This window comes from Paenibacillus sp. FSL K6-4396, from assembly GCF_038002525.1.
Classification (GTDB): Bacteria; Bacillota; Bacilli; order Paenibacillales; family Paenibacillaceae; genus Paenibacillus; species Paenibacillus amylolyticus_B.
The window spans coordinates 1557132-1787817 of record NZ_JBBOCR010000001.1; the positions used below are offsets into that span (position 1 = coordinate 1557132).

Consider the following 230686-nt stretch of genomic DNA (forward strand, 5'->3'; position numbering starts at 1 on the left):
CATCTGCACACGGCAGATGTTGATTCTGTTCCTCTGCCTTCCGAAGTAACATTCGGAAAAAGATGAGCGCTCCAAGCCCCATCAGGATATACAGACCAGCCATCGCATAGGAGGGCAGAAAGGCTCCAATGGTTAACCCGAGACTGCCGAGAAGGGCAGCAGCGTTGTAACTCAACCCGTCAGCAGCCATATAGGCAGCACGGTCCGAATCTGGAATCATACCCGCGAGCATGACCTGACGAACAGGGGCGTACATCAATTCTCCAACGGTTAGCAGTATAGCGGATGAGATGAGTAACCAGGCCCAGTTGCTGAAAGCAAGTACGGTGAAACCTGCGGTATAGAGGAGCATACCAACAGTCATGATAGATCGGGACTGGAAGCGACCTATCCATCTGGAGAACGGAATGGCAACCAAGGCGACCATTACGGTGTTGATGACCATGATCAGGCTGAACATATGCAGACCTGAGATATCAGAGCCGAACAGTTGGGCGGTGAATTCATTTTTTAGACGAACAGCGATGTATTTATCCAACTGAAATTCCAGGGAGACTGCAAGTACAGTAGCCGTGAAAAATATCATGAAACGTTTGTCCTGAAAGACCGCCCAGTACGTTTTCAGTATGTTCCTCTGGATGGGAGCATCGACATAACCAAGTACGTGTTTATCCATTGTTTCACGAATCATAAAGATCAAAATAAACAGGGTAGCTAGGCTTTCGAGGCATACCAGACTGAACAATAGGAAACGAAATGATTCGAAAAATAGCCCGCCCATCAGTGCACCAAAAGTTACAGCAACGTTTGTTGTCCAATATTGCAATCCATATACATAATGACGTTCATGTTCACTGCTCACGTCGACAATCATGGCATTAGCAATCGGCACGGTGATCCCTGAACTGAGACTGCTGAGCAGAAACATGAGACAAGTGACAATGATCGAATCCATCCACGGCGAATTGGCGATGGCCAAGCCGAGTAGAGCCACGACCTGGAGACTTTGTGCGATCACCATCAATTTCTTCCGTCCAATCCGGTCAGACCAATATCCTGCCCACAATCCCACAATCATGGACGCCACAATATTGACCGTCAGCAACAACCCCGCCAAACCTGCGCCAATCTGAATACTCAGATAGATCGCCATGAATGGAATGATGGACTTCTGGGTCAGATCGGTGAAAAAATCAGTAATGATACGTATCCTGATGTTAGGGTGCAGATCGGCGTATTTCATAAGTCGTTTTTCTTCCTTCCCACTGGTCATGTTGATATTACTGAGTATAATGGAGGAAAACCTGAAGAAAAACTGTAGAAGCATCCGGATGGATTTCGTATTTTAGCAGAAGGTAGGGCATATATGGACGTATCAGAACATTACATTCAACTGCGATTAAACTTTCCACATGTACATGATGAACAAGAATTGCATACAACGGTAGGTGAACTCGCCGATCTATTATGTTGTACCATGCGCAATATGAACCTCATTATGAACAAATTCAAGGAGAACGGATGGGTCAGGTGGAACCCGCAGCGCGGCAGAGGCAAAAAATCGATGCTGGTATTTTGTGTCCCGTTGCTTGAAGTGGCGCGTGAACGATTTGACCATTTCCTGGATGGGAACAGGATGGAGGACGCCTATGAACTGGCCGCAACCTTACCAATTACGATGAGAGAACATCTGATACAGCAAATGCAGCATCAATTTGGTCTGAGTTCGAATAAAGGGGACAGAGGACGAGTGGATACATTGCGGATTTCACGGAATATCCCTTTTAAGACATTGGATCCCACGCAGACGGCCATGTGGGGAGAAGTTTTTATTGTTGCGGAGGTTTTTGATTGTTTGGTTCGCTATAATGCTGAACACCAGGTCTGTGAACCGAGTCTTGCAGTGGCATGGGAAAGTCATTCGGAGGGGAGGGAATGGACTTTTTATCTGCACAAAGGTATACCCTTTCATCATGGCAGGATATTGGATGCAGAGGACGTGAAGTTTACCTTTGATCGCATTATCTCTGACAATAGTAACCCGTGCAGGCCTCTGTTTGGATCTATTGAGCGCATAGAGACGTTGGACGAATTGACTGTACGTTTTGTGTTAAACAAGCCTAACTTCATGTTCCCGGATCTGATGAGCAGTATGTCTGCATCGATCTTGCCGAGAGATGTGGAGATGAATCCGCTCCATCCGATTGGAACAGGACCTTATCGGTTGACACGTCATGATTCCAAGCTGCTTGTGTTGGAAGTATTCCCTTCCTACTTCCGAGGCCGAGCCTATATTGACCGCGTTGAAGTATGGCAACTTCCCCACTCTGGGAGGGTGGAGTCCGTCATCAAGCATAATATATTTCCGGATGCGGAGCCTCGTGCCGTGCAGCATGAGATGCAGGGTGGCATGTATATGACGTTTAATATGCAAAAGGAAGGGCCACAGCATGATGTGAATTTTCGCCGGGCTGTTCAACAACTATTGAATGCGCAGGAGTTGTCGCAAGCGCTCGGAAGCACGAACACGCAGGCTGCTTATAGTTTGATTCGAGGACGAGTACAGCAACCTTTAAAGGTGGGTTCAGATCAAGGGGAGCCATGGAAACAGCAATCGGAACAACTGGATGGTTCGGTCACACCTGTATCTGAACTTTCCGTGGAGACCTCACTGGCGCGGGCCTCAGCATTCTTGCGTCATAGCTCTTATCAAGGGCAGAGTTTAAGTCTGTGGGTGGAAGAAGGCGAGAAGATGGAGGCAGATATGGTCTGGTTTGCAGAGAGAAGTAAACAGATTGGCCTACATATCAACATTATGCAGGGAGATCCGATCCATGCAGTCTATCAAGATGGGTTCGGGGATTGTGATCTGATCTATACAGGAGAAATCTTCAATGATCATGTCGTGCTGAGTCTCGTGACGATGTACACCTTCCAGAACACGTTATTCCTGATTGCGATGAATGATTACTGGAGACATGAACTGGAACAGGAATGTGGACGAGTGGTGATGATCCAGGAACCAGCGGAGCGGTTGAATAGATTGATTCGGTTAGAAGATCGACTGATTCAGGAGGCATTGCTTCTGCCCACATACAGCTTCAAGGAAGAACACGCCCATCATGATTCGTTGCGAGATTATCATCTTGCGGGGTATGGTCTGCCTGATCTGCGTAGATTGTGGGTTAAGAGAAGACCTGGTGCCGAAGAAGAGGATGTGAGTTATCCGGTGTATATTCCGTTGTGGTAGGTATGGATACCACAACGGAATGAATCAGGTGTTCACCAGTTCTGATCGTTTACGAAACCCTGATGAATTCAATAGGTTTTGTACTTGGCTCAAGCAACAAAGGAATGGAGATGGATTGAGCAACTTCTGAAGATTCATTGAGGGTAAACGTATACGTGATCTTCAGACCGAATAACACAAATTCGACGGAGAACGTATCTTTCCCGGTGTATTCCATGGGCATTTCAATGGCATTAAAGGTTGCTTGCAACCCGTCCGTTGTCTCCTGAATAGACATCTCGCCATAACCAGGATGTGTGTAAATACCCGCATAAGCGGTGTAAGGACGATCACAAGGTGTAATGTGAGGTTCTTCAACTTTTTCCTCAACGGCAGAGTCTGGCTGAATAGGTACTTCCAGAGGATTCTCCGGATTAGCCTCCGTTTCTGCTGGTTCTTTCCCCATTAATTTGCTCAATTTGGAACTCCAATTGACGGGCTCAAGTCCAAGCAGTCGGTCCATGATATGAAAAGCAACCGTATACGGAATTATACTTCCGTTGGTATTGCTCAGAACCACGATTCCAATCTGCTCTTCTGGCAAAAAAGCAACTTGTGATGCAAAGCCATCAATAGCCCCACCATGATGAATCATGGCATGTCCACGATAAGGCTCAATCATCCAACCCAGACCATATGTACTCACAGGCAGTTCTTGGCTTATGAACGGCGAATCACTGGGCATCTGAGGACTATGCATAATCTTCATCTGTTCCTTAGATATCAAGGACGTTCCTTCCCATTGACCTTGATGCAACTGGAATTGAAGCCATGCAATCATATCGGCTAGATTGCTGTTAATGGAACCAGCAGGTCCTACGGCATCAATGGCTCGAAAAGGTATTCTCGTATTCTGACCATCCTTCTCCATATAAGGGTACGCATAGTCAGGCTGAAGTTGCATTTTTTCAACAGAGAACAGACTTGAGTTCATACCCAGCGGATTAAATAGGGTCATCTGAACCATCTGCTCCCACGAAGTTTCATTGAGCTGTCCAACCAGATAACCTGCCGTCATGTACATCAGGTTCTGATACTGCCATTTGTTTCGGAAATCTTGATTTGGCTCCAGATACTGTAATGCACGCACAAGTTCTTCTCTTGTACGTGGGGAGTTGTACCATACCAACTCATGTCGTGGAAGACCCGAACGATGACACAGCATGTCGCGAATAGTTATACGTTCTGTTGCGATCGGATCGAACATCTGAAAATCTTTCATATACGACTTCACAGGGGTATCCCAGTCGAGTATTCCCTGATCCACAAGCAGAGCAGCGGTTGCTGCGGTAAAGGCTTTGGTACTTGAACCGATGGCAAACAACGTATTAGGGGTAACTTCAAGTTTGGACTCCAGGTCACGATAACCGTAGCCTTTTTGCCAGACGACTTCATCCTTATGGACCACAGCCACCGCTGTGCCGACACCATTCCAAAATTGAAGCTGCTCGTCGATGAATTCATCCAGTCTTTCCAGAGATGTGCTAAGCTTTGTTGTCGTCATGCTTTTCCCTCCCAATATTCAATAAAACGAATAATCTCCTACAATTCACTATGCCTTTTCTGGATAAAGTTAACATCCTCCCCGAGACTGATTTTGCGTAGCAATGCCGTATTAACGGACTTCACCGATTGCTTGTCAAACTAGTCCGCATATATCGAACAAGTCCCTCATAACATGTACTAATCAAGTAGGGGTTCTGCTGCAAGCACAATCCTGAAGTGAAAACATGTGCTAAAGGGGATGATGTCATGCGCCGAATATCATGGATGCTTGCCATGGTATTGGTCTTATCGGCCTTACTTGCCGCCTGCGGGAAGAAGGATGCGGCAGCTGTGGTCAAAGATCTGAACGAAGTCGTAGGAGAGATGGAAAGTTACCAGGGGGCAGGCGTGATGACGCTGCATACCGGAGATACGCCGCAGCAGTACAAGGTCGAGGTATGGCATCAGAAGCCTTCCTATTATCGTATTGCGTTAACAAATGCCAAAAAGGATGTAACACAGATTGTCCTGCGTAACGATGAAGGCGTGTTTGTTTTGACACCGAGCCAGAACAAAAGCTTCCGTTTTCAGAGCAATTGGCCGGATAATCAAGGTCAGGTGTATCTCTATGAAACTTTGATTCGGAGCATTACGGGAGATACAACCCGTCAGTTTGCGGATGAGAAGGAGAGCTATGTATTTGATGTAGCTGCCAATTATAATACACATGCACTCGTCAGACAGAAGATCTGGCTGAACAAATCGGATTACGCACCTAAACAGGTTGAGGTATCCGACTCCAATGCCAATGTTGTGGTCGATGTGAAATTTGACTCCTTCAAATTCGGAACTGAATTTGAGAAAGATGCCTTTGACATGCAACGTAACATGACAGCAGCTTCAGAAGAAGGCGGCAAAACAGGAACGGACTCTGGTGTGACTCCTGTGGAGCAAGCGGGCAATGAGGGCGGTAAAGAACCTGCCAATCCTCAGACTGCGCCTGAACCTGATGGAGCTGTCACTGATGGACAGACAGGTGTAGGTAGTGACGCAGAGCAGCAAGGGGCAGAAGGAGCTGCGACAGGTCAGGAAGGCGAAGAGCCAACAATTGCAGAACCGGAAGGTCCAGACAGCTTTGGCGTAATTCAGCCGACTTATGCGCCGGAAGGCGTGCAGCTTAAGGATGATCAGATTCTGGAAGAGGCAGGAGACTACTCGGTTATGCTTCGTTATGAAGGAACCTATAATTACACGATCTTCGAAGCCAGACCGCAGGATCGAGCTGTATCGCTTGCTCCATCCAGTGTAGTGGATCTTGGATTCACACTGGGGATGATCAGCGGAGATGCGTTGCAGACACTGACATGGATGACTGATGGCATAGAATATCGGATCACCAGTGCCGACCTGCCTCAGAACGAAATGGTACGCATTGCAACATCGATGCAGGAAGAGTCAGGCAAATGATTTTTGAACAAATGAACGAATAGTAGCATAAACATAAGGAATGCTAAGAAGCATCGGAGACCCGTTCTCCGGTGCTTTGCTTTGATGTAAGACAGGTATTCATCTGGCGCCGTTTTTCTTACTCGATACACCCAATAATGCAAAATGCGCTTCTACGCAGAGGGAACCGGGTAAATAATCGATATAAGCAGATTTTGCTGGGGTGGGAAAGTGGAATTTTGCCCTGCCAATCTCGCTTATTGGTCTTCTTCTGTGTTCGCATTTGTTCCTCAAACGGCGCACCTTACATCTGTTTTTGAATGCGAAACTTCGGTTCATTTGACAGTCACATGCTGGAGCATTACGATGGAGTCTGACGTGAGCCGGATTAAGATGATTAGAGAAGGTGACTTAACGTGCAAGGACAATATCGGCCGACCCAAGCGGAGATCAATTTGGATCATTTGTGTACTAACGTAGAAGCTTTCCGCGAGGCATTGCCTCAGGGCATGAAATTCCTCGCCTGTGTGAAGGCCAATGCCTATGGACACGGAGCGGTGGAGACGGCTAGGGAACTGGAACGAGTGGGTGTGGATTACTTAAGTGTGGCTTTTCTTGACGAAGCTCTGGAACTGCGACAACATGGGATTACGATTCCAATCCTGGTACTGGGTTATACGCCGCCTGAAGGGATCGCTGTTGCATGGCAACATGATGTGACCGTCACACTGTTCAGCAGGGAAGTGCTTGAAGCCATTCGACATCTGGATGCGAGTACATTCGCTAACAAACTGAAGGTTCATATTAAAATCGACAGCGGCATGGGCCGATTAGGTCTGTTGCCTGGCGATGAGGCATTGGCTTTCATTGAGGAAGTAGCTTCGCTCAATCAGGTGATGCTGGAAGGCATGTTTACCCATTTTGCCAGAGCAGATGAAGAAGACAAAACCTATACACTGGAGCAGTATAGACGGTTCCAAAGCGTGGTTCATGCGCTCAGGGATCAGGGATGTTCCATCCCGATTATACATACGGCGAACAGCGCCGCTGCCATTGATACACCGGAATTGTCCTATGACATGGTTCGTGTGGGAATAAGCCTGTACGGACTGTATCCTTCGGCTGAAGTGAATCATCAGGTGGTGAAGCTGTCCCCGGTATTGACGCTGAAGACAAAAGCGGTTCTGGTCAAAACACTGCCACCCCATTGGGGGATCAGTTACGGAACCCGTTATTTTACGCAAGGTTACGAACGAATAGCGACCCTGCCGATCGGATATGCAGACGGATTCTCCAGAATGCTGACAGGTAAAGCACAAGTGCTTGTACGCGGCCGCCGCGTCCCTGTCGTCGGTACAATCTGCATGGATCAGTGTATGGTGTCGTTACAATCTTTCGCGGAAGAGGCGGAAGAAATTCAAGTCGGCGAAGAGGTTGTCCTCATCGGTCATCAGTCTGGTGGCGTTATAACCGCAGACGAGGTGGCATCCCAGCTCGGTACGATTGCTTATGAAGTGATCTGCATGATGGCGCACCGCATTCCACGGGTATATACCCGCGGGGGAGCAGTAGTCGCCAGAATCAATCCACTTTTGACATCCTGACAGCTAACTGGACGTCATTACCAATAAACTTTTTTTCAGAACAGAAGGAAAACTGTCGGAGCATCTCGAATGTTGTATGACAGTAAGGATTTAATTCCTGAATTGAGATGTTTGGTCTGTACGAATATTGTTCCCCGTGTTTATAATGGAGTACAGCATACTTGATATACTCGGGGCATATATATTCCTTTGTATAAAAGTTCTGGAAAAACGTAATACTGGTTCACAATGGCGAAAGGTTTGTGGGGGTGGAAGAAAGGTGGCCAACTTGCAGAACACCAAGCGGATCATGATCAGTTTACCTGATTATCTTTTGCAGGAAGTGGATGGCATCGTAGCGCTGGAGAATTCCAACCGCAGCGAATTGATTAGGCAGGCTATGAAGCTGTATTTAACGGAGCGTAAGAAACGTTACATCCGTGAAACGATGCAGCGAGGGTACATGGAGATGGCAAAAATTAATCTGACCATGGCATCCGAAGCCTTTCATGCGGAGGAAGATGCGGACAGCACTCTGGACCGCTTAGTTAGCGGGGTGTAGACATTGATCGTAAAACGTGGTGACGTTTTTTTTGCGGATCTTTCTCCCGTTGTCGGTTCCGAGCAAGGTGGAGTCAGGCCGGTTCTGGTGATCCAGAATGATATCGGCAACCGGTTCAGTCCAACTTGTATTGTGGCGGCTATCACCGCCCAAATCCAGAAGGCAAAGCTGCCAACGCATGTGGAAATTGATGCGGCGGCACACGGCTTTGACCGGGACTCGGTTATTTTGCTCGAACAAATACGGACGATTGATAAACAGAGGCTGACTGACAAGATTACCCATCTGGACGAGGAGACCATGAAATTGGTCAACGAAGCCTTACAGATCAGTCTTGGTTTAATCGATTTTTAAGGCAGTAACCAGCGTCTTGTACGCTGCACTGCCGTCCGTTGGCAATGGATGTTCCTGTAAGGGAACACACTGAATTCAGACTGTAACCAAAAGAGCGTATGACATCCTTCGGGCTGTTATGCGCTCTTTTGATTAAAGCTTGATGAAAGCGTAGAACATTGGCGATCTTTTCGCTATAATGAAACCTGAGAAACCGTTTACCCGAAAGACCTATATATAGAGGTGGAGGAGACATATGAGCATTTACATCAATCAGGAGAAACTTCAATTTCATTTACAGACCCGTGAGGCCAGTTACGTATTTCAGGTACTGCCTTCAGGATATTTGGTGCATTTGTATTATGGCAAAAAATTACGCGACACCGATCTGAGCTGGTTGCATGTACGGACAGAACGAGCGTCCTTTAGCCCTAACCCGGTGCCAGAGGATCGTACGATCTCCTTCGATACGTTGCCAGTGGAATTGCCAGTGTATGGCACGAGTGATTTCCGTAACCCTGCAATCCAATTGGAACTTGAGAATGGCTCAACGGTTTCGGAGTTTACGTATACAGGTCATCGATTGGTCAAAGGAAAGACAGCGCTTACCGGACTGCCAGCAACATACGTTGAATCCGATGACGAGGCAGAGACGCTGGTTATTGAACTGGAAGACCGCGTTGCAGGCATCAAGATCGAACTTTCTTATACAGCCTTTACGGCATTTAATGCGATTACACGCTCGATGCGTATCGTGAATGAGAGCGCTACCGCTGTGAATGTGGTGCGTGCGCTCAGTTCTTCTGTTGATTTCCCGCATGCGGATTATGAATTGTTGCAATTGTCAGGAGCTTGGACACGGGAACGTGATATCGTGCGCAGACCGCTTGCGTCAGGCCTGCAAGGCATCGAGAGTCGTCGCGGTTCAAGCAGTCACCAGCAAAATCCATTTATTGCGCTGATGACACCAGGTACGGACGAAGATCAGGGTGAAGTCTACGGATTCAGTCTCGTCTACAGCGGCAGCTTCACCGCACAGGCTGAAGTGGATCAGTTCCACACCACCCGTGTATCGCTTGGGATCAACCCGTTCGAGTTCAGCTGGAAGCTGGAGCCACAGGAAGCTTTCCAAACACCGGAGACCGTTATGGTGTATTCGGCTGCAGGGTTGGACGGCATGTCACAGTCCTACCACGAATTGTATCGGGAGCGTCTCGCACGTGGCAAATTCCGTAATGCGGAGCGTCCGGTATTGGTCAATAACTGGGAAGCGACTTACTTTGGTTTTGATGCGGACAAGATTGAACAGATTGCTCGCGCTGGACAGAAGCTGGGTATTGAACTGTTTGTCTTGGATGATGGCTGGTTTGGACACCGGGACAGTGACAACTCCTCGCTGGGTGACTGGATTGTAGATAAAAACAAATTGCCCCAGGGACTGGATGATCTGGCTAACCGGGTAACAGGTCTGGACATGCAGTTCGGACTGTGGTTTGAGCCTGAGATGATCTCACCGGACAGTGAGCTGTACCGTGCGCACCCGGACTGGTGTCTGCATGTGCCTGATCGTCGCCGGACAGAGGGACGTCAACAACTGGTACTCGACTTCTCTCGTCAGGATGTACGTGATGAGATTGTACGCATGTTAACAGACGTACTTGGTTCTGCACCAATCACTTATGTGAAATGGGACATGAACCGGAATATGACGGAAGTGGGTTCAGCGTTGCTTCCGGCAGACAGACAGCGTGAGACCGCGCATCGTTACATGTTGGGGTTGTATGACGTCATGGAACGAATCACTTCGGCGTTCCCGAACATTCTGTTCGAGAGTTGTTCCGGTGGTGGTGGCCGCTTCGATCCAGGTATGCTGTATTACATGCCACAGACGTGGACAAGTGATAACACCGATGCGATCTCCCGCCTGCGGATTCAATACGGTACGAGTCTTGTGTACCCGGTAAGTTCGATGGGGTCGCATATCTCAGCGGTACCGAATCATCAGGTCAACCGGATCACTTCTCTAGAGATTCGGGGGCATGTGGCGATGTCGGGCAACTTCGGGTATGAGCTGGACCTGACAAAATTCACGGAGGAAGAGAATGACATCGTGAAAGCCCAGGTTGAGCTGTACAAGGAGATCCGTGGAACGGTTCAATATGGAACATTCCGTCGCTTGCTCAGCCCGTTTGAAGGCAATGAGACAGCTTGGATGTTTATTGCACCAGACGGAAGCGAAGCTGTTGTATTCTACTTCCGTGTGCTCTCAGAGCCTAATGCGCCACTTCAGCGCCTGAAGCTGAAAGGATTGGACCCGAATGCGGATTACCGTCTGAAAGGCGGATCAGAGACCTTTACCGGCGATGCTCTCATGTATGGCGGTATTTCGGTAGGCAGCACATCAGGAGACTATCTGAGCGAGATGTTCCGGTTCGAGCGCGTCTAGATAAGTGAACTACATTTTATTTACACGGATACTACGATGACTGAACAACCTTCCAATCGCTGCTGTTATCCCCAGATTTTTTGATTCCCTTTTCTCAAAGGGAAAATCCGGGATAGCGTATGCTTCCGATGTAGCTTTCTTTCAGAAAGCTTTTAGGCGAGTGTATGCTTTCGAAGTAGCTTTCTTACAGAAAGCTTTTAGCTTCGCTTTTTCAGGTTTTTTCTGTCCTCTCCGTTATCGTGTAAATGAGCAGTTTCACTTATTAGATTGCTATTTTATTTAGAGTTTAAAAAAAGGAAAGACCGAGGAGCGTCGTGATGACGATTTTCGGTCTTTTTTTGACGTAATGGGGAAGGCTGGAGGATGACATCATTCTGTCAGAACTTGTATGCTTGCGGATTGATGGAAATCTGGACGTGATTCTGTGATAATATAGGGTAGAGTGGAAGAAACAAATGGTTCAACTATACTGTAATTACAGCAGCAAAGCTGCCCTGAAATGATTGTAACGAACGATTCAGGAAGGAAAGAGGGATTTATTTTGTCTGAACAGGAAACGGTTCTGGAACCCAATGAAGAAACAATAAAGGCAGAACGCCATGAACGAATCATCAAACAGGTAGCCAAGGAACTGTCACTGTCCTTGAAGCAGGTCCGTACAACGTCGGAGCTTCTGGACGAAGGCAATACGATTCCATTTATCGCCCGCTACCGTAAAGAAATGACTGGAGAGCTGGATGAGAACCAGCTGCGATCGATTGAAGAACGCATTGTTTATCTGCGCAATCTTGAGGATCGCAAATTGGAAGTCATCCGTATTATAGAGGAACAGGGCAAGCTGACCGGAGAACTGAAGCAATCCATAACCCAAGCGGTGAAGCTGCAGGAAGTGGAAGACTTGTATCGTCCGTTCCGTCAGAAGCGGAAAACGCGTGCGAGCGTGGCCAAGGAAAAAGGTCTTGAGCCCCTTGCTGTATGGATCTGGGGGCAACCGAAACAAGGCGATGCACTCCAGGAAGCGGCGAAATATATCAATGCTGAACTGGGTGTAGAAGATGCGGAGTCGGCGCTTCAGGGAGCCAAAGACATTCTCGCTGAGAATATCGCAGACGATGCTGCCATTCGTGCATGGATTCGTCGGTATACCTTGGATCACGGGATGTTGACTTCAGAAGCGAAGGATGCTCAAGAGGAGTCCGTGTACGAAAATTATTATGATTACCGCGAACTAGCCAAAAAGATGCCTCCACACCGGATTCTCGCGATTAATCGCGGGGAACGTGAGAGTATTCTCAAAGTTGGCCTGGACGTGCAGGCAGAACCGGCCCATCGTCATATGGAAGGACAGATCATTCGTGGTGCTTCTGCCGTACAGGATATCCTGCGTGATGTGATTGAAGATGCATACAAGCGGCTTATTGCGCCTTCCATCGAGCGCGAAGTTCGTGGAGAACTCACGGAAAAAGGTGAAAATCAGGCCATATCGGTATTCTCGGCCAATCTGCGTAATCTGTTGCTTCAACCGCCGATTCATGGCAAACGTGTGCTGGGTGTCGATCCGGCCTATCGTACCGGTTGTAAACTGGCTGTAGTAGATGATACGGGCAAATTGCTGGAAGTGGCTGTGACCTATCCAACGCCACCACACAACAAGAAACGTGAAGCTGCGGAAGTATTCCATCGGATGATCAAGCAATATGATATCGGACTGATCGTCATTGGTAATGGTACCGGATCACGTGAGACGGAGCAGTTTGTTGCCGAGATCATTCAGGAGAACGGTGATGAAAGTCTTGTGTATCTGATTGTTAACGAAGCAGGGGCGAGTGTGTATTCTGCATCCAAGCTGGCCCAGGAAGAGTTCCCGGATCTGGATGTTGCGGAGCGCAGTGCAGCTTCCATTGCTCGCCGGGTACAAGACCCGCTGGCGGAGTTGGTTAAGATTGATCCAAAAGCCATTGGTGTGGGTCAATATCAGCATGACGTTTCCCAGAAGGTTCTGGAAGAAAGCCTGAAGGCTGTTGTCGAATCCGCAGTTAACCATGTGGGTGTGGACGTAAATACGGCATCACCTTCGTTGCTGTCATATGTTGCCGGAGTTAACGCTACGATTGCCAAAAACATCGTGAAATACCGTGAAGAAAATGGTCGGTTTACGAACCGCCGTCAGCTTCAGAAGGTGCCACGTCTGGGTGCCAAAACCTATGAACAGTGCGTAGGCTTCATGCGTATTGGTGAGGGCGAGAACCCGCTGGACCGTACACCGATTCACCCTGAGTCTTACAAGGTAGTGGATCAGCTGTTCAAGGAGCTTCAGGTTGCACTGGACAAGCTGGGCAGCAAGGAACTGTCGGTATTACTGTCAGAGCAACAGCCAGAACAATTGGCTGTGAAACTGGACGTAGGTGTGCCTACATTGCGTGACATTCTGGACAGCTTGCAGCGTCCGGGGCGTGACCCGCGTGAAGAAATGCCGTTGCCAATCTTCCGTACAGATGTATTAAAAATTGAGGATCTGGTGGAAGGCATGGAGCTGCAAGGTACGGTTCGGAACGTTATTGATTTCGGTGCTTTTGTTGATATTGGGATCAAGAGTGATGGGCTTGTCCATATTTCACAGCTCAGCAACGGGTATGTTAAACATCCGATGGATGTTGTATCTGTCGGGGATAATGTAACGGTCTGGGTTATGAATGTGGATACCAAAAAAGGCCGTGTCGGCCTGACGATGAAGAAGCCTGCTTCTGCGCAACAGTCTTCTTAAATAGTAGGATTGGAGAACAGCCTTCCCTAACCAGGAAGGCTGTTTGTTGTCGACAGTAATAGTCCCGTTATCCGTTCTAATTCCTCTAGTAAGTACGGTGGGCAATATGTGCATTTTCTTAAAGTACGTGTTCAAAAAGCCTTCCTTCGTAATCCAATGCAGACTTTTATGAACAACCTCTTAAAGTTCGTTCTCCGCGCTGCGTGGTGTGCCATTTGCTGGTTTGTTACGATAAAAGAACCAGCATTCGTTCAGCAACTTGATTTGCCGGCTATCCTTTTTGTGAAATGCACGCATCAGTTGATTGCAAAGCCATTGAGGCAAGGGTATCTCCTCCTCTTGCATAATTCATCTGTACGTTAGCATATGTGGCAATAGCCTGGACTGTGCGGGATAAGTGGAGGCCTCCGGCAAATCAATGTCTCGTTGACTCAAAAAAAGCACAAATCCCAATTCAGGGAGATGTGCTTTTCGTTCTCATCATTATAAAATGATAACTGCGGTGAATTAGAGAGCTTCCATCTCTTCTTCATACCATTGTTCCAATTGGGCCTGAAGAGCCCGGATTTCGGTAAGCAGAGAAATCAAGGGATAATGGCTTTCACGTAGTGCTGCAAAAGATTCTTCAAGCGCATTGATATAATCAAGGCCGCCGATGATAGTAAGATTTTCGTTTAGGAGATCGAGGCTGTCACATTCGGCGATCGCCCAAGGCAGGACAGGGACATCTGCTGCCGTGAGTTTATCAATTTCCTTGTGCAGGCGCAGATTGAGCGCACTGAGTTGATAGGCGTAATCTGCCGGCATTTCCACAAACTGCAAGTGTTGTTCCTGCTGCAGGATGACATAGCGCATTGTAGGCATAACGAGTAATAATCTCCCCTCATACATTCTACTTGACAGTGTAGCCTACGAAACGGTTAAAATTCAAGTATTATGCCGGAAAAACAAATGCTCCGAGGGGGTGCAAGGAGAAGATACCGATGGAAAATGAGGAATTGCAACAATGGATTGAACAGGTATCACTGGATCATTTCGGAGTACCGTTCACCCATGAAGCGTTGTTTAACAGTCGCCTGACCACGACGGGTGGGCGTTATATGCTCAAAAGTCACCGGATTGAAATCAATCCGCATCAACTCGAAGCCTATGGGCGAGATGAGGTTGAGAAAATCATCAAGCATGAGCTGTGTCACTATCATCTGCATATTCGTGGGCGCGGTTATCAGCATCGTGATCCGGAATTCAAGGCTTTATTACAGAAGGTAGGTGGTTCGCGTTACTGCCAATCACTTCCTGACGGCAAAGGCAGAAAGCCGCTGCCCTATCGTTATAAGCTGGTGTGTAAGAGCTGTGGTACGGAATATTTGCGCAAGCGGAAAATAGATCCGAAGCGTTACCGTTGTGGTCGTTGCGCGGGAAAACTGGGGCTTCAGAATATCTGATGTGAGTATCGTTCAATGTATTAAAGAAAGTGATGGAAGGCATGTTGACTTGGATTATTAATCATGATAGATTAATCTTATTCAAGTTAATTTTCCCTGATAGCTCAGTTGGTAGAGCACTCGACTGTTAATCGAGTTGTCACAGGTTCGAGCCCTGTTCGGGGAGCCATTTCTTGGAGAGATACCCAAGTGGCTATAAGGGGACCCTCTGCTAAGGGGTTAGACTGCGTAAGCGGTGCGAGGGTTCGAATCCCTCTCTCTCCGTTCTGAATTAAACTTCTCTGCAAAGGGATGAGAACCCTAAAGGTTCGTCGGAGCAAAAGCTTCGTTAGCAATACTCCGCAGTCTCGAACGAAGTGAGAGTAACCCTCTCTCTCCGTTCCGATTGACAAAAAATCCTCTTCACATTAGATCGGTTAACGGTCAGTGTGAAGGGGATTTTTTGCGTTTACTGATCTTTGGTTATCCCTCGTGTACACTTCTGCTTAAAGTGAAATGTTCAACACCTCGTATAAACCTTTCTTGCCTGCTTCCGTTACTTCGACAGAGCGACTTCCTGTTTTTTGACGAATCCAGTCCAGTTCCGATAATCGATGTCTGAGTTGTTCCCCAAGCATGCCTGAGAGATGATGACGGCGTTCGCTCCAATCCAGACATTTGCGAGCGATGGCACGGCGTGATCCTGGCTTCATCTGAAGTTTAATTCCAAACGTAGTGAACCACTGTATTCCTTTCTCTGTAACTTGATAATCCTTGCTGTGTGCCTCTTCGGGCTCTGAAAGATACCCCTTCTGTATTAAGGCTTCACAGAGCGAGATTCCCAATTTCCCGGCCAGATGACCATAACAGGTCCGTGCATGACTCAGTTGTTGAAGCTGATTGGATTGTTTGAGAGAACGGATCAGTACAGGCGGGGCAATACTGGCCATCGTTTCAATCAGATTAGCAATTTCCTTGTTTGCAAGACGGTAGTATCGGTGACGGCCTTGCTGTTCAACTTCCAATAATCCTCCTTCTACGAGTTTGGCGAGATGACTGCTTGCCGTCTGGGGCGTGACGCCTGCCATATGAGCAAGCTCTCCTGCGGGCAAAGCCCGACCATCCAGTAAGGATGACAGAAAAATGGAGCGACTTGGATCAGCGATTAACGACGCAATAACAGTAATATTCGGATATACATTCATACTTCGATCATATCTGAACTATTACTGTATTACAATTCTGTTGTATCGTCCCATACGGGTCAGATGGAGCTTATAAACGAATGGATTGGAACAGGAGAGGTACAAGATGAACAAGATAATGAAAACGGACGCTGCTACTGAGCAGTTGAACAAAATTTCCGCAGTGGTACGACATGAAACGATTAATCCCAGTATTTTATATTATGGTACGCCTGTATTGCTTCTAAGTACATTAAATGAGGATGGGTCAACCAACTTGTCTCCACTGTCCTCATCTTGGGCGCTGGGGGACTGTCTCGTTCTCGGCCTAGGTACACAGGGCAAAGCCTATGAGAATCTGAGTCGACATCCGGAGTGTGTGATTAATTTACCAGATGCGACCATGTGGAGAAAGGTTGAGGCATTGGGTCGTTATACGGGAGTTAACCCGGTTCCTGAGGAGAAAAGGCAGATGGGCTATGAATACTGTCATGATAAATTCACTGTAGCTGGACTGACATCCGAATGCTCGGTTCAGGTGGTTCCAGATAAAATAGTTGAATGTCCACTCCAGATTGAAGCGGCTGTACAACACATACGTATTCCCGAACATACACCGTTCATGGCGATTGTTGAAGTGAAAGCGTTGAAGGTGCATGCGCACACAAGGCTAATCTCTGGACCGAACAAGATTAATCCGGAGGAATGGCATCCGCTGATATATAATTTCAGACATTATTTCGGATTGGGCAAGAGACAAGGGGGAAATTTCCGGGCAGAGAATTAACGTGAGTTGAGGCTTTTTATTAGTCAGGGAAAGATTGGGTAATAGTAAAGATAGACACATGTAAGCATATACATATTGAAAGGGGTGATGTGCATGGAATTGGAATATTTAATGCGTGTACTCATAGCTGGAATATGTGGTGTGTTAATCGGATATGAGCGCAAGAATCGAATGAAAGAGGCGGGAATTCGTACTCATTTTGTGGTTGCTGTCGGTGCAGCCCTGATGATGATTGTTTCGAAGTATGGATTCCAGGATCAGGCTGGCTGGGCCAATCTGTCTCTTGACCCTTCAAGGATTGCTGCACAAGTTGTTAGTGGTGTGGGGTTCATTGGAGCAGGGATGATCTTCACACAACGGCATACGGTCAGGGGATTGACCACAGCGGCTGGCATATGGGCTACGGCAGGCATGGGACTTGCTGTGGGTTCAGGTCTGTATTGGACGGGTGCAGGCGTGACACTGCTTATTGTCGTGGCACAGATGTTACTGCATAGACCCACACGCTGGCTGGTATCCGCCCGAACAGAGACTTTAACCATCCATCTGCAAAATGAAGGAGAGGCCTTGAAGACTGTTTTGGCACTGCTGGGACAGGAGAAGATCTCGGTCATCGGATTTAAGACTGAACAGCAAACAAGCACGGACTCCGTGGAAGAGACTGTGCTTGAGTTCACATTGCAACTACCGGGTTCATACCGGGGCGAGCAACTGATTATTTTGTTACAGGACGTGCCTCACGTTCGATCTGCGGAGTTAAAATGAAGCGAACCTGCATGGCTCAACAGGCGACCATGCAGGTTCAGTGCTTAATTCAGTATGGGTTCAATTACTGACCTTCTCCGACAATCGTTTCTGGACGAGATACCGGTTTACCTTCAAGCAGGCACTCGATGGCATGGGCAACACCGTGCTCCACATTGGTCAGCGTTATGGCTTTGGCTAATGCCTGGATTTCGGGTTCGCCATTACCCATGGCGATGCCGAGTCCTGCCATTTTTAACATGGAGACATCGTTGAAGTTATCACCGATCGCTACTGTATCTTCCATGGAGATGTTCAGGTGAGCCGCCAGTTTGGTGAGGGCATTACCTTTGGATACGTCCGGGTGCTGCATTTCGAAGTTGTGCTCAAAGGATACAACCATAGCGACATCGGAACGGGAAGCGAAGTATTCTCGTCCTGTCTTTACTTTGTCCGGATTCATGGAGAAGGCCATAATATTATAGATGTAGGCTTCTGCCGGAATTTCGAGGTGACTGTTTACGCGGTGGTAGTCTTTTTTGTCATAGTGTTTCTTGATGGAGCGAATCATGCGTGCAATGTCCTCACCAGGGTTTGAACCAAGAACACGTTCCATCTCGGCGAGCAAGGTCTCATGACTGCTACGCGGGGCATAGATGCCTTGTTGCGTTGAAGCCTCATAATAGACATCATGATCTTCCAGCCACTGCATGACGGAAGCTGCTGTGTCACGCTCGAGCGGAAGATGGAATAAACGTTCACCGTCTGCATCATGAATTGTCGCTCCGTTGGAGCCGATAATCGGGGTTTTGATTCCGCCTTCGCGGCTGATGGTCACAACATCGGAATAGACGCGTCCTGTTGCAATGGTAACTTTCATACCGGATTGTTGGGCCTTTTGGATAGCTGCGGCATTCTCCGGGCTAATCTGGCTATCTATGTTCAACAAAGTTCCATCTAAATCTGTGGCAAATAATTTCATATATTTACAACTCCTTATCATCTGTAGGTTCAGGAATGAGAATCTCAACCTGTTGTTCGGCTAGAAAAACAAGCCATTCTTTGGTTGGCCATTGGTCCGTAATCAATACATCCACCAATGACCAGTCGGCAAAACGATAACCATAACGTCTATCAAATTTGGATTGATCTGCAAGAACAATGACTTTCTTGGCAGCTTTCATCATTTGGTGTTTAATTTTACCTTCCTCTTCGGAAGCACTGAAGCCGTCCATGGTGATACCGCCAATTCCGATAAAGGCTTTATCTACATAATAGTGGGAGAGTGTCTCGATCACAGAGGTACCATAGACATAACGTTGTTCCTTATCCACTTTGCCACCGAGCAAACGAATCTGGACAGCCGTGTGATTGGAGAGAAGATCAGCGGAATGAATCGAATTGGTAATGACAGTACAGGATTTGCCATCTAATTTCTCGGCACAGGCCTGCACGGTCGTGGAAGAATCCAGAATAATGATCTCGCCTTGTCTTACAATAGCGGCCGCGAGTTTGCCAATGGCTCTTTTTTCCTCAGATACATCGAGTAAACGGTCTTTGTAGGATCTGAACTTTTGCGGAGGAGGGGGGAGAATTGCACCGCCACGTGTTCGGATAATGGCATCCTGTTCCTCGAGCTTGATCAGATCCCTGCGAGCAGTATCTCGTGATACATCAAACAAAGTGACAATATCATCAGCTGAGATGCGATTGTGTTTGTGAAGATGTTCAACAATGAGCTGCATTCGTTCTTCTTGAAACAAACATGTCACCTCCAAGGGTATGGATGACCGTACTTATACTGATACTTTAATTATAAGTTTTCTTAATGTGATTTGCAATGTTATAAGTGAACGTAAGTTTTTGTAAGTGTTTTGATGGATGGTTTACATTGTTCCTGTACGGGGATGACACTGGCATGAATGGGGAGGTGGCTAATAAAGGGGCTCTAAAGAGCAGTATACAATGGACAAAAAGGCTTGAAAAATAAATTTTAAAAAAAGTATTGCAAGTTCAAATTGTCCTGTGGTATACTCATTCTTGTCGCCAAGAAAGACAACTTGATATTAAGGCCCGTTGGTCAAGGGGTTAAGACACCTCCCTTTCACGGAGGTAACAGGGGTTCGAATCCCCTACGGGTCATATCTTCACCACCTCATGAGATCTACATTTTCGATGAGTAATCCTCAAAGTCATTGCTCTTATAGACAAGAATGAAGCATGGCACATCCGGTGAAGTTTACAGCAAGAGCCATTAGCTCAGTTGGTAGAGCACCTGACTTTTAATCAGGGTGTCGAAGGTTCGAGCCCTTCATGGCTCACCATTTTTACAATTGAATATGCGGTCGTGGTGGAATGGCAGACACGCTATCTTGAGGGGGTAGTGGGTGTATACCCGTGGAGGTTCGAGTCCTCTCGACCGCATCACAGCAACAATATAAGATAGACTTCTATGATCATTCATGGGAGTCTATCTTTGTGTTATACGATATACCTCATCCTGTTCCGGGCATATAAAGGCTGAGCATTCAGGAATAATGTGGTATAATTCAAGCAGATGAGTTGATTATTACGGTTGGAAGGCGGTTCTTGTATGCAGTCGATCTATGAGCGAATTGAACACCTGATTGCCGAACGAGGAATGACCAAGAAGGCTTTCTGCCAACAGCTGAAGATTAGCACAGGCAATCTGGGTGATTGGAAACGTGGCAAGTCTATTCCGAGTACGAATAAACTAATTGAGATTGCTTCGTTTTTTGATGTGAGCCTCGACTGGCTCATGATTGGACGTCCATCGAAGGAAGCGATGGTTCGGGAAAAACGGGAGGATTATTTTTTTGACGTTTTGCGGCAATTGAATTGCCAAGAAAGTGAATTATCGACTGTGGAACAGTCTTTTATCAGCGAATATATTGAGTTCACCCGTTACCGCAAATCGAAGGAAAGTAAGGATGCAGGCGACTATCGCTACAAACCTGAGAACAAATCAGAGAACGATTCTGAGGAAAACGAAGCGTAAGTGATATGAGCAGCATCCATAGACTGAATGTACAAAAACCTCTGGACTAATCCGAACACACTCGGAGACAGTTCAGAGGTTTTTTTGTATTAACGATGCATGCTTCATGCCCTTATTTGCGAAAGACAAGAGTTTCTTTACCCAGCAGATGGGGGCGGAGTGTGTTCCAGATATGAAGACACTGCTCCTGAAGCTCCCAAGCTGCCATGCCAAGGAGTCGAACGCCGATGCCTCCGGTTGCCAGCAAACTTGCACCTGCGAGCATTCGTCCATCGGGTGGCAGCACGGATCGGACTTGCTCCAACTCCGCAGTACCGAGCCCTGGGGCGATCATCCATAACGCAGCAGTATGTGTGTAGTGAAGGAGAGACGCTGATTGTTTGGGGTCATCGGTATCCGGTTCGAGTCCGAATCGATCCCAGACAGCCAGTTGCTTACCTTGCCATATCTCCGTCAAGCTGCGGTAGCGTTCGAACTGGAACGCTTCTCCCCGATGAATTCGTCCGGCAGACCAGATATCTGCATAGGCAAGAATGGCCTGTTCTTCCAGCTCGAAGGTTACAGTGAGTGAAGAAGAACTGCCCTTGAAGGGAATGACGCATTCAGGGAAGTATTCCAGCGTAGCTCCTTTTCCCAACCGAAAGTGATGATTAACGGATGAGGGAATGGAAGGTGTAGGATGAAGTCTGGTCGCTGATGTGCTGCTCAGCATGACATGCGTGCCTTCACCTAATTCCCACTCAGAATGATAATGATCCCCGTTAAGGACTCCGGGAGAGACGTCTGACGTGTACACACATAATTCGCTTCCGCCTCCGGCAGGTCGAAAGGATCGGCTAAACCGGAGAGGGGCGCTGTAATAACGATCGGTCATAACCGTCCGCTCGCCTTGAAAGGCAAAGGTGGCCCGAAGCTCGCTGCGGCGCGTGACGGGCTCACCTGTACTTTCGTTCCGATTCATCTCTGTCCCGGTGGGAACAGAAGATGAATTAATGTGAGTGAGTGCCATGTTCATGGCTGTGTGAATGCAGATGTGCAGCGGAAGCATCGTCATCCATATACTGATGTTCAAGCCAGTGGACAATCTCGGATACACCTTCACCGCTCATTAGATTAGACATGACATAAGGACGGCCTTCGCGTACCCGCTCGGTATCATTTTTCATAACTTCCAGGCTTGCTCCAACGTAAGGAGCGAGGTCGGTTTTGTTGATTAACAGCAGATCTGAACGTGTGATGCCGGGACCGCCTTTGCGAGGAAGTTTCTCCCCTTGGGCAACGTCGATAATGTAGATGAACACATCGGCCAGTTCCGGACTGAATGCAGCAGAGAGATTGTCGCCGCCGCTCTCGATGAAGATCAGTTGCAGATCCGGGAAACGTTCAATTAACTCATCAACCGCTTCAAAATTCATGGAGGCGTCCTCACGAATAGCGGTATGCGGGCATCCGCCTGTCTCTACGCCGATAATACGCTCTGGTGCCAATGCATTCTGACGCAGCAAAATCTCGGCATCTTCCTTGGTATAAATGTCATTGGTGATGACAGCAAGGCTATAACGTGTACGCAGTGCCTTGGACAGCTTCTCCACCAGGGCTGTTTTACCTGAGCCTACCGGTCCACCAATTCCAATTCGCATCGGACGACTCCGATCAAATGCCTTACGTTCCCACTCCGGATGATGCGTATGATTAGCTCCTCCACACATAACAATTCCTCCTTGGTTAGATAAAAGTTGTAGTTAAGACATAAACAGCCGCGCGGGTAAGGTCTCATGCCGCATGGCGTAGATTTCCTGGGCGATTCCGAAGCTGTGCATATCTTCCGGGTCATTTTCCCGAATGAGCGCCCATTCCGCTTCGATATCATCAAGCAGTTTCTGAATCAACATCTGCGCTTCGGTTTGTCCGATGGGCAGCAGGCGAAGTGCGCTGTTCACATAAGCGTTCACTGAGGTATACAGATGCCCGGTAACGGCTTCATCCAATTCAATCTCCAATTGATAGTTGATATAACCGTGAATGGTCGTGATGCCGCAATACGCACCGTATTCCCGGATGGCCTCATCAATCAGGGAAAAGTCCATCCATGGATAGAGTGAACGGGCCAGCTTGAGCAGTCGTTTTCCCATTTTGTGGCCGCCTTCCCTGAGTTCCCGAGGGGAGCGCTGGGCGTGGACACGTTTGTCATACAGGGCAAGTAGAACTGCATCTTGCTGTTTTATCGCCTGATAGACGCCTTTGATGGCAAGACCATCTAGTCGTACAAGACTGGAATGAAGCTGGTTGCGAATAAACTGTTCAAGCTGCGCGGTATTCCGCACGGTGCCATCATGCGTGTAAGCTTCCAGACCGAAGGAATGGGAGAAACCACCGATGGGCAGGGCCGAATCCAGCAGCTGAACATAACGGAGTAGCTTCGTGCCACTGTTCATCATGAGTGCCCCCTTATCAGCTAATCCGTATTCCTATCAAAACATAAAGTACCGCTGTGCCATAGGCAACTCGTCTGCGGGTTCACAGGTGAGAAGTTCGCCGTCGGCGCGTACCTCATAGGTTTCGGGATCGACTTCAATGACAGGGGTGACGTCGTTATGAATCATGTCTTTTTTGCTGACTGAGCGACAGCCTTTAACGGGTTCAACCCGCTTTTTCAGGCCCAATGACTCTTTGATCCCCGCATCTGCTGCGGCTTGGGAGACAAAGGTGATGGATCCGCTGGCAATGGCGCTCCCATAAGCTCCGAACATGGGTCTGCCAAATACCGGCTGAGGTGTCGGGATGGATGCATTGGGATCACCCATCTGGGCGAATGTAATCATGCCACCTTTGATGACAATCTCGGGTTTAACTCCGAAGTAGGCTGGTTTCCATACAATTAGATCGGCCAGCTTTCCAACTTCCACCGAACCGACGAGATGACCGATTCCGTGTGCAATAGCTGGATTGATGGTGTACTTGGCGACATATCGCTTGATCCGATCGTTATCGGAGGGTGAATCCGGGTTGAGTTCAAGTTTGCCGCGCTGTTTTTTCATTTTGTCGGCTGTCTGCCAGGTACGGATAATGACTTCGCCCACTCGGCCCATGGCCTGTGAATCGGAGCTGATGATGCTGAACACGCCAAGATCATGCAAAATGTCTTCGGCTGCGATGGTTTCGGGACGAATCCGCGAATCGGCAAAAGCTACATCTTCCGGGATGGAAGGGTCCAGGTGATGACACACCATCAACATATCGAGATGCTCTTCTACAGTGTTGCGTGTGTACGGTCGTGTTGGGTTGGTTGATGAGGGGATAACGTAGGACTCCCCAGCGGCCCGGATAATATCCGGTGCGTGTCCGCCACCAGCGCCTTCCGTATGGTACGTGTGGATCGTCCGGCCGTTAATCGCAGCCAGGGTGTTTTCGAGAAATCCGGTTTCGTTCAGTGTATCGGTGTGGATAGCGACTTGAACATCATGTTCCCCGGCGGCAGTCAGGCAGGCATCGATAGCGCTTGGCGTAGTGCCCCAATCTTCATGCAACTTCAGGCCGATTACCCCAGCTTCAATCTGTTCAATTAAAGGTGCGGTACTGGAACTGTTGCCTTTGCCAAGGTAACCGATGTTCATGGGAAAAGCCTCTGCCGATTCTAACATCCGGTGGATGTGCCAGGCTCCTGGTGTGCAGGTGGTGGCTTTGGTTCCTGTTGCGGGTCCTGTTCCGCCGCCGATCATGGTCGTGACCCCGGAGGATAATGCAGTCTGAATCTGCTGTGGGCAGATGAAATGAATATGGGTATCAATGCCGCCAGCGGTTACAATCATGCCTTCACCGGCGATGATTTCGGTGGAAGCACCGATGACCAGTGCGGGATGAACACCATCCATTGTATCCGGGTTACCGGATTTGCCAATGGCGCAGATGTGACCATCTCGAATGCCGATATCCGCTTTTACAATGCCCCAATGATCGATAATGATAGCGTTAGTGATGACAGTATCAGGGGTGCCGTCGCTACGCAGAGCTGTAGTAGACTGGCCCATCCCGTCGCGGATAACCTTGCCGCCCCCAAACTTGCTCTCATCTCCATATACGGCATAATCATGTTCAATCTCTGCCCATAGTTCGGTATCCGCAAGTCTTACGGCATCACCGGTTGTTGGTCCAAACATGGACGCGTATTGTTCACGGCTCATTCGTTTCATGAAGGTTCACCTCCATCTTGTATGGGAGGGGAGAACGTCTTCAGGAATGCCTCCAGTTTCACTGGATCGGGGGCTTGATCCGCAGAGCCTTCGGTTAATCCGTTGAACCCGTGAATCTGGCGTTTGCCGCCAAAGGTCGTGAGTTCAACAGGTTTCTCTTCACCGGGTTCGAAGCGAACTGCGGTGCCTGCCGGAATGTGTAGGCGATGTCCAAAAGCTGACGTGCGATCAAAGTCCAGTGCTGCATTAACTTCATAGAAGTGAACGTGAGAGCCGACTTGGACGGGGCGGTCGCCGCGGTTAAGGACAAGGAGGCGTATGGTTAAACGATCCGGATGACAGATGATGTCGTCATCTGGCTTCAAACGGTATTCACCAGGAATCATGGTTTCTCCTGCCTTTCTCAGCGTATAGGTTCATGTACGGTAACCAGTTTTGTACCGTCAGGAAATGTGGCTTCTACCTGTACTTCAGGAATCATATCGGGAACACCATCCATACAGTCTTCGCGTGTCAGGATGGTGCCTCCGTATCTCATTAATTCGGCAACACTCATTCCATCCCGTGCTCGTTCCATCAGTTCGGAGGTCAACAAGGCGATGGCTTCGGGAACATTCAACTTGAGTCCGCGTGCTCTTCGTTCACGGGCGAGGTTAGCGGCCACGGTAATCAGGAGTTTTTCCTTTTCCTGCTCAGTCCAGTGCAAGGTAATCCGACCTTTCGCTTATAATGTCTGATATGTTCATGGATCATATTGTATGTTAAATATACTCACACAGGGTGAATCCTTTGTCAATAAGCTTCAAGACATATTAGCAGTATGCATGAAACGAGTAGGCATGAAATAAAATTATGTAAGCTATATTGACATGAAGAGAGGAACCCTCCATAATTTGGATCAACGAACATTTCGGACTCAAATGACCTTAATGTTCGTCAATAGACTAAAAAAAGGGAGTGTAGGCTATTGAAGAAGAGGTCGGTCAAGTTATGGAGTATTTTGCTGGGTGCGGTCATTGTGATGACAGGATGTGTGGAGGGCACTGCGCCGCCTGAAGCTTCGGGTTCAGGTGGTACAGGAGAGCCGGCTGCATCTGGTGATACGATTAAAGTTGGCATTCTTCACTCTCTCAGCGGAACAATGGCGATCAGTGAGGTATCTGTTAAAGATGCGGAGATGCTTGCCATCGAAGAGATCAACGCCGCGGGCGGAGTTTTGGGTAAACAGATCGAGCCTGTAGTTGAGGATGGCGCTTCGGATTGGCCTACTTTTGCGGAGAAGGCTGGAAAGTTACTGCAACAGGATAAGGTCGCTGCTGTATTTGGTGGATGGACCTCTGCCAGTCGGAAGGCTATGCTCCCGGTGTTTGAACAGAATAAAGGTCTATTGTTTTACCCGGTGCAATATGAGGGATTGGAATCGTCGCCAAATATTTTTTATACAGGAGCAACAACCAATCAACAGATCGTTCCATCCGTAACCTGGTTACTGGAAAACAGGGGCAAGACGTTTTATCTGCTCGGTTCCGATTATGTATTCCCAAAAACGGCCAATCAGGTCATTAAGGCACAACTCGCAGCAGAAGGCGGCGAAGTTGTGGGTGAAGAATACACACCGCTGGGACATACCGATTACAGTACCATCATTAGCAAAATCAAGGCTGCGAAGCCGGATATTGTATACAATACGCTGAACGGAGACAGTAATGTAGCTTTCTTCAAACAATTGAAGGATGCGGGAATCTCTTCGGATCAGATGACAACCCTCTCGGTAAGTGTGGCGGAGGAAGAAATCCGTGGTATTGGCGCGGATGTACTGAAGGGACATCTGGCTTCGTGGAATTATTATCAGACAACCGATACACCTGAAAATGCTACATTTGTTGCCAAGTATAAAGAAAAATACGGTGCTGATCGAGTGACAGCTGATCCGATTGAAGCGGGATATGTGGCGGTTTATCTCTGGAAGGCGGCAGTGGAAAAAGCAGGATCAACCGACGTAGAGAAGGTGAAGGCAGCTGCCAAGGGTCTGGAATTTGATGCCCCGGAAGGTAAGGTAACCGTGGATGGAGAGAATCAGCATATCTACAAAACCGTACGGATCGGTGAGGTGCAGGAAGATGGGCAGTTCAAGGAATTGTGGAATTCTGGTGAGCCTGTCAAGCCGGACCCTTATCTGAAAACATATGAATGGGGAGTTTCCCTCAGCGCTAAATAACATAGAAACCTCGCAATAAACACAGGTAACTCGCTTCAAAGCAGCCGATTCATAGACGAGGGTGTGACAACACACCCTTTTACCGTATTGCGGTAAAGCGTTACTGTAATATAAAATGTGAGGCTGGTGCGAATTGAAGTCATGTGAAATATCGAGATTCACGGTATGGAGGAGGGGATAGCGATGGATATGTTTATCCTGCAGATATTCAACGGTCTGAGTATCAGTTCAATTCTGTTGTTAATTGCACTCGGTCTGGCGGTAACGTTTGGGCTGATGAATGTCATCAATATGGCTCACGGTGAACTGATCATGATCGGTGCATATGCAACGTATGTAACACAAAATTTGTTCATGTCCTATGCTCCAGCAGCGTGGTTTGGTGCCTATTTTGTTGTGGCTCTGCCGATTGCGTTCATTGTAGCGGCTCTGATTGGCTGGTTGCTTGAAGTAGTGTTGATCCGGCATCTGTATGGCAGGCCGCTGGACAGTCTGCTTGCGACATGGGGTGTAGGCATGATGCTGCAACAACTGGCCCGTACGATATTCGGAGCACCCAATGTGGGAGTATCCAGTCCGGCTTGGCTCAACGGGGGATTGGCGATCTCGGATGGCATTGTATTTCCATACAAGCGAATTTTCATTATCGCATTAGTTGCGGTTGTGCTGCTGTGTATGTATCTCTATATCTATCGAACATCATCCGGAAGACGAATGAGGGCTGTAATGCAGAATCGGAGCATGGCAGGGTGCCTTGGAATTTCGACTCGGCGGGTGGATGGTATGACCTTTGCCATTGGTTCGGGCATCGCCGGAATTGCTGGTTGTGCATTAACGCTCATTGGTCCAATTGGTCCTTCACTTGGCACGTATTATATTGTGGATGCATTCATGGTAGTTGTTCTGGGTGGCGTTGGGAAATTGGTTGGAACTGTGTGTGGTGCACTGGGAATTGGGATGTTTAACACGCTGTTCGAAACCTATACCTCTGCCTCCATTGGCAAGGTGCTGGTATTTGTATGTATCGTTGCTTTTTTGCAATGGAAACCACGCGGCTTGGTCGCGATGCGCACACGGAGTCTCGATTAATGTGAAAAAGGGGGTTAGTTCATGTCCGCTTTACTCAAGACTGGCAGTCTGAAAATGAGGATTATCTGGGCGGTTGTACTGATCATGATGTGTCTTGCTCCACTAATCTCCACGGAGTTTCGTCTGAGTCTGTTAGCCAAGTTTTTGGCGCTGGCAATCCTGGCCATTGGTCTCGATCTGATCTGGGGATATGGGGGTGTGTTGAGTCTTGGGCATGGAGTGTTCTTCGGTCTGGGTGGGTACGCGATGGCGATGTATCTGAAGCTTCAGGCCAGTGGAGCAACGCTCCCTGACTTCATGGGATGGAGTGGCCTCAGTGGTCTGCCGTGGTTCTGGGAACCGTTTCGCTCTTTCCCGGTGGCGCTGTTATTGGGGATAGTCCTTCCGGCATTACTTGCCTTTGCGCTGGGATGGTTTACGTTCCGTAACCGGATCACCGGTGTTTATTTTACCATCCTGACTCAAGCCTTGGTTCTTATTACGGTAACGCTCTTTGTTGGCAAACAGGAATGGACGGGTGGAACAAATGGCATTACCGGATATAATTCGATCTTTGGTTTTACACTTCATTCGGCTGGAACAACCATTGTTCTCTACTATATAACGCTTGCCGTTCTGGTGATCGCATATGTGCTCTGTCGTCGAATGGTGAACAGTCGTTTCGGCCAAGTGCTCGAAGCTGCGCGGGATGGAGAGAATCGGGTGCGATTCCTCGGATATGATCCGGCAGGATATAAAACGCTGGCTTTTGCTTTTTCCGGTGCGCTTGCAGGCATCGCGGGCATGTTGTTTGTTCTTCAGGTGGGTATTATCTCGCCTTCGATGATGGGGATTGTGCCCTCCATTGAGATGGTCCTGTGGGTTGCGCTGGGTGGTCGCGGTACGCTTATTGGAGCGGTCATCGGAGCGGTGGTGCTGAATGCAGCCAAAACAGGCATAAGTGAGGCTTATCCCGAAGGGTGGCTGTTTGTCATTGGTGGGCTCTTTGTAACGGTAGTTTTGTTCATGCCAAACGGAATTGTAGGTGTGTATCGTCATGTCGTTCGCTTGCTGAAGCGGAGAGGAGAGAGTGCGCATGTCCAAGTCACTCGGGAAAAACCTGAAGTCTACTGAGGAATCAGTGGTGTTGGTAGCCGAGGATATTACGGTCGCCTTTGGTGGGTTCGTTGCGGTCAAAGAAATGAATCTGAAGCTGCATGAACATGACCTGCATTTTCTGATCGGACCCAATGGTGCTGGGAAAACAACGATGCTGGATGTGATATGCGGCAAAACAAAACCCATGTCCGGCTCGGTGAAGATGGCGGATGGCACGGAATTAACACGACTGAAGGAGCACCAGATTGTTCGCAAAGGTGTGGGACGCAAATTCCAGGCGCCATCGATCTTTGCAGGTCTGACGGTGCAGGAGAATCTGACGCTGGCGGCGGAGACTCGCCGTTCCCCTTTGCAAGCCATCGGTATTCGTCGATATGGGAAAATGAGTGCTGCCATGGAGCATGTTACCCTCCAGATTGGTCTGCAAGATCGCGTTGATGCTCGTGCAGGAGCATTATCGCATGGGGAGAAGCAGTGGCTGGAGATCGGCATGCTGCTTCTCCAGGAGCCACGTGTGTTGTTGCTGGACGAACCAGCCGCAGGCATGACGGATGAAGAAACACACAAGACCGGGCGACTTCTGCAAGAGATTGCGCGTGAACGCTCGGTTGTGGTGGTGGAGCATGATATGGAGTTTGTGCGAGAGTTCGCAGCCAAGGTAACGGTGATGCATGAAGGGAAACTGCTGAAGGAAGGTACGATGGTGGAGGTACAGGCAGATCCGAAAGTGGCCGAAGTGTATCTGGGCAAAAGGAGGGATGACCATGCTGTCGCTGCAACGAATTGAATCCGGCTACGGGGAAAGCAATGTGCTTCGTGGTGTGAACCTGGATGTACAGCCTGGACAGGTGGTGTGTCTGATGGGCCGTAACGGTGTAGGGAAAACAACGTTGATGAAAACATTAATGGGGTTGCTCAAAACACGCAAGGGCAGTATTCAGTGGCAAAATCAGGAGTTATCCACTTTGGACACAGCCAAGCGGGCAAGGGCAGGGATCGGTTATGTACCGCAGGGGCGGGAAATTTTCCCGCAGCTTACGGTGAAAGATAACTTATTGCTCGGTCTGGAGACAAGTGCGCCGGGAGTAAAAACGTTCCCGGAGGATGTACTGGCGATGTTTCCAGTGCTTGCGACGATGTATGGACGGCAGGGCGGGGATCTGAGTGGTGGACAGCAGCAACAGTTGGCATTCGCCCGGGCATTGGCTTCGCGTCCGGGGTTGTTGCTACTTGATGAGCCGACAGAAGGCATCCAGCCTTCTATCGTGGAGGACATTCGGCAGGTTATTTTGCAGCTCAAGGCAAAGGGGAACCTCTCGGTTTTGCTGGTAGAGCAGAGTATCGATTTTGTACGAAGTGCCGCAGATTACATCTATATCATGGACAAAGGAACCATAACCCTGCACGGGACACCGCAAGAACTGGATATGTCGCAGTTTGAACATCATCTCTCCGTATAGTTGTAGTTAGTCGGCGAGTGGAGAAAGGTTTCAGGAACGCTTGTCCAGGATATTCGAGTATTTGGGATATAACCGCCGGATGCATTCCGGACAGATGTCATGGGTGAATTCGGCGTGGGTATGCTTCTCCAGATAACTCTCAACGGAGTTCCAATGTTCCTCTTCGTCCTTGATTTGTTTGCAGACGGCGCAAATAGGCAGCAGTCCGCGCAATGTGCGCACTTCAGACAATGCCTTCTTCAATTGGTGTTCTGTCTTTCTCTGTTCGGTAATATCCATGTGTGCAATCAAAGCGAGATCGGTATCCAGAATTGAATTTGCATAAGATAGAGGGGTGAGTTCTACACGAAACCACCTCTTTTCATTGTATACAGTATATACGCAGATGTCATATGTATGATTTCGATTAAAGGGTATTCCGCGTTCTTTCAAATTCTGTGCGACAAGTGCCATGTTAGCGTTCTTGCCCCGTTTTGCCCAGGCTTCCGTCAGATGCAGGTAATGTCTATAACTACTGTGTATATCCGGGTTTGGTGAGCATTGACCAAGTCCCTGTTGCCAGGCACGGTTACAACTTTGGATAATCCAATTGTCATCAACGATGATGAGCTGGTGACGTATGGACTGGAACGACAGCCTCTCCAGATCGGATGTAACATGTCTCATGGATGAGACCCTCCTTTGGCAGAAATCTTATCTCAGTTCATCTGGAATATCCAAAATATCAGCGACCAGGTGCCTGAATCGGGTTGCTTTGCGTGTGCCGTGAATAAGATTGGATAAACGATAGGGTGGGATGCCATGCTGTTCACAAAAGGTCTTCTGGTCCACTTGAAGTTCGGTTAGCCGTCGTTTGATGGCCCATCCGAACGGAGTAACTGGTTTTTTCTTGTTCAAAAGGGTTCACCCCTGGTTAGAATGTAGTATTCAGCCGCCCTTTCATCATGTAGAATATATAGAAATGCGAGCTGTATGTTTCATTATATACGCAAATTCGTCATCTAACAATTAAAAAAGACGGAAAAAAGTGTATTTTGTGATGATAAATGGCGTAAATACGTAAATAAAACAAATAAAATGACAAAAAACACGTCGGCAAGGAGGTTGCCGCGTGTTTTTTAGTTTGTCTGAATGAAGGGGAGCAGGTATGAGGAGGAAGAGGATTAGGCCCTGTAGGCATGAAGTCCAGCTCCAAGCATATGGAAACTGGGGAAAAACGATTTCATGGACATCGAGGTTGGCTGTGCCAGTCCATCCGCAGCCGAGGCGCTGACGGTCTTCCATTCATTCTCCAGATCTGTGGCCAGGCGGACCATCAGATCCTTGGTTGTATCGTTGTTCAGGGGAATGACTTTGGAGGCTTCGGTTATGCAGGCATTCATGGCTGAATGCAGGTAACCAAGGACCGCCTCCTCGACCGGGATGTCGAGGTGGTGGTTAATCCAGGCGTGAACAGTGGAGAGGCAGCCAACCGAATCGTATTTGGCAAAGATCTGTTCGAGCTGGCTGAATTCAATCCAGGGGTGCAGAGCACGTGCAAGTCTGATCAATCGTTTACCCATGGCGGCAGCTTGTTCTCTGAGATCTCCAGGGGTTCGCTGAACATGGACGAGCTTGTCGATTAGAGCTATCCGCCATGTATCTTTGTGATCTGCTGCGGTATAGATGCCTTTGATGGCCATACCTTCAAGACGAACGATGCTGGGATGCAACTGACAACGCATGAATGATTCGAGATCTTCAGCATTACGAATGGTACCCTCCCTGATATGGATATCCATGCCGAAGGAATGGGTGAACCCTCCAACCTGAATAGAGGAATCAAGCAGGTTGACATAATCGAGCAGCTTATTCCCACGGTTCACAATCATTCGCCTCCTGTGTTCGTTAAATGTCACTTATAGTGACATCTATAATCCTTTTTGTTTGCTTTATGTTTATAAATCCGAATTATATGATAGTTATCTTCCCATAAATGTCCGCTTTTTGTCAATGGTATCCGTGAAATTTAATGGATTAAATCTGTTATTTAATATTTGTGTTATTTTATATAACTTTAATGTGTCATTTGTGTGGTGGAGTGCAGGGAGAACTATATAGAAGGAAGGACTATATATAAATGAATCAACAAGATCGGCTCTTACCGAAAAAGAGGAGATCAAATCTAATAATATGCAGTTCATGGGTAAAGATGACGAGATTATGCGATTTTTGATGAAAATGCCTAGCTGAAAAAGTAGTATTAAAAAATACTTTACTTTTAGTTCTGAACCCGGTATAATCAATTCTGTTGCCGATTATTTACGACATGCGGTCGTGGTGGAATGGCAGACACGCTATCTTGAGGGGGTAGTGGGCGTATGCCCGTGGAGGTTCGAGTCCTCTCGACCGCATCATATGAACGATGAAGAAGAAGCTTTCCGTTATTGGAGAGCTTCTTTTTTTGTCTTTTTCGAACAGTATGACATCTGGGTTGAGAAAAAAAGCCATCCATTACCGGGGCAATGGTGCTCTACCTTACGGCTACGGGTGGCCTGTGTATTATTTTTGAAGTAAGTTCTTGATATCTTCTTCAATCTTGTCCGGTGTTGTTTTGGGAGCATAACGTTTCAGTACCTGTCCGTTCTGATCCACAAGGAATTTGGTGAAGTTCCATTTGATTGCTTTGGAACCGAGCAGGCCAGGAGCTTCTGTGCTAAGGTGTTGGAAAAGAGGGTGAGCGCTTGAGCCGTTCACATCAATTTTCTCAAACATTGGGAAGCTTACGCCATAATTCATCTGACAGAACTCGGCAATATCGTCGGAAGATCCTTTTTCCTGTGCAAACTGGTTGCTTGGGAAACCAAGAACTTCAAATGGAGCATCTTGAAACTTGTCTTGCAGTTCTTGCAGACCTTTGAATTGAGGAGTAAGGCCGCATGAGCTTGCCGTATTCACAATCAGGAGCACTTTGTCACGGTAGTCGGACATTTCAACTTCTTGACCGCGAAGGGTATTCACTTTGTAATCGTAGACTGTCATCTAAATCGCCTCCATTTATTTACTCTTATATCTTCTATTATATTGGCTACAATTAAATATTGCAAAACTAATGTGGTGTTAATAGCATCAAAACAGGCAAGTTGTGCAGAATACGTGAATGAATTGCGAAGTGATTTTCGTCAGAGTGAGAATTAGATAGCCTTGAAGAGGTGGATAGAGTATAACCTTATTGTAAGCGTTATTATAAACGAGTATTGGCAAAAATCTGCCGATTTGGTGATCTGTAAGGACTTTACACCGTCATGGCGGGGGTGTATGATTCATAACGTAATTTCAATTTAAACTAAATTGTACTTGAAAAACGAAACAAACGATAATATCGCTCGATCTTACCTTAAGATATACGAACGATGTTTTAATCGCTGAGTTTCCATTCATTGATGAATGGGAAACGGGGGAACCAACGGAATGCGCTGTCCAGGACAGTGGGCATTCATGGGGTGAATTTTCCGGTGACAGCCGGAAATAGGGCGACTCTCGCGCCCGAATCCGTCAGCTAACCTCGTAAGCGTTAAAGGGAGAGGCAACAAGCCGTACGCTGGTTCATGGTGTTTTCGCCATGGGTTATTTAAGAAGCGTTCGGGAGGCCTTGGTCCCCCACGCTTCTTTTTTGTTGTCTTTTCACGCCAAGGGAGGAACGAATGATGGATACTGAGATGATTTTAGTGACTGCTCCAAATGAAGCAGGACGCAAATTTATTAAATTGCTGATGTACAAAAAAATGCCGTTTGCCGTTCTAACCAACAGTGCAGGGGAAGAGCGCAGACTCCGTAGAATCGGAGTAGAACATGTCATTCGCATGAATACAGCTGCAGCTCAAAAATGGTTTTTGCCGCAGGGCAGCGTAGGTAACGTGTTTATTTTCGAGAACAGCCTGAATCTGACCTGTCGTTATTTACAGATCTGCCGTTCATGGACTTCGAAATCCCTGTGCGTGATTACGGAGCAGAGTCATCCTAAGGGCATCTATCGGGGCATGGGCGCAGACCGGATTGTATATTCGCTCAATGGGGAAGTTGGCTTTCTCCTCAATGGTTAATGCCATAGCTTGTGATTGCTCAGGTGTAAGGTGCCTGTTATAATTGAATGTATCGATAAACGGAAGTTTGAGGAGACTCATGCGTGATGGTGAGTCTTCTTTTTTATGCTTACAAGGAGGAATTGGTGTGCCGGATGTAGGTGGATTGAAATGGTTGTTTTTTGATGTTGGAGATACGCTGGTGGATGAATGGGAGCCGGTTGATGATATTATCGGACAGTTCGTCCGTGAAGCTTGTGCTTTGGGGTATCCGGTGACAATTGAGGCGGTACGCGAACTGTTTGCGAACTGTTACCGAAAATATGAGCAATGGCCTATGAGAGTGGCGATTCGCACATTCGTTGAAGACGAGGGACACCAAAAACAGATTCAGGACAAGCTGAAATTTCAAAAAGATCTTGAACATCCTTTTCCTTCAGCGGATTCCGTTCTTCAGCAGTTGTCACGGTATTATCGCATTGGCATTATTGCCAATCAGAGTCCTGGAACGGAAGAGAGACTGGAGAGCTACGGCTTGCGGAAGTATGTTGATGTTCTGGCGTGTTCGGCTGAAGAAGGAGTGTCCAAGCCAGACCCTGAGTTATACGCTGTGGCCTTGAAGCAGGCTGGTTGTGAACCGGAGGAAGCCGTCATGATCGGTGATCGGATTGATAACGACATTATACCTGCTCGGAAGCTGGGCATGCGTACGATTCGAATTATGCAGGGTTACGGAAGATTCCAGCCAGAACTATCGGATGACAAACGTGCGGATTGGACTGTGGATTCATTGGATCAACTCCTGCCGTTACTGATGCCAAATCAGAATTAGATTCAGATGGTTATTTATTGGAGTATGAGTTTTATTATAAAAGGAAACATGTTGCTGTATTGCAACAATAAAGGCTGATCAACTTGGGTATAGAATACCGGAGTTGATCAGCCTTTTTAGGATTTAGTCGATAAGAACGAGATTAGAATAACCGAATCGTCTGAATGATCAGATATACATTCAGCACAACGATAATCGCGGCAATGACCCATGAGATGATTTTGAGCCACAATTTGTTGGCGAATGCACCCATACTTTTTTTATCACTTGTGAACAACACCAGGGGAATCACAGCAAAGGGCAGTTGAAGCGACAGCACGACCTGGCTCAAAATGAGCAGTTCTTCTGTGCCATGTTCTCCTGCAATGGCTGTCACAATTACCGCCGGGATGATGGCGATCAGACGTGTGACCAGTCTGCGCAGCCAAGCCGGAATTCGAATGTTCAGGAAACCTTCCATAACGATCTGCCCAGCGAGTGTACCTGTAAGGGTAGAGTTCTGACCTGATGCTAGCAGCGCCACACCGAACAGAATACTTGCAACCGTAGTACCCAATAGAGGTGTCAGCAGATGATAGGCATCTGCGATCTCGGCAACCTGCGTCATACCAGCACTGTGGAATACAGCAGCAGATACAATCAGGATGGCCGCATTGATGAACAGGGCCAGTGTCAACGCGATTGTAGAATCCATGGTCGAGTACCGAATAGCTTCTTTTTTGCCCTGTGCGGTCTGTTCGATCTGACGGGTCTGCACAATGGAAGAATGCAGATACAGATTATGCGGCATCACAGTTGCTCCAATAATACCAATAGCGATATAGAGCATGGCCGGGTTTTGCAAAATCTCAACATTTGGTACAAAACCATGGAGAACACCGCCCATATCGGGTTTCGCCAGGAAGAGGTCAATCCCGAAGCAGAGGGCAATGGTCGCCATTAGCACAATGACGAGTGTTTCCAAAGCGCGGAAACCTTTGTTTTGCAGTACAAGAATCAGGAGTACATCAACTGCGGTGATAATAACGCCATATAACATGGGGATGTTAAATAACAGCTTTAATGCGATAGCAGAACCTATGACCTCAGCCAGATCGGTAGCTGCAATGGCGAGTTCACACAGAATCCATAACATCACGACAACAGGCATGCTGAATCGTTCACGACAGGCTTGAGCCAGATCCCGTCCAGTGACGATACCGAGTTTGCCAGCCAGCGACTGAAGGACAACGGCCATCAGGTTCGATAACAGGATAACGGATAACAAGGTGTACCCGAACTGCGAGCCGCCTGCGATATCTGTTGCCCAGTTCCCGGGGTCCATGTAACCTACGGCAACGAGGTATCCTGGGCCTACAAAGGCGAGAAATTTCTTCCACCATGACGCATTCTGCGGAACTTTCATGGAACTATGTGCTTCTCCAAGGGAAGGGGCCATGCCCGCAGTAGACAATGATTCTCTTGAAGGAGCGTTGAACGGATTTTTTTTACTCATACGATAATCACCTGACTTTGAATTATTGATTTGGAAATATTGTTGCGGAAAAATCGCTTATGATATATCTAAATTTTTATGTTTATTGTTACATTGTACTCCTTCAAATATTTTTGTCTAGTGCAACTTTTATGTATTAACACAAAATTTTCGGTTCTAATTTGAAGACCCCCTTCGTATATTACCCAACCTTAGGAAAATACAGCCATGGCGTTGAAATGCATGAAAATAATAAAGTTGTAAAAGCTGATAAAGATACAAAATTGCGTTTCAAAATGAGCCAGAAGTTTAAATTGAAAGGAAGGCAGTAAAAACTATATGGATAAGGGAGAGATTCTTAATGGAAGCTTTATATACAGCAGTAGCGACAGTTAAAGGTGGACGTACAGGTTCTGTGACTTCTTCGGATGGCGTGCTTAAGCATGATCTGAAAATGCCAAAAGAGCTTGGTGGCTCCGGTGGTGAAGGTACTAACCCTGAGCAGCTTTTTGCCGCAGGATATGGAGCATGTTATGAAAGTGCCCTTGCCAATGTAGCACGCAAAGCAGGTGTGAAATTGGAGGATGTGGTCGTTACAAGTAACGTATCTATTGGTAAAGACCCTGCGGATGACGGTTTCCAGCTATCTGTTCGTCTGGACGTTAGCATGCCTGGTGTAGATCACAGTCAAGCAGAGGAACTGGCCCGCAAGGCGCATGATTTCTGTCCATATTCCAAAGCAACACGTGGCAACATTGATGTTGTTTTAAACGTAGTCTAAGATTTGACTCCCGGCAAGTAAAGGGAACATATAGAGCAGGGTATCCCAGATACCTGATGTTCGACTACAAAGCCCTGCTGGCAATCGGCAGGGTTTTGTGTTGATTATAATATATGGACATGATGCAGGAGATTAGATGCCAGATCGCGTACTATTTTACATAATTGCACTCCCACTTCATGCTACATATTCCATAAAGGGGGAACGAAGATGAGTATTGAAGAGATGATCGAGCGGCGATTTGTGTGTACAAAATGCAGGGGCACGGATTGTAACATTAAGGAAGTTTCCATGTCAGGAGCAGGCCTGAGCAAGATGTTCGATATCCAGCATAACCACTACCTGTTCGTGGCTTGTGCTTCCTGCGGGTATGTTGAAGTATTTGATCCGGATGTCTTGAAAGGGAAAAAACAGGGGCAGGTTGGGACTATTCTGGATATTCTGTTTGGCGGGTAGACATGCGCGAGTTGACATTGAACTGAAATTTCTTTAATATAACTTAGTACTGAGTAGTGTCATTGCATGAACCAAATTTGAATTAAACAGGTGATATCCATGTCTTATAGACCGCGTATTGCAGATTTAGAATTAGCTTATGGTAACAAGGAAGACGGATTGTATGAATTCAAAATGAATTTGGTAGACGGTACAAAATGCCGTGTATTCTACACCCGTTCCCCGGAATGGAAGATGACCAATATCAGCCGTCTGCAGAAAACCCCTTGTCCAGTATGTCGCAAAGATTTCATTTGCAAATGTATGGACCAGTGGGCAAGTGACCTGCATCAACAGATGATCGATGACCAATGGATGGAAAAGGCAGTTACGGAGTAATTGTCGGACAGATACGAGCGTGGGCACAATGCCTGCGCTCTTTTTCTTTTACTTCCTATTAATGCTTGTTCAAAAAGAGCGGTTTTCAGTCTTTTTGAACTACCTCTAGAAGAAATAAATTTAGAATAAGTGAACAAGAAGGCCCAGATTGGGTAAGTTACTCTAACCGCAACAATAGGAGGCAGCCAATATGACAGCAAATCAAACAGATGTGCATCAGGGACATCCGATCGTACTGGTGGATGGTGTCTGTCACTTCTGCCAAGGCTTAACCAAATGGATTATCAAGCGTGACCCGGAAGGGAAATATCATTTTGCATCGCTTCAATCGGATATAGCCAAGGAACTGCTGGCGAAGGGCAATTTGTCGACAGACAGTATGGATACCTTTGTGCTGATTGAAAATGGAAAATACTATACACGTTCAACCGCCGCACTGCGATTGGCTAAGGGTCTGAAGTTTCCTTATCCGTTGTTATATGTGTTCATCATCATACCGAAATTTATTCGTAATGCAGTCTATAACTGGGTTGCTCGCAACCGTTATCGCTGGTTTGGCAAGGATGAAGCGTGCATGTTGCCTACACCGGAGATCAAAGATCGATTTTTGTGAGTGTGATTAATAACGGGAATAATTGGGTAATGACTACAGATCATATCTATTTTGGGAGGACAACAACTTGAAGAAGTGGACTACATTATTTATCGGGGCATTATTAGCAGTGAGCTTGGCAGCATGCGGTAACGATACAGATAATACGGCAACGCCGCCAGCGACTAACAACGAAACATCCAACGAGGGCAATACACCTGCAGAGCAGGCAACAAAGATCCCTACCTTGGATGAATTGATTACCAAAACGAATGAAGCAACCAAAGAAATGAAAAGCTTCACAACTGAAGCAAACATTGATCAGAATCTGAAACTGGATGCTGGTGAACAGTCCCAGGATCAACAGGTTAAAACATCGCTCAAGATGGATATCATCAAAGATCCAATGATGATCTATCAAGAGATGAAAATGGAAATGTCGGGACAGGAAGCTCAGAACGTGAAGCAGTATATCACTTCGGATAAAATCTACTCTCAAGTTGGGGATCAATGGGTTGCGATTCCTGAAGCTCAAACCAAGGAACTGATTGAGCAGATGAAAGCAAGCATGAATCCCGAAGGTGAATTGGAGCAATTCAAAAAGATTGAAGAAGATACTGAAGTGACCGAAGAAGGCGACAATTATGTGATTAACGCTGACGTATCCGGTGATAATGTGAAGGAACTGGCCAAAGCCGTGATGGAGCAGAACGGATCGGATGCCCAGATGCAAGCCATGCTTGATCAGATGAATATTACCAGCATGAAGATGAAGTATATGATCAACAAAGAAACCTACCTGCCTGCAAGTACGGACGTAACCATGGTCATGGAGATGGAACAGAATGGACAGAAAATGACGATGGACATGAAGATGAACAGTACATTTTCTAACCAGGATAAAGTGGAAGAGATCAAGATTCCACAAGAAGCATTGGATAGCGCTAAATAATTTGGTTATGCCAAGTGATATGTTGAAGATGAATTCAATTCTCTAAGCGAGCATCAATGCATATCGTTTGCAGCACCTCTGAACTGGATCTGTGTGAGCCGTGAGGCTTGGCGGATCAGAGTCAGGGGTGTTTTCTTTTTAGCGGAGATTATGGTCAGGGTTCAAGGTGTTATAGTATAGTCATGTATAATTAGAGAGGGGATATACAAGATGATTGAATACGCACACATCCACCATGTTAGTTTGGCTGTACGTGATCTGGAAATCGCGAAGAAATTCTATTCGGGGTTACTGGGAATGCAGGAGATTGAACGTCCGCCTTTCCGCTCCACAGGTACATGGTATGCCATCGGTAGCCAGCAGCTTCATCTGTTACAGCACCCGGAGGGTCACACGTTACGTGAGGCTGGGATTGACACAACAGACGGCCACTTTGCAATCTGGGTCACCAGTTATTCAGGGACTATAGCTTGGTTGGAGCAGCAGGGAATTGAGTATGAAGCGAGACCTGACAGTGTAGCGGGATTCGCACAGATTTTTGTACTTGATCCGGACCGTAACATTATTGAGTTCGATTCACCTTACAACTCGTAAGGGAAAAAGGGTTAGAATAAATCCCTTGCTCCCCCAGAAATTGTATGTTATATTATCCATACATTCATAGCACGTGACGGAAGCACCGTCCATATACTGCATAGTCATGCGGTTATTGGACGGTGTTTTTTTGTGCTTTTTGACAGGGAGGGAAGGGGAATTTGATTGTACTGAAGGTTGTTCTGGTTTCAAAGGATAGAGATTACATTAGCGCCTGGCTTGATTATGTACAGGGAAATTCGTCTGGTCTCCATGTGCGTTTCACGGCATTCTCCCAAGGAGATTCATTCAAGGATCACATGAATGAGCAAGAAGGTCGAGAATTACCGGATCTGGTTATTGCGGAACCGGAGTTTCTGAATGACTGGCTGAATAACGGGGGAGAAGTATCGGGTGTACCTTGGCTAATGCTTAGTGAAGGGTTGGAAGAGGTAGATGAGGCCAAACGGCTGATGAAATATCAATCCTTGCCTGCTTTGCTGGATGCTGTGATGCATGCTTGCCGGCAGCCACGCCGTAAGAAGGTTCACCATCCGGGGCAAGAGACTCTCTCCATCGGTGTAGTATCCGCTTCGGGTGGAAGTGGCAAAACGGCAGTGGCCCTGCATATGGCGAAGCAATTGGGACTTGCAGGATATGCTGTTCTCTATCTGAATTTGGAGACACTGGACAGTACGCACCCGTTTCTGGAAAAGGGACTAACAAGAAGTGGGCAACGTCACCCGGATGCGGAGACGGGATTGTCACGCCTGTTATACGATCTGAAGGTAGGAAGAAAGGAATCCGGCAAGCAGTTACAGGTGCAATCGAAGGGCGTAGATGGATATGTGGTCCGGCATGAAGCGCTGAAATCCGATGTGTTCTGGCCATTATCGAATCGGAAAGAACTGTTACAAATGACTCGTGAGGATACGTCGAATCTGCTTCGTTATTTAACGGATTGTGGACAGTATGACGTGTTGATTCTGGATGGGGATTCCGGTTGGGATGGGCGCAGTGAAGGGGTGCTGGATGCAGCAGATGCATTTGTCTGGTTGGTTGAGGATGATATATCTGCCATGCATCGATGGGGGCAATGGTTGCAGCATGCTGAACGAACGAAGCCAGATTTGTACGAAAGTATGCTGGAGCGTGCACGCTTTGTGGTTAACAAATATCGGGACAATGTCGTCAATGCACTCCCACGCCCTGATCTGCATCTGGATGCAGTGTTGCCCTACATCCCTTCTTGGAAACAACTCAGTCAGGAGGAAGTCATGCTCAGTTCTCCGATCTTCCAACGTGAAGTGAAGAGATTATGTGCCATGCTGGTACAAGATGGCGAAGAAGAATTGAAGCAGACGGGACGAATTCAGAAGCAGGATCGGTGGGCACTATGATGGATTCATCCAATAGATTACTGGATCGTGAAGAACAGTTTCAGATGATGCGCAGGGAAGTCAGGGCTGGCCTCGATTTAACCTCTTCCGCAGGAGATGATGAACTGTGGCAGGGGATAGAACGCAAAGTTCTGTCTGACCCGAAGCTGGATGATCTGACCTCAGGAGAGCGTCACACGCTGGTACAGCGATTGTTTGACTCCTTTCGTGGGTTGGATATTTTGCAGCCACTTGTGGATCATCCCGATATTACGGAGATTATGATCAATAGTCACAAGGAGATTTTTGTGGAGCAGGAAGGTGAAGTCAGCCAGATCACCCTTGAATTTGAGTCCAGGGAACGGCTCGAGGATATTATCCAGATGATTGTGTCCGGGGTAAACCGGATTGTGAATGAGTCTTCTCCAATCGTAGATGCCCGTTTAAAGGATGGTTCGCGGGTCAATATCGTGTTGCCCCCTATTGCCTTGAAAGGTCCCACGATGACGATTCGTAAATTCCCCAGTGAACCGATGAAGATGTCCGATCTGATTGAAAAGGGAGCCCTGCATGAAGAAGCGGCAGAATTATTGCAGCAGTTGGTACGGAGCAAATACAACATCTTCATTGGAGGCGGGACCGGATCGGGAAAAACGACCTTTCTGAACGCATTATCCCAGTTTATCCCTTCCGATGAGCGGATTATTACCATTGAGGATTCGGCTGAGCTACAGATAGTTACGGTACCAAATCTGGTATCACTGGAAACGCGAAATGCCAACACCGAAGGCAAGGGACAGATATCTATTCGGGATCTGATCAAATCTTCCTTACGGATGCGTCCGAACCGGATTGTGATTGGTGAGGTAAGGGGCGCAGAAGCGCTGGATATGTTGCAGGCCATGAACACTGGCCATGATGGATCTTTGTCTACAGGGCATGCGAATACCATCTCGGACATGATTAGCAGACTCGAAACGATGGTGCTCAGTGGTGCAGATCTTCCCATTGCGGTTGTAAGGCAGCAGATTAGTTCAGCAATCGATATTTTCGTACATCTATCTCGGCTGCGAGACCGCTCACGGCGGGTGACAGAGATTAGTGAAGTGATTGGCATGCAGAACGGTGAGGTTTTGCTGAATCCACTGTTTCGTTTCCAGGAACAAGAAGAGCGTGAAGGCAAAATTATTGGTGGGTTAGTACAGGTTGGGAAGTTGAATCAGGTGGATAAAATTCAGATGGCTGGGCTCGGGGAATGGCTGAATGGATACATAGAACAATATAGTGTTGGAATATATTCATCAGATAACAACGTGAATTAAAGTCATTGGAAGGTGATTATTGTTGGGTGAAGCCAGACAGATGTTGACGGATTACACCGTATATACGCTTTCCCGGAGACAACGAATGGTCTGTATGCTGATTAGTGGTCTGCTGTTTTTTGGCATCGGAATTCTGTTCTATCATCACTGGTTGGCTGGAGCGATCCTCGCTGCGGGTTGCATATGGGTGCCAAAACATTGGACTAAAGTGCTGTTGGAACGAAAAAGAATGACACTCAGTTTACATTTTAAGCAAGCATTATATGCATTATCTTCGGCGCTAGCCGCAGGAAAATCGGTGGAAAATGGATTCAAGGAATCCGTGGAAGATCTGCGGATGTTGAACCCGGAAGCGGATACCGATCTGATTCGTGAGTTCACGATATTGCGGACACGGATGGAGTATGGACAACCAATCGAAGAGGCGCTACAGGATTTTTCGGATCGGGCGCAGATTGAAGATATTACGAATTTTGCAGATGTGTTCATTACGTGCAAACGAACTGGCGGGGATCTGGTTGAGGTTGTGCGTCGTACCTCTGCGGTGATTGGTGAGAAGCTGGATATTCAGCAGGATATTATGGTCGCGGTATCGCAGAAAAAGTTTGAATCAAAGGTGATGTTTGCCGCTCCATTTATTTTTCTGATATTCCTCAATCTGACCGCCAAGGATTTTATGGAGCCGTTATATAGCGGGATGGGGTACCTCATCTCTAGTGGTGCATTGGCAGTACTCGCCTGCTGTTATCTGTGGATTAATCGCATTATGGATATCAAAGTATAAGGAGCTGAAACGATGCTGCTTCCCGTTATAATCGCAGGGATGCTCGGAGCGGGATGGCTGGTGCTGGATCGAACCCGGGGACAGACCTACCGGCATTTGCGCAAGCTGGATATGGAAGGATTACGACTGAAAAAATTGCATGGCCCCTTCCTGTTTATATTGGACAAGTTTGAGATTGGACGCAGATTGCCAGTACTCATGTTTCGGATGCAACATGCCATTCAGAAAATGTATGGCATACAGCACAGTGGAGAGAAAACGATGCTCTATTGCGCTGAAATGTTGACCTATACATGGCTCATGTTGCTGGTTGGCTGCCTGTTATCACTCGTTGGAGATATGGGCATCGGAGGTATGATGGGTGGGCTCGCGCTCGGTGCAGTGTTGCCTTTTGCGCTCTACAAAGATCTCAATACAAAGGTGCAGCGAAGAGACCAGGATATTCTTATGGAACTGCCTGAGCTGCTGAACCGAATTGTACTGCTGGTTGGCGCAGGGGAGACCGTGCAACGCGCTATCGTTCACTGTGTGACAAGCCAGGGGGAACGGAATCATCCGTTGTACAACGAACTTAGAAAGACGGTGGGAGATTGGAATAATGGTTACTCGTTTCAACAATCATTTGAACAGTTCAGCCGCCGCTGCGGTGTACAGGAAGTAACGATTTTTACGACAACGGTGCTGCTGAATTTCCGGCGTGGGGGAGGTGACTTTGTATTGGCGCTGCGGGATCTGTCACATGTGTTGTGGGAGAAACGCAAGGCTGTCAGTCGGGCGAAGGGAGAACAGGCTTCTTCCAAATTGGTGTTTCCGATGGTACTGATCTTTTTTACGATTGTGGTCATGATCGGGGCACCTGCTTTTATGATGATGAATATGTAGGAGGAATTGGGATGATGGAAGTATTGAAGAACAAGGTAAACGCATTTTGGAAGGAAGAGGACGGGCTCGGCACATTGGAGCTGATTCTGATTATCGGAGTTATTATCATTATTGCTTTGATTTTCAAGGACCAAATTAAAAAATTGGTAGAAAGACTGTTAACTAATGTGAGTAATAAAAGTAATGAATTCTTCGAATAACAAGTTCAAAAAGGAAGAAGGGAGCTTCACGGTTGAAGCCTCCCTGATCTTCCCTGTTGTGCTGTTTATTCTTGTGTTGTTACTCTTCTTTACCATGTACATGTATCAAAAGACATTCCTGAATCAACATGCTTATGAAGCTTCCGAACGTGCAGCCTATAGCTGGGACAACAGCCACAAGCAGGCGATGACAGGTGAATATGTTGCTGGAGAACATGACAATCTGTACTGGCGACTGACGGACGATCGTATGCTTGGAGCGCTGTTTGGCTGGGCGGGAGCGGATAATCAGGTTAGCGTTTCTATACCTGCTGGTGAAGGCGGCAATCTCTCGGAACAGAAATTAGCACAAGCGGTGCAACATATGCCCTCAGCTATGAAAGGAACGATTGAGTATCAGAATTCTCTGATTCAGCGGAAAGTAACAACCAAGCTGGAACAAGTAATTTCTTTGCCTCTTCCTTCTTTTTTGTTCGATTCAGGTAACCGTGTACTGACCCAGGGATCGTCTGCAGTTGTTGAACCGGTTGAATTCATTCGAACTGTAGATTTAATCCGGTATTACGCAGCCAAGTTTAAAGGAAAAGGCGGTGCGGGGACCACTACAGCGGCAGAAGCCGGACAGGTTGTGCAGCATTTTGGCAAAAGCAAAAAGTGAGAAAAGGAGGAGGGCGGAACTGTTTAGAAAAAAAGACGGTGAATTGGGAGCCGTAACCCTTTTTTTAATATTAATATTGGCCGGAGTTTATATGTTTGTCGCTATATTTATTGATTACGCTCGTATAGCGGCATTCAAGGTGCAGACCGAACGCATGACACATGCTGCGATGAGATCCGTCATGTCAGCCTATGACACATCACTCCGAGAGTATGGTTTATTCGGGTATGGTGACAGCAGTGGGGATGCGATTATGGCTAAAGTGTTGAATGATAGTGTGAAGCCTTCATCTGTAAAAGATGGATTCCCCATTCTGGATATCCAGTGGGATACAACTTCGCTGAGCATGGAGCGTGAACTGGGCAGATACGATATATTTAATCGCCAGATTCAGGAGGATATGAAGTATCGGGCTCCGGTTGATTTTACCCTTGAAGTGATCAATCGGTTCAAACCGATATCAGACGAGATGAAGGAAGCCGCGCACACGGTAGACTTGCTGAAAAAATTACAGAAGTTATATGACAAACGTGAAGAACTACTGGACGAAGCCATTGCCAATCAGACGGAATCCGCGGAGAAGCTGAAGAATCTTCCAAAGTTAATCATGGACCCGCCTTCACAAGCTATTTATGAAGAAATGTTGGAAGAAACACCAGAGACAGCTACCGAGGCAGCAGCACGTTATGCAGATTATCTTAACAAGAAACAGGCAGATGAGGGACTGCCGTTCAGAGAGCAACAATACATATTGGAACTGGCTCGTTATCGGACGGGTGTTGGTAATGTGGTGACAGGCATCAGCATGATTATACAACCGGCGTTACAGGCCCATCAAACGAAGCTGGAGGAAGCACAGTCCAAAATCGAAGAAGCACGTAAGATCAATGAGGAAATGAAACGTGTGATCGCGGAGGGGGAGAACCGTTCGCAGAATGCCAGTTACGACAACGTAGGCAACTCGGATCTGCCTGGAACGAGTCCTGCATCTACTGGATTAGGCAGTGAAGCTAAAAGCACACGTTCCCTCGCCTCGGAGCTTGTGAGGGCGGATAGCCTATTTGATCAGTTGAAAGCACGTGTGGTTTCACAGAATTCGGACTTCTCTAACGTCAGAAGAGACAACATGGAGTTGAATAATCAGCTTCGCAGCGTTACGGGAATGAGTGGAGTTCCAATTAAACCGGCGGTCAGACAGGCAAGTCAGGTTACAGAACGATATATGGACACCTATGTGCGTAGCGGTCCTGCTAATCTCATCCTGCAAAGTAAACAGCAGCTGGAGGGTGGTCGTGGGTCGGATGCTGAGCGCAAAGCGAATGATAAGGAATCCAAAGGGAAATTGAAGGAAGTTAAACGAATCTTGTCGCAGATTCAGAATGGAAGTGCTGGTTCCATGGACGCTTTCAAACAGCTTGAGGAGTATTACAACGCTAACATTGCGTTTAACGAGGCTAGTCGTGAGGAAGCCAAAAAGGCAGAGATTGCTGGTGATCCCTATGACTCTGGTGGCGATGCCATGAAGGGAATGGACAGTTTGTTTGGCGGGATGTCCGGTCTGCTGGACAGTCTTGGCGACGAATTATTTCAGAATGAATATGCTTTAGCCTATTTCAATTCCATGGATTTTGGTCAGTTATTTACCTGGACTGAAGGAGGTGGAGATGCGGGTGATGTTTTCAAATTGGAGAATCAGGAACTGGAGTATATCGTATACGGGTTTCATAATCCATCGGGTAACATCGCTGCGGCATATACGGAAATCTTCGGGATGCGCCTCGCTATTCGGACGGCCGAAGGGTTAATTGAGCACAGCAAGCTTGGGAACCCACTGCTGGTATTATCGGCGGCAATCTTATACGGGATTACAAACGCCATCGCGGATATGGTGAAACTAGCAAAAGAGGGCAGTGTGGAATTGTCCAAGTATATCAAAGTCAAACTGACGTACAGGGACCATCTCCGATTGTTTCTATTGATGCACAGTAACAATGAACGCAAAATGTCCAGAATGCTGGCGCTAATTCGATTGAATACGGGTGTGAATCCGGATGAGAAACAGACATACGCTTCGGGTAACATGCGTAGTAGCATCAAGCTGTGGTTTTTACCAGGGGTGGTTAGAAGCATAGGTGCAGTTATGGGTAGTGCGGATCAGGTTGAAGATGGGCGATTTTTCATTGAGCGGAAGGCGGATTATTCCTATTGAATGATCAGGATCGTTTCGGTGGAGGGATTATGGACAAGCAGCAACATTATGAAAAAGAAAGCGCACAAATGCAGACCCGTTTAATAAGAATAATCAGATTGCAGCGTTTGAAGTCTCTCAAAAAGCAGATATGTTCTCCGAAAAAGGAACAGGGCAGTATGGTTCTGGAAGCTTCACTGGTGTTACCTGTCTTTCTGTTCTTTATCATGTTTCTCATCTTCATAGTGCAGATGACTCTAATCTCCACAGCGTTACAAAGCACAGCGGGTGAAGCGGTGAAGCAGTTATCAACGAAAATATATCCCGTTTCCCTTGCATTCACACCTTCTGATTCTGCCGGAGGAGAAGGTTCTGGAGGGGGTTGGAAGATACCAGAGTTATCTCTGACGGAATGGGCAGAAGGTTATGCTTCTTCTCTACCCGAGCCATTAAGTGATTGGGTACGTTCAGCGGCGGCCAGTGGTGAACAGCCACTACAGGAGATCGAGACATCCGTCTTGGAAACCGTACTTGATCCCACGGTAAAACCGCTGCTTCAACCATTTATCGAGCCAACGCTGCTGAATATGGAACGTGTTCATGTGAATGGTATTTCGATACCTGATCTCAAAAACAAAACAAATCCATATTTCCGACTTGAACTGAGTTATGAATTGCCTGTAAAAGTCCCCTTTCTCAGTAAACCGCTTCGGATTCAGGCTGCTGCGGCAGAACGGGTATGGATTGGAGATACCGGAGAAGGATCGGATGGCAGCGCAGGAGACGGGGATACTGCGGGTTCAGCAACGGTACTGTCGAAGCCTGACCCGGCTTACATAGGCAACAATGCAACGATCAAGGTGAAGGTAGAACCAGGAGCGACAGCCAACTTAACGATATTTTACAAGTCAGGTGAAAGTTCTGCGAAGCACATCGGCTGGGCGAGCGCAGATGAGAATGGAATTATTGAATGGAACTGGTTTGTTGGTACTCGGACAACAGAAGGAACATGGAGTTTTGTCGTTGAGACAGGAGACGGTGCCAAGACGGAGACTACGTTTAATGTGGCCTCCAAGAAATAAGGAAGGGGATGATGGAGGTGGAGTGGTTCTACATTGCCTGTGGCCTATACATTATTGCAGCTTTTACTACTGACATTCGATCCATGAAAATTCCAAATCGATTGACTTTACCCGTGACTGTTGCAGGCGTATTGGCCCATATCATATGGGGAGGGTGGGATGGTTTCTTGTTCTCAGCCGCTGGATTTGCAGCAGGTTTTGGCATTTTGTTTCTGATGTATGCGATTGGGGCGGTAGGAGCAGGAGATGTGAAATTGTTTGGTGGGATTGGGGCATGGACGGGGTTTGCTTTTGGCATTCATGTGATTATTTACTCTGTTTTGTACGCGGGCGCAATTGGTCTAGTAATACTTCTATTCCGTAAAGATTCAGCAAAACGAATTCGAGGCATGGCAGGTAGTCTTGCAGGTTTTTTCATGCTCGGTTCGCTCAAGCTGGTAAATAAAGAGAAGACATTGAAGTTTCCATTTATGCTTGCCGTATTGCCCGGGTTTATCACTGTACTTATCTCAGGAGTTTTCCATTAAATGAAGGAGTAAAGAAATTTGGGAGTAACAACGGAAAGAGAGGATTGGCATGTATGGATTAACGAGAGATTTTATTCGTAACGGCGGAGCGTTTATGGTTTTGGAGAAAGATGACGGGTTACGAATGGAGGAATTGAGCCGGGTACAGATGGGGATGTTATCCTCCAATCAAATTCCGCGACTTCTTCCTGTTCATATTCGGGAAGTCGATCGAAATGTAACTTTGCAGTACGACATATCAGGGTACAAGATGTTATCCCAGATGTTAAAGTCAAGCAAAATCAAGTTGCGTGTTCTGTATGGTTTGTTGTTCCAACTAGCTGATGCTTTCACGGAATGCCGGCAATATATGCTGGAGCCTCGTAAATTATTGATCCAGGAAGAGTACTTGTTCATCAAAGGTTCATTCGAACAGGGCGAACTTGGGATGGTATATGTACCAATCATGGATACAGTTGAAGTTGATCCAACGCCTCAGCAATTCCGTGAGCTGGTGATCAGGCTGATGGCACATGTACAGGAACTGCAGGGAGAAGGCATTCAGCGTGTTCTGCAGTTATGTGACAACGAGCGCTGGGATATCAGACAGTTGCGCGAGCTTCTGCTGGAATTATACGCTGACGAGCAAGAGAATGGAGGAGGCGCAGCATTTCTCTCATCCAGAACTTCGGAAACACCCAATGATTCAAGGGGTGATCTTCTTTCGTCGATTTCTGAGCGAGATAGCAGGCTAGTCACTGGTTCTTCTCGGCCATATCAAACGAGTATTTCCGTTCACAACGCTGCTGTGGAGCCTGGGCCAAATTTTCGTCAGCCGCAGAAAACAAGTGAATCTGCAGTAGAAGACATTCCGGTGAGATCTCGAACCTTTTCAGGCAGGCGCTCACCTGAGCAATCTTCATTAGAAAGCTCAAACAACATGGATAAGAGACGAAGTAACCCATATGATTCGCTAGAGCGTGTTGATATGGAGGTGGAGGAAAAGCCTGGTTCTTCAAAAGTAACCTATATCATATTGGGCTGCATGGTTGCCATGGCATTGGTATGGAGATTTATTTACATGGAGCAACCGGGACAGACGCAGATGATCCTGTGCATGGTACTCAGCCTTGGCTTGTTTGGTGTAGCAGGATGGACGTGGAAGCGTAAGGGAAGCACTCATAATGACTCAGAGAATAAGCGGTCTTTTTCATTCAGTTTAGGTAAGAACAAAGGCAAGCAAATGAAAGAGGACGAGGAACCATTTCAGGAAAGTTGGCGCTGGAATACAGCTGATAGGAAAGAGGAACGCATAAACAAAACGGTTGCATCCGCCTCAGAAGGTGGTAGCGAGCATTCCCGTTTTCAAAATTTGCATATGACACCTGAACACTCCCAACCACCGTTCGTTCAGCGCCATGTGGAAGCGGTAGCTTCAACTTCAGAGCTAATTCGACAGGATGCAATTGCGGAGGCAACCGTGAATTTGCAGAATCTGAGTGGAGGTAATGTTACAGGGGCAGGCCCGGTGATGGCGTCTTATTATCTTGAACGAAGATCGGGAAGCAGTGACCAACATGAACGGATGGATGTGCAAGGAGCATCTTTTGTCATCGGAAGATCAGTGGATATGGTTCAGTGGGTGGACACAGCGACCGGCGTGTCCCGTGCTCATGTGGAATTGAGCCGGAACAAATCGGGCTATGTGATTAAGGATCTGGGTTCCGTCAATGGCACCATTCTTCAGGGCAATATTCTTGCTCCGTATAAGGAGTATCCCTTGGCGGATGGAGACACATTTACACTTGCGGAATCTGTTTACACTTATCGGTCGGTTGGATAAGGCATAGTTCAATCAGTCAGACAAGCCGCGGTGCTTCAGATCTTCCAGTGCCTGGGTTAAGGTAGGGAAAGTGAATTGGAATCCGTGATCGAGTGCTTTTTGCGGAATGACTCTCTGCCCCTGAAGCAGAACAACGGATAGTTCACCAACTAAGGTTTTAATTAAGAAGCTGGGTACGGGGAACCAGTGAGGACGATGATACACTTTACCGACCGTACGACCGAATTCATCATTGGTAACAGGGTTCGGCGAGGAAGCATTGACCGGACCTGACACTTGTTTATTTTGAATGCTAAAATCAATGAGTCTTACGATATCCATAATGTGAATCCAGCTAGTCCATTGCTTGCCACTGCCGATCTTGCCACCAACACCCAGCATATAAGGAAGTTTCATCAATGGAAAAGCACCTCTTTTATGTCCAAGAACCAGACTTACCCGGATTTTAACGAGTCTTACATTTTTGATTGCATCTGCAGCGACTTCCCATTGTTCCGAGACCCGGGACGGGAAATTCATGGATTTTTGCGGACTGCTTTCGTCAAAGGTTTCGTTAGGAGAGGTTCCATAGATGGCCATGGCAGAAGCCTGGACGACCACTTCCGGCTTTTGTTCCAGGGATTCTACCAATCGGGCTACCCGCGCTACGGTCGTGACCCTGGATTCAACAATTTCCAGCTTCGCCTTGGTTGTCCAACGTTGATTCAGCGTTTCTCCGGCAAGGTTAACGAGAGCGTCCATACCTTCCAGCAAGTGAGGTTGTTCTTCGACTTGTTCCCACGATATATATGTAAGATTTTTACTTGGATTATGCAAGTCAGGCAGTTTACGTGTAATAACTTTCACATGGTGCCCGGCTTGCAGCCAGTAATCTACAAGTGCTCCTCCTACAAATCCGGTACCTCCACAAATGGCAATTTTCATATCAAACATCCTCTCTGTATTTTCACTGCGCTGATATATACCGTTGGATCGACAAACAGCCCCGTACGGTAAGCACTGCCTGTTGGGAACAACCTACCTGACGGAGCATATCTGTATTTATTTAACCAAATCTATATGCCACTTAACTCATCTTTTATTTTATTTAATCAAATGTTGATAAGGGGAATAATCGATTTTGTTTTTCTCCAAAAATTTGACCAAAAACTTATTATCCCGCTTCGGTGTGGCAATAATGTATCCTTTGATGCAATGATCTCTCGATACTTCTGTGGCATTGTCTTCAACTGCAATCTTACCGATCTCTGCAGCAATGGAATGTTTGGCGATGTCTCGAAATGGCCCGGGAACAGGCTCCACTAGTTGATCCAAAAAAGCTTTGGCTTCATCTGTCCATAAGTGACGGCTGGTTTCAACCCAATAGTTTTGCCAATCCAGTTTGGACTTGCCGTCTGCTTTTGGTAGCACTTTCAAAAACTTGCGCATCATGAAGAATCCACCGATACACATGCTGCCAAGCAATAAAAAAGTCCAGAATGCGATTGTATTCATAAACCAATTGCTAGGGGAATTGCTGGTCAGTATCATCGCGTAGGAGTCGAAAATCATTGCGGAGTCACCTCGGTTCATTGATTTTCACGGAAAGACGGATTCCGCCTACCATGTTCCACATATTAGCTGTAAAAAATAGCCTCTATCCCGAATTATAACGCATTTCTAGATTTATTTCGATAATCGCGTTAGAATAAGGGATAATTCAGATTAAGGGGGATCAATAATGCTGAAAATCGGCTCCCACGTGTCCTTTTCGGACAAGGGATTATTGAGTGCAACGAAGGAAGCGTCCTCGTACGGTTCCAGTTCGTTTATGATATATACGGGTGCACCACAGAATACACGTCGCAAGCCAATTGAATCCATGTATATTGAAGAAGGCAGACTTGCCATGCAAGAGGGTGGAATGGAAGATATCGTTGTCCATGCACCGTACATTATTAATCTTGGCTCATACAAAGACAACACGTATAGACTCGCTGTAGATTTCCTTCAGGAAGAGATTCGTCGGACACATGCTATTGGTGTGAAAAACATCGTATTACATCCCGGCGCATTTACAGACAAAGATGCCCACTATGGGATCGGACGGATCGCAGAAGGGTTGAATGAAGTGCTGGAAGGTGTGAAAGAGACAGATGTGAACATCGCTCTGGAAACCATGGCTGGCAAAGGTACGGAGATGGGTCGCAGTTTCGAAGAGATCGCCCAGATTATCGAGAAAGTAACGTATAACGAGCGCCTGACTGTGTGTATGGATACATGCCACATTCATGATGCCGGATATGATATCGTTAATGATTTTGACGGTGTACTGGAACAATTCGATCGCACGGTAGGACTTGACCGCATTGCCGTAATGCATATTAATGATAGTAAGAATGCTGTGGGTGCGCACAAGGACCGCCATACACCGATTGGCTCTGGCTGGATCGGGTTTGAAGCGATTAACCGCATTGTCAACCATGAGAAGCTTCAAGGACGTCCATTTATTCTGGAGACACCTTGGATTGGTAAAGAGGCCAAGACACAGCGTCCAATGTATGAGGTGGAGATTGCGCTGCTTCGTGGGGATGTTGCCGGTCGATTCGGCCAAGAATTCCTGACAGAAGTAGAACAATTGCAACATTTTTTCAAAGGTAAAGAGATTGAGTCCCGTTCGTATATTCTGGATGTGTGGACGTTGCTCAAAAATGATGCCAAAGCCAAAAAGGCAGACCCGCGCGAACCGCTGGAACGCCTCTATGACATGGTGACTGAAGCTGCGTTGTTCCCACATTTGAATGAAGAACAACTGAATCATCGCTTGATTGCATGGCTTGCGGGTTAACCCCGCAGGTCATGGCTTAATTGAAGGAGGAAGAATAACCCGATGGAGATCCACGCTAAACAAGTACGCCCTGATTCTAAAAACCGCGCCGACCGTGCGCGCATGCTCATTTCCTGTCCGGATGGTCCAGGAATTGTAGCTGCGGTATCTCATTTCCTGCACCAGCATGGTGCGAACATTGTTCAGTCGGACCAGTACACCATGGACCCTGCTGGCGGCATGTTCTTTATGCGAATTGAGTTTGATCTTCCGCAATTGTTGGTCAATTTGCCGAAACTGGAAGCTGATTTTGCAGAAGTGGCAAGCCGTTTCCAAATGGAATGGACGTTATCTGCGGTTAGCCGCAAGAAGAAACTGGCTATCTTTGTATCCAAAGAAGATCATTGTCTGGTTGAATTGTTGTGGCAATGGCAGGCAGGCGACCTGGATGCAGATATTGCTCTTGTGGTCAGCAACCATCTGGACATGAAGGACTATGTAGAATCATTTGGCATTCCATATCATCATATTCCGGTAACAGCAGATACGAAGAAAGAAGCGGAACAGCGCCAACTGGACGTCATCGGCAACGATGTGGATGTGATCATTCTGGCTCGTTACATGCAGATCATCTCTCCAATGTTCATTGAGCACTATCGCAATCGAATCATTAATATCCATCATTCATTCCTGCCAGCCTTTGTGGGTGGTAAACCGTATGCACAAGCGTATAACCGTGGTGTCAAAATCATTGGTGCGACAGCGCACTATGTTACGGAAGAACTGGATGGCGGACCAATTATCGAACAGGACGTGCAGCGTGTAAGCCACGGGGACGATGTAACCGAGCTGAAGCGTATCGGACGTACCATTGAGCGTGTTGTGCTTGCACGTGCCGTGAAATGGCATGTCGAAGACCGGGTTCTCGTTCATGAAAATAAGACGGTCGTATTTTAAGTTTACACTTTAATACTGTGCAAGGTTGATTCGGAACCACATAACAGATTGAGAAAAAAGCGACCCCATTCGTTTACGAACGGTGAGTCGCTTTTTTCGCGCTTATATACTTTCCGCACAAGCCGAGCACAATACCGAATAGCAGATGACCGATTACCCAGTAGAGAATGGCTGTTATATCGTAAAGGTTTGGTACACGTGAAGATAGTTGAGAGAGCGGGATATAGAGCAGGGACGATCCAGCACCAAGCAAGATTCCTTTGAACATCGGGTGACCAGAATGCCTTACCCACCATAGATAGAAGATGCCAATGAACACGGACACGAAGAGATGCAGAGAAAATTCAATGATTTCGGGTAAGGTTGGCGGAAGTCCAGGTACAAAATCAATATTCAGAAGTAAGGTATATACCTTTTCACCAGTGTAAAGCTGAATTATTTTGAGGAATAATCCAAGGACAACTCCGGAAACCATACCTGTTAAAATGCCAGAGATCCAGGGTAATGAACGATTTGAGTACCCAGTAGGGTGAGCAGCAGGTACAGACATGATAACAACCTCCTATGATTGATGCTTACTTTGAAAAGTAAACCACAGTCCCGCTTTCGAATCCATATTCAGGATATGTTATGTAAATTTAACTTGAATATCTAAAAAGTGTATGGTTTTCGTGTTAAAGGTTATACTTCATCCGATGGATTTGCGAGGCTTAATAGGTCTGTTTATGGAATTTAATGCCTTGTCCTGGTACGGTTTTTGCTTGATTGGCAAGGGATTATTCATCACAAACAACCAATTTTTCACGAACTTCTGAAAGAAGGTTATGGAAAAGCTTCACGCCAAGTGATACAATACAAAAGTGAATAAGTCAAAATGAAACACTCAAGCGGATTCACTTATTGTGAAATTCGGTTTGCTTGTATGATGAGAGGGATTCGCTTGCGCACCCGACTTATCTAAAGACATGAGGAGGACAAACCATGACTGACAAGAACGAAGCGATTCAAAAGGACGAGAACACTACAATCGACAACCTGTCGATTACGACCGTACGTACTTTGGCGATTGATGCAATTGAGAAGGCAAATTCCGGACATCCGGGTATGCCTATGGGCTCCGCTCCAATGGGGTACCAACTTTTTGCAAAAACGATGACTCATAACCCGGACCACCCAACTTGGGTTAACCGGGACCGTTTTGTCCTGTCTGCAGGACACGGCTCCATGTTGCTGTACAGCTTGCTGCACCTGAGCGGATATGATCTTCCAATGGAAGAACTGAAACAGTTCCGTCAATGGGGAAGCAAAACTCCGGGTCACCCGGAATTCGGACATACTGCAGGTGTTGATGCAACTACCGGCCCACTGGGTCAAGGTATTGCAATGGCTGTAGGTATGGCGATGGCTGAAGCTCAACTGGGCGCAACTTACAATAAAGACAAGTTCAACGTAGTTGACCACTACACTTACGCAATCTGTGGTGATGGTGACTTGATGGAAGGCGTATCTCATGAATCAGCTTCCCTGGCTGGACGTTTGCACCTGGGCAAACTGATCATGTTGTTCGACTCCAATGACATCACGCTCGATGGTAAATTGGATCTGTCTTCTTCCGAAAGCATCGCGAAGCGTTTTGAAGCTTATGGCTGGCAAGTGCTGCGCGTTGAAGATGGTAACGATCTGCCTGCAATTGAAAAAGCAATTCAGGAAGGTCAAGCAGATACGCTGCGTCCTACACTGATCGAAGTTAAAACGGTTATCGGTTATGGTAGCCCGAACAAACAAGGTAAAGGCGGCCACGGCGGTACTCACGGATCTCCATTGGGTGCAGACGAAGCCAAATTGACTAAAGAGTATTACAAATGGGTTTATGAAGAAAACTTCCACGTACCAGCTGAAGTTCGCGATCACTTTGCACAAGTGAAAGATCGTGGTATCTCTGCTAACAAAGCTTGGGACGAGAAATTTGCCGAGTACAAAAAAGCATTCCCTGAGCTGGCAGCTCAATTCGAAACAGCGATTAACGGCGACCTTCCAGAAGGATGGGACCGTGATCTTCCTAAATATGCAGCAACAGACAAAGCCCTTTCCACTCGTGTAGCATCCGGTAACGCTCTGAACGGTCTGGCGCACAACGTGCCACAACTGACAGGTGGATCTGCTGACTTGGAAAGCTCCACAATGACTCACTTGAACAACCTGGAGAACTTCACACCTGAAGATTACTCCGGCCGTAACATCTACTTTGGTATCCGTGAATTCGGTATGGCTGGAGCAATGAACGGTATGGCTCTGCACAGCGGTGTGAAAGTATTCGGAGGTACGTTCTTCGTATTTACCGATTACCTGCGTCCTGCTGTTCGTCTGGCTGCCCTGATGGGATTGCCTGTAACGTATGTTCTGACTCACGACAGTATCGCTGTTGGTGAAGACGGTCCTACGCACGAACCGATCGAGCAATTGGCATCCCTGCGTATCATTCCTAACCTGACGGTTATTCGTCCGGCTGATGGTAATGAAACTTCGGCTGCTTGGGCTTACGCGCTTGAGAACAAGAGCAACCCGGTTGCACTCGTACTCACTCGTCAAAACCTGCCCATCCTGGAAGGTACGGTTGAAGGTTCACGTGAGAACGTGAAACGTGGTGCTTATGTTGTCTCTGATGCAAAAGATGGCAAAGCGGTAGCACAAATCATCGCAACAGGTTCTGAAGTGCAATTGGCTGTTAAAGCTCAAGCAGCACTTGCAGAACAAGGCATCCAAGTTCGCGTAATCAGCATGCCAAGTTGGGATCTGTTCGAGAAACAAGACAAAGCTTATAAAGAGTCCGTTCTTCTTCCGGATGTTAAAGCTCGTCTTGCCATTGAAATGGCTTATCCAATGGGCTGGGAGAAGTATGTTGGCGATCAAGGTGACATTCTCGGAATCAGCACATTTGGTGCTTCCGCGCCTGGCGACCGTGTTATCCAAGAATATGGCTTTACAGTGGATAACGTGGTTAGCCGCGTAAAAGCATTGCTGTAATAGAGGTTGTTCAAAAAGTCTGCTTTTGATTACGAAGGATGCCTCACGGCATCATAAGCGCTGCTATGGTCGGGATAGCATCATGCTGTCCTGATCCATGGCAGCAAGTTATTTCCGCAGAACATGGGCGATAAATGTTATCGCCCTGATCTGTTTTGCCTTTTGTTTTCATTAACTTCAGGGGAGCGGGTACGCATGTCACAATTCGATCAAGTCAGTGTAGTGAAAGAGGCCAACATTTATTATGATGGTCAGGTAACCAGCAGAACAGTTATTTTGGGGGATGGCAGCAAAGTGACTCTGGGCATCATGCTTCCAGGCAGTTATGAATTCGGTACGGATTCCCGTGAAATTATGGAGATTCTGTCCGGAGATCTGAAAGTATTGCTTCCCGGAGAAGAAGAGTGGCAAGAGATTCAAGGCCAAGCTACGTTCCACGTGCCTGCCGAATCCAAATTTAAACTGGAGATACGCAGCGTTACTGACTACGTCTGCTCGTACCCGGCGGAATAACATAAGAAGGGTAAGCAGAACCGCAACCCGCGGATTCGGTTTACCCTTTTTGCTTCTTGAATTCTAACGACAAAGTTCGAGCTGCAAGCTTGTCAGCCCCGTGGATTTGAAGTATCCTTAAGGCAAGTTGTTTAGAATGGAATACGGACATAATATAAGAGGTTGTTCAAAAAGTCCGCTTTTGATTACAAAGTTTGAACACGCACTATAATCGAAATCAGGAGGTTTTTGAGATCATGGCAAAAAAAGTGACATTTGACTATAGCACGGCATTGCAATTTGTAAATCAGCACGAAGTGGATTATTTCGCAGAACCGATTCGTCTGGCTCACGAGCAGCTTCACAACGGAACAGGAACAGGCTCCGATTATCTGGGCTGGATTGACCTGCCAACGGCTTATGACAAAGAAGAGTTTGCTCGCATTCAAAAAGCGGCTGCCAAGATCCAAAGCGACTCCGAAGTACTGATTGTTATCGGTATCGGTGGATCATATCTGGGTGCACGTGCAGCGATTGAAATGTTGACACACTCGTTCTATAACAATCTGCCAAAAGACAAACGCAAAACACCTGAAATCTATTTTGCAGGAAACAATATCAGTTCCACATATGTAACTCATTTGCTGGATCTGGTTGAAGGCAAAGATTTCTCCGTTAACGTTATCTCCAAATCCGGTACAACAACAGAGCCGGCGATTGCTTTCCGTATCTTCCGTGCAGCATTGGAAGAGAAATATGGTAAGGAAGAAGCTCGCAAACGCATCTATGCTACAACAGACAAAGCGCGTGGTGCACTGAAAGAACTGGCAAATGCAGAAGGATACGAATCTTTCATTATTCCTGATGATGTAGGTGGACGTTACTCCGTTCTGACAGCTGTAGGTTTGCTGCCAATCGCAGCAGCTGGTATCAACATCGAAGAAATGATGCAAGGTGCGGCTGATGCATCCAAGGAATACAGCAACCCGAACGTAGCTGAGAATGAAGCATATCAATATGCTGCAGTTCGTAACGCATTGTATCGTAAAGGCAAAGGAACTGAGATTCTTGTAAACTATGAGCCATCTCTGCACTTCGTGTCCGAGTGGTGGAAACAACTGTTTGGAGAGAGTGAAGGTAAAGACTACAAAGGGATCTATCCTGCATCCGTTGATTTCTCTACTGACTTGCACTCCATGGGTCAATTCATTCAGGAAGGTAGCCGGAATATCTTCGAAACGGTTATCCAGGTTACTGAAGTTGCTGAGCATATCTCAATCAAATCCGATCCGGACGATCTGGATGGTTTGAACTTCCTTGAAGGAAAAACGATGGACTTTGTTAACAAAAAAGCGTTCCAAGGAACACTGCTTGCACATACGGATGGTCAAGTACCAAACCTGATTGTGAACATTCCAGATATGACTCCATATTCTTTCGGATATCTGGTATACTTCTTTGAAAAAGCATGCGGTATCAGTGGCTACCTGCTGGGCGTCAATCCATTTGACCAACCAGGCGTGGAAGCTTACAAGAAAAATATGTTCGCACTGCTGGGCAAACCAGGCTTTGAAGAAGAGAAAGCAGCGCTCGAAGCGAGACTTTCCGAATAATTCATCGGTCTGCTCATATAGTTAAATAAGGTAATGTAAATCTAACCGGGAATCACTGTTCGTGTAAGATGCAGGGTTCCCGGATATAGATAACCAGGGCAGTTCGTCCGCGTTCGCGCGGTGAACTGCTTTCTTGTAAAATGGACTCAGGAAAAGATCAGAAAGTTGGATTTAGGATGATTGAACGTTATCGCACGGTTCGAGGACCGGGCAATCTGGAAATTGTAATCAAGAAGTCGCGATTTATCGGTCATATTATGCCGGTCACGACAGAGGAAGAGGCTGTTGCTTTCATCGATGAGATCAAGAAAAAACATTGGAATGCAACTCATAACTGCTCTGCATACATGATTGGGGAGCGGGACGAGATCCAGAAGCAATCCGATGATGGTGAACCCAGCGGAACAGCAGGGAAACCCATTCTTGAAGTGATCAAAAATCAGAAATTAAAAAATGTGGCAATTGTGGTTACGCGATACTTCGGGGGAATTATGCTTGGAGCTGGCGGGTTAATTCGTGCTTATACGGATGGAGCTGTAGCAGCCATTGAAGCCGGAGAAGCCATTACCAACGTGCTGCATCGTGAAGTGTTTGTTGAACTGGATTATACGTGGCTGGGTAAAGTGGAAAATGAGTTAAGAAGCCGGGAAGTCCGTACAGGTGAAACTGGATTCACCGATAAGGTTACGTTGACTTGTCTTCCGCCGGATAGTGAAACCGAGGCTTTTATAGCCTGGATCACGGATTTGACGCAAGGGCAATCCCGGATCACGGAGGGACAGCGGCTTTATTTTATTGAAGGGGAATAAAATATATGGCTAGAAGAGCAGTCGAACAGGAGTTGTCGAGGGAGCGGATACTGGAGGCGGCGAGGCACCTTTTTATTACCAAAGGATACCGCGCCATTTCGATGCGAAGCATCGGCCAGCATCTGGGCTATAGTCATGGGTCGCTGTATTATCACTTTAAGGAAAAGGCAGAGCTGTTCTATGCCATCGTGGTTGAAGATTTTAATCATCTGGGGCATTTACTGCTGCAAGCCATGGTCAGGCCGGTTCGTGATGATGTGAGCAAGGTAGAGCACATTATGATGGAGTTTATTCGCTTTGGTCTGGAGAATCCATACCAGTACGAAATTATGTTTATGATCAGGGATGAAGAACTGTTGTCTTATTGTCGTACCGAACAGGGACGTTGCTTCGAATTGTTTGCATCGATTATAAGGCAGTATATGAATGAAGCGAACTGTACGGAAGAGGATATTCAAAGGGTACCGCGTACGCTATTTTTGGCTATGCACGGATTCATTTCTTATTACATTCAGGACCGTTTAACTTTTGTGGAGATTGAATCGTCTGCGCTGTCTCATGTCAAAGTGCTGTGCCGCAATCTGGGTCAGCAGCCTGGCGACCAATAATGGCGCTGTTGTTGCACCCCTACACTTCAGGGCGGTGATTTGTCATAACTTTAATTCTTTATAACGTTGTCTCGCGAAAGTTAGTATACGTAGCAGACCAAGTCAGGCGGCTCCGACCCGGAATGAGGGTGGACCGCCTGTTTGTGTTTGCAAAAATGAAAGAGTATTTGGCAGGCCTATTGGACCCAACTAACCTTCCATGATTTTGAGAAAATACTCCCGCTCACGTGGTCCATCGAATTCGCAAAAGTAAATGCCTTGCCAGCGGCCAAGCATCAGTCTGCCTTCGTGAATAATCACCGTCTGTGATGGCCCTGTTGTGATCGATTTGAGGTGAGAGGCTGTATTGCCTTCGGCATGTCGATATTCGGGATGCTCCCAGGGATACACCTCATCCAGGCGCAACAAGACATCGTGTTTCACATCCGGATCTGCATTTTCGTTGATGGCTATACCCGCCGTTGTATGTGGACAGTAGATGAGCACCGTCCCATTTTGCACTCCGCTACTCTGGACAACCTGCTTTACGTCCCATGTGATATCCTTCATTTCATCTCGTGTGGAAGTGGACATATTCTTCTTGTATAACATGTTAGATCACTCCTTATATTTCTTTACTTACCCTCGATTGTACCTTAACCACTACATACCAAACAAACCACATATGAAGACGGATATGTGAATCGCACAATAACGGAGAGGTCAGAAATAACCTGAAGAAGCGGAAGCGTTCGCCTTTATCACCGGATTTCCCCTTAAAAAAGGGGATCAAAGAAATCTGGGGATAACAGTGATCGGAAGGTTGTTCTGGCCGCGCAGTGTACAGTGCGATTTTTATTAATTAATCTCATATGTGGCCCAATTATATTCAATAAAAGCATTGACGATTAGCACTGCAAACTGGTAAAGTATCAGAAAAGCAAAACCAAGTAGACTAATGGGAATAATATTAAAGTAATATCATCCAACTTAGGAAAAATGTCGTATTGAAGCCAGGAAGACTGCCGACCGGAGCTAAAGCCGGAGGCTGGGAGGGAACGCAGCAATGAATACCGTTCTTCGTCATAAGGGATGGACTTGGGGATTCCGCAGTACCGTATTGTTATATTTTATCGTACTTATTGTACTTCCAATCATCGGTGTGTACGTCAATTCCTTCTCTGAAGGATGGAGCAACTTTGTTCAGAGCATTATGGACCCTATTGCGTGGAAAGCCGTACTGCTGACCATTCGGCTGGCCGTGATTGCTACGCTAATTAATGTGGTTCTGGGCACGATGATTGCTTGGGTGTTGACAAGGTATCGCTTTGTCGGCCGATCGTTTCTTAACAGTCTGGTTGATCTCCCGTTTGCACTGCCAACAGCGGTGGGCGGTTTGATGATTATGCTGCTTTTGGGTCCGGTCAGTGCCATCGGGAAACTGGCAGAATCCATGGGATTTGAGATTGTATTTCACCAGCCCGCCATTGTTATCGCGATGACCTTTGTCACGTTTCCGTTTGTTATTCGTGCGGTGCAGCCTTTGCTGGAAGAAATCGATCCTTCCGAGGAAGAGGCCTCATACACGATGGGGGCATCCAAGGCGCGCACGTTCATGCAGGTTATTCTGCCGTCCATGGCACCTGGCATGATCAGTGGAGGGATGTTGGCTTTCTCCAGAGGACTGGCTGAATTCGGGGCTGTCGTGCTGGTGGCTGGTAACATTCCGGGAAGAACACTGACTGCTTCCGTATTTATATACGGGGAGATTGAAAGTGATAATCCAACGGGAGCCGCTGCGGTATCCGTGTTGCTCCTGACGCTCTCCTTCCTGATCCTCTGGCTGATCAATCTGGTGCAGATGCGGGGGAGAAGACGATGAGACGACTCTTAATTGGACTGACGTTTGCGGTATTTATTGTACTGTTGATCATCCCGCTTGGACGCATTTTTATTGGTGCATTTGAAGACGGGGCAGGTGGATTCCTGAAAGGGCTGATGCGCCCTGAGGCGTTACACGCCTTGATGATGACCGGACTGGTGGTCCTGGTGGTCACCCTGTTAAATACATTGTTTGGCATCATGATGGCTCTGTATCTGGTTCGTGCCGGATGGTTGAGTGAACGGATAAAAGGGCTGCTGAACAGCATTGTAGACTTGCCTTATGCCGTATCTCCTGTCATTGGCGGTTTGATGATTGTATTGATGTTGGGACCTAACAGCATTATGGGTGCTTTTTTTGAAGGAATTGGATTCAATGTGGTCTATGCCTTCCCAGGGATGGTGATCGCAACGTTATTTGTTACATTTCCACTAATGGTAAGAGAGGTTATGCCTGTCCTGCAGGAACTCGGTTCTCAACAAGAGGAGGCCGCATCTACACTTGGCGCCTACGGCTGGAGAACGTTCTGGAGTGTGACATGGCCTTCGATCCGCTGGGCGGTAGTGTATGGTCTGGTCTTGACGGTTGCCCGCTCACTTGGGGAATTCGGTGCAGTGCTGGTTGTATCCGGTAATATTATGAACAAAACGCAGACCGCAACAACCCTGGTGTATCAGGATGTTGAGAATTTTAATGTGGCTGCCGCAAATGGTGTGGCATTGGTGCTGGTCACCTTCTCCGTCGGGCTGCTGCTCATGATGGAATGGGCCAAGAAGCGAAAGGAAGTGCATTGATATGCATGTAGAAGTCCGTGATTTGAACAAACATTTCGGTGATTTTCATGCGGTAAAAGATGTCTCATTCGATATTGCCAAAGGCCATCTGATCGGTCTGCTTGGACCCAGCGGAGGCGGGAAAACGTCCATTCTGCGGATGCTTGCGGGTCTGGAAAATCCGGGTTCCGGAGAGATTCGCTTTCACGGAAAAGTCGTGAACCATCTGCCTCCACAGGAGCGTGGCATCGGATTTGTATTCCAGAACTATGCTCTGTTCAAACATATGACGGTATTTGAGAATATTGCTTTTGGACTCAAGGTCAAGAAGACGCCAAAAGCCCAGATCCGTGATCGGGTGATGGAATTGGTTGAACTGACCGGGTTAAAAGGTTTCGAACAGCGCTATCCACATCAGTTGTCTGGTGGGCAGCGTCAGCGTGTGGCATTTGCCAGAGCACTCGCCCCGGAGCCGCAACTGTTATTGCTGGATGAACCGTTCGCGGCTATTGATGCCAAGATCCGTCAGGAACTGCGTTCATGGTTGCGGGAGCTCATCGAGCGAGTGGGAATCACTTCGATCTTTGTGACGCATGACCAGGATGAAGCGATTGAAGTGGCGGACGAGATTATGATTATCAGTCAGGGTCGTCTGGAACAGAAGGGCACACCTTGGGATATCTACAAAAACCCGCAGACACCGTTTGTCGCTACATTTATCGGGGAGTCTACGGTTGTGGAGGATGCTTCCCAGTTGAAAGGATTCGAACATGCCGTCGAGGGTGAACATACCAAAGCGCTGATTCGACCGGAGTATATTGAGATCGGCTTGAAAAACGAGTTCACCATGTTGTCTGCAACGGAAAAAGGTACAGTCAAACATCTTCATTTCCGCGGCAGTCAATGGATGGTAGAGGTGGACGTACAGGGTCATAAGTTAATCACATATCGTTCCCTGGAGAAAACGACATTGGAGATCGGTCAACAAATTCGCGTCCTTGTACACCGTGCATACCTGTTCAATGACTCCAACAGTTGGGTGGTTGAAAACCGACTGAAGGAAGATCCGATGCCGGTGATGATTTAGATCAAGTGGAAGAAAGGGGCTGCCCATGCAGACGAGGAAGAAGAAAGCCATACTCTTAAATGTTGCCCTCATGCTTCTGCTCGTCTGCATGACCGCTGGGTGCAGCAAGCAGGAGGGGGCAAGCGAACAGAACGAGCCCTCTGGTAACGATTCATCCAATACGCTGGTGATTGGTGCTTATAGTGTAGCGAAAGACGCTGTAGGCGAGTTGCTACCCAAGTTCCAGGAGGAGTGGAAGGCAAAAACCGGACAGACGATTAACTTCCAGGAGTCCTATGAAGCATCGGGTACACAGGCAAGAGCCATCGTTGGTGGATTCGAGGCTGATGTGGCCTTGCTCGCGATGGAGAGTGATATCGACAAGCTGGTCAAAGCCGATCTGGTTAGCTCCGATTGGAAACAGACCCCTAATGAGGGCATGATCACCCGTTCGATTGTTGTTCTGGGCACAAGAGCAGGCAACCCGCTCGATATTCGTGATTTTCAGGATTTAACCAAAAAGGGAGTGAAGGTGCTCTACCCTAATCCAAAGACATCCGGGGGCGCACAATGGGATATTAATGCCATTTACGGTGCTGGATTGAAACTGTCGGAGGAGCAAGAGGGGAAGAAAGATCCTGCCGCAGCCAAGGCTTTTCTCGAACAGGTACATCGTAACGTTGAGTCATTGGACAAGAGTGGGCGTTCTTCGATGGCGGCATTTGAATATGGTGTGGGTGATGTCATCGTCACGTATGAAAATGAATTGCTTGCCCGGATCGCGAAAGGTGTAGATTATGACATTGTCATTCCGAAAAATACGATCCTGATTGAAAACCCGGCAGTTGTGGTGAATAAGTATGCCGATAAACATGGGAATCGTGAACTGGCAGAAGCTTTTGTCGCCTATCTGCGTACACCAGAAGCACAGCAGATTTTCGCGAAGCATGGCTTTCGTTCAGTAGACCCGGATGTATTTGCACAGACGGAGTCCACATTCCCAACGCCAGAAGGGCTATTTGATATTAACTATCTGGGTGGATGGGACGAGGTACGCAGCACGTTGTACTCCAAACGCGGCGTGTGGTATCAGGTGCTCGCGGGATTATGAGTATGGCTGATGTAATCGAATAGGTAACCGCGCATGTGGAACTAAACCTTCATTTCAATGGAAATAGAGATGGAGGTTTTTTACTGCCAAAAGGTTATAATAGAGGTATACTGAATCATGATTGTTACATAGTACTAGCAGGAAGGTGTGAGTTGGATGAGTGCAGAGATCAAATTATCCCAAAGTACAGCAATTCGACTGGAGCAGGCCCGCGGTAAGGGGATGCCTGAGGAAGAAATATTAAAAGCCATTCAAGCCAAAGACGTTTCCGCTTTTGACGCCGTGTCTGAAGAGGAATACCGATATAACGAATTTTTCTCGTATGCGGATGAGCATGGTGAAAATCTGGAAGCAGCAGTGAAAGACGGTTACCGGATTACCTTTAACACACGTGGTGGACTCGGAATCTGGTTGGAAAAGGCCTTTAAGGTACAGCCAGAGAGAGACTTCACAGTGGGTGAAGGAATCGTCACCGGATTACAGTTGAAACCGGAGCAGGCAGAGGTGCTGGCGAAACGGCTTGCGTCGAACTGGGTGATTACGGATTCGAAGGATGTACCTGCGGGTCAGGAACTGACGTTGAAGCTGCGGGCACTGGTTTAAATTGAGCGTACGCTCCCGAATGGAGCGAAGCATGGAATTAAAGTCTGACGGCGAACGGTCAGACCACAGACTGTCCCGAATTGCAGTGGAGAACTGCAGCGGGATGGTCTTTTTTTGCAAAAACAGGGGTGGACGATTACAATCTACATATCATTAATTCAGGGGGAATGCGGATTGAATCAGCTAACATTTCTGGGCACTGGCGATGCGATGGGCGTTCCACGTGTGTATTGTGATTGCGAAATATGTACAGAGGCAAGGCTTACGGGAGAAAATAAACGGAAACGTTCTTCTGTTCTGATTGACGGTGGTGGGGATGGTGCGAATGAACAGTTCATGATTGACTGCGGACCAGACTGGAGATCACAGATGGAGGATCAGGGATTACGTATGGTGCATACGCTGCTCGTCACTCATGCTCATTTTGATCATATTGGAGGATTGCCGGAATGGGCGGATGCATGCCGCTGGTTGGGTGTAAAGGGACGTTTGTATGCACCGCGTGAAGTGATATCCACTATTCAGGGACAGTTTCCCTGGTTAGGGCGTCATATGGACTTTCTGGAAACTGATGATGATATTGAACTCGGGGGATGGAAGGTGCATTCCTGGAAAGTATGTCATGGGCATAACGGGTATTCGTACGCGTATCGGCTGGATCGGGTTGGGTATAGCTGGGCGTATTGTTCAGACGCCATTGACCTGAAGCCATCCGAAAAAGAGCCGTTGCTGGGACTGGATCTGCTGGTGCTTGGAACAAGCTTTGTGCATGAACTTGCGGAATTCTCAACACGTTCCGTGTACGATATGCGTGAGGCGCAGGAGCTGCTGCTGGAACTGAAGCCAGGTCATACTTATTTTACACATATGTCTCATGACGTCGATGTACGGCAGAATTATAATCTGGATCAACGTATTACGATTGCCCTTACCGGGATGAAGGTGCCGCTTGGAACATTAAAGCTGGAAACGAATGCGTAACCCAACGTAACTAGCGTAATAAAAATAAATTCAGAAGAGCGTATCCTTTACAAGGGGTTCTTCGTTTACATAGTGTAAGTCAAAATCAATCAGGAACCAGCAAAGGGGGGCCCCCAAGATGGCCTTTGTGAAGTCCGTGGATTGCAGAATCAACAGACCACATGATGATGGGAAACAAGATAAATTCGATATTGAATTCAATGGCAACGACAGAAAAAATCAATTGAACCAAAGCATCCATACCGTACTACCCGATCTGATGGGTTCGTTGTATGCGTATTGTTTATCTCTGACGAAATCAGTTCCAGACACGGAGGATCTGGTTCAGGAGACCTGTCTCAAAGTATTGTCGTCGAGTGTAGTTGGAACTTCCGGGATGAATAAAGATATAAACTGGGAAGCTTATCTGATTCGTATTGCACGCAACAGCTGGATTGATATCTTACGTCAGCGGGAGAGATTGTCATATAAACTGGATAGCTTAAAGCCGCTCCTACACGAAATGGAGGAGGAAAGGCGATTCGAGGAATTGGAGTCTGCCGTACAACTTCTTGTAAATACGCTACCACCGTGGCAGCGAGTGATATATGTATTACGTGAATTAATGGGTTATAAGGCGGCAGAGACTGCGGAAATGCTGGATACGACAGAAGGTGCTGTGAAAGCAGCGTTAAGTCGTGCACGCTCTGCCATAGCTGAAGTGAGGCACAGGTTGGAACAATCGGACACAGAATTGCAGTACGAGGAGGGCGCAGTGGAGGACAATCGGGAGGAACTGCGTAGCTACCTGCTGGCATTTCGTAATGGGGATACAGCCCAAATCATTGATCTGTGCCTGAATCGGACCGATGATCCGATGGCTGTGGCGGGGACGATTTTGCAGCAGACTTTGCCGTCTCCATCCATGCAGCCAATGATGTACGGGTACTCTACTTCTGGCATGAACTCGATGTCATATGGAGGCGGGTACACGATCAACATGGTTGCCTAAACCGAGGAGGCGACACATATGAATGTAGTGCCCTATGTAGTGGAACAAACTGCTCGCGGAGAGCGGAGTTATGATATTTATTCCCGTTTGCTCAAAGACAGGATCATTATGGTGTCCGGAGAGATTGAGGATCAGATGGCAAATGCCATCGTGGCCCAGTTATTGTTTCTGACTGCAGAGGACCCGGAGAAGGACATCCAGATGTACATCAACAGCCCTGGTGGGTCGGTGACCGCAGGATTTTCGATCTATGACACGATGCAATTCGTGAAGCCGGATATCTCCACGATCTGTACAGGGATGGCGGCAAGCTTTGGCACGATATTGCTGGTAGGTGGAACAAGAGGCAAACGTATGGCATTGCCAAACAGTGAGATCATGATCCATCAGCCACATGGCGGTACGCGAGGGCAGGCGTCGGATATGCTGATTCATGCTAACCGCATCATTCAGCATCGTCAGCGCCTTAACAAGCTGTTAGCCGATCATACAGGACAGTCGATTGAGCGGATTGAGAAGGACTCAGATCGAGATTATTTCCTGACCGCTGCTGAAGCAGTCGAATATGGATTGGTGGATAAGGTCATATCCAGCTCATAACAGTAGCCCGGAAGGTCATGTGACCTTTCGGGCTTGATTAATCAAGAGGACGAACAGGAAACTGACGTCCTCTTTTTGTCGTACAGATTAGCCAGTCCGTGTCTATGGATCGGATCAGAATAAGAACAATCTGAAATAAAGATTGACCATCAGTAGGTATAGTGTATATATTATATATATACACTATACCTACTGAAAACTACGTAACATCATTGAGGTGAGGAAAGATTAACATTTTAATATCGAACGCTTCGAGCGATCCGATCTACATGCAGATTTTAAATCAGATCAGACAGAGCATCTTGAGCGGAGAATTGGTTGCTGGAGATAGTCTTCCCTCCATTCGGCAACTCGCCAAGGATCTGCAAGTCAGTGTTATTACAACTAAACGTGTCTATGAAGAGCTGGAGAAGGAGAAGCTGATCGATTCAGTTGTAGGCAAAGGGAGCTTTGTATCCGGAGCCAATCAGGACTTTATTCGAGAGCGGCGGATGAAACAATTGGAAGAGAAGATGCTCGAAGTGATTCGTGAGAGCAGAGAACTGGGCATGAGTTCACAGGATGTAATCCATCATCTTACATTGTTGGTTGAGGAGGAATAAGCATAATGAACGCTATCGAATTACGTAATGTAACCAAAACGTATCCCTTATTTAAAGTGGATAATGTATCTCTTGATGTGAAAAAAGGATATATTACGGGACTTATTGGTCCGAATGGGGCGGGAAAGAGTACTTTGATCAAAATGATCACGGGTCTGATCCAGCCCGATAAGGGAAGCCTCAAGACATTGGGCAGTGAGATGCCCAATCAGGAAGTTGATATCAAGCAACGCCTTGGCATTGTGTCCGATGAATGTTTTTACTATGAGCATCTAACGATCCGGGAAATGACACAAATGATCGCTCCTTTTTACACCAAATGGGATAATAAAGCGTTCAATGACTACTTGGATCAGTTCGAACTGTCTCCCAAAAAGAAAATTCAGGATCTGTCCAAAGGCATGAAGATCAAGTATTCTCTCGCCGTAGCTTTGTCGCATGAAGCAGATTTGCTGATTATGGATGAACCAACATCCGGGCTTGATCCTGTATTTAGGCGGGAACTGCTCGATCTGCTTGCAGATATGATACAGGACGAAACAAGGTCCATTATTTTCTCAACGCATATTACGACCGATCTGGAACGTATTGCAGACTACATTACGTTTATTCATCAAGGAAAACTGGTGTTCAATGAAGCCAAAGATGATGTGCTGGAAAGGTATACGATTGTAAAAGGGGATATGGATCTGCTTGATTCCGACATTCGGAAACATTTCATCGGAATACGCGAGACAGCCGTTGGTTTTGAAGCATTGTCGGATCATAAGGCAGAGGCAGAACGGTTATTTGGCAGGCTTGCTCTTTTGCAAAGACCTACGTTGGAAGACCTCATTTATTTTACGGCGAAGGGAGGACGCAAATATGCTTAACTTGCTTCGTAAAGATTTCATTGTACTAAAAAGTTCACTGTGGACGATTGGATTATACCTGGTGGTATTTAGTTTCGCCTTTATACCCCAGAGTGAAATGTCAATGTATTTTGTAGGCATCTACACAGCCTTTGGTTCGGTCATGCTGGCAACCATGATTGATATCAAGAACCATAATCACAATTTCCTGGTCACACTCCCCGTTAGCCGCAAACAGATTGTAAAAGCCAAGTACCTTTCTGCTATAATCTATACGTTATTCGGGGTACTCGCGTCGTTTGGAATTCACCAGCTTGTGAACCTGAATTATCCTGAACTGAACAAGCCGAATTATTCACTTAGGGATATTGTCATTGCCGTAGGTATGGTGCTTGTATTAGTTTGCATATACATGCCTCTTTTCTACGGACTTAGCAAAAAAGGTGCTGGTATCATCAATGCGATATTCATGGTCTGCATGATTATACTGGCGCAACCCGTTGCGTACCTCATGAGTATGGCCAACGAGAACGGTATGATTACCACAACGACAATGGCATTGGTTTCAGTAGGCATTATAGGTTTGTTTGTAGTGTCTTATCTTATTACGATCCGCTTGTTTGCAAGAAAAGACCTTTAAGCACAGATCGGGTTGCAGGTAAAGAGTATGGAACCCCAAAAGTAAAGTCGCCACAAGGCGACTTTTTTTGATGTAGCAGAGTGAGAGGGCAATTGCATTTGATATTCTTCGGAGTGATGACAGTTCCAGGAAATCCAAACCTTACATTTCTTTTGCAAGCGTAATAAGCCTGCTCATGCCTTCCCGAATCTGCTGCTCATGTGCATAAGAGAAGGACAGGCGCAGCTTGCGACTGGCTGAATGATCCGAAGAATCAAATACGGTTCCGGGTACAAAGGCAACGGATTGTTCCATGCATCGGTGAAGTAGTCTCCCTGTATCCACACCCTCAGGAAGCTCTACCCAAAAGTTGAGTCCGCCCTCCGGCCGGGTCCACGTCCAGTCCGTTTCCAGCAGAGATTGTTCCATCACTTCCATCCGTAGCTGGATGGCGGTCCGCAGCTTGGACAGATGCTGATGCATACGTTCTGACTGAAAATAACGGAGAAAAAGCTTCTGGTTCAGAAGGGGTGTTCCATTATCTGTAAGTGATTTTACAGCCTGTAGTCCCGGCATGAAACGCTGACGGCATATGATGGCTGCAATCCGTAGCCCGGGTGCAACATACTTGCTGTAACTGCGAATGTACAGCGTGTGTCCGGTGGTGTCATAGGTGAAAATCGGTGCAGGAGGTTTATCCTTAAAATAGATATCATAGGTGCTGTCGTCTTCCAGCAGAAAACAACCATACTGTTCTGCAAGTTCGGGTAACTGCTTGCGCTGTTCTACTGGAACATTCATGCCGGTTGGATTCTGAAAGGTCGGTGTCATATAAAAGAGACGTGGCTTCTCACTTTTCATCAGATGTTCGATCTGCTCCAGATCATACCCGTCCGAGTGAATATCCGTAAAGATCAGACGAGCACCTTGTTTGCGGAAAATCTCCATTGCTGGTCCATACGTAGGCCGTTCCATCAACACCCGATCTCCGGGTTTGACCAGCGTCCGCGAGATGACATCGATCGCTTGCTGGGCACCCGATGTAATGAGCACTTCGTCTGCAGAGAGATAGAAACGTTCTTTTTTTGTTAGATGGCTTGCCAGCGCACTTCGCAATTCCAGATCTCCCTGAATTGTGGAATACGTTCCGAGCAAACGGGGATATTGATCTAGCAAATCACGCATTAGTTCACCCCAATAACGGTTGGGCAACAGAGAGGGATCGATTAACGATTTGGAAAACTGGTATTCTGCTTCAAGGGACTGTACTCGTGCAAGTGAATCCCAATGCAGCCAAGCAGACACGGCGGGATCATCCGCCTGATCCGTTACTGAGAAGGGAGTTGATGGACTGACATAATAACCGGACTTGTCCTTCACATAAACACTCCCACGTTCCTTTAACTCCTGATAGGCTTTGAAGACGGTCAGCCGATGGACGCCGAGTAGCTCGGACAGGCTTCGTACAGATGGCAGTTTTTCATGTTCGGCCCACTCTCCCGCTTCTATACGCACAACGAGATAATGGATTACTTGCTCATATAATTTCAGGCTGTTATCTGTCATCATCATGGTTCTGCCCACCCGGTTCACACTCCTTTTGAACTCTATTGTAACAGCTAATGGGAGAAAACTGTTCTGTTTTTTTAATTCTGTTCTGTAGACCATGAGATATGATGGAGAACAGATAAAGGAGTGGTTATCGTGGTGGGGATTGCATTTACGGTTATGTGTCTTATTTTCGGTACAACATTTCTGGCTATTAAAATTGGAGTAGAGGCAGGCATGCCGCCTTTTCTGTCAGCCGGATTGCGATTTGTAATCGCGGGAGCGCTGATGTTTGCATGGATGAGGATGAAGGGCAAAGTGAGCTGGTCCCTGCTGTTCCGCAAGGAGATGCTGCTGACGGGAGCGGGTCTGACCTGCGGCACCTTTGCCACATTATATTGGGCTGAACAGCATGTGAGCTCGGGTGTGGGTGCCATTCTGTCAGCGACAGGGCCGCTGATGATTATGTTGATGCAGACGGCGCTGTTACGGCAAAAAACATCTGCCCGTATGATTACAGGCTGCCTGATCGGGTTCACCGGTGTGGTTCTGGTTGTGCTGCCAGGTGTATCGCTTGGTGCAGGTTCTCTGTTCATGTGGGGTTGTATCGCGGTACTGGTGGGGGAGGTCTGTTATTCGGCAGGTGCATTGTACTCCAAAAAGGTTATTAATCAGTTCAAAGAAGCGAACCCCGTTGCGATTAACGCAGTACAGATGATGTATGGGGGACTGTTGTTAAGCTTGCTCTCAGCGGTGACCGAATCCTGGAACATGTCTGCTTTGGATTGGCTTCCTGCCGTCTCGTCGGTGATCTATCTGACTGTCATCGGCTCCATGGTGGGGCATAGTCTGTTCTATTGGATTATGTCGCGTACGAACCCGTTGTTTCCAGCAACATGGTTATACATTTCACCACCCATTGCCGTAGGTCTTGGTGCTATTGTCTACGGTGAGCATGTCAGCTGGGTTACATGGATCGGTGTAGTGCTTGTCGTTTCAGGTCTGCTGGCGATGAATGAGAAGGTGAGCGCCTGGTTGAAGAAAAGAAGTCATGCGAGGATGACAGTGCAGGCTTCCGAATCTGTTTTAAAATAGGTAAAGTTTGAAGGTATGCAGCTCAATCTCAAAATCAGCCATTGATTTTAGGTTGAGCTGTTTGTTATTCCAACATGATATTCTCGTTAACCAGTAGGTAATAATATTCATCCATCTGTTCTGCCGTAACATTCTCTTCGAAATGTTGTATCCACCAGGTCACAAGTAAACGAATCACCCCCGAGTGAAACTCGGCTACCAGTTCTATGGGAAGTAAAAATTGTTTACCTCTTCTCTTCAATTCCAGAAAATCTCTTCTGAATATCTCTCCGATATAATGTATGAAAAATTAAACGCCTCATCCTTCTGTTGGTTCTGCACAATTGTCTCTAGTACATTTCCAAACAAAATTTTAGATACGCTTTGTAAAGGCTGCTGTAATCGATCTTCTACATTCATGTGTAAATAATCCCGAAGGACACAAGTTAGGGTGGAGGACAGTAGAGCAAATTTATCCTTAAAATGTTTGTAAAACGTTGTTCGGTGAACCATAGCTTTGTCACATATCTCATTAATTGTGATCTTGCTGAATAGTTGGCCTTTCTCACATAACAGATCGAGTAGTGCCATCGTTAACAATTTATGAGTTCGGGTAACTCTACTCTCAAATCCACCTTTTTATCAATCATTTTCATCTACATCAGTTCCTTATTGTAGTTTAGCTATATAGTATCAACACATTGATTCTTACATGATACGAGATTTCAAGTGTATATTGGTATTATAAGTAATTTTTTTGATAGGGCTACAAGTGTAGATAAAATATGATGGATTAGAGAGGGTGAAGTGGCGATGTCCGACATGAAAAAAGCTGTGGTAATTGGGGCAGGTATTGCAGGATTAATCACTGCAAGGATGTTATCTGATTATTATGATAAGGTATGTATCATTGAGCGAGATGAATTGCCTTCTGAGCCGGCGAATCGACAGGGTGTTCCTCAGTCCTTTCATCCACATCGTGTATTACCGCGGGGCGGACTCATTCTGGAAAATTACTTTCCCGGATACAATGACGAATTGGTCGCGCTTGGTGCCATTCCTTCGCATGAAGAGAAGTTTATGATTGCCAATCGCTATGGTAGATTAGTTAATAAGGCGAATGCTGCTTCCTCATTCAAAATTGCATCGAGCAGCAGAGCTCTGCTGGAATGGGTACTGCGTCAGCGAGTCCAGCACATAGAACATATAAACTTCTTAACGAATACGGAAGTTACCGGGTTAATGACATCAGAAGATGAGCGTTCGATTACAGGCGTGTATACCAAAATAAGAGGTAGGGATAACCGGGAAGAAATGCTTGCAGCAGATATGGTTATTGATGCCTCGGGACGTTCTTCCAAATTGATCAAATGGCTTGAACAGATAGCGTTTTCCGTGCCTGAGCCGGAAGTGCTGAAGGTGTCGCTTGGTTACAGCACGCGCTATTATAAGATACCATCCTCTATTCAAAACGACTGGGGTACGGTGATAACAGAGTCCGATCCTGTGCAAGGAATTCGTGCAGGCATGTTGTGGCGCATTGAAAATGATATCGCTGGACTATTATTGTTCAACGCAGGAGGAGATGAATATCCTTCAACTCATCCGGATGAGTTCCAAGAGCAAATCAAACATCTGTTTGCTTCGGATGAAATCGTAGCGTTGGAAGAACAGCTGGAGCCTTTTCAAGGGCCGCGTGGATACCGTATTTCCGAGTCTGTCCGTCAACATTTTGAACTGATGGAGAATTGGCCCTCCGGATTACTCGTCCTTGGCGATGCATTTTGCAGCTTCGATCCGATCCATGGCCAAGGCATGACGGTCGCTGCAATTGAAGCGGAGACCCTAGCGAAATGTTTGGATGAGCAGCGAATGCATCCTGAGCCGCAGTTTGAGCGCCAAGTGTTGCTTCGTATGCAGCAGGCCATTGAACCGGCCTGGTGGCTTAGTTCTGTGGCCGATCTGCGTTGGAAAGGGGTCGAACATGTTGGACCTTCCCGAATGAAAGGGGTTGCGTTTGCTCAGAAGTATATAAACTTGTTTACTAAGCAGGCTATGAAAAAGGCGAGTCAGGAAAATAATAAACATCTCTTTTTTACCCAGTTCCTGATGAATGCTCTAATCCTTCCTCCGAGTGAATATTTTAAAGGTGAAATCCTGAACATGATCCTGAACGACAATGGTTCCGAAGAAGAAATGGAGTTAAGAGCGGAGCTTGGTGTCCAAGATCCGGAGCTGTTCCAGCAAAAAATAGATGAGATCATTCCGTCATTTCAACTGGAATTTGATGGGCAAATCAAGAAACTGCTGGAGTCTTTCCAGCATGCCATGAGCAAGTAAGACAATACTCCGTGGTGCGTGAAAGTGGGCAAAACATGAAACGAATAACTTTAAATTTCATAGCTAGCATTGTAATCTCATTCATTGTATTTTTTATTGTTTTGTTTTTTGCCGATGTCCAAGATACAAATCGTGTCATCTTATCTATGGCGATTACGATTTCACTACACTTATCCTTGATTACCGCATTGTTGCTCTCAAAACATAAAAAATAACAGAGAAATATAGCTAATATAATCGTTTAAATAGGATAATGAACATATTTTTAAAATCAAAAAAACAGCCCTGCACAGTGAAATTCACTGACTGGGCTGTTCGTTGACCTTATTTACTCTGCGTTCAGCACAAACTTCTCAATAACTTCTTTTACACCGTCTTCGTTATTACTTGCCGTAATGTAGTCCGCCAGCTCTTTCAGGGCAGGGATGGCATTTCCCATTGCTACACCAAGACCAGCAACTTCAAGCATCTCATGGTCATTCCAGGAGTCGCCGATGGCAATACACTCGCTGAGCTGGTGACCGAAGTGGTCAGCCAGGAACGTAAGGGCGTGACCTTTGGTTCCTTCATTGTGCATAATTTCCAGGAAGTAAGGTTTGGATTTGGTGATATGCACTTGTGGTCCGAGCAATTCACGCAGTTCAACAGCAACCTTATCCAAGTAGTCAGGCTCATCGATAATAAGCAGCTTCGGTGTCTTCTGTTCGATGACTTTGATGAAATCAGATTCGATATAATATTGGGTGCCGTTTAGTTTGGCATAATCACGCAGCTTGTCGTTTTCCTCACGGGCATACAGCTTGTCGTCAATGTATGTTTGAAGGTGGAGATTGTTCTCCAGGCAGTAATCATACAATTTGCGGGAAGCTTCCTGTGGAACGTAACGCTCATAGAGGACTTTTTCGTCCAGCAGGTTTTTCACCAATGCGCCTTGATACGTAATGATCGGCACGTTAAGTCCGGTTTGACGAGCAAGCGCTTGTGCGGAAGCATAAGCACGTCCAGTCGCCAGCGTTACAGTTACACCATGGGCAACCGCTTGTTCCAGTGCAGTCTGTGTAGCAGGGGTTACTTCCTTGTTGTCGTTAATCAGTGTGTCATCAATGTCGATTGCAATCAATTTGTAGGTCATCTGTGTTTCTCTCCTTTTTTATCTGTATCTATACTAACGAACGAAAAAATAAGATTTACACGAGGCCACTCCGAATACAGATTCATCTTTCGATCGCTGTTATCCCCGGATTTTTGATTCCATTCCCCAAGGGGAAATCCGTTGATAAGCGTATGCTTCCGATGTAGCTTTTTTCAAAAAGCTTTAGGCGAACGCTTCGCTTCTCCCGATGAATTCTGTCTTCTCCGTTAACGTGTAATCTTAGACTTCGTTCTAAAACTATACTTCCATCTAGATCCTACTCTTCCAGGAAAATAAGGCCGATAAAGTCTTCCAGCTCAAGGTTGCCGAAGTAATGTTTTACATCCAGTCCCTCAAGTGCAGTACGCACATCGGATTCCTCATAACGCTTGCCGCGCAGCATATTTTCGATATCCGCCACATCGCCTACACCGAAGAAATCGCCAAAGATTTTGATATCTTCGATATGTCCATCCTTGATGTTCATGCGCAGATCGATGATACCGACAGGGAATTTGCGAGTGTGCTTCACATTGCTTTCCGGAGACAAGCCATAGTTCCAATCCCAGTTGTTATAACGCTCAGCAGAGATTTCCTTGATTTTGTCCCAGTCCTTATCAGTGAGCGTGTACTGTGGAACGTCCTTCGGCTCCATCCGGAAAATGTGACGTAACAGCTCGTCGCGGAACTGCTCAATCGTCAGGTTGGTGTCAATCAGATCCCGTATGTTGGCGACCCGGCTGCGCACGGATTTGGTGCTCTTGGATTTGAATTTCTCGGGATTGACGTTCAGGGAAGCCTGAACATGCTCCAGATTCAGATCAAACATCAATGTGCCATGACTGAACATGCGCCCACGTGTGGAAAACTGGGCGTTGCCCGAGATTTTCTTTTCGCCGACTTGCAGATCATTACGCCCGGTCAACTCTGCATTTACACCAAGCTCGTGCAAAGCTTCAACCACAGGCTGGGTAAACTTGCGGAAATTGTGGAAGGATTGACCGTCATCCGCTGTAATAAAACTGAAATTCAGGTTGCCCAGATCGTGATATACCGCTCCGCCTCCCGAAAGACGACGAACCACCTGCACACCGTTATCCTGAACGTACTCGATATTAATTTCTTCAATCGTATTTTGATGCTTTCCGATGATGATCGACGGACGGTTGATGTAGAACAGCAGATAGCTGTCATCCTCCATCGGCAGATGCTTCAGAATGTACTCCTCAATGGCAAGGTTTACAGAAGGATCTGTAATGCCCTGGTTGTCTACAAACAGCATGGTCATTCCTCCATTAATGTATGTGAGGGATTGCTAGTCCCTTATGTAGTGAACCTTGTATATCAAAAGGAACCGAAATTCCTCTTCTATTGTAAACGAATTATGGTTGGGACACAAAGAAAACAGGATTGACCCACACCTCCCGTGCCATCCATAATAAAAAGGACATACAGAAAGGATGACGGAAGAATGACCGGTTATATCGAAGTATTCGGACATGGCGGGGACGTGGAGACGGCTGCGTCACGATTTGGAAGGAAAGCCGCTGATTTTCTGGATTTCAGTGCCAACATTAATCCGCTCGGTCCGCCCAGAGGGGTGCTGGAGGCTATACAGCAAGGATGGCAGTCGGTGATTCGATATCCCGATCCGGGGCATCGGGGATTCAAAGCACTGCTGAGCAAGCGTCTTGGTGTGATGCAGGAGCAGATTTCCGTGGGCAATGGTGCAGCCGAAAGTATGGCGCTTATTCTACTGGGGCTTGCCCCGCGCAAGGTGGGTACGGTGGAACCGGGATTCTCGGAGTACCGCGCATTGGCCCGACAATTCGGTGCCGAGGTTGTGCATACAGAGGGCAAAGAAGAGCTGGCGTGGCGAGCAGAACCCAAGGACATCGAGCAACTCATGGAAAAGGTAGACTTGCTCTTCCTCGGCCAGCCGAACAATCCAAACGGTGTACAATATCCGCTTGAGGTATTGCAAAGGCTTGCCCGCAAAGCGGAAGAAACGGGAACCGTACTTGTCATTGACGAGGCCTTTATGGATTTTATTCCGGTAAACCGGCGTCATTCCCTGGCAGCACATCTGAGCGACTATCCCAATGTAATCATCATTCGTTCGATGACGAAGTTTTATGCCATTCCGGGCTTGCGTCTCGGCTATGCTTTGGGTCGTGCGGAATACATCCAGGCGATGACGAAGAAACAGGTGACGTGGAGTGTTAACGGTCTGGCGCTCATGGCAGGTGAGGCCTGTCTGCGAAGTGGAGAACGGTACGAACGGGAGACCATATCACAGATCTCGCGGGAACGGGAACATCTCATCGCAGGACTGCAGGCGCGTGGATGTGTGGTGACACCGGGAGAGGCGAACTTTATTTTGGCACGTGTGCCAGCCCCTTGGACAGCAGCATCCATGCAGCAGGCGCTGGGCCAAAGGGGCATTCTGATTCGCAGCTGTGCCATGTATCCGGGGCTTGACGAAGGGCATGTTCGTTTCGCGGTCAAGGATGCAGATGCCAATGCTACATTACTCGAAGTGCTGGGCAGCGTGCTGGAAAGCAAGGGATATCCGAATGCTGATCAGACCTCCATTCATGAATCAAGTCAGCAGGAGCAGACAAAAGTTTCGGAACAGGAACAGGGAGGGAAGCGGCAGTGACACTCCCGTTTTATAATTATTTTGCTAATGGAAAAACAGACGAAAATGAATATGTGTCCTCTTCCTGGCCGGGACTGAACATATCTGCACATGAACGACATATCAAAGCACAGAGCCCAAGGGCTGCCCAAGCGTTGTCGAGTGCGGTATATGGCGGTGGGATGTTAGAACTGGATCGCATATTTAATATCTATGTGGATAGGCATTACCGCTGTGAAGATCCGCCTCGTGATATCGAACAGGCACTGAACGAATGGCAAGAGCCACGGGATCAATGTGCCGGATTACTGACAGCCGTAAGGCTGGAGCATACCTCCGTTCAGGAATATACAAGTGATGAATTTGGTCTTCTGTGCTGTACCACTGCGGGTGTATCAAATGCAGCACGCGCGGGGTCGGAGAGAACGGTATTTGATGCGGCGGGAAATAAGACGATGGCTTCCGGCAGGGACCACTCTTCTCCTTCAGCACGGAATCTAACCATGCAGCCCTATGTCCCGGGTACAATTAACATCATGCTCTGGTTGAATGGACGCATGACCACCGGGGCGATGGTGAATGCGGTACAGACGGCGGTGGAAGCCAAAGCGGCAGCGCTGGCAGATGCAGGTGTTCTGGATTCGGAGAACGGGTTGCCCGCCACGGGCACCACAACCGATGCCATTGTGTTTGCGGTACGTCAGGCAGTGGATGAACCACAACCAAAGATCACGTATGCCGGGACGGCGACTACGGCAGGGGCGGCGATTGGCAGATTGGTATACGACACGGTGACGGAGAGCCTTCAGGTCGGACTGTTATGGAAAGAGAGGATCAGGCAAAAATGACTTTTGAGGTAGAGCATCTATGGACTTGGCCACTCTGGACAGGCATGGCGGGAGCCTGGATTATTATACTGTCTTACCTGTTGGACCGATGTATCGGAGATCCGCGCTGGATTCCCCATCCGGTGATTGGCATGGGAAAAGGAATCTCGGCGTTGGAGCGTGTCATTCGCTCGCTTGTGAACACAGATTCGGGGCTGAAGAGAGCAGGGGTGTTGTTCCCAATTGTGATTGCGGGAGGTTCCTTTGCCATCACTTGGGGACTCGTATATGTGCTTGGGTTGATTCATCCTGTCATTGCGGCGGCAGCTGAAGTGGTGCTCATCGCCACGACCATTGCTTCAAAAGGGCTGAAGGATGCAGGTATGGAAGTGTATCGTCATCTAAAGCAGCAGGATTGGCCGGCTGCCAGACGTTCACTGGGCATGATTGTTGGACGTGATACAGCGCATCTGGATGAACCGGAGGTTGTGCGGGGAACGGTTGAGACGGTTGCCGAAAATATCGTGGATGCCATTGTATCCCCGTTATTCTATGCGCTCATTGGAGGTGCTCCGTTAGCCATGGCTTATCGCGCCGTCAACACATTGGATTCCATGGTCGGATATAAAAATGACAAGTATCTGCATCTTGGCTGGGCCTCGGCCCGTCTGGATGATGTGGCGAACTGGATACCTGCGCGACTGACCGCGATGCTGTTAATTGTGGGTGCCTGGGTCATGAAGCTGGACGCCAAAGGAGCAGCACGCATGGTCGCACGGGATGCAAGACTACATCCAAGTCCGAATAGCGGTTTTCCCGAATCAGCGGTAGCTGGAGCACTGGGCATCCGGCTTGGCGGACATAACGTGTATCACGGAGTTGCTTCATTTCGTGCCTACATGGGCGAGGCAATACGGCCGATGGAAGCAGAGGATATTGTGCAAACGTCACGTCTGATGTTCTGGTCGGCAGGGGCTTTTGTGGTACTATGCGTGTTCATAACGCTGGGAGTGTGGCTGGCAGGAGGGACGCTGTTATGGCCGTAAATGAAGAGAATGCAGGCAATGAAGTACATAGGGATCAACCCGGGCCGCTGAAACGAAACATCCTGTGGGTCCGTCATGGGACAACGCTGTGGAATCTGGAAAAAAGATACCTGGGGCATACCGACATCGGTCTGCTGCCAAATGCCAAAGAAGAACTGGCTCCGCTTCATGAACAATTGAGCGGTGTTTCGTGGCACGAGGTATATTGCAGTGATCTGCTTCGCTGTCGGCAGACGCTGGAACAGATTCTTCCTGATGCCATCGGACAGGTGAAGTTCGACTCACGTCTGCGCGAGAATGATTTTGGAGAGTGGGAAGGGCTGACGTATGATCAGCTCAAGGATAACCCTGTGTACCGAAGCTGGATTGATGCGCCACAGGAGGTCACTCCGCCCGGAGGGGAATCGTGGCAGGAGTTTACCGGACGGGTGGATTCCTTTCTCCAAGAGATGTTGTTGGAGGGTCGTCCTTCGATGCACGTTGATGAGGGACGCGAGTCAACCATAGTTATGGTTACGCATGGTGGTGTCATCCGGTATGCGTTGTCCCGTCTGATTGCGGGGCTTGGATTCTGGGATACACATGTTGTCCCAGGACAGGCGATTCAGGTTCAGCTTGATCAACAGGGGAATGAGTGGTTTGGCAGCATAGTGACTTTTCCGCCGATCGGGTTGTAAGGATGTACAATATACCCTATAATCACAACAGAAGTGTGACTTCAGCATGGATACAGATACGCTGCAGGCAGTGAAGCCTGAACGAGTATGCAACATGCAGAAATTACACGGCAATGATTTACCATATCAGCGACCAAGGGTCCCGCGTGTGAAGGCTGTGTTCATGGCAGATTATTAGTACGAGTCGTGAAACACACAAGGGTGAAATGGGGAAGCCGGTGCAAATCCGGCACGGTCCCGCCACTGTAAAACAGGATGATTCCTGTAAGTCAGGTTACCTGCCTTGGACGTACAAACCGGTGTTCCTTCGAGGAAAGGACAGCGTTTCGGGCTATTCTATGCGCATGGACAACCCTTGGTTGAACATGTACAGATTGCCATATGCGAGACGTCATCCCTGATCCTGTATGTAAGGATTAGGGATTTTTTATTGTTCATGTAAGATAAATGAGTCCAATTTTACACGAGGTCACTACGATTGCAGTACCATCTTCCGATCGCTGTTATCCCCAGATTTTTTTGATTCCCTTTTCGAAAGGGAAAATCCGGTGATAAGCGTATGCTTCCGATGTAGCTTTCTTGTAGAAAGCTTGAAGCGAACACTTCGTTTCTTCAGATCGGTTCTGCACTCTCCGTTAACGTGTAAATATTGAGTTCAAATCTTGTACAGGAACACCAAGACATGGGGAGTAAGAGTTCGAGCACGATGCAAGAAAATAGCGCAAATAGAGAAGGGGAGAATAACAGAATGAATTTTAAAAATTGGAAAAGCGTAGCGTCCCTGCTAAGTGCAGCGGCACTTGCACTGGCTTTGGCCGGATGTGGCAATGCAACAACAAACGAGGGCACAGGTACTTCACAGCAACCGGCACAGGAGCAGTCCCAAAGCCAGGCGCAGACGGACCTCAAAACACAATATCCACTTACCGTTACGGATGCAACGGGTGAATCATTCACCTTTGAAAAGGCACCGGCCAAAATCGTATCCGTGTCTCCGGCTGAGACGGAATCCCTGTTTGCACTTGGACTGGACGAGCAGATTGTAGGGGTATCCGACTATGATGATTATCCGGAAGCAGCAACAACCAAAGCGAAAATGGGCGGTATCACCAAGCCCAATGAAGAGTCCATCATTGCAGCTGAAGCCGACATCGTCTTCACAGGTATCTCGATGAGCGAGGATGCGGTGAAAAAGCTGCGCGAACTGGGCATTACCATTTTCAAAACGGATCCCAAATCCATTGACGATGTGATGAACAATATCGAAACCTTCGGTAAAATTACCGATCATCAGGAAAAAGCACAAGAAATCATCACCCAGATGAAACAGGACGTTACGGATGTAACCGAAGCAGTGAAGGCAGTTAAACCGGAAGAGAAGAAAAAAGTATACGTTGAATTCTCCCCAGGCTGGACTGTGGGTAAAGGCGAATTTATGGATGAACTCATCACTGTAGCTGGTGGTAGCAATATTGCTTCGGACAAAGAGGGTTGGTATGAAATTAATGAAGAGAATGTGATTGCCTCCAACCCGGATGTGATCCTGTATGCCAACGATGTAATTGACGAAAACTCCAAAACACTGGATCAGATCATCAAGGCGCGCAGCGGCTGGGATCAAATTACGGCTGTGAAAAATGACGCGGTTATTGGCCTGGATGCCAACCTGCTGAGCCGTCCGGGTCCACGTGTAACTCAAGGGTTGAAAGAAGTAGCCAAAGCGATCTACCCTGACTTGTTCCAATGAGTAAAAAGCTGATCCTGTTCGGAACGACGGGCATGGTGCTGCTGGTGCTCACCGTGCTCATCTGCACGGGCATTGGTTCAGTAGCGTTGCCTATCCGGGATATTGCAGGCATCCTGATTCACAAAATTCCCTGGGTGGGCGATTGGATTACACCGGATTGGAATAGGGCAGCCGAACAGATTATCTGGAAAGTCAGATTCCCACGTGTACTGCTTGCCGTGCTCGTTGGCGCATCGTTGGCGATTGCCGGTACGGGATTCCAGGGGGTTCTTCGGAACCCACTGGCAGACCCGTTCACCCTGGGCGTGTCATCCGGTGCTTCGGTGGGGGCAGCCTTTCTGATTTTCTTCGGATTGCAGTATGCACTGATCGGAATCTGGACGTTGCCACTGGTGGCGTTTTTGACGGGTGTAATCACGTTATGGTTTGTTATGGCACTGGCTCGTGAAGGACGTAAAATACCTACACATAGCCTCATTCTGGCTGGTGTGGTCATGCAAAGTTTCCTGGGCGCAGTTGTTTCCTTCCTGTCGACCATGTCGAAACAAACGATTAATGAAATTATATACTGGACGATGGGAAGTCTGGCTCTGCGTGGGTGGTCGTATACGGCCATCCTTTTCCCGTATTTTCTGTTAGGGCTGGTCTTTCTCTGGAGCCGCGCACGCTCGTTGAATGTGCTTGCACTGGGAGAACGTCAAGCGGCACATATCGGGATCGGGGTGGACAGACTCAAGCTGTCGGTACTGGCAGTTGGCACACTGCTGACTGCTGGGGCTGTCTCTGTATCGGGTGTCATCGGATTCGTTGGATTGGTGATCCCCCATATGTTGCGACTGCTGGTGGGACCGGATTACCGACTGCTGGTACCTTTGTCTGCCATTGGTGGAGCGATCTTCATGGTGTGGGCCGATACCATCGCAAGATCGTTGCTGGCGCCAACTGAAATTCCGCTTGGTGTCGTCACCGCCTTTGTTGGTGCGCCGTTCTTTGCTTACCTGCTGCACCGGAACAAAAAGTTGCAGAAGGGGATGATGCCATGAGTGAAGAGAAGGAGAGACGTACGAATCAACTTCGGGACACGGTTTCGGCTTCTAGTACAAGTACCAATTCCAGTTCCAACTCGACTTCACTTATCTCCATTAAGGGAGCAGGGAAGTCATATGGCAATCATCAGGCACTGCGCAATGTAGACTGGCATGTTGGCGAAGGTGACTGGTGGGGAGTTGTCGGGCCAAACGGCAGCGGCAAGTCCACCCTGATCCAGCTTATTGCCGGAACGGAACAGTTAAGCGAAGGTCAGATCCGTATCGATGGTCGAGACATTGGCTCTTACAGCCGTAAGGACCTGTCGCGCATGATCGCTGTATTGCAACAGGATGGCTTGCCACCCATCTCCTATCCTGTACGAGACGTGGTGGAGATGGGGCGATATCCATACCAGAACTGGCTGGGGCGGGAAGTGGGCGATGGGGCACTTGTGGTGGACAGAGTGCTTGAAGACCTGGGATTGACTGAGCTGGCGGACAGACCGCTGGATGCACTCAGCGGCGGGCAACGTCAGCGGGTCGCACTAGCCAAAGTTATGGCTCAGGAGCCGAGGTTACTACTGCTGGACGAGCCAACCACGTTTCTGGATATTAAATATCAATTGCAATTCATGGAATTGTTATCGGCATGGCGACAGAGAAATAACATTACGATTGTGGCTGTGCTGCATGATCTGAATCTGGCCGCGTTATTTTGCGATCACATTCTGGCGCTGCGTGAGGGCATTGCGGTTGGAAAGGGCACGCCTCATACGTTAATCAACGATGAGAATATTCAGGACATATTTCGCGTCAAACCCGCAATTGTTTCCCATCCCGACCATGCCATACCTCAACTGCTACTGCGGCGGGACATCGATTAAATGAAGCGGGGCAACACATATTTTGATGAAGGAAGTGCTGGTTGTATGAATAATGAACAGGTGTTGGCTCAATTAACGCAAAGGATTACCGCTCCCGACCAGGAAGTGGCGGCAGCGACCTCTGCACACGTGGATTCGTTGACGAAGCCGCCAGGGAGTCTGGGCAAATTGGAAGAGTTGGTAATCCGCCTGGCAGGTATGACGGGCAATGCACGTCCGCGTTTTGATCACAGGGCGGTCATTGTCATGGCCGCAGATCACGGCGTAGTGGAAGAAGGTATCAGTGCTTTTCCTGCTGAAGTAACCCCGCAGATGGTCATGAATTTCCTGGCTGGGGGCGCAGCCGTGAATGTGCTTGCACGTCACGCAGGTGCTGATGTGATCTGTGTGGATATCGGGGTGAATGCCGACCTTGAACATCCAGGCCTGCTCTCCCGTAACATTCGCAAAGGCACGGCCAACATGGCCCGAGGGGCAGCGATGACCCGGGATGAGGCAGTTCGGGCTATCCTTGCAGGAGCCGAAGTTGTATCGGCAGAGGTGGCGAAGGGAACACAGCTGTTTGTCACCGGAGAGATGGGAATTGGCAACACCACTGCAAGTGCTGCGGTAATGAGCGCACTAACCGGAGTTGCCCCTGCCGACGCCGTGGGGCGAGGAACCGGCATTGATGATGCAGGCTTACAGCGGAAGGCTGCTGTAGTCAGCCGGGCGCTTAGCGTAAACACTCCGAACCCGGAAGATGCACTGGATGTTCTGTGCAAGGTGGGTGGATTGGAGATTGCCGGACTCACGGGGGTTATCCTCGCAGCAGCTGCTCATCGTTGCCCGGTTGTTGTAGACGGGTTCATCTCTACCGCAGCAGCGCTGGTTGCGAGACAACTTGCACCGCTGAGCACAGCTTATATGATCGCTTCCCATACTTCACATGAAAATGGACATGGAGCGCTGCTGCGTGAACTGGACCTGAAATCGATGCTGGATCTGGACATGCGTCTGGGTGAAGGCACAGGTGGTGTGCTCAGTCTTCATCTGATTGACGCAGCATGTCTCATTCTGAATGAGATGGCAACCTTTGCAAGCGCGGGTGTCACGGATGGGTCAAGCACTGCTTCGGACACCACTGCGTCGGGTGATTCATCCCTGCAAGGAGAGAGTTCCCGATGAGCGTATTGGTGACGGGGGGGGCACGCAGTGGCAAAAGCTCCTTTGCCGAACGTCTATGCATGCAGCGTTCCTCGGAGGCCTGGTATGTGGCGACAGCCCAGGCGTACGATGATGAAATGCGTGAGCGTATCACCATGCATCAGCATCAACGCGAGGCATCAGGGTATCTGTGGCACACGATGGAAGAGCCGATACATTTGCCTGCTTTGATAAGCCGCATGGGTGAAGGGCATACAGGGACTTCTGCACCAACCATTCTGGTGGATTGCCTGACGCTGTGGCTGACAAATGTTTTGTTAGCACATGAGCATGACGAGAAGCAGGTGTTACAGGGACATTTGGACGCGCTGGTTGAAGCGATTCGAACCTATCCCGGTTTGCTTGTTCTGGTTACGAATGAAGTGGGGGACGGGATCGTACCGGAGTATGCCCTTGGCAGAAAATATCGGGATCTGGCCGGTGTACTGAATCAGCGCATTGCGGCGATATGTGGTGAAGTGTTTCTGGTGACCGTAGGCATTGCGACTGAACTGAAAAGCAAGGAGTATCGCTTATGAAGGATGGCACGCCTGCTCCTCAGCGCAAACATGCGGCGGCAGCCGCTTTTCAATTTTTGTCCCGTTTCCCTGTCAAAATGCACATCGATTTTGTCCCGCCGCTGCTGCGGGAAAGTGTGGTCTTTTATCCGCTGGTCGGTGCTGCAATAGGTCTGTGTGTCTGGCTCGCCGGAGCCTTAAGCGGTGCAGTGCTTCCCGCCTTTCCCGCTGCGGTCCTGACCTTGACGTTATGGGTATGGCTCACTGGTGGCCTTCATCTTGACGGATGGATGGATACGGCAGATGGTTTGCTCAGTTATCGTACCCGTGAACGGATGCTGGAGATTATGAAGGACAGCCGTGTAGGGGCCATGGGGGTAATTGCCTGTGTGCTGCTGCTTATGATGAAAGCTGCGCTGATCGCCGATTTTATTGCCCGGGGCCACTGGGTATACGGTGCGTTGCTGATTCTGCCCATGATCTGGAGCCGCTGGTTCATGGTATATGCGATGTCGGCCTGGCCGAATGCCCGCGGAGATGATGGACTTGCCGTATTGTTCAAAGGTCTGGGTGATCGGAAGGAGGTCCAGCGTGCACGCAGCTCAGCCGTTGGCCTGACCTTGATCGCAGGTGCAATTACGTTTGCCGCGGTGTGGCTTTTCAAGCCGGATATGGGGATTGCGGATGCGATGGTGAGTGGTCTGGGAACACTGCCATGGTGGCTATACCCGGTGACGGCAGTTATTATACTGCCTGTGGCGTGTTATTACATCGGCCGATTCGTGGCTGCCCGGATCAGTGAACGGCTCGGCGGTTTAACCGGGGATACGTATGGTGCCATGAATGAGCTGCTGGAGGCGGTTTTGTTGACCGTGCTGAGCGTGCTTCAGGGATTGTTCTGGCTGTAACTTTTGAAGCATGAAGCAGTATGGAAAGTGTTACGCATGAGGTAGGGAGCAAGGTGATCTGGAGATAACACGGAGACAGGGGGAGAGAGCGTGGAAGATAGGCGATCACAACCAGCGGCGGTACTGATGCTGCAAGGAACGGCTTCCGATGTGGGCAAAAGTGTCATCACAACGGCATTGTGCCGGATTTTTAAGCAGGATGGCTTCAAGCCTGCTCCGTTCAAGTCACAGAATATGGCACTGAACTCCTATGTGACGGAAGATGGCAAGGAGATAGGTAGGGCTCAGGGAGCACAAGCTGAAGCCTGCGGTATTGAGGCGACAACCGACATGAACCCGATCCTGATCAAGCCGGTGCGGGACATGCATTCGCAGATCGTGGTACACGGTGTACCTTTTGCTCAGATGAGTGCTTCGGACTACCGTCAGCATTTCCTGCCTGAAGCAAAGCAGACAGTTATGGATGCGTTGAACCGGCTACGGGATACCTATGATATTGTACTGATGGAAGGAGCGGGCAGTCCTGCCGAAATCAATCTGAAGGATCGGGATATCGTCAATATGAATCTGGCAGGTTGGGCTGATGCACCGGTAATTCTGATCTCCGATATTGATCGGGGCGGGGTATTTGCTTCCATTGTAGGTACGCTCGAGCTGCTGGAACCCCATGAGGTTGCTCGTGTCAAAGGGTTCATTATCAACAAGTTTCGCGGTGATCTGTCCCTGTTACAGCCAGGACTCGACTGGCTCGAAGAACGGACAGGCATTCCAGTATTGGGTGTATTGCCTTACATAAGAGATATTCAGATTGAAGCAGAGGATTCAGTGGTGCTGGACTCCATCCGTCATGGGAAATTCGGCAAAAAAGAGCTGGATCTGGCGGTGATCCGATATCCGCGAATTTCCAACTTTACAGACTTTGATGCACTTTCCCGTGAACCGGATGTGAATGTGCGTTACGTGACCTCGCCAGAGGAATTGGGTAGTCCGGATGCCATTCTTCTACCGGGTACGAAGGATACCATAGGTGACCTGGCGTTTCTGCGTGAGTCTGGGCTGGAGCAGGCGATTGCGAGCCAGACCGAGCGTGATCATGTTCAGCTCGTAGGAATATGTGGCGGGTACCAGATGCTGGGACGACATCTGAAGGACCCGTTTGCTGTGGAGGCGAATCAGATCCAGGAAGCAAAAGGACTTGGCTGGCTCCCGCTATCGACAACGTTTCTTCAGGAAAAGCAGACCGTCAGAGCTTCCGGACGGGTGCAGCTTGATCACCCGATTCGTCTGTATGGTGAGCAAGATGAAGCAGATGCTTCATTACCTGTTAATGGATATGAGATTCATATGGGCGTTACAGAGTGCCACGAGCCTGAACGTGTAACCGCGTTGTTTGAAATCTCACATCCAGGTGGTCAACCTTTCCAAGAGGGCTGGGGCTCAGCGGATGGCAGCGTGTGGGGAACCTACTTGCATGGTTTGTTTGAAAGTGATCTGTTCCGCCGTTCGTGGCTTAATGGTTTGCGTGCAGGAAAGGGACTGGCTCCACTTCAGGAGACATATAGTGTACATGAACGTAAGGAGATGGAGTTTGATCGGGTAGCTGAATCATTGCGTTCGGCATTGGATATGAAGCGTGTGTACGAGATTATGGGTGTTCAGGCACCCGAGTGAAACAACAATACCCCCATGTCCGACAACCCGTTCTCTAGAAACGGAATGTTAGCGGCATGGGGGTATTGTATATCCTATGATTCAATGAGGTTTAAAACAGGTGATGATAGGTTAATGGTTAACCTGTTAGTTTATTTTGAAGTTTTTCATAGCGGATTGCAGCTCTACAGCTTGTTCATGCAGATGGCGAACCGTATTCGAATGTGAATCCATCTCGCTAAGCTGAAGATCTGCTGTTGAAGCAATCTGTAACATGCTCTCACGGGATTTGGTCGTAATCTGTGCCGTTTCTTCAACGGATGCACTCACTTCTTCAGCACCAGCAGATACTTGTTGAGTGGAAGCAGAGACGGTCTGAATGGTCAGATTCACGTTCTGAATCAATTCATTCAGTTGCTGGAAGGCTGAGCCTGCTTGTTGAACGACAGTTGTGCCTGAACCAATCTCCTGGGTTACACGGTTCATGGCATCAACCGAGCGTTCAGCATCTTCACGAATGGTACCCAGATAATCCGAAATTTCTTCGGTGGCTGTCTTGGATTGCTCGGCAAGTTTGCGAACTTCTCCAGCAACAACAGCGAATCCGCGGCCATGCTCTCCGGCACGTGCTGCTTCAATGGAGGCGTTGAGTGACAGCATGTTAATCTGTTTGGTGATTTCAAAAATGGAAGCAACAATGGTGCCGATGGCAACCGAACGTTCATTCATAGTTTCAACATAACGCAACGATTCGCTTGCTGTCTGGCCTACACGCTCCATCTGCTCAATGGCATTCTGAGCCAGTCGGTTACCGTTAACTGCCTCGTTGGCTGCTTCACCAATCTGGTCAGACACTTCAGCGGAAGAAGAAGCAATATGCATGATACCCTGCGTAATTTCTTCCATAGCTCTGGCGTTCTCGGATGCGCTTGACGCAATGCTGATACTTCCTTTTTCTGCATCTTCTGCGGAGCGGCTGGAGTTTCGTACCATACCGGACATCGATTCAACCCGCTGAAGCAGGTCATTGGAGCCTGACACAACTTCATTGGACGTGGACAAGGCACGGCTGATCATTTCTTTCAGGTTATGCGTCATCGTCTGGAAGCTTGCGGCAAGCTGGGCAATTTCATCTTTGCCTTTGATCTGGAGTTCAGCGGTCAGATCACCTTGGGATATTTGTTTGCTATGTTGGACAAGCTTGATGATTGGTTTGGTAACTCTTTTGATCATACTAGTGGAGATAAGCCAGCCGAGCACAAACACTAATGCTGTAATCCCAAGACACAACCAGAAAATCTGGGTAATCTTGTCTTGAATGAACTGGGCATCCATGCTCACAGCCATAATCATGTTACTTCCTGCAATTGGAATGAATGCTGCCTTATGTACACCGAAGGAATCGGAATAGACTTCGCTGATTACCATTTCTTTGCTCTCGATGGCTGTATTCATTGCTGGCTCTACAGTGATATCATCCTGGGCTTTCATACCTGAGGAAGAGTTGGCCACAACGACTTTGGCTGAGCCATCCTGGATAGCGACAACGTAAGCTGCATCCAGATTATGTTCTTTTGCTTTATCTGCCAGATACGATTCCACGGTCATGGCAGCACCTTCAGAACCGGCTCCGCCACTCTGTACCTGTAGGATTTTGGATGCTGAAGTATTCTTGTATATATCCTGAATGGACGTGTTTAGGACTTTGTCAAACTGCGGTAGCACGTAGCTTTGAATAATATTCATCGACACGGCATAGAAACTAATACTGAACAACAGGGAAGCAACCAGCAGAACGAGGAACAAGGTGCCTCTGATTTTACCGGCGACGGTGCGATTACGAAACATATGATCATCCTTTCACGTCAAGTTCATTAACATTATCGCTTTTCCGTACTCATAAGACCTATCTACCAATGAAGAAAGACCTAAATTATACGTTGAGAAAACTTGGGAATAAGCGGATATACCTATATTACAAAATTAACCGGAGGTTGAATAGAACAATTTTCACGAATTGGTGTATTTTTTTCAGAAATACATGAATCTATTACATGCATATTACATAATATCAATTAATACCTACCAGAATAGTTTGTTATATGTTATATTGTAAAATGTCTTTGTCGGAAGTACAAAAAGATAAAAGAGAAAACCGGATATTTTTCGGTTACACACATGCCTGAGGAGGATTTAAAGAAATGGATACTTTTCTAGTCATATTGAATGTAGTGGTTATGCTTGCCTTACTTGGCATCCTCTACTGGATGCAGAAAAAGCATATCTCCTTTACGAAACGCGTATTTGCGGGTCTGGGACTGGGGGTTGTTTACGGGGTTATTCTCCAATTGGTGTACACATCAGGTTCTGATGTAGTTACGAAATCAGTCGATTGGTTCAATCTGGTCGGTTCAGGATATGTTCGTTTGTTGCAAATGGTCGTGATTCCATTGATCATGGTATCGATCATTTCAGCCATTATGAATCTGAAGGGCAAGCAAAATCTCGGCAAGATGAGTGTTTCCATTATTGCCATTCTGTTGATCACCACAGCGATTGCCGCAGGGGTTAGCATTGTAACGAGCCTTGGCTTTAACCTGACTTCCATTGAGATTCAAGGAGGAGAGCGGGAGAATGCGCAGGTTCAGAAGGTGGAGGAACGGCTTGTTGATGTGAAGGATCAGACCATCCCGCAGCAAGTGCTGGAATTCATTCCTTCGAATCCATTTGCAGATATGACAGGAGAACGTCGTACATCCACACTGGCCGTGGTTATTTTCTCCGCGTTCATCGGTGTAGCCGTACTTGGACTGGATCGCAAAAAACCTCAGCAGGCGGAGACGTTCCGCGGTATGGTTAATGCGGTATATGCGGTGGTTATGCGAATTGTTACGCTGGTGCTCAGGCTTACACCATACGGGATTCTTGCCCTTATCACCAAAGTAACGGCGACAACGAATCCGGATGAAATTCTCAAGTTGATCAAATTCGTCATTGCGTCCTACGTGGCCCTCATCGTGATGTTTATCATTCACTTGATCATTATCTCACTGTCCGGGTTCAACCCGATTACGTATGTGAAAAAGGTTCTGCCAACACTGGTATTTGCCTTTACATCCCGTTCAAGTGCAGCGTCGATCCCGCTGAATGTGGAGACTCAGACGAAGAAACTGGGTGTATCCGACGGTATTGCCAACTTGTCTGCAAGCTTTGGTGCTACTATTGGGCAAAACGGCTGCGCGGGGGTCTATCCGGCCATGCTGGCGGTGATGATTGCTCCGACGGTCGGCATCGACCCGCTGAGCTGGGACTTCATTGTGACTCTGATCCTCGTAGTCATGATCAGTTCGTTTGGTGTGGCTGGCGTTGGCGGCGGGGCAACCTTCGCTTCCCTGATCGTATTGTCCACCATGAATCTGCCTGTGGCTCTGGTTGGACTACTCATTTCCGTGGAGCCGCTGATCGACATGGGTCGTACAGCGCTTAACGTGAACGGGTCCATGACTTCAGGACTCGTAACCAGCAAGATTTTGAAAGAAAATGATCATGACACATTCAATGATCAGAGTCGTGAGCTGGATTCAGCTGTTCAGGCGTAATTCAAAATGGATTAGATAGAGGCTTATATTAAGATAGCTAGAGCCGTCTATAAGCCAAATGGGAAAAGCCGTCCTTCGGAGGAATCTGGAGGGCGGTTTTTTTTGTGGCAATCCAATTATACTGTCACTCAGGCAGACCTGGAGTTATTTAGTTCTGTTCATGGGACGAGAAATGTGATAGAGTATTCATGTTTTGGCCCTGAGCCAAACCGCGGTTCGTAACCATCCCGCGTAATCAAAACTAGGAAGGCAGTGTATGTATTTATGTTTAACTTAGGGTGGGGAGCAGTTTTTGTTCTCGTAACTTATGGATTTTTCCTGTTGTGTTACCGCTTGTTCGGTAAAAAAGGTCTCTATGCCTGGATTGGTGTGGCTACGGTTATAGCCAACATTCAGGTGACCAAAACGATAGATATTATGGGAATCGTACTGACGCTTGGCAACACGATGTATGTCAGCATGTACCTGACCAGTGACCTTCTTAATGAGAAATATGGACCAGGTGAGGCACGCAAAGCGGTATGGTTTGGATTCTTCACACTCATCATGACTACGGTTCTGATGCAGATGGTGTTGTACTTTGACCCGGCACCAACGGACTTTGCACAGGAATCCATGGCGAAGCTGTTCGGTCTGCTGCCACGTCTGGCCCTCGGAAGTTTGACAGCGTACTTCATCAGTCAGTTCCTGGATGTGCGATTGTATTCCTGGTTACGCAAGGTGGCTCCAGGGCGCAATCAGTTGTGGATACGTACCAACGGTAGCTCGATCATCAGTTCATTTGTGGATACCCTGGTGTTCTGCACAATCGCGTTTGCGTTCATCTATCCTTGGGATGTATGGCTGGAAATCTTCCTGACGACGTATATTATCAAATTTGTATTAACTGCGGTTGGAACACCGTTCCTGTATGCTGCACGCAGCTTTAAGTTCAAGGATGAAGCTTAGATAATATTCAAGAGGATCACTTAAAATCACCCTTTGCGCAGTCGCTTGTAATTCGGACTCTGCAAGGGGATTTTTTATAGAAAACACATTTACCCGAAACAAGAAAAACTCTTTTTACATTATTATGAAAAAGTTATAATATAAACGACCTGTCGTTATGAGCATGTATCATTAGCACGAAGATTTCAACCAAAGGGGAATCGCATATGTACTCTACACTGCGTTATACACTGGAAAGCAATGGCACAACCTACGAGAATGATAGCATTAATGCCTCACTATTGGTGGATTTGATTACCAATCTGGAATTGCAGGAATACGTAGTACTTACACCTTCAGAGCTGGTGGAGGGAAGTATGTATATGCAGGCTGCTGCGCTTGAGGAACCAGGGCAGATGGTGGCGGAGATTCGTTTACAGGAAGGTGAGGACGGTTTCCAGCATTACAGCTACAGCACAGCAGATCCGACTGTGATTATTCAATGGTTTCTGGATTATTGGGGGAAGCAACAGCTGCCACAGCTGGAATCCTGGCAGGATATCACGCATGAGTTTGGCTAATGGTACATGAGTGAGCAGGAATAAGACACGTAGGATATGCTTCGTATGAATTAAAATCCCGCAACCCATGATATCATGGGTTTGCGGGATTTTTGAGTTCACAATTGGATTAGTCGCTAAGGATTTGCAGTTCTTTTGGATAAGACGTCAGAACTTCGACACCCGTTTCGGTCACAATTACATCATCCTCAATACGAACGCCGCCTGCTGCGGTATAAATGCCCGGTTCAATCGTGAATACGGTACCTTCATTCAGGATGTCCATATTCTCTCCATGGAGAGAAGGATACTCATGTACGTCAATACCCAGTCCATGACCTACTCTATGCATAAAACGTTCGCCGTATCCGGCTTCTTCCGTGACTTGGCGTGCTGCACGATCCACTTCGGCGCAGGTGATGCCTGGTTTTACGATTTGGATAGCCGCTTCGTTGGCTGCGAGTACCGTGTTATAGATGGTTTTGAGTTCAGGTGAGATGTCACCAAAGGCGAATGTACGCGTGATATCCGAGGCATATCCGCCAGCATACACACCCATATCAAACATCAACAGGTCACCATGTTGCAGTTTCCGTTCACCCGGTGTACCGTGTGGCAGACCTGTTTTGGGTCCGGTGAGTACCATGGTATCAAAGGAAGGGCCATCGGCACCCAGTTTTTTCATCTGATATTCCATCTCGGCAACAAGTTCAATCTCGGTTACGCCTGTGCGAACATGAGAGAGGCCTTGACGCAATGTTTCTTCGATCAGGTGAATGGCGTGGCGAATGCGGGCTACCTCATCCGGAGTTTTTTTCACACGTAATGTGCGAAGCAACGGGCCTACATCTTCAAAGCTGGCAGCACCAAGAGCGGCAGTAAGCTGCTCATAACGTGCGACTGTCACGTATTCTTTCTCGAGACCAACCCGGCCCAAGCGCCCCTGATAACGATCAAACAAAGCATACGGATTATCCGTATCCGTGTGAGTCACAATGTTGGAGACCGAGGAAGCGGCTGCGGCTGCTTCAGCGTCCAGTGCGGGTACAATCAGCAGGGGCTCTTCGCCGAGTGCGAGAACCAGACCAAGGAAGCGTTCATGCGGATTGCTTGCAAATCCAGTTAAATAGTAGATATGTTTCGGATCTGTGATCAGCATGGCGTCCAATCCTTGCCCGGACAGATCGGCTTCAAGACGAGATAAAGGGTTTTGATTCATAAGTGTAGTTGTCCACCTTTCCATTCATACTATCCTTCTATTATAAAAGATTATGATGGAATTCCAAACTGCGATGATTTCATGTCCTCGGAATCCCTTGCCTTCTTCGTTTAAGCGGCTGGTGTGAAGGGTAATACAGGGCGAAACCGTAATACACATGAATAATAGTGCGACAACTATAGAGAACAATATGTTAACAATACATTGAAGCTTGGCTTATTTATTTTATACAAAAGATCGATATGCGAAGGGAGATGTAATCATGAATAATCGAGGAATCGTTCCACTGTATGCTTCATTATTAAGTGTGGCACTGTTGACCGCGTCATGCTCTTCAGGCGAACCCTCAACGGGAGGAGTAGAGCAGACGTCTCAGGGACAGGGAACAGGTCAGGGACAGACAGCGAATGGAAGCAATACCGGTGCAAGTGGAAATGAGAGTGGAGCGCAGGGAGAGACGGTTATTCCGTATCAGGCTTCCGTTCTGGTTGAAGGATTGAATGCACCATGGGAGATTGTAAGTGTGCCTGATGGTCGGATGTTCGTAACGGAACGCCCTGGTGCGATTCGAGTCATTGAGGATGGAAAACTAGCCCCTGAACCACTGATTGAATTCTCAGCCCCATTTAATGAAGAAGGTGAAGGAGGTTTGTTAGGTCTTGCAGCAGATCCGGACTTTGAGGAGAACGGTTACTTGTATGCATACCACTCTTATCTGCAAGGCGATGACATTGCCAATCGAGTGTTACGTCTCAAGGTGAATGATGCGAAAGCGGTCATAGATCAAGAGTTGCTTGGTAACATTCCAGGCGGAACAAATCATAATGGTGGGCGGATCAAAATTGGCCCGGACAAGTTGCTCTATATCACGACAGGTGAACGTTATGAGCCGGAATTGTCACAGAACAATGATAGCCTTGGAGGTAAAATATTGCGGATAGGTCTCGACGGGTCGATCCCGGCAGACAACCCATGGCCGAATTCACCTGTATACAGTATGGGACACCGTAACGCACAGGGACTGGCCTGGAACCCAGACAACGGTTACCTCTATTCCACGGAGCATGGTCAGCGTAATCATGATGAGATTAACCGGATTGTAGCTGGTGAGAATTATGGCTGGCCCGAGGTGGAGGGAGACGATGATGACAATGGCGCATATCAGGCTCCGCTTGCACATAGTGGGAATGATACATGGGCGCCGTCTGGTGTAGCTTTTGTTGAGGAAGGACCTTGGGCTGGATCACTGATTGCTGCAAATCTGCGTGGAGAGCAGTTGCTGAAGGTTACTCTTTCGGAAGATGGCACACAGGTGGAGAAGGTGGAACCCATCTTCGAAGATGAATGGGGCCGGATTCGTAATGTGAGTGCTGGCGAGGACGGAAAGTTGTACGTGCTTACGAACAATCGGGATGGACGAGGATCGCCACGAGATGGAGATGACAAGCTGATTGTACTAACTCCGGAGAGCTGATTTATTCTAACGAACCTGACATACCTTAAATAGAGGTTTAATGGCGTTTGTAGAATGTAACGAACCTCAGCCACGTTATATCGCCAAAATTCACTCGAAACCTGCGGGAAAATCAACGAAATGAGTAAATAAGAGGTCTGGTGGAACTCTGTCAAAAATCAAACACTTACGTTACGGATTTTCCGGTGAATTGTTTTGCCAAACGGGCAGGGGAAGATATTGTGCGCATGCCGTGGTGTAATATAGCGGTGTGATATAAGATACTGTGTGCATATCGTGCGCAATAGGAGCTGCCATACGGTCAACACCAGTGCAGTGGTAAATACACATGGTTAATTAATCAAAGGAGCTGTCCCCGTCAAATTCATGACTTATGGGACAGCTCCTTGCTTGTAATGTATGTGTCATCCTAATCTTGAATGAGTACAACGCACAATGCCGCACGAAGAGAAACAGCGTTAATAGGATGCTTGTGTCGTTCCAAAACACTCACAAGTCCGCTTTCTATTCTTACTCTGCGCTCTCCGCAAGTGTGGCAATGCGCTGAGCCGGATCATTCGTGTACTCTCCACCGTGATAACAGAGAACCTTATTGAGCTTAAGGTCGGTCAGTTTCTTCAGGCTTCGCAGCGCTTCAGGCATGTCCGGTGTTGCGGGTGGTGCAGGGCCAACCAGCTCATCATCAACTACACGAAGTTCATCGGCAGCGAGCAGGAACTGCTGCTCTCCGAAATACAAGCAGATATGACCTGGGGTATGTCCTGGTGTATGAATGACTTGTGTGCCTCCTTGCAGAGGTAAAAAGTCTCCGTCTGCCAAAGTTCTGCTGATGTTCACTTCCGGCAGCTGCATAAGCAGTTGGTCTGCCAGTGCCAAAACGGGCGCGGGCAGCAGAGCACGACGTTCAGGTGTGAATTTGATCAAAGGTTTCTCACCGGTTAGATATGGAACCTCATCGGCATGTGCCCAGATTTCCAGATCAGGGATGGCATCCAAAAGAGCATCCAAGTTACCGATATGATCGATGTCCTGATGAGTAATAATCACCCGTTTAACGTCCGAGAGTTGTACCCCCTCTTGTTCCAACGCGGATTGAAGTTCGGTAAATTGTCCAATCATGCCTGTATCCACCAAGGTAACGCCATCTTCATCACGAAGCATGACGGGGAATATGGGGCTGTTCCCGGAAGGTGTCGGAATCTGGAGATTTAGCACAGTAATTGAAGTTGTTGGATGGCTCATGGTGATCCGGACCGTAGTCCGGTACACCTCCTTTTCTTTTTTAGCGATGATGTTGTTATTCAGGGCGATTATATTTTAAGTGTTTTCTATATTTTTTGACCGTATGGAGTAATGCTTCAAACGTTTCTTCTTCATTACTGCCATCCTTAACGATGGAGACAAACGAGAAGTTCTCATGAACAAGTTTGTTCCTTGTCTGAAATACCAGACCAAGAGCTTCAGCGAAGTGTTCTTTTTCGGATTCCAGAGCAATGAACTCTTTACTCAGTTCGGCTTGAATGATCTCCATGTTGGAGCGTGCACGGTAGGCAGGAGTTTTCATCAGCTGGGTCGAATTAAACTTTTTCTGATATACGTCTCTGTACAGTTGATGTAACATTTGTTCAATAATGGCGCATAGTTCGATGACGAGTGAAGCATATCTTCGGTTTTTGCGTTTTCGGGTGAGTTCACGTGTTTCTTCTTTGTCCAAAATACCGTATTTTTCATACAGCGTAGAATCAACGTTCTGCAAGATTTCCTGATATTCCTGTTCGAGTAGTGCGATTTCAAGTTTGGCTTGTTTTTTAACTTTTTTAAAATCTTCTTTGGTCAGCATACTTGTCCTCCCATGGAAACCGAGATGTGATCCTATCATTATCTCATATTGTCCGTCGTCGCGCCTCTAATTTCAGAACCTCAGGTTCAGAAGGGAAGTACCTCATGTCCAATCAGACAGCAATTGTAACAGGAGCTAACTCAGGTATGGGGTTGGCAACCACCATTGAACTTGCAAGACAAGGATATCGCGTAATCATGGCATGCCGCAGTGAGAAGCGCGGACAGGAGGCTCTTCAGGAAGCTGTGCGTCAGTCCGGCTCTTCTGCGATTGAATTGATGCTGTGTGACCTAGGTTCACTCGAAAGTATACGCCAGTTTGCCCGCACATTCCGCGAGCGTCATGATCGCCTTGACGTTCTGGTTAATAATGCGGGGGTGGTGATGGTCAAGCGGAAGGAAACCTCAGATGGGTTCGAACAAAGTATCGGTATTAACCATCTGGGACATTTCCTGCTGACTTTACTTTTGATCGAACCTCTGAAAGCTGCGAAGCAGGGACGGGTTGTGAACGTTTCGTCAGGTGCTTACAAGGCCGGCAAAATCCACTTCGAAGATCCACATCTGCACACAGGTTATAATCCGATCAAAAGCTATGCTCAATCCAAATTGGCTAACGTGCTGTTCACTCGTGCACTGGCTCGCAAACTGTCAGGTACGTCTGTCACAGTGAACTGTCTGCACCCTGGTGCGGTGGGAACGAGTATTGGCGTAGATCGCAATACCGGATTTGGCACACGCATTATGGCGTTTGCAGGTAAACTTCCATTCTTTCTGTCCCCTGAAGAAGGGGCACGAACGGCTGTTTATCTGGCTACAAGCCCTGAAGTCGTCGGGATCACCGGGCGTTACTTCTATCAACAGAAAGAGCAGCAGCTGAAGAAACATGCCGTTGATGATGCTTCAGCTGAGCGTTTCTGGACATGGAGCGAAGAACAGGTGGGGCTAAAGCCTGACGAGAAGTTGTGATGCGGATGTGTTTCAGACTTTTGCCTTCACCGCTTGTTGGATCATTTCAATAACAGCTTCAATACGTTGAATGCCTTGATCTCCCTGACCGTATGCACGGACTGAGGCGGATGAGGCATTTTTCTCATTCTCACCAAGCACGAGCGAATAAGGCACTTTTTCCATCTGGGCTTCACGGATTTTGTACCCGAGCTTCTCGCTACGCAGATCTGTTTCTACCCGAATGCCCGCCGCACGGAGTTGGCTCTGTACTTGGAGCGCATAGTCTGCGTAATGATCCGATACAGGCAGCAGCTTCACTTGCACGGGGGCAAGCCAGAGTGGGAACGCTCCTGCATAGTGCTCAGTCAGGATGCCGATGAAACGATCGATGGAGCCGTAGATGGCACGGTGGATCACGACCGGACGGTGTTTCAGGCTATCCTCGCCAATATAAGTGAGGTCGAACTTCTCCGGCATCTGAAAATCAAGCTGGATTGTTCCGCACTGCCAGCTGCGTTTGAGCGCATCGAGGATATGAAAGTCAATTTTCGGTCCATAAAAGGCACCGTCCCCTTCGTTAATGCGATATTCCACGCCACGACGATCCAGTACATTTTGCAATGCGCGTTCCGCCTGATCCCACAGCTCTTCCGATCCCATGGAATCTTCCGGGCGAGTGGACAATTCAATCTTATATTCGAATCCAAAGATATCGTACATACGTCCAATCAGTGAGATCGCTTGATTGATCTCGTCCTCGATCTGCTCTGGCATGACGTAGAGATGGGCATCATCCTGACAGAATGTCCGCACACGCATCATGCCGTTCAGGGCACCTGAGAATTCATGACGGTGAACCTGACCAAATTCCATCATGCGAATCGGTAATTCGCGATAGGAATGGAGTGTATTTTTGAAGATCAGCATGTGGCCAGGACAGTTCATCGGTTTCAGTGCAAAAGTGGCATCGTCCACTTCGGAGAAATACATGTTGTCCTTGTAATGCTCCCAGTGGCCGGATTGCTCCCACAGTCGGTTGTTCATCATGAGAGGCGTCCGAACTTCCTGATAACCTTCTTGTAATTGCAACTCACGGGAGAATTGCTCCAGTTCAGTGCGAACAGTCATGCCTTTAGGCAGATAGAAGGGCATGCCAGGAGCTTCTTCGGAGAACATGAACAGTTCAAGCTCTTTGCCAAGTTTACGGTGATCCCGTTTCTTCGCTTCTTCGAGCATGTGCAGGTGTTCATCCAGTTGGGCTTTGTTCGGGAAAGCAGTGCCGTAGATACGTTGCAGCATCTTATTATCCGAGTTGCCACGCCAGTATGCACCGGCCACATTCAGCAGCTTGAACGCTTTGATCCGGCCAGTGGATGGAAGATGGGGACCGCGACACAGATCGAAGAACTCTCCTTGATCATAGATCGAAAGTTCGGCGTCCTCTGGCAAATCCTGAATGAGTTCAAGCTTGTAGGGGTCCTGGATTTCTCCGAAGATACGGAGGGCTTCCTGCCGGTTAACGACCCGGCGACTAATCTTATGATTCTCCTGAATGATTTTGTTCATTTCCCGCTCGATGGCAGCCAAATCACTGATGGACAAGGCATGCTCCAGATCAACATCGTAATAGAATCCATCTTCAATGACTGGGCCGATACCCAGTTTCACTTGTTCAGCACCGTAGATGCGTTTGAGTGCCTGTGCGAGCACATGTGCTGCGCTGTGACGATAACGATACAGACCTTCCGGGCTGTCCAAAGTAACGATAACAAGTTGGCAATCTTGCTTGAGCACCCCATCGAGATCAACATTCTGACCATCTACAATACCGCCAATGGCCTGTTTTCCCAGGCTTGTGCTGATAGATGAGGCAACCGCGCCTACAGTGATGCCTGCTTCGTAAGAACGTACCGCGCCACCTTGCAGACGGACCTCAATGGAATGACTGGATGGTTGAAGATCATTTGCTTGGTAGTTTATTTCGTTACCTGATTTGTTGTTTACTGAGTTACTGTTTTCTTGTTTGCTCATGTGAACCACTCTCCATTTCATCAAATGAAAGCGCAAAAAACACCCGTCCCGGAAAAGGGACGAGTGCGCTTGGCTCGTGGTTCCACCCTAATTTGGTTATGGTGCACTCTGCTCTCGGCCAGCCGCCGTGAACAGGAAACATCATAACCCTCATTGGAATCCGTTATCGGGGATCAGGCGGTGAACTCTACTGGCAACAAGCCGAACATAGAAGGAGGTCCGAAATGCTGAGGTTCGAGGTCACGGCTGCAGAGGGGTAATTCCGGTCCGTTCGCTGAAGAAGGTTTCACCAATCCCCTCTCTCTCTGGGCAGCACGCAAACGAAATCTTGTCTCTGGTCATCGCCAAATATGTTAGATCAACTCATCAGATGATCCTGAAATGTGTTGTATTCAATATCAATATATTGGAACAGGTGTTATTGAGTGTCGATTATATAGACTGAAAATGGAAAGGTCAAGCGGAACATTTTAATTCGTTTCGGACGGCCCATCCCATATTAAGCGAATGATCGTTCCTTCACCAGGGGTGGACTGTACCTCAATATGCCCTTTCATCGCTTCAATCAACCCTTTGGTTACGGCCATACCCAGCCCTGATCCAACGTCCGATGTACCTGTATCTGTACCGCGATAGTATCGTTCAAATAACTTCCATACCGTCTCGGGGTCCATGCCTCGTCCATTATCGGCAAACTGAATGCTGAATGCATCTGCATGTTCACCAGAATGCACACTGACAACGAGGATGGACTCGGGTGGATTATGAAGAAGGGCATTGGCGGTCAGATTATCCACAATTCGTTCAAACGACGGAATATGGACAAGTCCATACACAGGCACTTCGGAAGGTTGGAATAGGATGCGACCTTCTCCATATGCCGGATTCCGTTCTGCGCGCTGGATCAGATCACGGAGCAACGTATTTACGTCAGTCTCTTCCACCACAGGTTGATATCCTCCACTGCGTAATCGATAGGTCATGGCAAGGTCGTTGACAAGCCTGTCCATGTACATGGATTTATCGAGCATGATGCCTGCGAATTCCCTGACTTCCTCCGCGGTCCAGCTATACTTATCCGCCTCAAGCATATGAGCATATCCCTGAATGGAGGAGAGGGGTGTCTTCAGGTCATGTGTTATGCCAGCAATCCACTCCTCCCGCAGAGAATCGGTCTGTTTCCGAAGTTCTTCATCTTGCTTCAATGTGTGAGACAGGGCCTGCATGGAGCGAAGCACTTCAGCATACACGTTGTATTTTCGCTTCCACTTTCCGTTACGACGCTGACTGCGAGGCACTCCAAAGGCTCCGGTAGGTTCCTCGTAATGTCCTCGTTCCAGACGTTGTAACCATTGGAGCATATGCAGCATGGGTGAACCGAAGCGGTTGGCATACCAGAAGGCAAGCAAAATGAGCAGAATGATTATGGATACGATCAATATGACCAATGCCGGTTCCAAGATAAAATTGTAGGGGTTTTGATTTCCGGTCGCCAATGGATTACTAGGTATGCTAATCAGCCAGGTAGTTTCATTCTGTTCGTCGTACCACGTTGCAACAGACATACCTGATCGACTCGGATAGCGAACTTGCAGAACGAGTTCCTGAATGGTGTATTCGCTAGGTACGCCCATGGCCGGTTTGTTATAGGAGGAGAGTTCGCTTCCTGACGCGTCCAATACTTGAAGATAAGCATTGGCGGCACGAAGGGCCTCCTGTTGGTTGGGCTGAAGATCAAGTTTTCCGTTGGTGAAAGCAAGGTCTGAACGAATGTTATTCATTAAGGACTTAGCCGGGTTAATCTCGCCATATAACAAGGTGAATTCCTTCCCATTTTTCTCCCGGATCAGCATCACAATCTGATAAGGGAACGGCTTCTGGCTTTCCCAGTATGCAATCAATTCCCCTGGTTTATAGTGAGTGGGGACATCAGCGGGTGTGTGATATTCATCAATGGCGTAACCTTGTTCATCCAGAACCTGGAGCCAGCCGTTATTTTTATCCACTTGTTTCAGCAATTCGGGGTCATATCGGATCGTATTATCTGGCAGAATCTCTGCTGTATTAATCAATTGATCCAGACCGTTAAGTGCAAAATCATCCACCAAGTTCACTTCATTTACCCTTTGAACGACCCAGTAAGTGGCTACAGACCCAAGCAGGATGATAAGAACGACTGCACCGGCAAGCATCCCGATAAACCGGGTCATTAACCTGCGACGAATACTCATGGGCGTGACACATGTTCCGGCTGAATCAGTTTGTAACCCAGACCCCGGACGTTGACGAGAAACACCGGATTGGAAGGATCGGCTTCAATGCGCTCCCGAATGCGGTGAATATGAACCATCACGGTATTGTCATCACTAATGGCTTCAGAGCCCCAGACCCGTTCATATAGATCTGATTTGGTGAAGATTCGATTGGGATGTTTGCAGAAAAAGAGCAGTAGTTGAAACACAAGTGCCGGACAGGATACGGACTCTCCTTCAACCCGAAGCTCACCAGCCCACTCCAGTACCTGAAATCGTCCAAAGTCGTACACGCCTTCCGATGTGCTGGGAGATGACGTATTTACGTTAGATGGGACGTGATCCGAGATCGCTGCGGTTTTAGATGGTAAATAACGCTTCAGTAATGATTTAATTCGAGCAACGACTTCCAGCGGATTAAAGGGTTTGGCAACATAATCGTCACCACCAACGGCGAATCCGGTTAATTTGTCATAATCGGTTGTTTTGGCCGTCAGAAACAGGATGGGCGCATCGGTGACCTGTCGTAGAAAAGGACAGATTTCCAGTCCGCTTTTGCCAGGAAGCATGATGTCGAGCACGATGCAATGATACGTCTTGTTGTTGCATGCCTCAATGGCAGCTTCACCTGTTGTAACGGTATCAATATCGAGAAACTGCTCTTTGAGCAGAACGGTTTTGAGCATATGCAGAATCGCCTGTTCATCATCCACAAGCAGTAATGAGACGTTATCCATAGTTTAAAAATGACCTCCTGATTCTTCTGTTGTGTGTATTGCTAATCATACCATCCAAGAAGGCTGTATAGCGTATGAGCTATCTTAACGGAATCTTAATTATACAACCTCAAAAGGCGTTACAAGTTTAACTACATGTAAGATGGGGTTAGACGAAGGATAAGACTCATTCTGTACACTTAACTGGAAAGTATAATGAATTAGCAGAAGGGATGTTGAAAATGAAGAGGGAAGGTCATCTGAAATCAGAGCAACATACACATTCGAAATTACAGAATAGAAAAGGCTGGAAGGTGCTTGCAATTACCCTTGGAGCTTGCGTGATATTGTCTGCTTGTGGCAACAGCAATTCCATTACTTCCGACCAGGCAGAGCAGCAGTCGGCCGAACAGGCGTCCAATAATGAAGCAAGCGAGAAATCCAATCAGGAACAGAATTCCACTTCAGAAGGTACTGCAATGGTTACACCCGACAATTTTGTTGATACCCTGATGAAGGGTTCCATTGAAGATATTTACCGTCAGTTGAGTCCTCAAATGAAGGAAGCGATCACACTTGAAAAGCTTAAAACGTCTGCTGACGAGTTCCTGGAGGGAGTAACTTCCCTGGATCAAGTATTCGCAGCTGAGATGAACAATCTGACCGAGTTCGCCTGGAAGGATCAAACAGGGACAAAAGGGATTCGAGCCTATTTTACCGAGGCCAATCAGATTGATGGTCTGTTGATCCAGCCGCTGGAAACGCATGAGGATACAGATCAAAAGTTCACCAAAACCGAATTCCATTTCCCTTTAAAGGGTGAATGGTATGTGTTCTGGGGAGGCAACGATGTGATGTCGAACTATCATTATGAGCATGAAACACAGCGCTACGCGTTGGATATCATTCGGTCAAAAGAAGGTTTCAGTTATAACGGGGATGCCAAGGTAAACGCAAGCTACCATGCTTTTGGTGAACCACTCTATGCTGCTGCGGATGGAACCGTCGTTGAAATCAAGAACGATATTCCGGACAATGTACCCGGTGAGATGAATCCGGAAGAGCCGACGGGTAACTATGTAATAATTGACCATAGCAAAGGTGAATACAGCATCACAGCACATATCAAGAAAGGCAGTGTTTCGGTCAAAAAAGGAGATAAACTCAAGCAGGGGGACCTCATCGGTGAGCTGGGCAATTCGGGTAACTCCAGTGAGGCTCATCTGCATTTCCAAGTATCGGATGGCCCGGATCTGTTCACATCTCGCTCGATGAACATTCGCTGGGCAGACCAGAGTCAGCAGTTCACTCGTGGCAACACAATTCAGGGACTTCCAGAGTAATTCTATATATAAGTTAAAGCATTGAATTTACACTTAACTACTACGCGGACAGAACCATCTTCCGATCGCTGTTATCCCCAGATTTTATTGATTCCCTCTGTCAGCATGTTAGGGATGACGAAAACTTCTCTTCTCCGTTATAATATCCTCTATGATAATAGAACGATCTGAAATGATGGAGGAATAGCGATGAAACTGGAAGATGTGCAGATTGAATATGCGCGCCTGGAGGACTTGCCAAGGATTGTGGAAATTTATAATTCTACCATTGAGGGCCGTATGGCAACAGCGGATTTGGAACCGGTGACAGTGGAGAAACGTGTTCCGTGGTTCGAAGAGCATTCACCGGATCATCGTCCGCTTTGGGTGATGAAGCAGGCAGGGAATGTGGTAGCTTGGGCAAGTCTCAGCTCGTTCTATGGACGACCTGCGTATAATGGAACGGTGGAAGTTAGTGTATACGTGGATCAGCAATGTCGCGGAATTGGGGCCGGTGGACGTCTGCTCGAAACCGTATTTGCGGCGTGTCCTGCACTGGGCATTACGACCATTCTTGGATTTGTCTTTGGGCATAATGAACCGAGTCTGGGATTATTGCGCAAGCATGGTTTTGAACAGTGGGGATATTATCCCGAAGTGGCCGTGTTGGATGGTATGAATAGAGATCTGGCGATTTTGGGAAAAAAAATATAAGTGTCGTTCTTATTCGTAGAAAAGAACATTGAAAACCTCCAACCTAATTAATAGGATTGGAGGTTTTTTGTCGTTCAACTATATTCTTCGCTATGTGAAAGTGTAGGTTGTGCTTACACGCCAAGCTGCTGTTTGATCTCTTGAATCTGTCCCAGATGACGCTCCTCATGATAACTTGTAAAGTCAATCCATTGGGTTAGATCCATCTCACCAAATACGGGATGAGGAAAGGACTTGCTGCGCAGCAGGTCAGGATCATGATCCAATGCAAAGTTATTTAACGCTTTATGAGATTCGTCCAGATCATTGCGTACGTCTGCAAGTGCTTCAGGCGCTGCTGGAGGCTGAAGATGGGGTGGTGCCTCGACGGAGCGGCTGCGGTCCAACGATAATTCATATGTTTTTTTGTCCACAGACACCGTCTGTTCCTTCTCGAGGGCCAGACGGGCTTGTTTTCCAATGACATTTTCCATCAGATTCAGATGTCGTAGTACTTGCATAATACTCCACTGTTCGGGTGAAGGTTTTCGGTTCAATTGTTCTTCTTCGAGTCCCGAGACAGCTTCCCAGATTTGGTTGCGTATATCGTCATTACGAGTAAACATTGTGCAATCCTCTCCTTATATACGGGTTCTATGATGCGGGTAGTCTGTGTATGTTCATTACCCCAAATGTGGATGCTTATTCTATAAGCATAGGGGATGGAAAAAGTGAATGCGAATCCAGGCGAGATTAGCCTTGTTAGATGTATTATGTACCCAATAAAAAAAGCCGTTCTCTCTGAACGGTTCATTTCAATCCATACCAAGTCCAAAAAAAGATTGACGGGCAGACCTCGGGAAACTATAATCGGTACAAGTAACTTGATATGTAAGGAGTCCTGACATGATATGTTAGTAATCGACGAGGTTTATCACCACACAGCATTGCAAATATCATCGTCCGATTTATTGTACCTTATCGAACGGATGAAGGTCAAAAAAGAAAATGAGATTCAAACGCTCAAGCAGAAGATCGAACAGTTCGAACAGAAGCGTCGAGCGGAAGAGGTTGCTTATCAATCGTTGTCGCCCGTACGCAAATGGTTTGCGGGACGCCCCGCATCCCATCATCAAGCGGTGGAATATATGGTTCAGGTGAAGGAACGTTTTCGCAAGATGGAACAGATCCGCAGACGCATACGTGAATTGGATCAGATCGCAGAACGAATTAAACATCCGGACAGCATTGAGCGGGACGAGATTGAGCTTGCGCCCGATACAATCCGTGAGCTCAGACAGCTTAGTGAAACGGAGGATGTACAAACATGACTTTGGAGACGTTAAGCACCGGGATTGATACGGTCTGGGTCGTACTGAGTGCAGCGATGATTTTATTGATGGAGGGTGGATTCGCCCTGCTCGAGGCTGGCTTTGTGCGTTATAAAAATAGTGTGAACATTATTATGAAGGTTTTTGCTGACATTACGATTGGGACGTTACTGTTCTATGCGATCGGTTTTGGACTGATGTATGGTTCGGACGTAGGTGGTTTTGCGGGAGTAACGGGATTTTTCCTGAATGGGGATTTGTCTCATCTGGACGTGCCGGTATCTCTGGAGACATTCTGGTTGTTCCAGGCGGCCTTTACCATTGCTGTTATTTCCATCGTTTCAGGAGCGGTAGCCGAGCGGATCAACTTCCGTGCCTACCTGTTGTATATCATATTGATGACGGCGATCATCTATCCAATTGGTGGACACTGGGCATGGGGCGGCGGCTGGCTTAGTCAGCTGGGGATGCAGGACTTTGCCGGTTCGGCTGTCATCCATGCGCTCGGCGGATTCTCGGCACTGGCGGCTGCGATTATCATTGGTCCGCGTAAAGGGAAGTACACACCACTTGGCGTAAGTGCCATTGCACTTCCGAGCAATCTGCCACTGGCATCTGTGGGTGCATTTCTGTTATGGTTCGGCTGGTTTGGCTTCAATGCGGGTAGTACACTCAGCGCCACGGATGTAAGAATTGGTCACATTGCGATTGTTACGATGTTATCCGCGGCCTCAGGTGGTGCAGCTACGTTGCTGTACACGTTATTCCGCTTCAATCGTTCTGATGCACCCTCGGTCATTAACGGTTCGCTTGCAGGACTGGTCGGAATTACAGCAGGCTGTGCTTTTGTTGGCGATGTAGCAGCGATATTCATTGGGGCAGTCTCCGGCTTATTGATGATGGCAGCCACCAACTGGCTGGACCATCGGCAGATTGATGATCCAGTTGGTGCTTTCCCGGTGCATGCCGTATCAGGAATGTGGGGCACGATTGCCGTAGGTCTGTTTGCCACGGATGGTGGATTATTCATGGGCGGCGGCTGGAGGTTGCTGGGGGTTCAGGCACTTGGCCTTACAGCACTGGTCATCTGGGGATTCGCCATGACCTGGATCGGGTTAAAGTTGATTAGCAAAATTGTGCCTGTACGTTCGACAGAAGAAGAGGAAGATCTGGGTCTGGATATCAGCTATCATGGTGTGATGGCAGCCCATCAGGCCCATGAATTCCTGGACGGTGAGGAGCATATGCGTGCTTACCAGGAAAAGTCTTCTGATCCAAATCGTTAAATGGAATATAGGATAAGGAAGTAGACTGACAAGCAAAGTCAGTCTCTTTTTTTGCTAGAAGCAGGGAAAGACGACTGGGCGGAAGAATATACAGGTGTGAACCTGAATATGTCTCAGCATAGGTGTATTGTCAAAAGGGGAGGATCTATATGATTAAGCCAGAACAATGTGAACGTCTGACCAGAAAAGCCCGTAAAACACTTGAGGAATATGGTTTGGGAGTTGCTGCCGATCTGCTGTTGTCCTCAAGCCGCTGGGGAATTCGCCTCGATGTATCCACACTGGACGAATATCGCAGGACAGGAAACTCACGTGTAGGTGGACATCCGGATTTGCCGAGTGGCATGGAGTGGCCCGTAACACAAGAAGGAGTTCCGATGACTTTCCTGGCCCAGTTGAACCTGGTGGATCTGTCGCCGTATACGCCGAATGATGGGCGCGGGACTTTGCCTGAACGCGGAATGTTATACTTTTTCGTTGGCACGGATGAATCTGCTAGTCCCATTGAACATCGTGTGATTTTTGAGCCGAGTTCTCATAACCTGATAAGGCGAGAGTCAGAAGGTGATACTGCGCTGGATGGAGCACCGTTTGTTGCACATTCGGTGACCGTGCTGCCTAATCTTGAGTTTCCTACATATGCATATATTGACGCCAACGCGCTGAATGAGCTATCGCCGCAGAGGCTCGAGAACGATGAGGCCGAAGCGGAAGTGAGTTTGTATGACCGTTACCTTGAATTCGAGTCGAGTTGGAATCATCCAAGTACGCTGAATTGGGGGGGGATGTTTGGATATCCTGACGGGCAGCATCCGGATGCCGAGCATCGTGCCTTGTTACAGATCGCACTGGGAGAAGAGTACGATTATAATGAGCAGGCGTGTGAGAAGAAGCTGACCAAGTATTACGGCGGAGATGAGGATCGGACATGGCAGGAACTATCCGATACGCTGCTGCTGCTGAAGATAGATACACATGATGCTATTGGTTTCCAATGGTGGGATTGCGGGGAACTGCAATTTTTCATTCGCAAGTCTGACTTGGAGGCTGAACGATTCGAGCAAACGTATTGTTCGTTATACTCAAGTTGAGCAAAGATTTGAAAACAAATAGGCAACAAAATGTCCTGAATCCCGTCTATATGAAGGAGGAAGGACTTTTTTTGTTCGTAGATTGTTATATAAATTGAACTAAAGAATATTTACACTGTACACTCCGATGACAGAACAACCTTTTGATCGCTGTTATCCCCAGATTTTTTTGATTCCTTTTATAAAGGGAATCCAGCGATAGCGTATGCTTCCGATGTAGCTTTCTTGTAGAAAGCTTGTAGGCGAACGCTCCGCTTCTTCAGGTCCTTTCTGTCCTCTCCGTTTTGTGTAAATGTTTTGTTCAATTTATATAGATTTGGGGTATATATTAAGGAGGGATATGTTGGTTGGTAACCGATCATATGTTCTGTATAATGGGATAAAAAGGAAGTGTGTCTGTTGATTCAATCTGCGTTCAAACATATTGACGTGGCTGTAACATCGTTAATTGATATATGTGATCAGCTGTCGGAAGAAGACTTGGCTTTGACTCCAATTGAAGGTAAACGGCCTGTTGGAGAGTTACTAGCTCATCTGTCTGTGATCTGCCGAGCGGATGTTTATATTTCCGAAGGTGCCTCGGAGGAAGAGATGGCTCAATTCTATGTAGAGAATCAGGTGCATTCGCTCGGTGAGATCAAGCAGGCTTTGATTGATAACCAGATGTATCTATACCAACGTTACAGGCAGTTTAACACGGAAGAGTTATTACATGTGACGGATTCGTACTGGGGAGCCTCCTATAGTCGGCTGGAGTGGTTACTTGAGATTATGGGGCATGTATATCATCACAGAGGACAATTGTATACGATGCTGACCCTGACGGGTAAAGAACCTGAATCAGTTCTTTTTAAATAGAAAGGTATTATTCTCTACGAGACATAAGGTAATGATAGAAACGGATAGAATACATATAAGCATGTTACGGGGAACATTATGGGTTAACATGGGGATAGACCAACGAAATTACACGTAAATGTAGTTAGTCAGGAAACAGGAAGTCGTGCATAGTTAGGTAAGCACAAGGTAGTAGGGAAAACGGGAATAACACGTTCCGTTCGTCCTCTAAAATACACAGAATCCAGATTTTAATGTATAATATGTTGTCTTATCTAGTGTAAAAGGAGGATGAAATGGAAGGTAAATACAGTAACTCGGATGCAGATACGGATATAAACGCACTGCAACCCAAAACTGGTGTCAGACCGGAACGGCCTGGTATCTCCGGATTAGGTGGATGGCTTATTTTAATCCAGATCAGTCTTTGGCTTGCCCTGGTGTTTCTCATCTCGGATGTATCGCAGGTGAATGTCATCATGGACCCTGCCAGATGGGAAGTCGGCCGTGGTGTCGATCCTCAGATCTACACGGAGATGGTTCGTCCACTTCTGTGGTTTGGCTTCATAAGCAGTATCATTCTATTGATGATCGTTATTGTGAGTCTCATTCTTTTATATAAACGGAAGAGACAGTTTCCACGTGTGATGATGGTGATGTACGGGATGAATGTGATCATAAGCATCGTGACCTGGATTCTGATTGCGCGAAATGAAATCCCAAGAGAACAGCATGTGCTTGATGCAACTTCGGCTTTTCATCTGATCGTACGATCCATTCTGGTGTGTAGTATCTTCATTCCGTATTTCCTGAGGTCGGTACGTGTGAAGAATACGTTCGTGAAGTAAAAAGGATGGATTGGAAAAGTGATACGTAAGGCCCGTAGGTATACAAGAGATCATCCTGTATGCTAACGGGCCTTACGTGTGTTGAATCTATGAAAAGAATAATCATTTCGATGATGATTTTGTCCGCAGTGAGGCGGGAATTCGGCGTATCATCTGGTTTAATACCTCGGACAGCACAAGGCCTACGGCAATAGCGCCGGATAACATGAGTGCCTTGGCGGCCATCTCCATAGCGGCACTGTAGTCATTTTGCACAAAACTTCGCATCGCATTATACGCCAGTCCACCAGGAACCAGAGGAATGATGCCTGCAACGCTGAAGATGATGACGGGTGCGCGAAACATGCGAGAGAATACCTGGCTGATGACACCTACGGCTATGGTCGCTGCAAGTGTAGCAGGCACCGCATCCGCTGCATATTCAAGCACGATGTAGATGATCCAGCCGATCATGCCGACAAATCCACCGTGGAGCAGCATGCGCCGTGGTGCGTTGAAGATGATCCCAAACGCGGCTGAAGCGACAAAACTGGTTAAGGCTTGTTCAATAAAATGGAGCATATCCTGCATTCCTCCGTCTTACATAAAAAGTGAAAATACAACTGCAATGCCGGTACCTATGGCAAAAGCAGTCAGAAATGCCTCGGCTCCCTTGGATAATCCGGAGACGAGATGTCCGGCCATTAGATCGCGTACAGCATTGGTAATCAGTAGCCCCGGAACCAGCGGCATAACCGAACCAATAATGATTTTGTCCCGTTCATGACCTACTCCCATATAGATCAGGAGAAAAGCGAGTAAGCCAATGACAAAGGATGCCGTAAGCTCGGCAAAGAATTTGACCCGTACCAACCGGTGAAAGGCAATAACGGCTGCATAACCTATGCCCCCGCAGATTAGCGCCGGAAGAAAGTCGCTCCAGCCTCCGCCAAACATAATGGTAAAACAACCACTGGATAACGCTGCGGCCGTAAGCTGCACAGCCGTTGAATAGGAGGAGGGCTTGCCTTCGATCTGCACCAACAGTTCATGGGCTTCCTGAGCGGATAGCTCACCTTGTCCGATGCGGCGGGAGACCGCATTCACCTCGGATACCTTGTCCAGATCCGTCGTACGCTCGGAGATACGAATCAGCTTGGCGGGTTCGGTTGCATCGACAGAAAAGAAGATGCCTGTAGGCACAACGTAACTGTGTGAATGGGGTAAACCGAGCGCAGCGGCCATACGTTTCATCGTATCTTCCACACGGTAGGTTTCACCACCGCTTTGCAGCATGATTTTGCCTGCGAGCAGACAGATGGCAATCACGCGGGATTGTTCAGTAGGGTTGCTGTCAATCATACCCGTCTCGACTTGTGATACGGGTGATGAATCATGACGTATGTATTCCAACCGGATCAAGCTCCGTTTCATAAGTGATATGGGGTGGTGCGACACCATTGTATCATATTTCACACGCTCGCAAGGAATCATACCGCACCATCGCCAAGACCATAAAAAAGCTTCGTTCCCAAGATTTGAAGATCTCAGGAGCGAAGCTTCGTGGAACAGGTTCGGATATAAAAGGATCAACAGGAACAATACCCCTACATCAACAGGGTGATAACCAACAATTCATACAGCACAAGCGGCAAAATCGTGGGTCCAAACAAGGCACGCGGTTCAGGGTATCCATGCATCGGGGTAACCTGGAGATACAAAATCCCCCGGTCTGCACTGATGATGACACCTTCCCACACTTGCCCATCGATATTCTGGACTTGTACCTTCTTGCCTACATGCTGCCGGGCTGTATGATGAAGCATATTCCGCACACTTTGTACGGATTGAAGCATCGGTTGATTGGCTTGATACACGACACGTGTGGATGGCGTGGATGTGGATTCAGACATGATGCACAACCCTTCCTCAAAATAAGTTCTTACTTCAAGGTATGCATCTGCCTATAAAAGGTGATTACACAAACGCCGTCTCAAGGCTCCCACATCCATTTTCATAAGCGACTTTGCCCAATGCTCCATTCACAAAGATAAGCTGGGGCGGAACATGGCCGAGATCCACATCGTACAGTACAGGGACATCCAGATCCCCAAGTGCAGAGGATAGAGCATCAGAGAAATTGAAATCGGCTGTATCGGAATAACCCGCAGGTCGGCCAAACATGAAGCCTTGCACACCTGCAAACCAGCCAGCCTGTTTCATCTGCCACAGATGACGGTAGATATCCCCCGCATTCATCTCACAACTTTCCAGATACCAGATGGTACCTTCGACTGCACAGTATTGCTCCAGATAGGATGCAACAGGTGCATACGGCGTGCCAATCAGACTGGAGATCGTATCCATGCAGCCGCCGATCAGCCGACCGGAGAACACCACATCTGTGTCTGCATCTTCCGAGTGGTCGAGCTGTTTCCAGCGCGAAGGTGTATCCAGGTTAAATCCAGGAGATTCCGGTTTCCATGCCGATTGATAATGTGTGGAAGACGATTGTGTGATCTGTCCGCCGTATTCGGTCTGTAGAACATCAATCCAGCGCGCAGTCACCGGATCGAGGGCGTTTGATCTTAGATCAACATAATTGGTGCCATGTGCTGATGCTGTTCCGGTGATCAGGGTGTATGCGAACAGGAACGTGCTGATATCCGAATATCCCATGACCCATTTGGGCGGCAATGTTCTCAAAGCTTCCCAATCCAGCAGTGGCAGGATATCCATGAGAAACTCCCCGCCCCATGGAGGGATAATGGCTTGAATAGTTGGATTGCGGAAAAATTCATTCATCTCTTCGGCGCGTTCTTCTTTGGAGGCACTAACACATTTGGTATTGTGGCGGAGCGACGGGCTTTCCATCACGCCAAAACCAAGGCGCACCATGTTGCGTTTGCTCTCCTCAAGGTAATGGTGCAGGGATTCGCCTACACCGCTGGAGGGTGCTGCCACACCGATCATGTCCCCTTGCGCGAGTGGTTGCGGATAACGGATGGAACGATTATTCATTGCGGAAACACCCTTTCCTGTAAACATATCAATTTAATGTAGTTGTTTAATATTTTCATTATAGTGCATGAATACGTCGTGTGGCTTGCAATTATGGCTGTTACATTTTCTTTAGGGAGTCACAGGAATTTCAATAGAGAACGGTGCACGAATTTGATCAGGGTAAGAGAATATTTCCATTGTCAGATCTCCTTTGGCTGCGGCTCCATTTTTAATGACAACTCTTGCTTCAAAGACGGAAGGGCTCCAGCTTACTTCATTAATGTCGAAGGGGTTTCCTTTACTGTCCTCAATATTGGTAAATGATAGCCCTGATGTAGCATTTTGAGCATCTGCAATTGAAAACTCGAGGATCAGATTTTTGCCCTGGACCGTGCTTTGCAGCAATTTCAAACTCGATGGGCCGCCTTGTATTTCACCTGAAGAGGGATCGATACTGATAACCAGTTCCTCCTTATCCACTGCTGAAAGGCCAGATCCTTGCAAAGTCAGTTTTTTCGGAGTGGAAAAGTACATGCTTTCGAAAAAGACGGAATTTCCAGAGCCTCCGATGGAAGATGAATCGGTTCTCCATGCTCGGCCTTGCTCATCTACCAAGTGCAGATCACGAATGCCAAAGATTTTTTTGGTGTTGTTCCGATCATATTCGATATCAAGTACAAGACGAGTGGGATACAGAACGGCCTGTTTCACATGAATATACTGCCCGTCCACGGTCATAGTTTGGTTTACTGGAATGATTTTTTTCATGCCTTTTGTTAAGCTGTGGTCTACGGGGAAGGTGATTTTCCACTTATTATTCGTTTTCTTACCTCGTTCCTTAAATATAATGGTCAGCTCTTGTGGCGGTAAAGATTCTGTGAATGAGACATCGATTTTATCCTCATAAATGCCATTTTCTGAAGCAGGTCTAGGTGAAAAATAACTAAATGCAACAGGAAGATCTTTACCGTTCTCATCCAGCAAATCGATATCATAGTTGAATTTCTCGGGATCTTTCATGCCTTTCATCGTGTAAAAAATAACCATGCGTGACTCGTCTGTGATAATTCCATCAACGGTCAAGGAAGTACCCTCATGCTCGTCGGTGACGCCGACCTTCTGCAAGAGGGACTGATCAATCGCCATCATTAATCCTTTGTCCTGGCGAATCATGCTAACAATGCCTTCCATGCCAGGCAATTGCTCCACGAAGGACGCAAAAGCGGGAGAGACACGGATACATCCCGTAAACAGCAGGATGAGGGCAGCTGCCGAGATGGAACTCATATACCAGCGCAGCCGGGACTTTCGCTTACGGGCAGCTTGGCGAATTCCCGCTTGCACAGCCTGAGAGGCAGCATCCGGTATAGGCATGGTTTCGTATTCCATCTTGCGAGCATTCAGACGTTCTTCCAATGCGTCAAATGATTGTTGTTCATCCGTCATGAGGATGCATCTCCTTTCGTTTCAAGTTGATTCCGGAGTTGTCCGAGTGCCCGATGTAATCGGGATTTTACGGTTCCGATCGGGATGTCGAGAATATCGGCAACTTCAGTTAAAGAGAAACCTTCGAAATAACTCAGAATAATAATCTGTTTGCAATCTCGGTCAAGGGTGGAGACGGCGGCGTCAAGATCGGGGTCCGCAGGACGATCCCAACTGCTGGATTCATGAATCTTGGTGACGGGACTGAACCGATTTTTGCGTTTGCGTTCGTCTGCACAGTAGTTGAGCAGAATGCGGATGAGCCAAGTGCCAAAGTAAGATGGCTCTTTTAATTTTTTGAGTTTACGGAATGCCCGGAAGGTTGATTCCTGAATGGCCTCCAGTGCATCACCTTCGTTCTGCAGGTAGGCATAGGCGATACGGTACAGTCGGCTCTGATGCAATTCCATTAAGGCCGCAAAAGCCTCGGCATCCCCTTTTTGTGCGGCGATAGTGAGCTGATTAGGGGTCACATGGCTCCTCCTTTCATGGATATGTTGAGTATTAGACCGTGTAAGGCGTCAAACGGTTCTTGTTTTCTGAAAAAAATATGATGTATTCCGATTTCTATAGAAGTTGGACTACATATGTATCCGAGAACGTAGAGGACAACACAAATAACCGGCAGACCTTCTCTTTGTACTCCAAAAAGAGTCCTGACGGTTATTCGCGGTATTGCTCACGTTATCTAATCATTGTTGCTACTGCGCTGCAACGGCTGCTTGCAAGCACGATGCTGTAGACGTGTTACCACGTTCAAGTGAAATATCCAGTGCAGTCTGGCCCACTGAGTTCAGCGCGTTTGGATCAGCTCCATGCTGAAGTAACATCTCGATAAGTTCGATCTGATCCGTATGGAATGCTGCCGAGTGCAACGCATATTGTCCATCGCTGTCCAGAATACTCGTGGATGCCCCATGTTCGAGTAAAAGTTGGATAACTTCTGGCGAACGTTCTCCCGCAAGCGCGGCATGTAGTGCAGTATTGGACGGAATAAAGGAAATCTTGGAATGAGAAAGGGCGTTAGCATCCGCTCCATGCTCCAGAAGAAGACGAACTGCTCCTGCTTGTCCATAATGAGATGCATATCCCAGCGGAGTTAACCCATCCTGATTTTCAGTATTGGTGAGTTCCGGATGAGAAGCGAGCAATAATAGCAGGTTGGCCACATCCCCAGCCTGTGCAGCCTGAAATAGTTGATTCATCTGTTCAGCATGATTCATAAAGGAATACCTCCATCTGATGAGATAATGTAATTATAGATGTTACCCTTCAGAGGTTCTTCTTCATAATCACCTTTTTGCCCGCAGCTGGGAAGGAGAGCTATGGAAGCGTCTAGTGAATAATGAACTGAACGAACCGAGGCTTTCGAAGCCCACATCATAACAGATATTGGTGACAGACCTGTCCGATTCTAGCAAAAGCCGCTTCGCAGCCAATAGTCTGCATTCAGTCAGATAACGATGGGGTGAAGTGCCAAACAACTTTTTATAATTGCGTAGAAAATGATTCACGGATAGTTGTGCAGCCGATGCTGTCTGTTCTAGCGTTAACGGCTGATCATAGTAGGCGGAGATATACTCATGCCCGATATACACTCTTCGATACAACTCTTCTCGGGTTGAACGTCTGATCATATCCAGTTCGTTGATCTCTTGCTGAACGTTACGGTGTAGATCCAGCATGTGAACAGCAAGCTGATGAAGCTGCTCCGCTATTGCCCAGGAATCCAGCATGTCTTGACTGTAGAAATTATGCAACTGATTCAGGGCTGCGCCAAGCCGATTATTCATCGCGTATGTACGTTCTACCCACTCCATCTTGCTTGAGGGTGAATAACGATACGGCTCATCAAGTAGCCGAAGATCACTGGTAATCAGATTCCGACCGATCTCTTCCACATAACCGGGAGGGAAGAAGATACAGAAGGATTCAACTGGCGTAGATGAATCAATGTGAAGACCATATTCCTGGCCCTCATTCAGAAGCAGATAGTTCTCATTAGTGACTGCGAAGTGACCGCGTCCCGCTTCATAGAGCGTTTTTCCGTTACGGAATGTTTTCAGTGATAGCGAGCCGCTGCCTTTCCAATCGAATTGGGAACTCGATTCATGCAGAATGAAGGGTACAGGTCGAGGAAGAGGAATCTCCAACACTTGCAAGCACCTCCAAGATTAATTCTGGTTGTATAACTTCTTCACAGCTTCCAGCCCAGGCACGGCAAAGCAGGCGAGTGGAGAAGGCAGATCATTCAATGGGAACCAGCCGATCTCACCAATGGCTCCGCCTTCTTCCAGATTACGAGCATGGCCGCCAATCACCTTGGTGGAATAGAGCACGGATATCCAATGTTCCTTCTGTTGTGGCTGGATCGTCTCCGCTGTGCAGAGCAGACTGTCAATGGCAATATCCAGATCCACTTCTTCCTTGATTTCACGGATAACGGCGGTTTCCAGTGTTTCGTAGGGATCGACTATCCCTCCGGGAATACTCCAGGTATGCTGCTCGGGCTGACGATTCCGCCAGGCGAGAAGCACTTCGCCCCGTTCATTGAGGATGACCGCACCTACGCCGATGCGAGGTGAAATTTCAGATTCACCTTTTGGATCTGAACTTAATTCCGACAGGGACAGCGCAGCTTGTTCGTTCCCATTACGCTGTGAGAAACCACCCGCTACCCTTTCCCCAGATTCAGGAGTACGAGTAGATTGGAATGACAATGGAAGCCCAGACTGTGCCGACCATTCCTCGGCAAGGATACTCATCGAGATCAGGTCGTAATGCATGCCATCCCGCAAAACTGCTGAACGCTGGCGCCCCTCTTCCCGGAATCCAGCTTTTAGGTACGCACGTCTAGCCGCTTCATTGTATTCGATGACTTCCAGCGCAATCCGGTTCAGATTCAATTCGTGGAAGCCATACCGAAGAATCAGGGCGAGGGCATCGCTGCCATATCCTTTACCCCGATCATTTTCTTCACCGATGCCAATCGCCAGACGGGCGGAGCGATTGTTCCATTCAATCCGGTAGAGGGCTGTGAATCCAATAAATCGGTTACCCTCCAGTGTACGTAATGCAAATTCAAAGCCGTTGTCTCGACGGACAGAGGAGGAACCTGTCTCATCCGGCGTTAATGGAACAGCAATATCGGTATCCAGGTTGCGCAAATATTCGTAATCGTCCGTGAAGCGGGAGAGACGCATGCAATCTTCCGGGCATGGGGCCGCGAGTCTGACTTTGGAACCTTGAAAAGCATTTAAATGACGTGGAGCCATGTTGCACCTCTTTTGTTCGATATGAAATCAATCGTTTCCCCCCATTATACTACGAACAGGAGAGGATACCGAAAAATGGGACCAAACGAGCTACATTCACGTGAAAAACAACAAAAAAAAGCAGCCGTTTCGGGCTGCTTGTACATTCATTATTTCAGATCATTCAATAAATTCTTCATTTTTTTGTAGTGTCCACTGACCCGATCGACCATGTAGTTATACATGAGCTGATTCTCCGAAAGATTCGCCATTTCCTTGTCAATGTCAACGTTATTGTTGTTATTGTTCATGGCTGTTTCGTTGTTCTCGACAATTCGGTACTGTACGATGGAAGAATTGGGATCACTGATAGGAAAGTGTTTGTCATGAGTCCGCTTCATGGCGAGCTGATCTGTTTTGCCATTTTCAACGATACGTCTAAGCTCTTCCTGAAACTCTACCGTTTTCTTTTTGTAGTTGGGCGTGTCTGCATTGGCAATGTTATTGGTGATGGCATTGTGTTGTGCAGTCAGTGCTTGTAACAGTGATTCGTTACGTCTTGTCGTATTCGTTTCGATCACGGGCTCAGTCTCCTTCACTGTAGATTGATACAGTTACTTCTATAATAAGAAATAAAGTTGCACACTGTCAACATAACAAAGAAAAAGACAAGCACATGCCGGAGGTTCCCTGATAAGAAGAACCCTGCCTTCATGAAATCTTGTCTTAGACCTTGCCCTTATGGGATCAGCGTTGAACAACCTCTTTAAGAGGGACGATTAATATTTTTGCCGTAATAGATCTCGTCCATCTCCAGCTTCAGCCACTCCGTAATCTCCTGTTGTTCCTTCTTGCTGAGCTTATCTTTGGTGTACCCAAACAGATAATTGTCGAGATCAAATTCCCTCAGTTTACACTTGGTGTGAAAAATATTCTCCTGATAGACGTTCACGTCAATCATATCGAAGCTGCTCTTGATCTCGTCCGGAATATAATTCTGTATCGAGCCGATCTCATGGTCAATGAACAGCTTGCGTCCGCTCGTATCCCGCGTAAAACCACGCACCCGGTAATCCATCGTCATAATGTCCGTATCAAAGGAGTGGATCAGATAATTCAGCGCCTTAAGCGGTGAGATCTCACCGCAGGTGGAGACATCAATGTCCGCACGGAAAGTACTAATACCTTCACTAGGATGGAACTCAGGATAGGTGTGCACAGTGATATGGCTTTTATCCAGCTGCATAACGACGTTATCTGGCAGAGGGCCGGGAGATTCATCGAGTGATTCTTCAGGGATCTCTACGATTGGACCTTCGGAGACCAGCATCGTCACACTCGCACCTTGAGGCACGTAATCCTGCTGCGCAACATTCAGCACGTGGGCTCCGATGATATCGGAGACGTTGTTCAGAATTTTACTCAACCGGGCGGCGTTATACTGTTCATCAATATATTCAATGTAAGCTTCGCGTTCGTCTTTGGTTTTGGTATAACAAATATCGTACATATTAAAGCTCAATGACTTGGTCAGGTTGTTAAATCCATGCAGTTGAATGCGCTGCTCTGGCGTAATTGTCATGGTTGCAGTTCCCCTTATCCCATACGACATATCATCGCAGTTATAATACTACTTATACCCAACCTGCCTCGAAAAAAAACATATGTACGTCATTCGAAATACGATTCTCCTCTGATCACGGCTATGCATGAAAGGACTTCAGATAATCTACATTTTTTCAGAATGAAGAATCGTCAAAGTCTATAACATCGTTCATGCGCTCATCCTCAGCTACAGATTGAATATCCTCTGAAGTGACACTGATGATTGTATAGTCCTCGTTCTGCTGTTTCTTCACGGCTTTTTCCTTCACAAAACGGGGACTGCCTTCTCCAGCATCTTCGTCATAGACGAGCAGAAGACCGTCGCTTTTACGCAGCAACAGGTCATCCCGTGCAGTGAACTGCCACGGCCCGATATAAGGTTGATTGCTAATCGCACCGTAATAGTCCACACCCGAGAGGATGGAACGGTAATACTCCTGTTTGTCTTCTTTCCATTGTTCCTCCGGGTTCTGAAAGGCAGTGATGATCGACAGCTTTAGATGTGGATACGTCTTCTTCAGATCAATGACCACTTCGCAGGCCCACAGATCCACACCGTATTGTCCCGGCGTCAGCACCCATTCCAGACCATCTTCGACAAGAGGTGTGAGGCGGGAGGAGATGGCTTTTTTGATAAAAGGAATACCTTCATGCTTCTGTCCAAAAATCTGCAATTCATGTGCCCGGTAACCGGTGATCAACAGGTTTTTCAGTGTCCGTTCCTCCTTTCAGGCATGATCAATGGATCAGTGAATTTTCTATATATGCACACATTAGAGGTGCAGTTACTTCGCAGGTGGAGTTTCTGCACGGAACGGATACAGGAATGGCTTTGGAATATCCGTTTCGAATGACATTAACTTATCCGTTGTGGGATGGATAAACGAGAGTATACGTGCATGAAGTCCGAGACGGCCAAGGTCTCTTGTACGTGCACCGTATTTTCTGTCACCGGCAATCGGATGTCCGAGATCTTCCATATGCACACGAATCTGATTTTTACGCCCTGTCTCCAGACGCACTTCCAGCAGAGAGAACTCACGGTTCGACTTCAGACGTTTGTAATGTGTGATGGCATGTTGTCCATCATTCGGACGAGAGCTGGAGTACATTTTCAGCGTTTTGGTTTCCTTCAGCCAGGAAGAGATTGTGCCTTCTTCTTTGGCTACTGAACCTTCAACAAGCGCAACGTAGACGCGGTCCTGCACATTTTCCTTCCAGTTGTTTTGCAGCTTCTGCTGTACCTCTTCACTTTTGGCAAACATCATCACACCCGATGTATCCCGATCCAGACGATGGACAACAAAGATCCGGTTGAGCGGATTGGTGCGGCGTACATGCTCTGTCAGTTGGCGATAAGCCGTCAGGTCATCCGTCTTGTCAGCGGCAATGGACAATAGTCCGGCTTCCTTGCGGATCACAATGATATCATCGTCTTCATGCAAAATGTTAATACCCGTCAAGGATGGAGCAGCGACTGCACCTTCTTTTCGGATGTAGACAATCTGACCTGGCGTCAGCGCTTCATTAAACTTGGTTACGACCTTCTGATCCACGGATACCTGTCCACGACCCAGAATGGACTTCACTGCGTTCCGTCCTGATTTCAAATGCTGCAACAGGAAGTTCAACAGTTCATCCGGTTCGGTCACTTTATACTGGCGTGGTGGTTCCTGCTTGCGATAATAGGAATTGCCTGGTCGTTTGGATGCGCTGGCATTTTTGGGTTTGTTGCCTCCAGCTTTCTTGGGTGCACCCGATGATTTCGTGGCTAATGGCTTCTTATTCTCCTCCGTATTGCGTGATGCGGAAGCACCTGATGATTTTGCAGATGAGAAGTTAGACTTGCCGGACCGTACTGAAGATGAACCTGCATAAGATTTCCCCTTGGCCGAGGCCGATGTCTTGCTTGTTGGACGTTTGCGTTTATTCATGAATAGTAATCTCCTTCTGAACAGCCTGTACCGCTTGTGTGCATACGATCCGTTCATTTTCGTTATGCAGTTCAATATACCATTAACAGTCGACAAATAAAAATAGGTTCATGCAATCTGCATACATCCAATCATAAGAGTAGTGAGATTCATAGGATAGGGTATCCCATAGCATTGGAGGTGTTACTCATGGGCGTGTTTCTCGATATGAGAACTTCGATGAACTCGGCAACCGTAGGACAGCCCGGTTTGTCACTGTCAGAATCCCCGACCGCTTTTGGCACCATTGGTCTACAGACGCAGGGCGTGGTGAATCCCATTATTACGTTGAACGGGACAGTAGGTGTTACGGGAGAACTGGGAGATACCTTTGTTGTGGAGCTTGTGCGGGGTTTTTTATATGATCCTTTCTATATCATCTACCGTGCTGAAGGTACGATTGGACAGAACGGAGGTGCCGAATTTCATTCGTTCACAGCTCAGGATCTAGCTGCACCACCAGCATTGGAAAGTGTGTATACTTCGTTCATCTCGGGGGTGTCCACAGCAGTAAGAACCGGGCCGGAGATGTTATACGGTATTGCAGCCACCGGTTAGTAGTGAAAGGCGAAATATTACAAGCAAAGTGCTTCGTCATCACTTCCGTTGACGGCAGAGTTCGCTTCATACCCCAGAAACGCAAGACAATGCAGCGATAGGTCTCGACTAGCGCCAGCAAGAAACCCCCGGCTTAAGAAGTCGGGGGTTTTTGCCGTACAAGCATCTGCATGTTTCAATACAACTCACGAATCTAAAGTTTGGAACTGTCCATGATCAGTTGGCACGGCCTTTCAGAATGATGTTGTTGGCTTTGCCAAAATCGATGGCAACTTTACCTGCGAGTGCAGCTGTTCGCTCCGCAAGGATAACCGCATTGACGCCACAGGAGAAGAGCGCGACATCAAATATAGTTTGATTATTCTGAATCCAATGCAGCGTTTCATCCATTTGATCATAGCTGTCAAAGGGCAGGGCAGTCACAATGTTCAGATTATACGGCTCACGTTCGAGCATGACACGCAGTGCCTCAATCTCACGAGTAACAAGTAATACACGCTTGCCTGCAAGCATCTGCCAGAAACGCGGGTTCTGCGCCAGTTCCCGATTAACACAGGCGTGACAAGTCATCGGAGGAGAGATGCCAAAGTGTGCAAACACCATATCGGTCAGAGGTCTTTTGAGATAATCCGGCGCGTTAATGGTACTGTCACCGCGAGGAAGAACGCCGACGATATCCGCCCGTTGCAAGGAAGCAGCGACTTCATCCCGGAGCTGCGGGTTGGGAAGACGCAATCCCTTTTGTCCTAAATTGGCTTTCTTGGCCCAACGCTCCTGAAGGACCTGTTCCGTGGTCCACACGGTTTCTTGAGACATGACGATATTCTCGCCATCACCGACTCGCACAAGCGAGAGCGGACGCTGTTCACGAAGCGCCGCTTCAAGCTGCTCAAGCACACCTTCCAGTTCAAGATAGATCGAATCCATTCAGCGATTGCCCCCTTTGAAAATAGAACTGCTCTATTCTATGTTGCGACTGGAGCAACGATATGTACGTTCGACCCGCAGGGCTCCATCTTCAGGCGTATATGAATCTATTTATATGGAAAGTTAGTACATCTGTCGGTACCGCTTCTACTAACGTTTCATACGTTATAGAGTGCGGGATTCCAAAGGAGATGTTGCTTGGAAGTGATCAGATAGATAGAAGATGGTTTTCGTAGGAAGACGGCATCGAAACTATGAAAACAGTCTGCATCCGATAAACGGAACTTGCAGTGTCCATGAGGAGGAATGTTATGTCCAGGAAAGTTGTAATTGAGATTAACTTCAACAATTATGGGATGGACCCGCAGCGATTAACGCGGGAGTGGCTGGAGCGTCGGATGGGCATCTTCCGCACGTTCACATTGCATTGCCTGAAGGCACAGACGAATCAGGATTTTCTGACCGTGGTGAAGCTGTCCAAGGAATCGGGGGACTTGATGAAAGAGATTCTGGCAGGTCAAGAGCCGCTCCCTTCCAATATCCGTTTTGGAACAAATATTGAAAGTGTGCGTGCCATTTTGGCTTTTGCTGAAGGCGCAGAGGATATCTATATTGCCCGTCTGGATTCGGATGATCTGTACCATAGAACCTTTGTCCAACAACTCTACGATATTCAGTCACAGCCGCAGACGGTAGCACTGATTAATCAGAACGGTTATCTCTGGGATAGCGTGAACAACGAGATGGCACCAGCGTTTCATCGTTCTCCGCAATTCTATGTCTACCTGTATAAAACAGCGGAGTACGCATCCGGATACCGGGTCAAGCTTCCGGGCAGAGGTACACATGGCAATGTCATTGACTTGCCGCATGAACTGCTTGCTCCGCGCAATTATGTCAACATCGTACATTCGAACAATACTTCAGTGAAAAAAGTACCGCCCAAGGACCGATTAAGCCGGGATGAGATGGCACAGGTATTACGCGAATTCATGATCTGATCAGGGAGGGATTCATCCATGATTCAAGGACAAACGATTCTGATCACCGGAGGAACAGGCTCCTGGGGTCAAAAGCTGACCGAGGTGCTGCTGGAGCAGGACCCGACTGAGATTCGCCTTCTGTCACGCAATGAATACGCCCAGATTGCGATGCAGCGTGAGTTCAACCATGACCCGCGTCTGCGATTCATCATTGGAGATATCCGGGATTATCGGGCAGTGGAAGATGTATGCAGGGGCGTGGATGTGCTTTTCCATTTGGCTGCGCTGAAGCATGTTCCGGTCTGCGAGGACCAGCCGGATGAGGCGTTCAAGACCAATGTGATCGGGACGCAGAACATTATTCGGGCTGCGATCCGTATGCGGATTCCCAAAGTTATTGATGTGTCCACGGATAAGGCGGTAGATCCGATTAACGTATATGGCATGACAAAGGCTTTGGGTGAAAAAATGATGATCCGTGCCAATTGGCTGAGTGAAGGGACCCGGTTTGTCTGCATCCGCGGCGGTAATGTGCTTGGAACCAGCGGAAGTGTTGTGCCCTTGTTCCGTCGTCAGATCGATGAAGGCAAGAGCCTGACCATTACAGACAAAGGCATGACCCGCTTTTTCCTGACACGAACCGAAGCTATACATTTACTGCTTAAGGCCGCTGAGGCAGCCGTGGGCGGAGAGACGTTTGTGATGAAAATGAAAGCTTGCAAGATGACGGATCTGGCATCCGTCATGTTGGAACAGGCAGGTCGTCCATCCTTCGATTATAAGGTGACGGGAATTCGTCCGGGGGAGAAATTGCATGAAGTGCTGATCTCGCCCTTTGAAGCACCGCGCACTCGTCAATACGATGCACAGTATTATGTGATCCTGCCGGAACACCAGGACAAGGGACTGACGGAACAGTACAGCAGCCTGCCTCGTGTGAACTTCACAGAGTATCGTTCGGACAGTGCCATGATGAACAAACCAGCGATTGCCCGGTTTTTGCGTGCAGGCGGTTATATCGATTAGGGTGTGTCTCAAAACCGCTTCAACGGAGTTTTCAGACACGCCCAGCGTAGGGAGGCGGAGCATTTGGAGTTGGAAGGAATGGAAGAGAATCATCAGCATGAGCAGCATGAAGGAAATGAAGAGTTACTGCGACGTACCCTAATACAACCTATTCATGACCGCTCCTTGAAAGCTGTCGTCATCGGTCTAGGTTATGTAGGTTTACCCATGGCCATGGAGATGGCCCAGGCAGGTTATCAGGTCCACGGGATCGATATCGATACCTCCAAGGTAAACAAACTGCGTGCAGGGCACTCGTATGTCATTGGCATTGAGGATGATGTCCTGCAGTCTCTCATGAAGGCAGGTTTGTTCACGGCCAGTACTGATTATGCAGTGGTGGCAGAAGCGAATGTCATTGTAATCTGTGTGCCCACTCCGCTGACTGCCGAGCACCAACCGGACATCTCGTATATTGCGGCGGCGGTGGATGGCATGACTCCATACCTGCAGGAGGGAAGTCTTGTTATATTGGAAAGCACGACTTATCCGGGCACGACGGAAGAACGCGTGAAACAACCGATAGAAGCGGCAAGCGGCTGGCGGGCGGGAGAACAGTTCTACGTTTGCTATTCTCCCGAGCGGGTAGATCCGGGCAGTGTGCATTATGGGGTGAAAAATACGCCAAAGATCATTGGCGGATCTACTCCTGCCTGTCTGGATTATGGTAAACAGTTCTACGGCTCGTTCCTCAACGAAGTTGTTCCGGTCAGTTCAACGACGGTAGCGGAGACGGCGAAGCTGTTCGAAAATACGTTTCGCAGTGTCAACATTGCACTTGTAAATGAGCTGACTCCGGCCTGTGAACAGATGGGGGTAAACATCTGGGAGGTATTGGGTGCGGCGGCGACCAAGCCGTTTGGTTACATGCCATTCTATCCCGGTCCCGGCATCGGCGGACACTGTATCCCGATCGATCCGATCTATCTGTCCTGGGCTGCAAACCGTCAGGGATCGGAGCTGCAATTCATCCAGTTGGCGGATACAACCAATCGGCAAATGCCAGAGAGAGTGGTGAAGCGTGCCTCGGAGCTGCTGGAGCAGAATGGTGTAACTGTGCGAGGAGCACGTGTTGTACTGGCGGGTATGGCTTACAAAAAAGACATTGATGACCTGCGTGAATCGCCAGCATTGGATGTCTTCCGGCTGCTGAGCGCAGCGGGTGCAGATGTGGTTTTCACCGATCCAATGGTGCCTGTCTTCCGCAAGGATGATGGGACAGTGCTGCACGCTAGTCCGGCGGTGCCGGAATTGTGGGCATGGGCTGACTTGGTGATCATCACAACGGATCATTCGGGATTCAATTATCAGGAGATGGCAGATCATGCGAAGCTGATTTTCGATACACGTAACGCAACGGCCGACTGCCACGGGGGAAATATTGTGGTGCTGGGCCAGCCTATACGGCCTAAGGTGAAGGGAGTTCGCGAGCAACAGGAGAGTGTAGCACGGTTAGGACAAAAAGAAACGGCAGTCGAGGATACTGCAGCTCACCATGAAGTTGCCATCGGCCTCGACAAGGATCAGGGAGATGCCCATGGCAAATCATGATCGAGTGAGTGAACGCTATTACGGCGAGATTAATTCGGAAGATTCTCATGAAGCGACGAGAACGCGTATCCACTGGATGTGCCGTGAGGCCACAGGCAAACGCATTCTGGATGTCGGGTGCAGTCAGGGGATTACCTCAATTCTGCTGGCACGTGAAGGATTTCGTGTCACTGGCATTGATCTGGAGGAAGAGAGCATTAGGTATGCACAAGAAGAGCTTGCCAAAGAGTCTAGGCCAGTTCGGAACAATGCAGATTTTAGAATGCTGGATATTACGCAATGGAAAGTCAGAACGACTTTTGACACGGTACTGCTTGGAGAAGTGCTGGAACATTTTGCTCATCCAGAGACTTTACTGATCCAGATTCATCGGCTGTTGCAAGAAGAGGGGACGCTGGTTGTAACCGTACCATATGGATATCATCCGTTCTATGATCACAAGCAGACCTTCTATGCAGGAAATCTGGCGATGTGTCTAATGCCCTATTTCGAAGTCTTGAAACTGGAAGTTCATCATAAATATCTATGTTGCGTGGCCCGCAGACGGCGGAGAACACAGCTGCACATGTCGCCAACGTTAGATCAACTGATGAAGTGGATGGAGCTGGATCATGCACATTTTGCCGAGGTGGAACAACAGCATCTACGCGCAATGAAACAGCGCAAGAAGGCTCTGGACAGTGCAGTGGAGCAGGTGAAACGGCTTCGTCGTCAGGAGAGTGGGGAAGGGCAGCAGTGAAGGTAGGGACTGAGATAGAGACAGCGGCAAGGGTAAGAGGAGAGTTATAGCCACAAGAGCATCTTTTATTCCTCCCTGTTGTTTGACGACAGAGCTAGAGCTATTCTATATTCTAACGAATCTCACACGCCTTATTTTGACGAAATAGACGAGATGAGAAATGTAACGAATCTCAGCGGTGCTATTTCATCCGAAAGCTGCGATAAACGACGAGTGGGTGCCTAAAATGCGGAAATAGTGTGCGTCAGATTCGTTACATTATCCAAGTAGCTGAAATACACCATATAGCGTCACCTCAGTTCGTTAGCCAAGGCGAAGATGAAATAAATTCCGTGACCAATACCAAATACCAATACCAAATAAATTGGAATAAACATTCACACGAAACGGTGAAGGCAGAAAGAATTTCAAGAAGCGGAGCTAAAAGGGACAGGAAGGGGCTCAAAACGTGATCACCATCAGTCTGTGCATGATTGTGAAGAACGAGGAACGCACGCTGGCGCGTTGTCTGGATTCGGTTGCTGGCATCGCCGACGAGATCGTCATTGTGGATACCGGTTCATCGGATCGCACGATGGACATCGCTGCGCAGTATACCAACCAGGTCTACACGTATGAATGGAAGGAAGACTTCGCCACAGCGCGGAATGAGTCATTCGCCAAGGCCACGCAGGAGTACATCCTGTGGCTTGATGCGGATGATGTGCTGCTGCCCGCGGAACGGGCGAAGCTGGAGGTGTTGAAGCAGCAGCTTCCGTCCGGGGGGAAGACGGAAGCTGTGATCTTGAACTACACGCTGGCCGAGGGAGCGGAGGGGAGTCCACTTGTGACGGACCGACGCCTTCGCCTGGTCAAGCGGGATGCCGGGTGCCGCTGGCATGGCCGGCTGCACGAGCAGCTCAGCTTCCCGCAGGGCGAGGTCATTACGGCAGACATTGCCGTCACGCATCGCCGCGAAGCGGGACATCATTCGGCGCGAAACGTGCGCATTTTGCGCAAATGGATCGCCGAAGAGGGCGTAGCCCAAGGTCGCCTGCTGTTCTATTATGCAGGCGAATGTTATGACCGCCAGCGTTATGCGGCGGCGGCACGCGGGTACGCGAAGCTGCTGGAACAGCCAAGCGGTTACCGCGAGGACTGCCTAATTGCCTGCGCGCGGCTGGCGGAATGTTATGAACGACTGGGTGAGCCGGGCCGTAAGCTCGGCGCACTGCTGCAGTCTTTCCAGTATGATCTGCCGCATGCCGACTTCTGCTGCGCCATTGCGGCTTGTTTCCATGAACGGCATGAACCCGTCTCGGCGATCTACTGGTATATGCAGGCAGTCGATGTGAGCAGCCGCGACCCAGGTCTGCGCCCGGTGCCTATGGCTTGCCGCACCTGGCTGCCACATGCTCGTTTATCCCTTTGTTATGCCCATCTAGGCAACTGGGAGCAGGCATTGATGCATAACACCAGAGCCCGTGAGTACTTGCCAAACGATCCCGGATTGCTTGCCAATCGGCAGAAGCTCGAAGTTGTGGTACGCAAAGAGATGAAGGAGCGGGAAGAACGTGGTGAAGTGTCACCGCGTAAGTAGGGAGACGAACTGAGACAGATAATGAACAAGAGCAGCCCCGCTTAACCGAAAGAGTCGGTGAGTGGGGCTTGTTACGTTTCTCGTGCCGCGTGTATTTCTTGCCATGGTGTAATGAAGTAGCATTTGGTGAAATTTTCACAAGGCTTACACAGCGTAGAACTTTTGATGTACGTTGCAGTGAGTATTACGCGTCACAAGATGAGACCTTGAGTGCTCGGGGCCGTCATTTTAGCTGCTAAGTTGCTTTACTTTTCAGGTGCCCAGCATCGCACATACTGGTCTTTCATCCGTAAGCTTTTGCACGCCCAGCCCCATCCATCATATATTTCGTCATCGATATTGAGGGTAATGGTCTCATCCGTGTATTCATTCCAGTTTTCAATCCGGAGTGTGTTTTCATTTTCCCATTCAAGATGGTTATTTCCGTGGTGCTCGGCACGATAGATCGTTTGTACTGTGGCATCCTCAGGTACATTTGTCTTCTTCACATCGACCCAGATTGTAACGCCGCCTGCCGCACCACCATAGGGCACACCATAAATCTCGGCAGTATACTCACCATTCCTTGAAGGAATGGAATAACTCAATTCCCCCAGTTCGGAACGGTCAAATGTGGAGAAGTATGGGCGGAGCCAGAAATACAGGAATAAGGCAACGAACAGCACAAGAATCAATAATGTAAATATGGTGAAAAACGGGTGTGTACGTATCCAAGGTTTGCGAGAATCTGTATGGGATGAACTTGAATTAGCTTGAGTATTTTGATCCATAAGCATTGGACCTCCATTTGCAGCTTACAGTGAAATTTGCTTTGCAGGGATATAAATGTCCATTTCTCCGTAGTGGTCCTGAGCCAGACTGCCATCAATTCGTTCAAAGTAGTATGAGTCACTCTTCTCGTACCCTGAATGGCACTGCCAATATTCATCAATAAATGTCCAGACACTGTCCAGATGATCAATGTTGATCAGACTTGGATGGAAATCACAGACGAATTTGAATACGGCATACTGGTTGGCCGGGACCTCAATTCCGTCCAGTTCTTCAGGAATATGATCCAGACTGGTTACTTCTACAGACGGCTGATATGTACTGTAATCCTCGTTAATTTCATTGGTAAATCCGATATATACGTTGGGTTGCAGCACGTTAGGAATCGAATGAAAGTGTTTTTCAAAAAAGTCGTTGCCTGCTGAATTGGCTTCATAATGCTCTTCGTTATCTGCATACCGAATATGGGAACGCTGTCCGATGAGTTTCATGACCGGTTTTCGTACATACGTTGGTTTGAAAATATATCCATACGGAAGTATTGTGATCATGGATGAAGTCATACGAGCTGTGAATTCAAGGTCTCCAGCTCCCTGTTTGCGATATTGCAAGGGTGTGATCCCAAAGGTTTGTTTGAAAGCACGTATGTAGGATTGTTCATGTTCAAAAGCGTAATGTCCACTGATATCGATAATTTTCCAATTCAAATTCACCAATTGCTCCAGGCTGCGCGCCAATTTGCGTGAACGAATGTATTCTCCAGGCAATTGCCCACTCACATGTTTGAACATGCGATGCAGGTGGAACTTGGATATATGAGTCACGGATGCCAGATGATCCAGTGTTAATTTGTCTTGAATATGGTCTTCTATGTAGTCGAATAGCTTATCAAGTGTGTCTAGCAAATCATGTTGCATATCAATCTCCCTACTTCAAATAGTACTTACAGCAATAAATGTTCATTTTTTCCTTATCACCGATGATATCATAACCAAGTACATAATTTAATGACAAGATTGGAGAAACCATCCATGTTAGCTGACAAAAGAACGTATACAACGTTAGGCATGATAACTCGATTATGGACATTAACGGGCAAGTACCGTGTGTTCATCATTCTGTTACTATTCGCCGCATGTATGGTCTCCCTGATTGAGGTCGGTTATTTGGAATCGATCCGAAGACTAGTCAAAGGTGCTACCGAAGCACAGTTTTCGTTACTCTACTCAGGTTTGATCATAGGCGTTAGCATTGTAGTATTGCGATTGATTGTAACCGCATTCATGACGAGGGTCGAGACGTTATTCCAGCAAAAGACATTATTGTCTATGCAGTCTCTACTGTTCTCATCTCTAGGCAACACAGAGACACGCGATCTGGCACATTATCATACGGGTGACCTGACGTCTAGGGTCTGGACTTCAGCCAAGGAAGCACAGAAGGGGATCAACCAACATGGCATTGAACTCGTAAAAAATATCATTCAGCTGATTCTTGCCTTTGCTTACTTCAGTTGGGTGAACTTGCCGCTGTCGTTGGCTATCATTGCATTCACATTGATCTATCCTCTTGTAACGGTAGGACTTGGTAAACGTCTACAAAGACGACATGATCAGTTGAATGCCAGCGCAGCGTCAAGAGATGAGATACTGACTGAAATCATCCAAGCCCCAGTTGAGATCCGAAGTTACGGACTCGCGGGTTATGTACACCATCATTTTAAAGAGCGAATGGATCAGGTGTTCAAACATACGATGTCCGTATCTGTGTTACAACGACTTTCGGAAGCAGCCGGACGGGTCTCGACGTATGGTGGCATGATTCTGATTCTCTATCTAGGCGGCATGCAGGTCCTGAATGGACATATGGATGTAGGAGGACTGGCAGCTTTTCTGGTAGCAAGCAGTCAATTAACTCGTCCGATTGAATCGTTATCTGGGCTGTGGAATGATTTTATTGGTTCGGCTTCTCATGCGTCCAGAATCTTTGAGGTGTTGGATTTGGAGAAAAAGAACACGGTTGCTAATCCCAGTACAAATACATATGTACGGTCCGATACGCATTTAGGGCAGCTTGAAAACCAATCTAAACCGGCTGGCATCAACGTACAGCATGTGTCTTATAAGTATGCAGAGCAAGAAGAAGTGTTAACGGATATTACTTTTGAAGCCAAGAAAGGAAAGCTTACTGTAATCACAGGACCAAGCGGATGTGGGAAAACCACGTTATTGAAATTAATAGCCGGATTAGATACACCTGTTACTGGTTCGATTCAGGTCATGAATCAGAAGAATTCACTGAAGGATATGCACGAAGTTCAGACAGCACATGTCAATCAGGTGTATGTTCCACAACAAGCCTTTATTTTCACAGGCACAGTGGAAGAGAATATTGTTTTTGGACAAGAGGGGATATCTGCCGATCAGGTAGAGGTTGCGGCCCACATGACGCATGCACATGACGCGATTATGCGTCAATCACTTGGCTATGGGACAGAGCTTCAGCCGCAAGGCGGGACGATGTCAGGTGGTGAGCTTCAGCGTATCAGTCTAGCCAGAGCGCTGCTGAGGAATCCGGATATTCTATTGTTGGATGAACCGACGTCATCTCAAGACCCGTGGCATGAGCAACGATTGAATGATCTCCTTGCGAGAATTACTGCTGACAAAGGCACAACGGTTATTGCAGTTACTCATCGATTATCGCTGATAGAACGGGCGGACCAGGTCATCTATATTCAGAAGGGACGCGTCGAAGATACAGGGACTCATCGTGAATTGCTGGATCGTCCCAATGGATATCGGAGCTATATTGCGGAGCAGTATACGGAAGTGGAGGGGCAGCATGAGTAACAAAATTGAAGATGCAGCATATGCCGATGGTGTTGGAACGAAGAGCAGTCAAGAGAAAAGTGGAGCAAATGAGATAAATAAAAATAATGAAAATAGTGAAAATAGTGAAATAGAAGTTGATCATCAGATGAACGAAAGTCATGTTCCAGATGACCTAAAGCAAGCTGTATCACTGGCAACGGTATGGCCCGTTATTTTTCGATGGATGAAGCCTTATGGATTAGCTGTAGCGATCTTGCTCATTTTTATTGCAGCAGATGCAATCTTCGATTGGGGACTTGCCTTTGTACAGGGATTCTTCGTGGATGCCATTCATGATGGGGGACAGGAGCAGCTTAATGCTACGGCGTTGATCTTTATTGCCATTCTGGCAGGGTTTATCGTGTTGCTCGCGATGCATCGGTATGTGCTGGTATGGCTCAAGGAATCGATGCAACGGGATATGTCCATGGATCTGTTGAAACTGTTAAACCGGATGCCCTATTCCTGGGTGCGCAGACAGAAGTCCGGGGATGTGATGCTTCGCATCAAGGAAGACACCAAGCATGGTGCGGAAGTTGTGGAGGCTATTGCAGAGGGTGTTACGGTTGTATTCATCATTGCTCTATCGCTGGGATACTTGTACAGAGCAGATGCATGGGTTGCGGTTATTGCCTTGGTAAGTGCAGGGGCAATCTGGTTTACGGCGAGGTTGTATGATCAGCGGATTGTACATCTGTCCGATGAGGTCGAATCCAGGGAAGGCGAGTCCCAAGAACAGATCCAGCAGTATGTTGAAGGGATACCGGTGATTCAGATGTATGATGCTTCACCGTGGTTTCTCAATCGTTTTCGAACACAACAGCAATCACTGAATCGTGTTCAGGCCAAGTTGCAGATGACCCTGAGTATGTCGGATAACGTGGCGATGGCGGTGTTTGGTCTGGCTCAATTGGCAGCGTTGTTCCTTATTGCTCTGTCAGCGGCTAGGGGAACTCTGTCTCCGGGCATGGTTGTCGCAAGTAGTCTGTTGTTTGAATTGGTGGTGTGGCCGGTACTCGGCTTGTCCAGCCAGTGGAGTCAGATGCAAGCCAGCGTGGGTGCATTTGGACGTATCTCTGCATGGTTTAAGTTAGGGGATCACAAGAAGACAGACTCATCCAATACTAAGGACGTGAAGCTTGCACAGGGAATGTATGACCAAGATCAGGGGAGTACACCAAAAGGGGCACATGAAAAGAACGAAGTGGCTATGCTACGTCTACAACAGGTTACGGTAACCGACGAAGACAGTGGTCTAAAAATTCTGGATCAGATTACGCTTAATCTGGTTCCTGGTGAATTGGTTGCGGTAGTTGGCCCCAGCGGGGCAGGCAAATCTACATTATGCCAAGTGTGTGCAGGGCTGATCGAGCCAACAAACGGAAGCGCATTGCTGGGTGATCAACATGTTGCAGAGTATATAGAGATGGATAATGAGATGGATAAGCAGTCCAGACTGACTTATATGCCGCAGACCCCAACTTTTTTTACAGGAACGATCGAAGAAAATATTCGTCTGAGTTCAGACGTTACATTGGACAGAGTGAAGCTTGCGGCAGTGCAGGCAGGTTTGCATGAATACATTGAGGCACAGGAAGGACAATACGCAGCCATGTTGCAAGAGAAAGGCTCCAATATATCTGGAGGACAACAGCAGCGACTGTCGCTAGCCAGGCTCTTTATGAGGTCATCCGATCTGTACATTCTGGACGAACCAACGTCATCACTGGATATTCAGACAGAACAGAAGGTGATGAATCACTTGCTGAACTTTATGAAAGGCAGTATCGGGTTGCTTGTCACACATCGCATGGAGGTCGCTCGTCAGTGTTCTCGTATCCTTGTAATGGAGAAAGGCCGAATTGCCGAAGATGGGACGCATGAACAGTTGATGCAGAGGAAAGGATTGTATTATCGGATGAATGCAGAAGCAGCAGTTGTAGATGAGTGAGCTCGTACGAAATAATTAATGGACACGATTTGCTGAATTATATTTATTCTTATTTTGAATTATATTTATTCTTATTTAATGTACGAACCGTATGAGAGATCACATTTAAAAACGAGATTGGAGTTAGTTAGTTAATTCATACAGATATCGAAGTGTGCTCTGCAAAAATTCGCACCCGACATGGTATAATAGAAAGAAACGGAGTTGATGATCAGATGCCTGATTTACTCGATCCTCGGAACGATTTTGTTTTCAAGCGTATTTTTGGCAGTGAGGAAAATAAAGATGTCCTGCTGGTGTTCTTGAACCGAACGTTTGCAGAATCGGGGGAACAGCCGCTGACGGAGATTGTACTCCTTAATCCGTATACTGATAAAGATGCTCCGCTTGATAAACAGTCCATATTTGATATTTGGGCGAAAACAGCTGAAGGTAAATTGATTAATATAGAGATGCAGTTATTTAATAAATACGATATTGAAAAGCGGACCCTATACTATTGGAGCAAGCGTTATTCCAGTCAGTTGCAGGAAGGTCAAACGTACAAGGAACTGAAAAAGTGTGTGACCATTAATATTTTAAATTACTCGTTTATCGCGAACGAGCGTTATCATAATGTGTTTCATCTGAGGGAAGACCACACCGGACTTGAGCTGAGTGATGATCTTGAAGTGCATTTCATGGAGCTGTCCAAGCTGGACGATCGATCCGTTCCGATGGAAGGTGGGTTGATCAACTGGCTTTTGTTTCTGAAAGGTGCGGATAAATCCAATTGGGAGGTGTTGCAAATGAATGAACCTACTTTGAAGAAAGCAATGGATACGCTGGAGTTCTTGAGTCAGGATCGGGAGGCGCGTCGTTTGTATGAAGAACGGCAGAAGTATTTGCATGATGAAGCTTCCATGATTGAGTGGGCTACGGAAAAGGGGATAGCTCAAGGATTAGAAAAGGGATTAGAAAAGGGATTAGTAGAAGGGGAAAAAAGGAAGGCGATTGAAATTGCAAAAAACATGCTCTCATTTGGGATTGAAGTTTCAGTTATTGCCAAAACAAGTGGTCTAATTGAGTCTGAAGTTGAGGCGCTAAAAGATTAGCAAACGCACTTTAAACAAACAATCGTCTTGTCCCCAAAAAGGCATGCGATTGTTTTTTGATTTTACTAGAATGTTCAATCACATCTTAATTTCCTTGTAATCTTTCCTATGACTCAGGTTATACCACTATTACACATTTGCAAAAGATTGTTTTACAGTAAAACGCGGTTGCTCATTCGGGGCTGGGCCGTTAAACTAAAGGGAGCGGCGTTTGCTTGACGGACAAGTCATGAGAACGCCATTTTGTTGTCAAGGATACGGCATATGAGCCGCTTTCGGATGTCAGAATCGGATCGGACCAAGCTGGTGGAAGAACACCGGTGATAAGTAAGGAGTCTTTACATGAGTGTGCAAACACCAACTATTGAAGAAGCGCAGGGTCTCCTGCAAAAATATTATGGCTACCCCGACTTTCGTGAGGGACAGAAAAAGATTGTAGCCAGCCTGCTCGAACGTGAAGATACGCTCGGAATTATGCCAACCGGGGGCGGTAAGTCGATCTGTTATCAGATCCCCGCCCTGTTATATTCGGGTCTGACGCTTGTTGTCTCCCCGTTGATCTCATTGATGAAGGACCAGGTCGATGCGTTGACGACCGCCGGAATTGCTGCCGCGTATATTAACAGTACACTTAGCGGCAAAGAAGTGAATGATCGCATCCGCGCGGCGCAGCGCGGTGAGCTGAAGTTGCTCTATGTCGCACCTGAGCGACTGGAGCTGGATTGGTTCCGCGAGGAGATGGGCTATTTGCCGATCTCGTGCGTTGCTGTGGATGAGGCTCACTGTGTGTCACAGTGGGGACATGATTTTCGGACAAGCTACCTGGCGGTAGCGCCGTTTGTGGACAGTTTGCCGGAGCGGCCGGTGGTTGCGGCCTTTACGGCTACAGCCACGCCCGAGGTCATGGGCGATATTCTGCGGCTGCTGCGTTTGCAGGACCCGCAGACGTATGTGACCGGACTTGGGCGTGATAATCTGGCGTTTAGCGTGCTGCGCGGCGAGAGCAAAAAGGATTTTGTTCTGAATTATGCGCGCGAGCATGCCAGCGAGCCTGGGATTGTATATGCCGCGACCCGTAAGGACGTGGACGATCTGCATCAGCGTTTGTTGCAGGCGGGATTGCCCGCAGGACGCTACCATGCCGGGATGACGGACGATGAACGGTCCCAGAGCCAGGAAGCTTTTTTGTACGATGATATCCGAGTGATGGTGGCGACCAATGCGTTCGGAATGGGGATTGATAAATCGAACGTGCGATACGTTATTCATAACAGCATGCCGAAGAACATGGAGGCATACGTGCAGGAAGCTGGACGTGCGGGTCGGGACGGTGAGCCAAGCCAGTGTATTCTGTTATTCGGGGCACAGGACATTATCACCCAGAAGTTCCTGATTGAGCAGAATCCGATGGACGGCGACCGCAAACAGAACGATTACCGGAAGCTGCAACAGATGGTGGATTACTGTTACACGACGCGCTGTCTGCGAAGTGCACAGCTGGACTATTTCGGTGAGGTGCATGACGATACACCTTGCGGTATTTGCAGTTCCTGTACGGACGACCGCGAGCTGGTAGACATGACGATTGATGCACAGAAAATATTCAGTTGCATTCACCGCATGCGTGAACGGTATGGTGTATCGCTGGTCGCTTCGGTGCTCAAAGGCTCCCGTGCCAAAAAGGTACTTGATTACGGCTTCAACTCTCTGCCAACGTACGGCGTGATGGGCAATCGGACAGAACGTGAAATATCGGAGATCATCAACGTGATGGTATCGGAAGGATATCTGATGCTGTCCGAGGGGCAGTATCCGGTTGTACGTTTGCAGCCACTAGCGGTGGAAGTGCTCAAAGGTCAGCGTGAAGTAATGCAGCGTGTGGTCCGCAAGACAGCGGCAACGGCTTCGGGTACAAACTATGGCGGACGTCGTGGTCGCGATGCGATGCCATCTGCGGTTAATGAGACGGTATTTGAGCAGTTGCGTCTGATCCGGAGAGATCTGGCGGCGAAAGAGCATGTACCATCGTACATTATCTTCAATGATGCGACCCTGCGTGAGATGAGTGTGGTATGTCCACAGACAGAACGTGACATGCTGGATATCAAAGGGGTCGGTGAGGTCAAGTATCGCAAGTACGGACTGCCGTTCCTGGAGTTTTTCCAGAAGCAATCGGGCGAAGAAGTCGATACAGATGATGATGCGTTTTACGAGTATGAGTAAGTGTGAAATGAGTATGAATTGTTAATTTTTACTTTCGAATCTTTGAAGTTGGTTGTTTTGTCTCTGTAGAGTGGACAAAGGGTGGCGAATTGTCTTTCAAAGGCTGGACATTGGCGTTAGGAATGGCTGACCTTATCGTATACAACATGTAGTTTTATTATTTGTTTTCATACTGTATGTTGTGGTTTTGGTTTGGAGAGGTGTATATGTCTTTTTGAAAAGAGTGTCCACTCTTTGAAAGACAAAAGTAGGATATGTCCATGAGACGTGGAATGGCTAGTTCAAAAGAGGTTTAGATGAACAGCATCCGGGGTAGGATGGCTGTGGAGCTTTACTTTTCCCAAAAAATATATGGTCTGGGTGTCCAGGCAAAGGTTGTGAACCATGAAGGTTATTCTTTCTACATTAAATGCAAAGTACATCCATACCTCCTTGGCCTTGCGGTGTCTGAAGGCGTACAGTGAGAAGGATTTTGATATTGACCTGGCGGAGTATACGATCAAAGATCCAGTCATGAATATTGTGTCTGATCTGTACCAGCGCGGGGCGGACGTGATTGGTTTCTCATGTTACATCTGGAACATCGAAGAGACGATTAAGGTCATTGATAATCTAAAGAAGGTTATGCCTGACGTGAAAATTTTGCTGGGCGGGCCGGAAGTGTCCTACGACACGGAATATTGGATGAACCGGATTCCCAATGTCGATTTCATCGTGATGGGTGAAGGGGAAGAGACGCTGCACCAACTGTTGATGGAGCTGGAAGGAAGCAAAAAGTTCCACTTTGTCTATGGACTGGCGTATCGCAAAGGGGAAGAGGTCATTCTCATGCCAGGACGGCCAAAGGCGGATTTGAACGATCTGCCGTCACCGCACCGATTTGAAGAGGATATTCCCGACCTCGGGAAGCGTGTGGTTTATTTTGAGACCAGCCGGGGCTGTCCATTCAGTTGTCAGTTCTGTCTGTCCAGTATTGAGGTAGGCGTGCGGTATTACGATATTGAGCGGACGAAGTCTGACATTTTGTACCTGATCGAGAAGGGTGCGAAGCTGATCAAGTTTGTGGACCGGACGTTTAACATCAAGCGAGATTATGCGCTCGAAATGTTCAAATTCCTGATTGAGAATCATCAGGGGACGGTGTTCCAGTTTGAAATTACGGCGGACATTATGCGTCCCGAGGTACTGGATTATCTGGCAGAGAATGCGCCGCCAGGCACATTCCGGTTCGAGATCGGGGTTCAATCCACGAATGATCCGACAAATGAACTGGTGAAACGTCGCCAGAACTTTACGAAGCTAAGCCGCACGGTAAACAAAGTTAAAGCCAGCGGCAAAATCGACCAGCATCTGGATCTCATCGCCGGACTGCCGGAGGAAGATTACAATACGTTCCGCAAAACGTTTAACGATGTGTTTGCCTTGGGGCCGGAAGAGCTTCAGCTCGGATTCCTTAAAATGTTGCGTGGTACGGGTCTGCGTCTGGATGCGGAAAAATACAACTATACGTATATGGATCACGCGCCGTATGAGATTTTGGGTAGTGACGTGCTGCCGTTCAGCGACATTGTGCGCTTGAAGCGGCTGGAAGATGTGCTGGAGAAATACTGGAACGCACACCGGATGGATCATACGCTGAAATATCTGATGGAGCAGGAGTTCAACTCGCCGTTTGATTTCTTCCAGGCGTTCGGGGATTACTGGGAGGGTCAGGGTTGGCAGAAGATCGGTCACCAACTGGAGGATTTGTTTACTCGTCTGCACAGCTTCCTGGAGTCGCGGAATACGCCGCATATGGAGATTGTGCTTGGCCTGATGAAGCTGGACTATTTCCTCGGCCACAAGTACAAACCACGCAAAATCTGGTGGGCAGATCCGCTCCAGAAAGATCAGTGGGCGGGTTATATGAAAACGTTGGCTGAACGTCCGGAAGACGTTCGTCTGCCACGTGTTGCCGGTGCCGCTGGCACGGCATGGCTGGAAAGCAGCGGCACGGGTCCGAGTGCCGCTGTGGGAAGTTCGGCTGCTGCCGGGGGTGAAGCGTCGCTCACTTCGGGCGACGCAACAGGGTCCGCCGCGGATGGAGCGGCGGACGGGGAAGACGGCAACGCTTCGCGTGCGTTGCCGATGACCTCGGCCATGACCGCACAGACGGTCATGGGTGCCCGTGCTTTCGCCGACCTTGGTCTCGGCGAAAAGGAACTGCAGAAGCACACCGTATTGGATGTGCTTCCGTTCCGGCTTGAGCGTGTGCTAGCTGGCGCCAGCCCGCTTGCCGCGAAAGGCCGGACGCTGCTGGTCGTAGTGTACCAGCAGCATGAAGGGCAGCAGGCGCAGTATTACACGCTGCCGCTGGGAGAAGAAGCCGCTGCCATGTAGGTGCGGCGGCCTTCCACAAGCTGCATGGCCAACTGGCATGATGCAGAAGGGAGAGGTGCCACGGCTTTGGGGTCGTGGCACTTTATTGGCAGGCATCACGGGTGATGCCTGCATTGATGAGCACCGCGTCAATGAACGTGGTGCATCCTCATAAGGTGCTTGCACCCATCGGGCGCAGCACCTCACCCTTACGCGGCTTGCCGTTGCATAAGCCGCGCTCCCGCTTTACCTTTTCAACATCATATTTCCGAAACCATCGGAAGGTCATCTGATTCCCAAACGGGATGAAGAATGATCTTCTTTTTTTGTTTGCCAGTTACATAGAATCACATGTCGAATTCAGTCAAAGGAGTGTTTCGTATGAATGATAAGACCAGAACCGAAGAGACAATCACTGTACCTAAAGGTTCAGCTGACTCACTACATGTCCATATTCCCTATAACGCTGTACATATTCAACACATTCGTCAGATATCGGGTAGACGAATTTAGAGATCCATTCAGCGAAGCTAAACCTAGAATTCCACGATAACCTTCTGTATTGACGCCTGTACAATCATCAAGCCTCTAGGAGGCACTCGACCTTCTTCAAGGAACACCACAATCCCACCCAGTAACTTTGCGAATTACTTCTTGTGTAATATACTTAGTATATTAATATTATGATGTCAGGGTGGTTTTGTGGAATTGCATTTATACGAGCAGATATATAGCTATATTGTACAAGAGATTAAAGAAGGTCGTTTAAAAGAAGGTGACCGGGTCTCTTCTGAAAAAGAGTTGGCTGAACAATTTGGCGTCAGTCGTATTACATCTAAAAAGGCTCTGGAGAAATTAGCAGATTCTGGGGTTATTAAACGAATACAAGGAAAAGGTTCATATGTAGCCGATGGTATCATTGGAGGACAAGAACCGAAGCATTATTCAGAAGTAAGAACAACTTTGGTTCCTGAGGACGATAAGCGGGTGATCGGGTTTATTATACCGAATTTTTCTGACGAGTTTGGCCTGGAACTTCTTAGATCGATGGAAAAGCGGAGTGCTGAGCATAATTATCAACTCATTATCAAGCGAACTTGCGGGGATCGGGATGAGGAAAAACGTGCGATCGACTTATTTATTGGTTTAGGCATCAAAGGATTAATCGTGACCCCCATTCATGGTCAACACTATAATTCTGAACTGCTTCGACTTGTATTAGATCGGTTTCCAATTGTTTTGGCCGATAGATATCTAAAAGGAATTCCGGTTTGTTCGGTATATACAGACAATAAGAAAGCAGCCATGGATCTTACGCGTCATCTGATTAGCAAAGGTCATAAAAAAATCGCCTTTTTATCTCCGCCGGAAGAGAACACTTCAACATTGGAGGAAAGGCTGCTCGGATATACGTTTGCCTTCACCCAGGAAGGAATGAATTTGAACAAAAACTATGTATTGACGAACTTGAAGGGCGCCCTTCCCAAGAACATAAATGGAACAGCGATTGAAAGTGATAAAGAAACAGTAAAGCATTTTTTGAAACAACACCCTGATGTAAAGGCGTTTGTCGCATCGGAATTTCTAATAGCTACCATGCTGGCTCAAGTCATCCACTCGATGGGGAAATCTCTGGAGGAATACGAGATCGTTTGTTTCGACTCCCTGAACGATCACCTGGGTCAACCCATCTTCACTCATATTAAGCAGGACGAGAAGCAGATGGGTGAATTGGCAGTGGATATGTTAATCTCTCAACTGCATGGAACAGCAGTTCCCGAGCTTAACATTATTAAACATCGTATGGTCGTGAAAAATAACGGGTAGGGTCTATACAAGTGCTGCTCAATAGAAGCAAGGATATTGTTCAAAGTGTGTCGAGAAGTCCTGAGGGGCTTTTCGGCACTTTTTTTGATATCAGACATATAAACTTCGAAGCAGGGACCTTCCTGACCTGATATCGCAAGAAGACCCTCGTTTAGACGCGGTCTGTCTTCTATGAAGTGTGTGGATAGGCGTTTTTCTTATGGTTAAGCATGTTTCATATCAGGGAATTGGTTAGGGGACCGGAGGTTAACCAACCTTGAAACGTCGGTTTCTATATCTAAATTATAGCCATAGATCATGAATAGTGATGTCGTAATATTGCAATTGACATGTTTTATAATGTCATATTAATATACTTAGTATAACTGGTGGGTTCTTATAACAAATTCACGGTGTTCATCATTTTCTGATTTTAATAGTTCATATCACCAAAGTTGTTAGCGCTTACATAAGTTGTGGATAATCAGAAAATGAAGTGGACCCTATAGGAATCCAAGTTAAACGAATTCATTTAACTTAAGGGGGACTTTGAATGAGGAGATCCAAAAGATTCGCATTTCCAATTCTTGTTTGCTTTCTGGTTATGGTACTACTTGTAACGGCTTGTTCAACGAATGGAGGCTCTAGCGATCAGGCCGGAGAGGGGATTACAACGGTTACGATGTGGCATGGTCTTACCTCAATTGATTTAGATAATATGAATAAAGTCGTGAAGGCATTTGAAGAGAAAAACCCTACGATCAAAATGAACTTGGTTTATACAGAATCCAACGAGGGATCCGATCAGAAGCTGTTGACTGCAGTCGCAGGCGGCAATCCTCCTGACGTTGCACTTTTCGATCGGTTTAAGGTCGGTACTTGGGCTGCGCAAGGTTCTCTGACTGACTTATCCTCGATGGCAGCAGAATCCGGAATACGTAAGGAAATGTATTATCCATTTGCATGGGAGGAGTCCAGTTATCAAGGAAAGTTTTATGCAATGCCGATGGATACAGACTCTCGCCTGCTATTTTACAATAAGGATCATTTCAAAGAAGTGGGGTTGGATCCCAACAAACCACCACAAACGATCGCCGAGCTTGAAGCGGCCGCCGATAAGTTAACCATCAAGGAAGGTAAACGTTTCAAACGGATTGGGTTCATCCCATGGTATTCGCAAGGCTGGCTGTATACTTGGGGATGGGCATTTGGAGGAGAATTCCAGGATGCTGCCACCGGCAAAATTACGGCAAATGATCCTAAAGTCGTGGAAGCGCTACAATGGATGACCGACTTCGGCAAAAAATACAATGTCGAGGATATTGCGGGATTCACAAGCGCAGCAGGCACGGAGGAAATGGATCCGTTCATTTCTGGTCAAGTCAGCATGAAGATAAGTGGAAACTTTACGGTGAAGGGTATCGAAAAATTTAAGCCGGATTTAAATTACGGTGTTGCACCCATACCGACCCCAACAGGTACTAATTTTACGACATGGTCGGGAGGCGGGTCCGCTATTATCCCTAAAGGCGCCAAGAACGTCGCTGCTGCTTGGAAATTCCTCGAATTCTTAGGGAAAGAAGAAGGGCAAACGTTATTAAACGCTGACTCTCAAATTTCCGTTATTGATTCGGTTAACGACAAATACGGTTACAAAGACGATCCGATTATGAAGGAATTTATTAATATTTTGCCCAATTCACACAACCGCCCAGTTATTCCTGAAGGACAACTGCTGTGGAATGAGTTAGCTTCCGCTACGGAAAAGGCAACCCGCGGTAACGGTACTCCGAAAGAGAACCTGGATAGAGTAACAGAGACTGTTAATAAGGCTTTAGAAAAATACGACAAATAGAGTGCTCGGTAGGCAGGGAGCGAACTCTCTCTCCTTGCCTATTCATGAATGACACTTGGAAGGAGAATGTACATGGTGAAACTGGCCGATCCAGTTCAAGTAAAAGCAATTCCATCGGCAAGTAAACGAGCACTCCACAGAACTAACGCGATTGGGTGGCTGTTTGCTTCACCTTGGGCTATAGGGCTGCTATGCTTTTATGCAATTCCGATGCTAATGTCCATCTACTTCAGCTTCACTACTTACAGCATTCTGCAGCCTGGTGAATTTATCGGAATGAATAATTATAAAGAGCTTTTTCATGATCCTCTATTTTGGAAATCCATATACAACACGATTTATTTTACGGTATTTTTTGTTCCATTAAGTATATTTTTCGGTGTGGCACTCGCTATGATGTTGAATATGAAGGTCAAGGGTATGGCTGTATTCAGAACAATCTTTTTCTTACCTACTCTAGTGCCACAAGTGGCTCTGGCTGTTCTGTGGATGTGGCTGTTACATCCAAACTTCGGATTGGTGAACGGGATGTTAGCGAATATCGGTATCGATGGGCCCGCTTGGCTTGGTGGTGAGTCATGGTCCAAGCCCTCTCTCATTCTGATGTCGCTTTGGGGTATTGGGCAAGCTGTCGTTATCTACCTTGCTGGATTAGGAGACATCCCTGAGGAGTACTATGAAGCGGCGCAAATCGATGGAGCTAACTGGTTTCAGAAAACGAGAAAGGTAACCCTGCCTTTGCTCACTCCCGTTATTTTCTACAACCTTGTCATGGGAATGATTGGTGCATTCCAACAGTTTACTCTTCCCTATACATTGACCAAAGGGCAAGGAACTCCTGCAAATTCCATGACTTTCTACGTCATGTATTTATATGAGAACGGCTTTAGGTATTTCAAAATGGGTTATGCTTCCGCAATGGCCTGGATCTTATTTATTATCGTTATGGCATTAACCGGAATTATTTTTATTACGTCTAAACGCTGGGTTCATTATCAGGGGAAATAAGGAGGAGGAAGTAAGGGATGAATCCTACCGCTATCAAAAGAATCAATCGTGCCTTAGCCTATGTATGTCTAATTGTTGCTTCTGCATTTTTCATGATTCCGTTCATTTGGCTGCTTTCGACTTCTCTTAAACCACTCACACAAATCTTTACATTCCCACCAGAGTGGATTCCGCGTCCAATTCTGTGGAGTAATTATTCCCGTGCTGTTGAATATATCCCTTTCTGGACATATCTGAAAAACACGGCGATTATAACTATCGTTAGTACGCTTGGTGTGATCATATCCTGTCCCTTGGTTGCATATAGTTTTGCCAAGTTAGAGTACCGTGGGAGAGGTTTACTTTTCTTTGTTACCCTTGCTGTTATGATGATTCCCGGACAGGTGACCATGATTCCTCTATTCCTTTTGTTTACTAAATTAGGTTGGGTAGGAACACCTCTTCCACTGATTGTACCCCAATTTTTTGGAGTGCCCATTTACATTTTTCTGTTGCGGCAATTTTTTATGGGACTGCCTGATGCCCTGCGCGAAGCGGCCCGCTTGGACGGCGCTAGTGAGTTCCGCATATATTTACAGATCATGTTTCCACTAGCCAAATCCGCCGTATTAGCCGTGGCATTGTTTCAATTTATGGGGAGCTGGACTGATTTCATGGGCCCCTTGCTCTATTTAACCAATGAACCATCTTACACGGTTTCGCTCGGATTGCAGCAATTTCAGAGTCAAAAGGGATCCGAATGGGGTCTATTAATGGCGGTATCCACCTTGATGACATTACCTATTATTGTTTTGTTCTTTTTTCTTCAAAAGACGTTTATTAGCGGCATTACATTTAGCGGTATAAAAGGTTGAACATCATTTGTATCAGCTCCAGCGATACTGAATTTGATTAAACGCAAGGGTGGAAAAAAGTTAATATGCAAATAGGCAGAGATGTGTAAAGCAGAAGCTGCCTTTTTGCGTATCAATGCATTTTGCATAATAATGAGGCTCGCGGGCAGATGGAACGATAGTTTGTGGATTTGATACAAATGTAAACTTAATTACGAAAAATAGGATTTTAATAATGTGACTCCAACTCAAGGAAAATTCCAATCTGACACTTGTGCATTACTAAGTATTATTTAATGAAGCCTGTGATTCCGTTGTATAACATAATATTCAATCAGCGACCTTGGGGGATGCACCTATGGGATGTAGCAGCGTAACACAAGCTGCATGGCCGATTGGCTTATGCAGCAGGAGGAAGCGCCACGACGATGAAGTCGCGGCGCTTTTTTGCGTGCATCACGGCGTAGCTATCGTGATGCACCAAGTGTTGCCATCATGAAAGTGTGCTCGTGATGGCAGCATGAGCACCGCAATAATGCACGCGGTGCAACCCCATGAAGTACTGCCCCATTGGGAGCAGCAACTCATCCTGACGCGGCTTGCCATTGCATAAGCCGCGCTCCGTTTCACCTTTTACAACACTAAAAGCATCATTTAAATCGAAGAAAACAACATGATATAATCAAAGCAAAACGGATCAAGGCAGGAGAGTTAGAGAGCATGGATGATTTTACGAAGAAACGCATTCAAAAGATTATGGACCATTACACCGAGAAGGCTGTACCCGAGCATGTGTAAAGTCAGATAAAGATTAGTTATAAAATCAGAGGACAACATGTGACGTTGATTGAAGAAAGACAAACCTTTCAAAGTGATCAATGGGCACAGATGCCGGTAGCACAGTTCAGTTTGGATGAGAAGGCATGGAAAGTGTATTGGCAGGACAGTAAAGGCAAGTGGCATTACATCGATGATATCGATCCGAACGGAGATTTTGAAAAACAGCTCAAGATCGTGGACGAGGGTCATAACGGAATGTTCTGGGGTTAATTTTTCGTATATCAAATCGGGAACTATTGAAGAGACGGAGGCCACAGAATGGATCTGAAGACGTACCTGGCAGAGAATTTTCCAAACCTGACCTTAGAACCGCCCCTTTTTTATAATTGGGATGTTGCAATACGATTCGAGCTTGGCAATCCTCTGATGTTTGGAATGAATACGGAGCATTACATGGAACAAGTTTATCATCGATCAATTGAATTATTTAAGGCTCTTCATGATCAAGAAGATGAAGTCCTATTAATAACTCAAGCTTATTTTGCAGATAAGCCTAAACACAAAGTGAAGAAATTGAACCTGTACAGGAAATATATCAAGAAGAAAGGGCCGATTAGAGCCTTGAGCCTTGAGATAATTCCAGGTTTGGATTGTGAATCGGATGACATCTCAGACCCAAGAAACAACATGTATAGGTACTGGACTAAATGTAGAGTTGAGGACTTGAAATATAATCAGTTAATCAAAGCTATATGTAATCATGATGTTGGAATTAAGCCAAAGATTTATCATAGGGTGTATTTCATTAATATAAGTAAGAAAACGATATTTCATATCTATGATGATAGAGGTTGCGATGTTATTTCAGCATCAAGGGAAGCGCTAGTGGATATCTATTCAGAATATAACGATTGGATTTTAGATTATGATCGAGACAGAATTAACAATGTATTTCTAGGATAATGCGGGAAAACCTGAAATTCAATCGATTATAATCCCTAATGGAATGGATGATCGATGATCCAAGACAGTATTCGGATGTTGATCGTGCAGGGGGGAATGTAGCTATATGGTACCTAAAAGTAGGCTATCTATTAAAGAAACCGGAGATGCCCGAAGCAAATATTGCAATTCAGACCCAAATGGTCAATGGTGGTGCGATCAGTTTACACGGAAAATCAAATCAAGATTGGATATGAAGTGAAAGGATTCAGTTTGGAGGAATATAATATTGCTTGTGAGCTTTATCATGACGGACATTTGATTTCAACTTCTGGCTCAACAGGTGGAGGTTTAATAGAACTGAATGAAAAGCATCATTACTTCATTGGTCATGAGGATGTAACTGAAATGAATCTTCCTGAATCTATACATCTAAATGTGGAGATTAAAGTGATACCCAATGATTTTAGACAAAAATCGATAACTTCATCATTTGCCGTAAGTCTTGATAAAGAAGTGCAATAGATTGAAGGGAGCAGCTATGTCCGCAAAGGGATGATCGTTGCATCATGAAAACCTTAATCCGGATTATACTTCTCCATGACAGAGTTACGAAATGTTTCGTATTCGGATAACTCTTCTACAGTGGAGGATTGAGGTACACTATATTGAGTTATCCCTTCAAGGCTGAATTTGCCCAAGTTATCATTGATTAATCCATAATCACCAAAGGTGTTTTTCATCAAGAAAAGCACACTTTTATCACCCTTCTGCAGCTCTACATAGTCATCAACTGTATATTTAACGTCTCCTTCGAGGCTAACGGGTTCAATGATTGTTAATTCGTTCTGATCTGAAGGGAAATCGTCGGGTTTCTTCAATATCTTTTCAATCTTGATGTTTGTGTTGGTGTGAAAGGATTGCATGGTCCCATCATCAAATGCAGTAATAATATGCTCTCGATCTCTGAAATCTCCTGTTGCATAACCAATGACGATCAGTTCAGCGGACGCATCCAGCTCATCTATTTCACGAAATGTTAAAGAGTTAGCTGAAAGGTTGACGACTTTATGAATAGGCACGTCCGATTTCGATTGACCATTTACGTAAGCGATTGCACCAGCAGAGATAGCCAATACGAATAAAGAGACTAGAACAACCTTCTTTTTGAAAAAAGACATGATCTCATCCTCTCTGTTAGATTTAACTTCTTTTAAAAGCACCTTGCTTCATTTCTACTATACACATATCTGAAAATTATTGTAAATTGAATGTCTAGCAGAATATCAATTCTGAATTCAGAATCTAAAATAAGCGTGACCATAAATTTTGATAGAAGAAATTCAAGGAGGGTCCTATGAAGACCATCGTTTATATGGTAAGGCATGCGGAGTCACCGTATACGGAAGGAACGGAAAGAACGAGGGGGCTTACTTTGGAGGGCAAGATGAATGCAGAACGAATAACGGAAATATTAACGAATGAAGGAATACATTCCATCATCTCAAGTCCTTATGCCAGGGCTATTCTGACCTTAGAGGGTGTGGCAGCAGCGTTAGAATTAGATATTCAGATCATGGAGGATCTCCGAGAAAGACATTTTTCAGATGATATGATTGCGGATGAAGAGTTCGAGCCTGCTTCGAAGAAGATGTTTGATGACCCGGATTATGCATTGCCAGGAGGCGAGTCGAACACGGTTTGCCAGAATAGAGCAGTGGGCGTGTTGAAACAGATTTTAGAAGAATACAAGGGTAAAAAAGTGGCGATCGGCACACACGGACATGTAATGACGTTGATGATGAATTACTTTGATTCGAGTTACGGATTGGATTTTATGAATCAAACCAAGAAACCGGACATTTATCGATTACAATTTGAAGAGATAGAATTAGAGAACGTGACAAGGCTATGGGGCGAATAGGGTGAAAGTGAATAGGCGAGAACGCTTGTTCATAATTTTGGTTACAGGTAAAATACAGACATCATTATATATGGAAGGGATTGATTCTATTGACGTTACAAAACTTGTTTCATGAAAAACCAACGAAACTATGGAACGAGAGAATGGTTAAACACGGAGATGAGCTTTTTCACAGAAGAGAGATTACTCATGTCTGATCAAGCCCTGGATACATATTTGCACCAATTAACAGCATTACAAGAAACGAAAGATTCTGAGCGCATGATGAAGGCTGTAGAAGAAGCTGTGGTTAGGTTTAAATGAAATGAATGAGGCCAATGGTTACTTTATTGAAACGATGGAACGTGAAGAATTGGCTGATTTTATAGACAAGGCAGCTAGGCTGGCTGGATTAGACATTGAGGAGGATGAAGATATTACGGAAGAATGGAGAGAGTGGTAAACGGTGTAACAGAAGAGGAGATGGTACCGATTGAATCAACAGGAATATGGCCGCTATTTATTAGCGATGGGTGGAGAAGAATTCAAGCCAGCGGATGATGCTGAAGTTGAAGCAGACCATCTTTACGGATTTTTTCAGTGGTTTATGCCATCGGGAGCAGGCGTTGAACGTGTGTTTGAGCCTATTCCAGACGGTCAGCGTTTTTTGGATAGAATACGTCCGATCTATGAGATGTTGAATCCTGAGGACTTCGCCGGCGAATATGTGCCAGGATATTTCAACGGTGGAAATGAGCCTGCTTCTGAGGCAATGTTGCGTGGTCTGGGGGAGAAGCTGGTTCAAAATTTGAAGAGTCTGTTCTCCATGGTACCGGAAGATGACGAAGCGGCTGACGTAGCAAATGAAGCATTACAAGATTTGGCAAGTCTTACGGAGGTCGTTGTATTACCTACAAGCGAAATTAACAAGCTGGAGCAAAGATTGATTCAAGGCACGGATGAAGAAGATGGAGAGGTCGTTTACGAAGCACTCGGAGAACTCCTCAGTTCGCGCAGTGATTATGATGAAACCATCGAGCTATTAAGCGAAGCGTACTATTCCATCGCTTGCGATTATTGGATATCCTACTACTTGCAGTGGCCCCGCTATCAAGGTCTACAGGAGGCGGAAGACTGCCTGCATCCTTACTTTGAGCTATACCGTTATGGCTATAATCTTCATTGGACTCAAAATAAGCTATTCATCGGCAGACGCTAAAGAATGTTGGGGTTTGAAACTAGTAGTCAAACAGTCATTAGTCAACAAGAGGACAAGGATAAGAAGAATGAAAGAGGAGTAGAAGAAGCAGAACTCCTGGGTAGACATTAGTTAAACGGAGAAATTCTAAGCGCTTAAGGTCATTTGGAATATTCTACCCAACAAGGAGTTACTGGTATGAAGATAGAACCGAATAAAGAGTTTGCTTGTAAGATGGGTATTATGCTCGATAGTAAATTAATCTGGTACAAACACTTTCATCCTTTTTGTGATGACATTATCCTTGAGTACACGAACCCGCCGTTCTGGATCATAGAACTAGCCACGGTGCGTTATCAAGGCAGCGCTATTGAAATCGTTAACAAATATATTCACTCAGAACCTTGTATTACTTACTACAATAGTAAACTTTTCGATCAATACATTGCTTGTTTGTACATAAAGTACGACAGAAGAGAAATATCCTGGGCCAGCTTTCTGCTGGAGTCTGGCCAGTATGCTGACAGTTGTGAAGCTGTGAAAGAGCCTTGTGAATATTTCTTTGAATTATTGACTGAATATGAAGCCGAAGAATTTAACATTGAGGTTGAACATAAACAAAGAGAAGAAATATGGGGTAAGTTTCGGGGCGAAATTCATGAAATGCAGGAGCTCTATGATGTGTTTAGGGAGTATTTTAAACAATATACTATGAAGGAAAGAGAAGCATCAAAATAAAATTTGCATTATGATTTTGTTGAAAAAGTGATTCATCGGACACGTAAATCACTGACAAGGAAGAAATAGAGACCTATTTATTCGATTTTGCTTCTAGGATGTATAACAGCTTATAAGGGAAGGCCTCATGTAATTTTATAGATAAGGGTGATCAATATGGAGCGAGGACTCATTATATTTTTGAACGGTACGTCAAGTTCGGGGAAGACAAGCATTGCGATGGAAATGAAAAATCAGGGAGACATTCCGTTTCATCATCTATCTGTAGATCAATTTTTGCATAATTATGATCAATTTATCGACAATACATACCCAGATATGAATCCAACAAGAGAAGTGGAACACCATGTGATGACCGATATCCTGTTCGACCCCATCAATTCGTTGTACTGTGCAACCATTAAACTGTTTTCGGAGATGGGTCTAAATGTCATCGTGGATACGGTCATCAGCAATGACAAGTGGTTTAACGATTTTTATAATTTACTATCGGATTATCCGATACTGTTTGTAGGCGTGCAGTGCTCGAAAGAAGAACTCACCAGAAGAGAGCAGAGCAGGGGAGATCGCGAGATTGGACTTGCCCATTCCCAGTTCGACTACATCTACTCTTATGATGAATATGATCTGGAAGTGAATACGGAAGAGCTTAGCTCAGCTGCATGTGCGGAAAAGATATTAAGTTATATCAAGTCCGATCAGGAATACTCGGCATTGAAGAAGTTAAGCAGAAGAGAGGTAAAAACATCGTAAAAGTAATGAATTCAAGGCCAAGGCTGGTAGGCTGGCGTTTTGATGATGAGGTTAGGTCGGATCATCCGGAAGACTGGAATTGGATAGAGATCACAATGGTTTTCACAGATGGTTCTAGACGATGGAGCATCTTATATACACCAGAACGTTTGCTAAATAATTTGTCTCGACTGGACATTGACCCACCAGGTCTTCATATGCAGCAACTGATTGTTGTTAGAAGCTATGAAGTGGATGACATTGAGAGAGTGTTGAACGTTTTTGATGAAGAAGATAAATTGATCGAGGCATCAAAGGAATATCCAGAGTAGCTTTGAAATGATGAGTTCTATATAAGATGTGTTAATGCATGTTGGAAGGTTGTCTGATTCTCTATGGAATAGAGAAGGCCCTTCCTCTTTTTGATTTTATAATTTTTGTGGACAAGGAGGGCAACGCAATGAATCCAGAAGACCATATCCAACATATGTTGCAGGTGATCATCGAAAAAACACAATCCATCATTAAGGATAGCAATAAACAATCCCTCGGCTCACTGGAATATTTCCTGGGACATATTTTGGAGTATCGGGATGGACAGCAATACTTGTCTAATGAGTGGCATATCCGCACACCGCGCTGGCTGGGGGAGTATGGAAATACACCGGAGGAAGAAGAGCTTCTTTCGGATATCTACCGATTGCAAGCGTACATTGCAGAAAAGTTAAAGGGCGGATAAGTGATTCGTGATGTCGCATTAGTCCGGCTGAAATGTCGCAAAAGTACATGGTAACACGATACGGAGATCGTATATACTCTCTTTATGTTTCGATAATGAAAATCATTATCACTAGTATACATAAGGGGGATTTACAAATGAAACAAGGAACAAAGGGGCAAGCAGCCGGAACCAAAGGCTATGCTGCTCACAAATCACGATTACTCATGGGCTTGATGTTGGCCCTTATTCTTGTATTGACAGCTTGCGGTGCTGCAACAGGTACAGATAGCGGTAAGCAATCTGCGGCAACACCAGCAGAGACACCTGCGAATGCGGAAACACAGACGGATGGAGCTTTTCCCGTAACGATCAAGGGTATGAAGGGTGACATCACTCTAAACGAAAAACCACAGAGAATTGCAATTCTCGATGTTAAATTTTTGGATCAAATGTTAGCGATCGGTGAGAAGCCAGCAGGTAGTGTTATTGCAGGAGGGAATACCGATTTTCCAGAATATTTAGGAGACCAACCGAATGGCGTAGAAGTTCTGGGTACACGAGACGAGCCGAACCTGGAAGCGATTGTTGCACTCGACCCGGATCTGATCATCATGACTGACTTCCAGGAGAAACAGTATGAAAGTGTAAGCAAAATTGCACCTACCCTCGTACTTGACTTCTACGAAGACTGGCGTGATACGCTAGCTACAGTAGCTCAGATTACAGACAAGCAGGACGAGGCAGAGAAAGTACGTACAGCGTATGAAGACAAAATTGCCGGGCTGAAGACACAATTGTCAGAGAAGCTGGGCGATGAAACGGTGGCGATCATTCGTCCACGAAAAGAAGGAATTCGTGTTCACGGTATTGAGCACCGCATTGGTGGTATTATGTACAATGACTTGGGGCTGAAGATGCCTGCTGTGGTACAGGAGATTAATGAAGATGGTTCCGTTGAAATCTCGATGGAAAAGGTGCCTGAGATCGGGGCAGATCGTTACTTTGTCCTGTCGGATGAGCTGTTTGCGGCAGAAGCAGAAGCTATGGTGAGTAATCCCGTGTGGAAGTCCCTGGATGCTGTTAAAAATAACCGCACGTATGATGTGAACTCAACACTTTGGATCGCTTATTATGGACCGCTTGCGATTAATCTGATTGTAGATCAGGCAGCGGAAGCCCTGCTCGGATCGAATTAATATGAACCCATATCTCTCGACAGACTTATGGAAAGAGACGGTAGAGGATCATTCGATTTTGCTTGGTGAGCCGCCTGATCATAGTGTCCGTACCATTGCTTTGAGTGAGTTGCATGACGAAGAGGCGTGTCGAGAGTATATCCGCTGGTTTCAGAATTATATCGATGCGCCTGACATGAAAGTGGCAGCCTCCATGTTGGCCAAGCGGCTTGGATATCTATGGACGACTCCGCTCGTGACTGCGATGACGTTTCATCATCAGCATGTAACCTTTCAGCTGGAGAACAGTTATCTCTATCATCCGGCGCTCTCAGATCAGGAGGGCGGTACACGGTTTCCTTTTCTAGCGGTGAATGGGCTTCAGGCTGAAGAACTGACTGGAGACAGGAACGTATGGCGGGAAAAAGTGGTCCAGGAGATGTTTGCGGTACAGCTGACACCTTTGTTAAAGACACTTGCTGCGATTGCACCTCTTTCGATGAGCATTCTCTGGGAGAATATTATGGTACGGATTGGCCGACTATTCGCTCCTGATGAAGGCGAGACGGAGCAGGAACGTAAGATCATTCGAGAGGACTTCTCCTATCTGACGCAGGTGGCATCCGGACAAGTGTTTGGTGAGAGGAAGAATCCGTTGACCCGCTTCACCGAGTGTAAGGACAATGTGCATGTTGCCAAAAGTGAGCGGATCACCTGTTGTTTCTATTACCAGATGTCAGGGGAATATTGTCTCAAATGTCCGAAAATTGACAATGAGAAAGAATCTCAATTAAAATGACAACAGCAACAATTTTACCATTGCTATTGTCAGGAGATGAGAGAAATGCCGCTGCAAGAACAGACAAGTCTATGGAGTGATACGACGATCAAGATGCTTGACGGGTATAGCGGTACTTTGCAGACAAGCAGTGTTCTTAGCGAAACCGAATTAACCTCGAATGTATTGCTGCTGGCAATAGGCGGGGAAGGGGAGCTTGCAATGAATGGTGAAGTTTGCCACATTGGAGCTTCTTTTGCTTGTCATGTGGCGAAGGGAACATCCTTTACGCTGACGGCCAGATCAGACGAACTTTATTATATCTTGATTATGTATGAGGCTTCTTCCCTGGAAGGAGCCTCCCATGCGTTGCCCTCGTATCGCAAACATCCGCTGCAAACGTCGTTTATTCAAAATCCTGTGATGCAAGCGGAATGGATTCAGAATGCGGAAAAAATCGTTGCCAAATGGCGCCGCGGCGAAGGGCTGGAACGTTTTCATGCCAATGCGTTGCTCCAGGGGATGATCTACGAACTGATCATGGATTATGAACGTGGTCAAGGCGGAGGAGAGTCCGACATGGTGGATGTTGTCGTGTCCTATATATCATCGCATTATCGCCAGAATCTGGAGCTTAAGGAGCTGGCAGCCCTCGCTGGATGCAGTGTAAGGCAGTTGCAGCGACGATTCAAACAAGAGAAGCAGCTCGGGCCGATGGAGTACGTCATCCAGTTGCGGATGGAGAATGCGTCTAGGATGTTGCTCCATACGGATGCTTCCATTGGGGAAATTGCTGACAAAATGGGCTACCGCGATATGTATTATTTCAGCAGGGCGTTTAAGAAATATTATGGTGTTCCTCCGCTGCGTTATCGACTAGCAGCCGCTTCAGAGCTAGATAAAAACTATGCTCAAGCCTTACTGCGGAATCGCACAGCTTCTTCGTACGAGTCGGCCCAAGGTCCGGTGATCTGCCATATGCGAGGTGAATATCAAGTTACTGAATCACCACAGCGTATTGCCGTACTGGATGTTCAATATGCCGATCATTTGCTCGCGCTTGGGTTGTCTCCAGTAGGAAGTGTAGGATCGGGAAGTGCTGTGGTCAATTTCCCTCAATATATCCGAACAGGACTTCAGGGTACCGAATTACTCGGAACGTATGAGTACCCTGATCTGCTTGCGGTAGAACGATTGTCACCGGATCTGATTATCTGCACCGAGGTGCATGATCAGTATCATGAACGGTTAAGCCGGATTGCTCCAGTGATTATGTTCAAGCGTAATGTGAGCTGGCAGACCATCCTGAGTCTGTTCGGTGAACTGACAGGCAAGCGGACAGAGGCCAAGCGTATACTTGCGGATTATCATCGACGTACTGCTTTGCTGTCCGAAGAACTGGCTCCGGTACTGGCAGGTAAAAGTGTAGCACTGATCCGTCCGCTCGATTCTCTCGTTCGGGTTCACTCTGCCGCTCATCGTACAGGTGCTGTGTTGTACCGTGATCTGGGTCTGCCTGTTCCGTTATTTGTATCCGATACCGCTGACACAGCCTATCATATCTCGGTTGATAGATTACCAGCTGTCCAAGCCAGCCACTACTTTCTGCTTAGCAATGAACTCATGCAGGAGGGAATATCCACGACAGAGCAACGTATTCGGGGGATGCTTGATAAGGATGAGCGACAGCACATACATTCGGTAGATGCCGCGACATGGATTGGCTGTTATGGGCCGATGGGGATCAATGGCATTGTGGATCAGATTGAGCAGGCGTTGTTGGGGTGAGGGGCAGTTGCTGGTGCTAGCCCGCTTGAAGCGAAAGATGGTACGTTCACCTTTTAAAAAATTGATATATTCCAAAAGCATCGGAAGGTCGTCAGATTCCCTGTGGGATGAAGAACGGCCTTTTTGTTTTATTACTATAATGAAAGGTTCCACTGCATACTCGCATTCTACGCAACCCTGCATATATTCAGCGTATTTACAGCCCATTAGATTGTATGGATGAGGGTTTGAGAAAATTAATAAATCTCCCTTATTCTCCAATTTGGTTTCGCAATTGTAACAATATGGGTTAATATATACGTAGTTCAGGCACTAGTAGGAGGTAATTCAGTGAGAAAAAATATTGCGATAATCATACTAATGGTTGGATTGATAATAAGCATGTACTTCAACTATAAATTCAAAGCGTACAAAGACAATCAAGAAGTGGATTACACCGTTAAACTGAATCATGGAACCGAAATTGGTATAAAAGAATCAATCTACAATTTAGATAATGTGATCAAAAGCTTAGAGGACAATTCTTCGAAGGAGACAGTCATACATGGATTAGGAAATGTGGCCGTATCTTTGAAAGTGGGTGAAGAATCATTCATCTTTTTGGATTCCGACATCAGGGAAGATCAATTATCATCAACCTATTTAATCTATAATGTGTTTAGAGATATGTATACGTATATAAGTGTAGAAATCACAGACGACATTATATCGAATAAGATATCGCTAGAAAAAGAATCGAGAAATCAACTGATTAAGGATATAGGAGTGTTTAAACAAGATTTGGAGTATATTGATAGTCAATTTAACGAGGATATTCTGAAAAAACAAAGTCCTAAGTGGATTGAAAACAAATGGAAAGAGTTAATTGGAGAGATTGTAAATCGGAATACGGAGTTTAAGTTATATGAAAGAATTAAAACGAAATACAATCTATAAGTGTTTTGTGGAAGGTAATGAGATCTAAATAACAACATATCTACGCTACGTTGCCTCCACTTCTTTGTCTGCCGAGGGTATTCGAAGAAGTGGAGGCAGCAGGTAACCCTGCACTACCTTATTGAATTGCGACAAGTCGCTGCATCTTTAAAGTAGTGAGGGTTTGTAGATATAAGAACACTTTATGAAATTCTCGATAAAACTTTTTTTGGGGAGGACTTATGAAATCATTACCAATTATCAATACGCCTCCATACTTTAAGATTCTAAATTGTAATATCACCGAGGTTCTAGATGGATTACTAATAGAAGATAATTCTATTTTATTTTTAGACATTTACCATGAAGAAGATCTCGATACCTACTTATCTAAAAATAAAGTATTAAAGTTAGATAATGTGATACAAATAATCGATAACTCAAATAAGATGAGTTTTATACCATATATTAAATCCAAGAAAGATTTATTAGATCAATACAGGTATCAAGACTGGGACTTTTCTTGTATTGTCTTTGATAAAAATTTAAAGTGTCTTTTCTACATAAGAGGAATAGAGGACACAGGAGAGAATGGAATTAGAATAAAAGAAATGGAGCCAAACTTATATAATAAATATTTTTTTAATTATCAAGAATAGAAAGTAACTCTTATGTAGATGAGTAAGGAGGGACATTATGAAGCTTTTTCGTGGAAAAGAAGCCTTAATTCAAGGTACTGATCTTATAAAACCTTTAATATATACGCCTCTAGGAACAATTGAACTTTCTCTTGCTGTCTCCAGCGAATGTTATCTTCCTACTCACTGTGCTCAGCTCAAACATGGCGGCACACTATACCAGTATTACTACGACGCGTTTGATTGCGAGTTATTGCTCTGTAATCTGAACCATAATCTTTCTTCACCTCAGGAAGTAGACGAATGCTGGGGGGCCGTATTTAGAATCAAACCCAATGCATATCATCAGATAAGCACGTGTAGCTTTTCTGCTTCTTGGAAAGAGGGATACAGCTGGGACGATTACGGAGCTGACACGGGAGAAAATCTTGAAGCTGTAGAATATGAGAATGAACAATACCGTCTACACATAGGAACTCAAGAAAAACCACTGATAATGCGAAAAAGAAACCAAGGTGATATGATTCCTAAATTTCTTGCTTTAAATTCTGATTTTGAGAATTATAGTTTTGTCTTACATTCTGATCAAGGCATTGAAGTAGCTATGATACCTATGTCAGAGATGGATTCTCACGAGATATGCCAAGTACATTTTTTAATAGCTTGGAAGAGAAAAATAGAAGATGATATTTCGACTTGGCTAGCTGTAGACCAGCCTACGAAAGAAATCTTAAAGGGAGAAGATATTTGGTAAACGATAAACGAAAATAGTATATAAAGACCAAGAGATACAATTTTGAGCAAGTGGTGGAAGAGTTGTACTACTTTACATAAAAATAGAGGATGAATTTTGATATACGTCTAAGGTAGAAGGAGAGAATGTAAATGAACAACATAAACTCTCATAATTGCAACCTAAATATAAGGTATGATCTACCTGATGAAGTGTGGGATAAAGTTTCTAAAGTATATGAGCGGATGCCAGGGTGGAGTGGTTATAAAAGTGGAATTCCATATTGGTTTGGAACTGAAGAGGATGATGTCTTCATTCAAGCATCCGTTGAGCCTAGTGGATTATCATTTTATGCACAGATGAATAGCGATGTATGGATATCTTGGATAGAAACATTTAAGTTGGAAGCGTCAAAAGTGTTGGGGTTTGATGTTGGCGAACCTGAAGATGGATATGTGTGATGAAAGAAGGAGGATAAAAAGAAAAAATGATAAACTCTATTAGCATTGATGAACGGAATGGGACCACATTTAATGAAGAGATCGTTATGAACCCTACATGGGCAGACAGTTTACGTTTTTTGAGAAAACTCGATGGAGATACATTTACATTAGTTTTTCTTGAGGTATCAGACACAGGTTCAGCATTAGTTGGAGGGGGACCGGAATATTTTGTAGTGTCTATTACAATGGATGAACATATATATACGCTTATGAACGATAAGCAGGGAAATAGTGAAATTTCTCTAGTTATTGGTGGTCAGTTAGGAAATTATTGCGATAACATTTGTATAGAATTAATACCCATGCTTGAAGTACTACAGTATTTTCATGAAACTGGTAAACTACACGAATCACATCAATGGAAGCAAGAATAATATTGACTTTTAAAGTAACTTGAAGAAAAAAATTAGCTTCATCTAACATTAAAATCAACATATTCGGTTGAAAATGCATTTCTAAGGAGCATATTCACTGGAGAGAGTAGCGGATGCAGAATAATTGCCAGAAAAGTTGGAGACAGCATACTGTATTTTTATGTAGATCATAAAGTAATTGAAAATTTTTCGAGTGAACAAATTGTAACGCTTTGTTTATATGAAATGACTTGGCTTGGTTTTACTGAAGAACAAATCAAGAGCAAGACCGATAACTTGGAGAACGACAAATCATCTTAGCAAGTACTACTCAACACAGGAACATTATATGAATCCCAGAAAACTATACATCCATGAAATGAGTGATTTTATGAATATACAAGATTTAAGGGATTGGTCGGATAAGCATAATGCAAGAAATCGGGCAATAGAGGCTTTTTGGCATAACTTAGAAACCTATAGAGTTGAAGATCCTGAGGAGTTTACAGAGTTATTTTGGGATTACGACCAAAAGTATTTGAAAATTTGGATAGAGGATATATCACTCCATATCAAGAGTCTGGAATACCTGGACCCAAGTAATAAAGAGCTTGAATATATTGAAGTTAAGGTCAGAATTGAATATCGAGCAAATCATATAGGCTATTACAGATTAATTTTCGGTATAGACGGCCAGGTTGAAGATGATTATTTTATTTCGGATTGGACTGGATTAAGACTGTATCAAACAAGGAACTTGTTAGAAGATATGATGGAAGAGATCGAAAACGACCTGATCAATGGGGAAATAAAAGAAAAAGAAGCTATGAAATTAATGAAAATCATAGAAGAGAAGAAAGAAAAAATTCGAAACAGCTATGCTGAGTCGTGAGCATAGGAAACGTTATTAATATCATAACGGGAGAGCTTAGCTCAGCCTAAGGCGCAGAAAAATATTAAATTTTTTTAACTTTAGCACCTTGAGCTCGGCAATAGAAAGATATTTTTCAATTATTTAGATTAATTTGGATATTTCCTTGAGGAAGGTACACTGATTCCCTGTGGGATGAAGAAGGGCCTCCCTTGTTTGTTTTGTCATCACAAAAGAAAGGTTCCTCTGATTCACTTCATATTCGCATCCCATACAACCCACCATATAATGAGCGTATTAAAAAAACATTGGACCATATGGACATGTGAGATTAAGTATTCTGATAATTATCCCATTTTAACCAAATTTTCCTTTGTGAATATCACCACATAGGTTATCATATACGTAGTTCAGATATTACGATGAATGTGTAGTTTTTTCGAAGTGAATGAATTAGATGTTGTAAGAAAAACTAGGAAAATATATAACCATGAAAATCAAAGGATGAAAGAAATGAATAAGAAGACATATCTTGTAAATATAGCTTATCTAATTGACTTGACTGACGAAGAATATAAAGAATTTGATGGGGAATTGACTCCTATACTAGAGAATGAAATTACAATAAGGAGAGATTTGAAATTACATTGGGAGAGCAGTTCCTCTGTATTGCTCGATCCAGAAGCAATGAATTGCGGAAGATGCGCAAAATGTAATTCATGGGTAACTGATAGAGACAAACCAAATCATATTGATGAACTAAATAACGGAGCAGTTGTTGAAGGACAATTACTTTGTGATGAGTGTTTGCCAGAGGAGCATAGGTGGGCTTTTTAGATAATGGATAATGTGAGTAATTTGCAGAAATCTACCCATCACATAACAAAAGTTTCGCGCTATGGGCATGCGCCCTTAACCGTAAGAAGAGATACATTAGAAGCATGATCACCAACACAGGTTTCATTCCTAAGATAAGAACTATTTAAGGATGAAGCCAGTCATGAATTTATGAACGTAAGGTGAACTCCATACATCCATTTTTAAAGAGGTGAAACCCCTGAAAGACAAAACCGAAGTGATGGCTTATTTTAGTTTGTTTGGAGATGAATTCGATCCGAATCATGTAACTTCAATACTTAGAATCGAACCTACCAATACGGCTTACAAAGGCGACATAATTAACAAAAAGCATCGAATAAAAGAAACATCATGGACATTAGGTACGGATTATGAAGAATCATTAGATGTGAATCACCAATTAATAAAAGTAGTCGATATGTTAAGAAACAAAGCAAAAGAGATCAATTCGATTCGGATTGAACATCAATTAAGCACGAAATTTTTCATTGTAATAAGAATAGAAGAGGGGGAAACGCCTGCTCTTTATTTCGATTCTGATTTTATTGAATTTGTTAATATGATTCATGCTGAAGTTGATGTTGATTTATATGCAAATCCATATAATGAAAAATTGGAATAAGAAATATAGTTTTTAAAACAGGCTTCGAAGGAATGGACATCAGATAACATTGTGTAGGAATGAATGAACCTTAAGGATCATCAATATCGGATAACAAGGTGTTTATGATGTGGGACAGGTATCATTTTTGCTGAAAATAGTGGTGTTTCCTTAAAGGAGGATCTTAAAAAATGGGAAAACGGCATTCTATTGATAAAGCGGAGTGGTCAGAAACAAGAGAGAACCAGTATCACAAAGACTGCAAGGATAAGGCATTTGAATTTGGCGATAGACTCATCGAAGTAGATGGCACGGTTTATTTGAAACGAAAAGAAGTCCAAATTAAGGTGATTAAACCTCTTAAACGAAAAACATTTTGGTATGAAACATGGCTGAAGATCAAAGAACTCTACAATGCATAGTCTAACATGAAATTCAACATGATCACTTAAGAGCCAGTGAAGGTTGATTAATTATTTTGTGAGTCATATCAGGAGGTAATATATTTCAATGACGATAATTTGTCTCGAAGGTGCCAGCTCTGTAGGTAAAAGTACGACTTGTCAGCAATTCGCTACACAATATGATGCATTTATTGTTCCAGAAACAGGGATTCTTTTTGAAACTCCTCATCTTGAAGGTAAGGAACTTATGATGTGGTTACTGGAGAGACAAATTGAAAGATGGCATATAGCAGCTGAGAAGAATCAACAACATGAGTATGTGATTTTGGATGGTGATGTATTTAAGATTTGGTACAGTTGGATATATGGTTATGAGCACCTATCTTTAGATGAAACAGCGAACTTTTTTAGAGAGAAGTTATCAGAGAATGAAATATCATTACCGGATGCATATGTTCTATTCTGGGCGGAAGAAGATGAGCTGCGCAAGCGAAAGGAAATGGATCAGACAAGATCCAGAAGAAATTTTGATAAACACCTACGCATGATTGAACCTCAAATGAGATACTTCCATTATCTTAATGAACTGGTACCAGGATATGTGGGAATTCATAAAGCTGAGTCTATAGCAGATAATATACATCATATTGTAAAGCATTGCGAGACATTACCGGGCATAAAAAAACGAGAGATCGAGATCTTTGATAGAGTCATTGATTTTTACAAGAGTACTACTCCTTAAACTCCGTATGGTGTTTGATATTAGTTTCCAAAACTACTGTAGCTGTGCCTTGGATAACTGACCAAATACTGTGACCAAAGGAAAAAGGAATATGTGAGGTGAGTTATGGGCGTAAGAAAAAAATATAAACGTAAAATCGTTCGATCCAATCGACTATTCTATTGGTATGTTGACCCGGATATTGACGACGAAGGGATAATCAAATTACATATCGTTTCTGAGGATAAGAAGTTAATCGTCACTTATGAAGTGGGACAACACAGTATTAAGAACAAGCCCCCATTTATAGTCATCATCGGAGAAGAATTTGAAGGCTGGACAACAGAATATATAGGATACAGAAGAGTACTAACACCGAAATGGAGCGATGAGATCATCACGCCAAAGTTGATAGGAGAAATTATTGATTGGTGCCTCTTGAAAAACAAAGAAATAAACATCGTTAATTGGAAAGGTGAAATTCTCCAACCTATCTCCTGAATAGCGTGTAATTGTAGTTGAAAAAAATTTAGATTCATGTGGACTCTTTTGAAAACGTATACGTGAAAAAAGAGTATGTAATTAACATTTGATACATAAGGAGAGAAGCTAATGCAGATGAATCGTGGATATCACGCGGTTAACAAAGTAATCGCTTGTGTTCTGTCATTCATATTTATCATTATGGCAATAGCAGTACCTGCCCACGCTGATGAGAAACAGGTTGAGACTACACCATCCAGGATTCCTTTATCCAATTTAGAGGAAACGATTGATGCTTATGTAGCCTCGTATGAGAAGTATACTGCTGCCGTTTCGGTTGTGGCTATCAAAGACGGTGAAACCATTGTGAATAAGGCATATGGTTACGCAGATATTGAGAATCAGCGAAAGGCGGATACCTCTACGGTTTTTGAATGGGCTTCCATCTCAAAACTGTTGGTCTATACGAGTGTGATGCAGCTTGTCGAACAAGGAAAGCTTGATTTGGAGACGGATATCCAGGAATATCTGCCAGAGGGATTTTTCAAAAAGCTGAAATATGATGATCCGATTACCCTATTGAACCTGATGCATCACAATGCGGGTTGGGAAGATCAAACAGTCACGGAAGTGTATTATTACGACGAGAATGAAAATGTTGATTTGGGAGAAACGTTGCGTAAAAATGAGCCGAAACAGATATATAAACCGAATAGCGTCGTTGGTTATTCAAACTATAGCGTTGGATTAGCCGGTTACATCGTGGAATTGGTAAGTGGGCAACCTTATTATGAATATGTTAATCAACATATTTTCGAACCTCTTCATATGAACGACACTACGGTTCATCCAACGGGGCGAGATCGTCCAGACATCGTACAGAGAAGGAATGAGGTTGAAGGGTATACGAAAGATTTGAAACTGATCCCTGAGAACAGAGTATACGTAACGTTTTATCCTACAGGGGCAGCGATTGGGACAGCAGAAGATTTAGGGAAATTCCTTGCGGCATTGATGCCTGTGGATGATAGCAATGTATTATTTAAGAACAGGGATACGTTGAACGAAATGTTGTCGACAAGTCTCTATTATGACGGGACTTCTACTCCGCGATTTGCGCATGGGTTCGTTGAGATGGAATACTGGGTGCCTGCACTGATGCATGAGGGGAATCTGAAAGGGTTCTCCAGCAAACTTGTCTTTGATCCCGAATCTAAATTTGGGATGGTGGTCATGACAAACCAGTCTTTTGAAGAAATTTATTATTATGGGCTTATCAAAGAGATTTTTGGCGATAACGTAAATTCTAATATTATTACTTCAGAGGGGGGAGGATATTTTCAATCCGCACGACGACCTGCCGCTAGATTTACCGATTTATTCAGACAGCTTGATATAACGAAATTTTCAAAAGCTGAGTTAAGTAGTCTTTATAATGTGGTCGAGCATAATGGCGTGGTTGAGAAAATTTCCTTCACTCCTTACATGGATTACTTGCCTGTATCGAAATGGAAGGTGAACTTGATTGTAATATCTTTTATTCCTGTCATACTAGCTATCCTTTTCAGTGTGACTGCTTTGCTCGTCTATTTTATCCGGATGCTACTTCACAAACGAAATAAACGAGGAAATCCTCGGATAGATTTTAATAAATATCATCTTGCAATTAATATTGCAGGTGCGGTACTTCCTCTTAACCTGTTAATCATACACACGAGACTTCCCAATTATCCTGCTCACTCTTCGATACGGATCAATTTAATGTTTAACCTACTTTATGTGGTTCTAGCAGTCGCGTATCTTGGCTTGCTTATGTTCAAACTGCGGAAGAACAGTTACAGCAAAAAGCAAAAGGTGATGTACATCATGTCTGGCATCTCGGCGTTCATCTTGGCTGCTTTTGTTGTGGGATGGCATTTGTATGTTTAGAAGGGCAGAAGCTAAATATAGATATTTCAAACATTACAAAGGCTTGCGGATGACTCCTATATATAAGTGATATTAAGTGAGGTCAATTACAAAGACATAAAGACAGCAGTTCCTTATCGGGACCTGCTGTCTTTAAATTAGTTGGACAAGCATATAAACAAAGTCAAAGGTAACAACAAAAATGATCAGGGCTCTAGTTTAGATCCTTTACTGGCTTATTGCTACAGGTATTTGACAGAGGTAATAAATGAACGGTAAAATCCAGATATTCCCTGAATTCAGAAACTAAATATTTCTTTAGTAGGTGTGAGGTATTCTATGACGAGAATTATGGTTACGCCAGAGCAACTTTTCGCAATTAGTAAACAGTTCTCTACAGCTTATACTACCCTTCAACACATGAATGAAAGTCTTCTACGAAGCATGACTGATATAGAAGCGAACTGGGATGGGAGTACTAGAGAAAGGTTCTACTATGATTTCAAGAAGTCACAGCTTGTTATGACTGAAGTTGTCACACTTATGAGTTCAATATCAACTGTGTTACATAACCATGGAGAACGATTTCTCCAAGCTGATCACGAGTCGGAAGGGCAAGTAGACATGAACTGTTTACCACCACCCCCACCGAATGCTTGTGGCCCACAGGAAGGTGTAGACGATCGGAATGCAATTGAGAAGTCTGTAGATAGTTTAAAAGAGCTAGGACAAGCATTTATACAATCGGCAGATGACCGATATCAGAAGAGATATGATAGTGTAGGCGGATTTCTGGATTACTGGACATTTGGTATTCCAAGTGGACTCGTAAACGGGTATGTTGATCGAGCTGACAAAGCTTTAGAGTCGCCTCAAGACACACTGAACTGGTTGACATTTGGAGTCCATGGAACGATTAGGGAAGCCGTTTTGCCTACAAATGCTTGGTCAAGTGAACATTGGGCAAGTATGCTTGGTACAGGTGGTATGGTATTAGGGGTAAGCTCTGTTTTCAAACCAAAGCTGCATATCGATACCCCTGTCAAATATGAGGGCGCAGTGGATTTTAGACAGATTTTAAGTGACGGACAACGCAATGAGCTTCCGCTGACGGATAACCAAAAGATTGAGATAAAGAGTTACTTGAACAAGCTTGATTTCCCCGAAGAAAATATCTTAATCGCACAACCTGGTTATTATGATACCTGGAATACAGGCATGATGTATAATCGCTTGGTCATCAATACGGATGTCTTACCAGCAGCAGCCCCGGGAGTAGGGACTTTGAGTGCGAATACACGCATTTCAATGAATGCTACACTAGCTCACGAGATTGTTGGGCACTATGAGGCTTCTATCGCAGGCAGATCGTTCCCACTTTATGATCTTCCTCCTGAAGTCATCAAGAGAAACTATGCTCTTGATGAGGCTCAGGCAAGTATCCGGGCAGCAAGGTTTGCTCCTGAACTCAATTCTACTGAACGGTATGCTTTATTAAGAGACGCGATGGTTAGACTTCGTAATGCCGATCTCAGAGTGCGAGATGTCAAAGGCGAGCTATTCATAGATCAGAGATAAGGAGGCCTTACAATGGAAACTAAAATGCTGTTTGGCGTTGGGTTAGTCTTCGATACACCGGAATTCGGAACCATCGTCATGGGAGCCAATGAAGAGTTGGATGAACTAACTCCGTCAACAATCAAAGAGATGATCGGTGACCAGATTATTATCAAAAAAACGGATGGGGAGGAGCAAGTGTTTGGAGTTGTTTCTACTCAAATTAATCATTCTATTGCGGGTAAAAAGAATATCGGTATATGTTTGGGTAAAAGTATATCCCCAGACGAAATACCTGCGGGTTCAATCGTCTACTGTTATCCATGAGGACAAATTGACAGTAGGTATACTTTGTTGAATCTACATGGAGTGGCAGTTTTTATTGCACTGACTGTGCCCATCTTTCTTTTAAAGATCATATATGTTCCGAAAGCATCGGAAGGTCATCTGATTCCCTTTTTGGGATGAGGATAGCCTTCCTTTTTATTTCTCAGAATTGCGGAGAAAGACATAGACTCAAACAAAGGAGAGTTTCCTATGAACGATGATAATACAACGGAAAAGAAGATTACCATAACTAAAGGTTCCACTGATTCATTGCATATTCGTTGTCCCTATAACCCTGCATATATTCAGTGCATTCGCCAGATTACGGGCAGAAAGTGGGAACCCAAACAGAAAATGTGGATCATACCCTGCACTATTGCGGCCATCCAGGAGTTTACGAGCCAGTTTGATCCAGATGAAGTTCAGATTACCCCGGAGTAAAGAACCGTTACAGAAGGCACTAAAGTTACGAGGATATAGTCGCAAAACGATCAAAGCGTATTGTAATCAGGTCGAGCGTTTTCTAAGCAGCCTTAGCCTTAAAAATAAGGATGTCACTACTTCCAATGTTCAGATGTATTGTTTAGGTTTGCTGGAGCGAGGAATTTCCCATTCAAGCGTGAATCAGACCATTAGCGCGCTCCGCTTCTATTGCAAACATGGAGAACGCTTCTTTCAAGCCTCGCCTGGGATAGGGTGCAGAAATACATAGATGAATACAGACCCAATCGTTGGCTATTTCCGGGCCAATCTTCTGAACGACATCTTACCGAGCGGAGCGTACAGAAGGTTTTTGAAGAAGCTAGACAACGCGCAGGAATTATGAAAAAGGTAAGTATCCATGCGTTGAGACACTCCTTCGCCACTCATTTGTTAGAGAACGGGACAGACCTGCGCTACATTCAGGAGTTACTTGGTCATACGAGTGCACGTACAACTCAGCGATATACGCATGTGAGTACGAAAAATATCCAGCGTATTCAAAGCCGGCTGGATCGGATGGATTTGGGAGATTGAATGCTTCGATAAATCCCCCTTTTTTACCAAATTCTTCTTCGCAAATACTACACCATAGGTTATCATATACGTAGTTCACATATCATGCAGGATGTGTGGTATTTACGAAGTACATAAATTAGATGTTATGAGAAATTATTGCAAGAAAAAATATCAAAGATAAATAAAAGTGATTGAAGGAGAATCCTAAATGAAGATTGCAATTATAACTGATATACATGGTAATTATCCGGCATTGAGTGCCGTATTCTCTGATATTGTTTTCCGCGGGGACATCGAACATACATATTGTCTGGGTGATATGATTGGTATCGGCCCTAACTCTAACGAAGTGCTTGAAGAGATAATGAATCGTAAGGATGTATCGGCGGTTTCAGGTAATCATGAAGAAGCGGTTTTAAAACTACTGCAAGGGAAAGATACCTTGCCAGGTCATGAAATGATTGCTGAACATCATAAGTGGGTCGGTAAGCAGCTAAAAAAAGAAAATATCAAGTTTATAGAAAATCTCCCTCAGACATTAGAAGTTGAAATAGAAGGGAAAAAAATATTAATAACGCATTACCATATGAAGAAAGAAGAAAGAGAAATAATAGATGAAACCCCTTCGGGATTAAAATTAGACGCAAGGTATGAAGGCTCACCGTATAGTCTCGTTTGTTTTGGTCATCATCATCCAATCCATTACTTCAAGACAGATCAAAGAGTTTATTTGAATCCTGGAGCTTTAGGTTGTAATGATCATGCGATTGCAAGATACGCGGTAGTAGAACTGAAAAAAAGAACAGTGAATATTCAGCTTATAGGAATCACATATGATAATAAAGCATTTTTGGAGTCTTTTGAGCAGTTAAAAGTTCCAGACAGAGAGTTTATGATAAAAGCATTTCATGGGAACCAACTTGAGAGAGATTTCAAAGATGGAAATAACATCTCATAACATAATATTCAAGCTACGTCTCCTTCGGAGCCTTGGTCTGCGGGAAGGAGCTATTACGTGAAGATAAACCAAGAAATAATAAAAATGCTATCTAACATTGAGTGGTTTAGTAAATGTGGAATGAGAGATTATCAGAGTAACACCATACTTTACACTAATTCTTGGGTTGAAGCTTCTGAATATTGTGATTCTCAAGAATGGGAAGAAACAACTTTGAAGACTAGAAATCAATTAACTTCATATTTGCATAATCATTTTTCAAAAGAGTATTTAGATTGGAATGCCTTAGTCAAAGAGGCAAAGACAATTAGCGATGAGATTTTAAACGAGCAGCTGAATAAAACTCGAAATGCGTTTCAACTAGATGATATGTTTGGTGAATGTGTAAGATGGGACATTTTGAACATCATTATGGAATACAGTTATTTAAATGAGTTAGGGAATAACCGCAATAAATTTTACTCCGATCACTTATTATACATATATTCAATCGGTCATTATCCTTGTGGATGGGAAGGAACGTGGCCTTCTGGCAAGTTAGTGATTTTTTAAATATTATTGAGGGTTTTTCAAGAAGTCAGTGACATCAGCTAACATAATGTTCACGCTGCGGGCATACGCTCTTGGTCCGTCATTCACGGGACACCCGACATGCGGTTCTACTATCAGTTCCATATGTGGCATTAGAGAGTTTACTTTTATTGGTATATCATAACACCGGAGTAAATTCACTAAAATATTGGATGTGACTCTATGAATCATGAACTATGCAATAAAATTAATGGATATTTAGAAGGAATAAGTAATGTACTTACTTTGGAGGATGTTCCATAGGTAATGAAGTATTTATCTTAGATCTATATCAGTGGGGTTAATGGACAAATTTGCACTTCTCAGGCTGTCGAATCATCCTCGTTAGTCACTTAAGGATTACAGACTCGTGAACATAACAGGTTACAAGAAAGAGTTACAATTAGAATGAAAACATACGTATAAAAGTGGGAGAGCAAACAGCATGAAGTTTAATTATAAGAATTTTTCTTGTGATACTGAGATCTATCTCAAAGACAATGACATTATAATCAGGTTTTTTAATCGATCTAAAGAACAAGCAGAAGCTGACATAATAAATCTAGTAATAGTTGATCCTGGGTATGGATATCTTTGCTTGAAAAATAAAGATGATGCAGCACTCTTAAGTGGATTCCTAGATGAGGACGTTTTTTCATCAGATGGGCATATAGATGCAGCAATTAGTTTAATTGAAAAAATCAGTCCAGCTACTAAGAATATGTATACTCCTTATCATATTACACGGTTTAAACAAACCAGTTTCGTTGAATATAACGGTGAATACTAATAAAAGATTCTCGAAGGTGACATCGTCATCATAGATGTAACTAAGATACTGATTAGGATGTGTGGATAGTTCAAAGATTCTTGAATTCAGTTGCTTTCTGTGGAGGAACAGATCGATTCGTATTAGGGAAAGTGAGGGGAGAGTGAATATGAAGAAGAGAAATATAGTGGTCTTGTTATCCGTCAGTTTTATCTTAATCTTCTTATTCATCTATAAATACTACACGTTAAATTATACGAATGAGGGTATAACAAACAAGGTTTTAAATCAAGATGGATATGCATTGACGCTGAGAACTCCAGAAATGCCGATTCAAATTTTTGTGAAATCTGAATGGATTCCATTCAGTGCAGGTGAACCTCTTAAAAGAGATATCAAAGTATCAGAGACTCATAGCAGCAATTTGATATTAGATGTGCAGAACAGAGATGATGATATTTATTTTAGTTTTAGGACTACATTTAATATGGATGATCCATCTGGGGAGTTCATATATAATGGTCTGTTTAATGAGAATGGAACGTTTACTTATTCACCAGAGGAAGTACGGTTATATGATAAAAACATGAATCAGCTCTCCGTAGTTCAGACAGGTATTGGTCCTGAAGCATCGTTCTCATTCGGAATTGAAACGGAAGAACAGAAATTAATAAGTGAGGGATTCTATGTGAAGTACGATGGATATAACGTGTATGATTATTCTAAGAAGTAATTCAGCGGTCACACCAAAATAGATAGGTGAAATCATTGCATAAGAAACCAGGCTCTCAGATATCCCAGAACATTGTAGAATAGATTTAACAATAAACAAATCAGGAGGATACATGGGTACAGACATTTGTTTCTTTGTAGAGGTAAGGCATTACAGGAGAGAATATGAATGGAATAATGGTGCTGTAAGAGAAATAACAAAGAGTGAGGAAGAATTGAATAGTACTGCTCGCTGGATCAGTATGGATAAGTGGATGATTAATCCTGATTATTACTTGTTTCCAGAAAAAAAGATCTCTAAATTGAAACTAAGTGATCCTCATGAATTTTATAGTGGGGGGCGGAATTATGATTTGTTTAGTGTTTTATCAAACACCAGGAATGATCAAAATCTACCTTTCATATCTTCGCCACGAGGAATTCCGGTAGATACCTCGCCAGACTTAAGTGAAGTTGTACTTGAGGATAAAGAAGATTTTTATGACCACAGTTGGCTTTTATTGGAGGAGATCCTTCAGTTCAATTGGGATCAAAGTTATTATTGTGATCAATTTATGGAGTACAGAAATATTAAAAATACATGCTCTGAATTTATCAATGTAACCATTCCAAAGTTATTGAAATTAGGGAGTACGGAAGATGTAAGAATGATTTTCTGGTTTGGTTAGATTTTATTGAGAACGCATTCGTAAAGGCGGGAGCAAATGCAGGACTATAAGGTTGCTCTGCCCTGATACCTTTATATCGTGATGAAATTACAGTTATTTTTAATGTTAAAGGAGATCAGCTAATGCAAATAGTTCGAAGGCATGGCTATGCTAACAAAGTGGTCGCCTGTGTTCTGTTATTCGTGTTTCTCATTATGGCATGCGGGTTACCGGCCCACGCTGAGATAGAGAATGTGGAGACTACGCCTTCCAGGATTCCGTTGTCCTCGCTAGAGGAGACGATCGATTCTTATGTGGCTACGCATGAGAAAAACACCGCTGCCGTTTCAATTGTGACTATCAAGAATGGGGAAACGATTTATAGTAAGGCCTATGGCTATGCAGATATTGAGCAACAGAGAAAGGCGGACAGCTCTACTGTTTTTGAATGGGGTTCCGTCACTAAACTGTTGGTCTGGACGAGTGTAATGCAGCTTGTCGAGCAGGGAAAGCTCGATCTACATACTAATATTCAGGAATATCTACCGAAAGGGTTTCTAAAGAAGCTGGAGTATGATGCCCCCATTACGCTATTAGATCTTATGAATCATCAAGCGGGTTGGGAGGATAGGATGCTTGAGTTATGGTATCTATCCGAGAATCAAGTTATGGATCTGGGAGAAACATTGCAAAAATTTGAGCCAAGACAGATCTATGAACCGAGGAGTGTATTTGCTTATTCAAACTATGGTGTTGCTATGGCTGCCTACATCGTAGAAGTGCAGAGCGGACAACCTTTTTACGAATACGTGAATGAACATATATTTAAACCACTGGATATGAAAGAAACTACGATTCATCCATCACATCAAGATCGTCCAGACCTCGTGCTGAGAAGGGATCAGATTCAAGGCTATACTGCTAATGCCGAACTCATCCCCAAAACCAAAGTATACATGAACATATATCCTGCAGGAGGTGCCATGGGCACCGCAGAAGATGCAGCAAAATTCCTAGCAGCCCTGATGCCAATCAATCGTGGTAATTTATTATTCAAGAACAAAGAAACCTTAAACGAAATGCTGTCAACCAGTCTGTATTATGATGGAACTTCTATCCCTCGAATCGCACATGGATTCATTGAGGTAGAGTACTGGACACCTGCACTGGAACACGGTGGGAATACATTGGGGTTTTCGAATAAATTGATCTTTGACCCGAAATCTAATTTTGGGTTAGTGGTGATGACCAACCAGTTCGAAGAAGAGGTATATTGTTTCGGTCTTGTCCAGAAATTGTTTGGGGATAATTACAGCACTAGCTCTGTAACCTCTGGAAATGATGGATATTATCTCACTACACGACGTTCCGGTTCTGGATTTACGAAGCTTTATTCGATTCTCTTGCTGAAAAAGTATTCCACATTTGATCTTAGTAACTTCACCAATGTTGTTGAGAAAGATGGTGTCGTTGAGAAGGTCTCCTTTACTTACAATGATTATGTACGTGTATCAAGCTCAACGATGATCTGGATCATTGCCTCTTTAATAGCTCTTGCAATAGCCATCGTATTCAATTTGAGAGCTGTGATTGGCTATTTTATCCGATTATGTTTTTACAGATTGAAAAAATGGGAAAGACCCGGGACAGGGTTTGATAAATATCATGTTGCCATTAATATTGCAGGTCTGGCATTCCTACTGAATACTACAGTACTAGCCATGCGAGCATTGAGTTTAAACGCCTCTTATTCTTCATTACGAATTCATCTCATCTTTAACCTGATTTATGTGATTCTAGCTTTAGCATATCTTGTCTTGCTAATCTACAAACTGTGGAAGATAAGTTACAGCAAAAAGCGAAAGGTTGTATATATCATGACCGGAGTATCGGCTTTCCTATTTGCTACTTTTATTGTGGGATGGGATTTGTATTTTTAGAAGGGCACTCATGAAGAGGTATTGGAGTGAAAGACAGCAGTTCCTCATCGGGGACTGCTGTCTTTGTGTTTATATGCTCTTTGGCTTTTGAAGAAACTGTAAATGACCATTAGAATATTCAATAATAATAGACCTATATATCCATCTGTTAACTTTGTACGTTCAACCCACTTGTTCACTAACTCTCCAGAGAGAGCTTGTTTTCCTAAATATTTATTTATATCATTCGGATGAGTTTCATCTATATATATAAGTGGAAACTCCATGCTGTTGGAAGAAGCAGCTAGCGGCGGATAGAACTCTACCCATTTTTGACCTGCCCATCGATCATACTTATAATGCAAGTCTGCGCTGGATTCAAGATTATCCCACCTGAGAAAACCCAATATGATTAGAATACAAAGTGTAAAGACGCTAAATATTAACTTCTTGTTATTCAAATAAACACCATCCTTATGTGTGTACTACTAACAATATCACTGTGTGAAAACAACTTTATCATCCGTTTATTCTATCAGCATTTTCCGTTATCTGTAAGTAGATTGTTTCAATGAAATGCTAGTAAGTAAAAAACCAATCGATCAAAGAATCGTTGCAGCAGGTTTTCGAAGAAGCTAGACAGCCTGCAGGGATTGCAAAAGTGGTGAGTATTCATGCGCTTCGCCACTCATTTGCTGGAAAACGGGAAAGATCTACGGTACATCCAGGTGCTACTCGGTTATAAAAGTGCACGAACAAACTCAGCGCTATACGCATGTTAGTATGAAAAATATTCATCGCATTCAAAGCCAATCGGATCATATGGATACGGGAATTGAGCCTCCCTATAATTCTCCCTTTTTCACCAAATTTTTCTTCGCAAAAGTCACCGTATAGGTTATCATATACCTAGTTCAGATATCAGGCAGGAAGTGTGGTATTTACGAAGTACATAGATTAGGTAGTTAGGCGAAACTTCGTAGTAGATAATAATAAAGAGGAGTACATTAATGGATTATGCTATTATCTGCATGAACGAGGTTTTTCCAAGTGATAATGATGTTGCTAAGTGGGTAGTTGGATTGGCAGTCATACATAATGATTTTCTCTTTCTAAAGAAGAAGTTATTCAAATCTTCAGACGTGCTTTCGGACTTGATTTCAGAAGCACCATCTATCCTTAAAATTCTCACTGCTTCCCTAAGAGAGGCTATTTTCTATCTAGAGGAGTCTGAAAAATTAGCAGAAATAAGGACATATATTAATTCTTTACCTGAGCAGTTAATCCAGATGTATATGGCTCTTAAACTTCTATTTAGAAACGGTGCAAAGGCAGATTTATTGCAAAAATTAACAAACGCAAGAAACATAACTTATCATTACTCCAAACCTCAAAGGAACGAACTATCAGAAGCATTAAAAGCGTTGAGCAATGAAATTATATTTTACGAAGAGAACGACCAAAGGTTCTTGTTTGCAGAGCACGTAAGGAATACAATTTTATTAAATTCATTGTTTTCGTCTAATGAAATCAGATTAGGACAAGAGTTGCCCATATCAGAATTAATAATAAGTATTAAAGAATCTATAGAGACCTTCATTGATTTTTCTAACAAGGTGAGTAGACACTACTTGGAAGATTTTTGTGAGTGATTCATTGCAGCATCGCCTAACATAATATTCAAGCAACGGCTCCGTTGGAGCCTTGGTCTGCGGGAAGGAATTCGAGGAGGGATTTCAGCAGACAACCCCTTCGGGGTTCGTGAATACAGGAACGTTAGATGAAATTCCTTAAAAGCAATAGATATACTAAATTAAAGGAGAAATTATCGTGGGAACATATGAATTAAAACTTAAATTTAATTTTGGTAATAATACGTTGTATGAATTGGGGTATTTTTCTACAGATTTATATCAATTGATTGTTTTTAGTGAGTTGATGCAAAACGAAAGATTTTCGCTTATTGATGAGAACTTTTTATCCTCAAGACAAAAATTCATTATGACAAGAAATAATTATTTGCTTAGAGAATTCAGAAATAGAGCACAAATTAAAAGTATCAACAATGGATGTATTGAACTTGTTATTGCTGGAGTATCATGTATGGCAACGATAATAGTCCCATGCCTTATTTATAGGTTGCAGGCAAAAAACAATAAATCTCAAGATATATTTTTTGAAATAAGTACAAATGATAGTGAATTAAATGAATTCTTAGATGAATTTAATAAAGGGCTTTATGGGAAAGGAACCGAGGGTTTAACATGGTTGTTTAAGAGATTAGAAGAGAAAGGATATAGTGTTAGTTCATCAGGAGAGCATGTCTTTAATATTGAAAGAATGATAGAAAGATATGAGAAACGCACGATTAAATTAATAAATAAATATTGATTGAGTGTAAAGCTAAAAGCCAGGAACATCATCTAACAATATATTCACGCTGCGGGCATACGCCCTTGATCCGGCATACGCCGGACACTCGACAGGCGTCGAGTCGTGAATACAGGAACGTTAGGTGAAATTATTGCAAAGGATGGTAAACATGAAAAGAACAAAAGCTCAAGTCGAATTTGAAACTATATTTAAAAAATTTATATTTAATATTAATTCACTAAGAACGTACATCAAAAGTGTTTCATTATCGCTTGATAATCAAAAAAGTGATCACAAATTCGTTGAATCTCTTGATAATGCAATAGAGCTTCTTATTCGCAAGAAAATAAATCCTTCTGAATTTAACGACCATAATGAAAAATTTGAAGAACTGGAAGAGAAACTCAAGGAGAAATTCAATTTAGAAATTGATTTAGAAGAACCAGAAACCGCAAAAGTTACAATGACTGGCGGTCTTACTGGAAAGATAAAAGATCAGTTTGAATCTTACAAATTAAATAAGAATCAAGTTAATATCTTATACCAAAGTTCATTGATAAGTCTTGCTACTTTTTTTGAGTTATTAGTTGCGAGTATTATTAAAAAACGTTTATTTGATTATCCTAGTGCTTTGAATATTGATGAAAGATCTTTAACTCTCGAAGAAATTAGAAAGCTTGGCTCATTTGAAAATGCAGAAATATATCTAATTGAAAATGAAGTTGAACAAATAATGAGAAAGAATATACTGGATTGGATTGAGTATATGAAAAAAAACTATAAATCAAAATTTCTATTCCTAACTGATATAGAGGCTAAACTTTTTGAAGTTTTTCAGAGAAGAAATCTCTTTGTTCATAATGAAGGAATTGTAAATAACATTTATTTATCAAGAGTAAATCAAGATTTAGTTAAAGATTTTAGCCTTGGGAAGAAGATAATTATTACTAATGAATATATGGATGAAACAATTGATTTAATTGAATATGTAGGAGTAATTCTTGCACTGGAGTTGTGGCAAAAATTCGAAAAAGTGTCTATGGTTCGTCAGGATCTTATACAAGAATATGGATTTGAATTTATGCTTCAAGGAAAGTGGAAATTATCTAGAGAAGTGTTTAGTTTACTAATAAATGAAAGAGAGATTGGTAATCGTAGTAAAACTATGGGGCTTATTAACTATTGGCAATCATTTAAAAATTTAAACGAGTATGATCAGGTAATTGGTGAAATTGAGAAGGAAGATTTTTCTGATAGAAGTCTGGATTTCCAACTATGTTTTTTCGCTCTTAAGGATGACTTTAATAATTTTTTTAATATTCTTCCAGAGGTCTGTCCTTCGGAGATATCTCTTGAACATTTAAAAAAATGGCCAATTTTTAATTCTGTTCGACAAACAGCTGAATATGAAGCTTTTATTGAGAAAATGACAAACACAAAAAATGAAATAATATCGTAAGTTTACTCATAGAAGGTGAAAACATCACCTAACACAAGATTCACGCTGCGACCTGTGGTCTTGGTCCGGACCGGAGCAATAAGAAGCGGATTCGGTTGGAGTAATTGCAGTGGCAGGGAAGCAGATTCAGCCGGACAACCCTGCACTCCCTTAGCACATCGCGGTCCTTACCTTCGCTCACTTAAGGCTGTGAGGGTTCGTGAATCCAAGAACGTTATGTGAAAGTAATTGGAAGATCAAAAGGAGGTAAATATGAATAATATTGGAATATATATTACTGATTTCTGCAATAACAGTGGCTTATTTGACTTACAGAAATCAAATGAAGCTAAAAGCTTTTGAAATTTTCTTGAAAAGAAGGGAAGATGTACTTAGTGATATTGAAAAATACTTAGAAATGTTACATCAAGTTAAACTAGAGATTGATTTAGATAATGACGAGAAGAAACCAAATTTGTCTAAATTCAGTACTGAATATTTTCATGAAGGTCTTATATTATTTCATAAAATTAAAGGTGCTAATTTTGGGGAATTTTCAAATATATTAGCGAGTAATTTCTGGACATTAATCAATGAAAGATTAACCAATAATAAGTTAGATAAGGATGAACTTCTTGATTGGATTCATAGAATTCAAAACATATTATCTATTTTATATGGATTTGCACATAGTACAGTAAATTCAGAAATCCAGTCAATTACATTACCCCTTCATAAAAAGACATTGAAGTATTGGAAAGAAAGAAGGAAAACTAGAAACTTGAAGGACGAACAAAAGTGATTACAATCCGAAGAAGAAATTGCCTCCACATAACATAATATTCACGCTGCGGACATTCGTCCTTGGCCCGGCATTAGCCGGACACCCGACATACGTCGGGTCGTGAATACAGGAACGTTACATGGAATTAATTCTTGAAGGTATTTTTATGTTTGACGATAATGAAATACTGAAAATAGAAAACGAGGGTTATGAAAACGACAATAACCCAATGTTTGGAGAGTATCAAAGAAAATTTAACTTTGAACCTATTCCCTATGGTTCGTGAGAGACATGTATTTAAGGAGAAAGTGCTTCTGAATTAAAAGTAAATTATGTGTATTTTGGAGAAGTAAGAGTGAATATAACTCTTTATTAAATTGAACAGAAAAGATTTGAGACACCGGAACTCGCTGATTTAGATAATATGCAAAATTGATTTGTAATGCCATAAAAGGCTCAAAATGAATACTTATTGATGATCCTCAAATTCAATCATTGAATATTTCGTGGATTGAAAATGAAAAAGAAGCGCATTTTGAATTGAAAGTGTCTGGACCCCCTGATGATTTTGTAATGAAACACTTAAAGTTGTACGAGATGTCAAATAAGTTATTTTACCCTATAATCAGAAATTTGGACAACAGAAGGGTAAAACATAACGAAATTAGACAGGAAGGACATGATTTAAATAAAGCATTTTACCGAAGTAGAAGTATACACCGATTCTAATGGAATTTCATAAAAACAGAATTATTGATTCAGGATTTAAGGTAGTAAAACTTAAGCGTTGGAGATCTTCTGATCTATTAAACTACATCTAACACAATATTCTCGTTGTATGAATGCGCCTTGTGAGCAGGTGTAGCCAAATGTTTTTTTGAATCCTGAGTTTCTCAGATGTTTTAGCACACCGAGTTCTTGAAAAGCAGGTCTCATTTGAAGTGGAAGTTTATCTAGGGATGACTTTTGTTTTATCATGGAAGGACACCTCTTCTGTGGTTTAGTGGATCTCTACAATCTCACGTTACCAAATGAAGAGGTGTTTTTCTATATGGGCAAGATGGGCTACTTGAATCGGCTTCACATTAACCTCGGCCTGGGGTTAACTCGATTTTGACTATGCGAAAGTTGAGTTAAGAAACCCCATGATCGATTTTTTTATGAAAGTTAGTTGAATGTAATAAGGACGGACTTGTGGATCTTAGCTAATATATAAGAATTATCATGAAAATGGTTTGAGATGATACGAAAGGGAGATTTTTATGTCTAAAAATAAAAAACGTAAGGACCAACAAAAAGTTTGGGAAGATCAATTTGAAATTGTTTCGGAATTAGGAGTAGGTGGTAACGCTAGAGTATATCATGTTATAAGAAAAATCGATAAAGCAGAATTCGCATTAAAGCATCTATACAATAAAAATGAAGAGAAGAAAGGTAGATTCATTGATGAAATTCAAGTAATAATAAATAATTTTGAAAGTATAGATGGAATTATTCCAATTAAAGAATATTCTGAAAAAGAATTTTGGTACACTATGCCAATCGCTCTACCGATATTAGAACATATAAGGGTTTCGGAGGAAACTATAGAAGAGATCATAGATGGTGTTATTCAGCTTTCTATAACATTGAGTAAATTACATTCCAAAGGAATTTCTCATAGAGATATAAAGCCCTCAAACATATATTTTTACAATGGAAGATACTGTTTTGGAGATTTTGGATTGGTTGAATTCCCAGATAATCCAAATGACTTCACAAAGTCAGATAAAGGTCTTGGAGCTATCTTTACAATTGCCCCAGAAATGAAACGAAATCCTAAAAATGCTGATGGAAAAAAAGCAGATGTTTTTTCTATAGCTAAAACAATGTGGATGTTACTTGCAGGAAATGAACTAGGGTTTGATGGAGTATATAACTTCCTTGATAGAAGCCATAGTTTGCGTTTTATGGATTTATTTAAAAGTGTTCATCTTGTGGAATTGGAAGAGTTATTGGAAAAATCAACTGATAATAGCCCTGAAATCAGACCGAGCATTGATATATTCGTAAAGGAATTAAAGTTTTGGTCGAATATTTTTAATGATTATGAAAAATCTCAGGCTAGTGATTGGAATTTTTTGAATAAATATCTATTTGGAAACAATCCTCCAGAATCTACTGTATGGAGAAACGTGGGGAAAATAGTTGACGTCTTAAATGTAATTGGTACGCTGCCTGCATATAATCACATCCTTTTCTCAGACGGTGGTGGATTAGATTTTAGCATGGCTCGGGAAGCTGATGAAAATGGGTGTATCTGCTTATACGATTCAATTGGATTTTGTTTTGTTGTAAAGCCAAGTTGCCTACGCTATGAAGGGTTTAGTGAAGAGTACGTTTGGAATTATTTCTTGCTTGAACTAGACGAGCTGTCACCAATTTGTTTTAATCATGACGTATCCCGTGAATATCTTGTTGAAGACTATCCAGGAAATTACGTTTCTGCTGATTACTCTCAGTATGGTGTGTATGATTATGATAGTGGCGAACCACTTCCAGATAACTATAAAATCGTACATCGATATTTGAAAGGTAAATTCTTAATAGTGCTAAAAAATGGTCCTTATAATGCAATCCCCGCTACATATGATGGTAGACATGGTGATTGCAATAACGATGAGTTTAGAGAGTATATCAATAAAATTATAGTAGCAGTTAATACTTTGAAGAGTAGAGGATTTGAAGAAGATAGGATTTTAGGCAGTTCATTATTTAACGAAAATCCGTTTAAAACAACCAAAGAGATTAAAAGGACTACTAAAAAAGGGAATATCAAAAGTACAAGGGAATTTATAAATTCAAACTATCTAGAATGGTGTCTTTCGGAATTTATTGCTAATGAAAAGTTTTGTAAAGGAAACATCGCATTTAATATTTTATATAATGTGAAAAAGGAATCGCATTATCCCACGTATTCAAGGGAAAAGTTCTACCTTTGTAAGGATGGTTATATAAAAAGTTTAAATGAGGAAAATGCAATCGAGGCGTACTGTATTTATAATAGAGAAGATGCATTGCATCTACTTGATAAATTCACTAATTATGTTAGTGATATTCTTGTTCGAAATGGGCTTGATTTACTAGAATATGAACAATATTTTTCAATAACCTTAAAAAAAATTGGAAAACCGACTCATCTATTTACAAAGTCAGAAATTGAAGAAGTTATGCGAATTGCTGATGATCGTAACCATAACATGCTAGTAATTGATGAGAATGGGTATGCTAAAGTTATTCAAGATATAAACAAGGGCATTTTATATCCGGTAAGACATGAATCATGGAATGCTGGAAATGTATATGTTGGAAAATACTCTAAACTTTCGACATTGGATGATGTTTATGTATCATCTCTACAAGGATGGTTAATGTACTTGCAATCCGGGGTAAGTATGTATATGGATTATGTACATGAGAATAAAGATATAGATATTCTAATACAGGAAATTAGAGAGTATTACTAAAATTATTATTAATGTTTTATGAGACTGATGATTCCAACTTAGTGCATAGCATGAATATTTAGAGAGTTTGCTTCATTGTGTATCTGGATGGCATTTGCATACATTCTTTATTTGCGTGTACTACATCTAGAGTAATAATTTATCCATCAATAATCGTTAAGGAGCCACCCTTTGTGATTCAGGGACTGGCTCTTTTCCTTTTTATATTAAAACCTTAAAATAATTTAATGTTTTTGGGCTCAAAGCCGAAATAAGTGCTTGGTTTAAAACAATGCTCATGTTGTACCATGAATTTTGTGAAATAGGTTTTGTGGATGCTCAAGTGCCAAGCACTTATTTTAAGGTTGAGCCACATTTTTATAAAAATATTTAAAGGATGACAAATGATAAAAGCATTAGTCTTCTTGCGTGGAGAAAATTTCACTATGGGCAGAATTGATTTTGAAGCTGGAGTGCTGACCATTTACAATGATAGCGTTCGTGGTTAAAACTCATTTATCAGATTTCCCCTTCAAGTAAATCCCCGACAGGTATCTAACCCTAATGTCTACATTCTGGCAAGAAACTCTGTTGTTTGATGCTTTTATTTTTGCCGATAGCTACAACCCGGGAACTGATAATATTTTTAACATCAAAGGTTTATAGCAGTTTTAATTCGAAACCTGCATTAAAACAATCATATTTTTATGTAAAATTTGGATGAGACAATAGAATGGATGTGCACCATAGAGCTAGGTTTGCATTAAAAGGTTGCTTCCGTCTAACAGCAACAAGACATGATGTGGTTAGACCCATTAGAGAGGTGGATGTATGAGCCGATTGCTTGACTTATTGGAAGTGGAACGGCGCATGCTTAATCAGCTTGGTGAGGCATCCTTGAAGCAAGCGATTCCGTTGTGGGAGAACCCTGAGGTTCAGGAACAGAGCCGGAGGGTGGATGAACTGGTGGCCCGAGTGAGTGAGATGAAGGCGAGACATAATCGAGTTGTACGATGATGAGCGAGGTACATAATGCTTAGGGGAGGGGAAGCAATGGATTTTCCACAGTGGATGCAACGAGCGATTCAAGCAAGGCTGGATGAGGTATCTGCCCGAATCGAACATGATACTGAACTTAGTCGTGTACGTGGGGAAACCGACGAAGCTTTTGAAGCTTTGTTTGCTAGCAAAGATGTCGAGCAGACACCAGAATATGCTGAGTGGGAGAGTCGATATATTGTCAGCAGAGGCATAGAAAATGAGCGGTTGTACATGCAGGGGCTAAGAGATGGGATTCGGCTCACTGTATCCTTGCTAGGTCAGTCGATGCCGGAGGAGATTGATACGAAGGCTTGATCCACTAATGCGAACCCAAAAGTAAGGGGGAGCGACCCCGATCTTAACTTAAAAAACCAGCCGAAGCGGTAAATTACACGCTTCGGCTGGTTTTTTAACGCTCTACTTTTCCAAAATCCAAATATTAATTCGCACTTACAGACTTAAACCAATCATTCACTTCTTGAGTGATCTGATCTCCGCCATTGGATTTCCAGTTGGCAACGAATTGGTCAAAGGCATCAATTGGCAGATTGCCGTAGATGATTTTGTTGAAGGTTTCCATCTCGGACTGACGGAGCAGGTTCCATTTGGATACCATGGTTGGTGTGGCTGCGCCAGTGAAATAGTTTTGTTTACGGATATCGATCTGGGACATGACGACTTTACCTGCATACCAGTTTTCCGGTTTACGGAATTCGGCCATTTGTTTCTCGTACGGTGTTTCAGGCTTCTCGCCGTTGGCCAGCTTCACGAGTGTTTTCATGTACAGATCCGGGATACGTGCTGGGCCGGTCAGGAAAGGGAATTCGTTGGAGAAGTCTTTGATCTTCTCTTTGTCACTGGTCGGTTGTCCGTCAATGATATCCCAGTCGTAACCTTTGGCGAAGCCGTATTCATACTCACTGCCCGCTTTCGGGTTAGCCAGGTTATCCAGCAAGTAGTTGTAATACAGGAAGATGGCTTCTGGATGCTTCGCATCTTTGTTGATCATGATACTTGCGTTGACACCAGAGTTCTGCCACTTCGTACCAATCTTGCCGTCTGGGCCAGCTGGAACAGGGTAAGCTTTATACTTAGAGCCAGGTACGTTCTTCAGCAGGTCAGGTGCTGGCCAGTCTGGTACCCAGTTAGCGCCAGGCAGAATGCCCGCTTTGCCAGCTGTCCAGCTTTCAGCGGATTTACCTTCGTCCCACAGAGCGGAGTCAGCGTGGATATAACCTTTATCCATCCATTCAGCCAGCTTGGCAAGGGCTTGTTTGGCACCCGGGTTAACGGAGCCGTACTCTAGGTTGCCGTTTGCGTCTTTGTTCCATTGCTCTTCAATTGTACCGTATGCACCGAACAACCAGTCGAGCTGACCCATCCAGGTGTTGGTGTTATTTTTCAGCGAGATTGCCAGCGGGAATACTTTGTCAGGAGACAGACCGTCCGGGTTTTCGTTCTTGAATTTGTCCATGATGTTCTCAAGGTCTGCGATGGTTTTCGGCGCTTCCAAGTTCAGCTTCTCCATCCAGTCCTCGCGGAGCCAGAGCAGCGTATCGTCGTTATCGGTGTACTCCATGATCGGCATGTTGTATTTCTTGCCGTCCTTGGTGAACGGATACCACAGTTCAGGATGTGCTGCTGCGTGATCTTTCAGGGTCTGGCTTGCGTACTTGTCGAACAACTCATCGATGGCGATGAATTGACCGGAGTCGATCAGTTGATTGGTCAATACCGCATTGGTGGGTACGGTGACAAAATCAGGGAGCTTCTCGCCAGAGGCGATAGCCAGTTGCAGCTTTTGTCTGTATTGATCGTCATTGGCCGGATACCAGGTATCTTTATGCTTCATACCCAGCGTTTCGAGCATCCAGCGATCGTGCACGTTATTTTCTTTGGTATCTCCTTGCACGTATTTCTTCGGCATTAATACCGAACTGAACTCGATGGGTGGATCATATTTTCCTTTAGCAAAAGCAGCTTCTGCTTCCGCTGAGCCGACAGTTCCCGGCGTATTATCGGTACCATTGTCACTGGCTGTCTCGCCACTGCCGCACGCAGTGATCGTGATGAGCGCGATAACCATGAGCAGTGACCACCATGTTTTAAATTTGATCATTGTTCAATCCCCCTACGGTGTATGATCTTTACAATGTAACTGTACCAATTTGAGCGGGAGGGCATCTATATGAGTTTGTTAGTTTCCATAGGACTCTATTAGTGAATGTTCCAAAAGAACAGCTTTCAGTCATGTTATTTGTGCTGGTCTCTGTATTCTTGCGGCGTAACGCCGAATTGACGCTTGAACACTTTGATAAAATAAGCCGGGTCCATATAACCAATCTCCATGCTGATTTCATATACTTTTTTGGTGGTCGTCACCAGCTTGTGACAGGCCCGATCCATACGCAGGCGCGAGATATAATCACTGATACCTTCGCCCGTTTCGATTTTATAGATCTTGGACAAGTGGGTCGGATGCAGATTGACATGGTCAGCGAGCACGCGCAAAGATACATCCAGATGCAGGTTTTTATCTGTAAAATCCTGAATCTTCCTCACATAATCCGAACGAATATCCTTGATCTCGTTGGATGTGCCTTCCTTGAGTTTGCCTAGCACGCTGAGCGACCATTTCCGCAGTTTGCTGATGGTAGCGAAAACTTCGCCACTTTGCAAATCTTCGACATCATTGCCCATTAAAGTGGTCAGAGTGAGCTTGTTCCGGTGGGCGATGTTGGTGAACGAAGCGGTAATAAGAAAACCTGCCTCCATGCAATGTTCCCAGGATTCCGACCATTTCTCATCCAGCTCTGCGCAGACTGCGAGGATTTTCTCTTCGGCGGCATCCCACTGTCCGCTTTCCAATAGACTAATGAAGGTGGGCGGGGTGTAAAGTACATCCAAGGGGCCTTTCGCCGCAGGTGTCTCGACATCGCTAACGCGCATGACAAATTCGCGTTCGTCGCCGACGATCTGCCGGAAATAGGCCGAAGCCTGACGGAAACGATCGTAAATCTGTTCCGGGAAGGTGAACCACTCAGTGATAACGATGGAGAGGGAGCCTTTCAGAAACTGCTTTACTTTGGATTGAAGCTGAATCGATAGCTTCTCCAGCATGGTTTCTTTGCCAATATCACCTTTCCGTTCTTTCAACTGTAGCAAAAACACCAGATATCCGTGCTCCTCCTTGACGCCCCACACTTCCATAAACTCACCCATAATCTCTTCCGCCATGTTGATGATCGCATATTCGATCAGGGTCTGATCATTGCTGTCATAGTGTCCGAATTCTTCTTCCAAACGAACCAACATTAATGCGGCATCCCCTGTGTGAAAGGGTAGATCGTAATTGGCAAGCTTCCGCTCCCATTCGGCAGCGGCGATTCGTTGTCCCTGCAGAGCCCCAAGGAGCAGTCGTCCTCGCAAATGGGGGAGATTCTCTCGCAATGTAAATTGCGTTCGTGTCAGTGAACTGACCAGTTCCCATTCATTGTTCAATTGATCGATGGCTTTCTGCACAGCACCCATTAGTTCATCGTCAGTGGGCGGCTTCAGCAGATAGTCTACGGCTTCGAACTGGATGGCTTTTTTGGCGTACTCGAATTCGGAATACCCAGATAACAGGATGCACTTTATTTTTTTGTCCCGGATGCGGATGCGTTCGATTAGTTCAATGCCTGTCATTTCGGGCATCTGGATGTCCGAGATCACGATATCGATGGGGTGGGTGTCGATCATTTGTAGTGCTTCGTGTGCCGAGTAGGCTTTATGCACATGCTCAATCCCCAGCGTATGCCAGGGCTTGGTCATGGACAGGTTATCGACCCAGTGTGCTTCATCGTCTACGATCATCATTTGCATGTTGTAGTGTCTCCCTTGGTGGTATATAGGTCTTAAAAGTTAAAATCAATGGATGCTTCTTGTGAACGAGGTCGCTACGGATTTGAAGGGTTCTTTCGATCGCTGTTCAAGCCCCATTTTCTGAATTAGATGATTATAAGGTTAAAATGATGCTTGAAAGGCGAACACTTCGTTTCTACAGAATCCCTTCAATCCTTCGCTTTGGTTCACGTAAAGTCTAACCCTTTATTTTAAAAATGAGCCTTATATAAAGGTTGAATTTGTAATAGGGGCGAAGGCTGCGATTCTTGTGCAGCCTTTTTAATAAAAGCCGCACAAGAGAACACTTCCGAGCACTTCGTTTCTTCAGGTTTTTTCTGTCCTCCGCGTTCACGTGTAAATGGTTCGTTCAAAATCAAATATCAACTTATCGTTCGTATCATATCAATTCGTATCTGTACTACCTTTATCGGAATCCGTATCCTCTTTTGATATCTCCCAGATGATTTCGGTTCGGAATCCGCCAAGCGGGGATGGGCCAAATAGGAGGTAGGAGTGACTGCCGAACAGGTGCGTGATTCGTTGGTGCGTATTCCAAAGGCCGCAGCCCATTTCTTCTTGTAAAGGTTCCTGCATCTTCAAGTTCAGCGCTTCGTACTGTTCCGGGCTTAAGCCTGGGCCGTCGTCGTCGATGTATATTCTGCCAAAACCATTCAAGCGCTCCCCGGTAATTCGGATTTCCCCGGATGAATAGGACTTCGCCACACCGTGTATGACGGAATTCTCCACCATCGGTTGAAGCATTAATCGTGGCACCGACTGGGCAAGCATATCCTCAGGGATATCGATGTGATACTCAATGCGACCATTGCGCAGCTTCTGGATATCCAGATAGTTGATCAGCAGCTTGATCTCTTCTTGTAGCGACGACGTCTCCCGTTCCATACGGGTGGTGTAGCGATAATACGCACTTAGGTTATGCGCCATGGAGACGACAGCTTGCTCGTCCTTCATCTGAGCCATGTTGATGATATAACCAAGACAATTATATAGGAAATGCGGATTGATCTGCGCCTGTAATTGCTTCAGCGTAGCTTCCCTGGCTCTAATCTTCTCATGGAACACATTCTCGATCAGATCCTGAATCTGATGGGACATATCGTTGAATCGGCGGAACAGGAATGAGAATTCATTCTGGTTTTTGCTATGCAGTCGAACAGAATAATCACCCTGCTCTACGCGGCGTAAACCTTTGATCAGCTGTTTGATCGGATACTGGACATTCCGGTACAGCAGGATGGAAGCCGAGATGCCCACAACGAGTAGCAAAATCATACTGGTGTAGAACAGATTCTGACTGAGCGAGATGGGTTTCAAAATCTGATACAGCGGGATGACGTCAACCAGATGCCAATCCAGATAGGTGGACTTCACGGAGCTAACCAGATATTTCTTTCCGTTCAGTTCGACCACGTCCTGTGTGGTATCCTCTGGTGAGTGCGTATCCAGATACTGAGTAAGTGCTGCGGATAACTGCTTGTCCGCGCTGCGATTCAGAATGGGTTCATTTCCTTTGTGATATAAGAAAGGATCGCCTTGTCCGCCTGCTTTATACGTATCCAGCATATTCTGAATATTCTCATAGCTGAAGCTGGCTTCAATCACCAGATTGCTTCCAGTGAGCATTCCAGGTTGGGCGAGGGAGTCTGTAAAGAACCAATAGAAGGATTTCATCTCATCTTGTGATTCGGCACTTTGGTCCCCATAGGTCCATTGTCCGCTCATATTTTTTTTCAAATACGCCTCATCATATCCGGTAGTTCGGTTGTAGTTGGCGATGACATCCTCATTCTGCTGTGAATACACCGCATATCGGGTAGGCCATATATCGGTAACGCTCGTCTGAAGCGTCATCTTCTCCTGAATTACATAACGGGTCTGCATCCGGTCATATCGATCATCCCACATGTTCAGGCCGTTGAAGGCTCTGACATTCGGATCTCGGGAGAGAATCAGGCTGAAATCCATCATCTGATTGATACGGGAGTCGATCTGACTGGACAAGAACGTGAGCTGTTTCGTGTTGGAGATCTGTAATTCTTTGCTGACGACATCGTAGGTGACGTTGTTGGAGTAGGTGTACATGATCAGAATGGGGATGAATAAGACCACAATTAACAGATTTATTTTGGCGAATAGACTGAATCGGGATCTGGTTTTATTTTGAAAAGGCATGAAGCGCTTCCATATATACATAAAAAGTCTCCTTCTAATTCGTGTGTAAACAACTTCTTCTAGGATGGCCCTAACAAAACACTATCAAGCCTAACAATGTTATATAGCAGACCTCAGTATGGCTTGATACTATTTATATCAGAGAACCCCATCACACACAAAAACTTTTTTTGGGAACAGGAGCAGTGCTATGGAGGCTAAATTGGAGGGTAAGCGGGTCCCGCAGGCAAACGTTGGGAACAAGCTGGAAAAAAAGAGAAAAAAACGCTACAAACAGCCATGGATTCTGCACTTCATGGTGTTGCCGGCGGCCATTATGGTCTTTATATTTTCATACATTCCGATGTCCGGGATTTTGATGGCATTTCAGGATTATAAACCTGCCTTGGGATTTTTCAATTCCGAATGGGTAGGGCTAAAGCACTTCAGGTACATGTGGGAAAATGATTACTTCCTGCAAATTACGTGGAACACGCTATTTTTTGCCTGTACGAAGATTGTCATGAATCTAATCATTCCGTTTGTCTTCGCCTTATTGCTCAACGAGGTACGGAAGATGGCGCTAAAAAGAACGATTCAAACGCTCGTGTATCTACCACACTTTCTGTCTTGGGTAACGTTATCCGGTATCCTGATCGACATTCTGGCCCAGACGGGTATTGTCAATCAGTTCCTGGTTTCGGTATTCGGCATCAAGCCGATCTTCTTCCTGGGGGATGGCAGCTGGTTCCGATTCACGATTATTGCGAGTGACGTCTGGAAAGAGTTTGGATTCAACACGATCATCTTCCTCGCGGCGTTGTCCGGCATTAACCCAGCACTTTATGAAGCAGCTGAAGTGGATGGAGCGGGACGCTGGAAGCAAACGATGTATATTACCATCCCGGCACTTATTCCGATTGGGATCGTCATCGCGACCCTGGCACTGGGGAATGTGCTTAACGCCAACTTTGACCAGATCTTTAACTTATATAGCCCGTTGATTTACCAACAAGGCGATATTATCGATACGTTTGTGTATAGAGAAGGTCTGCTTAGTGGGCAGTTCAGTTTCGCTACCGCTGTGAATCTGTTCAAATCGGTCATCAGCCTGATCCTGATTGTGATCTCGTACCGACTGGCTTACCGATTCGCCGGATACCGAATTTTCTAGAGAGGAGGACGAACGAATGTATCATAAAACGATGCCTTACCGCATATTTAGCATATTCAACAATGTGTTACTGACCCTGCTTTCACTGCTCTGCTTGCTGCCTTTGTATCACTTGCTCATGGTATCTCTTAGCGCATCTGCACCTGCGAATGCTGGTCTCGTCACGTTCTGGCCGATTGGATTTACATTGGAGGCGTATGCAAAAACATTTGCCAATACCAACTTCCTCTCCTCCTTGTGGGTATCCGTGGAGCGGACGGTACTGGGTACAGGGCTTGCGTTAATCGTCAATACGATTGCAGCCTATGCACTCTCCAAAGAGACGCGGGTGTTCCGCGCTCGTAACATCTATCTGTGGTATTTTGTCATCACGATGCTTTTCAGCGGTGGCCTCATTCCGGGGTATATCCTGATCCTGAAGCTGGGTCTAATGAATACATTGCTGGCCTTGATCCTGCCGGGATTGGTTGCGGTGTTCAACATCATTCTGTTGCTGAATTTCTTCCGTACCGTTCCGAAGGATCTGGAGGAAGCTGCATTTATCGATGGAGCAGGGCACTTTCAGACGTTTATCAAAATCTATCTGCCGGTCTCCGTACCTGTTATTGCAACGGTTTCACTCTTCATGATGGTTGGGCATTGGAACGCATACTTTGACGGAATCATCTACATCCGTGATGCGGAAAAGCTGCCACTCGCGACGTTCATGCAGACGATCATCGTACAAGCGGACATGTCGAAACTTGATCCAGAAGCGGTGAAGAACCTGTCCCAACGGACGATTCGGGCTTCGCAGATCTTTATCAGCGCGCTTCCGATCCTGCTCGTGTATCCGTTCCTGCAACGGTACTTTGTAACGGGAATTGTGGTTGGTGCTGTTAAGGAGTAGGGACCGTAAATGTAAACATGTGTTGCTTAACTGAAATGAATGTATTATGAAAAGGGAGTCACTGAACTGGGGAAGGCCAGGGAGGTGGCTCTTTCTTTGTGTGGAAAAAGAACATTGCATATATGTAGTGTATTACCTTTATTTGAATAAAATGGTACGATAAAAACGTGAAATGCAAGTATATCCTGATTATTCCTATCGAGGAGTTGTACATAGTGAAAAAGATGATGATGTTTACACTTGTTGTAACGTTATTAAGCTGCTCCATGGCTCATACCGTTTCAAGTGCACCTAAGAAAATCAGCGTGATTTTTAATGAAAAGGAACTCAAAACACAGGCAGGAGCCGAAGCAAAAATGATAGACGGCCGAGTATATATCCCGGCTAATATTCTTCGAGGTGCGAGATTCTCCGTAGAGTATAAAAACTCAACGCTTCATTTGGTTAATAGCTATTTACTATACACCAGAAATTTGATGGAGATGCATGTGTTTAATCATGTCTTTACAACGCGATTCAACAAGATGGATCAGGAAGTGGTTCACATTTTGGGCAATGTGCTGCTTGAAGAGCCGGTAGATTTCTCGAAATTACACGAGTTCATAGCGGAAGCTGAATCAAATGCGGGAATCCGACCGGAGAACTTTACTCCCGTGCTAGACTATAACTCCTTTGATTTTGCACCTGCGAGACAAAGTGTAGAAGTATACAAAAAAGCAAGTCGTGAGTTAATCGCTTATGTCGATACTGGAGACACAGAGAGGTTGAAGTCGTTTTACGAAGAAAGAAAACAGGCACTTGAGTATTACGATTCTTACACCAATGTGTATGATCTTATTTTTAAAGCGAGTTTTACTAGTGCAGTTAGATAGAGAAGAAACTAGTAATGATGACAAGTGCAGGAGGGAATTCAAAATGGAATTTAGAAGAATAACTTAGGATAATTTTATCGAATGTATTGAACTTAAAGTCACTCCAGACCAACAAAGATTCATATCCTCGAACCAACATGCACTTGCTGAAGCGTACGTTGCCTCAGATGAGGGGCAGATTATTATTACTTTTGCAGTCTATAAGGAAGACAATATGGTAGGTTTTATTTCGATGTACTATGATGACGGGGATGGCAACTTTGAATATAGCAGTTATGGCATCTTCAAGATGATGATTGACCAGCGATACCAAGGTAACGGATATGGTAAAGAAATCGTAGTAAAAGCAATTGAGTATGCGAGGACTTTCCCACGTGGAAAAGCCAAAGTTGTAGAACTCACCTACAAACCTGAAAATCTAGCTGCGAAGAAAATTTATGACTCTCTTGGTTTTGTTCAAACCGGTGAAATATTGGCATGTGGTGAAGTACAGGCGGTATTAACGTTGTAATTGTCCGTTACAGCTCCAATCCTGCTCTTTCTTCATGAAATTTACACCTTGATTTGGGCTATTCAAATCACCTATTCCCGAATCGAGCTATTTCAAATTCAGAGAGGATGAATACGATGATGGATCAAAACTTGAAACAAGCAATACTCAGGGGAGAAACTTCGCTAGGCATTGAATTTGGATCCACACGAATCAAAGCTGTACTCATAGATTACCATTTCAAAACCATCTGTTCCAGCAGTTATGAATGGGAAAATCAATTGATTGGCGGTTACTGGACTTACCATTTGGATGATATGATTCATGGGTTGCAACAAACCTATCATCAATTACAGCAAGAGATTGAGGAAAAATATGGTGTAACGATACAAAAGATTGGATCAATCGGATGTTCTGCTATGATGCAGGGTTACATTGCACTTGATCAGGCAGGGGAGTTATTGGTTCCGTTCCGTACATGGCGTAATGCCACAACGGGGAAGGCTGCATCAGAGCTAACCGAGAAATTCCAGTTTAAAATTCCAGAGCGCTGGAGCATCGCACATTTGTATCAAGCGATTTTGAACGGAGAAGAGCATGTCACGAACATCAATTATATTACGACATTGTCGGGTTACATACATCGGCTCTTAACTGGCAGTAAAGCTATTGGTATAGGGGATGCCTCAGGCATGTTCCCAATGGATGAATCCACACGGGGATATCATGAAGTTATGTTGAAGAAGTTTGACGATTTAATTGCTGACAGAGGCTACGCGTGGAATCTTATAGATATTTTACCTAAAGTGTACCCTGCCGGTGAACATGCCGGATATCTTAGTGAAGCTGGTGCGCGACTGTTAGATCCATCGGGTAGGTTGGGATCCCATATTCCACTTTGCCCTCCGGAAGGCGATGCTGGAACAGGCATGGTTGCTACGAATAGTGTCCAAAAACGGACGGGCAACATTTCCGTGGGTACATCGATTTTTGCCATGATTGTATTAGAGAAAAACGTATCTGCGGTATACCCTGAGATTGACATTGTCACTACACCTGATGGCAATCCTGTGGCTATGGTGCTTGCGAATAACTGCTCCAGCGATATTAATGCCTGGGTCGACTTGTTCCGTGAATTTTATGTGGCGATGGGGATGAAACCCGATATGAATCAGTTATTTAGCGTCTTGTTCAATGAAGCGCTGAAAGCTGACTCGGATGGCGGTGGCTTACTGAGCTACGGCTACTATTCAGGGGAGAACATTACAGGAATTGCGAAAGGTCGTCCGTTGTTCGTGCGTTCTCCAGAGAGTCGCTTCAATCTGGCAAACTTCATGAGAGTCCATCTATTTGCTGCGTTTGCTGCACTAAGGCTCGGACTGGATATTCTCACACAGAAGGAGCACGTAACGATTGAGCACATATGGGCGCATGGTGGATTGTTCAAAACCCCACTTGTCGCTCAAAAAATGTGTGCCTCCGCACTGAATATTCCCGTTTCGGTCATGTCTACCGCGGGCGAAGGCGGCGCATGGGGAATGGCTATTTTGGCTTCCTACATGGTGAATAAGCAACAGGACGAGGGTTTGGCGGAGTACCTTACCACTAAAGTGTTTAAAGATGCACAAGGACAAGAGGTTGTTCCGAATCGTGTGGACGTGAATGGATTTGCCTTGTTCATGGAGCGTTACACCGAAGGGCTGGCCATTGAGCAGTCAGCAGTAGATCATTTCGTGGAAAATGGGAAGAAAGCCTGAGATGTAATCATATTTCCTGAAAAGAGGAAACTGGAACGAAGCCCGTTGCCTACGCTATGCCACCCTGTTATAATTCCGTTATATCTATCGTATTGGGGGTTATGACGTGGCAATAGGGATGATGCCGGATTGCTCGTTCGCTAGAAAGCCTTACGCAAAGCCTGAATAGGGGCGGACTTTGTGTAGGGCGCGACAAAAATGAGATTGTTGCCCTGAAATCAATATCAACATAACGGTTCATCCCGCAGGCTTTGCACCTTACTTTATTTTCCTAATAAAAATAAGGGGCTGAAAGCCATGCAAACACCATTTATTCATAATCATCAATTCAATTATATTCATAAACAAGCTGATTTCCTGCTCAAAACGCTACGCTCGGTCGTGGACCCCAAAGTATTGGATACGGTCCGTTATACCGTCAGTACGAATGCCGTTGGCATCTTCGATGATCTGACGCCGGAACAAAAGCAACTGCTGGAGCAGTTATCCACGTATGAGAAGACACATGAGTTGCAGACCTATCTGAACCAGCTGGAAGAATATCTGATTCCATTTCCGCAAGTATCCGCGAAGCAGATTCAGAAGCTGTTTCCCAAGGTAAAGAAGCTCAAAGTGCCGGATCTGGAATCCATCGATTATGCACGTACAACTTATCTGAGATGGACCGACATTGCTACCGATCGCTTGTTCATCGTGTATCCGCATGAAGGCAGATTCCTCGGAATTGAGGGACGGCTTACAGCCACGAACAAGAAAGGGTATTGCATGTTCTGTCATCGCCATCAGGAGCTCGGATTTTTCAACGTGAAAACCAAGAGTTATACGCCGGACAACATTTCTTCCGTGGCCCAGTACGTATGCATGGATAACACAGCTTGCAACCATAGTATTACCGATATCACTATGTTGGAGAAGTTCCTTCTCTCGACCGTAAAATAATGCAAGACACACAGACAGGGTCGCTCTTCGGAGCGACCTTTTTGCCGTGTTCAAGCGGAGTTGCGGCGTCAGGCGTCGTATCGATGTAGCGCTATAATGCCTTTATAGCGTCGAAGGGTCGTTGGCATAGTTCAGTCCCATGTGATGTGCATGGTTCAGCAGTGCCTCATAATGCTCAGGCTTGGATTCCAACGTTTCATATAAAAACTCAACCCTTGATTGGGACACGCCGCAATAATCGGCAATACCCACATTGAGCAGATTGGCGATTGATTGACCATAGTTGCGCTTATGCATCTGTTCTTCCGTCACACCCGAAAGAGCGATCCACAACATCTGCTGATGAGGGAGCTTGTTCGCGCCGTAGGCAAATCCGTTGTTCATGACACGATCCACATAACCCTTCAACATGGCTGGCAGATGCCACCACCAGAGAGGAAACACAAAAACCACAGCATCGTGTTTCTTCAATCGCTTCATCTCGGTTTCAACCTCAGGTGAGAACACTTGATTCTCTTGGGTATAGTCTGGTTCATCCATCTCACGAAGAATCGGGTCGAATCCAATTCCATGCAAATCCAATATTTCATAACCGTGACCAGCCTCGGTAAGCCCTTTTGCAAAACGTTCAGCTACCTGGAAGGTCAACGAATCTTTACGCGGGTGGGATACGACAACGAGTACGTTCATCTTAACTTTCACTACCTTTCTGGATTACGGTCTTGTAGCCATAAATCAATGGCTGATGCTATTATAAACAGGTATGAAAACATCTGGAAGTACGCACTTTGATGTTCTATAAGAAGAATAAAGTGCCATAGGAACATTGAAGTACCCTAAATGGCGGCCCCGAAATGGGCTTGAATAAATGGAAAAAGAGAAGCAAGAAGATTATGTTTTCACCTAGGATACAGCCTGATTATGGAGGGGTTCAAAAATGACGGAACATGGAGAAACAAGTGCTCCAAAGAAATATAAAGTAGGCGTGGAAGCGGCCTTGGAAGTGATGGGTGGGAAGTGGAAGCCTTTGATTATTTATCACTTGATGACTGGACGGAAACGCACGTCAGAGCTTCGACGATTGATACCGGACATTACGCAGAAGATGCTGACAACACAGCTCAGAGGTCTCGAAAAGGACGAGATTGTGCAGCGCAAGGTATATTCGGAGGTTCCTCCCAAAGTGGAGTATGAGTTAACGGACTACGGCTGGGGACTTAAGCCTGCCCTGGACCATTTGTGTTATTGGGGAGAAGATCATCTGGACAAAATCCACGGGGATAAGTTTAAGGTTCTGGAAGACTTTGATTCCGAAGAGAAGGGGGCGGGAAGGTGAATGGTGAGGAGCACGCGAAACAGGCAGTGCCCTATCGTTGCGAAGGCGTGGCTGTAGTTCTGTTGAAGAAGAGCTTGGATCAATACCGTGTACTGATGCTAAAGCGGGCGGGTCGTATGTTGCATAACGAGTGGTGTTATGTTGGCGGCGGGATAGAAAAGGGTGAGAAGGCATGGGAAGCTGCACTCAGAGAAGCCCACGAGGAAACAGGTATTACGGAAGTCCAGTTGTATTCTGCCAATCAATTCGAACAATATTATTCACCCATGGGAGAGTATATCTATACCGCTCCCGTATTCGTAGGATACGTGGATGAAAGCCAGGTTGTCCGGTTAAATCATGAACATACCGAGTACCAATGGATGACGTTTGACGAAGCCAAAGAAAATGCGGCATTGCCCGGAATTGAAGACATTTTGGATTTTGTTGAAAAGCATTTTGCCAGAAAAGTCCCTTCCAAGTGGCTTCGGATTTATGGAGAGAATGATTAGGAGGTGGAACTCATCACATACAAGACGATTTATCCAAGAGCATGGTTGAGCCTACTATGTATGTTGGTCATTGAAGCTATACTTTTCAGGGATGGTATGTACGGTAAAAATGGTATTTCGAAGTACTCCCTGATCGTTATATTGACCTTTATTCTCGGTTATATCGTTTTCCTGATCTGGCGTTTATTTTTCACTAAACCCAGTATTACGCTGGAAAGAGATCATGTGATTTCTACGAGAAATCATAGATATGATACAGCTCAGATTGAGTGTATTTATGTGAATTACAGACGGATTGGCATCAAACTCTATGGTAAACGTTTAGTGCCGATCGATCTGTGCTTTTATTTTCGACGAGGTCAGGATTCCGCAGGTGTAGAAGCTGTGCATGAATGGGCGGCGCGAAACGACAAAGAAATAAAACACAAATTTTTCCAAACCTTGGCGTAGACCTGTACGTCTGTTGAGTATAAGGGATTGTTAAGGCTGAAGATAGGGGAGGCGTAGCGATGCAAACCATAGAGCAATTTCTAACGAGTGATTGGTATACACAGGTAACAACTGAAATTATTCAGCTTAAACCTCAGGTCCAATTTGTCGAGCATGCCAGTTTCGAAGCATCGTTGCTGATGGATTCATTTAAAGAACGGAAATATGTGCTGGAAGGGTTTGGCGTCTCGGCTCCAACCGAAGAAGAGTGCATACAGTGGATTATGGAGCAGATGGACGGAAACAAGGACCACATCATGTCTTATGTTCTGGCTCGTTTAACATTCAGTGAACAATTGGAAGATGATCCAGATGGAGAATTTCCAGAAGGCGAGGAGCCTGATGCGGGAGATCGAACTGAAGTGGTCGAGGTATTAGGTTTTACGAGATCTGTTATCGCTAACACCATCATTGAATATGATATGGTCAAAAATCATCCTAAACAATTAACAGCGTTTTTTAAACGCACACATATTCCAGGTGCAGCTAATTTCTCGTCACAAATAAAAAAGCTTTACGCTTCAATCGCAAAGTAGATTCTAAAAATCAGCAGAAGAGGTGCATATGAGATATTTAACGAAAGAATGGTATGAGCTGTGTCAACGAATAGGACTTCATTTTGGGATGAGGGTACATAGAGGAGCGTATGAGTTCGATGAGAATCTATTTTTAAGGCTATATAAAAGAAAGCAAAAAGCGCATGTGAAACAGGAGCGAGAGCTATATAATATGGATCCACGTTTCATGCTGGAGCATGATGGACAGGTGCTCACTCGCGTAGACAAAGCTTTCGGTGAGGGAGAAGTGACAGAAGAGGATCAGATCGTATTTCACATGCCGCCGGAACAAAGAGCGCATATCGAGAAACTTATTGCAGAATATGATGTACGCCCTCCGTTTGATGAGAAGAAATGCAAGGAAGAGTACAAAGAATCAATGGAATGGAATTTTCGATATAAGGCAGAGAATTTGCCACAGGAAATCGTTGAACAAATTGCGGATATCCGTGTGTTTACGTTGGGCTACTGTACGAAAGAGGTTATGCTACAGCTAAAGAAACTGAGTGCAGAAAATAGGAGAGAGATGGAGCGTGTATCGAATGAATACCGGGAAGTTATTATAGCGCAGGGTATTTCCGATGAAATTCGTAACCGGGTTCAGTTTCATGATTGTACTGTAACAGAGCTACTGACAGGGGATGAAGTGCTCATTCGTTTTGACACCCGCGGGGGCTTCACCAATATAAACAAACTTACGCTGGTTGCACCCGAAATCATCAAGCAAGACGTTGGGATTATAGGCACTCACTGGTTGTATCAGGAGCTGTATCGGATCGATAATGGATATGAGCTTCATGTTCTATTTGATGGAGAAAATATGCCTGAATTGATTGTTCGCTGTGCTGACATTCTCGCAGAGGAAGAGTGAGAGAGAGTCCAAAAGGAGGATGGAGGGAATAGAGATGGAATGGACCACCAGCACCTTTGGTTATTTATCTACTCCCGTATTTATCGTGGGCGTTGCGTGTTACTTTTTTCCTAACCTTTTATACAAAGTATTTGTTCTGATGAGATATCGAGAAATTTAACCGAATTGGGAGTTCGAAGATAACCCACCTCATAGTGATATCCCTAAACATATCGAAATAATATTAAAAGTACTAGGCACCATTATGGTGATCCTGGGGTTGATATGGTTTTGGTTTTCAGAAGAGTTTTACAATTTAGTTTTTTGACAGCAAGGAGTTGAGCAAAAATATGGAGTTTTTCTGGGCTTTGATTATCTCAATGATAAGTATTATTGTGGTTCTTATCTTTGCGGCAATTATACGTTATGCCGTAGATTCATCCAAAACATCCCAAAAGCTGGATCTACTCATCAAAGAAGTACACTATCTTAAAACTGAAATCAAAAAACAGCAACACCATAAGCAGCAAGATGATAGCAAGCATATTATCGATGAGAAAGTATAGGGAACTAATTTTAGATCGATGCGAGAGATACAATAATATGTCCTCGGAAAGGAACAGACCATGATGAAACCAAATGGGAATGTACAAGCTGTTTTTATAGACAGAGATGGAACCATCGGTGGTACAGGACATTTTATTCATCCGAGAGATTTCAGCTTATACCCCAAAGCTCAAGAAGCCATTATGTGTTTGAAGCGAGAAGGAATTATGGTACTGGCGTTTACGAATCAATATCGAATCTCACGTGGAGAAGCAAGTGTTCAGGATTTTGAAGCGCAATTTCGCGAGTATGGATTCGATCACTCCTATATATGTCCACATGAGCAAGAATGCAGTTGCCGAAAGCCGAAACCCGGAATGTTACTGCAAGCTTCCGAGGAACACGGTCTGGATTTATCCCAATGCATAGTTATTGGAGATGTGGGAGATACAGACATGCTTGCTGCCCATGCCGTAGGAGCGACCAAGATCATGGTGAGAACAGGCTGGGGGGAATCTTCACTAACCCAATTCAGAGACAGATGGATGGAGACTGAACCTGATTATATCGCTGCAGATATTTGGGATGCCGTACAATGGATCATTCATAGAAGAGAATTCATTAATTAAAGACAGGAGGTAGACCTGTATGGGCATATCAGACTATTACAAAAACCTGAGGGACAAGATCGGCAACGAGCTTATTTTTATGCCGGGTGTAGCTGGGATTATTCGGAATGGAGAAGGGGAGATTCTGTTCGGTCGTAAACATAACGAATCAACCTGGGGGCTCATTGCTGGAGCAATTGAGCTTGGTGAAATACCGGCGCAAGCGATGGTGAGAGAGGCACTGGAAGAGACAGGTCTGGTCGTTGAACCCGAAAAGATTATCGGAGTATACGGAGGTGAAGCAAGACGGTTTACATACAGTAACGGTCATCAGGTCGAATATTTGACTATCGTATTTGAATGCAGGATCAAGTCGGGGCAACTCACGCCCGATAATGAAGAGATGAAGGATCTGCAATTTTTCCCCGAGGATCAGCTTCCACCCATGGCAAACCAGTATCCGGATTATATTTTTAGTTCCAAGCAAGAAGAACGAGCCCATTTTGAAAGATAACCCCCTGTGTAATTGGAAGCTAACCTCGCCGCATGTTTACCAAATGAATCAAGATCCTAGTTATATGAGGGAACTATATGTTAATCAATCCAACGATAAATGAGATCAATAACTTATTCAATATACATCATATCAATGAAGAAATATCTGAAATTATCGCAAATGCCTTAGTTCAGACTATATAAGACAGGAGAGATATCACAAGTTGGATAACAAAAGTAGTTTGAATTGTCCGAATGCTTGGACTACTCCTGATATACTTCATGGCGACTTAGTTGCCAGTAAAGAACTTATCTATGACAAGTGTGGCTTTATCTGCTCACAACCACATGAAGAAGCACAAAATGCTGAATACGGGGCGTATGTATTCACCTTAAATTCTCTCTCCATTCGATTTCGCATCGCCAAAACCACCCCAACTAAGATTGGACAATTTGTTACCCTGTGGGAGCGGAGTGAGGATGGATCGACACAGCCATATGATGTATCAGATCCAGCAGATATGTATGTCATTAGTACGCGCACAGGTAGCAACTTTGGTCAATTTGTATTTCCAAAACATGTATTGTTACAGCGAGATATCATATCGGATCAAGGCAAAGGTGGCAAGCGCGCCATACGTGTATATCCGCCTTGGGACAAACCAACAAGTAACCAGGCTCAGAAAACCCAGCAGTGGCAGCTTGAATACTTCCTGGAAGTACCTTTTACTGAACCATTGAACTGTGATCAAGCCCGGGTACTTATGATAAACCATTATAATCACCTATGATTTAGGAGCGTGCTCATGATCGTATTAACGTCAGCAATAGCATTTACCTTCCTGATCCTAATCGTGATTCTCTTTCAAGTTGCTTTAGCGGTAGGTGTGCCGTGGGGCGAGTATGCTATGGGTGGGAAGTTTCCCGGGAAATACCCTATCTCCATGCGATTTTCCTGCATAGTTCTGATTGCGATTTTGGCATTCATGGGGATCATTGTTCTGAGTAAAGCAGGATTGCTTTGGCCTCAGTGGTCTGTTTTTGCAGAGACAGCGATCTGGTTTATCGTCGCGTATTTAGTACTTGGGACGATTTTGAATCTGATTACGAGAAGTGTATGGGAACGAAGAATCTGGGCGCCTGTAACATTGTTGATGCTGATAACGAGTATAATCATTGCCATTTCATAACAATGGGCAACAACGAAATTTACAAAACTAGAGCCCTGGCATGTTATGCCAAAGGGCTCTATGAATCACTGCCGTTCCTCATTTATACTATTGATAGTTTAACCCTTACATAGAGAAGATCAACGGAGAGGAGCGGTTTTATTATGCCGATCTACTACTACCTTGCAGCAGTTTTATTGGTTGTAATAGCCTATTTGATTCGACGCAAGCTCAAGACTTTCCGTCCAGCAGGAAGACGCAGGAAACAGACGAAAGTTACGTACAGACGAAAAAAAGTGCCATTGAATCTTGGACTTCGAGAAGAAGTTTCCTATCAACAAACCATTCTTCAGTTGGAGAAGAGCTACAATAAACATTTTGCCAACAAACTCAAGATCCGAATTCAACAGGAATATCCTCACATGAAAACGCTGGAGTATCGGTGGAAACTAATAGAGCTTAAGCGATACTTCATTATGGCTTCATTACTTAAGCAGGTGCCTATGTTTAGTGATGAGATAGATGATTTGTGGCATGAGATGCTGATGTTCACGAAATCTTACGCTGACTTTTGTGCAGAGTTAATGGGTTCCATGGTACACCATGAACCTGCAATCACTCGCCGCGAAATGCCAGGAGCACGTGCATGGTTTGACTGGGTGTACTGTCAATTATTCGAATTCACCCCCTACAGTGCTGCAATCTGGGGTGATTTTTTCGCTTACCCATTATCCAGTGATGTTCAGAAGCTGATTACACAGGGTGATCAATCAAAACTTGTGAATGAATTGTTTCATGCCAGACGCATGCAAGAGGATCCTGAAGCTGCTCAGGTGATTGCTTACTTGATTGATAAATTAAGTGGATCCGCAACTCTAAGTGAAGAAGAGTTATCTCCAGCATCTTCCGGAGGTAGCGATGTAGCTCTCGTCATGGCTAGCGCCATGGTGTATTACTCCATGCATAATGAGGCGACATATGGACTACACATGGGCCGACTGGAGCAGGAAATTCTTCCACAAGAAAAGGCAGTCTCTGGTTCCTCGTCAAGCAGTGGTTGCACAAGCGGTTCCAGCTGTTATACGGATCAATGTACTGATAGTGGTAGTTCCTCGGGAGGATCCGGATCATCCTCGGGATCATCTTCTGACTCTTCTTGCAGCTCATCCAGCTGTTCATCTTGTGGTGGTGGCGGAGATTAATGAAGTTGAGTATGTAGGCTGCATTAGAATCTGCAATCTTGAATGAAACAGTCACTAGACAAATGGAAATTCCGGAAAGGAAGAGCACATGCGAAGCTCCAGATTCACACCGTATTTAAGTTTTATAGGTTTTGGATTAGTCATTCTCACCTTGAGTGTGAATGTAAGCTTCAAACTAGGAATGGAGAAAGGTTTGGATGAAGGTTCCCTTATGCTGTTGTCAGTTGCTAATGCAGTGTTACTGATATATACGTTGGTATGGGGTGTATTTGGTGTAATCGAGTTTATGCTGTTATGGAAAGAAAAACAAAAGATAAAGTCCAAGCTGGAACGCGGAAAAATGAACAAAGAGGAATTCTTAGATCAGACTAAGAGAGTGAAGACCAGTCTGGGAATCAACATCAGTTATATTGTCATCCTGTTGTTTCAGCTTGGATACGTCATAACAAACTGGGACGAGGTTAATGTTTAGTCTTCTGACCGACCTTTCCTGATTTTGAATAAAAACATACATAACAAGTAGGAGGAATAAATTCATTGAAAGCATTATCGATTGTCAGCCTTATTGGGTTCGTACTCAATTTTTTGTTAATGGTCGTTTTTTTAGATGGTTCGCAAGATGGTGCGGAAGTAGCGGCAGGTTTGGGACTTCTCGGTGTCCTATATGGTCTGCTTTTCTCAATTCTAGCCCTAGTGATATCTGGCAAGAGAAAAAAGACCCCTGTGAATGTTCATGAACAACTGCTTCAGCTAGGTGAATTAAAAGAAAAAAATATCATTTCAGAATATGAATTCGATCAAAAGAAAGAAAAGCTACTCGCCAGATACAAATAGCCCAGAGTCTGCTGCGATAAGGTAAAGGCTATTCCATTTTCTACTCATACCAAAAAGCTGAACTTAGGAAAATAAAAACAGGGCGTTCCCATTCCGGGGAATCTGCCCTGTTTTTATTTAGAAGCAATTATATATTTATACCCATCTCAATGGTGATGGTGTGCGTGAGCATCTGGTGCGTCGCCTTTGACCGTACATAGTACCGAGGTGTCATGCAGATGTTTCTCGGACTCCACTTGAAGCGTCACGTGTTTAATTTCTTTATGCTCCAGCATATGTTCAATCTTCTGAACCAGGATCTCGGATGCATAAACATCCATCGTTCCATCTACGACGATATGAGCAGTCAGTGCGTTCAGGTTACTGGTAATGGACCAGACATGCACATCGTGTACGCCTTTGACGCCATCCACTTGTTTGATGGTCTGCACCAGCTCATTCACATCCACATTGGCCGGTGTACCTTCCATTAAGATATGCAGAGATGATTTGGTGACATAGAACCCACTACGCAATACGAGTGCCGCGACAATTACACTTGCCAGTGGATCGGCCCAACCCCAGCCAAAGAACATCATGAGCAATGCTGCCGCAATGGCACCAACCGATCCGAGCATATCACTAATGACGTGGAGATAAGCACCGCGCATATTCAGATTATTCTCCGTATCGCTACCACGCATCATGATCCAGGCCACCAGAATATTGACGAGCAATCCAATGACGCTGATGATTAACATACCTACGGTTGCGACTTCTGGCGGGTTAATGAATCGACCAATGGCTTCGTAGAAAATGTAGAGTGCAATGGCGATTAATGTAATTCCGTTTAACGTGGCAGCTAGAATCTCGAATCGTCTGTAGCCGTACGTTTTGCCAGTATTCACGGCTTTTTCACCAAACGTGAACGCCAGCAAAGCGATCCCGAGTGCAATGGAATCGGACAACATATGACCTGCATCCGAGATTAGAGCAAGGCTGTTGGTAATGAATCCGCCAAAGGCTTCAACGATCATATAGACGGTAATAATAATGAAGGAAAACAACAGGACTTTCTTGTTATTGGTGGTGTGAGCGTGGTTGTGCCCATGGTTATGACTGTGTTGATGTCCAGACATATTAAATCCTCTCCTTTGGAGCGAGGCTCCGTTATGTAATATGAATTCTAGTGTGACTATAAATGATCCCTAACAAGGATTAATCACCTACAAATGAATATATGAGCGTTTGTTCATATGTTATTGTTTTATTATAGTTGCGCCTCATAGTAGTGTCAACCAGATTTAAGGAAATGTAAACATACCAAGGTATCTCCGTGCACGTGCTGGCGAATGAGATTGCTTTTGTGCTACCATCTGTGCAGGATGATAGTGAGATGTTCTCGCAACATAGAAGGGCGGATAACGATATGAAACATCTGCTGCTGGCAGACGATGATGCAAATATTCGAGCACTCCTCCGGCATGTCATGACCAAGGAAGGCTATCGGGTCCATGAAGCGCAGGATGGTGTAGAAGCGGTGAAACTGATGCAAGAAACGCCAATCGATCTGGCGATCCTCGATGTCATGATGCCAGGCATGGACGGACTGGAGTTATGTGATTTCATTCGGCAGCATTACGACATTCCGATTATGTTGCTGACGGCACGAGATCAGCTATCTGATAAGAGAGAAGGTTATTTGAAAGGAACGGATGAGTATGTGACCAAGCCGTTTGAACCCGAAGAACTGGTTTACCGGGTAAAGGCATTATTTCGTCGGTACCATCGCACATCCAGCGATATCATCCGCATGAATCGAATCGTCATTGACCGTAACAATGTGGAGGTCACGGACGGGCAATCCATTCTCTTTTTACCAATGAAGGAATTTGAATTACTCTCACAGCTTGCCCAGTTTCCGGGGCGTTTGTTCTCTCGGGATGAACTCATTCGACTTGTCTGGGGAGCAGATTACGAAGGAGATGACCGTACTGTTGATGTACATATTAAGCGACTCCGTGATCGGTTTGCTGATTATACGGAGGATTTTGTCATCCAAACGGTGCGAGGCATCGGTTACAAGATGGAGGTGAAAGCACCGTGAGGACCTTGTACGTCCGAGTATTCCTCATTACGGTTGCGGTAATTGTGGTCAGCGGCATGCTGGGTTTCCTTTTGTCGAATATCTACTATCATGCGAAGCTCAAGGAATTCAATGATGAGAAGCTGGTAGGCATTGCAACGCAAATGAAGCAATTTGTAGAGCAGCAACCCGGCACCATGGAGCAGTATTTGAACAATGCCGCCGCACTCGGGTACGAAATCTATGTAACGGATGGAAAAGGCAACGACCAATTCTACGGCCGCGAATTCCGTGAGAAGGACCTGGACAAGCGAGCTGTAGATCTGGTACTTAATGGTGAGGTGTACCATGGCGTCGCCCAGTTTCCAAGTAAACCGTTCATTACCGGTTTCTTCGATAATCAATTAAGCAATACCGTGGGTGTTTATCTACAGCTAGGCAATGCGAATTACGCTCTCTTTATGCGTCCGGATGTAATTCTGCAGTTCGGTGAGCTGCGAATCTTTTTTGCACTGATTGGCGCATTTACCATAGGCATCAGTATCCTGATCTTTCTGATCAGTACCCGATATCTGGTCAATCCGATTGAACGTCTGTCCGAGGCGACCAAACGCATCGCACAAGGAAAATATAATCTGAAATTGCCTACTGCAAGACGGGATGAGATTGGACAATTAGCCCAGCATTTCATGACCATGAGCCGTGAATTGGAGAGGGTCGATCAGGCACGGCAACAGTTTGTATCGAACGTATCCCATGAGATTCAATCACCGCTGACCTCGATTCAGGGGTTTGCCCAATTGGTGGCGGATCGAGATCTACCCGAACAGGAACGAGAGCACTATGCATCGATCATTGAGGAGGAGAGTCGTCATCTCTCTTTGCTCAGCAAACAATTGCTTCTCCTGTCCTCCCTTGAACAAGGCAACGAAGATCTGACCAAAGTGAAGTTCTCTCTGCGGGATCAATTCCGGCAAGCGGTTCAGGTGCTGCAATGGCAACTGGAAGAAAAAGAACTGCTCCTTCGGATTTCGGTGCCCGAATCCATCCAGCTGATTGGCAATGAAGTGCTGCTCATGCAAGTCTGGATGAATCTTCTCGGTAATGCGGTGAATCACCTTCCACAAGGAAGAAGCATCGAGATCCATGCCGAGCAGATAGATGACCAGTGTGTAATCCAGATTCGGGATACAGGGGACGGCATTGCTGCGGAGCATCTGCCTTTTCTGTTCGATCGATTTTACCGGGTGGACCGTGCGCGGGAACGTTCTTCGGGGCGAACCGGGCTTGGACTTGCCATTGTGCAGAAAATTATCCGAATCCATGACGGTACAATTGAGGTTGCCAGTTCGCCTGAGGGAACAGTCTTTACCGTGACCCTTCCGCAGATGTAATCTGTTATTCATTTTCCGTTCATTTTCGCCTCCTATACTTGGATTATCAAGAGGGAGGTCACACAACATGTACTTGGCTATTCGGGAAATGAGGTATGCCAAAGGGCGGTATGCCTTAATTGCTACAATCATGGTGCTGGTTTCATTTCTGGTACTGTTTGTTACAGGTCTTGCACAGGGGCTGGCGTATGATAACGCAGCTTCGGTCAAAAATATGGCAGCAACCCACTTTGTGCTGGAACAGGATTCGAATCATCGGTTTACCCGGTCACAAGTGGATCAGGATCAGCTTAATCAAGCTCGCTCCGTAGTGGGGCAAGAGAACGCTGAGCCGCTCGGTGTGAAAATGACAACCGTCAGTCCAATGGGCGACACGAAAAAGATTGATGTCACGTTGTTCATGGTGAATCCGGAAGGCTGGCTTGCTCCAGCAGTTACCGAAGGAACTCCGATTACGGATCAGACCAACGGGCAGGTTGTGGTGGATCATAAGTTAGCTGAATCCGGTGTGACGATTGGCACCGTTCTGGTCGATCAAGCTTCGGGGATGAAGTGGACCGTTGGCGGATTTGTACAAAATGAGTCTTTCAGTCACTCGCCGGTCGTGTTCCTGAATGAAGAAGAATGGGTTACGCTTCAAGGAGGTTCACGAACTACACAAGGTTCGGCCGACACCAATGCCAATGCTCCGATATACAATGCCATTGCGGTAAAGGACGCGGGTGAGCAGGTAGACGAACTAAGTGCTGCAATGCCTAATACGGAAGTCATCACGAAATCGGATGCCGTATCGGCCATTCCTGGATATAAGGAAGAGCAGGGATCGTTGCTCATGATGATCGCTTTTCTATATGTCATCTCGGCGTTTGTGCTTGCGGTATTCTTCTATGTCATCACGATTCAGAAAACAAGTCAGTTCGGCATATTAAAAGCGATCGGAACGCGGAATGGATATCTGGCGGGTAGTGTTTCGTTACAAGTGTTCATTCTATCGGTTGGCAGTTTGGTCATTAGCGTACTGTTGGTTCGACTGTTTGAGTCCATCTTGCCAGCATCAATGCCATTTCAATTAGGCTTATCCACGCTTGCCTCAACCTGCATATTGTTCATCCTAATGTCTATGGCGGGTTCATTATTTTCAGTGTGGAAGGTTACCAAAATTGATGCACTTGATGCGATTGGGAGGACTGCAGCATGAGAAACCGATTGGTATTACAGGGAATTACCCAGACCTTTGAAGATGGTGGCAGTAAACGCACGATTCTGGATAAGCTCGACCTTGAGGTGGCCGAGGGGGAACTGGTGGCTGTGATGGGGCCTTCCGGCTCGGGTAAAAGTACATTCCTGTCCATTGCTGGCGCACTTCTTGAACCAACGGAAGGACAGGTTCTGCTGGACGGGGCTTCTATTATGGGCAAAAGCAAACAAGATATATCCGATGTACGGCTTCAACAGCTTGGTTTTATTTTCCAAAGTGCCAACCTCATTCCTTACCTCAAAGTAGAAGAACAACTGATGGTGGTCGCGAAGCTTGCCGGAACGGATAAAAACAAGGCGGAGAAACGAGTGGATGAGCTATTGGATACCGTAGGGTTGACCCATCGGCGGAAGGCGTATACGGAGAAACTGTCTGGCGGGGAACGTCAGCGGGTCGCCATTGCACGGGCGTTGATGAACGATCCGGCTGTCCTGCTCGCGGATGAACCGACAGCTAGCCTGGATGCGGAGCGCGGGCTGGATATTGTCGGCATGATTGCACGGCTCGTGAAAGAGCAGGGCAAGAGTGCAGTGATGGTTACACATGATGAGCGGATCTTGCCGCTCTGTAGCCAGGTTCTTTTTTTGGAAAGGGGAAAGCTGGTGCAGCATTAGACGATTAGGTGAGTTGTCAGGAATGGAACGATCTGATGTGATTAAGGACGAGAAGGTCATGTATTCCCTCAAGGGGAAGGTGGCCTTCTTTCTTCATTTTCATCTATAATTGGCAGAAGTATATAGATGAGAGATTTTATTTTACATAGAGAGGAACGGTGCGGATGAGCAGCTTGAATGCAGAACAATTCCCGGCGCTGAGTACGTCGATTCATTGGGGGATTATTGAGGCAGAGTTCAGATTAAACGACATCCTGGATGAAAAGCTGGTGAGCAATATTAGCATCATTCCATTTGTCGGGGATCAATGTGTTGTCTTCCAACTGGATAATGGAGACTGGGAGCTGCCCGGAGGCACGCTTGAAGCAGGTGAGCAGTATATGGATGGACTGAAGCGCGAACTGATGGAGGAACTTGGGGCAGAAATGCGTTCCTATCAGATTTTTGGCCAATTCCACTGTACATCCAGTGCGTTGGAACCGTATCGACCGCATATCCCGCATCCCCATTTCGTGCGAATCATCGGATATGGAGATGTTGAACTTGTCGGTGATCCGCTGAATCCAGAGGATGGCGAGCAGGTGGTTGCTGTTGAAGTGGTAGAGACTGATGAAGCGATTCGGAGGTTCCGGGCACAGAACAGATATGACATCGCCGAGATGTACCAACTGGCTCATATGCTGCGAGAAGAAGCTAAACAGGCAGGCAAGGACCAACTATTTTAATTCCAGATAGCCTACGGAGGTAATGATGATTCGAGATAAAATTAATGAGTTGCTGGATACTTTACCCGAATTGGAACTGAACCGAGCATATTGGGGAATTGAGCGTATCCATCAGGAATAAATGTTCAAGAAGAACTTGCAGGATAAGAGAGTTATCGTGTCCGAACTGTACGAGGAATCCGAAGGGATTGTAAAGCAATGGGATAGCGTGTTTGCACATAATATCGATGATGTGGTCAAAGAGTCTATCCATTATAGCGAGTACAAGTGGCATATGTTCAGTTATGAACAACAGAAATGTCTGACACATGATGAAGCACGAGATGCTTTCAATGCCGAGCCGAAAGATGAAGTATGTGTGATGTATGAAAGTGGTGGTTGGGTACTTTTATACGAAAATGCGAATCGGATCATTGCAGCAGATTTTGATTCGGAGCAAGATATCTATATCTTCGACCGGGCGTTTACATGGACGTACGTGTATACGCATGAATCCATGTGTGGCCCTTATTTTTATAAAATAGAACAAGTATGATTCTGAACAAAAGGGGAGTGATATCTTATGCAGGAACTGTTTAAGAAGATCATCAACACAGACGTCAAACCCTTATTGGCCAAACACGACTATTCCAAGAAAGATCTGAATTTCTCCAAAGCGGCTGGAAGTCTCGTATACAAGTTCAACGTTCAAAAATCAAAGGTTAACACGAGTAGTCACGTGCAGTTTTATATTAACTGTAGTGTCCATTCCACCGAGCTCGCGGAGTTGCAGTCTGTTGCATTGAGTGGGGTCGTATTGGAGAACAAATCGCATTTCACCTGCCGGATCGAGGAAATAGTCCCTTCCGCTCCGGCGCACTATACCTTAACGCCCGATATCAATCCAGACGCTTTATCGAAAGAACTGGTTTCACATTTGGAAGAGGGTATTTCATTCCTACACTCGCTAACAGGGGCCAGAGATATAGTCCATTATTATATGGCGAAGACAGCGCTACATTTAAGTGAAGAAACTTTCCGCTTCCTGCTACAAGCCGGCGATACGGAAGAAGCCAAGTATTATTTACAGCAACTACATGCCAAATACGGAGCCGAAAAGCGCTGGACGATATTTGAAAAGAAATATGCAGCCATTTTTGCTGAGTACGGAATGTAATCTTTGATTCGACAAATGGCCCAAATGAGAATTTCCAATGCGAGGGATTTGATCAATACAAAATGAATGGGGATAACATATGAGCGATACTCAATATACTTTAAATTTTGAGAAACTGTGTAATGAATTACAGCTTGGTGAATTGATCAGTTCGCCCAAACCAATCTCAGGTGGACTTCTTCATCGAATGTACGCCATTGAAACGACGCAAGCTAATTATGCAGTTAAGGCATTGAATCCCCAAATCATGATAAGACCTTCTGCTGTGCAGAATTATATGGATTCAGAAAAAATAGCAAACGTGGCAGCTGAACATATCCATGCTCAACCTGCAAAAAGGTTAAAGGGTGCTTCTATGCATAACATTGATAATCAATTCTATCTAATATTTGATTGGATTGAGGGTCAATGTTTGAAACAAGATGAAGTTACCTTCAATAACAGTTCTCTGATGGGAACGATCCTTGCAGATATCCATAAAACGGATTTTAGACAACTAGAATTGGATAGTTCACAGGCGACTAATTCTAAAAAAATAGATTGGATGTTTTATCTGAACAAAGGAAGAATTGAGAATTCGGAATGGATTAAGATTTTGGATTCCAATATGGATCAGCTGTATGAGTGGAGCATGAAAGCTAAGAATTCATCTTCAATGCTGGCATCCAATAATGTTATTAGTCACAGAGATCTGGAGCCTAAGAATGTGATGTGGAGACAAGACATTCCTATTATTATAGATTGGGAATCGGCAGGTTATATTAATCCGATGCATGATCTGGTAGAAACAGCTGTGTATTGGTCAGTAGATAGCTCTGGAAGTATAAACGAGGAAAAGTTCTTGGCTTTTATAGGTGGATATAAGAAGCGAGTGGGGAGTCTAACAGCCAATTGGGAAGTGGTTCTGGATGTTGGTTTTGCTGGAAAGTTGGACTGGCTCGAGTATAGTCTTAAACGGTCACTGTGGATTGAATGTACGGACATAGAGGAACAGTTATTAGGAACATCACAAGTCATTAGGACTTTAGAGGCTTTGAAACAATACGAAAATATGATCTCAGATATGAAGAACTGGTTGAATACTTAATCCAGAAGGGGATGCCCATATGGCAAACGATAAAGGAACACTCAGAACATGCGAACAAGGACATTCGTATTATAAAAAAAGTGATTGCCCAACCTGTCCAACGTGCGAAGCTGAACGTAAACCGAAAAATGGATTTCTAGCCTTGATGTCTGCTCCCGCCAGACGAGCCTTGGAGAATGAAGGGATTACAACACTACAGCAACTTGCGGAGTACACGGAGAAAGAAATCCTGAAGCTGCACGGAATCGGGCCATCTGCCATACCTAAACTGCGAAGCGCTTTGGAAGAAGAGGGAATGTCTTTTAAGAAATAACCCTCTTCACGCTGTTCCACTAATCCAAACCAGAAGCGGAAGTAATCTCCTCCATCGTTACCCGATACAACAAGTTACCTTCACTGAGTAGCAGACGATGTTGGCGAAAATCCTGCCTTGCCTGCTTGAAGGGCTGACCATTTTCATTTAATAAATCAACCTTCTGCCCCTTGCTCAATCTTCCGGGCTTCTCCATCTTCTTAAGCACAAACGTCCCATGTTTACCGTACCCGGCATCAAACAAGAAATGATAACCATCCGTGCTGAAGCCGGAGGAACCGGAGATGTTTGGATTCATGAATGTAACGTTGGGTTCACGGGTGCCCCCTGAGATACAACCGAGTTCAAAATCGGTATAGAAGTAGAACCAGACTTGCTTCTCATTCACCACATTGAGTGCGTAACAATCCGCAATGTCAGCTTCACGATTTTCATATAGTTTATTCCCGTGCTCATCCCAAGCCAGCAGACCATATGATCCAATCGGATCGTTCCATCCGTAGTTACCAAATACCCCTTCATCGAAGTAACTAGTCCAGATCGTTCCCTTTTCTGTGACCTGTACACTCTGAATACCGTCTCCCAACAAAAACTCACGAATTGTATTTCCGTCTAAATCGCACACTTTGGCGTTCAGATCAACCTGTTCATTCCCATAATTCGCACACCGTGCTCCGACCAGCAGCAGATGATCATGTAATGGTTGTACGTAATGATAATTGAACGTCTGTCCCCAGATGACAACTTCCTCGATAGTTTGGTCAGTCACAATAAGCACTTTGTACGTATAACTTTGATTCAAATTACTTTGGACGAACATACCTCGTTTTCTTTCGGGGATTTGATTCATCAACAGCACATAGACTCGGCCATCCCCGCCCCACTGGGTGGAAACGATATCGAATCCCTCGACATAGTTCGAAATGTCGGCAAAAGGCAAAAGTTTTACTTTGGGATTGGACATATCCATATCCTCCTTTGTAGTCAAATACTGAGTCACCATCTGCATCTGTATAAGAGGATTATGACTGACGCGTACTAAACTGAACATGGCGGAAGTATAGCGAAGGTCTTCTTTGGCTTTCTTGACACACGTAGTACAATAAGGAAGTTGTGTAAAATTCTATATAAGAGGAGGATGGAGAGGTAGCTATAAGAAGAGTGTGAGAATACATACAACGCACGTGTAGTAAGGGGAAAGAAGTACCCGTAGATTTGATTTGTATGAGTACGATTACGTGGAAGACTCATCTCTGAAAAACTAAAAAACTAAAAAACTAAAATGTATAAGGAAGTGTTACGAGGTGGAACCACATATTCAAGAGCAAAAGACAGACTACCGTCCACTAGGCGTATCGGGCTTGGGTGGTTGGCTGATTCTCGTCCAGATCGGATTATTTCTTACGTTGATTTTCCTGGCGCTCCAATTGGTCCTGTATTGTTTGCCCATGCTTACCACAGAGACTTGGGAGTTGCTAACTTCGGAGCAATCTGCATATTATCACCCGCTATGGGGACCGGTCGTTATTTTTGAAACGGTATATAACGCACTGTTTTTAGTGTTTAGCATATATACTATCATTGCTTTGTATAGTAAAAAATCGATCTTTCCTCGTCTTATGATCATGTTTTATAGTGTCAGTCTAGCCGTTAGTGTCATTGATTATTTATTGTTGCTTCAGATTCCGATGGCGAGAGAACTTGAGGATGGAAACTCGTTAAGAGATATTGGCAAGTCGGTACTTACTTGTGCGATCTGGATTCCTTACTTTATCAAATCAGAGCGAGTTCATAACACATTTGTAAGATAAATGGGTTGCAGGAAATGCCCGATCTCGGATAGAAGCTATCAGAGGTCGGGTTTATTTGTTACAAACGAAACCAGTCACATATATAGTTAACCTGTTCAAAGTGAAAAGGAGAAGAGATCTTGAAAATTTATCTGATAAGGCATGGGATGGATGAGGAAGGGTATCGAGGCGGATGGAGCGATCGTGGACTTACGGAACAAGGAATCAATCAATCCAGGAAATTGGGAGAGCATTTGCAACATCATGCTGACGAGTACAACATACATACGATCATTAGCAGTGATCTTCCTCGTGCAGTACAGACTACACGGGAAATTGAGAAGAGATTAAACATGCAGGCTAGCTTAATGAAAGATTGGCGGGAGATGAATAACGGAGATTTGGCAGGCATGCTCCATAAGGATGCTGAAGAACATTACCCAGGGGTTTATTTCAACACCCTTGAGATGGATTCCCCTTTTCCGGGAGGAGAAAGTCCAAGGGATTTTTATAAACGGATAAGCACTGCTTTCGAGAATCTTTTCAGAGGTCTAGAGGAGAATACACTCAAGTCCAATGTTCTGTTAATTACTCACGGCGGAGTGATTAACATCCTGTATTATCTGCTTGAGAATCGGGAATGGAGCAATCAGTCCAGCTTTTATCCCATGGGCAACACCAGTGTACATACCGTTGAAAAGGGAAGGCATGGTTGGAAACTTAGCAGTGCAAATGCATTAAGTCATCTAGAGTAGTTGTTTATTAGATCCAGAGCTGATCAGTCGAGACTTAATCAGGCTGTAGAGACTCATAGGCCCCAATGTATTACAATGGTAAAAATAGAAGATGGAGGCGATGACATGAGTAATCAACCCATTGAACTGTTGCAACGTTTAAAATCTTTATCCGGCCCATTTCCAACGTGGGATATGGGGCATTTGCCGGAGCGGCCGGGGAAGCTATTTTTGGAGTGGTTGAGATTGGCAGTTGAGAACGAAGTGAAAGAACCTCATGCCATGACGATCTCCACCGTGGATCACGATGGTTATCCTGATGCGCGGGTGTTGATTTTGAAAAACGTAATCGACGAAACGTTTTATTTTGCTTCGAGTTCGGAGAGCCGAAAAGGGCAGCAGTTGAAGGAGAACCCTTATGTGGCTCTGACATTCTACTGGCCCTCACTGGGAAGACAGATTCGGATAAGGGGAATTGCCGAGGATCAGGGAGATCAAGCGGGCGCTGATGATTTCCGCAAACGGTCAGCTGGAGCGAGAGCAGTTGCCATGACCGGGCATCAGAGTGAGGTTTTGGATAGTGAGGAAGTGTTGGATAATGCCATTGAAACTCAGAAAGAACACATTCAACGTGACCCCGATGTCGTTACACCACAATGGCGTTTATATGCCGTGAATGCACAAGAGGTGGAGTTCTGGCAGGGAGATTCAAAGCGTAAGCATGTGCGAGTCCAATATGTGATGCAAGATGGGCAGTGGAAGACACGCAGGTTGTGGCCTTGATTTTATAACAGATGAGTAGGCAGCGCGGATCGAACGGTTATCTGTTTCTTTTCTTAACAATCTCAGGGAGGGCGAATCTATGAAAACAATTGAAAGTTTCTTCGAACCATTTCCGGTATTGGAGACAGAACGGACGATACTCCGGCGGCTTACCTATGATGATCTGGATGATATGTATAGATATTGTGTTGTACCTGCTGTCTCGGAGTTCACTACCTGGGACGCGCACAAGAGCAAAGAAGATACCAAAGCTTTTTTGGATTTTGTCATGAGCCGGTATGATGTGAATTTAATAGGCCCATGGGGCATTGAAGATAAACAAACCAAGCGGCTGATTGGGAGTTGTAACTATCTAGGGTGTGATAGCGATAACAGGAGAGTCGAGTTGGGATATGTGTTATCTGATCAATATTGGAATCAAGGCTACATGACCGAAGTGGTGAAACGAATCATCCAATTTGGATTTGACAAAGTGGGATTGGAACGAATCCAGGCTCAATGTTTAGTGAAGAACACGGGCTCCGCGAAAGTCATGGAAAAGGCCGGCATGCAATTTGAAGGTGTGCTGAAGAAATACATGAAGGTGAAAAATGAACTTCAGGATCTGAAGATGTATGCCATTGTAAAAGAAGATTTCTATACTCGTATTAAATAAAGAACGTGTTTTTGAAAAGTCATGTGTCATTTATCATGCTGGCAAGCCATAGATTTTCCTATAATCCTGAATTTATCAGTGGTACACAATAAAAGCAGAAGTAAGAAAGAGCTTAAATTTGCTGCATCAAAAGGTCAAGGTATCGTATTTTATATTGTCTAATTCAATAATTATATGCCAAGCTTTGGCCCATTCCTGATCGCTGAGGAACTGGGTTTTATTTTTGTTTCAACAACCAACGTACATAATGTCATATCGTCAACCGTGTGCCATCCGCTATACTCTTCAAGTTATCCAAACGTGGATTGAATGAAGGAATCAGGAGGTACAACGAATTGATAGCCAAAAACAGATATAAATCACTCGAACTGGAAACACCCGGCGTATATGAGCTGGAAGGGCTTGAAGTGGGAGTGACATCGAACTGCAATTATAAATGTGACTATTGCTGCGCCTACAATCGGGATGATGGAGCATGCATTGATAGTCAGGAAGTCATCCGCATTATTAGTGAGCTTCCTCGTCTTAAGCGCGTGCGGTTGTCCGGGGGAGAAGTTACCCTGAAATACCAGGATTGCTTGGAGATCGTGACGTACTGCGCGGCACATGGAATCGATACACAATTGAACAGTAATGCCAGTCTGCTGACAGAAGAACGGATTCTTGCTTTGCGTGATGCGGGCTTGTCCAACATCCATATCTCGTTCAACTATACGGATGCAGAGGCCTATGCTGCGTACTACCGTGTGCATCCTCGCATGTATGAGAGATTGGAACAGAATATCCGTTTGTGCACGGAAGCCGGTCTGGAGACGGTACTGGAAACGTTACTGTTTGAAGGTAATCAAGCGAATATGCAGGCCATTAGCGATAAGGTATATGATCTGGGTGTGCGCATCCATGAGATCCAGAACAGCATTAAGATGCCGCATACGGACTGGAGCCAGATTGTATCCAAAGAGTCTCTTGTACGATCTGTAACGGAATTAATTGAGCATAAAAAGCCAGATACAACGCTCTATTTCACCTGTATGGACCGGTTTGCTGAACAGTTGAATTTGCGGGAGCAACCGGGCGTGTATTTCTCTAATTGCGTGGATGGCACGAAACAACTTCACTTGCACGGCAACGGAGATATTCTCATATGTGAGTTATGCCAACCTGTCGTGATTGGCAACATTTATAACGGAACGTCGTTGAAGGATATTTATGCCCAGCAGCCACCGGCGTTGACAGAATTTTTGGAAAAGCGGCCATGTCCCGCGTATGATGCTCTTTTTGCAAACGCATAACAGGAAGCTCTGACGAAGATGTTTTGATATGTAAGCTGAACGAAACATATAAACGATAACAGCGACATTTAAGGTTATATAGATTAAAAAAGTCAAGGTGATCTGATTTCCTCAGTAGGAAAAAGGATCACCTTATTTATTGAACTATTCATTCACACAATAACAGCGATTGGAAGGTTGTTCTGTCATCGTAGTGTCAGTGTAATAATCTTTAGTCCAATTCATTCGGTTTCAGATTCATTTAAGCTACCCGGCCTAATATGGCCTTAAGAACTTAGATGAAGAGGTGAGCTTCACATGATAAAGATCTATGGGAACCCAAACCGGAAAGACCCACATAAAAGACTGTTCTCCCCAAGAAAGCGCAGATGGCTCATCATCACACTTGTCATCGTGCTTGCGGTAGGTGGAATCCTGTACAGCCTGGCTGACCGTTACCTGATCCGGCATGTACAGGTGGTTGTAGCGGATGAGAACACGGCAACGGCAGCATCTGGCAACGCCAATGATTCCATCAGTACATCGACCACCGCTACTGAAGTGAATGCAATGTCAGATGATTGGAATTATTCGAGTGATGATATGGAGGTCCATATTGATAAGGTACAGTCAGGATCTGGCTCGGATCAGATTACGTATTATGTCGCTGATGTTCAGCTAACGGATGCAAGCAGCCTGAGAACAGCACTGGCGGATAACAGTTTTGGAACGAACATTACCGAGAATACGTCAGAGATTGCCGCAGCCAACAATGCGATCTTTGCCATCAACGGTGATTATTACGGTTTCCGCGATGATGGTGTCATTATTCGAAATGGAACACTGTATCGGGACAGCCCCACGCGGGATGCACTTGCCCTGTTCAACGACGGAACGATGAAAACATATAACGAGAACGAGATTTCTTCCTCGGAATTACTGGCCGAAGGTGCCACCAATACGTTATCCTTTGGGCCCATTCTGATTCAGGATGGAGAGATTGTCAGTGATTTTAGCAGTGTGAAAATTGACAACAACTTCGGTAACCGCTCCATCCAGGATGCGAATCCAAGAACTGCAATCGGCATGATTGCTCCGAATCATTACGTTTTCGTGGTGGTGGACGGGCGGCAGGACGACAGTCGTGGCATGACCTTGGCAGAACTGGCCGATGTCATGAAAGGCCTTGGAGCAACCGAAGCCTACAATCTGGACGGCGGCGGTTCATCCACGATGTATTTTATGGGCAGAATCGTCAATAATCCACTGGGGCGCAACCAGGAACGTGGCGTAAGTGACATTCTATATCTGACGGAGGGACAAGGATCATGACGATATTAATTCCATCCTATGAACCCGATGTGCGTTTGCTGAATCTCGTTCTGCAGTTACAGACATTTAAGCTTGGACCCATTGTGATTGTGGATGATGGCAGTGGCCCGGGTTACCGTGGGATTTTCGAGACGGCAGAAGCTTATGGCTGTACGGTCCTGACACATCCCGTCAATCTGGGGAAGGGCAGGGCGTTGAAGACAGGCTTTCAGCATATTAAGGAGTACGGACCTCAAGGCGGTGTAGTGTGCGCAGATAGTGACGGACAGCATCTGCCACATGATATTAAGCGTATCTTCGAAGGGCTGCTCACACAAACGAGACCCGGAATTGTACTCGGCAGCCGTCGCTTCAGCGGGAAAATCCCAGCACGCAGCCGTTTTGGCAACACAGTCACTCGGGCAGTTTTTTTGCTCACGACAGGTACCAAAGTATATGACACGCAGACGGGTCTACGCGGTTTTCCTTACTCCATGCTGGATTGGCTGAACCAGATTCCCGGGGATCGGTTTGAATACGAGATGAACATGTTGCTAACGGCACACAAGGAAGGGTATGAGATTACGGAGGAGTTTATTGATACGGTGTATCTGGATCACAATGAGTCCTCTCATTTCCGCCCGCTGGTCGATTCGTTCCGGATCTATAGGCCAATCCTGATGTTCAGCACATCTTCGTTGCTGTCTGCTCTAATTGATTTTGGACTACTATTCGTCATTCAGTATTTCACTCACAATCTGTTTCTGTCGGTCCTTGCAGCAAGACTGTGCAGCTCCACCTTCAACTACACGATGAATCGGAAGTACGTGTTCTCCGCAGGGCGAATCTCGAAGGTTCGGCACTCTTTGCCCAAATACTTCTCACTTGTCCTACTGGTGCTGTTATTAAACTACGGTTTATTTTATTTTTATAATGAAAAATTAATTATCCCACTGCTCGCAGCCAAGCTGTTGACCGAGGTGTCCATCTTCCTGTTCAGCTATTGGGCGCAGCGCAGATTTGTCTATTAACACAGAGAGAGTGGGCATACAGTTTGCTCTCTTTTTTTCAATCAAAACCGTTTCAAAAGAATATCCTGCGCTTCTTGGTTAACAAAAAAGGTCGAGAACAGGGGGAAGCATACCCTTGTTCTCGGCCTTTTAAACTCACAGGAGGACGAGCGTTACATCAGCTTCTTAATCTCATCCTTCAGGATTTCGGACTGAGTGCCGAAGATGACCTGCACAGCTCCACCACCGAGCCTCATGACGCCGGAAGCGCCGAGCTGTTTGAGCGCCTGATCGTTGACGGCTTTGTCGTCCCTGACAACTAGCCGGAGGCGAGTGATGCAGGCGTCAATGCTCTCGATATTATCTGTTCCCCCGATCTCGGCGAGCACTTTGCCAGCCTTGGTGTCGGCAGACGCCGCTGCCACGGCGGAAGCATTAGTGGGGGCATCGGCATCATAAGCGTCATCCTCGCGCCCCGGCGTTTTCAGGTTGAACTTGATAATCATGAACCGGAACAGGAAATAATAGACGACCGCAAATGCGAGTCCGACCGGGATCATGAGCAGCGGATTGGTCGACAGCTTCATGTTCACGAGGTAATCGATTAGACCTGCAGAGAAGGCGAAGCCCAGCTTAACATTCAGCAGGTACATGATTAGGGCCGCCGCACCGGTAAGAATAGCGTGAACCACATACAGTAGAGGCGCCGCGAACATAAAGGAGAACTCGAGCGGCTCGGTAATACCCGTTAAGAACGAAGCCACCGCTGCGCCGATAAAGATCGAAGCGACCATTTTGCGCTTTTCAGGCCGGGCTGTATGAATCAGGGCTAGCGCCGCCGCCGGAAGAGCGAACATCATAATCGGGAAGAAGCCAGACATGAACATGCCTGCCGTAGGGTCTCCGTTGAAGAAGCGGGTCAGGTCGCCGTGCACGACTTCCCCGGCTGCATTGGTATAATCTCCGATCTGGAACCAGGCGATGGAGTTGAGGACATGATGCAGACCGAGCGGGATGAGTAGGCGGTTGGCGATCATAAACACCATGGAGCCAACGCCGCCAAAACCTACAATCCAGGCGCCGAAAGCGCCGATGGCATCCTGAATCGGGCTCCAGACCATGCCGAACAGGATGGCTAACACCAGCATGGAGCCGGCGGTGACCATCGGTACAAAGCGTTTGCCGGAGAAGAAGCCGAACCAGTCAGGAAGCTTGATATTATGATATTTTTTATACATATAGGCTGCAAGCAGTCCGGCAAATATCCCGCCCAATACGCCCATATCCAGCTTGACATCGTCAGGAATATAGCCGAATACACCTGGAACGGCTCCCAGAATCCGCGTCAGTACCATATAAGCGATCAGGGCGGAAAGCGCGGCGACCGCATCCCCCGCCAGTCCGATTGCAACCCCAATGGCGAAGATGAGCGCAAGGTTGCCGAAGATCGCCCCCGCTCCCTCATTCAGGAATGGAACTACATACTGATTAAGAAATCCCCCGATCACGGGACCGAGTGGAATGTCCTTTTCGTAATTAAGAAGACCGAGGCCTTGAAGAATACCTGCCGCAGGCAGGGTTGCTACAGGAAGCATCAGGGATTTTCCCAGCTTTTGCAGTGATTTCAGCATATTGTTCTTCCTTTCTTTTTTTGATTTAGGTTATTTGGACAAGCTGACTTTCATGATCGTTCCCATGCCTGCTTCTACGCTGCCATACTCCGGGTGTGACTCCCACGGCTGTTCAGCCGCATTCGCAACGATGACAGGGGTGATGACCGGATAACCGGCGGAAGCAATCGCATTCAGGTCAAATTCAATCAGAGTCTGACCGATAGTGACTTGATCCCCGGCCTGCACTTGGGGGGTGAAGCCCTGTCCTTTCAGGCTGACAGTATTCATACCGATATGCAGCAGCAGCTGCAGCCCGGAAGCATGCTCAATCATTACGGCATGGTGCGATTTGATCAGGTGCACCACAGTGCCGTCGATAGGGGCGACCAGCCTGCCTTCTTGGGGAATCATTGCGACTCCCGGTCCCATAAGTCCTTGCGCGAACGCTTCGTCAGGCACTTCTTCCAAACTGACGCAGGTTCCGGTGAGCGGGGATGCGACGGATATTGTTTCAGATGTTTTGGCAGATTTGTTGTTTTTCCATTTCCAGATCATTGTGTGTTGTCCTTTCTGTTGTTGGTTTTGGCATGGGTTTGAAAAAGCCGGTATAAATGCATTGCGAGAAAAGCCGTTTCTTCCTCAGGCACTTCTGTACCCAAATCCTCGGCCATTACAGCGCTCAGTTTTCTGGCCAGCTGGTATTCGGACGTATATTCATTTTTCACATATTGTGCGAAGGTGGGAGCCGTCATCGGCTGCTGATACAGGCGTTCCATGGAGAAGCGCAGGTGTATCATGAGTCTTGCCTGGCTAAGGCTGCTCTGATCAAAGCGAACACCACCCTCCTCTTCAATAATCGACTGAAGTTTGCTGATCACATTGGATACCTTAACCAACTGTCCGACAGGGACGTGATTTACGGAGGAGTACACATGGTATGTCAGGAACCCGGCCTCATCCTCCGGTACCTCTACGCCAAAGGCCTCTCCGATCATGGCCGCCGCTTCCAAGGCGATTTCGAATTCTTTCGGAAAACTGAGCTTTGTCTCCGTAAGAAAAGGATTCAGAATCTCCATCCCATTGCGGATACGATATAAGGTGAACTGAATATGACTCGGAAGAGCAAGGTAGATCTTGTCATTCAGCTTGCCGGGAAACTGATCAGCGATGAGACGGATAATTCGGTCAGAGATGTCGATGACATTGGGGTCCAAGTCCCTCATCAGCTCCTGCGCCTGCCCCCACTCCTCCCGGTCTTCCAGCCGGAACCTTTTTTCAATCCGCGGATCATCGGCCTGAACGGTGCTTTCCACCTTGAACGCAAATCCCAACCCTTTGCCGATCAGTACGTACTCCTTGGTATTCTGGTGCGACCGGGCCAGAACAATATTACTGCCAACGACCCGCTCCACCTGCAAAATCATTCCTTTACTCACGGTTCACCGCCTCCTCATTTCTAAAGTTAACGCTTTCATGCCTCCGGAACGCAAAAAGAGCCAAGAAGCGAGTATAGTCTCATGTTCGCTTCTTGGCTCATGCCCTCTGGGGTGGTAACACGCCAATTCATTTTATGTTTTCATCAGAACGTTCTTCCTACATAATATAAAGCTGATCTGCCACCGTCAACCATAATTTTGTCATCCAACTGTTCGTCGTTTAATATAGGGAATGTGTAAACGAAAAGGTACCTGCCGTAGTTGGAGCCAAATCTAACATGAATAGGAGTATGCCTATGTATCTTCGAAGTGTGGAACTCCTGTCGGCCAAGATCGAGAATAGGGACCAATATCCTTTTGACATCCCCGCGATCCGGTCCTTGGAACGATTGGAGATCACAAATAACGTTACTTTTTTTGTAGGTGAAAATGGTTCAGGGAAATCTACGCTGCTGGAAGGCATCGCACATCAATGTGGCTTCAATACCGCAGGGGGTGGCAGGAATAATACCTATGAGACACATGCTTCGGAATCCTCGCTCGGGAATTATCTCAGGCTGGCCTGGTTGCCCAAAATAACGAATGGTTTCTTCATGCGCTCTGAATCGTTCTATCAATTCGCATCACATGTCGACGAGATGCCGGAATCGCTTCCGTATTATGGCGGGCGTTCATTACATGAACAATCACATGGGGAGTCTTTTCTCAGTCTGTTCGTCAACCGCTTTAGTTCCAAAGGCATCTATCTGCTCGACGAGCCCGAAGCCGCATTGTCCCCAGCTAGGCAGCTCTCTTTATTGCGGATTCTTCATGATCTGTCAGGCACTTCGCAGTTCATTATTGCGACGCACTCACCTATTCTGCTCGGGTATCCGGGGGCGGAGATTTTAAGTTTTGACGATAACCATATTCAAGAGGTAGTCTATGAGGATACCGATCACTACCAGATTACCCGCAGTTTTCTGGAGAACCGCGACCGGATGCTGAATGAATTATTTAAAGACTAAGTTGAGATGTGATACAAGTTTAATACTACATTTTATGAGGAGAGATTGGATGAAAGTAGGATTCATAATCATTGATATGCAAGAGAGTATTGTGCGGAAAAAGATGGATCAGAGCTCGATAGACCATGCTTGCGAGTACATTAACCATGTAGCTAACGTGCTGCGCTCGAATGATCATGTGGTCATTCACGTGCAGGATGTGGAGGGCATGGAGGAGACACCACCGGAAGAATATCGTATTATTCCCGAGGTAGATGTGAATGAGAAGGATATCACAGTTACCAAAGAAGCTTCCAACGCTTTCTGGCAGACTAATCTGGAGCAGGTGTTGAAGAGTCACGGAATTGAATTGGTGATTATTGCCGGGTTTGCCGCAGAGGAATGTGTTCTATTCACCTACAACGGTGCGATGGAGCGAGGTTTCCGTCCGGTGATGTTGCAAAATGGAATTCTAAGCACCCATCACGAAGCGGTGATTTCAACGTACAGAGATCGCAATGTGATCTCATATCCTGTGGTTGATTATCTAATCCATTAAGTGTCGGTTATATCCAAAATGGAGGTGATGGTGATGAACGTGCTTCACATTGCTTTTGTATTTGTGATCTCATTGGCAGGCGTTGCCTTCGGCGTTCAGGGATTGAAGAAAAAATCGCCAGTCATGATGTATATCAGTGTAATATTTATTTTCGTTCCTATACTCCTCTTCCTGGATTGGATGGCGTTTCTACCTTTTATCGCTCCGGCTGCACTTGCTAGTGGATACTTGGTGAAAAATAAAGACAAGAGCACCAACCGGACCCTGTAAAGGGTCTATTTTTATGCATAAATGTTCATGTCCACTGTGAAAGTTAAGTTTACTCTATGGATTAAACCAAACTTTGCCTATATCTGTTGTGGTTGAAAGGATATATTGAGAACAGGGCACAGCAAACGTGCTGTGAACATCGGAAAGGTTATGTATTGATCACTAACTAACTCATTAACTAAGGGAGATGTGCAATGAAGATGAACGTACAAATTAAGAGTATTTTGGCAGAACAAAAGGAATTGTTTCTCAACCTGTACAACTTGTACTTATATGATCTGTCTGAATTTTCTGGCGAGGATCTACTTAAAGAGGGGAAATATGATCCAACGAACACCTATCTCTATCTGGAACGCGATGAATTACATCCGTTTTTGATTCAGTATGAAGGAAAGATTATTGGATTCGTCCTGGTGTGTTCACCTCCATATGTGCCAGAAGATGTGGATTATACCGTGCAGGAGCTGTTCCTGGTCAAAAAGTATCGTGGACAGGGACTGGCAGCACAAGCGGTCGACTTGGTTTTTGCTCAGTTTCAGGGTAGATTCAAAGTGGAACAGCTTGCTAACAATGCGGCAGCAGTTTCGTTCTGGAAAAAGTATTATGAGCAACATCAGATTGAATATACCGAGTCTGAATATAACATTGAGATTGACAACATCGCTGGCAGCCACCGGATTTTGTCTCAGACTTTTGTGCGTGGAAAAGCGTCAGGCATCTCCATTTAGGTTTCTCGGCAAAGATGAAGTGATTTCACTTTTCGATCATACGGATATATCAGGGGACGAAGATGAGGTGCACTTCAATATCTACAAGGTGGATTCAGATTATAGACCAAAGAAACCTGGAACAGATTATATGGGAATACTGAGACATGATCATGTGACCAATGAATGGATAGAGATGTATCGTGAGGAAGGGGCAGAGTTCCTGTATAAACGAAAGGTTTTTTGAGTGTAATTGATTTTTTTTAGGTCCGATTTGCTTCTCCTGCGTTGGGAGGTGGATAGGATCTTTTTCAATTTTCATTTACCAATACATGGGTTATGATTGACGAAAGAGGAGCCCTAAGGTTGAATTAATCTACGAATTACATAAGCTTGCGAACATGGCAAAGTACGCTGAGGCAAATGGTAAATGCATTGTGCATTTTGGGATATGAATCGATAGAAAAGGTTCCTGATAAAAATCGTAAGCTGTTGAGAAGCAATCTAATAGAAAGGAGCAAGAGTAATGACTAGTCGTATTGTTGTTACGGGTGGAGCTATTATTCGCGATCATATGGGGAGGATTCTGCTGCAAAAGAGATCAGATTATGGGGACTGGGGATTACCAGGTGGGGGTATGGAGCCAGGTGAACGAATCGAAGAAACCATGATTAGAGAAGTGAAAGAGGAAACAGGGCTTGACGTGAGTTCTTATAAATTGGCCTCCATCTACACGGGCGAGAGGATGCACTATACGTATCCGGATG

The 230686-nt window shown here is 45.6% G+C and carries 241 protein-coding genes, 6 tRNA genes and 2 riboswitches (2 of these 249 only partly in view); of the genes, 185 read left to right on the forward strand and 62 right to left on the reverse strand.

The genetic code is table 11. The features are described from left to right. On the reverse strand, positions 1-1273 hold the 5' portion of the coding sequence (locus MHB85_RS06840; protein ID WP_341072667.1) for an MDR family MFS transporter. The gene continues 8 nt to the left of window position 1, outside the view; 1273 of the gene's 1281 nt are visible here — the first part of the coding sequence; its start codon is at positions 1271-1273; the stop codon falls past the left edge of the window. Between the two features lie 93 nt (positions 1274-1366). Here MHB85_RS06840 and MHB85_RS06845 point away from each other — a divergent pair, with 93 nt between their 5' ends. Beyond that, a complete protein-coding gene (locus tag MHB85_RS06845) occupies positions 1367-3250 on the forward strand; it encodes an ABC transporter substrate-binding protein (protein WP_192133132.1) in 1884 nt (627 codons plus the stop codon). A gap of 49 nt (positions 3251-3299) precedes the next feature. On the opposite strand, the gene MHB85_RS06850 is transcribed toward MHB85_RS06845, so the two are convergent. Further along, positions 3300-4793 (reverse strand): serine hydrolase, encoded by a 1494-nt coding sequence (locus tag MHB85_RS06850; RefSeq protein ID WP_105597704.1) that lies wholly within the window; start codon positions 4791-4793, stop codon positions 3300-3302. Between the two features lie 248 nt (positions 4794-5041). On the opposite strand from MHB85_RS06850, the gene MHB85_RS06855 reads away from it, so the two are divergent. From MHB85_RS06855 to MHB85_RS06880, 6 genes are all read left to right on the forward strand, one after another. After that, a complete protein-coding gene (locus tag MHB85_RS06855) occupies positions 5042-6241 on the forward strand; it encodes an outer membrane lipoprotein-sorting protein (protein WP_091015327.1) in 1200 nt (399 codons plus the stop codon). Between the two features lie 395 nt (positions 6242-6636). Then, entirely contained in the window at positions 6637-7824 is a 1188-nt protein-coding gene (gene alr / locus MHB85_RS06860; RefSeq protein WP_192133134.1) for an alanine racemase, read from the forward strand. A gap of 259 nt (positions 7825-8083) precedes the next feature. Then, on the forward strand, positions 8084-8365 hold the full coding sequence (locus MHB85_RS06865) for a CopG family ribbon-helix-helix protein (protein WP_017690037.1): 282 nt from the start codon (positions 8084-8086) through the stop codon (positions 8363-8365). Positions 8366-8368: 3 nt separating this feature from the next. Beyond that, a complete protein-coding gene (locus MHB85_RS06870) occupies positions 8369-8719 on the forward strand; it encodes a type II toxin-antitoxin system PemK/MazF family toxin (RefSeq protein ID WP_024630714.1) in 351 nt (116 codons plus the stop codon). Positions 8720-8954: 235 nt separating this feature from the next. After that, positions 8955-11144, forward strand: a complete 2190-nt coding sequence (locus tag MHB85_RS06875) for an alpha-galactosidase (RefSeq protein ID WP_192133136.1) — start codon at positions 8955-8957, stop codon at positions 11142-11144. A gap of 541 nt (positions 11145-11685) precedes the next feature. Beyond that, positions 11686-13908, forward strand: coding sequence for a Tex family protein (locus tag MHB85_RS06880; RefSeq protein ID WP_244660969.1), 2223 nt, complete (start codon positions 11686-11688; stop codon positions 13906-13908). Between the two features lie 180 nt (positions 13909-14088). Here the strand turns inward: MHB85_RS06880 and cmpA are convergent, their stop codons facing one another. Next, positions 14089-14232 carry a cortex morphogenetic protein CmpA gene (gene cmpA, locus MHB85_RS06885; RefSeq protein WP_017690033.1) on the reverse strand — a complete coding sequence of 48 codons (144 nt, stop codon included), beginning with the start codon at positions 14230-14232 and terminating at the stop codon, positions 14089-14091. A gap of 183 nt (positions 14233-14415) precedes the next feature. Further along, positions 14416-14772, reverse strand: coding sequence for a hydrolase/acyltransferase (locus tag MHB85_RS06890; RefSeq protein ID WP_105597708.1), 357 nt, complete (start codon positions 14770-14772; stop codon positions 14416-14418). Positions 14773-14891: 119 nt separating this feature from the next. Between MHB85_RS06890 and MHB85_RS06895 the strand changes: the two genes are divergently transcribed. The 3 genes from MHB85_RS06895 (at position 14892) to MHB85_RS06905 (ending at position 15617) form a co-directional block, all read left to right on the forward strand. Beyond that, positions 14892-15353 (forward strand): SprT family protein, encoded by a 462-nt coding sequence (locus MHB85_RS06895; RefSeq protein ID WP_036669054.1) that lies wholly within the window; start codon positions 14892-14894, stop codon positions 15351-15353. Positions 15354-15446: 93 nt separating this feature from the next. Then, positions 15447-15522, forward strand: a tRNA-Asn gene (locus tag MHB85_RS06900). Between the two features lie 6 nt (positions 15523-15528). After that, a tRNA-Ser gene (locus MHB85_RS06905) sits at positions 15529-15617 on the forward strand. A gap of 221 nt (positions 15618-15838) precedes the next feature. Here MHB85_RS06905 and MHB85_RS06910 read toward each other — a convergent pair. Beyond that, a complete protein-coding gene (locus tag MHB85_RS06910; protein WP_091015322.1) occupies positions 15839-16537 on the reverse strand; it encodes an ArsR/SmtB family transcription factor in 699 nt (232 codons plus the stop codon). A gap of 106 nt (positions 16538-16643) precedes the next feature. Here MHB85_RS06910 and MHB85_RS06915 point away from each other — a divergent pair, with 106 nt between their 5' ends. Both MHB85_RS06915 and MHB85_RS06920 read left to right on the forward strand, forming a co-directional pair. Beyond that, positions 16644-17303, forward strand: coding sequence for a flavin reductase family protein (locus MHB85_RS06915; protein ID WP_105597709.1), 660 nt, complete (start codon positions 16644-16646; stop codon positions 17301-17303). A gap of 93 nt (positions 17304-17396) precedes the next feature. Beyond that, the gene (locus MHB85_RS06920) at positions 17397-18068 is read left to right on the forward strand and encodes an MgtC/SapB family protein (protein ID WP_091015318.1); all 672 of its coding nucleotides are present in this window, start codon (positions 17397-17399) and stop codon (positions 18066-18068) included. 64 nt (positions 18069-18132) lie between these two features. Here the strand turns inward: MHB85_RS06920 and MHB85_RS06925 are convergent, their stop codons facing one another. Together MHB85_RS06925 and MHB85_RS06930 are read right to left on the reverse strand one after the other, a co-directional pair. Next, positions 18133-19029, reverse strand: a complete 897-nt coding sequence (locus tag MHB85_RS06925) for a Cof-type HAD-IIB family hydrolase (protein ID WP_036610865.1) — start codon at positions 19027-19029, stop codon at positions 18133-18135. 4 nt (positions 19030-19033) lie between these two features. Beyond that, complete coding sequence (locus MHB85_RS06930; RefSeq protein ID WP_105597710.1) at positions 19034-19810, reverse strand: DeoR/GlpR family DNA-binding transcription regulator; 777 nt, start codon at positions 19808-19810, stop codon at positions 19034-19036. A 307-nt stretch (positions 19811-20117) separates the two neighbouring features. Here MHB85_RS06930 and MHB85_RS06935 point away from each other — a divergent pair. The 4 genes from MHB85_RS06935 (at position 20118) to MHB85_RS06950 (ending at position 21066) form a co-directional block, all read left to right on the forward strand. After that, positions 20118-20189: transfer RNA gene (locus tag MHB85_RS06935), tRNA-Glu, on the forward strand. Between the two features lie 106 nt (positions 20190-20295). Beyond that, a tRNA-Lys gene (locus tag MHB85_RS06940) sits at positions 20296-20371 on the forward strand. Between the two features lie 17 nt (positions 20372-20388). Beyond that, positions 20389-20471: transfer RNA gene (locus MHB85_RS06945), tRNA-Leu, on the forward strand. 169 nt (positions 20472-20640) lie between these two features. Next, positions 20641-21066, forward strand: coding sequence for a helix-turn-helix domain-containing protein (locus MHB85_RS06950; RefSeq protein WP_036610863.1), 426 nt, complete (start codon positions 20641-20643; stop codon positions 21064-21066). Positions 21067-21178: 112 nt separating this feature from the next. Here MHB85_RS06950 and MHB85_RS06955 read toward each other — a convergent pair whose 3' ends face one another. The 6 genes from MHB85_RS06955 to MHB85_RS06980 are packed head-to-tail and all read right to left on the reverse strand — an operon-like array spanning position 21179 to position 25962. Then, on the reverse strand, positions 21179-22081 hold the full coding sequence (locus MHB85_RS06955) for an urease accessory protein UreD (RefSeq protein WP_192133139.1): 903 nt from the start codon (positions 22079-22081) through the stop codon (positions 21179-21181). Next, entirely contained in the window at positions 22056-22775 is a 720-nt protein-coding gene (gene ureG / locus MHB85_RS06960) for an urease accessory protein UreG (RefSeq protein ID WP_017690021.1), read from the reverse strand. The genes MHB85_RS06955 and ureG overlap by 26 nt, the downstream gene beginning before the upstream one ends. A gap of 33 nt (positions 22776-22808) precedes the next feature. Further along, complete coding sequence (locus MHB85_RS06965) at positions 22809-23501, reverse strand: urease accessory protein UreF (protein ID WP_192133141.1); 693 nt, start codon at positions 23499-23501, stop codon at positions 22809-22811. A 36-nt stretch (positions 23502-23537) separates the two neighbouring features. Further along, complete coding sequence (ureC, locus tag MHB85_RS06970; RefSeq protein WP_192133143.1) at positions 23538-25256, reverse strand: urease subunit alpha; 1719 nt, start codon at positions 25254-25256, stop codon at positions 23538-23540. Next, positions 25253-25642, reverse strand: a complete 390-nt coding sequence (locus tag MHB85_RS06975) for an urease subunit beta (protein WP_149846382.1) — start codon at positions 25640-25642, stop codon at positions 25253-25255. The genes ureC and MHB85_RS06975 overlap by 4 nt, the downstream gene beginning before the upstream one ends. A 17-nt stretch (positions 25643-25659) precedes the next feature. Further along, positions 25660-25962 (reverse strand): urease subunit gamma, encoded by a 303-nt coding sequence (locus MHB85_RS06980; protein WP_076209470.1) that lies wholly within the window; start codon positions 25960-25962, stop codon positions 25660-25662. A 261-nt stretch (positions 25963-26223) separates the two neighbouring features. Between MHB85_RS06980 and urtA the strand changes: the two genes are divergently transcribed. The 5 genes from urtA to urtE all read left to right on the forward strand — a co-directional run bounded on the left by urtA (position 26224) and on the right by urtE (position 31121). Continuing rightward, a complete protein-coding gene (gene urtA, locus MHB85_RS06985; protein WP_192133145.1) occupies positions 26224-27474 on the forward strand; it encodes an urea ABC transporter substrate-binding protein in 1251 nt (416 codons plus the stop codon). A gap of 183 nt (positions 27475-27657) precedes the next feature. Further along, positions 27658-28563 (forward strand): urea ABC transporter permease subunit UrtB, encoded by a 906-nt coding sequence (gene urtB / locus MHB85_RS06990; protein WP_105597714.1) that lies wholly within the window; start codon positions 27658-27660, stop codon positions 28561-28563. 21 nt (positions 28564-28584) lie between these two features. Further along, a complete protein-coding gene (urtC, locus tag MHB85_RS06995; protein ID WP_341072668.1) occupies positions 28585-29676 on the forward strand; it encodes an urea ABC transporter permease subunit UrtC in 1092 nt (363 codons plus the stop codon). Then, positions 29639-30448, forward strand: a complete 810-nt coding sequence (gene urtD, locus MHB85_RS07000) for an urea ABC transporter ATP-binding protein UrtD (protein ID WP_341072669.1) — start codon at positions 29639-29641, stop codon at positions 30446-30448. The genes urtC and urtD overlap by 38 nt, the downstream gene beginning before the upstream one ends. After that, positions 30426-31121, forward strand: coding sequence for an urea ABC transporter ATP-binding subunit UrtE (gene urtE, locus MHB85_RS07005; protein ID WP_341072670.1), 696 nt, complete (start codon positions 30426-30428; stop codon positions 31119-31121). The genes urtD and urtE overlap by 23 nt, the downstream gene beginning before the upstream one ends. Positions 31122-31151: 30 nt before the next feature. On the opposite strand, the gene MHB85_RS07010 is transcribed toward urtE, so the two are convergent. The 3 genes from MHB85_RS07010 to MHB85_RS07020 all read right to left on the reverse strand — a co-directional run bounded on the left by MHB85_RS07010 (position 31152) and on the right by MHB85_RS07020 (position 32986). Beyond that, positions 31152-31787 (reverse strand): hypothetical protein, encoded by a 636-nt coding sequence (locus MHB85_RS07010; RefSeq protein ID WP_105597716.1) that lies wholly within the window; start codon positions 31785-31787, stop codon positions 31152-31154. 27 nt (positions 31788-31814) lie between these two features. Then, positions 31815-32018: a hypothetical protein gene (locus MHB85_RS07015; protein ID WP_017690011.1), complete on the reverse strand. Its 204-nt coding sequence runs from the start codon at positions 32016-32018 to the stop codon at positions 31815-31817. A gap of 266 nt (positions 32019-32284) precedes the next feature. After that, positions 32285-32986 (reverse strand): urease accessory protein UreF, encoded by a 702-nt coding sequence (locus MHB85_RS07020; RefSeq protein ID WP_181155319.1) that lies wholly within the window; start codon positions 32984-32986, stop codon positions 32285-32287. 445 nt (positions 32987-33431) lie between these two features. Between MHB85_RS07020 and MHB85_RS07025 the strand changes: the two genes are divergently transcribed. Next, positions 33432-33514: transfer RNA gene (locus MHB85_RS07025), tRNA-Leu, on the forward strand. A gap of 148 nt (positions 33515-33662) precedes the next feature. Here the strand turns inward: MHB85_RS07025 and MHB85_RS07030 are convergent. Then, positions 33663-34142 carry a glutathione peroxidase gene (locus MHB85_RS07030; protein WP_091015296.1) on the reverse strand — a complete coding sequence of 160 codons (480 nt, stop codon included), beginning with the start codon at positions 34140-34142 and terminating at the stop codon, positions 33663-33665. A 371-nt stretch (positions 34143-34513) separates the two neighbouring features. Continuing rightward, positions 34514-34689: riboswitch (cyclic di-AMP (ydaO/yuaA leader) on the forward strand. A gap of 118 nt (positions 34690-34807) precedes the next feature. Between MHB85_RS07030 and MHB85_RS07035 the strand changes: the two genes are divergently transcribed. Together MHB85_RS07035 and MHB85_RS07040 are read left to right on the forward strand one after the other, a co-directional pair. Next, complete coding sequence (locus tag MHB85_RS07035) at positions 34808-35203, forward strand: hypothetical protein (protein WP_017690008.1); 396 nt, start codon at positions 34808-34810, stop codon at positions 35201-35203. 127 nt (positions 35204-35330) lie between these two features. Then, complete coding sequence (locus MHB85_RS07040; protein ID WP_181155320.1) at positions 35331-36014, forward strand: HAD family hydrolase; 684 nt, start codon at positions 35331-35333, stop codon at positions 36012-36014. Positions 36015-36156: 142 nt separating this feature from the next. On the opposite strand, the gene MHB85_RS07045 is transcribed toward MHB85_RS07040, so the two are convergent. Then, complete coding sequence (locus tag MHB85_RS07045; protein WP_341074204.1) at positions 36157-37452, reverse strand: Nramp family divalent metal transporter; 1296 nt, start codon at positions 37450-37452, stop codon at positions 36157-36159. Positions 37453-37849: 397 nt separating this feature from the next. Here MHB85_RS07045 and MHB85_RS07050 point away from each other — a divergent pair, with 397 nt between their 5' ends. The 16 genes from MHB85_RS07050 to MHB85_RS07125 all read left to right on the forward strand — a co-directional run bounded on the left by MHB85_RS07050 (position 37850) and on the right by MHB85_RS07125 (position 52064). Further along, complete coding sequence (locus MHB85_RS07050; RefSeq protein WP_036610819.1) at positions 37850-38269, forward strand: organic hydroperoxide resistance protein; 420 nt, start codon at positions 37850-37852, stop codon at positions 38267-38269. Positions 38270-38479: 210 nt separating this feature from the next. Beyond that, entirely contained in the window at positions 38480-38725 is a 246-nt protein-coding gene (locus tag MHB85_RS07055) for a zinc ribbon domain-containing protein (RefSeq protein ID WP_036610816.1), read from the forward strand. Between the two features lie 99 nt (positions 38726-38824). Beyond that, positions 38825-39103: a hypothetical protein gene (locus tag MHB85_RS07060; protein ID WP_036610814.1), complete on the forward strand. Its 279-nt coding sequence runs from the start codon at positions 38825-38827 to the stop codon at positions 39101-39103. A gap of 190 nt (positions 39104-39293) precedes the next feature. Further along, entirely contained in the window at positions 39294-39716 is a 423-nt protein-coding gene (locus MHB85_RS07065) for a thiol-disulfide oxidoreductase DCC family protein (protein ID WP_091015293.1), read from the forward strand. A gap of 67 nt (positions 39717-39783) precedes the next feature. Next, positions 39784-40647 (forward strand): DUF6612 family protein, encoded by an 864-nt coding sequence (locus tag MHB85_RS07070; RefSeq protein ID WP_091015291.1) that lies wholly within the window; start codon positions 39784-39786, stop codon positions 40645-40647. A 210-nt stretch (positions 40648-40857) separates the two neighbouring features. After that, positions 40858-41241, forward strand: a complete 384-nt coding sequence (locus MHB85_RS07075; RefSeq protein WP_017690000.1) for a VOC family protein — start codon at positions 40858-40860, stop codon at positions 41239-41241. A 161-nt stretch (positions 41242-41402) separates the two neighbouring features. After that, positions 41403-42620: a nucleotide-binding protein gene (locus MHB85_RS07080; RefSeq protein WP_091015290.1), complete on the forward strand. Its 1218-nt coding sequence runs from the start codon at positions 41403-41405 to the stop codon at positions 42618-42620. Then, positions 42620-43921 carry a CpaF family protein gene (locus tag MHB85_RS07085; RefSeq protein ID WP_445739029.1) on the forward strand — a complete coding sequence of 434 codons (1302 nt, stop codon included), beginning with the start codon at positions 42620-42622 and terminating at the stop codon, positions 43919-43921. The genes MHB85_RS07080 and MHB85_RS07085 overlap by 1 nt, the downstream gene beginning before the upstream one ends. A 40-nt stretch (positions 43922-43961) precedes the next feature. Beyond that, entirely contained in the window at positions 43962-44705 is a 744-nt protein-coding gene (locus MHB85_RS07090; RefSeq protein WP_091016179.1) for a type II secretion system F family protein, read from the forward strand. A gap of 12 nt (positions 44706-44717) precedes the next feature. After that, positions 44718-45587 carry a type II secretion system F family protein gene (locus MHB85_RS07095; RefSeq protein ID WP_091015287.1) on the forward strand — a complete coding sequence of 290 codons (870 nt, stop codon included), beginning with the start codon at positions 44718-44720 and terminating at the stop codon, positions 45585-45587. A gap of 11 nt (positions 45588-45598) precedes the next feature. Further along, the gene (locus MHB85_RS07100; RefSeq protein WP_047842034.1) at positions 45599-45787 is read left to right on the forward strand and encodes a Flp1 family type IVb pilin; all 189 of its coding nucleotides are present in this window, start codon (positions 45599-45601) and stop codon (positions 45785-45787) included. Next, positions 45771-46445: a TadE/TadG family type IV pilus assembly protein gene (locus MHB85_RS07105; RefSeq protein WP_341072672.1), complete on the forward strand. Its 675-nt coding sequence runs from the start codon at positions 45771-45773 to the stop codon at positions 46443-46445. The genes MHB85_RS07100 and MHB85_RS07105 overlap by 17 nt, the downstream gene beginning before the upstream one ends. Further along, positions 46426-48654 carry a hypothetical protein gene (locus tag MHB85_RS07110; protein WP_341072673.1) on the forward strand — a complete coding sequence of 743 codons (2229 nt, stop codon included), beginning with the start codon at positions 46426-46428 and terminating at the stop codon, positions 48652-48654. The genes MHB85_RS07105 and MHB85_RS07110 overlap by 20 nt, the downstream gene beginning before the upstream one ends. Positions 48655-48683: 29 nt before the next feature. Next, positions 48684-49715 carry a pilus assembly protein gene (locus MHB85_RS07115; RefSeq protein WP_445739051.1) on the forward strand — a complete coding sequence of 344 codons (1032 nt, stop codon included), beginning with the start codon at positions 48684-48686 and terminating at the stop codon, positions 49713-49715. Between the two features lie 11 nt (positions 49716-49726). Continuing rightward, entirely contained in the window at positions 49727-50242 is a 516-nt protein-coding gene (locus MHB85_RS07120) for an A24 family peptidase (RefSeq protein WP_341072675.1), read from the forward strand. Between the two features lie 49 nt (positions 50243-50291). Continuing rightward, entirely contained in the window at positions 50292-52064 is a 1773-nt protein-coding gene (locus MHB85_RS07125; RefSeq protein ID WP_341072677.1) for a DUF6382 domain-containing protein, read from the forward strand. A gap of 12 nt (positions 52065-52076) precedes the next feature. Here the strand turns inward: MHB85_RS07125 and MHB85_RS07130 are convergent, their stop codons facing one another. Together MHB85_RS07130 and MHB85_RS07135 are read right to left on the reverse strand one after the other, a co-directional pair. Beyond that, the gene (locus MHB85_RS07130; protein WP_105597724.1) at positions 52077-52988 is read right to left on the reverse strand and encodes a TIGR01777 family oxidoreductase; all 912 of its coding nucleotides are present in this window, start codon (positions 52986-52988) and stop codon (positions 52077-52079) included. Between the two features lie 159 nt (positions 52989-53147). Then, positions 53148-53615, reverse strand: a complete 468-nt coding sequence (locus MHB85_RS07135; protein WP_179198465.1) for a DUF2621 domain-containing protein — start codon at positions 53613-53615, stop codon at positions 53148-53150. Between the two features lie 169 nt (positions 53616-53784). Here MHB85_RS07135 and MHB85_RS07140 point away from each other — a divergent pair, with 169 nt between their 5' ends. Together MHB85_RS07140 and purU are read left to right on the forward strand one after the other, a co-directional pair. After that, positions 53785-54891, forward strand: a complete 1107-nt coding sequence (locus MHB85_RS07140) for a deoxyribonuclease IV (protein ID WP_091015278.1) — start codon at positions 53785-53787, stop codon at positions 54889-54891. A 42-nt stretch (positions 54892-54933) separates the two neighbouring features. After that, a complete protein-coding gene (purU, locus tag MHB85_RS07145) occupies positions 54934-55827 on the forward strand; it encodes a formyltetrahydrofolate deformylase (protein ID WP_017689986.1) in 894 nt (297 codons plus the stop codon). Between the two features lie 73 nt (positions 55828-55900). On the opposite strand, the gene MHB85_RS07150 is transcribed toward purU, so the two are convergent. Next, on the reverse strand, positions 55901-56377 hold the full coding sequence (locus tag MHB85_RS07150; protein ID WP_091015275.1) for a hypothetical protein: 477 nt from the start codon (positions 56375-56377) through the stop codon (positions 55901-55903). 431 nt (positions 56378-56808) lie between these two features. On the opposite strand from MHB85_RS07150, the gene tkt reads away from it, so the two are divergent. The 5 genes from tkt to MHB85_RS07175 all read left to right on the forward strand — a co-directional run bounded on the left by tkt (position 56809) and on the right by MHB85_RS07175 (position 62373). Continuing rightward, positions 56809-58851: a transketolase gene (tkt, locus tag MHB85_RS07155; RefSeq protein ID WP_036610788.1), complete on the forward strand. Its 2043-nt coding sequence runs from the start codon at positions 56809-56811 to the stop codon at positions 58849-58851. A 195-nt stretch (positions 58852-59046) separates the two neighbouring features. Continuing rightward, on the forward strand, positions 59047-59364 hold the full coding sequence (gene ppnP, locus MHB85_RS07160; protein ID WP_017689983.1) for a pyrimidine/purine nucleoside phosphorylase: 318 nt from the start codon (positions 59047-59049) through the stop codon (positions 59362-59364). A 236-nt stretch (positions 59365-59600) separates the two neighbouring features. Then, the gene (locus MHB85_RS07165; protein ID WP_091015272.1) at positions 59601-60956 is read left to right on the forward strand and encodes a glucose-6-phosphate isomerase; all 1356 of its coding nucleotides are present in this window, start codon (positions 59601-59603) and stop codon (positions 60954-60956) included. Positions 60957-61132: 176 nt separating this feature from the next. Then, on the forward strand, positions 61133-61765 hold the full coding sequence (locus MHB85_RS07170) for a YigZ family protein (protein ID WP_036669098.1): 633 nt from the start codon (positions 61133-61135) through the stop codon (positions 61763-61765). A 5-nt stretch (positions 61766-61770) separates the two neighbouring features. Further along, positions 61771-62373 (forward strand): TetR/AcrR family transcriptional regulator, encoded by a 603-nt coding sequence (locus MHB85_RS07175; protein WP_036669101.1) that lies wholly within the window; start codon positions 61771-61773, stop codon positions 62371-62373. Positions 62374-62562: 189 nt separating this feature from the next. On the opposite strand, the gene MHB85_RS07180 is transcribed toward MHB85_RS07175, so the two are convergent. Then, positions 62563-62964, reverse strand: a complete 402-nt coding sequence (locus MHB85_RS07180; RefSeq protein ID WP_341072679.1) for a secondary thiamine-phosphate synthase enzyme YjbQ — start codon at positions 62962-62964, stop codon at positions 62563-62565. A gap of 454 nt (positions 62965-63418) precedes the next feature. Here MHB85_RS07180 and cysT point away from each other — a divergent pair, with 454 nt between their 5' ends. The 11 genes from cysT (at position 63419) to MHB85_RS07235 (ending at position 72452) form a co-directional block, all read left to right on the forward strand. Further along, the gene (cysT, locus tag MHB85_RS07185) at positions 63419-64234 is read left to right on the forward strand and encodes a sulfate ABC transporter permease subunit CysT (protein ID WP_017689978.1); all 816 of its coding nucleotides are present in this window, start codon (positions 63419-63421) and stop codon (positions 64232-64234) included. Continuing rightward, positions 64231-65028, forward strand: coding sequence for a sulfate ABC transporter permease subunit (locus tag MHB85_RS07190; protein WP_017689977.1), 798 nt, complete (start codon positions 64231-64233; stop codon positions 65026-65028). The genes cysT and MHB85_RS07190 overlap by 4 nt, the downstream gene beginning before the upstream one ends. 1 nt (position 65029) lies before the next feature. After that, entirely contained in the window at positions 65030-66094 is a 1065-nt protein-coding gene (locus MHB85_RS07195) for a sulfate/molybdate ABC transporter ATP-binding protein (RefSeq protein WP_091015266.1), read from the forward strand. Between the two features lie 25 nt (positions 66095-66119). Then, the gene (locus MHB85_RS07200) at positions 66120-67184 is read left to right on the forward strand and encodes a sulfate ABC transporter substrate-binding protein (RefSeq protein ID WP_341072681.1); all 1065 of its coding nucleotides are present in this window, start codon (positions 66120-66122) and stop codon (positions 67182-67184) included. Between the two features lie 156 nt (positions 67185-67340). After that, the gene (locus MHB85_RS07205) at positions 67341-67787 is read left to right on the forward strand and encodes a hypothetical protein (protein ID WP_105597729.1); all 447 of its coding nucleotides are present in this window, start codon (positions 67341-67343) and stop codon (positions 67785-67787) included. A 174-nt stretch (positions 67788-67961) separates the two neighbouring features. Then, entirely contained in the window at positions 67962-68768 is an 807-nt protein-coding gene (locus MHB85_RS07210; RefSeq protein ID WP_105597730.1) for an MBL fold metallo-hydrolase, read from the forward strand. A gap of 118 nt (positions 68769-68886) precedes the next feature. Then, positions 68887-69759 carry an RNA polymerase sigma factor gene (locus MHB85_RS07215; RefSeq protein WP_105597731.1) on the forward strand — a complete coding sequence of 291 codons (873 nt, stop codon included), beginning with the start codon at positions 68887-68889 and terminating at the stop codon, positions 69757-69759. A gap of 18 nt (positions 69760-69777) precedes the next feature. Next, positions 69778-70359 carry an ATP-dependent Clp endopeptidase proteolytic subunit ClpP gene (gene clpP / locus MHB85_RS07220; RefSeq protein WP_091015258.1) on the forward strand — a complete coding sequence of 194 codons (582 nt, stop codon included), beginning with the start codon at positions 69778-69780 and terminating at the stop codon, positions 70357-70359. A gap of 227 nt (positions 70360-70586) precedes the next feature. After that, complete coding sequence (locus MHB85_RS07225; RefSeq protein ID WP_091015256.1) at positions 70587-70961, forward strand: GntR family transcriptional regulator; 375 nt, start codon at positions 70587-70589, stop codon at positions 70959-70961. Between the two features lie 5 nt (positions 70962-70966). Next, the gene (locus tag MHB85_RS07230) at positions 70967-71833 is read left to right on the forward strand and encodes an ABC transporter ATP-binding protein (RefSeq protein ID WP_341072683.1); all 867 of its coding nucleotides are present in this window, start codon (positions 70967-70969) and stop codon (positions 71831-71833) included. After that, complete coding sequence (locus tag MHB85_RS07235; protein WP_341072684.1) at positions 71826-72452, forward strand: ABC-2 transporter permease; 627 nt, start codon at positions 71826-71828, stop codon at positions 72450-72452. Before MHB85_RS07230 ends, MHB85_RS07235 begins: the two co-directional genes overlap by 8 nt. Before the next feature lie 141 nt (positions 72453-72593). On the opposite strand, the gene MHB85_RS07240 is transcribed toward MHB85_RS07235, so the two are convergent. Further along, a complete protein-coding gene (locus tag MHB85_RS07240) occupies positions 72594-74015 on the reverse strand; it encodes an aminotransferase-like domain-containing protein (RefSeq protein ID WP_341072685.1) in 1422 nt (473 codons plus the stop codon). 120 nt (positions 74016-74135) lie between these two features. Here MHB85_RS07240 and MHB85_RS07245 point away from each other — a divergent pair, with 120 nt between their 5' ends. Continuing rightward, positions 74136-75074, forward strand: a complete 939-nt coding sequence (locus MHB85_RS07245; RefSeq protein WP_341072686.1) for a DMT family transporter — start codon at positions 74136-74138, stop codon at positions 75072-75074. Positions 75075-75138: 64 nt separating this feature from the next. Here the strand turns inward: MHB85_RS07245 and MHB85_RS07250 are convergent, their stop codons facing one another. Next, positions 75139-75315 carry a hypothetical protein gene (locus MHB85_RS07250; RefSeq protein WP_341072687.1) on the reverse strand — a complete coding sequence of 59 codons (177 nt, stop codon included), beginning with the start codon at positions 75313-75315 and terminating at the stop codon, positions 75139-75141. Positions 75316-75866: 551 nt separating this feature from the next. Here MHB85_RS07250 and MHB85_RS07255 point away from each other — a divergent pair. Then, the gene (locus MHB85_RS07255) at positions 75867-77393 is read left to right on the forward strand and encodes an FAD-dependent oxidoreductase (RefSeq protein ID WP_341072689.1); all 1527 of its coding nucleotides are present in this window, start codon (positions 75867-75869) and stop codon (positions 77391-77393) included. A 328-nt stretch (positions 77394-77721) separates the two neighbouring features. Here the strand turns inward: MHB85_RS07255 and MHB85_RS07260 are convergent, their stop codons facing one another. Beyond that, positions 77722-78525 carry a Cof-type HAD-IIB family hydrolase gene (locus MHB85_RS07260; protein ID WP_192134328.1) on the reverse strand — a complete coding sequence of 268 codons (804 nt, stop codon included), beginning with the start codon at positions 78523-78525 and terminating at the stop codon, positions 77722-77724. A gap of 277 nt (positions 78526-78802) precedes the next feature. Then, the gene (locus MHB85_RS07265; protein WP_341072690.1) at positions 78803-79807 is read right to left on the reverse strand and encodes a lipoate--protein ligase; all 1005 of its coding nucleotides are present in this window, start codon (positions 79805-79807) and stop codon (positions 78803-78805) included. A gap of 189 nt (positions 79808-79996) precedes the next feature. On the opposite strand from MHB85_RS07265, the gene cobD reads away from it, so the two are divergent. The 11 genes from cobD to MHB85_RS07320 all read left to right on the forward strand — a co-directional run bounded on the left by cobD (position 79997) and on the right by MHB85_RS07320 (position 91657). After that, a complete protein-coding gene (gene cobD / locus MHB85_RS07270) occupies positions 79997-81187 on the forward strand; it encodes a threonine-phosphate decarboxylase CobD (RefSeq protein WP_341072691.1) in 1191 nt (396 codons plus the stop codon). Beyond that, on the forward strand, positions 81184-82014 hold the full coding sequence (locus MHB85_RS07275) for an adenosylcobinamide amidohydrolase (protein WP_341072692.1): 831 nt from the start codon (positions 81184-81186) through the stop codon (positions 82012-82014). Before cobD ends, MHB85_RS07275 begins: the two co-directional genes overlap by 4 nt. Positions 82015-82058: 44 nt before the next feature. Further along, entirely contained in the window at positions 82059-83039 is a 981-nt protein-coding gene (cbiB, locus tag MHB85_RS07280; RefSeq protein WP_341074206.1) for an adenosylcobinamide-phosphate synthase CbiB, read from the forward strand. Next, positions 83030-83716 (forward strand): histidine phosphatase family protein, encoded by a 687-nt coding sequence (locus MHB85_RS07285; RefSeq protein WP_341072694.1) that lies wholly within the window; start codon positions 83030-83032, stop codon positions 83714-83716. The genes cbiB and MHB85_RS07285 overlap by 10 nt, the downstream gene beginning before the upstream one ends. A gap of 169 nt (positions 83717-83885) precedes the next feature. Beyond that, positions 83886-84016: riboswitch (cobalamin riboswitch) on the forward strand. 448 nt (positions 84017-84464) lie between these two features. Further along, on the forward strand, positions 84465-85463 hold the full coding sequence (locus MHB85_RS07290) for an ABC transporter substrate-binding protein (protein WP_192134335.1): 999 nt from the start codon (positions 84465-84467) through the stop codon (positions 85461-85463). Beyond that, entirely contained in the window at positions 85460-86506 is a 1047-nt protein-coding gene (locus MHB85_RS07295; protein ID WP_091015237.1) for a FecCD family ABC transporter permease, read from the forward strand. The genes MHB85_RS07290 and MHB85_RS07295 overlap by 4 nt, the downstream gene beginning before the upstream one ends. Then, positions 86503-87375, forward strand: coding sequence for an ABC transporter ATP-binding protein (locus tag MHB85_RS07300; protein ID WP_341072695.1), 873 nt, complete (start codon positions 86503-86505; stop codon positions 87373-87375). Before MHB85_RS07295 ends, MHB85_RS07300 begins: the two co-directional genes overlap by 4 nt. Before the next feature lie 45 nt (positions 87376-87420). Then, on the forward strand, positions 87421-88542 hold the full coding sequence (cobT, locus tag MHB85_RS07305) for a nicotinate-nucleotide--dimethylbenzimidazole phosphoribosyltransferase (RefSeq protein WP_341072697.1): 1122 nt from the start codon (positions 87421-87423) through the stop codon (positions 88540-88542). After that, entirely contained in the window at positions 88539-89099 is a 561-nt protein-coding gene (cobU, locus tag MHB85_RS07310) for a bifunctional adenosylcobinamide kinase/adenosylcobinamide-phosphate guanylyltransferase (RefSeq protein WP_341072698.1), read from the forward strand. The genes cobT and cobU overlap by 4 nt, the downstream gene beginning before the upstream one ends. Further along, complete coding sequence (cobS, locus tag MHB85_RS07315) at positions 89096-89986, forward strand: adenosylcobinamide-GDP ribazoletransferase (protein WP_341072699.1); 891 nt, start codon at positions 89096-89098, stop codon at positions 89984-89986. The genes cobU and cobS overlap by 4 nt, the downstream gene beginning before the upstream one ends. A gap of 126 nt (positions 89987-90112) precedes the next feature. Next, positions 90113-91657 carry a cobyric acid synthase gene (locus MHB85_RS07320; RefSeq protein WP_341074207.1) on the forward strand — a complete coding sequence of 515 codons (1545 nt, stop codon included), beginning with the start codon at positions 90113-90115 and terminating at the stop codon, positions 91655-91657. A 126-nt stretch (positions 91658-91783) separates the two neighbouring features. On the opposite strand, the gene MHB85_RS07325 is transcribed toward MHB85_RS07320, so the two are convergent. Continuing rightward, positions 91784-93484, reverse strand: a complete 1701-nt coding sequence (locus tag MHB85_RS07325) for a methyl-accepting chemotaxis protein (RefSeq protein WP_105597743.1) — start codon at positions 93482-93484, stop codon at positions 91784-91786. A 353-nt stretch (positions 93485-93837) separates the two neighbouring features. Between MHB85_RS07325 and MHB85_RS07330 the strand changes: the two genes are divergently transcribed. The 3 genes from MHB85_RS07330 (at position 93838) to MHB85_RS07340 (ending at position 96743) form a co-directional block, all read left to right on the forward strand. Beyond that, complete coding sequence (locus MHB85_RS07330) at positions 93838-95235, forward strand: L-cystine transporter (protein WP_105597744.1); 1398 nt, start codon at positions 93838-93840, stop codon at positions 95233-95235. A 264-nt stretch (positions 95236-95499) separates the two neighbouring features. Further along, a complete protein-coding gene (locus MHB85_RS07335) occupies positions 95500-96183 on the forward strand; it encodes a queuosine precursor transporter (RefSeq protein ID WP_036610716.1) in 684 nt (227 codons plus the stop codon). Positions 96184-96389: 206 nt separating this feature from the next. After that, entirely contained in the window at positions 96390-96743 is a 354-nt protein-coding gene (locus tag MHB85_RS07340; RefSeq protein WP_341072700.1) for a hypothetical protein, read from the forward strand. Positions 96744-96852: 109 nt separating this feature from the next. Here MHB85_RS07340 and MHB85_RS07345 read toward each other — a convergent pair whose 3' ends face one another. Continuing rightward, positions 96853-97941 carry a M24 family metallopeptidase gene (locus MHB85_RS07345; protein WP_341072701.1) on the reverse strand — a complete coding sequence of 363 codons (1089 nt, stop codon included), beginning with the start codon at positions 97939-97941 and terminating at the stop codon, positions 96853-96855. A 262-nt stretch (positions 97942-98203) separates the two neighbouring features. On the opposite strand from MHB85_RS07345, the gene MHB85_RS07350 reads away from it, so the two are divergent. Beyond that, positions 98204-99415, forward strand: a complete 1212-nt coding sequence (locus tag MHB85_RS07350; RefSeq protein ID WP_341072702.1) for a PQQ-dependent sugar dehydrogenase — start codon at positions 98204-98206, stop codon at positions 99413-99415. A gap of 510 nt (positions 99416-99925) precedes the next feature. Here MHB85_RS07350 and MHB85_RS07355 read toward each other — a convergent pair. Together MHB85_RS07355 and MHB85_RS07360 are read right to left on the reverse strand one after the other, a co-directional pair. Then, complete coding sequence (locus tag MHB85_RS07355) at positions 99926-100657, reverse strand: MBL fold metallo-hydrolase (RefSeq protein WP_341072704.1); 732 nt, start codon at positions 100655-100657, stop codon at positions 99926-99928. A gap of 55 nt (positions 100658-100712) precedes the next feature. Next, a complete protein-coding gene (locus MHB85_RS07360) occupies positions 100713-101255 on the reverse strand; it encodes a hypothetical protein (RefSeq protein ID WP_105597750.1) in 543 nt (180 codons plus the stop codon). A 104-nt stretch (positions 101256-101359) separates the two neighbouring features. On the opposite strand from MHB85_RS07360, the gene MHB85_RS07365 reads away from it, so the two are divergent. After that, the gene (locus tag MHB85_RS07365; RefSeq protein WP_149846416.1) at positions 101360-102223 is read left to right on the forward strand and encodes an SDR family oxidoreductase; all 864 of its coding nucleotides are present in this window, start codon (positions 101360-101362) and stop codon (positions 102221-102223) included. 12 nt (positions 102224-102235) lie between these two features. Here MHB85_RS07365 and thrS read toward each other — a convergent pair whose 3' ends face one another. The 3 genes from thrS to MHB85_RS07380 form a co-directional block, all read right to left on the reverse strand. Further along, positions 102236-104236 (reverse strand): threonine--tRNA ligase, encoded by a 2001-nt coding sequence (gene thrS / locus MHB85_RS07370; protein WP_341072705.1) that lies wholly within the window; start codon positions 104234-104236, stop codon positions 102236-102238. A 470-nt stretch (positions 104237-104706) separates the two neighbouring features. Further along, positions 104707-106467 (reverse strand): sensor histidine kinase, encoded by a 1761-nt coding sequence (locus MHB85_RS07375; protein WP_341072706.1) that lies wholly within the window; start codon positions 106465-106467, stop codon positions 104707-104709. Beyond that, complete coding sequence (locus tag MHB85_RS07380) at positions 106464-107225, reverse strand: response regulator transcription factor (RefSeq protein ID WP_091015214.1); 762 nt, start codon at positions 107223-107225, stop codon at positions 106464-106466. Before MHB85_RS07380 ends, MHB85_RS07375 begins: the two co-directional genes overlap by 4 nt. Before the next feature lie 221 nt (positions 107226-107446). Between MHB85_RS07380 and MHB85_RS07385 the strand changes: the two genes are divergently transcribed. Both MHB85_RS07385 and MHB85_RS07390 read left to right on the forward strand, forming a co-directional pair. Next, positions 107447-108547, forward strand: coding sequence for a M23 family metallopeptidase (locus tag MHB85_RS07385; protein WP_341072708.1), 1101 nt, complete (start codon positions 107447-107449; stop codon positions 108545-108547). Between the two features lie 189 nt (positions 108548-108736). Beyond that, the gene (locus MHB85_RS07390; protein WP_149846418.1) at positions 108737-109240 is read left to right on the forward strand and encodes a GNAT family N-acetyltransferase; all 504 of its coding nucleotides are present in this window, start codon (positions 108737-108739) and stop codon (positions 109238-109240) included. Between the two features lie 113 nt (positions 109241-109353). Here MHB85_RS07390 and MHB85_RS07395 read toward each other — a convergent pair whose 3' ends face one another. Next, complete coding sequence (locus tag MHB85_RS07395) at positions 109354-109845, reverse strand: DinB family protein (protein WP_341072709.1); 492 nt, start codon at positions 109843-109845, stop codon at positions 109354-109356. A 285-nt stretch (positions 109846-110130) separates the two neighbouring features. Between MHB85_RS07395 and MHB85_RS07400 the strand changes: the two genes are divergently transcribed. From MHB85_RS07400 to MHB85_RS07420, 5 genes are all read left to right on the forward strand, one after another. After that, complete coding sequence (locus MHB85_RS07400; RefSeq protein WP_341072710.1) at positions 110131-110550, forward strand: hypothetical protein; 420 nt, start codon at positions 110131-110133, stop codon at positions 110548-110550. Further along, the gene (locus tag MHB85_RS07405) at positions 110547-111836 is read left to right on the forward strand and encodes an ammonium transporter (RefSeq protein WP_341072712.1); all 1290 of its coding nucleotides are present in this window, start codon (positions 110547-110549) and stop codon (positions 111834-111836) included. Before MHB85_RS07400 ends, MHB85_RS07405 begins: the two co-directional genes overlap by 4 nt. Before the next feature lie 149 nt (positions 111837-111985). Beyond that, on the forward strand, positions 111986-112927 hold the full coding sequence (locus MHB85_RS07410; RefSeq protein WP_105597757.1) for a YwqG family protein: 942 nt from the start codon (positions 111986-111988) through the stop codon (positions 112925-112927). A 390-nt stretch (positions 112928-113317) separates the two neighbouring features. Beyond that, entirely contained in the window at positions 113318-113785 is a 468-nt protein-coding gene (locus MHB85_RS07415; RefSeq protein ID WP_223199881.1) for a DinB family protein, read from the forward strand. 275 nt (positions 113786-114060) lie between these two features. Beyond that, positions 114061-114612: a DUF2569 family protein gene (locus MHB85_RS07420; protein WP_192134358.1), complete on the forward strand. Its 552-nt coding sequence runs from the start codon at positions 114061-114063 to the stop codon at positions 114610-114612. Positions 114613-114714: 102 nt separating this feature from the next. Here the strand turns inward: MHB85_RS07420 and MHB85_RS07425 are convergent, their stop codons facing one another. From MHB85_RS07425 to MHB85_RS07485, 13 genes are all read right to left on the reverse strand, one after another. Then, positions 114715-115173 carry a threonine/serine exporter family protein gene (locus MHB85_RS07425; protein ID WP_047842069.1) on the reverse strand — a complete coding sequence of 153 codons (459 nt, stop codon included), beginning with the start codon at positions 115171-115173 and terminating at the stop codon, positions 114715-114717. Positions 115174-115191: 18 nt separating this feature from the next. After that, a complete protein-coding gene (locus MHB85_RS07430; RefSeq protein WP_091016159.1) occupies positions 115192-115953 on the reverse strand; it encodes a threonine/serine exporter family protein in 762 nt (253 codons plus the stop codon). 245 nt (positions 115954-116198) lie between these two features. After that, entirely contained in the window at positions 116199-116504 is a 306-nt protein-coding gene (locus MHB85_RS07435) for a hypothetical protein (RefSeq protein WP_047842070.1), read from the reverse strand. A gap of 64 nt (positions 116505-116568) precedes the next feature. Beyond that, complete coding sequence (locus tag MHB85_RS07440; RefSeq protein ID WP_192134360.1) at positions 116569-117612, reverse strand: S66 family peptidase; 1044 nt, start codon at positions 117610-117612, stop codon at positions 116569-116571. A 111-nt stretch (positions 117613-117723) separates the two neighbouring features. After that, complete coding sequence (locus MHB85_RS07445) at positions 117724-119040, reverse strand: DUF4179 domain-containing protein (RefSeq protein ID WP_341072713.1); 1317 nt, start codon at positions 119038-119040, stop codon at positions 117724-117726. Further along, positions 119037-119552: a sigma-70 family RNA polymerase sigma factor gene (locus tag MHB85_RS07450; RefSeq protein WP_341072714.1), complete on the reverse strand. Its 516-nt coding sequence runs from the start codon at positions 119550-119552 to the stop codon at positions 119037-119039. Before MHB85_RS07450 ends, MHB85_RS07445 begins: the two co-directional genes overlap by 4 nt. 228 nt (positions 119553-119780) lie before the next feature. Then, a complete protein-coding gene (locus tag MHB85_RS07455; RefSeq protein ID WP_341072716.1) occupies positions 119781-120302 on the reverse strand; it encodes an ankyrin repeat domain-containing protein in 522 nt (173 codons plus the stop codon). Positions 120303-120371: 69 nt separating this feature from the next. Continuing rightward, complete coding sequence (locus tag MHB85_RS07460; RefSeq protein ID WP_341072717.1) at positions 120372-121235, reverse strand: helix-turn-helix transcriptional regulator; 864 nt, start codon at positions 121233-121235, stop codon at positions 120372-120374. A gap of 18 nt (positions 121236-121253) precedes the next feature. After that, complete coding sequence (locus MHB85_RS07465) at positions 121254-122354, reverse strand: GNAT family N-acetyltransferase (protein ID WP_341072720.1); 1101 nt, start codon at positions 122352-122354, stop codon at positions 121254-121256. Positions 122355-122503: 149 nt separating this feature from the next. Beyond that, positions 122504-122914 (reverse strand): flagellar basal body rod protein FlgB, encoded by a 411-nt coding sequence (gene flgB / locus MHB85_RS07470; protein ID WP_036610664.1) that lies wholly within the window; start codon positions 122912-122914, stop codon positions 122504-122506. A 185-nt stretch (positions 122915-123099) separates the two neighbouring features. Beyond that, entirely contained in the window at positions 123100-123915 is an 816-nt protein-coding gene (speD, locus tag MHB85_RS07475) for an adenosylmethionine decarboxylase (RefSeq protein WP_036610662.1), read from the reverse strand. A gap of 157 nt (positions 123916-124072) precedes the next feature. Then, complete coding sequence (locus tag MHB85_RS07480; RefSeq protein WP_036669296.1) at positions 124073-124651, reverse strand: DUF1273 domain-containing protein; 579 nt, start codon at positions 124649-124651, stop codon at positions 124073-124075. A gap of 72 nt (positions 124652-124723) precedes the next feature. Further along, positions 124724-125872, reverse strand: coding sequence for an RluA family pseudouridine synthase (locus MHB85_RS07485; RefSeq protein WP_341072721.1), 1149 nt, complete (start codon positions 125870-125872; stop codon positions 124724-124726). Between the two features lie 189 nt (positions 125873-126061). On the opposite strand from MHB85_RS07485, the gene MHB85_RS07490 reads away from it, so the two are divergent. Next, complete coding sequence (locus MHB85_RS07490; RefSeq protein WP_091015180.1) at positions 126062-126469, forward strand: hypothetical protein; 408 nt, start codon at positions 126062-126064, stop codon at positions 126467-126469. A 216-nt stretch (positions 126470-126685) separates the two neighbouring features. On the opposite strand, the gene MHB85_RS07495 is transcribed toward MHB85_RS07490, so the two are convergent. Continuing rightward, the gene (locus MHB85_RS07495; protein ID WP_341072723.1) at positions 126686-127396 is read right to left on the reverse strand and encodes a GT-D fold domain-containing glycosyltransferase; all 711 of its coding nucleotides are present in this window, start codon (positions 127394-127396) and stop codon (positions 126686-126688) included. 311 nt (positions 127397-127707) lie between these two features. On the opposite strand from MHB85_RS07495, the gene MHB85_RS07500 reads away from it, so the two are divergent. From MHB85_RS07500 to MHB85_RS07520, 5 genes are all read left to right on the forward strand, one after another. Then, a complete protein-coding gene (locus MHB85_RS07500) occupies positions 127708-128397 on the forward strand; it encodes a glycosyltransferase (RefSeq protein ID WP_341072725.1) in 690 nt (229 codons plus the stop codon). Between the two features lie 18 nt (positions 128398-128415). Then, positions 128416-129405 (forward strand): polysaccharide biosynthesis protein, encoded by a 990-nt coding sequence (locus tag MHB85_RS07505; RefSeq protein ID WP_341072726.1) that lies wholly within the window; start codon positions 128416-128418, stop codon positions 129403-129405. A 63-nt stretch (positions 129406-129468) separates the two neighbouring features. Further along, entirely contained in the window at positions 129469-130995 is a 1527-nt protein-coding gene (locus tag MHB85_RS07510) for a nucleotide sugar dehydrogenase (protein WP_341072728.1), read from the forward strand. After that, positions 130982-131734, forward strand: coding sequence for a class I SAM-dependent methyltransferase (locus tag MHB85_RS07515; RefSeq protein ID WP_341072730.1), 753 nt, complete (start codon positions 130982-130984; stop codon positions 131732-131734). Before MHB85_RS07510 ends, MHB85_RS07515 begins: the two co-directional genes overlap by 14 nt. A 448-nt stretch (positions 131735-132182) precedes the next feature. After that, positions 132183-133313, forward strand: a complete 1131-nt coding sequence (locus MHB85_RS07520) for a glycosyltransferase family 2 protein (protein ID WP_341072731.1) — start codon at positions 132183-132185, stop codon at positions 133311-133313. 245 nt (positions 133314-133558) lie between these two features. Here MHB85_RS07520 and MHB85_RS07525 read toward each other — a convergent pair whose 3' ends face one another. Together MHB85_RS07525 and MHB85_RS07530 are read right to left on the reverse strand one after the other, a co-directional pair. Continuing rightward, entirely contained in the window at positions 133559-134083 is a 525-nt protein-coding gene (locus MHB85_RS07525) for a DUF5412 family protein (RefSeq protein WP_091015171.1), read from the reverse strand. A 24-nt stretch (positions 134084-134107) separates the two neighbouring features. Next, positions 134108-135001: an AraC family transcriptional regulator gene (locus tag MHB85_RS07530; RefSeq protein ID WP_091015170.1), complete on the reverse strand. Its 894-nt coding sequence runs from the start codon at positions 134999-135001 to the stop codon at positions 134108-134110. Between the two features lie 114 nt (positions 135002-135115). On the opposite strand from MHB85_RS07530, the gene MHB85_RS07535 reads away from it, so the two are divergent. The 13 genes from MHB85_RS07535 (at position 135116) to MHB85_RS07595 (ending at position 152332) form a co-directional block, all read left to right on the forward strand. Continuing rightward, positions 135116-136936, forward strand: a complete 1821-nt coding sequence (locus MHB85_RS07535; protein ID WP_341072733.1) for an ABC transporter ATP-binding protein — start codon at positions 135116-135118, stop codon at positions 136934-136936. Next, on the forward strand, positions 136929-138908 hold the full coding sequence (locus MHB85_RS07540; protein WP_341072734.1) for an ABC transporter ATP-binding protein: 1980 nt from the start codon (positions 136929-136931) through the stop codon (positions 138906-138908). The genes MHB85_RS07535 and MHB85_RS07540 overlap by 8 nt, the downstream gene beginning before the upstream one ends. Positions 138909-139123: 215 nt before the next feature. Next, the gene (locus MHB85_RS07545; protein WP_341072735.1) at positions 139124-140002 is read left to right on the forward strand and encodes an Rpn family recombination-promoting nuclease/putative transposase; all 879 of its coding nucleotides are present in this window, start codon (positions 139124-139126) and stop codon (positions 140000-140002) included. A gap of 342 nt (positions 140003-140344) precedes the next feature. After that, the gene (gene recQ, locus MHB85_RS07550) at positions 140345-142225 is read left to right on the forward strand and encodes a DNA helicase RecQ (protein WP_091015165.1); all 1881 of its coding nucleotides are present in this window, start codon (positions 140345-140347) and stop codon (positions 142223-142225) included. Positions 142226-142609: 384 nt separating this feature from the next. After that, the gene (locus MHB85_RS07555) at positions 142610-144604 is read left to right on the forward strand and encodes a B12-binding domain-containing radical SAM protein (protein WP_341072736.1); all 1995 of its coding nucleotides are present in this window, start codon (positions 142610-142612) and stop codon (positions 144602-144604) included. A 360-nt stretch (positions 144605-144964) separates the two neighbouring features. Next, positions 144965-145096: a hypothetical protein gene (locus MHB85_RS07560; RefSeq protein WP_256975070.1), complete on the forward strand. Its 132-nt coding sequence runs from the start codon at positions 144965-144967 to the stop codon at positions 145094-145096. A 189-nt stretch (positions 145097-145285) separates the two neighbouring features. Then, complete coding sequence (locus tag MHB85_RS07565) at positions 145286-146410, forward strand: GntR family transcriptional regulator (RefSeq protein ID WP_341072738.1); 1125 nt, start codon at positions 145286-145288, stop codon at positions 146408-146410. A gap of 532 nt (positions 146411-146942) precedes the next feature. Next, positions 146943-148244, forward strand: coding sequence for an ABC transporter substrate-binding protein (locus tag MHB85_RS07570; protein ID WP_341072739.1), 1302 nt, complete (start codon positions 146943-146945; stop codon positions 148242-148244). 72 nt (positions 148245-148316) lie between these two features. Then, complete coding sequence (locus tag MHB85_RS07575) at positions 148317-149252, forward strand: carbohydrate ABC transporter permease (protein ID WP_091015158.1); 936 nt, start codon at positions 148317-148319, stop codon at positions 149250-149252. Between the two features lie 17 nt (positions 149253-149269). Next, positions 149270-150106 (forward strand): carbohydrate ABC transporter permease, encoded by an 837-nt coding sequence (locus MHB85_RS07580; protein WP_091015157.1) that lies wholly within the window; start codon positions 149270-149272, stop codon positions 150104-150106. 789 nt (positions 150107-150895) lie between these two features. Further along, complete coding sequence (locus MHB85_RS07585; RefSeq protein ID WP_445739052.1) at positions 150896-151135, forward strand: DUF3024 domain-containing protein; 240 nt, start codon at positions 150896-150898, stop codon at positions 151133-151135. Between the two features lie 48 nt (positions 151136-151183). After that, the gene (locus MHB85_RS07590; protein ID WP_341072741.1) at positions 151184-151828 is read left to right on the forward strand and encodes a DUF3885 domain-containing protein; all 645 of its coding nucleotides are present in this window, start codon (positions 151184-151186) and stop codon (positions 151826-151828) included. A gap of 186 nt (positions 151829-152014) precedes the next feature. Then, positions 152015-152332, forward strand: coding sequence for a hypothetical protein (locus tag MHB85_RS07595; RefSeq protein WP_341072742.1), 318 nt, complete (start codon positions 152015-152017; stop codon positions 152330-152332). Between the two features lie 53 nt (positions 152333-152385). Here MHB85_RS07595 and MHB85_RS07600 read toward each other — a convergent pair whose 3' ends face one another. Continuing rightward, the gene (locus tag MHB85_RS07600) at positions 152386-152988 is read right to left on the reverse strand and encodes a hypothetical protein (RefSeq protein ID WP_341072743.1); all 603 of its coding nucleotides are present in this window, start codon (positions 152986-152988) and stop codon (positions 152386-152388) included. A gap of 176 nt (positions 152989-153164) precedes the next feature. On the opposite strand from MHB85_RS07600, the gene MHB85_RS07605 reads away from it, so the two are divergent. The 35 genes from MHB85_RS07605 to MHB85_RS07770 all read left to right on the forward strand — a co-directional run bounded on the left by MHB85_RS07605 (position 153165) and on the right by MHB85_RS07770 (position 178327). Next, the gene (locus MHB85_RS07605) at positions 153165-153731 is read left to right on the forward strand and encodes a histidine phosphatase family protein (RefSeq protein ID WP_105597785.1); all 567 of its coding nucleotides are present in this window, start codon (positions 153165-153167) and stop codon (positions 153729-153731) included. 111 nt (positions 153732-153842) lie between these two features. Then, entirely contained in the window at positions 153843-154034 is a 192-nt protein-coding gene (locus MHB85_RS07610) for a hypothetical protein (RefSeq protein WP_244661036.1), read from the forward strand. A 1-nt stretch (position 154035) separates the two neighbouring features. After that, the gene (locus MHB85_RS07615) at positions 154036-154173 is read left to right on the forward strand and encodes a hypothetical protein (RefSeq protein WP_244661037.1); all 138 of its coding nucleotides are present in this window, start codon (positions 154036-154038) and stop codon (positions 154171-154173) included. Positions 154174-154203: 30 nt separating this feature from the next. Then, positions 154204-154929: a hypothetical protein gene (locus MHB85_RS07620; RefSeq protein ID WP_105597786.1), complete on the forward strand. Its 726-nt coding sequence runs from the start codon at positions 154204-154206 to the stop codon at positions 154927-154929. Between the two features lie 177 nt (positions 154930-155106). After that, the gene (locus MHB85_RS07625; RefSeq protein WP_192134407.1) at positions 155107-155646 is read left to right on the forward strand and encodes a hypothetical protein; all 540 of its coding nucleotides are present in this window, start codon (positions 155107-155109) and stop codon (positions 155644-155646) included. Between the two features lie 156 nt (positions 155647-155802). Further along, positions 155803-156399 carry a chloramphenicol phosphotransferase CPT family protein gene (locus MHB85_RS07630; protein WP_192134409.1) on the forward strand — a complete coding sequence of 199 codons (597 nt, stop codon included), beginning with the start codon at positions 155803-155805 and terminating at the stop codon, positions 156397-156399. 5 nt (positions 156400-156404) lie between these two features. Further along, positions 156405-156710 carry a hypothetical protein gene (locus MHB85_RS07635; protein ID WP_149846446.1) on the forward strand — a complete coding sequence of 102 codons (306 nt, stop codon included), beginning with the start codon at positions 156405-156407 and terminating at the stop codon, positions 156708-156710. A 128-nt stretch (positions 156711-156838) separates the two neighbouring features. Then, positions 156839-157117, forward strand: a complete 279-nt coding sequence (locus MHB85_RS07640) for a hypothetical protein (protein WP_341072744.1) — start codon at positions 156839-156841, stop codon at positions 157115-157117. A gap of 137 nt (positions 157118-157254) precedes the next feature. Next, positions 157255-158295, forward strand: a complete 1041-nt coding sequence (locus MHB85_RS07645; RefSeq protein ID WP_341072745.1) for an ABC transporter substrate-binding protein — start codon at positions 157255-157257, stop codon at positions 158293-158295. Position 158296: 1 nt separating this feature from the next. Further along, entirely contained in the window at positions 158297-159073 is a 777-nt protein-coding gene (locus MHB85_RS07650; RefSeq protein ID WP_341072746.1) for an IucA/IucC family C-terminal-domain containing protein, read from the forward strand. A gap of 45 nt (positions 159074-159118) precedes the next feature. Then, a complete protein-coding gene (locus tag MHB85_RS07655) occupies positions 159119-160840 on the forward strand; it encodes a helix-turn-helix domain-containing protein (protein WP_341072747.1) in 1722 nt (573 codons plus the stop codon). Between the two features lie 330 nt (positions 160841-161170). Then, positions 161171-161776 carry an oxidoreductase gene (locus tag MHB85_RS07660; protein ID WP_341072748.1) on the forward strand — a complete coding sequence of 202 codons (606 nt, stop codon included), beginning with the start codon at positions 161171-161173 and terminating at the stop codon, positions 161774-161776. A 221-nt stretch (positions 161777-161997) separates the two neighbouring features. Next, positions 161998-162414: a hypothetical protein gene (locus MHB85_RS07665; RefSeq protein WP_150366416.1), complete on the forward strand. Its 417-nt coding sequence runs from the start codon at positions 161998-162000 to the stop codon at positions 162412-162414. A gap of 37 nt (positions 162415-162451) precedes the next feature. After that, positions 162452-163147, forward strand: a complete 696-nt coding sequence (locus MHB85_RS07670) for a hypothetical protein (RefSeq protein ID WP_192134418.1) — start codon at positions 162452-162454, stop codon at positions 163145-163147. Positions 163148-163278: 131 nt separating this feature from the next. Then, a complete protein-coding gene (locus MHB85_RS07675; protein ID WP_192134420.1) occupies positions 163279-163587 on the forward strand; it encodes a hypothetical protein in 309 nt (102 codons plus the stop codon). A gap of 26 nt (positions 163588-163613) precedes the next feature. Next, positions 163614-164003, forward strand: coding sequence for a hypothetical protein (locus MHB85_RS07680; RefSeq protein WP_192134422.1), 390 nt, complete (start codon positions 163614-163616; stop codon positions 164001-164003). A 150-nt stretch (positions 164004-164153) separates the two neighbouring features. Next, on the forward strand, positions 164154-164303 hold the full coding sequence (locus MHB85_RS31180; RefSeq protein WP_445739053.1) for a DUF6557 family protein: 150 nt from the start codon (positions 164154-164156) through the stop codon (positions 164301-164303). A gap of 70 nt (positions 164304-164373) precedes the next feature. After that, positions 164374-164874, forward strand: a complete 501-nt coding sequence (locus MHB85_RS07685; protein ID WP_192134778.1) for a hypothetical protein — start codon at positions 164374-164376, stop codon at positions 164872-164874. Between the two features lie 423 nt (positions 164875-165297). Further along, entirely contained in the window at positions 165298-165690 is a 393-nt protein-coding gene (locus tag MHB85_RS07690; protein ID WP_150366412.1) for a hypothetical protein, read from the forward strand. A 211-nt stretch (positions 165691-165901) separates the two neighbouring features. After that, complete coding sequence (locus MHB85_RS07695; RefSeq protein ID WP_341072749.1) at positions 165902-166333, forward strand: DUF4279 domain-containing protein; 432 nt, start codon at positions 165902-165904, stop codon at positions 166331-166333. A 170-nt stretch (positions 166334-166503) separates the two neighbouring features. Beyond that, positions 166504-166734, forward strand: coding sequence for a hypothetical protein (locus tag MHB85_RS07700; protein ID WP_192134424.1), 231 nt, complete (start codon positions 166504-166506; stop codon positions 166732-166734). Positions 166735-166822: 88 nt separating this feature from the next. Further along, a complete protein-coding gene (locus tag MHB85_RS07705; RefSeq protein WP_192134426.1) occupies positions 166823-167458 on the forward strand; it encodes an AAA family ATPase in 636 nt (211 codons plus the stop codon). A gap of 105 nt (positions 167459-167563) precedes the next feature. Continuing rightward, complete coding sequence (locus MHB85_RS07710) at positions 167564-167938, forward strand: hypothetical protein (protein WP_192134428.1); 375 nt, start codon at positions 167564-167566, stop codon at positions 167936-167938. A 111-nt stretch (positions 167939-168049) separates the two neighbouring features. Then, positions 168050-169849, forward strand: a complete 1800-nt coding sequence (locus MHB85_RS07715; protein WP_192134430.1) for a serine hydrolase domain-containing protein — start codon at positions 168050-168052, stop codon at positions 169847-169849. Positions 169850-170179: 330 nt separating this feature from the next. Continuing rightward, the gene (locus MHB85_RS07720) at positions 170180-171406 is read left to right on the forward strand and encodes a WXG100 family type VII secretion target (RefSeq protein WP_223199973.1); all 1227 of its coding nucleotides are present in this window, start codon (positions 170180-170182) and stop codon (positions 171404-171406) included. Between the two features lie 12 nt (positions 171407-171418). Beyond that, positions 171419-171712: a hypothetical protein gene (locus MHB85_RS07725; protein WP_223199890.1), complete on the forward strand. Its 294-nt coding sequence runs from the start codon at positions 171419-171421 to the stop codon at positions 171710-171712. A 210-nt stretch (positions 171713-171922) separates the two neighbouring features. Further along, positions 171923-172153 carry a hypothetical protein gene (locus MHB85_RS07730; protein ID WP_192134432.1) on the forward strand — a complete coding sequence of 77 codons (231 nt, stop codon included), beginning with the start codon at positions 171923-171925 and terminating at the stop codon, positions 172151-172153. Then, positions 172128-172424, forward strand: a complete 297-nt coding sequence (locus MHB85_RS07735) for a phage integrase N-terminal SAM-like domain-containing protein (protein ID WP_149846460.1) — start codon at positions 172128-172130, stop codon at positions 172422-172424. The genes MHB85_RS07730 and MHB85_RS07735 overlap by 26 nt, the downstream gene beginning before the upstream one ends. Next, entirely contained in the window at positions 172409-172729 is a 321-nt protein-coding gene (locus MHB85_RS07740; RefSeq protein WP_223199891.1) for a tyrosine-type recombinase/integrase, read from the forward strand. The genes MHB85_RS07735 and MHB85_RS07740 overlap by 16 nt, the downstream gene beginning before the upstream one ends. Positions 172730-172919: 190 nt before the next feature. Next, a complete protein-coding gene (locus tag MHB85_RS07745; RefSeq protein ID WP_149846462.1) occupies positions 172920-173669 on the forward strand; it encodes a metallophosphoesterase family protein in 750 nt (249 codons plus the stop codon). A gap of 57 nt (positions 173670-173726) precedes the next feature. Further along, the gene (locus MHB85_RS07750) at positions 173727-174221 is read left to right on the forward strand and encodes a hypothetical protein (RefSeq protein WP_149846463.1); all 495 of its coding nucleotides are present in this window, start codon (positions 173727-173729) and stop codon (positions 174219-174221) included. Positions 174222-174684: 463 nt separating this feature from the next. Further along, a complete protein-coding gene (locus tag MHB85_RS07755) occupies positions 174685-175029 on the forward strand; it encodes a hypothetical protein (RefSeq protein WP_149846464.1) in 345 nt (114 codons plus the stop codon). A gap of 148 nt (positions 175030-175177) precedes the next feature. Then, the gene (locus tag MHB85_RS07760) at positions 175178-175741 is read left to right on the forward strand and encodes a hypothetical protein (RefSeq protein WP_192134434.1); all 564 of its coding nucleotides are present in this window, start codon (positions 175178-175180) and stop codon (positions 175739-175741) included. A 112-nt stretch (positions 175742-175853) separates the two neighbouring features. Beyond that, positions 175854-176408 (forward strand): hypothetical protein, encoded by a 555-nt coding sequence (locus MHB85_RS07765; RefSeq protein ID WP_149846466.1) that lies wholly within the window; start codon positions 175854-175856, stop codon positions 176406-176408. Positions 176409-176530: 122 nt separating this feature from the next. Then, a complete protein-coding gene (locus MHB85_RS07770; RefSeq protein WP_149846467.1) occupies positions 176531-178327 on the forward strand; it encodes a serine hydrolase in 1797 nt (598 codons plus the stop codon). Positions 178328-178371: 44 nt separating this feature from the next. On the opposite strand, the gene MHB85_RS07775 is transcribed toward MHB85_RS07770, so the two are convergent. Then, the gene (locus tag MHB85_RS07775; RefSeq protein WP_149846468.1) at positions 178372-178767 is read right to left on the reverse strand and encodes a hypothetical protein; all 396 of its coding nucleotides are present in this window, start codon (positions 178765-178767) and stop codon (positions 178372-178374) included. 549 nt (positions 178768-179316) lie between these two features. Here MHB85_RS07775 and MHB85_RS07780 point away from each other — a divergent pair. The 3 genes from MHB85_RS07780 (at position 179317) to MHB85_RS07790 (ending at position 182138) form a co-directional block, all read left to right on the forward strand. Beyond that, on the forward strand, positions 179317-179958 hold the full coding sequence (locus tag MHB85_RS07780; RefSeq protein WP_192134436.1) for a hypothetical protein: 642 nt from the start codon (positions 179317-179319) through the stop codon (positions 179956-179958). A 178-nt stretch (positions 179959-180136) separates the two neighbouring features. Further along, positions 180137-180697 carry a hypothetical protein gene (locus MHB85_RS07785; protein ID WP_149846470.1) on the forward strand — a complete coding sequence of 187 codons (561 nt, stop codon included), beginning with the start codon at positions 180137-180139 and terminating at the stop codon, positions 180695-180697. Between the two features lie 151 nt (positions 180698-180848). Continuing rightward, entirely contained in the window at positions 180849-182138 is a 1290-nt protein-coding gene (locus tag MHB85_RS07790; protein WP_149846471.1) for a hypothetical protein, read from the forward strand. Between the two features lie 2 nt (positions 182139-182140). Here the strand turns inward: MHB85_RS07790 and MHB85_RS07795 are convergent, their stop codons facing one another. Then, positions 182141-182284 carry a hypothetical protein gene (locus MHB85_RS07795; protein ID WP_188310535.1) on the reverse strand — a complete coding sequence of 48 codons (144 nt, stop codon included), beginning with the start codon at positions 182282-182284 and terminating at the stop codon, positions 182141-182143. 116 nt (positions 182285-182400) lie between these two features. Here MHB85_RS07795 and MHB85_RS07800 point away from each other — a divergent pair, with 116 nt between their 5' ends. From MHB85_RS07800 to MHB85_RS07820, 5 genes are all read left to right on the forward strand, one after another. Beyond that, positions 182401-182919, forward strand: coding sequence for a hypothetical protein (locus MHB85_RS07800; RefSeq protein ID WP_149846472.1), 519 nt, complete (start codon positions 182401-182403; stop codon positions 182917-182919). Between the two features lie 121 nt (positions 182920-183040). Continuing rightward, positions 183041-183187 (forward strand): hypothetical protein, encoded by a 147-nt coding sequence (locus MHB85_RS07805; RefSeq protein ID WP_188310536.1) that lies wholly within the window; start codon positions 183041-183043, stop codon positions 183185-183187. A gap of 976 nt (positions 183188-184163) precedes the next feature. After that, entirely contained in the window at positions 184164-186407 is a 2244-nt protein-coding gene (locus tag MHB85_RS07810) for a protein kinase domain-containing protein (RefSeq protein ID WP_149846473.1), read from the forward strand. 810 nt (positions 186408-187217) lie between these two features. Beyond that, the gene (locus MHB85_RS07815; protein ID WP_149846474.1) at positions 187218-187403 is read left to right on the forward strand and encodes an aspartyl-phosphate phosphatase Spo0E family protein; all 186 of its coding nucleotides are present in this window, start codon (positions 187218-187220) and stop codon (positions 187401-187403) included. A 36-nt stretch (positions 187404-187439) separates the two neighbouring features. After that, on the forward strand, positions 187440-187742 hold the full coding sequence (locus MHB85_RS07820) for a hypothetical protein (protein WP_149846475.1): 303 nt from the start codon (positions 187440-187442) through the stop codon (positions 187740-187742). Between the two features lie 124 nt (positions 187743-187866). On the opposite strand, the gene MHB85_RS07825 is transcribed toward MHB85_RS07820, so the two are convergent. The 3 genes from MHB85_RS07825 to MHB85_RS07835 form a co-directional block, all read right to left on the reverse strand. Continuing rightward, on the reverse strand, positions 187867-189546 hold the full coding sequence (locus tag MHB85_RS07825) for an ABC transporter substrate-binding protein (protein ID WP_149846476.1): 1680 nt from the start codon (positions 189544-189546) through the stop codon (positions 187867-187869). Positions 189547-189680: 134 nt separating this feature from the next. After that, positions 189681-191291, reverse strand: a complete 1611-nt coding sequence (locus tag MHB85_RS07830; RefSeq protein WP_192134440.1) for a response regulator transcription factor — start codon at positions 191289-191291, stop codon at positions 189681-189683. Positions 191292-191714: 423 nt separating this feature from the next. Next, the gene (locus MHB85_RS07835; RefSeq protein WP_341072750.1) at positions 191715-193505 is read right to left on the reverse strand and encodes a sensor histidine kinase; all 1791 of its coding nucleotides are present in this window, start codon (positions 193503-193505) and stop codon (positions 191715-191717) included. A gap of 295 nt (positions 193506-193800) precedes the next feature. On the opposite strand from MHB85_RS07835, the gene MHB85_RS07840 reads away from it, so the two are divergent. The 6 genes from MHB85_RS07840 (at position 193801) to MHB85_RS07865 (ending at position 199605) form a co-directional block, all read left to right on the forward strand. After that, positions 193801-194658: an ABC transporter permease gene (locus tag MHB85_RS07840; RefSeq protein ID WP_179086446.1), complete on the forward strand. Its 858-nt coding sequence runs from the start codon at positions 193801-193803 to the stop codon at positions 194656-194658. A 16-nt stretch (positions 194659-194674) separates the two neighbouring features. Then, a complete protein-coding gene (locus MHB85_RS07845) occupies positions 194675-195547 on the forward strand; it encodes a carbohydrate ABC transporter permease (protein ID WP_091015104.1) in 873 nt (290 codons plus the stop codon). 215 nt (positions 195548-195762) lie between these two features. After that, positions 195763-196419, forward strand: a complete 657-nt coding sequence (locus tag MHB85_RS07850; RefSeq protein ID WP_341072751.1) for a hypothetical protein — start codon at positions 195763-195765, stop codon at positions 196417-196419. Positions 196420-196540: 121 nt separating this feature from the next. Further along, positions 196541-196930 carry a GNAT family N-acetyltransferase gene (locus MHB85_RS07855; protein WP_341074208.1) on the forward strand — a complete coding sequence of 130 codons (390 nt, stop codon included), beginning with the start codon at positions 196541-196543 and terminating at the stop codon, positions 196928-196930. A gap of 119 nt (positions 196931-197049) precedes the next feature. Next, on the forward strand, positions 197050-198666 hold the full coding sequence (locus MHB85_RS07860) for a xylulokinase (protein WP_341074209.1): 1617 nt from the start codon (positions 197050-197052) through the stop codon (positions 198664-198666). A gap of 297 nt (positions 198667-198963) precedes the next feature. Further along, positions 198964-199605 carry a FusB/FusC family EF-G-binding protein gene (locus MHB85_RS07865; RefSeq protein WP_091015102.1) on the forward strand — a complete coding sequence of 214 codons (642 nt, stop codon included), beginning with the start codon at positions 198964-198966 and terminating at the stop codon, positions 199603-199605. Positions 199606-199707: 102 nt separating this feature from the next. Here the strand turns inward: MHB85_RS07865 and MHB85_RS07870 are convergent, their stop codons facing one another. After that, a complete protein-coding gene (locus tag MHB85_RS07870; protein WP_091015100.1) occupies positions 199708-200295 on the reverse strand; it encodes an NAD(P)H oxidoreductase in 588 nt (195 codons plus the stop codon). 247 nt (positions 200296-200542) lie between these two features. Here MHB85_RS07870 and MHB85_RS07875 point away from each other — a divergent pair, with 247 nt between their 5' ends. From MHB85_RS07875 to MHB85_RS07935, 13 genes are all read left to right on the forward strand, one after another. Then, complete coding sequence (locus MHB85_RS07875; RefSeq protein ID WP_091015098.1) at positions 200543-200941, forward strand: winged helix-turn-helix transcriptional regulator; 399 nt, start codon at positions 200543-200545, stop codon at positions 200939-200941. Further along, positions 200938-201432 carry an NUDIX hydrolase gene (locus MHB85_RS07880; RefSeq protein ID WP_091015096.1) on the forward strand — a complete coding sequence of 165 codons (495 nt, stop codon included), beginning with the start codon at positions 200938-200940 and terminating at the stop codon, positions 201430-201432. Before MHB85_RS07875 ends, MHB85_RS07880 begins: the two co-directional genes overlap by 4 nt. Positions 201433-201435: 3 nt before the next feature. Then, positions 201436-201882 (forward strand): hypothetical protein, encoded by a 447-nt coding sequence (locus tag MHB85_RS07885; RefSeq protein WP_341072752.1) that lies wholly within the window; start codon positions 201436-201438, stop codon positions 201880-201882. 59 nt (positions 201883-201941) lie between these two features. Then, positions 201942-202457 carry a hypothetical protein gene (locus MHB85_RS07890; RefSeq protein ID WP_192134459.1) on the forward strand — a complete coding sequence of 172 codons (516 nt, stop codon included), beginning with the start codon at positions 201942-201944 and terminating at the stop codon, positions 202455-202457. A 193-nt stretch (positions 202458-202650) separates the two neighbouring features. Further along, the gene (locus MHB85_RS07895; protein WP_244661038.1) at positions 202651-203349 is read left to right on the forward strand and encodes a DUF4085 family protein; all 699 of its coding nucleotides are present in this window, start codon (positions 202651-202653) and stop codon (positions 203347-203349) included. Between the two features lie 329 nt (positions 203350-203678). Continuing rightward, positions 203679-203894: a hypothetical protein gene (locus MHB85_RS07900; protein WP_091015091.1), complete on the forward strand. Its 216-nt coding sequence runs from the start codon at positions 203679-203681 to the stop codon at positions 203892-203894. A gap of 60 nt (positions 203895-203954) precedes the next feature. After that, positions 203955-204503, forward strand: coding sequence for an HAD-IIIA family hydrolase (locus MHB85_RS07905; RefSeq protein WP_192134461.1), 549 nt, complete (start codon positions 203955-203957; stop codon positions 204501-204503). A gap of 19 nt (positions 204504-204522) precedes the next feature. After that, entirely contained in the window at positions 204523-204996 is a 474-nt protein-coding gene (locus tag MHB85_RS07910; RefSeq protein ID WP_192134463.1) for an NUDIX domain-containing protein, read from the forward strand. A 205-nt stretch (positions 204997-205201) separates the two neighbouring features. Continuing rightward, entirely contained in the window at positions 205202-205768 is a 567-nt protein-coding gene (locus MHB85_RS07915) for a MepB family protein (protein WP_192134465.1), read from the forward strand. 15 nt (positions 205769-205783) lie between these two features. Beyond that, the gene (locus MHB85_RS07920; protein ID WP_091015083.1) at positions 205784-206167 is read left to right on the forward strand and encodes a hypothetical protein; all 384 of its coding nucleotides are present in this window, start codon (positions 205784-205786) and stop codon (positions 206165-206167) included. A gap of 143 nt (positions 206168-206310) precedes the next feature. Further along, positions 206311-207348 carry a hypothetical protein gene (locus MHB85_RS07925; protein WP_091015082.1) on the forward strand — a complete coding sequence of 346 codons (1038 nt, stop codon included), beginning with the start codon at positions 206311-206313 and terminating at the stop codon, positions 207346-207348. Between the two features lie 88 nt (positions 207349-207436). Then, positions 207437-207820 (forward strand): hypothetical protein, encoded by a 384-nt coding sequence (locus MHB85_RS07930; protein WP_105597824.1) that lies wholly within the window; start codon positions 207437-207439, stop codon positions 207818-207820. A gap of 65 nt (positions 207821-207885) precedes the next feature. Beyond that, positions 207886-208182, forward strand: coding sequence for an SHOCT domain-containing protein (locus MHB85_RS07935; RefSeq protein WP_091015079.1), 297 nt, complete (start codon positions 207886-207888; stop codon positions 208180-208182). Positions 208183-208328: 146 nt separating this feature from the next. Here MHB85_RS07935 and MHB85_RS07940 read toward each other — a convergent pair whose 3' ends face one another. Next, a complete protein-coding gene (locus MHB85_RS07940; RefSeq protein ID WP_192134469.1) occupies positions 208329-209300 on the reverse strand; it encodes a cation diffusion facilitator family transporter in 972 nt (323 codons plus the stop codon). Between the two features lie 290 nt (positions 209301-209590). Here MHB85_RS07940 and MHB85_RS07945 point away from each other — a divergent pair, with 290 nt between their 5' ends. The 9 genes from MHB85_RS07945 to MHB85_RS07985 all read left to right on the forward strand — a co-directional run bounded on the left by MHB85_RS07945 (position 209591) and on the right by MHB85_RS07985 (position 216794). Then, positions 209591-210268, forward strand: a complete 678-nt coding sequence (locus tag MHB85_RS07945; RefSeq protein WP_192134471.1) for a response regulator transcription factor — start codon at positions 209591-209593, stop codon at positions 210266-210268. Next, positions 210265-211641 carry an ATP-binding protein gene (locus MHB85_RS07950; RefSeq protein WP_192134473.1) on the forward strand — a complete coding sequence of 459 codons (1377 nt, stop codon included), beginning with the start codon at positions 210265-210267 and terminating at the stop codon, positions 211639-211641. The genes MHB85_RS07945 and MHB85_RS07950 overlap by 4 nt, the downstream gene beginning before the upstream one ends. Before the next feature lie 67 nt (positions 211642-211708). Further along, positions 211709-212839 carry an ABC transporter permease gene (locus tag MHB85_RS07955; RefSeq protein ID WP_192134475.1) on the forward strand — a complete coding sequence of 377 codons (1131 nt, stop codon included), beginning with the start codon at positions 211709-211711 and terminating at the stop codon, positions 212837-212839. After that, positions 212836-213513, forward strand: a complete 678-nt coding sequence (locus tag MHB85_RS07960) for an ABC transporter ATP-binding protein (RefSeq protein WP_192134478.1) — start codon at positions 212836-212838, stop codon at positions 213511-213513. The genes MHB85_RS07955 and MHB85_RS07960 overlap by 4 nt, the downstream gene beginning before the upstream one ends. A 164-nt stretch (positions 213514-213677) precedes the next feature. Then, positions 213678-214238: an NUDIX hydrolase gene (locus tag MHB85_RS07965; RefSeq protein WP_192134480.1), complete on the forward strand. Its 561-nt coding sequence runs from the start codon at positions 213678-213680 to the stop codon at positions 214236-214238. 121 nt (positions 214239-214359) lie between these two features. Beyond that, complete coding sequence (locus MHB85_RS07970) at positions 214360-214773, forward strand: DUF4275 family protein (RefSeq protein ID WP_244661039.1); 414 nt, start codon at positions 214360-214362, stop codon at positions 214771-214773. A gap of 27 nt (positions 214774-214800) precedes the next feature. Then, entirely contained in the window at positions 214801-215394 is a 594-nt protein-coding gene (locus tag MHB85_RS07975) for a DUF4304 domain-containing protein (protein ID WP_192134482.1), read from the forward strand. A 79-nt stretch (positions 215395-215473) separates the two neighbouring features. After that, positions 215474-216481: a phosphotransferase gene (locus MHB85_RS07980; protein WP_192134484.1), complete on the forward strand. Its 1008-nt coding sequence runs from the start codon at positions 215474-215476 to the stop codon at positions 216479-216481. A gap of 19 nt (positions 216482-216500) precedes the next feature. After that, the gene (locus MHB85_RS07985) at positions 216501-216794 is read left to right on the forward strand and encodes an RNA polymerase alpha subunit C-terminal domain-containing protein (protein ID WP_192134486.1); all 294 of its coding nucleotides are present in this window, start codon (positions 216501-216503) and stop codon (positions 216792-216794) included. Between the two features lie 19 nt (positions 216795-216813). Here MHB85_RS07985 and MHB85_RS07990 read toward each other — a convergent pair whose 3' ends face one another. Next, positions 216814-217758 (reverse strand): hypothetical protein, encoded by a 945-nt coding sequence (locus MHB85_RS07990; RefSeq protein ID WP_192134488.1) that lies wholly within the window; start codon positions 217756-217758, stop codon positions 216814-216816. Between the two features lie 340 nt (positions 217759-218098). Between MHB85_RS07990 and MHB85_RS07995 the strand changes: the two genes are divergently transcribed. The 7 genes from MHB85_RS07995 (at position 218099) to MHB85_RS08025 (ending at position 224369) form a co-directional block, all read left to right on the forward strand. Continuing rightward, positions 218099-218605: a DUF2569 domain-containing protein gene (locus tag MHB85_RS07995; protein ID WP_179198456.1), complete on the forward strand. Its 507-nt coding sequence runs from the start codon at positions 218099-218101 to the stop codon at positions 218603-218605. Between the two features lie 119 nt (positions 218606-218724). Then, positions 218725-219339, forward strand: a complete 615-nt coding sequence (locus tag MHB85_RS08000; protein WP_192134490.1) for a histidine phosphatase family protein — start codon at positions 218725-218727, stop codon at positions 219337-219339. 105 nt (positions 219340-219444) lie between these two features. Then, on the forward strand, positions 219445-220101 hold the full coding sequence (locus tag MHB85_RS08005) for a pyridoxine/pyridoxamine 5'-phosphate oxidase (RefSeq protein WP_192134492.1): 657 nt from the start codon (positions 219445-219447) through the stop codon (positions 220099-220101). Positions 220102-220180: 79 nt separating this feature from the next. After that, entirely contained in the window at positions 220181-220756 is a 576-nt protein-coding gene (locus MHB85_RS08010) for a GNAT family N-acetyltransferase (RefSeq protein ID WP_192134495.1), read from the forward strand. A 335-nt stretch (positions 220757-221091) separates the two neighbouring features. Next, the gene (locus tag MHB85_RS08015; RefSeq protein WP_192134497.1) at positions 221092-222048 is read left to right on the forward strand and encodes a radical SAM protein; all 957 of its coding nucleotides are present in this window, start codon (positions 221092-221094) and stop codon (positions 222046-222048) included. A 297-nt stretch (positions 222049-222345) separates the two neighbouring features. Then, positions 222346-223359, forward strand: coding sequence for a phosphodiester glycosidase family protein (locus MHB85_RS08020; protein ID WP_192134499.1), 1014 nt, complete (start codon positions 222346-222348; stop codon positions 223357-223359). Beyond that, on the forward strand, positions 223356-224369 hold the full coding sequence (locus tag MHB85_RS08025) for a bifunctional glycosyltransferase family 2/GtrA family protein (protein WP_192134501.1): 1014 nt from the start codon (positions 223356-223358) through the stop codon (positions 224367-224369). Before MHB85_RS08020 ends, MHB85_RS08025 begins: the two co-directional genes overlap by 4 nt. A 152-nt stretch (positions 224370-224521) precedes the next feature. Here the strand turns inward: MHB85_RS08025 and MHB85_RS08030 are convergent, their stop codons facing one another. Genes MHB85_RS08030 through MHB85_RS08040 form a run of 3 tightly spaced genes read right to left on the reverse strand, consistent with a single transcriptional unit; the run spans position 224522 to position 227397 of the window. Further along, on the reverse strand, positions 224522-225979 hold the full coding sequence (locus MHB85_RS08030; protein ID WP_192134503.1) for a PTS transporter subunit EIIC: 1458 nt from the start codon (positions 225977-225979) through the stop codon (positions 224522-224524). Positions 225980-226009: 30 nt separating this feature from the next. After that, positions 226010-226513 carry a PTS sugar transporter subunit IIA gene (locus MHB85_RS08035; protein WP_374954384.1) on the reverse strand — a complete coding sequence of 168 codons (504 nt, stop codon included), beginning with the start codon at positions 226511-226513 and terminating at the stop codon, positions 226010-226012. Further along, on the reverse strand, positions 226513-227397 hold the full coding sequence (locus MHB85_RS08040) for a PRD domain-containing protein (RefSeq protein WP_223199892.1): 885 nt from the start codon (positions 227395-227397) through the stop codon (positions 226513-226515). The genes MHB85_RS08035 and MHB85_RS08040 overlap by 1 nt, the downstream gene beginning before the upstream one ends. A 296-nt stretch (positions 227398-227693) precedes the next feature. Here MHB85_RS08040 and MHB85_RS08045 point away from each other — a divergent pair, with 296 nt between their 5' ends. The 5 genes from MHB85_RS08045 to MHB85_RS08065 all read left to right on the forward strand — a co-directional run. Then, entirely contained in the window at positions 227694-228404 is a 711-nt protein-coding gene (locus MHB85_RS08045) for an AAA family ATPase (RefSeq protein WP_105597843.1), read from the forward strand. Positions 228405-228453: 49 nt separating this feature from the next. Further along, complete coding sequence (locus MHB85_RS08050) at positions 228454-228942, forward strand: cysteine hydrolase family protein (RefSeq protein ID WP_105597844.1); 489 nt, start codon at positions 228454-228456, stop codon at positions 228940-228942. Between the two features lie 33 nt (positions 228943-228975). Beyond that, positions 228976-229212: a hypothetical protein gene (locus MHB85_RS08055; protein ID WP_105597845.1), complete on the forward strand. Its 237-nt coding sequence runs from the start codon at positions 228976-228978 to the stop codon at positions 229210-229212. Between the two features lie 194 nt (positions 229213-229406). Then, a complete protein-coding gene (locus MHB85_RS08060) occupies positions 229407-229940 on the forward strand; it encodes a GNAT family N-acetyltransferase (protein ID WP_341072753.1) in 534 nt (177 codons plus the stop codon). Positions 229941-230445: 505 nt separating this feature from the next. After that, on the forward strand, positions 230446-230686 hold the 5' portion of the coding sequence (locus MHB85_RS08065) for an NUDIX domain-containing protein (protein ID WP_192134509.1). Its footprint extends 224 nt past the window's final position; 241 of the gene's 465 nt are visible here — the first part of the coding sequence; the start codon lies at positions 230446-230448; its stop codon lies off the right edge, out of view.

What these genes read in the sequence shown, in the direction of transcription:
- MHB85_RS07970 (WP_244661039.1), top strand. Translation starts at nt 214,360, where the DNA reads ATGTTCAAGAAGAACTTGCAGGATAAGAGAGTTATCGTGTCCGAACTG.
- MHB85_RS07435 (WP_047842070.1), bottom strand. Translation starts at nt 116,504, where the DNA reads ATGTCTGAATCCACATCCACGCCATCCACACGTGTCGTGTATCAAGCC.
- cobS (WP_341072699.1), top strand. Translation starts at nt 89,096, where the DNA reads ATGAAGGATGGCACGCCTGCTCCTCAGCGCAAACATGCGGCGGCAGCC.
- thrS (WP_341072705.1), bottom strand. Translation starts at nt 104,236, where the DNA reads ATGAGCAAACAAGAAAACAGTAACTCAGTAAACAACAAATCAGGTAAC.
- MHB85_RS07050 (WP_036610819.1), top strand. Translation starts at nt 37,850, where the DNA reads ATGGAAGCTTTATATACAGCAGTAGCGACAGTTAAAGGTGGACGTACA.
- MHB85_RS07410 (WP_105597757.1), top strand. Translation starts at nt 111,986, where the DNA reads ATGATTAAGCCAGAACAATGTGAACGTCTGACCAGAAAAGCCCGTAAA.
- MHB85_RS07200 (WP_341072681.1), top strand. Translation starts at nt 66,120, where the DNA reads ATGCAGACGAGGAAGAAGAAAGCCATACTCTTAAATGTTGCCCTCATG.
- MHB85_RS08045 (WP_105597843.1), top strand. Translation starts at nt 227,694, where the DNA reads ATGTATCTTCGAAGTGTGGAACTCCTGTCGGCCAAGATCGAGAATAGG.
- MHB85_RS06920 (WP_091015318.1), top strand. Translation starts at nt 17,397, where the DNA reads ATGGAATTGGAATATTTAATGCGTGTACTCATAGCTGGAATATGTGGT.
- MHB85_RS07860 (WP_341074209.1), top strand. Translation starts at nt 197,050, where the DNA reads ATGGATCAAAACTTGAAACAAGCAATACTCAGGGGAGAAACTTCGCTA.
- MHB85_RS07810 (WP_149846473.1), top strand. Translation starts at nt 184,164, where the DNA reads ATGTCTAAAAATAAAAAACGTAAGGACCAACAAAAAGTTTGGGAAGAT.
- urtC (WP_341072668.1), top strand. Translation starts at nt 28,585, where the DNA reads ATGTCCGCTTTACTCAAGACTGGCAGTCTGAAAATGAGGATTATCTGG.
- MHB85_RS07340 (WP_341072700.1), top strand. Translation starts at nt 96,390, where the DNA reads ATGTACTCTACACTGCGTTATACACTGGAAAGCAATGGCACAACCTAC.
- MHB85_RS07635 (WP_149846446.1), top strand. Translation starts at nt 156,405, where the DNA reads ATGAATTCAAGGCCAAGGCTGGTAGGCTGGCGTTTTGATGATGAGGTT.
- MHB85_RS06850 (WP_105597704.1), bottom strand. Translation starts at nt 4,793, where the DNA reads ATGACGACAACAAAGCTTAGCACATCTCTGGAAAGACTGGATGAATTC.
- MHB85_RS07105 (WP_341072672.1), top strand. Translation starts at nt 45,771, where the DNA reads ATGAATTCTTCGAATAACAAGTTCAAAAAGGAAGAAGGGAGCTTCACG.
- MHB85_RS07430 (WP_091016159.1), bottom strand. Translation starts at nt 115,953, where the DNA reads ATGATTGACAGCAACCCTACTGAACAATCCCGCGTGATTGCCATCTGT.
- MHB85_RS07130 (WP_105597724.1), bottom strand. Translation starts at nt 52,988, where the DNA reads ATGAAAATTGCCATTTGTGGAGGTACCGGATTTGTAGGAGGAGCACTT.
- MHB85_RS07955 (WP_192134475.1), top strand. Translation starts at nt 211,709, where the DNA reads ATGTACTTGGCTATTCGGGAAATGAGGTATGCCAAAGGGCGGTATGCC.
- MHB85_RS07560 (WP_256975070.1), top strand. Translation starts at nt 144,965, where the DNA reads ATGAATGATAAGACCAGAACCGAAGAGACAATCACTGTACCTAAAGGT.
- MHB85_RS07285 (WP_341072694.1), top strand. Translation starts at nt 83,030, where the DNA reads ATGGCCGTAAATGAAGAGAATGCAGGCAATGAAGTACATAGGGATCAA.
- MHB85_RS07685 (WP_192134778.1), top strand. Translation starts at nt 164,374, where the DNA reads ATGAATATACAAGATTTAAGGGATTGGTCGGATAAGCATAATGCAAGA.
- MHB85_RS07610 (WP_244661036.1), top strand. Translation starts at nt 153,843, where the DNA reads ATGAAAAACCAACGAAACTATGGAACGAGAGAATGGTTAAACACGGAG.
- MHB85_RS07900 (WP_091015091.1), top strand. Translation starts at nt 203,679, where the DNA reads ATGGAGTTTTTCTGGGCTTTGATTATCTCAATGATAAGTATTATTGTG.
- MHB85_RS07175 (WP_036669101.1), top strand. Translation starts at nt 61,771, where the DNA reads ATGGCTAGAAGAGCAGTCGAACAGGAGTTGTCGAGGGAGCGGATACTG.
- MHB85_RS07495 (WP_341072723.1), bottom strand. Translation starts at nt 127,396, where the DNA reads ATGGATTCGATCTATCTTGAACTGGAAGGTGTGCTTGAGCAGCTTGAA.
- MHB85_RS07515 (WP_341072730.1), top strand. Translation starts at nt 130,982, where the DNA reads ATGGCAAATCATGATCGAGTGAGTGAACGCTATTACGGCGAGATTAAT.
- MHB85_RS07545 (WP_341072735.1), top strand. Translation starts at nt 139,124, where the DNA reads ATGCCTGATTTACTCGATCCTCGGAACGATTTTGTTTTCAAGCGTATT.
- MHB85_RS08050 (WP_105597844.1), top strand. Translation starts at nt 228,454, where the DNA reads ATGAAAGTAGGATTCATAATCATTGATATGCAAGAGAGTATTGTGCGG.
- MHB85_RS07720 (WP_223199973.1), top strand. Translation starts at nt 170,180, where the DNA reads ATGGTTACGCCAGAGCAACTTTTCGCAATTAGTAAACAGTTCTCTACA.
- MHB85_RS07030 (WP_091015296.1), bottom strand. Translation starts at nt 34,142, where the DNA reads ATGACAGTCTACGATTACAAAGTGAATACCCTTCGCGGTCAAGAAGTT.
- MHB85_RS07595 (WP_341072742.1), top strand. Translation starts at nt 152,015, where the DNA reads ATGGTGGTGCGATCAGTTTACACGGAAAATCAAATCAAGATTGGATAT.
- cbiB (WP_341074206.1), top strand. Translation starts at nt 82,059, where the DNA reads ATGGCGGGAGCCTGGATTATTATACTGTCTTACCTGTTGGACCGATGT.
- MHB85_RS07905 (WP_192134461.1), top strand. Translation starts at nt 203,955, where the DNA reads ATGATGAAACCAAATGGGAATGTACAAGCTGTTTTTATAGACAGAGAT.
- MHB85_RS06845 (WP_192133132.1), top strand. Translation starts at nt 1,367, where the DNA reads ATGGACGTATCAGAACATTACATTCAACTGCGATTAAACTTTCCACAT.
- MHB85_RS08055 (WP_105597845.1), top strand. Translation starts at nt 228,976, where the DNA reads ATGAACGTGCTTCACATTGCTTTTGTATTTGTGATCTCATTGGCAGGC.
- MHB85_RS07705 (WP_192134426.1), top strand. Translation starts at nt 166,823, where the DNA reads ATGACGATAATTTGTCTCGAAGGTGCCAGCTCTGTAGGTAAAAGTACG.
- MHB85_RS07235 (WP_341072684.1), top strand. Translation starts at nt 71,826, where the DNA reads ATGCTTAACTTGCTTCGTAAAGATTTCATTGTACTAAAAAGTTCACTG.
- MHB85_RS07290 (WP_192134335.1), top strand. Translation starts at nt 84,465, where the DNA reads ATGAATTTTAAAAATTGGAAAAGCGTAGCGTCCCTGCTAAGTGCAGCG.
- MHB85_RS07920 (WP_091015083.1), top strand. Translation starts at nt 205,784, where the DNA reads ATGATCGTATTAACGTCAGCAATAGCATTTACCTTCCTGATCCTAATC.
- MHB85_RS07925 (WP_091015082.1), top strand. Translation starts at nt 206,311, where the DNA reads ATGCCGATCTACTACTACCTTGCAGCAGTTTTATTGGTTGTAATAGCC.
- MHB85_RS07870 (WP_091015100.1), bottom strand. Translation starts at nt 200,295, where the DNA reads ATGAACGTACTCGTTGTCGTATCCCACCCGCGTAAAGATTCGTTGACC.
- MHB85_RS07640 (WP_341072744.1), top strand. Translation starts at nt 156,839, where the DNA reads ATGAATCCAGAAGACCATATCCAACATATGTTGCAGGTGATCATCGAA.
- MHB85_RS07730 (WP_192134432.1), top strand. Translation starts at nt 171,923, where the DNA reads ATGAACGATGATAATACAACGGAAAAGAAGATTACCATAACTAAAGGT.
- MHB85_RS07825 (WP_149846476.1), bottom strand. Translation starts at nt 189,546, where the DNA reads ATGATCAAATTTAAAACATGGTGGTCACTGCTCATGGTTATCGCGCTC.
- MHB85_RS07055 (WP_036610816.1), top strand. Translation starts at nt 38,480, where the DNA reads ATGAGTATTGAAGAGATGATCGAGCGGCGATTTGTGTGTACAAAATGC.
- MHB85_RS07300 (WP_341072695.1), top strand. Translation starts at nt 86,503, where the DNA reads ATGAGTGAAGAGAAGGAGAGACGTACGAATCAACTTCGGGACACGGTT.
- urtD (WP_341072669.1), top strand. Translation starts at nt 29,639, where the DNA reads ATGTCCAAGTCACTCGGGAAAAACCTGAAGTCTACTGAGGAATCAGTG.
- MHB85_RS07840 (WP_179086446.1), top strand. Translation starts at nt 193,801, where the DNA reads ATGGTGTTGCCGGCGGCCATTATGGTCTTTATATTTTCATACATTCCG.
- MHB85_RS07065 (WP_091015293.1), top strand. Translation starts at nt 39,294, where the DNA reads ATGACAGCAAATCAAACAGATGTGCATCAGGGACATCCGATCGTACTG.
- MHB85_RS07815 (WP_149846474.1), top strand. Translation starts at nt 187,218, where the DNA reads ATGAGCCGATTGCTTGACTTATTGGAAGTGGAACGGCGCATGCTTAAT.
- MHB85_RS07625 (WP_192134407.1), top strand. Translation starts at nt 155,107, where the DNA reads ATGAAGATAGAACCGAATAAAGAGTTTGCTTGTAAGATGGGTATTATG.
- MHB85_RS07590 (WP_341072741.1), top strand. Translation starts at nt 151,184, where the DNA reads ATGGATCTGAAGACGTACCTGGCAGAGAATTTTCCAAACCTGACCTTA.
- MHB85_RS07195 (WP_091015266.1), top strand. Translation starts at nt 65,030, where the DNA reads ATGCATGTAGAAGTCCGTGATTTGAACAAACATTTCGGTGATTTTCAT.
- ppnP (WP_017689983.1), top strand. Translation starts at nt 59,047, where the DNA reads ATGTCACAATTCGATCAAGTCAGTGTAGTGAAAGAGGCCAACATTTAT.
- MHB85_RS07405 (WP_341072712.1), top strand. Translation starts at nt 110,547, where the DNA reads ATGACTTTGGAGACGTTAAGCACCGGGATTGATACGGTCTGGGTCGTA.
- MHB85_RS06855 (WP_091015327.1), top strand. Translation starts at nt 5,042, where the DNA reads ATGCGCCGAATATCATGGATGCTTGCCATGGTATTGGTCTTATCGGCC.
- MHB85_RS07165 (WP_091015272.1), top strand. Translation starts at nt 59,601, where the DNA reads ATGGCAAAAAAAGTGACATTTGACTATAGCACGGCATTGCAATTTGTA.
- MHB85_RS07255 (WP_341072689.1), top strand. Translation starts at nt 75,867, where the DNA reads ATGTCCGACATGAAAAAAGCTGTGGTAATTGGGGCAGGTATTGCAGGA.
- purU (WP_017689986.1), top strand. Translation starts at nt 54,934, where the DNA reads ATGGAGATCCACGCTAAACAAGTACGCCCTGATTCTAAAAACCGCGCC.
- MHB85_RS07985 (WP_192134486.1), top strand. Translation starts at nt 216,501, where the DNA reads ATGGCAAACGATAAAGGAACACTCAGAACATGCGAACAAGGACATTCG.
- MHB85_RS07205 (WP_105597729.1), top strand. Translation starts at nt 67,341, where the DNA reads ATGAGTGCAGAGATCAAATTATCCCAAAGTACAGCAATTCGACTGGAG.
- MHB85_RS07645 (WP_341072745.1), top strand. Translation starts at nt 157,255, where the DNA reads ATGAAACAAGGAACAAAGGGGCAAGCAGCCGGAACCAAAGGCTATGCT.
- MHB85_RS07965 (WP_192134480.1), top strand. Translation starts at nt 213,678, where the DNA reads ATGAGCAGCTTGAATGCAGAACAATTCCCGGCGCTGAGTACGTCGATT.
- MHB85_RS08010 (WP_192134495.1), top strand. Translation starts at nt 220,181, where the DNA reads ATGAAAACAATTGAAAGTTTCTTCGAACCATTTCCGGTATTGGAGACA.
- MHB85_RS07875 (WP_091015098.1), top strand. Translation starts at nt 200,543, where the DNA reads ATGACGGAACATGGAGAAACAAGTGCTCCAAAGAAATATAAAGTAGGC.
- MHB85_RS07345 (WP_341072701.1), bottom strand. Translation starts at nt 97,941, where the DNA reads ATGAATCAAAACCCTTTATCTCGTCTTGAAGCCGATCTGTCCGGGCAA.
- MHB85_RS07895 (WP_244661038.1), top strand. Translation starts at nt 202,651, where the DNA reads ATGGATCCACGTTTCATGCTGGAGCATGATGGACAGGTGCTCACTCGC.
- MHB85_RS07090 (WP_091016179.1), top strand. Translation starts at nt 43,962, where the DNA reads ATGTTGACGGATTACACCGTATATACGCTTTCCCGGAGACAACGAATG.
- MHB85_RS07505 (WP_341072726.1), top strand. Translation starts at nt 128,416, where the DNA reads ATGATTCAAGGACAAACGATTCTGATCACCGGAGGAACAGGCTCCTGG.
- MHB85_RS07835 (WP_341072750.1), bottom strand. Translation starts at nt 193,505, where the DNA reads ATGCCTTTTCAAAATAAAACCAGATCCCGATTCAGTCTATTCGCCAAA.
- MHB85_RS07745 (WP_149846462.1), top strand. Translation starts at nt 172,920, where the DNA reads ATGAAGATTGCAATTATAACTGATATACATGGTAATTATCCGGCATTG.
- MHB85_RS07355 (WP_341072704.1), bottom strand. Translation starts at nt 100,657, where the DNA reads ATGAGCCATCCAACAACTTCAATTACTGTGCTAAATCTCCAGATTCCG.
- MHB85_RS07120 (WP_341072675.1), top strand. Translation starts at nt 49,727, where the DNA reads ATGGAGGTGGAGTGGTTCTACATTGCCTGTGGCCTATACATTATTGCA.
- MHB85_RS07330 (WP_105597744.1), top strand. Translation starts at nt 93,838, where the DNA reads ATGGATACTTTTCTAGTCATATTGAATGTAGTGGTTATGCTTGCCTTA.
- MHB85_RS07615 (WP_244661037.1), top strand. Translation starts at nt 154,036, where the DNA reads ATGAATGAGGCCAATGGTTACTTTATTGAAACGATGGAACGTGAAGAA.
- MHB85_RS06915 (WP_105597709.1), top strand. Translation starts at nt 16,644, where the DNA reads ATGAACAAGATAATGAAAACGGACGCTGCTACTGAGCAGTTGAACAAA.
- cobD (WP_341072691.1), top strand. Translation starts at nt 79,997, where the DNA reads ATGACCGGTTATATCGAAGTATTCGGACATGGCGGGGACGTGGAGACG.
- MHB85_RS06975 (WP_149846382.1), bottom strand. Translation starts at nt 25,642, where the DNA reads ATGATTCCTGGTGAATACCGTTTGAAGCCAGATGACGACATCATCTGT.
- MHB85_RS07485 (WP_341072721.1), bottom strand. Translation starts at nt 125,872, where the DNA reads ATGAATAAACGCAAACGTCCAACAAGCAAGACATCGGCCTCGGCCAAG.
- speD (WP_036610662.1), bottom strand. Translation starts at nt 123,915, where the DNA reads ATGACAATTACGCCAGAGCAGCGCATTCAACTGCATGGATTTAACAAC.
- MHB85_RS07890 (WP_192134459.1), top strand. Translation starts at nt 201,942, where the DNA reads ATGCAAACCATAGAGCAATTTCTAACGAGTGATTGGTATACACAGGTA.
- MHB85_RS07420 (WP_192134358.1), top strand. Translation starts at nt 114,061, where the DNA reads ATGGAAGGTAAATACAGTAACTCGGATGCAGATACGGATATAAACGCA.
- MHB85_RS07215 (WP_105597731.1), top strand. Translation starts at nt 68,887, where the DNA reads ATGGCCTTTGTGAAGTCCGTGGATTGCAGAATCAACAGACCACATGAT.
- MHB85_RS07760 (WP_192134434.1), top strand. Translation starts at nt 175,178, where the DNA reads ATGAAGAAGAGAAATATAGTGGTCTTGTTATCCGTCAGTTTTATCTTA.
- MHB85_RS07910 (WP_192134463.1), top strand. Translation starts at nt 204,523, where the DNA reads ATGGGCATATCAGACTATTACAAAAACCTGAGGGACAAGATCGGCAAC.
- MHB85_RS07945 (WP_192134471.1), top strand. Translation starts at nt 209,591, where the DNA reads ATGAAACATCTGCTGCTGGCAGACGATGATGCAAATATTCGAGCACTC.
- MHB85_RS07570 (WP_341072739.1), top strand. Translation starts at nt 146,943, where the DNA reads ATGAGGAGATCCAAAAGATTCGCATTTCCAATTCTTGTTTGCTTTCTG.
- MHB85_RS07820 (WP_149846475.1), top strand. Translation starts at nt 187,440, where the DNA reads ATGGATTTTCCACAGTGGATGCAACGAGCGATTCAAGCAAGGCTGGAT.
- MHB85_RS07335 (WP_036610716.1), top strand. Translation starts at nt 95,500, where the DNA reads ATGTTTAACTTAGGGTGGGGAGCAGTTTTTGTTCTCGTAACTTATGGA.
- MHB85_RS07525 (WP_091015171.1), bottom strand. Translation starts at nt 134,083, where the DNA reads ATGGATCAAAATACTCAAGCTAATTCAAGTTCATCCCATACAGATTCT.
- MHB85_RS07725 (WP_223199890.1), top strand. Translation starts at nt 171,419, where the DNA reads ATGGAAACTAAAATGCTGTTTGGCGTTGGGTTAGTCTTCGATACACCG.
- MHB85_RS07770 (WP_149846467.1), top strand. Translation starts at nt 176,531, where the DNA reads ATGCAAATAGTTCGAAGGCATGGCTATGCTAACAAAGTGGTCGCCTGT.
- MHB85_RS07465 (WP_341072720.1), bottom strand. Translation starts at nt 122,354, where the DNA reads ATGGCTCCACGTCATTTAAATGCTTTTCAAGGTTCCAAAGTCAGACTC.
- MHB85_RS06950 (WP_036610863.1), top strand. Translation starts at nt 20,641, where the DNA reads ATGCAGTCGATCTATGAGCGAATTGAACACCTGATTGCCGAACGAGGA.
- MHB85_RS07170 (WP_036669098.1), top strand. Translation starts at nt 61,133, where the DNA reads ATGATTGAACGTTATCGCACGGTTCGAGGACCGGGCAATCTGGAAATT.
- MHB85_RS07605 (WP_105597785.1), top strand. Translation starts at nt 153,165, where the DNA reads ATGAAGACCATCGTTTATATGGTAAGGCATGCGGAGTCACCGTATACG.
- MHB85_RS07425 (WP_047842069.1), bottom strand. Translation starts at nt 115,173, where the DNA reads ATGCTCCATTTTATTGAACAAGCCTTAACCAGTTTTGTCGCTTCAGCC.
- MHB85_RS07940 (WP_192134469.1), bottom strand. Translation starts at nt 209,300, where the DNA reads ATGTCTGGACATCAACACAGTCATAACCATGGGCACAACCACGCTCAC.
- MHB85_RS07010 (WP_105597716.1), bottom strand. Translation starts at nt 31,787, where the DNA reads ATGAGACATGTTACATCCGATCTGGAGAGGCTGTCGTTCCAGTCCATA.
- MHB85_RS07665 (WP_150366416.1), top strand. Translation starts at nt 161,998, where the DNA reads ATGAAATCATTACCAATTATCAATACGCCTCCATACTTTAAGATTCTA.
- MHB85_RS07075 (WP_017690000.1), top strand. Translation starts at nt 40,858, where the DNA reads ATGATTGAATACGCACACATCCACCATGTTAGTTTGGCTGTACGTGAT.
- MHB85_RS07830 (WP_192134440.1), bottom strand. Translation starts at nt 191,291, where the DNA reads ATGCAAATGATGATCGTAGACGATGAAGCACACTGGGTCGATAACCTG.
- MHB85_RS07680 (WP_192134422.1), top strand. Translation starts at nt 163,614, where the DNA reads ATGATAAACTCTATTAGCATTGATGAACGGAATGGGACCACATTTAAT.
- MHB85_RS08020 (WP_192134499.1), top strand. Translation starts at nt 222,346, where the DNA reads ATGATAAAGATCTATGGGAACCCAAACCGGAAAGACCCACATAAAAGA.
- MHB85_RS06955 (WP_192133139.1), bottom strand. Translation starts at nt 22,081, where the DNA reads ATGAACATGGCACTCACTCACATTAATTCATCTTCTGTTCCCACCGGG.
- MHB85_RS07260 (WP_192134328.1), bottom strand. Translation starts at nt 78,525, where the DNA reads ATGACCTACAAATTGATTGCAATCGACATTGATGACACACTGATTAAC.
- MHB85_RS07380 (WP_091015214.1), bottom strand. Translation starts at nt 107,225, where the DNA reads ATGGATAACGTCTCATTACTGCTTGTGGATGATGAACAGGCGATTCTG.
- MHB85_RS07960 (WP_192134478.1), top strand. Translation starts at nt 212,836, where the DNA reads ATGAGAAACCGATTGGTATTACAGGGAATTACCCAGACCTTTGAAGAT.
- MHB85_RS07140 (WP_091015278.1), top strand. Translation starts at nt 53,785, where the DNA reads ATGCTGAAAATCGGCTCCCACGTGTCCTTTTCGGACAAGGGATTATTG.
- MHB85_RS07100 (WP_047842034.1), top strand. Translation starts at nt 45,599, where the DNA reads ATGATGGAAGTATTGAAGAACAAGGTAAACGCATTTTGGAAGGAAGAG.
- MHB85_RS07540 (WP_341072734.1), top strand. Translation starts at nt 136,929, where the DNA reads ATGAGTAACAAAATTGAAGATGCAGCATATGCCGATGGTGTTGGAACG.
- MHB85_RS07060 (WP_036610814.1), top strand. Translation starts at nt 38,825, where the DNA reads ATGTCTTATAGACCGCGTATTGCAGATTTAGAATTAGCTTATGGTAAC.
- MHB85_RS07630 (WP_192134409.1), top strand. Translation starts at nt 155,803, where the DNA reads ATGGAGCGAGGACTCATTATATTTTTGAACGGTACGTCAAGTTCGGGG.
- MHB85_RS07650 (WP_341072746.1), top strand. Translation starts at nt 158,297, where the DNA reads ATGAACCCATATCTCTCGACAGACTTATGGAAAGAGACGGTAGAGGAT.
- MHB85_RS07780 (WP_192134436.1), top strand. Translation starts at nt 179,317, where the DNA reads ATGGATTATGCTATTATCTGCATGAACGAGGTTTTTCCAAGTGATAAT.
- MHB85_RS07765 (WP_149846466.1), top strand. Translation starts at nt 175,854, where the DNA reads ATGGGTACAGACATTTGTTTCTTTGTAGAGGTAAGGCATTACAGGAGA.
- MHB85_RS07325 (WP_105597743.1), bottom strand. Translation starts at nt 93,484, where the DNA reads ATGTTTCGTAATCGCACCGTCGCCGGTAAAATCAGAGGCACCTTGTTC.
- MHB85_RS07350 (WP_341072702.1), top strand. Translation starts at nt 98,204, where the DNA reads ATGAATAATCGAGGAATCGTTCCACTGTATGCTTCATTATTAAGTGTG.
- MHB85_RS07150 (WP_091015275.1), bottom strand. Translation starts at nt 56,377, where the DNA reads ATGTCTGTACCTGCTGCTCACCCTACTGGGTACTCAAATCGTTCATTA.
- MHB85_RS07500 (WP_341072725.1), top strand. Translation starts at nt 127,708, where the DNA reads ATGTCCAGGAAAGTTGTAATTGAGATTAACTTCAACAATTATGGGATG.
- MHB85_RS08030 (WP_192134503.1), bottom strand. Translation starts at nt 225,979, where the DNA reads ATGCTGAAATCACTGCAAAAGCTGGGAAAATCCCTGATGCTTCCTGTA.
- MHB85_RS07360 (WP_105597750.1), bottom strand. Translation starts at nt 101,255, where the DNA reads ATGCTGACCAAAGAAGATTTTAAAAAAGTTAAAAAACAAGCCAAACTT.
- MHB85_RS07975 (WP_192134482.1), top strand. Translation starts at nt 214,801, where the DNA reads ATGCAGGAACTGTTTAAGAAGATCATCAACACAGACGTCAAACCCTTA.
- MHB85_RS07670 (WP_192134418.1), top strand. Translation starts at nt 162,452, where the DNA reads ATGAAGCTTTTTCGTGGAAAAGAAGCCTTAATTCAAGGTACTGATCTT.
- MHB85_RS07715 (WP_192134430.1), top strand. Translation starts at nt 168,050, where the DNA reads ATGCAGATGAATCGTGGATATCACGCGGTTAACAAAGTAATCGCTTGT.
- MHB85_RS06965 (WP_192133141.1), bottom strand. Translation starts at nt 23,501, where the DNA reads ATGAACAGTGGCACGAAGCTACTCCGTTATGTTCAGCTGCTGGATTCG.
- MHB85_RS07180 (WP_341072679.1), bottom strand. Translation starts at nt 62,964, where the DNA reads ATGTTATACAAGAAGAATATGTCCACTTCCACACGAGATGAAATGAAG.
- cobU (WP_341072698.1), top strand. Translation starts at nt 88,539, where the DNA reads ATGAGCGTATTGGTGACGGGGGGGGCACGCAGTGGCAAAAGCTCCTTT.
- MHB85_RS07490 (WP_091015180.1), top strand. Translation starts at nt 126,062, where the DNA reads ATGGGCGTGTTTCTCGATATGAGAACTTCGATGAACTCGGCAACCGTA.
- MHB85_RS07455 (WP_341072716.1), bottom strand. Translation starts at nt 120,302, where the DNA reads ATGAATCATGCTGAACAGATGAATCAACTATTTCAGGCTGCACAGGCT.
- MHB85_RS07790 (WP_149846471.1), top strand. Translation starts at nt 180,849, where the DNA reads ATGAAAAGAACAAAAGCTCAAGTCGAATTTGAAACTATATTTAAAAAA.
- MHB85_RS07265 (WP_341072690.1), bottom strand. Translation starts at nt 79,807, where the DNA reads ATGCTGTTTGTAGACAACCAGGGCATTACAGATCCTTCTGTAAACCTT.
- ureC (WP_192133143.1), bottom strand. Translation starts at nt 25,256, where the DNA reads ATGAAACGAATGAGCCGTGAACAATACGCGTCCATGTTTGGACCAACA.
- MHB85_RS07530 (WP_091015170.1), bottom strand. Translation starts at nt 135,001, where the DNA reads ATGCAACATGATTTGCTAGACACACTTGATAAGCTATTCGACTACATA.
- MHB85_RS07980 (WP_192134484.1), top strand. Translation starts at nt 215,474, where the DNA reads ATGAGCGATACTCAATATACTTTAAATTTTGAGAAACTGTGTAATGAA.
- ureG (WP_017690021.1), bottom strand. Translation starts at nt 22,775, where the DNA reads ATGTGTGGAGGAGCTAATCATACGCATCATCCGGAGTGGGAACGTAAG.
- clpP (WP_091015258.1), top strand. Translation starts at nt 69,778, where the DNA reads ATGAATGTAGTGCCCTATGTAGTGGAACAAACTGCTCGCGGAGAGCGG.
- MHB85_RS06890 (WP_105597708.1), bottom strand. Translation starts at nt 14,772, where the DNA reads ATGCCTACAATGCGCTATGTCATCCTGCAGCAGGAACAACACTTGCAG.
- MHB85_RS07440 (WP_192134360.1), bottom strand. Translation starts at nt 117,612, where the DNA reads ATGAATAATCGTTCCATCCGTTATCCGCAACCACTCGCGCAAGGGGAC.
- urtB (WP_105597714.1), top strand. Translation starts at nt 27,658, where the DNA reads ATGGATATGTTTATCCTGCAGATATTCAACGGTCTGAGTATCAGTTCA.
- MHB85_RS07045 (WP_341074204.1), bottom strand. Translation starts at nt 37,452, where the DNA reads ATGGCCCCTTCCCTTGGAGAAGCACATAGTTCCATGAAAGTTCCGCAG.
- MHB85_RS07755 (WP_149846464.1), top strand. Translation starts at nt 174,685, where the DNA reads ATGAAGTTTAATTATAAGAATTTTTCTTGTGATACTGAGATCTATCTC.
- MHB85_RS07710 (WP_192134428.1), top strand. Translation starts at nt 167,564, where the DNA reads ATGGGCGTAAGAAAAAAATATAAACGTAAAATCGTTCGATCCAATCGA.
- recQ (WP_091015165.1), top strand. Translation starts at nt 140,345, where the DNA reads ATGAGTGTGCAAACACCAACTATTGAAGAAGCGCAGGGTCTCCTGCAA.
- MHB85_RS07135 (WP_179198465.1), bottom strand. Translation starts at nt 53,615, where the DNA reads ATGATTTTCGACTCCTACGCGATGATACTGACCAGCAATTCCCCTAGC.
- cobT (WP_341072697.1), top strand. Translation starts at nt 87,421, where the DNA reads ATGAATAATGAACAGGTGTTGGCTCAATTAACGCAAAGGATTACCGCT.
- MHB85_RS07575 (WP_091015158.1), top strand. Translation starts at nt 148,317, where the DNA reads ATGGTGAAACTGGCCGATCCAGTTCAAGTAAAAGCAATTCCATCGGCA.
- MHB85_RS07735 (WP_149846460.1), top strand. Translation starts at nt 172,128, where the DNA reads ATGAAGTTCAGATTACCCCGGAGTAAAGAACCGTTACAGAAGGCACTA.
- MHB85_RS07990 (WP_192134488.1), bottom strand. Translation starts at nt 217,758, where the DNA reads ATGTCCAATCCCAAAGTAAAACTTTTGCCTTTTGCCGACATTTCGAAC.
- MHB85_RS07700 (WP_192134424.1), top strand. Translation starts at nt 166,504, where the DNA reads ATGGGAAAACGGCATTCTATTGATAAAGCGGAGTGGTCAGAAACAAGA.
- MHB85_RS07365 (WP_149846416.1), top strand. Translation starts at nt 101,360, where the DNA reads ATGTCCAATCAGACAGCAATTGTAACAGGAGCTAACTCAGGTATGGGG.
- MHB85_RS07115 (WP_445739051.1), top strand. Translation starts at nt 48,684, where the DNA reads ATGGACAAGCAGCAACATTATGAAAAAGAAAGCGCACAAATGCAGACC.
- MHB85_RS07845 (WP_091015104.1), top strand. Translation starts at nt 194,675, where the DNA reads ATGTATCATAAAACGATGCCTTACCGCATATTTAGCATATTCAACAAT.
- MHB85_RS06875 (WP_192133136.1), top strand. Translation starts at nt 8,955, where the DNA reads ATGAGCATTTACATCAATCAGGAGAAACTTCAATTTCATTTACAGACC.
- tkt (WP_036610788.1), top strand. Translation starts at nt 56,809, where the DNA reads ATGACTGACAAGAACGAAGCGATTCAAAAGGACGAGAACACTACAATC.
- MHB85_RS07375 (WP_341072706.1), bottom strand. Translation starts at nt 106,467, where the DNA reads ATGAGTATTCGTCGCAGGTTAATGACCCGGTTTATCGGGATGCTTGCC.
- MHB85_RS07675 (WP_192134420.1), top strand. Translation starts at nt 163,279, where the DNA reads ATGAACAACATAAACTCTCATAATTGCAACCTAAATATAAGGTATGAT.
- MHB85_RS07600 (WP_341072743.1), bottom strand. Translation starts at nt 152,988, where the DNA reads ATGTCTTTTTTCAAAAAGAAGGTTGTTCTAGTCTCTTTATTCGTATTG.
- MHB85_RS07445 (WP_341072713.1), bottom strand. Translation starts at nt 119,040, where the DNA reads ATGACGGATGAACAACAATCATTTGACGCATTGGAAGAACGTCTGAAT.
- MHB85_RS07655 (WP_341072747.1), top strand. Translation starts at nt 159,119, where the DNA reads ATGCCGCTGCAAGAACAGACAAGTCTATGGAGTGATACGACGATCAAG.
- MHB85_RS07805 (WP_188310536.1), top strand. Translation starts at nt 183,041, where the DNA reads ATGGAATTAATTCTTGAAGGTATTTTTATGTTTGACGATAATGAAATA.
- MHB85_RS07035 (WP_017690008.1), top strand. Translation starts at nt 34,808, where the DNA reads ATGGATACTGAGATGATTTTAGTGACTGCTCCAAATGAAGCAGGACGC.
- MHB85_RS07385 (WP_341072708.1), top strand. Translation starts at nt 107,447, where the DNA reads ATGAAGAGGGAAGGTCATCTGAAATCAGAGCAACATACACATTCGAAA.
- MHB85_RS07865 (WP_091015102.1), top strand. Translation starts at nt 198,964, where the DNA reads ATGCAAACACCATTTATTCATAATCATCAATTCAATTATATTCATAAA.
- MHB85_RS07125 (WP_341072677.1), top strand. Translation starts at nt 50,292, where the DNA reads ATGTATGGATTAACGAGAGATTTTATTCGTAACGGCGGAGCGTTTATG.
- MHB85_RS07085 (WP_445739029.1), top strand. Translation starts at nt 42,620, where the DNA reads ATGGATTCATCCAATAGATTACTGGATCGTGAAGAACAGTTTCAGATG.
- MHB85_RS07230 (WP_341072683.1), top strand. Translation starts at nt 70,967, where the DNA reads ATGAACGCTATCGAATTACGTAATGTAACCAAAACGTATCCCTTATTT.
- MHB85_RS07930 (WP_105597824.1), top strand. Translation starts at nt 207,437, where the DNA reads ATGCGAAGCTCCAGATTCACACCGTATTTAAGTTTTATAGGTTTTGGA.
- MHB85_RS07390 (WP_149846418.1), top strand. Translation starts at nt 108,737, where the DNA reads ATGAAACTGGAAGATGTGCAGATTGAATATGCGCGCCTGGAGGACTTG.
- MHB85_RS08060 (WP_341072753.1), top strand. Translation starts at nt 229,407, where the DNA reads ATGAAGATGAACGTACAAATTAAGAGTATTTTGGCAGAACAAAAGGAA.
- MHB85_RS06895 (WP_036669054.1), top strand. Translation starts at nt 14,892, where the DNA reads ATGGAAAATGAGGAATTGCAACAATGGATTGAACAGGTATCACTGGAT.
- MHB85_RS07395 (WP_341072709.1), bottom strand. Translation starts at nt 109,845, where the DNA reads ATGTTTACTCGTAATGACGATATACGCAACCAAATCTGGGAAGCTGTC.
- MHB85_RS08025 (WP_192134501.1), top strand. Translation starts at nt 223,356, where the DNA reads ATGACGATATTAATTCCATCCTATGAACCCGATGTGCGTTTGCTGAAT.
- MHB85_RS07535 (WP_341072733.1), top strand. Translation starts at nt 135,116, where the DNA reads ATGTTAGCTGACAAAAGAACGTATACAACGTTAGGCATGATAACTCGA.
- MHB85_RS07190 (WP_017689977.1), top strand. Translation starts at nt 64,231, where the DNA reads ATGAGACGACTCTTAATTGGACTGACGTTTGCGGTATTTATTGTACTG.
- urtE (WP_341072670.1), top strand. Translation starts at nt 30,426, where the DNA reads ATGCTGTCGCTGCAACGAATTGAATCCGGCTACGGGGAAAGCAATGTG.
- cysT (WP_017689978.1), top strand. Translation starts at nt 63,419, where the DNA reads ATGAATACCGTTCTTCGTCATAAGGGATGGACTTGGGGATTCCGCAGT.
- MHB85_RS07095 (WP_091015287.1), top strand. Translation starts at nt 44,718, where the DNA reads ATGCTGCTTCCCGTTATAATCGCAGGGATGCTCGGAGCGGGATGGCTG.
- MHB85_RS07400 (WP_341072710.1), top strand. Translation starts at nt 110,131, where the DNA reads ATGTTAGTAATCGACGAGGTTTATCACCACACAGCATTGCAAATATCA.
- MHB85_RS08005 (WP_192134492.1), top strand. Translation starts at nt 219,445, where the DNA reads ATGAGTAATCAACCCATTGAACTGTTGCAACGTTTAAAATCTTTATCC.
- MHB85_RS07555 (WP_341072736.1), top strand. Translation starts at nt 142,610, where the DNA reads ATGAAGGTTATTCTTTCTACATTAAATGCAAAGTACATCCATACCTCC.
- MHB85_RS07295 (WP_091015237.1), top strand. Translation starts at nt 85,460, where the DNA reads ATGAGTAAAAAGCTGATCCTGTTCGGAACGACGGGCATGGTGCTGCTG.
- MHB85_RS07580 (WP_091015157.1), top strand. Translation starts at nt 149,270, where the DNA reads ATGAATCCTACCGCTATCAAAAGAATCAATCGTGCCTTAGCCTATGTA.
- MHB85_RS06925 (WP_036610865.1), bottom strand. Translation starts at nt 19,029, where the DNA reads ATGAAATTATTTGCCACAGATTTAGATGGAACTTTGTTGAACATAGAT.
- MHB85_RS06910 (WP_091015322.1), bottom strand. Translation starts at nt 16,537, where the DNA reads ATGAATGTATATCCGAATATTACTGTTATTGCGTCGTTAATCGCTGAT.
- MHB85_RS07320 (WP_341074207.1), top strand. Translation starts at nt 90,113, where the DNA reads ATGCTGCAAGGAACGGCTTCCGATGTGGGCAAAAGTGTCATCACAACG.